A 230,686-nucleotide genomic window follows, 5' to 3' on the forward strand; every position below is an offset into this window, starting at 1 on the left:
GCCGACAGGATCAGCAGAACGCCGATCACGATCGACTGGGAATTGCCGGTGAGATTGGCGAGACCCATGCCGTTTCGAAGATTGAGGACGAGAAGGATCGCGAGAAAGACGCCGAGCAGCGATCCAGATCCGCCGAAAATGCTGACGCCGCCGAGCAGGACCATGGTGATGATCTCCAGCTCGAAACCCTGGGCGAGGTCACCGCGGACCGAGCCGAGCCGGGCGGCATACAGGACGCCGGCGAGCGCGGCGATGAATCCCGACATCAGGAACAGCGAGAATTTCACCCGCGCCACGGCGACGCCCGAATAGCGGGCGACATCGACGCCGTTGCCGATCACGTAGATCTTCCGGCCGAAGGTCGAGAGATGCAGGATCGCGACGGCGACGAGCAGCACCACGACGAAGACGATCAGGGCGAACGGCAGCGGACCGAGAAACGCCTTCTGGCCGAGGTCGGTGAACCATTGCGGGAAGCCGCCGATCGCGCGGTCCTCGAGCAAAACGCGGGCGAGGCCGCGGAAGCCGATCAGCCCGGCCAGCGTCACGACCAGCGACGGCAGGCCGACATAGGCGACGAAGAAACCGTTGATGCAGCCGGCCGCCAACCCACCCAGCAGGGCTGCCGTGATCGCGAGAGGCATGCCGACGCCCTGCGACGTCAGATAGGCCAGCAGGCAGGCGGCAAACCCCATCACCGAGGCGACGGAGAGGTCGATCTCACCATTGATGATCAGCAGCGCCATGATCAGCGCGACGACGATCTTCTCTATGGAGAGTTGAAACAGGTTAATGATGTTTGACCCCGAAATATAATGCGGGGACATGAACATGTTTGCGACAATAGTCGTTGCGAGCAATAGGAGAAGGAAAATCTCCCAGCCGCGAAAGGCCTTTGATAGCTGCATTTTCCCTCCGAGCCGCAACGAATAAGCAGATAGATCTGCCCCTCCGCATCGAAGCTGCCCCATATTGGATGGCTAGTCTGGGCCACGAGGCCACTAACCCGGTCCAATTCTCCTTTTTTGGATAGATCCTATTTTTTGATATTGCAAGTAGGATTCATCTAGATATTGATAGGATCAATTCGGGAGGATATCGGACACTGCGGAACCCGCGGATCCGAGGAAGATGTCGTCGTTGCCGGACGCCTGGAGGGGCGTCTGGTCGGGTGTTCAAGCCTGCGCGACGGCTTTGAGGGGGAGTTCAAGTGGCCGCTTTGCCAGTCGAGAATCATGGCTCGCCCGTGATGGAATTGCTGAACATCAGCAAGAGCTTCGGCGCGACCCACGCGCTGCAGGACGTCTCTCTGACGCTCCGCCCGGGCGAGATTCATTCGCTGCTCGGCGAGAATGGCGCCGGCAAGTCGACGCTGATCAAGATCATGACCGGCGTGCACCAGCCGGATCGCGGCGCCATCCATCTCGACGGCGCGCCGGTGCAGATGGCCAGCAGCGCCGACGCGCAGCGCAAGGGCGTCGCGGCCATCTATCAGGAACCGCTGCTGTTTCCAGATCTCGATGTCGCCGAGAACATCTTCATCGGCCATCAGGATCGCGGGCCCTTCACCCGCTGGTCGACGATGTACGAGGAAGCGGCCCAGATCCTCGCCTCGATCGGCGTGCAGATCGACGTCCGCGCCCCGGCGCGCGGGCTGACGCTTGCCGAGCAGCAATCGATCGAGATCGCCAAGGCCATTTCGCTCAAGGTCCGCGTCCTGATCATGGACGAACCGACAGCATCGCTTTCGGCCTATGAATCCGAGCGCCTGTTCCAGCTGATGCAGGATCTTCGCGGACGCGGCGTCTCGATCGTCTTCATCAGCCACCGCATGGACGAGGTTTTCCGCCTCTCCGACACGGTAACGGTGTTCCGCGACGGCCGGCACATCTCGTCCCGCCCGCGCGCCGACGTCACCCCGCAATCCGCCATCGCGGAGATGGTCGGCCGCGAGATGGGCCTGCTCGCCCCGCGCGCCACGACCGCCGCCGAAGGCGTCGTCCTGTCGGTCGATCGCCTCGGACGGGACGGTGTTTTCGAGGATGTCTCCTTCGAGATCCGCAAGGGCGAGATCCTCGGCTTCGCCGGCCTCGTCGGCGCCGGGCGGACCGATGTCGGCCTGGCCCTGTTCGGCATCGCGCCGGCGCATCATGGCCGCGCCACGCTGGACGGCCGGCCGCATGCGCCGCGTTCGCCCCGCCAGGCGATCGATGGCGGCATCGCCTATGTCTCCGAAGACCGGCGGCAGCTGGGCCTGTCGCTGCCGATGTCGTCCTCCGCCAACATCTCGCTGCCCGTGCTCGATCGCTTCAAGGGCATGCTCGGAATGCTGTCGCGCAGGAAGGAGGCGGAGGTCGCCGACGAGTTCCGCCGCCGCCTGCACATCAAGACCGCCTCGGTCGAAGCGCCGGTTGGCCGGATGTCCGGCGGCAACCAGCAGAAGGTGCTGCTGGCGAAATGGCTCAATACCGCGCCGCGCCTGCTGATCCTCGACGAGCCGACCCGGGGCATCGACATCGGCGCCAAGGCGGAAGTGCACCAGTTCATCTCGGAACTGGCCGCGCAGGGCATGGCGATCATGCTCATCTCCTCGGACCTGCCGGAAGTGCTCTCGCTCAGCGACCGCATCGTGGTGATGCGCGAGGGCAAGCAGATGGCGACCCTCGATCGCAAGGACGCGACCGAACAGGTCGTCATGGCCCATGCCACGGGCCAGGGCGACCAGGCCGCATAGATAGGAAGTCGCCATGAACGGACTACGCCTGCGTCCCGAACGCGTCCGGGAGCTCAGCCTGCTGGCGATCATCGTCGTCGCGGTGCTGGTGTTCGCCACCATCATCGATGGCTATCTTTCGCCGCGCACCTTCAACCGCATCGCCTCGAGCGTCGTCATCATCGCCGTCGTCGCCGCCGGCCAGACGCTGGTCGTGCTGACCCGCAACATCGACCTGTCAGTCGGCGCCATGGTCGGCTGCGTCGCCTATTTCACCGGCGCGCTGCTCGCCGCCAATCACGGCCTGCCGCCCGTGCTGGCAATCGCCCTCGCCGTGGCGATCGGCACCGTGATGGGCGCGATCAACGGCGCCCTCGTCGTCTTCGCCCGCATTCCGTCGATCATCGTCACGCTCGGCACCATGGCGGTGTTTCGCGGGCTGCTGGTCGAATTCTCCGGCGCCAAGTCGATCACCACCGCCAACCTGCCGTCTTGGCTGGTCAACCTGCCGCAGATGACCGTGCTGTCGATCGGCAGCTTCGACATCCGCGCCATGGTGGCGCTGGCGCTGGTGACGATCATCCTGTTCCAGCTTGGCATGTCGGTGCTGCGCGTCGGCCGCCATTTCTATGCCGTCGGCTCGAACCCGGACGCCGCCCATTTCACCGGCCTGCCGGTCCGTCGCGTGATCTTCTCGGCCTTCCTGCTCTCGGGCGCGATGTCGGGCCTCGCCGGCTTCATGACGCTGGCGCGCTTCGGCACCATCACCGTCGAAGCGGCGATGGGGCTGGAACTCGAATCGATCGCGGCCGTCGTGGTCGGCGGCGTCAACATCTTCGGCGGCGCCGGCTCGATCATCGGCGCGACGCTCGGCGCCATCCTGATCGGCACGCTGGAACAGAGCCTGTTCCGCCTCCAGATCAACCAGTTCTGGCTCGACGCGCTGCTCGGCCTGCTCATCCTTGTTGCCGTCGCCAGCGACTCGGTCCTGATCACGCGGTTGCGCAGGTTCTGGAACGAGGCCCGCGCCAGACGCCGCCAGATACCCGCGACAACCGATACGACTTCCTGAGGCCGCGCCGCAGACGCGCCCATTCCGAGCGACAAAGGAGACAGAATGTCCGTCCTCACCGAAAAACTGCGTCTCGATGGCAAGGTCGCCCTGGTCACGGGCGCCACCCGTGGACTAGGCTTCGCCATTGCCGAAGCCTTTGCGGAAGCCGGCGCCCGGCTGATCGTGTCGTCTCGCACCGCCAACCCGGCAGCGCTCGACCGCCTGCGCAGCCACGGCGTCGAGGTCGACTATGTCCAGGCCGACATGGAAGATCCCGAGGCGCCGGGAGAGCTCGTGCGCGAAGCGGTCCGCCTCGCCGGCCGCCTCGACATACTCGTCAACAATGCCGGCATCGCCGACCACGGCGATACGCATGACTTTTCCGACGAACGCTTTCGCCGGTCGATGACCGTCAACTTCGATTCCGTCTTCCGCTCTTGCCGCGCGGCGCTCGGCCCGATGCGGGCGCAGGGCGAAGGCGTGATCCTGAACATCGGCTCCATCGCCGGCTTCGTCTCGCTCGTGCCGCAGCCCCAGGCCGCCTACAACGCCTCGAAAGCCGCCGTGCACATGCTGACCAAGAGCCTCGCCAGCGACTATGCGGCGGAGAACATCCGCGTCAACGCGATCGCCCCCGGCTACATCGTCACCGACATGACCGCCGGCGGTCTCGCCGACCCGGAAATGGCGCCGACCTGGAAGGCGATGACGCCGATGGCGCGGCCCGGCCAGCCCGAGGATGTCGCCTGCGCGGCCGTGTTCCTGTGCTCGTCGGCCTCGGCCTATATCACCGGCGCCGTCATTCCGGTCGATGGCGGCTACACCAGCCGCTGATGCGACTACAGGCCTCGCGCGGCCCGGCCGCGCGGGGCATTTTTCCGGGGGGACAAGCGTGAAGTACGACTACATCATTGCCGGCGGCGGCTCGTCTGCCTGCGTCGCGGCGGCACGGCTCGTGTCGGAATTCGGCGCGCGCGTCCTCCTGGTGGAGCGCGGCCCGGCCCGCTACGCGCGGCTGATGCGCATGCCGGCCGGCTACATGAAATATCTCGGCCGCGAAGACTTCCTGGAGATGCACAAGACCGTGGCCCAGCCGCGGCTGAACGGCCGCGCGCCGATCGTGCCGCAGGCCAAGGTGCTGGGCGGCGGCAGTTCGGTCAACGCCATGGTCTACATGCGCGGCCAGCAGGCGGACTACGATCACTGGGACACCTATCTCGGCGGCGACAGCGGCTGGTCCTACAAGGACCTGCTGCCGCATTTCACCTCGCTCGAAAACAACCGTCGCCTGAACGACGCCTATCACGGCACGGGCGGCAAGCTGCTGGTCTCCGATCCCGGCCAGCTCTGCGAGATGACCGAGGATTTCATCCTCGCCGCACAGGCGATGGGCCTGCCCTTCAATGCCGACTTCAACGGCAGCCGGCAAAATGGCGTCGGCATCATGCAGCACACCATGGGCAAGGCCGGCGGCGCGATGCGGCGGAGCGACGCCGTCTTCTCGTTCCTCGCCGACGCGATGCGCGACAAGCGGCTGACCGTCGTCACCGACGCGCTGGTCTCCCGAATCATCGTCGAGAACGGTCGGGCGGTTGGCATCGACTATACCCATGAGGGCCGCAGCGAGCGCGCCACGGCCAGCGAGGAAGTGCTGGTCGCCACCGGCACCTACAACACCGCCAAGCTGCTGATGCTGTCGGGCATCGGGCCGGCTTCGCATCTGGCCGAGCACGGCATCCGGGTCGAGGCCGACCTGCCGGGCGTGGGTCAGAACCTGCAGGACCACCACGAGGTCCCCGTCATTTGCTCGAGCCGACGCGCCAGCGGCTATTTCGGCCAGGACAAGGGCTGGAACATGATCCGCAACGGCCTCCAGTACCTGCTGTTCGGCACGGGGCCGGTGACGACGACCGGCATCGAATCCTGCCTGTTCTACGATCCCGATGGTGGCGAGCGGCCGACGATCCAGCTCTATTGCGCCCCGATCGTCTATCTCGACCGCGACATCACCGACATGAAGTCGACGCATGGCGTCACGCTGACCTCGTGCCTGCTGCGCCCGAAGGCCCGCGGCTCGGTCAAGCTGCGTTCGGACCGGGCCACCGACCAGCCGATCGTCGATTCGAACTTCTTCGGCGAGGACGAGGACCTGCAGACGACAATCCGCTCGCTGCGCTTTGCGAGGCGGCTGCTCGCCGCCGAACCGATCGCATCCAACATCGCGGCCGAAATGCTGCCGGGCCGCGACGTCGAGAGCGACGAGGCCCTCGCCCAGCACTGCTATCGCTTCGTGAAGACCAACTATCACCCCTGCGGCACCGCCAAGATGGGACCGGACGGCGATCCCATGGCCGTGCTCGACAGCCAGCTGCGCGTGCGCGGCGTCGAGGCCCTGCGGGTGATCGATTGCGCTTCGGTGCCCTTCATCCCCTCGGGCAATACCAACGCGATCGCCCTCGCCCTCGGCAGCAAGGCCGTATCGCTCATCCAGGGCAAATGAGGTAGGCCTTGCGTTACGTCATCTGATTCTTCTGCAGAGGGAACCGCCGCAGGTGAAGGAAGCATTGGCTCGGCGCAAGGCCGCGGACGCGCAGCCAGACCGCAAGGTGTCGCTGGTTGACCGGGTCGTCGACGACCTCGGCACGGCGATCGTGCAGGGTCGCTATCCAGAGGAAACGCACCTGCCGGTCGAAGCGACGATCTCAGCCGAACTCGGCGTCAGCCGCAATGTCCTGCGCGAGGCGATCAAGCTGCTCTCCGCCAAGGGGCTGGTCCGCACCGACCGCGGCTCCGGCATGACCGTGCTGCCGCGCAAGGAATGGAACTATCTCGACCCGGACCTGCTCGGATGGTCGCTGAGCCAGCCAGCGCTCAACGAGGATCTGGTCGACGAACTCAACACGCTGCGCGAGCTTGTCGAGCCGCAGGTCGCCGCCATGGCAGCCAGGGTCGGCACGACCATCGAGATCCTCCGGCTGTTCGAAGCCTATGAAATGATGGAGAAGGCGCCCAACAAGCTGGCCGGCGTGGAAGCGGACATCCTGTTCCATCGCCGCATGTTCGAGGCTTGCCACAACAAGATGCTGCTGAGCCTCATGCAGACGGTGGCGGTGGTGCTGCGCTCCAATTTCTCGCTGGCGATCGAGGTCGACCTGGCCGCCACGCAATATCCGGACGACCACCTGCTGGTGGCGGAGGCTATCCAGCGCCGCGACGCCGACGCCGCGCGAGCGGTAATGACCACGCTGCTTGAAAAGAACCGCAACAACCTCGCCAAGATGCGCGAAATGCTGCGCCAGAAAACCTAGATCCGGCTGCGCCAAACCGCGACGGGATCGCGGCTCCGCCTATTCCGCCGGGCCGATATCGTCGAAAAGCGCCAGCGTCTCGTCGGCGGCCGGCTTGACGATTTTCGGGCGAACGCTCGCAAGCGCGGCGGCGTCGATCGCCGCCTCGTCGGCCGTGTTGAAGGCGAACAGGCCGAAATGATGCGGCACGAGGAATGCCGCCTGCGCCGCGCCGGCAAGCGCGACCGCCTCGGCGAGGGTCAAATTGCCGGGAATGCCGGCGGCGAGGCGTTGGGCGTCGCGGCCATTGACCGGCAGCAGCGCGATATCGGGCCGGAACGCGCGCACCAATTCGGTGAGGCCCTCGAACGGGATGGTGTCGCCGGAATGATAGAGGCTGATGCCACCGGCGCGGATGCCGTAGCCGAGGAAGACATGCCGCCCCTCCCCGTCGCGCTCCAGCGTCTCGTGCGCCGCCGGGAATACCGTGACGGTGACGCCCTCGACCGGCTCAAAAGTCTCGCCCGCATCGACGCCGATGAGTTTTGCCCCCGCGCCGATCCGCTCCCACGCGACATCCATCCTTGCCGCCGGAACGACGAAGGGCACATCCGGAAAGCGGGCCGCCAGCGGCCGCAGCGTGTCCGGATCCATGTGGTCGGTGTGGGCGTGGCTGACGAGGACGAGATCCGGGCGCGGCAATTGCTCGACCGCGATCGGCGCCGGCATCATCCGGCGATGGTCGTTCGGCTTGCCGGCGTATTTCTGCGCCAGGCTGTCGGAGAGATAGGGATCGATCAGGATCCGGTGCCGGCCCGTCTCGATCCAGAAGCCGGCCTGCCCCAGCCAGTAGAGGCCGGGGCGGCCGGGCGCCGGGAAGCCCGGCCGGCGCTCAATGCGCATCGCGGGCGAGCGCGTCGAGGAGATTGGCGACGGCGCGCACCGTCGAGCGCTCGACGGAGGCGTCGGTGAATCCGCCTATATGGCTGGTCAGTACCACCTTCGGGTGGCCGAGCAGTGGCGACGGCGCCGGCGGCTCGGTCTCGAACACGTCGGTCGCGTAGCAGGCGACGCGGCCGGAATCGAGCGCCGCGAGCAGCGCCCCGGCATCGACGAGCCCGGCCCGCGCCGTGTTGACCAGCACCGTCGCCGGCGCCATGGCGGCGAGCCGCGCCGCGGTGATCAGCGGGCGGCCGTCCTCCGGCATCGGCGCATGCAGGCTGATCGCGTCGACGCCCGTGATCGCCTCTTCGAGATCGACGCGGGTGAAGTTCGAGTGCACGACACGTTCGGCATTGGCGAAGGGATCGTAGCCGCGCACCTTGGCGCCGAGATCGAGGCAGAGCTGCGCCAGCGTGGCGCCGATGGCGCCGAGGCCGACGATGCCGATGGTCGCCTCGCACATCTCGCGGCCGATCTGGCGCGGCCATTCGCCCTTGCGCATGCCCTCATGCGTCCAGACGATCTGCCGGAGACCCGCCAGCGTCAGGGCGAGCGCCAGTTCGGCGACGCCGCGGGCATTGGTGCCCTCGGCCCGGCGCAGCTCGATGCCGCGATCCTCGATGGCGCGGAGCGGCAAATTGTCGACGCCGGTGCCGTTGCGGCTGATGACGCGGAGCCGATCGGCCGCTTCCAGCACGCGCTCGCTGACCGGCTCGACGCCGGCGAGCCAGCCGACGCAGCCGGGCAGCGCCGCGATCAGGGCCGCCTCATCCGGGATCGCGCCCGGCGCCGGCATGGCGAGCGAATAGCCGGCCGCCTCGAGCAGGGCGAGCGCCGGATGGCCGCCCTTCGACAGCGAGCGCGGCGTGATCAGGATGCGCTCCATCAGCCGCGCCCCGTCGCCCGCGCGGCGATGGCGGCGATCGCATCGAATTCCGGTCCCGAGACCGGGATCTCGATGTCGAACACCTCGGCGATCACCTGCGTCCAGCCATGGATGAAATAGGTCCAGCCATCCTCGACCTGCAGCTGCAGCGCCTTCTCCTGGGCGCGCGCCTGATCGAGGAAGACGAGGTCGCCGCGATAGTTGAGCTCCCAGACGACGGCGCGCTGCGGGAACACGCCCTGGTCGGTAAGCGGCGAGCCGGGCGCGTCCTTGCCGAGGCCGGTGGCGTTGATGACGAGGCTGCCCGCCTTCATGCCGGCGAGGATCGCATCATTGTCCTCCGGGCGCGGCGCGAGCCGATATTCGACCGGGATGTCCGTGCCGAGCTGGCGATGGATCGCGGCGATATGGTCGAGGCGGGCCTGCGAGCGGTTCGAGACGACGATGCGCGTAGGCCGGTCGGCGCCGCGCGAACGCTGCATCAGGTGCCAGGTCAACGCGATGGTCGAACCGCCGGCGCCCATCGAGAACAGCTCGGCGCCGGTATCGGCGAAATGGTTCGGCGCCAGGAAGCCGTCGATCGAGAGGCCGGACGAGATCGGGTCCTTGGCGTGGCAGATCAGCCGGCCGTCGCGCTTCGACAGGCAGCTCGTCTCTTCCATCAACAGCGCATGCGGGTCGATCTCGTCGAACATGTCGCGGCAGGCGGCGAAGAGATCGAGCTTGTGCGTCGTCACCAGCGCGCCGAGCGAGAGCGGATCGCTCTTCAGGAAGGCGACCGCCTCGCGGTAGCGCTCCGGCTCGTCATGCGGCACGAAATCGATGCCCTTCATCTCGACGTCGCCGAGGCCGAGATGGCGCGCCCATTCCGGGAACACCTTCATGATCGAGGACTTCGCGGTGGTGACGCCGATGAAATAGAAGGTCGGCCGTATCGCGGGCTGGTAGCTCATGAATTCCCCCGGATCTCGGCGACGCGCGCCACGGCGGCGCGTGCATTGGCGGTGATCTTCGACCAGTTGCCGGCGGCGATGTCGGCGCGGGTGGCGATCCAGGTGCCGCCGACGGCGGCGACTTCCTTCAGCGACAGCCAGTCGGCCAGATTGTCCATGCTGACGCCGCCGGTCGGATTGAAGCGGATGCCGGTATGGAGATACGGCGCGGCGATGTTCTTGAGCATCGACGGGCCGCCGGCCGGCATGGCCGGGAAGAATTTCACCATGGAACAGCCGGCCCGGAGCGCCGCCTGCAGATCGGTCGGCGTCATGATGCCGGGCGCAAACGGCAGGCCGCGCTTGGCGGCGTGAGCGAGCACGGCGGCGTCGAGGCCGGGCGACAGGGCGAAGCGGGCGCCGGCATCGACGGCCTGGTCCAGCTGCGCCTCGTCGAGCACGGTGCCGGCGCCGACCAGCAGCTCCGGCCGCGCCCTGGCGATCGCCTCGATCGTGGCGCGGGCGGCGGAGGTGCGGAAGGTGATCTCGGCGACCGGCAGGCCGCCTTCGATCAGCGCATCGGCGAGCGGAAGCGCGGCGGCGGGATCGTCGAGCGCGATCACCGGCACCACCGCATGGGCGGAAATTCTGTCGAAGATGGACATCGGAGGTCAGTCCTGCGTGGCGAGGATGGCGTCGATCTCGGCCTTGCTGCGAGGCCGGTAGGCAGCGTTCGGCACGGCCTTCCAGCCGGCGCCGTCAGCGACGATGCGGGTCGCCATGCCGCCGGAGCGGGCGATCAGCCCGTAGTCCTGGCCGGAATCGCTCGGATAGCAGAAGCTCATGACCAGCGGCGCGGCGCCCGTATTGACCGAGCGGTGGATCCAGAGCGGCGGCACATAGACCATCACGCGCGGCGCGATCTCGAGGATCTGCGTCTCGCCTTCCGGCGATTCCAAGAGCATCAGCCCCTCGCCCGCCTCGCCGTAATAGGTCTCGGGGCGGTTGCCGATCGCGTGGATGTGGCCGCGGGTGACGAAGAATTCGTCGCCGATCCGGCCCGGCTCCATGAAGGTGGTGCCGAAGATCAGGTCGCCGCGCGCCGCCACCGGGCGGACTTCATGGACGTAGTAGACGACGCGGTCGCCTTCGCGGGCAACGGATTCCGCGAAGGCGGCGTTGTCGGCGTAGATACCGTCGAGATCGGCAAGCCGCTTCTCGTAGCGGCCAGTGGCGGCGGACAAAACGCCGCTTTGGGGATCGATGCGGTGGGAAGTGGGGGCAATGGCCATAGGGGTCTCCAAATCGGTAGCAACACTACTCAATCGGTATCGCAATGCAATCGATTTGGGCGATACTGGAATAATTTCGGATGGTTTCGGTGCAAATTCCGTCTTGTCACGCCAAATTTATGTAGTATCAGTACGTAGCCGGCGCTGATGCTGCCGGGCCTGCCGGGCGCAGGCGTTCGTCGCCCAAACATGCCGGCCTCGCTCGTGGGGTCATCGCTTTTTCGGGAAACTCAGCGGCCCATGGCGTCGAGCCGGCCGCGTCTCACAGCTCTGGGAGGAGCTACATGACCCATACCATCGCCAAGCCGGCCTTCGGCCTGCGCGCCTCGCTGCTGGCGCTCGCTTCCGCCGCCGCCCTGCTGACGGCGGCCGGCAGCGCCGCCGCCGCGGACGTTGCGCCGATCGCCGGCCGCCCCGAGCCCGTCGCCAACGAGGCCGGCACCAAGGCCAAGATCGCGATCATCGGCTTCGCCAACAATCCGTACTGGGTTGCCGTGCAGAAGGGCGCCGAGACCGCGAACGACGTGCTGAAGTCGCGTGGCGGCGAAGTGCGCTGGATCGTCGGCGGCGCCAACATCGACGTCCCCACCGTCAACCAGGCGATCAACGCCGCCGCCACCCAGGGCTATAACGGCATCGGCTTCTTCATCGCCGGCGAAGGCAACTGCGCCCTGGTCAAGAACCTGATCGCCGAGAAGAAGATCTCGATCGGCGCCTACAACACGCTGTTCCCCTGCGTCGAGGAAGCCGGCGGCGTCATCAACTACGCCCAGGACCAGGTCGCGGCCGGCAAGAACGCCGCCGCCGAGCTGATCAAGGCGGTCGGCGACAAGGAAGGCAAGGTCGGCGTCATCGTCAGCCAGTTCACGGCGCCGGGTTCCGAGCAGCGCCGCAAGGGCTTCGTCGAAGGCCTGCAGGGTTCGAAGCTCTCCGTCGTCAATGACGGCGTCGAAGCCAAGGATTCGGCCGGCACCACCTTCGCCTCGGCCAAGGACTTCCTGACCTCGACCCCGGATCTCGTGGCCATCTACGCCACCGCCGGCGGACCGTTCGGCGCCGCCCAGGCCGTCAAGGCGGCCGGCAAGCAGGACAGCGTCAAGGTGATCGGTTACGACTTCACCAAGGAGAACGTCGCCGCGATCCGTGACGGCAGCATGTTCGGCGTCACCGGCCAGGACGAATTCGGCCAGGGCTATAATGTGGCGATCGCGCTGTTCAACAACATCGTGGCGCAGCAGAAGGCCGAGCCCGTCCTGCAGCCGGCCGTCAGCCTGTTCATGACCAAGGACAATGTCGACCAGCTCGATCCGGAAAAGCTGCCGGTCGGCACCGTTCCGAAGCTCTGATCGAAGATATCGCCATGCAGGACCGAGCCGAACGAATGCCCGTCGAAGACCAGATCGCCATGGAAAATCCAATCGCCCTGGAAGTCGTCTCCGTCGACAAGCGTTTCGGCTCGGTTCAGGCGCTCGCCGATGTCAGCATGCAGTTCCGCGCCGGCAGGGTCACCGCCCTGCTCGGCGAGAACGGCGCCGGCAAGTCGACGCTGATCCGCGTCTGCTCCGGCGTCCACCAGCCCGATGCCGGCGAAGTCCGCGTCTCGGGCAAAGCGGAGCGCCTGCAGAACTCGCTCGCCGCCAAGGCGAAGGGCATCGCGGTCGTCCACCAGGAGCCGCAGCTCGTCACCCAGATGACGGTGGCCGAGAACATCTTCCTGGCCCGGCTCGGCTCGCGCGGCGGTACTTCCCTCCATCGCCGCGCCGGCCTGGTCGCCGAGGCCGAGCGGCTGCTCGCCGGCCTCGGCCTCGACAAGGAGCTGCCGGATCTCGGCGCCCGCTGCGTCGGTCTTTCCGCCGCCGAGCGCCAGCTGGTCGAGATCGCCCGCGCGCTCGCCGACGACCCGCACGTCCTCTTCCTCGACGAACCCAATTCCAGCCTGACCCGCAAGGAGACGGACCGCCTGTTCGACATCGTGCGCCGGCTGCGCGATCGCGGCACGGCCGTCATCCTGGTCAGCCACCGCCTCGGCGAAGTCTACGAGATCTCCGACGAGGTCATCGTGATGCGCGACGGCCGCAAGGTCGGCGAAGGCCCGGTCGACGAACTGCCGAAGCAGAAGGCGATCCAGCTGATGGCCGGCGAACGGCTGAAGGCGGCGCTCGACCTCGCCGAGAGCGCGCCGCCGCCGCCCGCCGCCGGCGCCGAGCCGGTGCTTTCCGTGCGCAACGCCTCCGGCCTCGCCTTCTCCGACGTCTCCTTCGACATCCGCGCCGGCGAGATCGTCGGCATGGCGGGCCTCGTCGGCTCCGGCCGCACCGAGATCATCCGCGCCATCCTCGGCGCCGACCCGCTGTTTTCAGGCGACATCCGCCTCAAGGGCCGCCCGGTCCGCTTCGGCTCGCCGCGCGCCGCGCTCAAGGGCGGCATCGCCTTCATCAGCGAGGAACGGCGCACCTCCGTCTTCTACGGCCACGACATCGCCTTCAACCTGACCTCGAACGTGCTCGACCGCTTCGGCCGCTTCGGCTTCTTCAGCCCGCGCCGGCGGCGCGCCTTCGCGCAGAAGAGCGCCGACGAGATCGGCGTCAAGGCGGACAATGTCGACGTGCCGATCCGCACACTTTCCGGCGGCAACCAGCAGAAGGTGCTGCTCGCCCGCGCGCTCGCCTCCAACCCGTCGCTGGTGATCCTCGACGAGCCGACGCGCGGCGTCGACGTCCGCACCAAGGCGGACATGTACCGCCTGATCCGCACGCTGGCGCATGAGCGCGGGCTGGCGGTGTGGTTCGTCTCCTCGGAGCTCGACGAGGTGCTGCAGCTTGCCGACCGCATCGTCGTCGTGCGAGGCGGCCAGATCGCCGACAGCCTCGCCCGCGGCCCGGAGGCGGCGCGCGTCGTCGCCTCGGCGCTCGGCGAGAAGATCGAGGACGCGGCGACGACCGCCCTCGCCTCGGACATGACCTGACATGAGCGCAACCTCGAACCGGCCGTCGCGCGCCAGCGGCCCAGAAACCATGAACAAGGGTAATCGGATGAGTATCGCCAGCCTGAAGCGTCTGCCTCTGCTGCGAGGTCAGGAGACCGGGCTGATCGGCGTGATCATCGGCCTCTCCATCGCCTTCTCCTTCTTCAATCCGAGCTTCCTGACGACGGACAATCTCCGCAACGTGCTGGTCGCGGTGGCGGTGGTCGGCATCATGGCGATCGGCCAGTGCTTCGTCATCATCGCCCGCGAGATCGACCTGTCGGTCGGCTCGGTGATGGGGCTCTCCGGCCTCTGCGGCGCCTGGCTGATGGCGGCCGGCCTGTCGCCCTGGCTCGCCATCCTGCTGGCGATCGGCGTCGGCGCCACCGCCGGTCTCGTCACCGGCATCGTCGTGGTGGTGTTCCGCGTCAACTCCTTCATCGCCACGCTCGGCATGCTCTCGGTGGCGCGCGGCCTGACCCAGGTGATCTCCGGCGGCCTGCCGATCATGGTCGACCCCTCGGTGATGTTCATCGGCCAGGGCAGCTTCCTCGACATCCCCGTCCAGGTTCTGATCTTCATCGGCCTCGGCATCGCCTTCCAGCTCATCCTGACCCGCAGCGTCGTCGGCCAGCGCATCGTCGCCGTCGGCGATAATGACGAGGCGGCCCGCCTTTCCGGCATCCCGATCAACGCCACCCGCATCGCCGTCTTCGTGGCGAGCGGCGCCCTCGCCGCCGTCGCCGGCATCGTCTACACGGCGCAGGTCAGCGTCGCCGAGGCGCAGGCCGGCACCGGCCTCGAGCTCGACGTCATCGCGGCGGTGGTGATCGGCGGCGCCAGCCTTTCCGGCGGCCGCGGCTCGATCCTCGGCGCCATGCTCGGCGCCTATCTGCTCGGCGCGCTGCGCAACGCCTTCATCCTGCTGGAACTCTCGCCCTTCCTGCAGCAGATGAGCGTCGGCATGGTGATCGTGCTCGCCGCCATCTTCGACCAGTTCCGGCAGGGCTCTTTCCGGCATGCCAACGTCATGCAATCGTTGCTCTTCGTCTTCCGATCACGCACGCGATGAGCGCCGGGGCCCGGCGCAAGGACCAAACGACCATGCAAACTCACGTCTCCGCCTCGGTCGGCGGGACCGGCAACATCCTCGAAGTCGCGCGCGGGCTCCGCGCCGAGCTGAGGAAGTCCGATCGCAAGGTCTGCGACATCGTCCTCGAGGACCCGCGTCGCATTCTCTCCGCGACGGTGGCCGAGACGGCGCTGCTCGCCGGCGTCAGCCAGCCGACCGTGATTCGCTTCTGCAGCGCGATCGGCTGCGACGGCTTCCAGGACTTCAAGCTGCGGCTGGCCCAGAGCCTGGCGCTCGGCGTGCCGGCGACCCATTCGGTCATCACAGACGCCGACAGCCCGGACCAGGTGGCGCGCAAGATTTTCGACTACACGATGACCAGCCTCGACTGGGCCCGCAACCGGCTGGAATCGCCGGCGCTCGCCCGCGCCGTCGACGCGCTGGTGGCGGCGCAGCGGATCGAGTTCTTCGGCTTCGGCGCCTCCGGCATCGTCGCGCTCGACGCGCAGCAGAAGTTCCCGCTGTTCGGCGTGCCCTGCGGCGCCGAGATCGACTCGCACCAGCAGGTGATGGTCGCCTCGCTCCTGAAGCCCGGCGACGTCGCCGTCGCCATCTCGAATACCGGCACGACGCGCTCGACCGTCGAGGTGGCGAAGCTCGCCCGCGAGAACGGCGCCACCGTCATCGGCATCACCGGCAATGAGGGGCCGCTCGCCGACGCCTGCGACATCGTCCTGCTGACCGAGACGCTCGAAAACACCAACATCTACACGCCGACCATCTCGCGCATCGCCGCCCTCGTCGTGGTCGACATCCTGTCGACCGCCGTGGCGCTCCGGCGCGGCGAGGCGCATGTCGAGAGCTTCAAGCGGATGAAGAAGACGCTGAGCCACATGCGCTCGACGGCCCGGATCTAGACGCGGCAGTCCAAGAGGGCCGGCTTGGGCGAGCCCGAGCCACGCCCCGCCATGCCCGTAGCGACAGTACCAAACCGAAGAAAGCGGCCCCATGTCCAAGACCCCCACCAGCCTCAGCGCCGCCGACCTCGCGCAGAGGATCGACATCAGCGCGGTCCAGACCTTCCACGCGGAGGCCGATATCCGCTCGCTCGCGGCGCTCGCGGTCGAGAACGGCTTCATCGCGGCGCATGCGCTGCCGAATTTCGTGCCGCTGCTGCGCTCGCTGGTGCCGGCCGGCGGCCGCACGCTGGTCGGCGGGCCGATCGGCTTCCCGTCCGGCGGCCACATGACGGCGATCAAGGTCGCCGAGGCGGCGGCGCTGCGCGAGGCCGGCGCCGACGAACTCGACATGATGATCAATGTCGGTCGCCTGAAGTCGGGCGACCTCAACTATGTCCGCGACGAGATCGCGGCGGTGATCGAAGCGGCCGCGCCGGTGCCGCTCAAGGTCATCCTCGAACTGCATCACCTGACCGACACCGAGATCGAGACGGCGGCCGACATCGTCGCCTCGAGCGGCGCTGCCTTCGTCAAGACCGGCACCGGCTGGACGCCGGCGGCGGCGACGTTGCCGCGCATCCGCCTTATCGCCGCGGTCGTCGCGGGCCGCGCCGGCATCAAGGCCTCGGGCGGCATCCGCGATCTCGCCACCGTCGCCGAGATGGTGGCGCTTGGCGTCACCCGCTTCGGCATCAACACCGCCTCGGCGATCGAGCTGGTGAAGCAGGTCGACGCGCTGCCGGGCGGCCGGCTCGCCATCGCCCCCGCCAACGAGAGGGCCTGACCATCATGGCCCGGACGGTCCTGGCGCTCGATCTCGGCACCGGCGGCGTCAAGTCGGCGCTCTATGACGCGACCGGCGCCTGCCTCGCCGAGCGGGTGCAGAACTACCGCACCTATTTCCCGGCGCCGGGCCTGCACGAGCAGGATCTCGGCGAGTGGTGGGACGCCGTCTCGGCCAGCATCCGCGCTTTGCTCGACGCCGAAGGCGTCGACCGCGCCGCCGTCGGCGCGATCAGCATTTCCGGCCACAGCCTCGGCTGCATCCCGCTCGACGCCGACGACCGGCCGCTGATGCAGCGCGTGCCGATCTGGTCGGACGCACGGGCCGGCGCCGAGGCGGAGGACTTCTTCCGCCGCTTCGACTATGAGCGCTGGTATGGCCTGACCGGCAATGGCTTTCCGGCCGGGCTCTATCCGCTGTTCAAGATCCTCTGGCTCAAGGCGAACCACCCCGGGATCTTCGCCCGCACCCGCTCGATCGCCGGCAGCAAGGATTTCATCAACCTGCGCCTTTGCGGCATCCACGCCACCGACCCGTCCTATGCTTCGGGCAGCGGCGCCTACGACCTGCATGCCCGCGCCTTCTCGGACGAAATCCTCAACGCGGCCGGCGTCGACCGCGCGCTCTTTCCCGAGATAGTGCCGTCGACCGCCATCCTCGGAACGGTCCTGCCGGAGATCGCCGCCGAACTCGGCCTGCCGGGCGACGTCGTCGTCGTCGCCGGCGGCGTCGACAACAGCTGCATGGCGCTCGGCGCCCGCACCTTCTCGGAAGGCGATTTCTACGGCTCGATGGGCTCGTCGAGCTGGCTCACCGTGTCGTCGGCGAAGCCGGTGCTCGACAGCCGCGTCCGTCCCTTCGCCTTCGCCCATGTCGTGCCGGGACAGGTCATCTCCGCCACTTCGATCTTCTCGTCCGGAACCAGCCTTGCCTTCGTCAAGGAGATGCTGATGGCGGAGGACGGCTACGAGGCGCTGTTCGAGCGGGCGGCGAGCGCGCCCTTCGGCGCCAACGGCCTCCTCTTCGTGCCGACGCTCGGCGGCGGCACCAGCCTGGAGGGCGGGCCGGAGGTGCGCGGCGCCTTTGTCGGCCTCGACCTCCGCCACGGCAAGGCCGACATGCTGCGGGCGACGATCGAGGGCATCGCGCTCGGCCTGCGCGTCGCGCTCGACGAATTGCGCCGGCTAACCGATATCAATCCGACCATGACCATCGTCGGCGGCGGCGCCCGCAGCCCGCTGATGCGGCAGGCGATGGCCGACCTTCTCGATTGCGCGATCGTCAAGACCTCGATCGACCAGCAATCGGCCTCGCTCGGCGCGGCGGCGCTCGCCATGGTCGCGACCGGAAACTGGGCCGACATGCAGCCGCTGCTCGGGCTGCATCGGGTCGAGGACCGACACGAGCCGGATCCCGAAACGGCGGATCGCAGCGTGCGCATGCTCGCCGCCTATCGCGCCGCCGCCGAGGCGCAGCGAACGCTGGCGCCGCTGCTCGCCAGCCTTCGCGCCTGAAGAGCGCGTCGCCCGGCGCAAAACTGGTTGTCAGCCCGAAGCCGCCTGCCGCGGCTTCGGGTCCTTTCGTCTCCGGTTCGGATGCGCCGGATCAGGCCGGCTTGCCGGGGCGCACATATTTGGCGCGCTTCAGGAACTGGCCCTCGCCCGGGGTACCGACATATTCGCGGTCCTCGACGATGACCTTGCCGCGCAGCAGCACGGTCTTCGGCATGCCCTTCACCGCATGGCCCTCATAGGACGAGTAGTCCATGTTGTTGTGCATCTCGGACTGGGTGATCACCGTCGTCGCCTCCGGATCCCAGATCACGATGTCGGCGTCGGAACCGACCGCGATCGTGCCCTTCTGCGGGAACATGCCGAACACCTGCGCCGGGCGGGTGGCAACGAGATCGACGAATTCCGGCAAGCTCAGCCGGCCCTGGTTGACGCCCTGATAGACCATCATCAGCCGCTCCTCGACGCCCGGAGCCCCATTCGGGATCTTGCGGAAGTCGTCGCGGCCCTTGTCCTTGTGGCCCTTGAACAGCCAGGAGCAATGGTCGGACGAGACCGTTTCGAGCACGCGGTCCTGCAACGCCTTCCAGAGGATCTCCTGATCCTCCACGGAGCGCGCCGGCGGGGTGAAGACGAACTTCGCGCCCTCGAAATTCGGCCGGGCGAGGTCTTCCTTGGTCAGGTAGAGATATTGCGTGCAGGTTTCGGCCAGCGCGTCGACGCCGCGGCGCTTCGCGCGCAGCAGTTCGTCGAGCGCCTCGCCACAGGTGAGGTGCACGATATAGATCGAGGTGTCGACGATCTCGGCGAGCGCAATGGCGCGGGCGGTCGCCTCCGCCTCGATGCGCGGCGGACGGCTCAGCGCGTGATAGTAGGGCTCGGTCTTGCCCTCGGCGACGAACTTGTCGCGCAGGTAGTCGGCGGCATCGCCGTTCTCGGCATGGACCATGACGAGCGCGCCATACTTCTTCGCCTGTTCGAGCGATTTCAGCATGGTGACGTCGTCGATCATGTTCATGCCGCGATAGGCCATGAACAGCTTGAACGAGGTGATGCCGCGGTCCGGCAGCGTCGCCAGCTCGGCAAAGACGCCGTCGTTCATGTCGGTGACGATCATGTGGTAGCCATAGTCGATGGCGACCTTGCCCTCGGCCTTGGAGTCCCAATAGGCGATGGCGTCGCCGAGGCTCTGGCCCCGGTCCTGCGAGCAGAAGTCGACCACCGTCGTCGTGCCGCCGCAGGCGGCCGCGATGGTGCCGGAGCCGAAATCATCGGCCGACTTGGTGCCGAAATCGCCGGAATCGAGATGGGTGTGCACGTCGACGCCGCCCGGCATGACGTAGCAGCCGCTGGCGTCGACGATGCGATCGGCGCTCTCCAGCGTGCCGCCGATCTGCACGATCCTGCCGTCCTTGATGCCGATATCGGCCTGCGAGACTCCGCTGGCGGTGACGACCGTTCCGTTCTTGACGATGACGTCCATTCTGTCGGTTCCTTGAACGCTTGGGCGGGAAAAGCTGGGGGGATCAGTAGGCGAGGGCGTGGAGGCCGGCCGCGAGCACGCGGATGCCGTCGACGATGTCGGGGATCGAGGAGAATTCCTCCGGCGTATGGCTGCGGCCGTCCTTCGAGCGCACGAAGATCATCACCACCTTGGCGATGTGCTCCATCTGCTGGCTGTCGTGGCCGGCGCCGCTCGGCATGGTCATGAAGGGAATGCCCTGCGCCGCAGCCGCCTTCTGGAAGGTGGCGACGAGGCCTGGATCGGACAGGCAGGGCTCGTGGTTCACGTAATGGTTCCACGAAATCTCCAGCCCGCGCCGCTCGGCGACTTCCTGCATCAGCGCCTCGTGGCGGGCATAGAGGATGGCGCGCTGCCCGGGATCGGGATGGCGCGCGTCGACGGTGAAGTTGACGCTGTGCGGCACGACGGCGGGATAGTTCGGCTCCACCACGGCGCGGCCGACCGTGGTGACGGCGGGACGGCCCATGCGGTGGGCGGTGTTGATGACGCCGGACGCGATCTCGGCGAAGCCGGCCATCGGATCGCGGCGCAGGTCCATCGGGAAGGCGCCGGCGTGGTTCTGCTCGCCGGTGATGGTGACGTTGTAGTGGCGGATGCCGGTGATGGCGTCGACCACGGCGACCGGCAGGCCGGCATGCTCGAGGATCGGCCCCTGCTCGATATGCAGCTCGACGAAGCTGTCGATGTCGTCGCGCTTCGCCTCGGGAATGCGGGCGGGATCGAGCCCGACGGCACGCATGGCGTCGGCCATGGTCTCGTCGTCATAGCCCTGCATCGCCTCGGCCGCGCCCGGCTCGATGCGGCCGGTGATGGCGCGCGAGCCCCAGAAATTGGTCGAGGGGAAGCGGCTGCCCTCCTCCTCGCAGAGCGACAGCGCCTCGAGCGTGCGCTTCGGTTGGCCGAACTGCGCCTTCAACACCTTGAGCGCGATCAGGCCGGCGAGCGCGCCGAGCGTGCCGTCATAGCGGCCGCCGGGACGCTGCGTGTCGATATGCGAGCCGGAGACGATGGAGCCGCCGGGCTCGGAGCCCTGCAGCCGGCCCCAGACATTGCCGACCGCGTCGCGCGTGACGGCGAGGCCGGCCTCCTCGCACCAGGCCGCGTACTGGTCGGTCGCCTGCACCCACTCGGGCGAATAGACGGTGCGCCAGACGCCGGTTCCGGCATAGGCGCCGAACCGGCCCATCTCCATGATGTAGCGTTCCACCAGTTCAGGGTCGATGTGGATCTGGACGTCCTGCGCCACGGGCCTATCTCCGATGCTCGACGGGGGCAAATTGCGATGTGCTAGCGATCGTTCTGCTAATAGGATATCATTTCTTCTATAGATTGTTTGGATTAGCTAGGATGGGTCAAGCTCAAAGAGGCGGCGATGGACGCCGAAGGTTTGGTCAACTGCCGAACGGGCAGGCATGGCCGGCGCCGGCGGAACGGCCTCGCCCTCGGGATTGGGTTGACGCCGGCGGTGTCGCGCTGGCATGCCCTTGAGGCATCAGCCGGACGGCACCTGGCCCGGCGCAGGAAGGATCGTGAATGTCAGAGGAAGGCAAGCCGGCTTCGGGCGTGGGGCTCTACAAGTCGCAGCTCCAGCAGGAGGGCGCGCGCTGGTACCTGACCGCGCAGGACCTCGAACTGCCGAAGACGCAGGCGCCCGGCCTGGTGCCGGCGCTGGAAAACGCCATCGCGGTGATCGACTACATCAACCGCACGCCCCCCCACATCGCCTCGCTCGCCGAGATTTCCGCCAATCTCGGAATCTCCAAGAGCCATTGCCACAACATCCTGAAGACGCTGACGCATTTCGGATGGCTGTCGTTCGACACCCGCGCCAAGACCTATGAGCTGCATGCCGGCATCATCGCCGCGGCGTCGTCGCTGATGGGCTCGCCACAGCTCGACCGCATCCGCGCCGAGCTGACGCAGCTGGTCCGCCGGATCGAGATCCCGGCGGTCCTGACCCAGCCGCAGCCGGACGACAGCTTCGTCGTCGTCGACAAGTTCAACGGCCCGCAGCAGATGGAGGTCTCGTTCCCGATCGGCCACCACATGCCGCGGGATTCGGTCGCCAACAGCCGCGCCTATCTCGCCTGGCAGCCGCAAGAGAAGATCGACCGCTGGATGGAGAGCTGGCAGCCGGTCCGCTACACCGCGGCGACGCTGACTTCGCCGGAGGCCGTGCGCGCCGAGATCGCCGCCACCCGCAAGCGCGGCTATGCCCGCAGCGTCGGCGAATTCACCGACGGACTGATGGCGCTCGGCATGCCGATCTTCAACCGCTTCGGCGAAGTCGCCTATGTCTTCACCTGCTCGGGCCTGCTCTCGGCGATGGCGCCGCGCGAGGAACAGCTTGCCCGCGAGATGGTCCGCGCCGCGGTCGCCGCCAACCAGGCGGTGCTCGGCCGCATGCCGCCCGACTTCCCGATGATCCAGGTGCCGCTGGCGATCGGCTGATCCGGCCGCCGGCGACGGCTTCGCCCGTCCGGCGCGGTCTGCACGGCCGCGCCCGCCCCTCCCTGTCTCCCCGCCCCGCCGCGCGAACCCCGCCGCCACCCGCGCCGCCGGGCTCGTGGGTAGCAATCCCGGCGCTTTTCGATTTCCGGTTGCCCAGAGTCGCAGCATTGCGGCGGCCCGGTCGCGGGCATTTGCACGAATGTTGAGCGAGCACAAAAATTGCGCGCCGACCGCGTTGACAGCTCCCATCCGTCTGATCTGTAGTGTCCGTGCCGTATGAGGCATGACGTTCTCTATAAAGAACGTATGCGACCGACGAATTACTCCGGAACACAACCCCGCCGGCGCCGAGGGCGCCGCAGCCTTCCTGGGAGACTGTCGATGATCCAACTATCCCGCCGCACCATGCTGATGAGCACCGGTGCCCTGGTTCTCGCAGCCGTCATGGCTGCCCCCTCCGGCGCGCTCGCGGCGGAGAAGGTCCTGAAGATCGGCCAGCTCGGCGTCATGAGCGGCCCGGAAGCCTCCTGGGGCCTCGTCAACAAGTTCTCGGCGCTCGCCACGGCCGAGATGTGGAACGAGAAGGGCGGCATCGAGATCGGTGGCGACAAGTACAAGATCGAAATCGTCTCGGTCGACGACCGCAACGATCCGAAGCTGACCGTCTCCGGCGCCGAGCGCCTGACCGGTGAAGGCATCAAGTACATCATCGGCCCGAACATGGACACGACGGCGACGTCGGTTCGGCCGATCGCCGAGAAGAACAAGGCGATGTACTTCCCCTATGCGTTCGCCCGCTCGCTCTACACGGCGCCGGCCGAGAACGCCGTGCTTGGCATGGTCGCGAGCTACCAGGTCGCGCCGGTCATGTACAAGATCCTCAAGGAAGAGCGCGGCGTGAAGAAGGTCGCCTTCATCGCCCGCAACGACTCCGACGGACTGCTGCAGCGCGACGAAGGCGTCAAGGTCGCCGAGGCCCTCGGTCTCGACATCGTCTCCAAGGACGACACCTACGAGGCCAGCATCACCGACTTCTTCCCGATCGTCGGCAATGTCGTCGCCAAGAACCCCGACCTGATCGTCATGTCGTCGGTCGCCCCGGCCCATGCGCCGCAGATCATGCGCGCCGCCCGCGAGATGGGCTACACCGGCTTGTTCGGCGCCGAATCCGCGCAGGACATGAAGATCATCAACGAGGTCGCCGGCGAGATGGGCAGCGGCCTGATCTCGATCGGCGGCGCGTCGACGCCGGAAATCCGCTCCCCCTACATGGAGGAGTTCATCGATCGCTACACCAAGATCGCGGGCGAATGGAACGACGAGGCCGGCACCAAGGCCTACGCGCTCGAGATGATCCTCGGCACGCTGCAGAAGGCCGGCCCGGCCGCCATCGACGACATCGAGGTGTTCAAGGCGGCGATCCCCGGATTCGAGATGAAGAACCCGTTCCTGAAGGAAGACGCGATGGTCAAGTATGTCGGCACCGCCGACTTCGGCCAGAAGCGCCAGATCGGCGTGCCAATGGTGATCACCGAGACCAAGGGCGGCGAACTCACGACGCTGTCGGTCGGCAGCGTCGAATAAGCGTGCCGCGCCCGGCCGGCCGGCTCCTGCCGGCCGGGTCCATGCCCCGCCTTCCTCAATCCAGGTCGGACGCCATGACCCAGATCCTCGTCAACGGCATGCTTCTGTCGGCGAACTACGCGCTGATCGCTCTCGGCATCACGCTGATCTTCAGCATCATGAACGTGCTCAACTTCGCGCACGGCCAGATGTTCATGATCGGCGGCTTCGTCGTCTACTACGCGGTCGTGGTGTGGGGCCTGCCCTTCCCGCTCGGGCTGCTTGGCGCCCTGGTGATCGTCGGCGTGATCGGCATGGTGCTCGAATCCGTCTTTTTCCGCCGCGTGATGAAGAACTCCTCACGCGAGGAGAACACCATGCTGCTGGCGGTCGGAACCGCCCTGCTGCTCGAGAATGTCGCGCTGTCGCTGTTCGGCGAGAAGCAGCGCGGCATCCCGCCGATCATCTCCGGCGTCTACAGGTTCGGCGACGCCTTCCTGCCGGCGAACCGCCTGCTCGTGCTCGGCATCTCGCTGGCGCTGATCGTGCTGGTGCTCCTCTTCGTCAACTATTCGCGCACCGGCCGCGCCATGCGCGCGCTCGCGCAGGACCGCACGGCGACCCTGCTGATGGGCGTCGACGTGCCACGCATCTCGACGCTCGGCTTCGGCCTCGGCGCGGCGCTCGCCGGCATCGCAGGCGCGCTGCTCATCTCGATCTCCGGCGTCAATGCCGGCATCGGCACGGCGATTTCGACCAAGGCCTTCATCATGATCATGATCGGCGGCGCCGGCGTCATGTCTGGCGCGCTGCTCGGCGCCGTGACGCTCGGCTTCGCCGAGGCGCTTGGCTACGCCTTCTTTCCCGGTTCGGTCACCTACCTGATCATCTTCATCGGCCTGATCCTGTTCCTGCTGTTCCGGCCGCAGGGAATCATGGGCAAGCCGTGGGGCTGATCTTCCTCAATCTCTGGAAAGTGGAGACGTGACGATGGCTGCCGTCCTCGACGCCACCGCCGACACCGCCCCGAACCGCGGCGCGGCCGAGATGAGGCGGTTCCTCATGACCGCCATACCGCTGGCGATCGCCCTCTACGGCGTGCTGCCGCTGCTGGTCGGTGGCCAGCCCTACTGGCTCAACGTGCTGACCAATGCCTGCCTGCTCTCCTTCGGCAGCCTCGGCGTCTGGCTCACCTTCTCGATCGGCCGGGTCAACATCGCGCAGGGCGCCTTCGCCCTGATCGGCGGCTACACCACCGGCATTCTGACGACGATGCTGGGCTTCAACTTCTGGATCGCGCTGCCGCTGTCCGGCCTCGTCGCCGCAACCATCGGCATCCTGATCGGCTGGCCGCTGCTGCGGCTGCGCGGCATCTACTTCGCCATGGTGACGCTGAGCCTCACGGAGGCGGCGCGGCTCGCCTTCGTGAATGCCGGCAGCGTGGGGCACGGCGTGCTCAACATCCCCAATCCGCCCGGCCTGAACTCGCCGCTCGCCTTCTATCTCTTCGCCGCCACCATGCTGCTCCTCGGCTTCTTCGCGATCTGGCGCCTGAACATCAGCCGGATCGGCTGGGTGTTCCGCTCGATGCGCCAGAACGAGGAACTCGCCGCCTCGATCGGCATCGACGTCGCCCGCTTCCGCGTCCTCGCTTTCGCGATCTGCTGCTTCATGGGCGGCATCGCCGGCGGCTGCTTCGCCAGCCTGCAGCAGAACATCTACCCGCAGACCTACACGGTCGCGGATTCGATCAACTTCATGCTCTACTGCTTCCTCGGCGGGCTCGACTTCGTCCTCGGGCCGATCGTCGGCACCTTCACCCTGGTCGTCGCCTTCGAGCTGCTGCGCTCGATCCAGGAATACCAGGCGCTCGTCTACGGCATCCTGATGATCGCCGTCATGCTGTTCCTGCCGAACGGCCTGCTCAGCTTGCGCGCCCTGCTCTCCCGCCGCGCGGGAGGCGCCAGATGAGCATTCTCAAGGTCGAGGGCCTCACCAAGCAGTTCGGCGGCCTGACGGCGGTCAACAATGTCAGCTTCGACGTCGAGGAAGGCCAGGTCCTTTCGGTGATCGGCCCGAACGGCGCCGGCAAGAGCACACTTTTTAAGCTGATCTCCTCCTTCCTGACGCCGACCTCGGGCCAGGTCCGCTACAAGGGCGAGGTGGTGAGCGGGCTGAAGCCGCATCTCGTCGCCCGCAAGGGCATCGTCCGCACCTTCCAGGAAACGACGGTCTTCAAGGAGATGACGGCGTTCGACAATGTCGTCATCGGCCATCAGCTCGGCCAGAATGCCGGCCCGCTCGGCGTTTTCCTGTCGACCCGCGCCGCGCGCGCCGACGAGGCCCGCTTCCGCGAGAGCGCCGACGAGATCCTCGAGTATCTCGGCCTTTCCCACGTCCGCAACGAACTCGCCCGCAACCTGCCGCACGGCTATCTGCGCTCGCTCGGCATCGCCATCGCCATGGCGGCGCAACCGAAGCTGCTCCTCCTCGACGAGCCCTTCGCCGGCATGAACGTCGACGAGACCGACCGCGCCGTGACCATGGTCGAGGGCATACGCCGCCGCGGCATCACCGTGCTGCTCGTCGAGCACGACATGCGCGCCGTCATGCGCATCTCCGATCGCATCGTCGTCATCAGCTTCGGCTCGAAGATTGCAGAGGGAACACCGGAAGAGATCCGCGCCAACGAGGCGGTGATCGAGGCCTATCTGGGCCAGGACGACGAAACGATCGGCCACTGAGCGGGACAGGAGACATCATGCGCTACTTCGAAGCCCGCAACCTGACCGTCAACTACGACAAGGTCTCGGCCGTCCGCGACGTCTCCATCGCCTTCGACGAGGGACAGGTGGTCTCGCTGATCGGCGCCAACGGCGCCGGCAAGTCGACGATCCTGAAGGCCGTGACCGGCCTGACGCGCCCGGCCGCCGGCGAGATCTGGTTCGAGGGCGAGCGGGTCGACCGCCTGCAGCCGGCCGAACTCGTGCAGCGCGGCATCGCCATGGTGCCCGAGGGTCGCCGCGTCTTCCCGCATATGAGCATCCGCGACAACCTGATGATGGGCGCCTATACGCGGCGCGACCGGGCCCAGGTGAGCAGCGATCTCGAACGCATCCTGACCCGCTTCCCGCGCCTGCGCGAACGCATCCGCCAGAACGCCGGCACGCTGTCGGGCGGCGAGCAGGAAATGCTGGTCATCGGCCGCGCGCTGATGACCAAGCCGAGGCTGCTGCTGCTCGACGAGCCCTCGCTCGGCCTCGCGCCGCTGGTCGTGCGCGACATCGCGCGGCTGATCCTCGAGGTCAACCGCGACGAGAAGGTCAGCGTCATCCTCGTCGAGCAGAACTCGCGCATGGCGCTCCGGATCAGCCAGTACGCCTACGTCATGGAGACGGGCGCCGTCGGCCTCGAGGGTCCCTCGGCCGAGCTGATCGACAACGACCACGTCAAGACACTCTATCTCGGCGGCTGACGAGCCGCCGGGTCCCCTCACGAACCAGGACCGCAAAATGGCCAGAAAACTGAACCTCGCCGTCGCCCAGCTGGGACCGATCGCGCGCGCCGAAACCCGGGACCAGGTGGTGGCCCGCCTGATGGAGATGATGAAGGAAGCCAAGTCGCGCGGCGCCACCTTCGTCGTGTTCCCCGAGACGGCGCTCACCACCTTCTTCCCGCGCTGGTACATGGAGGATCAGGCCGAGGTCGACGCGTGGTTCGAGACCGAGATGCCGAATGCCGCGACGCGGCCGCTGTTCGAGCTTGCCGCCTCGCTCGGCGTCGGCTTCAACCTCGGCTATGCGGAGCTGATCACCGAGGACGGCAAGGTCCACCATTTCAACACCTCGATCGCCGTCAACACCAAGGGCGAGATCGTCGGCAAGTATCGCAAGGTGCACCTGCCGGGCCACAAGGAATACGAGGCCTACCGACCGTGGCAGCACCTCGAGAAGCGCTATTTCGAGCCCGGCAATCTCGGCTTCCCGGTCTATGAGGTCGATGGCGCCAAGATCGGCATGTTCATCTGCAACGACCGCCGCTGGCCGGAGACTTGGCGCGTGATGGGCCTGAAGGGCGTCGAACTGGTCTGCGGCGGCTATAATACGCCGACTCACAATCCGCCGGTGCCGCAGCACGATCACCTGAACTCCTTCCACCACCTGCTGTCGATGCAGGCCGGCTCCTACCAGAACGGCACCTGGGGCGCCGCCGCCGGCAAGGCCGGCATGGAAGAGGGCAGCATGCTGCTCGGCCATTCCTGCATCGTCGCGCCGACCGGCGAGATCGTCGCGCTCACCTCGACGCTCGGCGACGAGGTGATCACCGCCGTCTGCGATCTCGACGCCTGCAGCGACATCCGCAAGGAGATCTTCAACTTCAAGGCCCATCGCCAGCCGCAGAACTACGGCATCATCACCGAGCTCTGAGGCGCGGCCGCGCGGGAGATCCATCATGCATGTCGTCGTTCTGGGAGCGGGCGTCGTCGGCGTCACGAGCGCCTGGTACCTGTCGAGGGCCGGCCACGAGGTGACCGTCATCGAGCGGCATCCGGCGGCCGGCCAGGGCACCAGCTATGGCAATGCCGGCCAGATCTCCCCGGCGCTGTCCTCGCCCTGGGCGTTTCCGGGGCTCGTCCGCAAGGCGATCGGCTTCGCCTTCGCCAAATATCCGCCGCTGCGGTTCGGGCGCATGCCCGACCGCGACATGGCGACCTTCCTGTGGCGGATGTGGCGAGCCTCCGGCGCGTCGGACTATGTCAATTCGAAGCGCCACATGGTGCGGATCGCCGAATACAGCCGCGACTGTTTTCGCGAATTGCGCAGCGAGATCGGCATCGACTATGCCGGCCGCCAGCGCGGCCTGCTGGTCGCCTTCCGCGACGCGGCCCAGATCGCCGGCTACGACACCGACCTGAAGGTGCTGGACGAGCTCGGCGTCCCCTATCGCCGGCTCGGCCATGCCGACGTGATGGCGCTCGAACCCAATCTCTCGCCGCGCTCCGGCATCCTCGGCGGCGTGCTGCTGGAGACGGACGAGACCGGCGACTGCTACCGCTTCACCCAGGCGCTGGCGGCCGAGGCGGCGGCGCGCGGCGTGCGCTTCCGCCACGGCGAGGCCGTCCAGTCGCTCGTCACTGAGGGCGACAGGGTCCGTGCCGTCCGCACCGCCGCCGGCGAGATCGAGGCCGACGCTGTCGTCACCGCGCTCGGCGTCGCCTCGCGCGGCCTGCTCAGGCCACTCGGCATCGATCTCCCGATCTATCCGGTCAAGGGCTACTCGCTGACCATCGCCGCCGATCCCGACGCGGTCGGGCCGCGCTCCACTGTCGGCGACGAGACCTACAAGATCGGCATCACCAATCTCGGCGACCGCATCCGCGTCGGCGGCACGGCGGAACTCGCCGGCTACGACCTGTCGCGGCCGGAAGGCCGCTATGCCGGGCTGATCCACAGCCTTCACCGGCTTTTTCCACGCGTGCCCGAGGAAGCGATCCAGACCGCCGAGCGCTGGTCGGGCCTGCGCCCGGTCACGCCGGACGGGCCGCCCCTGATCGGCCGGACCCGCTATTCCAACCTCTATCTCAACAGCGGCCACGGCACGCTCGGCTGGACGATGTCCTGCGGATCCGGACGCGTGCTGGCCGATCTCGTTTCCGGCGTGAAGCCGGAGGTCGAGCTTTCCCGCTTCAACCCGATCGCCGCCTGACATCCGGAGCACGCCATGAAGATCAAGGTCATCAACCCGAACACCACCTGGACCATGACGGAGAAGATCGGCGCGGCGGCGCGGGCCGTGGCGGCGCCCGGCACCGAGATCGTCGCGGTGTCGCCGAGCATGGGCCCGGTCTCGATCGAGGGTTTTTACGACGAAGCATTCGCCGCCATCGGCGTCATCGACGAGGTCAGGAAGGGCGAGGCAGAAGGCTGCGACGGTTATGTGATCGCCTGCTTCGGCGATCCGGGCCTCGCCGCGGCGCGCGAGATCGCGCGCGGTCCGGTTGTCGGCATCGCGGAAGCCGCGATGCATGCCGCCAGCCTGATCGGCAACGGTTTCACCATCGTCTCGATGCTGGAGCGGTCGCGGGCGACGATGGAGCATCTCGTCCACGCCTATGGCATGACCCACAAATGCCGCAACATCCGCATGACCGATTTGCCGGTGCTGGAACTGGAAGAGGAAGGCTCCAACGCGCAGGCGATCATCATCGAGGAATGCCGCCGCGCGCTGACGGAGGATCATGCCGACTCGGTGCTGCTCGGCTGCGGCGGCATGTCGGACCTGATGGCGCTGATCACCCGCGAGATCGGCGCGCCGGCGATCGACGGCGTCTCGTCCGGCGTCAAGCTGGTCGAGGCGCTGGTGTCGCTCGGCCTCGGCACCTCGAAGCGGCAGGGATACGCGAAGCCGATCGCCAAGCCCTATACGGGCCAGTTCGCGCCCTTCGCGCCCGTGGCTTGAGGGCAAGGCGATGAAAGCGATCGGCGTCGACGTCGGCGGCACGTTCACCGACCTCGTCTACTGCGACCTCGCGAGCGGTCGGGTCGAGATCCACAAGGTTTCGACCACGCCCGACGATCCGTCGCGCGGCGTGATTCAGGGTGTGATCGAGCTCTGCGCCGCCGCCGGCGTGGAAACCGGCGAGATCGACTACGTGTTCCACGGCACGACGACGGCCACCAACGCCGTGCTGGAGCACAAGGGTGTCGTCGCCGGCATGATCACCAATGAGGGTTTTCGCGACATCATCCATATCGGTCGCCATCAGCGCGTCCAGCACTACTCGATCCGGCAGGAACTGCCGTGGCAGGACCGGCCGCTGGTCAAGCGGCGGCACCGCAAGACGGTGGGCGGCCGCCTGGCGCCGCCAACCGGCGCCGAGCTGGAGCCGCTCGACGAGGAAGCGGTGCGCCGGGCGGCCGAGGAACTGAAGGCCGAGGGCGTGCAGTCCGTCGCCATCTGCTTCCTGTTCTCCTATCTGAACCCCGCGCATGAAAACCGCGCCCGCGAGATCGTCGCGGAGATCATGCCGGACGCCTTCGTCACCACCTCGTCCTTCGTGTCGCCGCAGTTCCGCGAGTTCGAGCGCTTCACCACCGCGGCGCTGGCCGCCTTCATCGGCCCGAAGGTCCGCACCTATATCGAGCATCTGGAGACGGCGCTGAAATCCGCCGGCCTCGAAGGCGAGCTGCGCATCATGGCGTCGAATGGCGGCGTCGCCACCGCCGGCATGGTCTCCGACAAGCCGACGCTGACGCTGCTCTCCGGCCTCGCCGCCGGCGTGCTCGGCGGCGCCTGGATCGGCGAACTGGCCGAGCGCAAGCGCCTGATCACCTTCGACATCGGCGGCACCAGCGCGGATATCGGCATCATCGTCGACGGCGTCTATGCCGAGACGGATGCCCGCTCCACCTCGATCGCCGGCTTCCCGCTGCTCTCGCCGATGATCGACATCCACACGATCGGCGCCGGCGGCGGCTCGATCGCCCATCTCGATCGCGGCGGCGCCTTCCGCGTCGGGCCGAAAAGCGCCGGCGCCGTGCCGGGCCCGGCCGCCTATGGCCGCGGCGGCAGCGAACCGACCGTGACGGACGCCAATCTCGTGCTCGGCCGGCTCGACGCCGAGGATTTTCTCGGCGGCGGCATGAAGCTCGATGCGGCCGGCTCCGCCCGCGTGATCGGCGAGCTGGCGACGACGCTCGGCCTCGGCCCCGAGGAGGCAGCCGAGGGCGTCCTTACCGTCATCAACAGCAACATGGCGAACGCGATCCGCTCGCGCACCGTGCAGAAGGGCATCGACCCGCGCGGCTTCGCGCTCGTCGCTTTCGGCGGCGCCGGGCCGCTGCATGGCGCCGAGGTGGCGGCGATGCTCGGGATCGGCGAAGTGATCGTGCCACCCTATCCGGGCATCACTTCGGCCATGGGCCTGCTCACCACCGACGTCAAATACGACGCGACGCGGACGCAGTTCCAGGTCTCGGGCGCCGTCGACCTCGACCGCCTCAACGCCGACCTCGCCGGCATGGAGGCCGATCTCGCGGCGCAGTTCCGCGCCGACCGCATCGAGACCGCCGACATGGAATTCGAGCGGATCGGCGACCTCCGCTATGTCGGCCAGGGCTACGAGCTGAAGATCCCGCTGCCGGCCGGCACGATCGACGCCGGGGCGCTCGCCGGCGTCCTCGACGCCTTCCACAGGGCGCACACGGCCGAATACGGCCACGCCTTCGCCGCGAGCCCGATCGAGATCGTCAACATCAAGGTGAGCGGCATCGGCCGCATCCAGAAGCTCCGCGAGCTGGCGGAGCCGCAAGGCACCTCGGTGGCGGCGGCGAAGGTCCGCACCGGCCCCTGCGCCTTCCGCGTCGACGGCGTGCTCGCGACCTTCGAGACCGCCTTCTACCACCGGCCGCTGCTGCCAGTCGGCGAGGCGTTCGAGGGACCGGCCATCGTGCTGCAGAAGGACAGCACCACGGTCGTGCCGCCCCGGGCCCGCGCCGTGGTCGACCGCTCGGGCAGCCTCATCATCACGCTCGGAGGTGCCGCATGAACGCGCCCGCAACCATCCGGCCGTCGACGGCCGACCGCATCGATCCGATCACCGCCGCCGTCATCCAGGGCGCGCTCGAAAACATCGCGATCGAGATGGGCCACAAGCTCATGCGCATGAGCTATTCGAGCATCATCCGCGAATCCGAGGATTTCGGCGCCGCGCTGACGGACGCCGACGGCAACCAGCTCTGCGAATGCAAGATGAGCACGCCGCTGCAATCGGGCCCGATCCCCGGCTATATCCGCGGCATCAAGCGGGCGCTGGCGGCGCGCGGCGACGTCATCCGCCCCGGCGACGTCATCATGCACAACGATCCCTATGGCGGCGCCTCGCACGGGCCGGACGTCTCCTTCACCGTGCCGATCTTCGTCGACGGGGCGCTCGCCGCCTTCTCGGTGACGACGGCGCACCATCTCGACATCGGCTCGGCGACGCCGGGCAGCGCCGGCATCGTCGATGCGGTCGACGCCTATTCCGAGGGACTGCAATTCAAGGCGATCAAGGTCTCCGACGAGGGCCGGGTCAACCGCGCCGTCTGGCAGATCCTGCGCGACAACATCCGCGCGCCGCAGCTCGTCGTCGGCGACATGGAGGCGCAGATCAAGGCGGCCGAGATCGGCGCCGAGCGCTTCCTGGCGCTTGTCGGGCGCTACGGCATGGAGCAGATCACCGCCGCGGCGGACCATCTGATGGACTATTCCGAGCGGCTGATGCGCGACGCGATCCGCGCCCTGCCGGACGGCACCTATGCGGCCGAGACCCGGATCGACGGCTTCCTCGACGATCCCAACCCGGCGCGGCGCGACCTGCCGATCAAGGTCGCCGTGACGGTCGCGGGCGACGAGATCACCGTCGACCTGACCGGCACCGCGCCGCAGGTCTCCGACCGGCCGATCAACATGCCGTTCGAGGGCACGGTCGATTGCGCCATCTGGCTGACGCTGCGCTCGATCCTGCTCGACAGCGCGCTCTATGGCGACGTGCCGCAGAATGCCGGCCTGACGCGCCCGATCACCATCGTCGCGCCGAAGGGCTGCCTGGCCAATCCGATCTTCCCGGCGCCGACCATCGCCCGCTTCACGCCTGGCAACGCCATGGCCGACACGCTGATGCGGGCGTTGAGCCAGATCGTGCCGGAGCAGGTCAGCGCCGGCGTCGGCAATCTCCGCGTCGTGTCCTTCTCCGGCCTGAAGGAGGGGCGGCACTGGGTACACATGGAGATCTTCGAGGGCAGCTATGGCGGCCGCTTCGGCCTCAACGGCATGGACGCGGTCGACACGCTCTATGCCAACACGCGCAACAATCCGATCGAGGACATCGAATCCCACCTGCCGATCCGCGTCGACCGCTACGAGCTGCGGAGCGATGCGCCGGCGGCCGGCCAGTGGCGCGGCGGCATCGGCTCGGTGCGCGAGTTCACGCTGCTGTCCGACGGCGCCTTCTCGATCGAGGGCGACGGCCACAGCCAGCGCCCCTGGGGCCATGACGGCGGCGAGGCCGGGCGGCCCGGCGAGCTGACGCTCGAACGCGCTGATGGCGGCACGGAGATCCTGCCCTCCAAGGTGCCCTACCACGAGGCGCGCCATGGCGACCGCGTGCTGGCGCGCGGCCCGAATGGCGGCGGCTATGGCGATCCGCTCAAGCGGGAGCCGGCTGCCGTGCTCGACGACGTGCTCGACGGCCATTTCGACGTCGCGCAGGCGGCGGCGCTCTATGGCGTCGCCATCCGCGACGGCGCCGTCGACGACGCGGCGACGGCGGCGCTCCGCCAGCAGCGGGCGGCTTGAGCGGGATGGGCACCATGCGCGCGATGCTTCTCTCCGCCGCGAACGGAACGCCGGAATCGCTCGCCGTCGTCGAGGTGGCGAAGCCGGAGCCGGGTCCCGGCGAAGTACTCGTCGAGGTCGCCTATGGCGGCTGCAATTTCGCCGACACCATGATCTGGCGCGGCACGTATCCGCATCCCAAGGGCTTTCCCATGGTGGCCGGGCTGGAGATCGCCGGCCGGGTCGTCGCCGTCGGCGCCGATGTCGCGGACGTCCGGGTCGGCGACCGCGTCGCGGCCTTCCTGGAGGATGGCGGCGGCTTCGCGGAGTTCTGCGTCGTGCCGGCGGAACGGATCATTCCGCTGCCCGACGCCATTCCCTTCGATGTCGCGGCCGCCTTCCCCGTCCAGGCGCTGACCGCCTGGCACATGCTGCATACCGTCTCGACGACACGGCCGGGCGATCTCGTGCTCGTGCATGCGATCGGCGGCGGCGTCGGCCTCTATCTGACGCAGCTCGCCGTGATGGCGGGCGCCACCGTCGTCGGCACGGTCGGGACGGCCGGCAAGGAGCGGAAGGCGCTCGACTATGGCGCGGCGCTGGTCGTGAACCGCAACGAGGCCGATTTCGTCACCGAGATCCAGCGTTTCACCGGCGGCAGGGGGCTCGACAAGATCGTCGATTCCACCGGCGCCGGCATCCTCGACGCGAGCTTCGCGCTGATGCGCGATCTCGGCCACGTCGTCAGCTTCGGCGAGGCGGAAGGACGGCCCCTGCCCAATCTCTGGGAACGACTGGTGCGCAAGTCGCTCACCTTCACGCGCTTCCATCTCGGCCACGCGCCCTTCGGCGCGCCGGCCTGGCAGGCGGGCATCGACGCCGTGACCGCCGCCGTGGCGGACGGCTCGCTCAAGGTCCCGGTCGAGGCCGTCTTCCCGCTCGATGAGGTGGCGGCGATGTACCGGCGGCTCGAATCCCGCGAGGTCGCCGGAAAGCTCGTCCTTGCCGTCAATCCGGCGCTGTGAGCGGGAACCCGCAGCCGGGCTCGACCGGGCAGGGAAACTGACGTAGCGTCTCGATCGCTCCCGCAGGGATGACGACCGCCGACGGCCGGAACTCGCGCGGATGGCGCGATCGCGAGGCAGCACGCATGCCCTATGCCGAGCTGAAGGACCTGCCGGCCGCCGTGCGCGACCACCTGCCGATCCACGGCCAGGAGATCTTCCGCGCGGCCTTCAACCACGCCTGGGACGAATATGCGTCTCGCGGCGACGGGGAGCGCGAGGAGATCGCCCGCCGGGTCGCCTGGGCCGCCGTCAAGCACAAGTACCGTAAGGACGGCGATCGATGGATCGCACTCTGACCGCGGAGAGGCAGGCTGCCCCGACGCTCGTTCCCCAACCCGTGCCCGACGCGTTCTGGACGCTTCCCGCCGACGCCCTGCTGCACGCCCTCGAGGCCCGGCCGGACGGCCTCTCGACGGCGGAGGCCGACGAGCGGCTGCGCCGCTTCGGGCCCAATCTCGCCGTCACGACGACGCGCTCCTCCCTGCCCGCCAAGCTCGCCAAGCGCATCGTCGAGCCGCTGATCGCCATCCTGCTCATCGCCGCCGCCATTTCCGGCGCGACCGGCGACTGGCAGAGCTTCCTCATCATCGTCGCCATCGTCTTCGGTTCGATCGGTCTCGACATCGCCCAGGAACGGCAGGCCGAGAAGACGGTCGAGGCGCTGAAGCGCTCCGTCGCGGTGACGGCGTCGGTTCGACGCGACGGCAGGGTCGCGGAACTGCGGGTCGAGGAAATCGTCCCGGGCGACGTGATCGAGCTGCACGCCGGCGAACTCGTTCCCGCCGATGGCCTGCTGCTGAGCGGACAGGGTGTGCTCGCCAACGAGGCGATCCTGACGGGCGAGCCCTATTCCGTCGAGAAACGGCCGGGAACGGCAACCGGGGAGGCGCTCTCCGACGCGTCCAACGCGCTTTTCGGGGGCACCAGCCTCGTCGGCGGCGAGGCGGTCATGCTGGTGACGGAGACCGGGCGCAACAGCCGCTTCGGCGCCATTTCCACCTCGCTGCAGGAACGGGAGCCACCGACCGCGTTCGAGCGCGGCGTCCATTCGCTCGGCATGCTGATCCTGCGCCTGACCGGCTTCCTCGTGCTGTTCGTGCTGCTGACGCAGATGATCCAGCACGGCCTGTCGCTGGAGAGCTTCCTGTTCGCGGTCGCCCTCGCCGTGGGCCTGACACCCGAACTGCTGCCGATGGTGATGACGGTGACGCTGGCGCGCGGCGCCGCCCGCATGGCGGCGCGAAAGGTGGTGGTGAAACGGCTGAGCGCCATCCACGATTTCGGCGCCATGGACGTACTGTGCACCGACAAGACCGGCACGCTCACCGAGGCGCGGATCGCCCATGTCGGCAGCTTCGGCCCGGACGGCAGCGACAGCCCCCGCGTCACCGAGTGGATCCGCCTCAACAGCCAGTTCGTCTCCGGCCTGCACAGCAATCTGGACGATGCCATCCTCGCCGACCCCGCGCCGGCGGTCCCGCAGGCCTGCAGCCGCATCGACGACATACCCTTCGATTTCGAACGGCGCCGGGCTTCGGTCCTGCTGTCCCGGGGGGCCATGACGGAAATCGTCACCAAGGGCGCGCCCGAAGCGCTGCTCGCGCTCTGCACGGAGGTCGAGCAGGCGGATGGCACGACGGCGCCGCTCGACGATGCCGAGCGCGCCCGCATCGCCGGCTGGATGGACCAGCAGGGCCGCCAGGGCCTGCGCCTGCTTGGCGTGGCCCGCCGGGCCATGCCGGCGGCTTGCCGGACGATTTCCGCAGCGGACGAGGCCGGGCTCGTCTTCGTCGGCTGCGCCGCCTTCATGGACCCGCCAAAAGCGTCGGCGACGGAAGCCGTCGCCCGCCTGGTCAAGGCCGGCGTCCGGGTCAAGATCATCTCGGGCGACGCCGCGCCCGTCGTGCAGCATCTGGTCGAGACGCTGCGCCTGCCGACGCGGGGACTGCTGGCGGGCGAGGCGATCGCCACCCTGACCGACGCGGCGCTCGCGGAAAGGGTGGAGGAGACCGACCTCTTCGTCCGCATCGCTCCCGACCAGAAAGGGCGCATCGTCCGGGCGCTGCGGCTCCGCGGCCATACGGTCGGCTTCATCGGTGACGGCATCAACGACGCTCCCGCCATCCACGCCGCAGATGTCGGCCTTTCGGTCGATGGCGGCACGGACGTCGCGCGCGAGGCCGCCGACATCATCCTGCTCGCGCCCGATCTCGGCGTGCTGGCGGACGGGGTGGAGGAAGGCAGGCGGACCTACGCCAACATCATGAAATATGTCCGCATGGGCACGAGCTCGAATTTCGGCAACATGCTGTCAATGGCGCTCGCCTCGCTGGTGCTGCCCTTCCTGCCGCTGGCGCCGTTCCAGGTGCTGCTGAACAACCTGATCTACGACGTCTCGGAAATCGGCATTCCCTTTGACACGGCGGATCCGGAAATGCTGTCACAGCCGCATCGCTGGGACATGCACGAAGTGCTGCGCTTCACGCTGATCATGGGGCCGCTCTCCTCGCTGTTCGACATCGCGACCTTCATGATCCTGCTCTATGGCTTCGGCGCCCAGGTCGAGATGTTCCGCACCGCGTGGTTCGTCGAATCGATCGCGACCCAGATCCTGGTCATCTTCATCATCCGCACGGCGAAACCCGCCTGGACCAGCCGCGCCCATCCGGTGCTGGTGGCGACGTCACTCGGCGGGCTCGCCGTCGCGCTCCTTCTTGCGCTGACGCCGCTCGGCCATTTCATCGGCTTCGTCGCCCTGCCCGCGCCGCTGCTGGCGACGATCGTCGCGATCGTCGTCCTCTATCTCGTCGCTGCCGAAGTGCTGAAGCGGATCGCCATGCGACAGGTCGGGCCCGCCCGCCGGAGGGGAAGAACCCGCCGCGCGCCGTGACGGGATCGCACGCCGGCCGGGCTTTTCAAGCGCCGGGGGCCGGCATCGCGCCGGCCATGCGGCCGAGGCAGCGGGACTGATCCAGCGGCCTGCCCAGCTCCTCGTAGCGCGCCGCCGCTTCCGCGAAGGCGGCGAGTGCCCGAACCTTGTTGGACTGCGCCTGGCGCTGGATGCCGCGCGCCTCCCAGAGCGCCGCCGCCCAGGGGCCGCCCTGCCACATGCCGGCGATGCGCTCGGCCTCGTTCAGCCGGCGGTCGACCTGGTCCAGTTCGCCCGCCTCGGTCAGCGCCACGGCAGAGGCGATGCGCAGCGCCATCGAGCAGGGCTGGCAGGCGCCCGGCGTCAGCAGCCGGTCGCCGGTCAGGATCGCCTCCTCGACCTTCTCCGGCGTCGTCGCCGCCCGGACCGCCAGCGCCTGCAGGCGCAGCAGCAGATGGTTGGAAAGCCAGGATTGCGCAGCGTCGGCGAGCGCGCGCTGGATCAGCCGGCCGGCCTGCCATTTCTGGCCGCGCGCCAACGCGATCTCGGCCAGCCGCTCCAGCACGAGCACCCGGCCCGACAGCGCGTTGGCGCCGACATGCAACCGCTCGGCCTCGGTCAGATATGTTTCCGCCTCGTCGAGCGCGCCGGCGCAGCGGGCGATCTCGCCGAGGATCAGTCCGGCCAGGGCGCGGCCAGCGATCGAGTCGGCGTCCTCGGCGACGCACATCAATTCCTGCGCCGATGCGGCGATCGCCGCGTGCCCCTTGGCGTCGCAGAGGCAAAATTCGGCGAGGCAGAGATGCCCGTCGAAGACGGATGGAACGAAATCGTCCCGGCTGCGCACCCATTCGGTGAATTCGCTACGGAACAGCTGCGGCCAGCGTCCCTGCATATGCGCCGTCAGGCCGAGAACCGCGCCCGCCTCGCCGACCTCGCGGGCAAGCCCGCCATCGAAAGCCTGCGCGCGCGTCTCGCGCGCGAGCTCCGCCGCCTTGTCGAACTCGCCGCTCTGCAGATGCACCAGCGCCCAGGCGATCGAGGCGCGGATGCGCTCGACCGGCGACGCCGGCCCAGCGCCGGAAAGCGCCAGCGCCCGCTCGTAGAGCTCGATCGAATCCTTGCTCGGGCCGACGCCGAGCTCGACATGCAGCCGCTCGCGCAACTGGTCGAACTGGCGGATCGCCTCGGCGCGATTGCCGGCGTCGAGCGCCGCCTGCATCAGCGCGCGCTGCGCCTCCTCGTCGGTCGGATAGAGGGCGATCAAGCGACGCCAGAGCCGGCCCGTGCGCAGCACCGACGCATAGAGCTCCTGCAATCGCTCCCGCGGGCCGTCCAGCCATTCCAGAAAGCGGTCGTCGGGCAACAGCACGCCGCCATAGAGATCGGCCGCCGCCTCGCATTCGGCCGGATCGCCGCTGCGCAGCGCCTGCTTCGCAGCCGCCTCGAAACGCTCGATGTCGGTCTCGAGCTCGACCTCGTCGGCGAAGGCGACGATCTCCTTGTTGACGGTGATCAGGTCATGCGCGCCCATGGCGCGGCGGGCGAAATGGATCGCCTTGCGCAGGCTCGCGCCGGCGAGCTCGACATCCTGCTCCGGCCAGAACGCCTCCATGATCTGCTCGCGATGAAGCCTGTGCTGCGGCGAGATGGCGAGCAGCTTGACGAGGGCGGCGGCGCGATCGCGCTTCCAGGCGGCCGAGGGAACTTCCTCGCCCTCGACGCGGACGGCGAAACGCCCCAGCGATTGAATGAAAAGCTGCACCCTGCATCCCCTGCCAGCCACGGTTCCGACGTTCGATCGCCTTCGCCGCAGCGATTTTTTCGCCGGGGAACGCTCGCGGAACAGCGCATTCGTATCCTGCCCCCATCGACGCATTCAACCAGAAAGGGAACCATCATGTCGCTCCGCATCAACGATCTCGCACCGGACTTCACCGCCGAGACCACCCAGGGTCCGATCTCGTTCCACGAATGGCTCGGCAAGGACTGGGGCATCTTGTTCTCGCACCCGAAGGACTACACGCCGGTCTGCACCACCGAGCTCGGCTACATGGCCCGCCTGAAGCCGGAATTCGACAAGCGCGGCGTCAAGATCATTGGCCTCAGCGTCGATCCGGTCGACAAGCATGCCGGCTGGGCCAAGGATATCGGCGAGACACAGGGCGTCGCTCCGAACTTCCCGATGATCGGCGACCCGACGCTCGCCGTCTCCAAGGCCTATGACATGCTGCCCGCCGCCGCCGGCGACAGCTCCGACGGCCGGACGGCCGCCGACAACCAGACCGTCCGCAACGTCTACGTCATCGGGCCGGACAAGAAGATCAAGCTGGTGATCTCCTATCCGATGACCACCGGCCGCAACTTCGACGAGGTGCTGCGCGTCATCGACTCGCTGCAGCTGACGGCCAAGCACCGCCTCGCCACGCCGGTGAACTGGAAGCCGGGTGACGACGTCATCATCGCCGGTTCGGTGTCCAACGACGAGGCGAAGCAGCTGTATCCGCAGGGCTGGAAGGAGCCGAAGCCCTATATCCGCATCGTGCCGCAGCCGGTGCTGACCTGATCCCAGAACGGCGCAGCGGGGACGGCAGGTCCGTCCCCGCCCCGACAGCGACGACGGCCCGCCCGGTTCCGGGACGTGCTACGCTCGCTTCGTTTCGCTGCGCTCGGCTCAATCCCCTTTGCGAATGATGGAGCGGACCATGATCTTCCGACAGCTCTTCGACAGCGTTTCCGGCACCTACACCTATCTTCTCGCGAGCCGCCCGGGCGGCGAGGCGCTGATCATCGATCCCGTGCTCGAGAAGGTCGACCGCTACCTGCAACTCGTGCGCGAACTCGACCTGAAGCTGGTCAAGGCGGTCGATACGCATCTGCACGCCGACCACATCACCGGCCTCGGCGCGCTCCGCGACCATACGCACTGCATCACCGTGATGGGCGAGCAGACCAAGGCCGACGTGGTCTCGATGCGGGTCTCGGACGGCGACCGCATCACCATTGAGGGCCTGAGCCTCGACGCGCTCTACACGCCGGGCCACACCGACGATTCCTATTCCTATGTGATGGGCGGGCGCGTCTTCACCGGCGACACGCTGCTGATCCGCGGCACCGGCCGCACCGATTTCCAGAACGGCGATCCGCGCGCCCAATACGATTCGATCTTCAACAAGCTGCTGCGCCTGCCGGACGAAACGCTGCTCTACCCCGCGCATGACTACAAGGGCGACACGGTTTCCACCATCGGCGAGGAAAAGCGCTTCAATCCGCGCCTCCGCGTGAAGTCGATCGACGAATATGTCGACCTGATGAACGGCCTCAACCTGCCCAATCCGAAGATGATGGACGTCGCGGTGCCGGCCAATATCCGCATCGGCCTGCACCAGGACGACATCGCCCGCAAGGGCTGGGCGGTCTCGGCGAAGCAGGCGATGGACATGCGCGGCCGCAGCGACGTGACGCTGGTCGACCTGCGCGAGAAGGCCGAGCGCGAACGGCACGGCGTCATCCCCGGCACGCTCCATGCGCCCTACCCCGCGCTGCAGGAAAACCTCGGCGTCGGCGGCATGCTGCATGCGCTGGCCGTCGATGGCGGCAAGCGGATCGTCTTCTACTGCGCCTTCGGCGAGCGCTCGGCCATGGCCGTGCAGGCGGCGCAGGACGCCGGGCTCGACACCGCCCGCCACATCGAAGGCGGCTTCGACGCCTGGAAGAAGGCCGGCGGCCCGATCGGGGCCTGATCCCTCAGGGAACCAGGACGGCCGCGCCCTGGAACCGGCCGGCGCGCAGGTCGGCGAGCGCCTCGTTCGCCCGCGCCAGCGGATAGACCGTGGTCGTGGTGCGGACGCCGGCGCGCGGCGCTACCGCCAGGAAATCGACCGCGTCCTGGCGCGTGAGATTGGCGACCGAGACCAGCTGCCGTTCCTCCCAGAGCCATTCATAGGGAAAGCCCGGTATGTCGCTCATGTAGATGCCGCCGCAGACAACGCGGCCGCCCTTGCGGACGGCACGCAGCGCCAACGGCACCAGCGCGCCGACGGGCGCGAACAGGATCGCCGCGTCGAGCGGCTCCGGCGGCGATTCCTCCGAACTCCCCGCCCAGACGGCGCCGAGCGACCGCGCCATCTGCTGCGCCGCCTCGTCGCCGGCGCGGGTGAAGGCATAGACCTCGCGCCCCTGAAAGCGGCAGACCTGCACCAGGATATGGGCGGCGGCGCCGAAACCATAGAGGCCGATGCGCCGGCCCGCGCCGGCGATGACGAGCGAGCGCCAGCCGATCAGCCCGGCGCACATCAGCGGCGCCGCCGCGACCGGATCGTCGAAGCCCACGAGCGGAAAGGCAAACTGCGCATCCGCCACGACATGGGTGGCGAAGCCGCCATTGCGCGTGTAGCCGGTAAAGAGCGGCTCGTCGCAGAGGTTTTCCTGCCCGGCCCGGCAATAGGGACAGTGGCCGCAGGTATGCGCCAGCCATGGCACGCCGACGCGCGCGCCGAGCGCCGGCGCCGTCACGCCCGGCCCCAATGCGTCGACGATGCCGACGATCTCATGGCCTGGAATGATCGGCAGCTTCGGATCGGTGAGGTCGCCGTCGACGACATGCAGATCGGTCCGGCAGACGCCGCACGCCTCGACGCGCACGCGGATCTCGCCGGGACCCGGAACCGGATCCGGCCGCGTCTCCTCCACCAGCGGCCGGCCCACCGCGCGAAGCACCATCGCCCTCATGGCAGCCGCCTCGCACCGGCAAACCGGGCGTCGCGGGAGACGGGCCTTCCTGCTGCATCGACCAAGACCGACATCCTTCGGGCTATCCGACGAACATTCAGCGCCGGCTGGCCGCTGGATGCAAGCGCACCGACTGGGCAGGCGATCAGCGGGGATACGCAGAACCGAACGTCTCGCTAGGCCGGCTCCGGAGGTTCCGGCCGCGCGGAACGCTGGCGCACATGCGTGCGGGCAAGATAGGCATCCTCGAGGCTGGCGAAGATCATGCCGGAGCCGATCCGCGCCGAGACGCCGGCCCGATCGAGCAGGGCGCGCACATCGGCATGCATTTCCGCGAGGCCGAGGGTGACGTTGGTCGCGGCGAGCTCGCTACGCAACTCGTCGAGCATCGCCGCAGCGGAGCTGTCGAGCTGCGGGATGGCGCTCGCATCCACCACCAGCCATGTGCCGTCGCCGGCTTGCTCGCGGGCGATCCGCTCCAGCCGGGATTTCACATAGTCGCTGTTGCAGAACAGCAGGCTGCCCTGGATCAGGCAGACGGTCATGCCCGGAACGGGCTGGGAGCCCTGGAAGCGATGCAGCTTGTAGAAGCCTTCGCGACCCGGGATGCGCCCGAGCAGCGCGTCGCGCGGGTACATGAGCTTCTGCATCAGATAGACCAAGGTCGCGCCGATGGCGATGACGACGCCGTTGAGCACGCCGAGGCCGATCGGCCCCCACATGGCGATCAGCGCGAAGACGAACTCGGCCCGGCTGATGCGCCAGAGAGTCCGAAGCTCCGTCAGATCGATGAGGCTGAGCGCGGTGGCCGCCAGGATGGCGCCAAGCGCCGGAATCGGGATGACGGCAAGCGCCCCGGTCAATAGCAGCAGCGCGAGGCCAAGTGTCGACGCGGCGATCAGGCTGACCAGTTGCGTGCGGCCGCCGATGGTCGCGTTGACGGCGGTGCGCGAATCCGAAGCCGATACGGCGAAGCCGCCGCAAAGACCGGCGGCGATGTTGGCGGCGCCGAAGCCGGTCAGCTCGCGGTTGGGATCGACGGCATAGCCGCCACGCACGGCGAAGCTTCGCGCCGTCACGATGCCCGAGCCGAAACAGACGAGGAAGATGGCGCCGGATCCGAGCAGGAGCGCCGGCAGCATGCTCATCGATATGCGCGGCAGCGACAGCGACGGCAACGCCGCCGGCACGTCGCCGACGACGGCGATGCCGCGGCCGGCGAAATCGAAGAGATAGGAGAGCAGCGCCGAGACGATGATGACGAGCACCGGCCCGGGGATCGGCGATCGCAGGCGCTTCGCCAGCAGGAGCAGCGCGAACATGACGAAGCCGAGGACGAGCGTCGGCACATGGATCGCGTGCGCCTCGCGGAACAGTTCGACGATCGGCGCCACCAGGCCGTCGGCAGAGATGTCGAGCCCGGTGAAGCGGTCGATCTGGCCGATCAGGATCGAGACCGACACGCCAGCGAAGAAGCCGGTGAGGATCGGGCGGGAAAGAAAGCTCGCCAGCATGCCGAGACGCAGGGCCCGGGCGAGCAGGCAGAGCAGCCCGACGCCGAGGGCGAGCGCCGCCGCCACGCCGACGCGGTCGGCGGGCGTGGCGGCCCCGCCTGCCAGCACGTTCGACAGCACGGCGGCGAGGATCGTCACCGTGGCGGCGTCCGGTCCGACGATCAGCTGCCGCGACGGGCCCAGAAGCGCATAGGCGACCAGCGGCCAGATGCTGGCATAGATACCGGTCTCAGGCGGCAATCCGGCAATCGCCGGATAGGCGATGGCGCTGGGCAGCCCGACCGCGGCAACGGCGAGGCCGGCGGAGATGTCCTCCTTCAGCCAGGCGGGGCGATAGCCGGCGAGGCCGGCGAGAAGCGGCAACCGCCAGCGCCGGCCCTGCGAAACGGGGGGGCGATCGCCACTCATGGCCGCGGCCCTTTCAACGCTTCGTTCGAAAACGCCCTGGCCGGCCGGGGATCGGAAATGACGGTCTTCGGGGAATGAGCTGCAAGCGCCACCTGCGCCTCCTCCGCATGCCCAATCTGCGAGACCGCTGCCGTGCAGGCGTCAGCCGCGCAACACTCCGCAGCATAGGCCTCCGCGGCGGAATCGTGTCAGAATTTTACCAGCGCGCCGCCGAAGATCGCCTGGCCCCTGTCGAAGGAGAGACTGGCCTCGTCATAGGAATAGGTCCGCCACAGCAGCCAGAGCTTGAGATTGGCGGCGTCGACGTTCTGCACCGCCGCGATGCCGATCGAGCTGCTGTCCGAGCTGGCATTGGCGATATCGCTGCCGAGGTAATAGTCGATCGAGAAGGCGGTGCTGCCGGCGTCGAAGAAGGCGTGCTCGTAGCCGAGCTTGGCATAGCCGTAATAGCCGGTGGGTCCTGCGGCGTCCTGCTCGCCGGCGGCGACCGTGACGCTGATGCCGCTCGGCTTGTGCAGCGCCGAGAACGAACCGTCGAAGCGGGTCGATTCGTTCTGGTCGTTGCGCGACAGCCCGACCGCGCTCGCGACCTCGACGTCGCCGAAAGTGCCGGCATAGGTCGCCGCGACGTCGTACATCGGCTTCGGATCGCTGACGAGCCAGTCATAGCCATAGGAAACCTGCACGCCAAAGCCGCCGAAGGTCGGCGTGTCGTAACGGATGCGGAACTTGCGGCTGAGGCCGTCATAATCGTTGAAGGCGTCGCCGACCGTGACGTCGGAAAGCGCGCCGCCGGGGGCGCGGAAAAAATAGCCGCCAGCCGTGTCGGAGACGCTCGCATAGGCGATGACGGTCGTGCCGGATTTGTCGACCTCGGCCGTCCCGTCGCTCGCCATGCTGCCTTGGCCGAGCCAGAGCTTGCCGTAGCTCTTGTTGCTGATCGCCGCCTCGGCCTTGCGGATGTCGCCCTGATCGAAACTCCATTCGGGCCGGTCGTCGAGCTGGCTGACGACGTTGGAGGCGAGCGGCTGGTACTCGACCTCGAAAATGGCCTCGAACCTCCAGTCGAAATTCGGACTGGAGAACAGCTGGATGCGCGCGCGCGTGCTCGAATTGTCGTTGTCGACGAAATTGCCATAGCTCTGCTGGCCGTCGTCATAGCCGAGATAGCCCATGTTCACCTGGCCGGACAGGCGCACCACCGTCCCGTCCGGAAAGCTGTATTCGATCGGCTTCGGATCTTCGGCATGCGCAGCCGCCGCGCCGGCGAGCAGGAGGATGAGGCCCGCGCCGATGGGCGCAACACGATTCGTCCGCCGTCTTGCGCACGGAAATGAGGAAAATCGCGCCATTTCGGGGGCCCCGTGGCAAATCACCACCATGCCCCAGCGTAAGCAATAATGGACCGTTCGGATAGACCGTCGGATCCGCCCTTAGCCGAATCGGGCGGGCGAGAAGGCGGCGAGATCACGGCCGGGATCGCGGCCGAGAACGAGGGCGGCGGTCATCTCGCCCATGATCGGGCCGAGCGTGTAGCCGTTCGAGGTGACGGCGTGGAACAGGCCCTTCTGGCGCGGATCCTCGCCGAGGATGGGGGCGCCGTCGATGTTGATGTTCATGGCGGCCCAGCTGCGGATCACATGCAGCTTGCGCAGGCCCGGCACGACATGCTGCGCCACCCAGAGATTGCCCTCGAGGCTGTCGAGCCGGGGGCGCGGATGGTGGTGAACGGGATCGAGGCCCGCCGTCCAGCCGCCGCCAATGATGAAATTGCCGTTCGCCGCCTGCTTCAGCGTCAGATGGCGATCCGCATGGGCGACGAGTGCCGTGATCGCCGGAGCCGCCGCCTCGGTCACCACCATCTGCAACGGCGCGCCGAAGACGGGGATTTCGCAGCCGAGCAGCCCGCCGACCTGGCCTGCGAAGGCGCCGGCCGCGTTGACGATGCGGCGCGCCAGCACGGGGCCGCGCGAGGTCTCGATCCGGAAGCCGCCCGACTCGGCGTGGATGGCAAGCACACTGCAGCGCTCGTGCAGGATGGCCCCCGCGACGCCGGCGGCATCCAGCAGATGGCGGGTCGCGACCAGCGGATTGATCTTGCCCTCCTGCGGACACCAGGCCGCGCCGACGAACTCGGGATTGAGGGCCGGCTCGCGCCGCGCCAGTTCCGCCGCGTCGATGACGTGGCTCTCGATCCCCTGCGCCCGCTCCAGCGCCGTCTTCGCCTCGAGGAAACGGAGATGCGCCTCGGTCTCGGCGACCATCAGGCCGCCGGTGATCTTCATCTCGAAATCGCGGCCGGTCTCCTGCTGCAACCGGCCCCAGAGCGCGATCGAATCGCGCTGCAGCGGCAACGTGCGCGCCGCCGGCCCGCCGCCGGCCTCGGCGCGGGCGCCATAGTCGAAGGAGAGAAGCTGGGCGTGCAGGCTGCCGGCATTGCCGCCCGAGGCGACGCCGTTCGAGAAGCCGTGTTCGAGGATGGCGACGTCGGCGCCGCCGCGCGCCAGGAACAGCGCCGTCGACACGCCGGCGACGCCGGCGCCGATGACGACGATGTCAACCCGTGTCTCCGGCAAGCGCGGCGCGCCGTCGAGCGGTGCCCGATCCGGCAGCAGCGCCCGCTTGTGGCCGCCCCATTCCGGCTTCTCGACGCCGAGCGAAGCAAGCGGCACCGGCCGGATCGGCATCTGCGGCGCGACAAAATCCTGCGTTTCGCTCGCCGGCGGCCGCGCCCCGGCGATCGCGCCGAGCCGATGACTACAATAGCGGCCCTGGCACCGCCCCATACCAGAACGCGAGAGCCGCTTCAGCGTCGCGAGATCGGGCGCCGCCGCGGCGGCATCCCGCTCCAGCGTGGCGCGCGTGACCTCCTCGCAGCGGCAGATCACCGTGTCCGGCGTCGGCGACGGCGGCTCGATCGCCGGGCGGAACAGGTTCCAGAGCGCCGACTGGAAGGCGAGGCTGCGCGCCCGCCGCCGCAGCGCAGACCGGCTGTCGCCGGACGCGGCTCCGCGCAGCTTGCGGACCGCCGCGCGGCCCGCCAGCTCGCCCTCGGCCTGCGCCACCAGCGCGCCGCCGAAGCGACCCGCCTCGCCGATGATATGGATGTCAGGCAGCGAACTTTCGCCATCCGGCTGACGGCGCGCCACCAGCGCGCCGTCGACGACGTCATGCGCGCAGCCGAGCAGCCGCGACAGGCTGTTGTCGGAGGCGAAGGCGCCGCCGAGCAGGATCGTGTCGGCCTCGATCTCGTGGACACCGGCGGCGGCGGTCACGGAAGCGCCGGTGACGCGGCCCTCCCCCCGGATCGCCGTGATGCGCGCGCTCCAGTGCACCGGCACGCCCGCGCTCGCGAGCCGGCGCAGCTGCCGGGTGCCGGCCAGCGCCAGCGCCGGATCGGCGGCGAGAAGCTGAAGGGCCGCGAGCGACTGGCGATAGGGCGACGCGGCCGACTCGACGACGCCGACGACGCTGGCGCCGGCCTTGTGCAGTTCCAGCGCGACCTGGAAATCGAGCGGGCCGTTGCCGGCGACGAGCACCCGGCCGGGCGGCACGGTGCCATAGGCGCGCAAAAGCGTCTGCGCCGCGCCGGCCGTCATCACGCCCGGAAGCGTCCAGCCCGGCACCGCCGGCACCCGCTCATAGGCGCCGGTCGCGATCACCAGCAGACGCGGCGCGAAGTAGACCGCGCCTTCCGGACCGTGACAGCCGATCCGCAATTCGCCGTCGCGCCGCTCGGCGCCCCAGACCAGGGTCTGGCCGAGGATGACGGCGCCGGCGGAACGGGCCCGCGCGATCAGCGCCGCGCCGGCGCCCGCCTGGGCGTCCTCGGCCAGCGAGACGCGCGCCGGCGCGGTCTCCGGTTGCTTGAAGAACTGGCCGCCTCCGCTCTTGCGCTCGTCGAGGACGACGACCTCGATGCCGGCCTCGGCGGCAACAGAAGCCGCGCTGAGCCCGGCCGGACCGGCGCCGATCACCAGCATTTCGACCGGACGGACCGGAATGGCTCGGGGCGGCACTCCGAGGTCGCGAAGGCCGGGATCCCGGATGTCGGGCCGCGCGCTCTGGCGATCGATGATCATGCCGTCGGCGACCGGCGACATGCAGGCGCGCTGGCTGGTGCGCCCGTCGATCGTCACCAGGCAGTCGTGACAGGCGCCCATGCCGCAGAAGACGCCGCGCGGCGCGCCGGATTTCGACCGAGAAAAGCCGATTTCGCCAGTCGCAACCAGCGCCGCCGCGACGGAGAGGCCCGGCTCGACGACGCGCGAAACGCCGTCGATCGTGATGCGGCAGGCACCGGCGGAAGCGGCCGGCGCAGCGGGCTTTATGGTCATCTCCGTCTCCGAGCGGCGGCCGAGGATCAGAGCGCGAAGCGCAGTCCGAACTCGTCGACCAGCGCCTTCATCGCCGCATCGCGGCCGGCCGGCAAGGGCAGGCGCGGCGGCAGCGGCGCGCCGGCGTCGAAGCCCATATGGCGCAGCAGCGCCTTCGAACCGCCGACATAGGCCTGGCCGCCGACCGCCTGGATCAGCGGCACCCATTTCCGGTAGACGGCGCGCGCGCCGTCATAGTCGCCGGCGGCGGTGCGCTCGAAGATCTCGACCATCGCGGCCGGCGCGACGTTGGAAGCGACAGCGACCCAGCCCTCGGCCCCCATCACGAAGCTCTCGAAGCCCATGATGCCGCCGAACACCGTCATCCGATCACCGGCCAGGCGGATGATGTCGCGCACGCGCGTCACGTCCATGGTCGATTCCTTGACGTAGTCGCAGCCGTCGATCTCGGCGATGCGGGCGAGCAGCTCCGGCCCCATGTCGACATTGGTGGTGGCGGGATTGTTGTAGACCATGACCGGGATCGAGATCGCCTCGGCGATGGCGCGGTAGTGCGCCACCAGCTCGTCGTCGGTCGGGGTCGAATAGAAGGGCGGGATCACCATCACGCCGTCGGCGCCGAGTTCCTCGGCCTCGCGGCTGCGGCGGATGACCTCGCGGGTATCCTCGTGACCGGTGCCGATCAGCACCGGAACCCGGCACTTCGCCGTCTCGATCACCGTGCGCGCGACGGAGCGGCGATCCGCGTCCGAAAGCGACAGGAACTCACCGGTCGAGCCGAGCGGGATCAGGCCATGGATGCCCTGGCGGATCTGCCACTCGGTAAAGTCGCGCATGCCGTCGAGGGAGACGGAGCCATCGACGCGGGTCGGCGTGATCATCACCGTGAAGACGCCGCGGAAATTCTTCTTCATTCGATCCAATCCAGACATTGCAATCCGCTCTAGCCGGTCGCGCGGCCATGGCTGCCCGTCCTGCGACCCTTTCTGGATTATTGCGGTATCCCACCTGAATACGCAAGGGAGCAACCCGCGCCGGACCGTCGCGGGCGGATCGACGCGACCGCTGCTGCGACGGCTCAGTAGCGCTTCAGCACGCCGGTGCGGACGATTTCGAGGTGAAAGCTCATGGCGGCGCGGGCGACCTCGGCCTCGCCGTCGAGCAGCGCCTCCAGCACGGCGGCATGCTCACGCATGCCCGGCTTGATGCGGATCACCGGCATCTGGCGCTCGAAGATGGTGGTGTAGCGGCGCAGGTCGCGGACGAAGGGAAACATGAAGGAATTGCCGCTCTGCTGGGCGATGTAGTCATGCAGTTCGTCGTCGAAGGTCCAGACATCCTCGAGATCCGGGGCCGGATTTTCCTGCAGGGCGAGGAAATGCCGGTGGATCACGTCGAGGCGCTGCCGGTCGGGATTGCCGCTCGCCTTGGCGGCGGCGGCCGGCTCCAGCAGCATGCGCATCTCCAGACTGTCGAGATAATCGCGCAAGGTGATCGTGCGGACGACCAAGCCGGCCGTGTCGTCGCGCACCAGCAGGCCCTCTCCTTCCAGCCGGCTGAGCGCATGCCGCATCGGCGAGCGCGACACCTCGTACTGAAGCGCAAGACGCCGTTGCTGGATCGGCGTGCCGCCCGGCAGCCGCGCCGCAAGAATATCCTTGAGGAGCGCCGCGTAGACCTCCTCGCCAAGGTTCGAATCCGTCTCGGGTGTTTCGTCTTCGAACATCTTGCAACCTTTGCCGCGTCATGCACACGATATAGGATGTACGGGATCGCGCCGGATTGAAAGTGACCGCGATTTCAAAGTGATGCGCCGCGACCGCAATACCAGCCCGCTGCGGCTGGACAGGTGAATCGGCCAAGGACAGGCGGCAAGGCAATGGACGAACTGGCCCAACTCAGCAAGCCGGCGAGGGGCTTGGGAGCCAATCTGAGCGCCCAGGCCTATCGCGCCGTTTCCGACATGATCCGGCAGCGCCGCCTGAAAGGCGGCCAGTCGATCCTCGAGGCGCCGCTCGCCGAGGCGCTCGGCATTTCGCGCACGCCGTTGCGCGAGGCGCTGCAGCGCCTCGAAGGCGAGCGGATGGTCTGGAAGAGCGACGGCCGCAACTATGTCGTGCGCAAGGTCGATATCGGCGAATATTTGCAGAGCCTGCGGCTGCGCCTGCTGATCGAGCCGGAAGCGGCCGTCCTCGCCATGCCGATGATCCCCCGCGCCAAGCTGCACGACGTGCGCCGCGAGGTCCACGAGTTGATCCTGAGTTCGGCCTCCCACACCGACTATCACTGGGACACCGACGATCGGCTGCACGGCCTGATCATGGATTTCTGCGGCAACGCCGTCATGGCCAAGGTGCTGAGCGACCTGCGCGTGACGACGCGGCTGTTCGAGATCGACCGCCTGAAGGACCGCCTGAAACCCGATTCGACCGAGCATCTGGAGATCCTGGATGCGATCGCCGCCGAAGACATCGCGCGCACCCGCCGCGCCGTCGCCGCCCATGTCGAAAGCCTGATCGCCTTCGCCCGCGGCAATCTCTGAGCCCGCCGGCCCAGCCCTCCCCTTTTCTCCGGCCCCGCCGCCCCAATGTCACCTCCGCCAAGCCCGCCGAAAGGCCGGATGGTGGCGCCGCAGGCCCGTGCGATGACGCAGCGCCGCCAGCTCGCCGAGCGCCAGTGAGTGTTCAGGGGCCTGCGAAAGCCAAACATTCCAATGACTTGGACCTCATCCGGCAAATGTGCCCGCCAAAGAGGCAGGCGTGACGCCGGAAAGAGGTTTGACAATCAAATGGGCGGTGCTAGCGTGGGATACCAGAATAATCCAATGGGAACGAAAACATGAAATTCCTGGCTCCCGTCCTGTCTGTGAGTGCGGCAGCACTGCTGGTGCTGTCGGCGACGAATCTCTCCTGGGCGGCTCCGACCGGCGTGCTGGTGATCGCGGAAAACGAGACGCCGGAGAATCTGGATCCGGCCAACGCGACCAATTCCACCGTCGACCAGCTGCTGCTCGGCGTCTATGACGCCCTCGTCCAGTTCAAGGCGGGCCAGCTCGAGGCGACGCCGCAGCTGGCCAAGAGCTGGGCCATCTCGGAGGACGGACGCACCTATACCTTCACGCTGCGCGACGACGTCACCTTCCATGACGGCAGCAAGCTGACCGCCGCCGACGTGAAGTTCACGCTCGACCGGCTGAAGGCGGCGAATGCCGGCGTCATGAACAATCTCGGCAGCTACAGCTCGGCCGAGGTGATCGACGACCACACCGTGGCGCTGAAGCTCGACGCGCCGTTCGGGCCGTTCGTCTCGGCGCTGTCGCGCATCTACATCGTCTCGAAGGCGATGGTCGAGCCGCATATGGGCGAGGACAATGCCCGCCAGTGGCTCGCCGTCAATACGGCCGGCTCCGGCCCCTACAACATCTCCGAATACGCCCCTACCGAAGCGGTCACGCTCGACGCCGTGCCCGAATACTGGGGCGGCTGGAACGGCAACCACGTCGCCACCGTCGTGTTCCGCTATGTCTCGGAGCCGTCGACCCAGCTCGCGCTGCTGCAACGCGGCGAAGTGCAGATCGCGCCCGACGTCACGCTCGACGACAAGATCACGCTGAAGACGACGCCGGGCTATGTCGTCGATATCGGCGCGGCGGCGACGCCGCTGTTCTTCACCATCAACACCGCCTCGGCCGGCCCGACCGGCAATCCGGAATTCCGCCGCATGCTGTCGATGAGCTTCGACCGCAAGCTGCATCTGGAACAGGTCCTGCGCGGCTTCGGCACGCTCGCCGACGGTCCGCTGCCGCCGACCTGGATGGGCTACGAGCCGAAGTCCGAGACCGGCTTCGACCTCGAAGGCGCCCGAGCCCTGGTCGAGAAAAACGGCTGGAAGGGCACCACGCTGACCGTGCGCTACCTGCCGGCCATCCAGGAAGAACAGCTCGCCGTCGAGCAGCTGCAGTCGAACCTCGGCCAGCTCGGCATCACCCTGAAGGCCGAGGGCATGACCTGGCCGGCGCAGGCCGCGACCATGGGCAAGCTGGAGACGACGGCGGATCTGAACGTCACCTACAGCTTCCCGGCCTTCCCCGACCCGCACGCCATCCTGAACACCAGCTTCAACGGCGCGTTCACCGGGCTGAAGGGCGGTCTGAACTGGTCGCAATACGACAATCCCAAGGTCAACGACCTGCTCGACCGCGCCGCCCTCTCCGCCGATCCGGCCGAGCGCGGCGAGCTCTACCGCGAGGCGCAGAAGCTCCTCGGCGCCGATCACGTCGCCATCACGGCGTCGCTGCCCGGCTCGGTGGTTGCGCTCTCCGACAAGGTCGAGGGCTATGTCTACAACCCGGCCCACCACCAGACCTTCAACTACATGGACATTGGCCTGAAATAGGCCGGCTCCGCCCGCAATAGAACGTATCGCCCCGCGTGCCCGGCATGGCGGGGCGATACAACGCCGACGGCACGATCAGGAACGCCAATGTCTTACATCCTCCAACGGATCGGCTTCTCGATCCTCTCCCTGCTTGTGCTCGTCTTCATCACCTTCCTGCTCAGCCATGTGGTGCCCGGCGACCCGGCCTATGTGGCGGCGGGACCGAATGCCGGCGTGGAGAAGATCGCCGAGGTGCGCGCCCAGATGGGGCTGGACCGGCCCTTCCTGGTGCAGTTCGCGATCTATCTCGGCAGCATCCTGCGCGGCGATTTCGGCACGTCCTGGTTCACCCACCAGCCGATCCTGAACGACATCCTGCGCGAACTGCCGCCGTCGCTCGAACTGGTGGCGATCGCCATGGCGATCAACCTCGCCGTCTCGCTGCCGCTCGGCCTGCTGACGGCGCGCTACAGCGGCTCCCGCTTCGACGACCTCGTCCGCCTGGTATCGATCGCCGGCGCCGGCCTGCCGATCTTCTGGACCGCGATCCTGCTGCAGCAGAAATTCGCCGTCGACCTGCAGATGTTCCCGGTCGCCGGACGGCTCGATTTCGCCTTCCGCTCCTTCAAGTCGCCGACCGGCTTCGTGCTGCTGGACAGCCTCCTGCAGGGCCGGCCCGACGTCTTCGCCAATGCGCTGTCGCATCTGCTTTTGCCCGCCGTGGCGCTGTCGCTCCTGTTCACCGCCGTCGGCGTCCGCATCACCCGCACCTCGATGATCAGCGAATTCCGCAAGGACTACGTGACGCTGGCCCGCGCCAAGGGCGCCGGCGAGCGTCGGATCATGCTGCGCCACGTCTTCCCGAACGGCGCGACGCCGGCGCTCACCGTGTTCGGCATGCAGTTCGGCTGGATGCTGGGCGCCACCGTGCTGGTCGAGGAGATCTTCGGCCGGCCCGGCATCGGCCGCTACGCCGTCAAGGCGGTGACGCAGTCCGACATCCACGGCGTCGTCGCCGTCGTCTTCGTCATCGGCGTCATCTTCCTGATCTCCAACCTCGTGGTGGACCTGCTGCTCTACGTCCTCAATCCGCGCAAGCACCAGGGGGCCTGAGCCATGTGGTCGGAACTGCGCCGCTATCCCAAGAGCTCGGTCGAGCGCCTGTCCGTCGCGCTGGCGATCCTGATCATCCTGGTCGCCGTCGTCGGCGTCTGGCTCGCCCCGCACGATCCGCTGCTGATCGATTTCCGCTCCAAACTTTTGCCGCCCTCCCCCGAGCACTGGCTCGGCACCGACGGCTCCGGCCGCGACGTGCTGAGCCGCCTGCTCGCCGGCGCCCGGCTCACCCTCACCTCGACCATGGTGGTGATCCTCTCCGCGCTGGTGATCGGCTGCACGATCGGCATCGCCTCCGCCTTCCTCGGCGGCGCCATCGACAATCTGCTGATGCGGCTCACCGACATCTGGCTCGGCTTTCCGCCGCTGATCCTGGCGCTCGGCTTCGCCGCCGCCATGGGCGCGAGCCTGGAAGCAGCGATCTGGGCGCTCGTCTTCTCCTGGTGGCCGAACTATGCCCGGCTCTGCCGGATGATCACGCGCGACATCCTCGCGCAGAAATACATGGCGAGCGCCAGCGCGCTCGGCGTCTCGACTCTGCGCAAGGTGTTTCGCTATGTGCTGCCGAACGCCTTCGACGTGCTGATCATCCAGGTGACGCTCGACATCTCGGCCGTCATGCTCGGCATTTCCGGCCTCTCCTTCATCGGCGTCGGCGCGCAGATCCCGACCCCCGAATGGGGCGCGATGATCTCCGACGGCCGTTCCTTCGTCAGCAATGGCTGGTGGATCGTCGTCTTCCCCGGCCTCGCGATCTTCCTCACCGCGCTCAGCTTCAACGTCATCGGCGACATGCTGCGGCGGGAGCTCGATCCCACCTCGCGGCGCCGGCAGTGACCCCGATGCACGATACAGCGAGGACTGACATGGAACGCCCGCTCATCGAGCTCGAGAACGTCTCCGTCACATTGCGCAACCTCGAGATCCCGATGGTGACCGGCGTGTCGTTCGCGGTCAGGCCGCGCGAGATCTTCGGCATCGTCGGCGAATCCGGCTCCGGCAAGACGCTTTTGACGCGCACCATCTTCGCCCTGCACGAGGACACCTATCTCTCGGCCGGCAAGGTGACGTTCGACGGCGAGGTGCTGCCTCTCAACGGCTACATGAAGGCGATGAAGCGGCGGCTCGGCCATGCCATCGGCTACATCCCGCAGGATCCGTTCGCGTCGCTGAACCCGACCATGCGCGTCGGCGAGCAGATCACCGAGGCGCTCTACCTGGCCAAGGGCTATCCGCAGAAATCCGAACGCGCCCGCGAGGCCGCCATCGGCCTCCTGGCCGAGGTCGGCATCGCCGAGCCGGCGCTCGCCTTCCGCCAGTTCCCGGACCAGTTCTCCGGCGGCATGCGGCAGCGCATCGTCATCGCCATCGCGCTGTCGCAGGATCCACGCCTGCTGATCGCCGACGAGCCGACCACGGCGCTCGACGCCTTCACCCAGCGCCGGGTGATGGAGCTCCTGCTGGAGCGCTCGCGCAACCGCGACCTCGCCGTTCTGCTCATCAGCCACAATCTCGAACTGCTGCGGCAGTCGGTCGACCGCATGGCCGTTCTCTATGGCGGCCAGCTGCTGAACGTCACGCCGACGGCCGATATCGGCACGCGCGCGGTGCACCCCTATGCGCAGGCGTTGTTCGACTGCATGCCGACGCGGGACAAGGCGCTCTCCGACATCCGTTCGATCCCCGGCGAACCGGTCGGCGCCGGCTTCGGACGGCGCGGCTGCGCCTTCGCCTCGCGCTGCGCCCACGCCGCCGAGACCTGCCGCACCCAGGACCTGCCGATCAACCAGGGCCATGGCGACCGCTTCAGCGCCTGCCTGCTCGGAATGGGAGCGTAGCCGATGTCCTCCGCGCAACCGATCGTCGAGCTGCACAATCTTTCCAAGAGCTTCGGCAGCCGCGCCCTCGTCCAGAACCGCAGCTTCGCCCTCGGCCCGGTCTCGATCCGCGTCATGCCGGGCGAGGTCGTCGGCGTGCTCGGCGAATCCGGCTCCGGCAAATCGACGGTCGCCAATGTCATGATGCGGCTGACCGGCTTCGACGACGGCCAGTACCTGTTCCAGGGCCGCGACGTCACCGGCTTCACCCGGCGCGAGAGCTTCGACTTCAAGTCGAAGGTCCAGATCATCTTCCAGGACCCGTATGGCAGCCTCAACCCGCGCGCCACGGTGGGCGCCTCGGTGCGCGAGGCGCTGATCCTGCACAAGCCCGGCATGAGCCGGGCGCAGATGGACAAGCGCGTGCGCGAGCTGTTCGCCGAGGTCGGGCTCGCCAACCAAAACCCGGACAAGTACCCGCACGAATTCTCCGGCGGCCAGCGCCAGCGCATCGCCATCGCGCGCGCCCTCGCGGTCGAGCCGGAGCTGCTCGTCTGCGACGAGCCGCTGTCGTCGCTCGACGTCTCGATCCAGGCGCAGGTGCTCGAGCTCTTCGTCTCGCTGATCCGCAATCACAACCTGACGATGGTCTTCATCTCGCACGACCTGAACGTGTCGCGGCTGCTCTGCGACCGCGTCTACGTCATGCACGAGGGCAAGGTCGTCGAGGAAGGCCAGGCCGCGCAGGTCCTGACGCAGCCTCAGCACGAATACACCGCGCGCCTCCTGGCGGCGGTCTACTGAAAGAGGGAAGAATGGACAGGTACAAGCTCTCGATCGACATTGGCGGGACGTTCATCGACGTCGTGCTGTTCGATTTCGAGACCCGCGAAGTCCGCGCGTTCAAGCTGCCGACGACGCCGCATGACCCGGCCGAAGGCGTCATCGAGGCGGTGGGATCGCTGGGCGTCCCGGCCGACCAGATCTTTGATTTTGTCCATGGCACGACGCTGGGCCTCAACGCAATCCTCGAGCGCAAGGGCACGCAGGTCGGCATCATCACCAATGCCGGCTTTCGCGACCTGTTCGAGATCTCGCGCGGGGCGCTGGAATTCCAGGACATGTACCGCTTCGACTATCACCGCCCGGCGCAGATCGTCGAACGCCGCCATACCCGCGGCGTCGCCGGCCGGATGGACTACCTCGGCAACGAGGTCGTGCCGCTCGACGCCGAGGCCGTGGTCGCGGCGGCGCGCGAACTGCACGAGGTCGAGGGCTGCAGGGCCATCGCCGTCAGCTTCCTGCATTCCTACGCCAACCCGGCGCATGAGGAAGAGGCCGTGCGCCTGATCCGCGCGGCGCTGCCGAGCTGCGAAGTATCGTCCGGCGTACAGCTCGCGAACGAGTACCGCGAATATGAGCGCACCAGCACCGCGGTGATGGACGCCTACATCAAGCCGGTCCTCAAGAACTATCTCGGCCGCGTCGCGGGCGGCATGGAAGGCAAGGGCTTCGCCGGCAACAAATATGTCATGAACTCCTCCGGCGGGGCGATGACCTTCAACCTCGCCAACGCCGAGCCGATCGCGACGGTTCTGTCCGGTCCGGCGGGCGGTGTCTCGGGCGCGCTGCACCTGTCGCGCGAAACCGGGCGGCCGAATGTGATCTCGGTCGATGTCGGCGGCACCAGCCTCGACGCCTGCCTGATCGTCGACCACAATCCGGTCGACGTCTTCGAGGCGCATATCGACGTCTTCCCGATCCTGCAGCCGATCTTCGACCTGCGCACGCTGGGCGCCGGCGGCGGCTCGATCGCCTGGATCGACGGCACGCTTCTGCGTGTCGGCCCGCAATCGGCGGGCGCGGTGCCGGGGCCGGCCTCCTACGGGCGCGGCGGCACGGATGCGACCGTGACCGATGCCGCGGTCGTGCTTGGCTACATGGACACGACCAATTTCATGGGCGGCAAGATGGGCGTGGCCCATGATGCGGCCGCGCAGGCGATCATCGCCAAGGTGGCCGAGCCGCTGGGCATCAGCCTCGAAATGGCGGCGCAGTCGATCTTCGACGTGCTGATCTCGCGCACCTCCTCCTCGGTCAAGGAGATGATGCTGGAGAAGGGTCTCGATCCGCGCGACTTCGCCATGCTGGGCTTTGGCGGCTGCGGCCCGCTGTTCGGGCCGATGCTGTTTGACGAGCTCGACATGGCCGAGCTGGTGATCCCGCCCCTGCCCTCGGTCTTCTCGGCCTGGGGAATGATGGCCTCGGATCTCAATTTCTCGGACCAGATGTCGGTGATGGAGGTCGTCGGCCCCGGGATGATGCCGCGCCTGGCCGCAGCCGCCGGCGATCTGGCCAGCCGGCGCACCGCGCGGCTGATCGAGGATATCGGCGACAGCGTCACGCCCGAGCCTTATTTCTCGGCCCGGATCCGCTTTGTCGGCCAGGAACATACGCTGAGCGTGCCCTATACGCTCGAGGATAGCGCCGACGCCCTGTTCGGGCGCTTCTCGGCCATGCATAAGGACCGCTTCGGCCATACCTTCGACAGCCAGTGCGAGATCGTCGCGATGATGGTCAAGCTGGTGATCCCGACGCTGAAGCCCGATCTTTCCGCCGGTCTCGCCGCCAGGGTCGAGGGCGAGGGCAGCCGCAGCCATCGGATGTACGACCCGGCGACCGGCGCCTATGTCGACTGCCTGCGGCTGACGCGCGACAGCCTTGAGCCCGGCAAGAGCTATCCGGGCCCGATCCTGATCGTCGATGCCGGCTCGTCCCTGCCGCTGTTCAGCGGCCAGGTCGCCAGCATCGATCCCCATGGCATGATCTCAGTCAAGCGCGTCGGAGAGTAAGATGAGAACGAGCAAAGCCGCCGAAATCGAGATCATTTCGGGTCTCTTCCTCTCCGCCGCCGAGCAGATGCGCCGCACGCTGGTGCGAACCGCGTTCAATGCGGTGATCTATGAAGTGCTAGATTTCGGCATCTCGATCGCCGACGCCAATGGCCGCATGGTGGCCGAGGCGGCGGGTATCACCTCGTTCATCGGGGCGAATGACTATGGCCTGCGCAAGCTGATCGAAAGCGGGATGGCCGCCACCTGGAAATCGGGCGACGTGGTCATGCTGAACACGCCCTATTGGAGCTCGGCCCATACCTCGGACGCGCTCCTCGTCTCGCCGATCTTCCTGGACGGGTCGGACAAGGCCGACATGTTCATCTGCGTGCGCGCGCACTGGCTGGATATCGGCGCCAAGGATGCGGGCTACGTCCTCGATTCCATCGACGTCCACCAGGAAGGCCTGTTGATGCCCGGCGTGCGGGTGATCAAGGAAGGCACGCTGGATCCCGACATCTGGGCGATCCTCGAAACCAATTCGCGCCTGCCCGACGCGATCCGCGGCGATTTCAACGCCCAGGTCGCGTGCCTGCGCACCGGCGACAAGGCCATCCGCGAGATCTACGCCAAGTTCGGCAAGGAAAGAGTGCTGACCGCCATCGACGCCTATATCGAACATTCGGCGCAAAAGACCCGCGAGGCCCTGGCCAAGCTGCCGAAGGGCACCTGGACCGCCGAGGAATGGCTGGATGACGATGGCGTCACCGGCGATCCGATCCGGATGTTCTGCACCGTGACGATCACCGAGGACCGATTCCTGGTCGATTTCGCGGGATCGAGCCCGCAGGTCGCAGGCCCGGTGAACAATCCGCTCGGCGCCACGATGACGATGGCCAAGACCTATTTCAAGTTCCTGACCTCGCCCGACACGCCCTCGAACCACGGCTGCTACGCAGCGCTGGAGGTTGTGGCCCCGGAAGGATCCTTCTTCAACGCGGTCTATCCCGCAGCGAGCTATGTCGGCTGGGGCCGCATGGTCGCCTTCGAGATGATCGCCCAGGCGCTGGCCCCGGTGATCCCCTGGATCCCGGCCCAATCGGGCGGCGACGAGCCGGGCTTCATGGCGGTCGGCAAACATCACCAGACCGGCAAGACCTTCGTCATCTCGAACAATGAGGGCATCGGCTGGGGCGCGACCTTCGCCCATGACGGCGCCAACGCGCTGCAGCACCCCTCGACCTCGACCGTGCGCAACACGCCGATCGAGGTGCTGGAGCGGCAGTCGAACCTGTTCCACGAGCGGCTTGAGCTGGTCGAGAATTCCGGCGGGCGCGGGCAGTTTCGCGGCGGCGTCGGCGTGCGCCGGGACGTGCGCATGGTCGGCGACACCGAGATCCTCTCGATGAAGAAAAAGACCAAGACCGGCAATTGGGCGCTGAACGGCGGCGAGCCCTCGCCGCTCAAGAACCACATGATCCTGTGGCCGGGCGAAGCGCGCCAGCTCAAGGTCGGCATGTATCGCAAGACTCTGCGAACCGGCGAGATGTTCGCCAATTACGCCGCCGGCGGCGGTGGCTGGGGCGACCCGGCCAAGCGGGACCCCAAGGCGCATGAATACGACCTGCGCAACGGCTATGTGACCGAAGACGGCAAGATCGAAGCCCTGGCCGAGCTGGACGACTACGGCGTCCGCACCATCGGCATGGAAAACGAAGCCCGCTCGCGCGACTGAGGACGAAAACATGACACGCTATGCAATCACCGAGGCCCGGATCGTCGACGTCGTCGCGGGCAAGATCCTCGAAGGCCAGGCCATCGTTGTCGAGGACGGCCTGATCCAGGCGATCGTGCCGCAGGCATCTCTCGACGCCGGGCTCCGCAAGGTCTCGATGGGCGGCCGCCATGTCGCGCCCGGCCTGCTCGACGCGCATACCCACGTCTTCATCAGCCAGTTCAACGATGGCGGCGACATGCTGCCGTCCGAGATGACGGCGCGCGCCGGCCGGCAATTGTCGGAGATGATCGATCGCGGCTTCACCACCGTGCGCGACGCGGGCGGCGCCGATGCCGGCCACAAGTCGGCCGTCGACAAGGGCCTGTTCAAGGGCCCGCGCCTGTTCGTCTCCGGCAAGATCCTGTCGCAGACCGGCGGCCATGGCGACCACCGCGCCCGCGCCGACTATTGCAGCTGCAGCAGCGCCTCCGGCACCGGCACCTCCGTCATCGCCGACGGCGTCGACGCCGTCCGCAAGGCGGTGCGCGAGAACGCCCGCCAGGGCGTCGACCAGATCAAGATCATGGCCGGCGGCGGCGTCAGCTCGCCGGGCGACAAGCTCAAGCATCCGCAATATTCCCTCGACGAGATCCGCGCCATCACCGACGAGGCCGAGCTCTGCGGCCGCTATGTCATGGCTCATGTCTATGCCGACCGCGGCATCCGCCGCGCGGTCGAATGCGGCGTCCGCTCGATCGAGCACGGCAATTTCCTCACCCCCGAGACGGCCGAGATCATGGCCAGGCATGACGCCGTGCTGGTGCCGACGCTGATCACCTACTGGGCCGACGGCAGGTTCGGCATGGATTTCGGCTGGGCGCCGGAAAACCAGGCCAAGAACGAAGAGGTGCTGGAGTTCGGTCAGGAGTCGCTGAAGATCGCGCATGCGGCTGGCGTCACCGTCGGCTATGGCACGGATCTCTGCTGGTCGCCGAAGACCTACCAGGGCGACGGCCTCGCCATGCACGAGGCGGCGCTCGGCGTCGTCGAGGCCCTGCGCTGCGCCACCGTCAACAATGCCAAGGTGCTGCGTCTCGACGGCAAGGCCGGCGTGATCGCGCCGGGCGCCTGGGCCGATTTCGTCGTGCTCGACGCCAACCCCTATGATGGCCTCGCCTGCTTCGGCCATGCCGACAACAAGGTGGTTGCCGTCGTCAAGGACGGCATCGCCCAGCGCGACGACCGCAAGCTGTTCGCTGCCTGACAGGTCGCCTGACAAGAAGGGCCGGCCCCTCGGACGGGAGCCGGCCCTGGATCGCTGCGGACGAGACGGTCAGGAACCCGGGCTTGTCGCGTAGGGGGAGAGTTCGCGGGCCAGGAAGCGGCCGTCGCCGACCTCGCCGAGGATCCGTCCCTCCTCGAAGACCGGCTTGCCGCGCAGCAGCGTCATCACCGGCCAGCCGGTGACTTCCATGCCTTCGTAGGGCGTGTAGTCGGCGGCGTGATGCATCCGCTCCTGCCGGATGACTTCCTTGCGGTTCGGATCCCACAGCACGATGTCGGCGTCAAACCCGGCGGCAATCGAGCCCTTCCGCGGATAGAGGCCATACATCCTGGCGTGGTTGGTCGAGGTCAGCGCGACGAACTCGTTGACGCTGATGCGGCCTTCCGAGACGCCCTTGGAGAACAGGATCGCCATCCGGTTCTCGACACCCGGTATGCCGTTCGGCACCCAGCGGAAGGACGTCTTGCCCTTGGCGTTCTGCTTGCCGTCCGGTCCCTCGTAGAAGAACGGGCAGTGATCGGACGAGAAGGTCTGGAACACGCCGGTGCGGATGCCCTCCCAGATCGCCTCCCAGCTGGCGTGGTCACGCGGCGGCGGCGAGCAGACATATTTGCCGCCGCTCTCGTCCATGTTGAAGCCCTTCATGTCATCGGCGGTGAGCGCGATATATTGCGGGCAGGTCTCGCCATAGATGCGCAGGCCCTTCTGACGGGCCCAGCGGATCTGCTCCATCGCCTCACGGCCGGAGACATGCACCACCATGATCGGCACGTCGACCAGCTCGGCATGGCTGATGGCGCGGTGGGTCGCCTCGCGCTCGACGCTCTGGGGCCGCGAGGCGCCATGGTAGTAGGGGGCGGTCTTGCCGGCGCGCTCGAGGCGCTCGGTCATGAAGCGGATGGAATCATAGCCCTCGCAATGGACCATGACGAGCGCGCCGCAGCCGCGCGCGCAGTCGAACACTTCCAGCAGCTGGCGGTCGTTCAGCACCATGTCGTCATAGGTCATGAAGACCTTGAACGAGGTGTAGCCGTCCATCACCAGCGCCGGCAGCTCCTGACCGAGAACGGTAGGCGTCGGGTCGGTGACGATCAGGTGGAAGCCGTAGTCGCAATAGGACTGGCCTTCCGCCTTGGTGTGATAGTCGCGCACGCTTTCGCGCAGCGACGCGCCGCGCGGCTGCACCGCGAAGGAGATCACCGTCGTCGTGCCGCCGGCGATCGCCGAGCGGCTGCCGGTTTCGAAGCCGTCGGCCATCTGCGGGGTGCCCGGCGGCGCGTGCTGGGCGAGATGGACATGGCTGTCGACGCCGCCCGGCATGACCAGCAGGCCCGAGGCGTCGATGATGCGGTCGGCGGACCCGAGCCCGCTCCCGACCGAGACGATCCTGCCGTGGCGGATCGCGACATCGGCGCGAAACGTGTCGGCGGCGGTCACGACGGTGCCGCCGCGAAGGATCAGCTCGAAATCAGCCATGGGAGGTCCTCTAGCGGCGCGCCTTCAAGCGCGCGAATTCGCCGAGCCCGATCAGCAGCAGGTTGGCCAGCACGATCAGCAGGGCCAGCGCATCGAGTGTCGGCGAGATGTTGAAGCGGAAGTCGGAGGCGACCAGGATTGAGAGGGGCTGGCTGCGGCCGCTGACAAAGGAGGTCAGCACATATTCCGACGAGGAAAGCACGAAGGCGATGAAATAGGCGGCGAGCAGGCCGTTCTTCATCAGGGGCAGCGTCACACGCCGGAAGATGCTGACGCCGGAGGCGCCGAGATCGGCGGCGGCCTCTTCGAGACGGCGGTCGATCCGGATCAGCACCGATGCGATCACCAGAACGGTGAAGGGCAGGATGATGATCGTCTGCGCCGCGATCACCGTCCAGAGACTGCGCTCGATGCCGAGTTCCGACAGCAGGATCAGCTGCGCGACGGCGAGGATCACCTTCGGAATCAGGAACGGCACGAACAGCATCACCAGGAACGCGACCCGGAAGCGCAGCCGGTATCGCGTCAGCGCCAGCGCCGCCATGGCGCCGAGCAGCGTCGACGCCAGCGCCACGGGCAGAGAGACCAGGAAGGTCAGCCCCAGCGCGCTGGTCAGCCGCGTGTCGGCGAAGATCGCCTGATACCAGTGCGTGGTGAAGCCGCGCAGCGGAAAGGCGATCATCTCCGAGTCGTTGAAGGAGAAGATCAGGATGACGGCGATCGGCAGATACATGAAGCCGTAGACGAGCCAGACCCAGGCATCGACCCAGCGAAGCGGACGCGACACGGCTATTCTCCCCCCATCAGGCTTCGGCTCCAGGTGGTGCGGCTGATCGCGAGCCCCGCCAGGGCGAAGAACAGGCAGAGGAAGGCCAGCATGGTCCAGGCGATCGCCGAGCCGAGCGGCCAGTCGAAGGCCGTTCCGAAGAGATCGTTGATGGCGCTGATGATCGTCACGCCGGACGCGCCGCCGATCAGCTGCGGCGTCAGGTAATCACCGACAACCATCACGAACACCATCATCCCGCCGGCGATCAGCCCCGGCATGGTCATCGGCAGCGTGACCCGCCGGAAGGACGAGAGGCGGCCGGCGCCGAGATCGGACGCCGCCTCCAGCAGGCGGCTGTCGAGGGCCTCATAGGCGAGCCAGAGGCCCAGCACCATGAAGGGCAGGTAATTGTAGGTCAGCACGATATGGGTGGCGACCGGGCTGAACAGCAGCGCCTGAATGGGCGTGTCGATCGCGCCGATCCAGAGCAGGAAGCCGTTCAGCACGCCTTCGCTGCCGAGCAGAACGCGCCAGGCGAAGATGCGCACCATGTCGCCGGTGTAGAGTGGCACCAGCAGCAGGGTGAGCAGCGCCGACTTGTAGACCGTGACGCGCTTGGCGATGAAATAGGCGACCGGATGGCCAATGACGGCGGTGATCGCGACCACCAGCAGGCCGGACAGGAACGCCTTCAGGATCAGGCCGCGATAGGTGGCGCTGGCGGCCAGGCGGCCATAGTTCTTCAGCGTAGGGTCGGTGACGATCGCAACAAAATCGACCTGGAAGAAGCTGTAGGCCAGAAGCACGGCGAGCGGCGCGAGGCAGAGCGCCGTCACCGTCGCGAAGACCGGAAAGGCCAGCCAGGAACCGATGTTCCAGCGCCCCACGATCAAGCCTCCGGCGCGGCGTCGGCCGCAATCCAGGCATGGGCGGGGTCGAAGGCGAGCCGGACGGTCGCGCCAACCGCCGGCAGCGTCCCGTCGCGCAGCACGAAGCCAAGCGCCAGATCGCCGGCCGCCCTTGCCTCGATCAGCCATTCGGCGCCTCGAAACACCTGATGCGTCACGGTGACGTCGAACGCGCCATGGGCGGCGGGCGCCAGTTGTTCCGGCCGCACGCAGAGCGTCGCCGCCGCGCCCGGCTTCAGGCCGGCGACCCCCGGCACGGTGAACCGGCCGAGCGGCGTTTCGATCGTCGCCGTCACCGCGTCGGCGCCATTGGCAACCTCGAGGATCCGACCGCCGACGCGATTGGCGCCGCCGATGAAATCGGCGACATAGGCAGTCGCCGGACGGTTGTAGATGTCGCTCGGGCTGCCCTGCTGCTCGATGCGGCCATGGTTCATCACGATGATGACGTCGGAAAGGGCGAAGGCCTCTTCCTGGTCGTGCGTGACATGCAGGAACGCCATGCCGAGCCGGCGCTGCAGGTCCTTCAGCTGGATCTGCATGTCCTTGCGCATGCGGCGGTCGAGCGCCGAGAGCGGCTCGTCGAGCAGGAGCAGGCGCGGCTGGTTGACGATGGCGCGGGCGAGCGCCACGCGCTGCTGCTGTCCGCCGGAAAGCTGGCGCGGCCGCCGCCTGGCGAGCGGCCCCAGCTCTACCATGGCGAGCGCGTCGGCGACCTTCCGCTCGATCGTCGCGCGATCGAACCGCGTATAGGCCAGGCCGAAGCCGACATTGTCCTCGACCGTCAGATGCGGGAACAGCGCATAGCTCTGGAACACGGTGTTGACCGGCCGGCGATTGGCCGGAACCTCGGCGAGCGACGTCCCGTCCAGCTCCAGAAGACCCGACGACACGGTCTCGAAGCCGCCGATCATGCGCAGGATCGACGTCTTGCCGCAGCCCGACGGCCCCAGCAGCGTCACATAGCTGTTCGGCGCGATGCTGAAATTGACGCCGCGCACGGCGCTGAACGCATCATAGCTCTTGTGCAGCGCGACGGCTTCGAGGAGGGGGCGCGCGGGCGCCCCCTCCTTCATGCCAGGTCCGGTCCGGTCCATCGGCGTCAGCTTGCCTTCACTTCGTTCCAGAGCGCGACCCAGTCATTGTAGCGGGCCGGGTTTTCCTTCCAGACGAAGCTGTTCATGATCGAGAGATCATTGGTGAAGATCTTGCTGCGCTGTTCCTCGGAAAGGCCGGCGAGGGCGGAATCCGTGCTCTGCGCATAGGGGCCGCCGACGGCGAGCTTGGCGCCATATTCCGGCCCGAGCAGGTAATTGACGAGACTGAGCGTGTCGTCGAGGCGCTCGCCGGTGACGCCGGCCGGGATCGCGACCGTATCGCACCAGCCGATGACGCCGGCCTTCGGCTTCGCCATGCCCATGTTGAGGCCGCGCGCCTTCAGGTCGTAATAGGGCGGCACCCAGGAGAAGGCGCAGACCACCTCGCCCGAGGCGAACAGGTTGGTCAGGTCGGCGATCGAGTTCCAGTAGGTGCGCAGCAGCTTCTTCTGCGCCATCAGCGCCTTCTTGACCTCGGCGAGCTCGGCATCGTCCATCTGGAACATGCGGTCGCGCGGGATGCCGAGATAGAGCGCGGCGATCATGATCGCCTCCAGCGCATAATCGCGCATCGCCAGCTTGCCGGCATATTTGTCACCTTCGAAGAAGACGGACCAGTCCGGCTCCGCATCCATCAGGTCGGCGCGATAGACGATCGGATTGATGCCCCAGTAGAAGGGGATGCCATAGGTCTGGCCGTCCTTCTTGCCGAGCTTCGTAGTCTTGAACGTCTCGTAGAGACGCGCGGCGTTCGGCACCTTGGCAAGGTCGATCGGCTGCAGCAGGCCCGAAGCGGTGTAGTACTCGACCTTGTCGAGGCCGGGCGTGATCAGGTCGACCGACGAGGCGCCGCCGGCGCGGAGCTTTGCGAACTGCTCGTCATCGGTGCCGATGAAGTTCTTGGTGAGCGAGACCTTGCCGTCGGCCAGGAAGGCCTTGAGGTAGTCGTCCTTGGCGAGGTTCTCCCAGGTCATCCACACCAGGTCCTCTGCCGCCTGGGCGCGGCCGAGGGGACCGAGGGCTCCGAACGCCGCGCCGGCAGCGATCGTCTTCAGAAAATTGCGGCGGTGAATTGGAAAGTCCATGCTCGGTTCCCGATGAAAAGGCCTGACCACGTCGTCATCCAATTCAAAAATCTTTTTCACATTCTCCGCAAGATGAAAAATTAGTTCCAGAATCGATAAATTGCCTACTCCTTGGGCGATCGCTTCCCCTGCCCCGGAACCACCAGCGGGTCCAGCCGCTCGTGCAGCCGCTCGATCTGGCCGAGACGCTCGATCGCCGGCTCGCCGAGCGACTGCCCAACCATTGAGCAGAGGTAGTTGATGACGCTCATCGGCGCGACGTAGCTGTCGAACAGGCTGTGGCCGCGATTGTGGCAGCGCAGGGTGACGGTCGCGAGCTGCGCTGTGCGTGCCGCCGTCATGTCGGCGATCAGCACGGAGGGCGCACCGATCTCGCGCACCACCGCCATCACCTCGCGCAGGATGACGGGGCGACGGCGAAATCCGAACACCAGCAGCGCATCGTCCGGGCGGACGCTCGCCAGCTCCTCGCCCATCGACATGCCCGCCAACGGCAGCAGCTGGACATCGTCCTTGATGTGGATCAGCAGGCCGCGGGCATAGCTCGCCAGCACCATGGAATTGCGGAAACCCACGACCCAGATCCGCCTTGCCCCGACCAGGATGCGCGCCGCCGCCTCGAGCGATTCCTCGCTCAGCATCTCGGCGGTCTGGGTCAGGTTCTGCAGGTCCTGGGCGATATGCAGGCCGAAATCCCCCGGCGCCAGCCGCTTCTTGCCGATGCCGGTCAGCTCGTAGAGCGGCGAGCCCCAGTCGCGGCCCTGCCGCGCATGCAGCTTGGCGTCGTTGTAGCTGTTGTAGCCGAGCCGCCGGAAGAACCGCGCGGCCGTCGCGTTGGAAATGTTGGCCCGCGCCGCCAGTTCGCCGGCCGTGAAGCTCGACAGGCTGTTGCGCTCCTCCATCACCACCGACGCGAGGCGGCGCTCGCTCGCCGTCAGCTCATCATAGACGGCCAGGATGCGCGCATCGATCGGCCGCGCATCCGCGCCTTCCTCGTCATGCATGGCGGGCTCCATTTTTCACAATACCGTACATACGAAAAAAACTTTTCACAAAGGTTGACTGACTTCGCCAGCTGGATATCCTGAAGCCACACCCACACAAAGCGGAATGATCGGCAGATGTCTCCAGATCTTGCGGCGGGGCAGGCGGTTTTTCAATCAAACCCCGCCCGCACCGGCGGCCCCTATCCAGACGCCTTCAAGGCGACGCTGAGCCTAGCGGCGGCCCGTGAAGCCTTTTCCCAGATCTCGACCTGGAAGGGATACCGGCCGACGCCGCTCGTCTCCCTCGATCGCCTGGCGGACGAGCTTGGCGTCGCGAAGCTGCTCTACAAGCAGGAAGCAGGCCGCTTCGGCCTCGGCAGCTTCAAGGCGCTTGGCGGCGCCTATGCCGTGTTCCGCCTGCTCTCCGACCGCATCGAGGCCGAGACCGGCGCCGCCCCCAGCGCCGCCGACCTGATCGAGGGCCGGCATGCCGAGCGCGTCCGTGACATCACCGTCACCTGCGCCACCGACGGCAATCACGGCCGCTCCGTCGCCTGGGGCGCGTCGCTGTTCGGCTGCCAGAGCGTCATCTTCGTGCACGAGACGGTGTCGCAGGCTCGCGCCGACGCCATTGCAAGCTTCGGTGCCCGGGTCATCCGGACCCCCGGCAATTATGACGATTCGGTCCGCGAGGCGGACCGCACCGCCAAGGCAAGTGGCTGGTCCGTCATCTCGGATACGTCCTATCCCGGCTATGTCGACGTCCCGCGCAACGTGATGCAGGGCTACAGCGTCATGGCCGAGGAAGTGATCCGCGAGCTCGGCCCGACGCGGCCGACCCACGTCTTCCTGCAGGGCGGCGTCGGCGGGCTCGCCGCTGCCGTCACGGCCCATCTCTGGGAGAGCTATGGCGCAGCGCCGACCGTCGTCGTCGTCGAGCCGCTGACGGCCGCCTGCCTGTTCGAGAGCAACCGCGCCGGCAGGCCGGTCGCCGTCACTGGCGACCTCGACACGATCATGGCGGGCCTCGCCTGCGGCGAGCCGTCGGTGATCGCCTGGCCGATCCTGGCATCGGGCGCCGCCGCCTTCATGGCCATTCCCGACGACACGGTCCGCGCCGCGATGCGCAGGCTCGCCTCGGGCGAGGCAGGCCCGCGGCTGGTCGGCGGCGAAAGCGGCGTCGCCGGCCTCGCCGGACTGATCGAGCTTTGCGGCAACGCCGAATGGCGCGCCGCCATCGGCCTCGACGCCCATTCGTCGGTGCTCGTGATCGGCAGCGAAGGCGACACCGACCCGGCGCTCTACCGCGAGATCGTCGGCCTCCCGGCCGCGGATGTCGAGGCCGACGCATGAGCGAGACGCTGCAGCAGCCGCGCATCGACACCGCGCGCCTCGTGGCCCGGATCGAGGCGCTCGGCCGGATCGGCGCCCTGCCCGGCGGTGGCGTCTGCCGGCTCGCGCTCGGCGACGACGAGAAGCGCGGCCGCGACTTCCTCGTCGCCGCCATGCGAGACGCCGGCCTCGAAGTCGTGGTCGACGCCATCGGCAACATCTTCGGCACCCGCGTCGGACGCCGGACGGCTCCCGTCGTCATGCTCGGCTCGCATATCGACACCGTCGCGACCGGCGGCCTCTATGACGGCGCGCTCGGCGTGCTGGCCGGGCTCGAAGTGCTGGCGACGCTCGACGATGCCGGGATCGAGACCGAATACCCGATCACCGTCGCCGCCTTCACCAATGAAGAGGGCGCGCGCTTCGCGCCCGACATGCTGGGAAGCCTCGTACATGTCGGCGGGCTGGACCTCGACGAAGCGCTCGCCACCCGCGCCATCGACGGCGCCATCCTCGGCCAGGAGCTGCAGCGCATCGGCTATGCCGGCGGCGACGCGGGTCCGCGCGACATCCGCGCCTATTTCGAACTGCATATCGAGCAGGGACCGATCCTCGAGGACGAGGCGATCGACATCGGTGTCGTCGAGGGCGTTCAGGGCATCTCCTGGACGGAACTCACCATCGAGGGGCGCTCGGCCCATGCCGGTACAACGCCGCTGCGGCTCCGCCGCGACGCCGGGCTGGCGGCGGCACGGATCGCGACCGAAGTCGGCGCCATGGTGCGGGCGATCGGCGGCGACCAAGTCGGCACCGTCGGCGCCCTGACGCTATCGCCCAACCTGGTCAATGTCGTCGCGCAGAAGGCGGTGATGACGGTCGACCTGCGCAATCCCGACGAGGCGATCCTGCAGCAGAGCGAGGCGGCCCTCGCCGAAAGCGTCGCCCGGATCGGCGCGGAAGAGCAGGTGACGGTCGAGCGGCGCGCGCTGGCGAGGTTCGAGCCGGTCGCCTTCGATCCCATCCTGGTCGACCAGGTCGAGGACGCCGCCGCCGCCCTCGGGCTTTCGTCGCGCCGCCTCTATTCCGGCGCTGGCCATGACGCGCAGATGATCGCCCGCATCGCCCCGGCGGCGATGATCTTCGTGCCAAGCGTCGGCGGCATCAGCCACAACATCCAGGAATTCACCAGGCCGGACGATCTCGGCAATGGCGCGAATGTCCTGCTTCGGGTCGCGCTTGCCAGCGCAGACGCGATCCTGTGAACGGAGTCCCCCCGAAATGACGAGAATGCTCACCGTCGGCGCCGCCCAGCTCGGCCCGATCGCCCGCCAGGACAGCCGCCGCGACGTCGTCGAGCGCATGATCGCGCTCATTGAAAAGGCCGCCGCGCGCGGCGTCGGGCTCGTGGTCTTCCCGGAACTGGCGCTGACGACCTTCTTCCCGCGCTGGTTCATGGAAGACCAGGCCGAAGTCGACGCCTTCTTCGAGACATCGATGCCCAACGCCGACACGCAGCCACTGTTCGACCGCGCCAGGGCGCTGAAGATCGGCTTCAGCTTCGGCTATGGCGAGCTGGTTGAGGAAGGCGGCGAGACGCATCGCTACAACACGGCGATCCTCGTCGACGCCGCCGGCAACATCGTCCACCGCTATCGCAAGATCCACCTGCCCGGCCACAGCGAGCACGAGCCCTGGCGCGCCTTCCAGCACCTGGAGAAGCGCTATTTCGAACCGGGCATGGAGCCGTTCTCGACCTGCGAGGCGTTCGGCGGTGTCCTGTCCCAGGCGATCTGCAACGACCGCCGCTGGCCCGAGACCTATCGCGAGGCCAGCCTGCGCGGGGCGGAAATGCTGCTGATCGGCTACAATACGCCGGTTCACTATCCGCTGGCGCCCGAGCACGACCACCTGCAGTGCTTCCACAACCATCTCTGCATGCAGGCCGGCGCCTATGCGAACGGCATCTGGGTGGTCGGCGTCGCCAAGGCCGGCAAGGAAGAGGGCTGCGACCTGATCGGCCAGAGCTGCATCATCGCGCCGACCGGCGAAATCGTCGCCATGGCCTCGACACTCGGTGACGAGCTCGTGGTGCATGATTGCGATCTCGACCGCTGCGACGAGATCCGCCGCAACATCTTCAATTTCAAGCTGCACCGGCGTCCCGACATGTACCCGATGCTGTCGGCCGGCTGACGGCAGCATCCCGAAAGCCGACGCAGAGACGATCCCCGGACCGGATCGGCCCGGGACGACGGCCCGCGAAACGGCCTGGGCTCACGCCCCTATCGCATCGAGAACAGTTCCTGGTGGAAGCGCGGGCCAACCGGGAAACCCTGCGCCGCGAAGTCGCGCCGCAGCGCGTCGCCAAAGCCGGCCGGTCCGCAGAACCACAGGCTCGCCTCGCGCCAATTCGGCACGGCGGCGCGGATGCGTTCGCCGGTCAGGAAGCCGTCGCGCGAATCGATCATCAGATGCAGACGGATATTGGCCGCGCTCGCATCCGCAGCGAGCTTCGCCAGCGCATCCTCGTCGACGTCGGACGTGCTGTGAAACAGGTCGACGGTCTGCCGGCGGGACGGTTCCGTTCCGGCCGCCTCCCGCGCCAGTTGCTCCATCCGTCCGATGAACGGCGTGATGCCGATGCCGCCGGCGATCCAGACCTGGTGCGGACAGGCGTCGTCGAAGGTGAAGCAGCCATAGGGCCCCTCGAGCCGGATGGGCTGGCCGATGGCGAGTTTTTCGCGAAGCCGCCCGGTGTGGTCGCCAAGCTGCTTGGCGATCAAGGTGACATGTCGGGTCGTGTCGTTCCAGGCCGAGGCGATCGTGTAGGGGTGCGGCCCCTCGGCCGGGTCCGACATGGCGAAGGCGAACTGCCCGGCCTTGTGCCCGGGCCAGCCCTGGCCGACCTCGATCCGCGTCTCCACCGTCCGCACGCCCGGATAGAAGCGGAGCTCGGCCAGCCGGCCGATCACACGCCGGCTCGCGCCGACGCGATCGGCAAGCGCGAGGACGGCCGCCACCGTCCCGCCAGCGAGCAGCAGCGCGACCAGCCAGCCGAGCGGCGTCGCCCAATTGTCGAAACTGAAGAGAACGACGGCGTGCAGCGCCAGCACGAGATAGGCGATCGCGATCAGCCGGTGCGTCTTGTAAAACCAGCGATAGGGGAAATATCGCACCAGCGCCAGGACGAGCAGGATCACCGCCGCATAGAACGCCCATTCGCCGATCCCCTCGGCGAAGCCGCGCTGGCTGGCGAAGAAGGCCCGGACGGGCTCCTCGATCACGGTGCGCGGCGGGCGCTGGCCGCGCTCGAACAGACCGAGGCTGATGGCCCAGCCCGGCGCCTGCGACCACATCCAATGCAGGATGGACAGGACCAGCGCGCCGATGCCGAGCCACTTGTGCAGCCGGTACATCTTGTCGAGACCGCCGAACCAGCCCTCCAGCGCGCGCGGCCGCAGCGCCAGCAGCATGGCGACGCTCATGAAGACGATGGCGACGACGCCGGTCAGCTGCATCATCGAGGCGCGGAAGGGGATGAACCCGGCCGGTTGCCAGAGCGAGGGGTCGATCAGGAGATAGAGGGCGGCCGGCACCAGCGCGATCAACCAGAACGCGATCTTGATATTGCGCATCCGATCTCATTCCCATGCGAGGTCCGGAGACAACGGATCCCCGGCAAATCCCCCGCGCTCCCAGCATATCGAAATCGGCGCCGGAACGGCAGCGCGACAAAGCCGCTCCTAGCCCTTGCGCAGGCTCGCGATCGAATCCTGCAGCGTCTCGGCCGCCTTCAGGATGTGGCGGCGCATCGTCAGGCAGGCTTCGCCGAACTTCTTCTCGACGCAGAGCGCGATGATCCGGGCATGGTCCTCGCCCGAGCGGTCGAGGCGGAAATCATAGGATAGCTGCAGCCGGGTGTGGCGGTCGCTGTCCTGCAGCAGCTGCGACACGATCTTCAGCGTGCGCGGCTTTCTGGCATGGCGATAGAGGCCGAGATGGAAGGCGGTGTTCAGCTCCGCGCAGCCCGCCATGTCGCCGGCCGCCTGCAGCGCCGCATAGCGCGGGCCGATCGCCCTGAGCAGATCGAAATCCGCCTCGCTCAGATGCGGTGCGCTGGCGCGCAGCAGCCGCGGCTCCAGTTGCGCCCGGAGCTCGAACACCTCGCGGATCTCGTCAAGCGACAGCTCGGACACCACGGCGCCGCGGTGCGGCTGGATGATCACCAGCCCCTCGGCTTCGAGCTGCATCAGCGCTTCGCGGACCGGAATGCGGCTGACGTCGAACTCCTCCGCCAGCGCATCCTGCCGCAGCTGCGCGCCGGCCGCCAGGCGGCCGGAAAGGATGCGGTTGCGCATCTCGCCGGCGACGGCCGAGGCGATGGTCTTGTGCTGTAGCCCCTTGCGGGGGCGCACGCCCACGCCCGGCAGATCGAGATCGGTTGTGCCCATGATGCCTCCCCTCTTCTGATTATCGCAGCGCCGGAATCGCCACAATGGGAACGTCACGATTTTCGATTGTATAAAATCTACTTGATACGATGACCCTGTGTCTGCTTAAAATTGGGTCGCGCCTCAATTTCCAGCAAATAAGGGGAACCAAGTGGATTTCACGCGCAGACATTTCCTGCACCTCGCCGGCGGAGCGGCGGCCGGTGCCGCCCTCCTGCCCTCGGTCACGCCCGCCTTCGCCGCCGACGGCGTGCCGAAGACGCTTCGCGTCGGCATGTCGAACCAGCTGCCCTATGCCTTCCTGGATGACGCCGGCAACCTGACCGGCCAGTCGCCCGACGTGCTGCGCGCCGCCATGCGCGACGCCGGCGTCGACAAGATCGAGGCGACGCTGACCGAGTTCGGCGCCCTGATCCCCGGCCTCGTCGCCGGCCGCTTCGACGTCATCTGCACCGGCCTGTTCGTGCGGCCGCAGCGTTGCGAGGCGATCGCCTTCGCCAATCCGGATTCGCTGAGCCGCGAGGGCCTGGTCGTCGCCGCCGGCAACCCGCACAAGCTGAAGTCGCTCGACGACGTCGCCAAGTCGGACGCGCTGAAGATCGGTTTCGTGCGCGGCTCGGTCGACGAGGCCTATGTGAAGGCCGCCGGCATTCCGGAAGCGCGCTGGGTCGTGCTGCCCGACGTGCCGACGCTGTTCGCCGCCATCAAGGGCGGCCGCGCCGATGCGGTGATCAGCTCGCTGGTCATCATCGCGGCGACGCTCGACACCATGAAGGATCCGGCGCTCGAGCTGGTTACCGACTTCGTCGACCCGGTCGTCGACGGCAAGCCGGCGATCGACTACGCCGCGATGGGCTTCCGCAAGGCCGACACGGCCCTGCTCGCCGCCTACAATGCCGGCCTCGCCAGGCTCGTCCAAAGCGGCGAGATCGTCGCGATCAACCAGAAGTGGGGCCTGCCGGCCGCGCTGAGCCCGAACGCGGAAACCCCGTCGATCGAGACGCTCTGCAAGGCCTGACGCCACCCGGCCGGGAGGAGCGATCCTCCCGGCATTCCCTCCCGTGCCGCCGCGAGACCACCAGACCGATGCAGGGCCTCCTCGACTTGCTCCCCCAGCTCCTCAAGGGAGCGCAGATGTCGCTGCTGGTGACGCTCGCCGCCGCGCCGATCGCGCTGTGCCTGGCGATCGCGGCCGGCCTCGCGCGGCGCGCGCCGTCGCGGCTATTGCGCTGGATCGCGGTCGGCTATGTCGAGATCTTCCGCGGCACCTCGCTCGTCGTCCAGCTCTTCTATTTCTACTACGTGATGCCGCTGGTCGGGATCAGCCTGGAACCGGTGACGACCGGCATCCTGGTGCTCGCCCTCAACCACGGCGCCTATGGCTCGGAAGTCGTCCGCGCCGGCCTCGGCTCGGTGCCTAAGGGGCAGCACGAAGCCTGCCTGGTGCTCGGCATGTCGGCGCCGCTCGCCATGCGCCGCATCATCTTCCCGCAGGCCTTCGTCGCGATGCTGCCGCCCTTCGGCAACCTCCTGATCGAACTCCTGAAATCGACCTCGCTGCTGTCGCTGATCACCATCTTCGACCTCTCCTTCGCCGGCAACGCCCTGTTCCAGACCACCGGGCGCACCATCGAGGTCTACGGCCTCGTCCTCGTCCTCTACTTCGTCATGGCGACGGGCCTGACCCTCGTCATGCGCCGGATCGAGGCCTGGTTCGGCGCCGGCCGCGAGAAGGAGTTCCGGGCATGATCTTCGACCTCTCCTACATGCTGCAGATCACGCCGCTGCTTCTGAAGGGCGCGGTGGTGACGCTGCAGGCGACCGTACTCGGCACGCTGCTCGCCGCCATCCTCGGCCTCGGTCTCGCCATCCTGAACCGCTCGCGCTTCCGCCTGGTGCGGCACGCCACCACCGCGGTGATGATGTTCGTCCGCAACACGCCGCTGCTGATCCAGCTGTTCTTCCTGTTCTACGTGCTGCCGCAATACGGCATCGCGCTGCCGGCCTTCGTCACCGGCACCATCGCGCTCGGCATCCATTATTCGACCTACATGGCCGAGGTGTACCGCGCCGGCATCGCGGCGGTGCCGCGCGGCCAGTGGGAAGCCGCCTACGCCCTCAACATGACCCGCCGGCAGATGTGGCTGCGCGTCGTCCTTCCGCAGGCGATCCCGCCGATCATCCCGGCGCTCGGCAACTACACCGTGTCGATGCTGAAGGAGACGCCGCTGCTCGCCACCGTCGGCATCCTCGAACTGCTGGGCATGGCCCTCTTCGAGGCCGCCCGCACCTATCGCTACTACGAGCCGCTGACCCTGGTCGGGATCATCTTCCTGATCTTCAGCCTGATCTCGGCGGTCCTCATCCGAATGCTGGAGAAGCGCTTTGCAACCCGATAACCCCTCGCCCGCCGTCCCGGCGCTCCGGCTTCGCGGCGTCAGCAAGCACTTCGGCGAGCTGACCGTGCTCGACAATCTCGACCTCGACGTCGAGGCCGGCGAGCGCATCTCGATCATCGGCCGCAGCGGTTCCGGCAAGACGACGCTGCTTCGGGTGGTGATGACGCTGGAACAGGCCGATACCGGCATCATCGAGGTGTTCGGCCGCCCGCTCGGCTGGCGCTTGGAAGGCGGCCGACGCGTCGCCATCGACGCGAAGGCCAACCGGGCCGTCCGCGCCGACATCGGCATGGTCTTCCAGCAGTTCAACCTGTTCCCGCACATGACGGCGATCGAGAACGTCATCGAGGCGCCGGTGCATGTGAAGGGCGAGGCCCGCGCCAGCGCCCGCGAGCGCGGCATGGCGCTGCTTCAGCAGGTCGGTCTCGCCGACAAGGCCGATCACTATCCGCGCCAGCTTTCCGGCGGCCAGCAGCAGCGCGTCGCCATCGCCCGGGCGCTCGCCATGCAGCCGCGCATCCTGCTGTTCGACGAGGTCACCTCGGCGCTCGATCCCGAGCGCGTCGACGAGGTGCTCGACGTCATCGGCGCGCTCGCCGAGAGCAACGAGATCACCATGCTGATCGTCACGCACGAGATGCGCTTCGCCCGCGATGTCGCGACGCGGACGATCTTCATGGAGAACGGCCTGGTGGTCGAGGACGACAAGCCTTCCATCGTCTTCGGCAATCCGCGGATGCCGCGCACGCAGTCCTTCCTCAAGAGCATCCTCGACAAAGGGCTCTGAAATGGCTTCGGCCCCTGCTCCGATCGATCGAGGATCGCTCCTGCTTCCCGACGGCGTCCATCACCTGCTCTCCGGCGGCGAGGCGCCGATCCCGCGCGCGACGCTCGACGCCTATCGCCGCTATGCCGAGGCCAAGGCCGCCGGACTGCCGGGCCGCAACGCGCTCGAAGCCGAACATGCCGCCGCCCGCGAGACCCTCGGCCGCCATCTCGGCATGCAGGACGGCCACGACATCGCCTTCCTCGGCTCGATGAGCGCGGCGCTCGCCGCCGCGATCGGCGCGTTCGACTGGCGCGACGGCGACAATCTCGTCGTGCTCGCCGACGAATTCCCCTCCGTCGTGCTGGCCGGCCGGTCGGTCGAGCGCCTCGGCGTCGAGCTCCGCGTCGTCCCGGTCCGGCCGGGCGAAGCGCCCGAAGAGGCCATCCTCGGCGCCGTCGACGCGCGCACCCGGCTCGCCGCGATCAGCCATGTCAGCTTCCGGCACGGCCTCCGCATCGACGTGCCCGCTCTCGCGACCCGGCTGCATGCGGCGGACGTGGCGCTGGCGCTCGACATCTCGCATTCGCTCGGCGTGCTGGAGATCCCGGTCGCGGAGTGCGACATCCTCGTCTCCTGCGGCCACAAGTTCCTGCTCGGCGCGCATGGCACCGGCATCCTCGTCTGGAACGAAACCCGCCTCGGCCGGCCGGCCCATGCGACGCCGAGCTGGTCGTCCGTGCGCGACTACGACACGGCGGATGGCAGGCTCGCCTTCACGCCGCTCGAGGGCGGCCGCGCCTTCGAGATGGGCAATGCCGATTTTCCCGCCCTCTACGCGCTGAACTCGGGGCTCGACCTGCTGGCCCGAAGCTGCCCCGCCGCGATCGAGCGGCACGCCTTGGCGCTGTCTGGCGAGCTTCGCGCCCGCCTCGCCGCCGCCGGGCATGCCGTCTGGACGCCGGAGGCCAGCGAACGGCGCGGCACCAGCATCGCCATCGGCATGGCCCGCTCCGTCGAGGTCGCCGCCCGCCTCGCCGAGGAAGGGATCCTGGTCGCCTCCGGCGACGGCCGCATCCGGATCTCGCTCCACGGCTTCAACACCGAAGCGGACGTCGCGGCCGTCGTCGACGCCCTGTCGCGCGCCGTTTCGAACCCATAACGACAAGAGAAAGAACGACATGAACGCCAAGGTTCCCTATGCGTGGACCGACCGCCAGCCGTGGCTCGAGCTCGATTTCGCGCCGGAGGAGTTTCAGTCCCGCATCGCCGCGGCGCAGGCACAGCTCCGGGCGGCCGGAAAAGAGGCGCTGCTGGTCTGGGAAGACGCCGATCGCGGCGGCAATGTCCGCTACCTCTCCGGCTTCAACATGGTCTGGGGCACCTCGGTCGTCCTCGTCCACCGCGACCGTGAGCCGGTGCTGGTGACGAACGCGATCGCCCATGGCGAGCCGATGCATTCGAACATCCAGTCGAGCTGGATGACGGATGTCCGCGTCTCCTTCGCCGGCACGACCGACGACCTGCTGGCGATGAGCCTCGACGTCCTCGGCCAGTGGCGGGTCGCTCCCGACGCGCTCGTCGTCGCCGGCCTGGCGCAGATCCCCTATTTCACGGCCAGGGCCATGGCCGCGCGCTGGAGCGACGCGGCGCTCGTCGCCGGCGACGCCATCCTCGACCGGCTGCGCCGCATCAAGAGCCCGGCCGAGATCGCCATCATCCGCCGCGTCGCCGATCTGACCGCGCGCGCCATGGAGCAGGCGATGGACGCGGCCGCCGTCGGCGCCAGCGAAAGCGACGTCGCCGCCGCGGCGCACCAGGCCTGCATGGCGGCCGGCGCCGAGCGCATGTCGTTCGGCTGCTTCCCGGTCGCAGGTCCGCGCGGCGCGCTGAAGAACGTGTTTCCGAGCCCGCAGAATATCATCAGGCCGGACGATCTCGTCGTCATCGACCTCGGCTGCAAGCTGTTCGGCTACCAGTCCGACATGTCGCGCAACGTCGTCGCCGAGCCGTCGCCGCAGGTCGCCCGCATCCTCGCCGCGACGGAGGCCGCCAACGACGCCGCCTTCGCCCATGTGAAGCCCGGCGTCACCACCCATTCCGTCATCGAGACGATGAACGCGGTGATCGCCGAGCGCGGCTTCGCGGCATGGGACTTCACCCTGTGTCACGGCTTCGGCCTCGACCTGACCGAGACGCCGGTCTTCCGCAACCGGCCGCCGCTGACGCTGGAGGCCGGCATGTGCTTCTACGTCGAGCCGATCATCGCCGACGAAAGCTTCGGCTGCGCCTGCATCGAGGACATGCTGCTGGTGACGGCGGAAGGCTGCGAGAAGCTCTCGCCCACGCGCGGCCCGGCCTGGCGCTAGCGGCGGATCCCCTTCTTCCTGAAGGCCGCCTAACGGTCGCGGGCCGCCCGGGTCCGCGACCGCAGCCTTCAAGGCCGCAGGAACACGGAAAAACGCGCGCGCCACGCCGCATCTGGTTGCGCGCGAGCGTCGGACGCCTGCGACCAAGCGACCGGCTGAGCCCAGTGGCCGCGCCACGTCGATGGGCCTATAGTCGCCGGATTGAATCGATACAGAGCCCGCAATGCCCCGTTTCCTCAATCCGCATTCGACCGGCTTCCTCGTGCTGCTGAGCCTCTGCAGCGGCCTGCCGGCCCTCGGCACCGACATGGCCCTGTCGGGCACTTCCGCCATCGCGGACGCCTTCCAGGTTCCGGTCAGCGATGTCGGGCTGGCGCTCAGCGCCTTCATGATCGGCTTCGCCGGCTCGCCGCTCCTCTATGGACCGCTGGCCGACCGGTTCGGCCGCAAGCCGGTGATCCTGGTCGCGAGCGCCATCTTCACGCTCGCCAGCATCGGCTGCGCGCTGGCGTCGACCCTGCCGGAGCTGCTCGCCTGGCGGCTGGCGCAAGGCATCGGCGCCGGGGCGAGCCGTTCCCTGCCGACCTCCATCGTGCGCGACCTGTTCGACGGCGCCGTCGCACGGGCGAAGATGTCCTATATCGGCCTGATGGGCCTGCTGGCGCCGATCTGCGCGCCCACCATAGGCTCCGGCCTGCTGCTGCTTTCCAGCTGGCGCGGCATCTACGGCTTCCTGGCGCTGATGGGCGGCGCCGTCTTCGTCGCGATGCTGTTCGGCTATGGCGAGTCGTTCACGCCGACGGCCCAGAACAATCTCCGCCCCGGCCAGATCGCGGCCAACTACGCCGAGACATTCCGGCATCGACAGTCGCTCCGCTACACTCTCGTGGCGACGCTGTCGTTCGGCTGCCTGTTCTCCTATGTGAGCGGCTCGCCCTTCGTGCTGATGGAAGCCTACGAGCTGGGCCCGACGGCCTATGGCCTGACCTTCGCCTTCACGACGGTGGCGCTGCTGGCCGGCAATTTCGTCAACGGCAAGCTGAACGCGCGCGCCGTCTCGCCGCGCATTCCGCTCGCCATCGGGCTTGGCCTGGCGGCAGCGACCTCGACGGCGCTGGCCGTGCTTTCGATGACGGTCCACATCCCGCTGCCGCTGCTGCTCGGGCTGGTGGCGCTCTGCATGTTCTCGGCCGGGCTCATCTTCGCCAATGCGATCCAGCTTGCCCTGCAGCCGCTGCCGCATATCGCCGGCGTGGCGAGCGCCGCGCTTGCGGCCTGCCAGCTCGGCCTCGGCGCGATCGCCGGGGCGGCCGTCGCCTATTTCTTCGACGGCCGGACGCCGCTTTCGACCGCCGCCGCGATGGCGATCTGCGCCTGGCTGTCGCTGGCGGTCTATCGCCTGCTGCCGGCGGAGGCGAGCCAGGGCGAGGCGGCCGCAGTCATCGCCACGGAGTGACCTGCAGGACCAGCCCGATCGCAGGCGGCCGGGCGAAAGATGCGTCCGGCCAGCCCCGGCCCGCGGCAAGACCGGCGACAAGTTCCGCCGGCGGCGCTATGACGGGCTCCAACGCAGCCATCAGGGCGGACCCGAAACCATGCACGCTCTCTCTTCCGCGCCACTTGCCTCGATCACCACCGCGACCGTGCCGACCTATGACCGGGCCGCGCTGAAGGCCGGTATCCTGCATTTCGGCCTCGGCAACTTCCATCGCGCCCACCAGGCGGTCTATCTCAACGACCTCTTCCAGAGCGGCCAGGGCCATGACTGGGCCATCATCGGCGCCAGCGTGCGCGAGGCGGATGCGCCGATCCAGCAGAAGCTGAAGGGCCAGCACTGGCTGACCACCGTGGTGGAGCAGGAGGCCGACCGCGCCAGCGCCACCATCACCGGCGCCATGATCGACTACATCGCGCCCGGCGACACCGCCGCGATCCTCGCCAGGCTGCGCGACCCTGCGATCCGCATCGTCTCGCTGACCATCACCGAGGGCGGCTACTACATCGACCCGGCGACGCAGGCCTTCGACGCCAACCACCCGGATATCGCCCACGACGCCACCCACCCCGACGCGCCGCGCACCACCTTCGGCCTGATCCTCGCCGGCCTCGTCCATCGCCGCGACAACGGCATCGCGCCCTTCACCGTGATGAGCTGCGACAACATCCCCGGCAACGGCCACGTCACCGAGAACGCCATCGCGGGCCTCGCGGAAAAAATCGACCCGGCGCTGGCGCGATGGGTGCGCGACACCGTCGCCTTCCCCAACAGCATGGTCGACCGCATCACCCCGGCGACGACCGAGCGCGAGCGCGACATCCTCGCCCGCGACTTCGACATCGACGATGCCTGGCCGGTCTTCTGCGAGAGCTTCCGGCAATGGGTGCTGGAGGATCAATTCCCGGCGGGACGGCCGGCGCTCGAGGCGGTCGGCGTGCAATTCGTGCCCGACGTCGCTCCCTACGAGCACATGAAGATCCGCATCCTGAACGGCGGCCACGCCACGATCGCCTATCCGGCGAGCCTGCTCGGCATCCACTTCGTCCACGAGGCGATGGAGGACGAGCAGATCGCGCGCTTCCTGGCCAAGGTCGAGGCCGACGACATCGTCCCGATCGTACCGCCCGTGCCGGATACCGACCTCGGGGCCTATTTCGCGCTCTGCCAGCGCCGCTTCGGCAATCCCAAGATCGGCGACACCAACCGTCGCCTCGCTCATGACGGCGCCAACCGCCAGCCGAAGTTCATCATCCCCTCGGCGGCCGACAACCTCGCCGCCGGCCGCGACGCGCCCGGCCTCGCGCTCGTCAGCGCGCTCTGGTGCCGCTACTGCTTCGGCACGACGGACGCGGGCGCGCCTGTCGAGCCGAACGATCCGAGCTGGGACCGCCTCAAGGAAACCGCCCGGCAGGCGAAGGACGACCCGCAGGCCTGGCTGGCGATGCGCGACATCTATGGCGACGTCGGCGCCAACCCGCGCTTCGCCGCGAACTTCGCCCGCGCGCTGAACAGCCTCTGGACGAATGGCGTCCGCGCCACGCTCGAAAGCTACCTCGCCGGTACCCTGTAGGCCGGGCGGAAACCGCGGAACCCGTCTCGACGCGGCGCGCGATCGCGCGCCGCGCTCAATCGGATCTTGAAAGGGTCGCGCCGGAGCTGATCTCGGCCTGGGGAAAGAAGCGGTCGACGAGCGGCAGGCAGGCTGCGCCGAGGCTGACCGCGCGCCGCTCGCTCGTGCCCTCGCGGATCGCGAGCTTCGCAGCCATGCCGGCATCGAGCCGCGCCAGCTCGCTCTTCACCGAAACGACGATGCGCCGGCGCACCGCGGGCGGCAGCAATCCGTCGATGACAGCGAGCTCGCAGCCGATCGTCACCGAAACCGAATAGACGGCATGGGCGATGCCTCGGGCCAGCGCGGCAAGGCGCCGCTCGTCCGAGATCGCGTCGGGATGCTCGACGAGCGTCCAGAGCGGCACCGTCGCGCCGTCGAGCCCCGGAACCGGAACCTTGCCGATACCGAGGCCGGCAGCATCGCGGGCAAAATGGATCTGGCCGTTCTGGACCAGGCCGCCGCCGAGGGAATCGCCGATGAACAGATAGGCGAAGCTCGGCACGCCGCTGCCGAGGCCATAGATGAGCTCGCCGCTGCAGGCGGCGACGGCGTCGCTGCTGATGTAGGTGGCGAGGTGAAGCTGACGGCCGAGCGCCAGCAGGGTTTCGTCGACCTCGGCCAGATGGGGGGCGGACTGCGCCTCGTGCCGGCCGGCCGCGACCGCGACGCCGATCCCCTGCAGCCGGGCATTCGCCTCGGCATCGAAGTCGGAGCGGATGTCGACCACCGCCTTGCGGGCCAGCGCGGCGACATCCCCGAGGGTGCGTCCCTCGAGCGAGAAGCGGCGCTCCGCGACGACGAGGCCGGTGAAGTTGACGAGGACGAGATGCGCCTCGCGCTCGCCGACATGGAGGCCGAAGAACATCGCGCCGGCGGCGTGCAGGCTGAGCGGCACGAAGGGCTGGCCGACCTTGCCGCGCACCGGCGCGCCGGCGACCAGAAGCCCGGCCTCGACCAGGCTGCGCGCGATGACCGAGGCGGTCTGCGCGGTCAGCCCCGTCAGTTCGGCGATCTGCGCCTTCGACAGCTGGCCATGGGTACGGATGAGCGACAGGACCAGCCGCTCATTGGCCGCGCGCAGCCCGACCTGGTTGGAGCCGAGGCTGAAGCTCGCCTGCTCGGAAGGGTGGCGCCGCAGAACCGTCGTACCTGGAATATGTCCGGTCAAATCATCCTCATCGCCGCTTCCGCTTGGATAAATAACTAATGTTGAGTTATCTATTGGCGTGCCTCTAGGGTCAAGCGTAGCGTCGAAGTCCCGAAATTTGAAGGTTTTCCAATGACAAAGCGGTGGTGTCCAAGCTGGACGGCGGCCCCCATGAACGTCTGGGCGGCCGATGGAGCCCTGTCGGGCTTCTACAACCAGACGATCCGGGAAGTGGCCCGGATCAGCATCGGCGGCGAACGGCTGGTGCTGCGGCTGACCAATGAATTCGGCGACAGGCCGTTCCAGCTCGACGCCGTACAGATCGCCATGGCCGGCGAAGGCGGCGCCGCCGAGCCGCTGACGACGCGGCCGGTAACGTTTGGCGGCAGCCGCAGCGCGACCATCCACGCCGGCTCCCCCCTGTTCAGCGACCCGATCGATCTCGCGGTCGGTCCGCTCGCCCGCGTCGCGGTGAGCTATTATTCGAGCGGCTTCATCCCGGTCCACACCCATCATTTCGAGGCACAGCAGACCGCCTTCATCTCGGTGCCGGGGAACTTCGCCGCCGCCGAGCAGATGATCGTCCAGCAGACGACGACCAGCCGCTATCTGCTGAGCGCGATCCACTGCGAGACGGAGACGGCGACCGGTGGCGTCGTCTGCATCGGCGATTCCATCACCGACGGCTATGGTTCCAGCATCGACGGCGATTGCCGCTGGCCGGATATCCTCGCGGAACGCTTCCAGCAGCACGGACACGAATCCCTGGCCGTCGTGAATCTCGGCATCGGCGGCAACCGCATCCTGCACAACCGCCGCGGCCAGAAGCTGCTCGAGCGTTTCGATCGCGACGTGGCGAGCCTGGCCGGCATGACGCACCTGGTCGTCCTCGAGGGCGTCAACGACATCGTCTGGCCGCATACCGTGCTCGCCGGGCCCGACGAGGAGGTGCGCGCGGACGACATCATCGCCGGCCTCCGCCAGGTGATCGCCCGAGCCCGGATCGCCGGGCTGAAGGTGGCCGTCGGCACGGTGACGCCGTTCGAGGGCACCATGTCGGAAGTGCCCAACAGCGGCTACTATACGGCCGGCAAGGAACGCACGCGGCAGGCCGTCAACAAGTGGATCCGCAGCCAGGACGACGACGTCCATGTCCTCGATTTCGACGCGGTGCTGCGCGACCCCGCCCACCCTGCCCGGCTGCTTCCGGCCTTTGACAGCGGCGACCACATCCACCCGAACGACAGCGGCTATCGCGCCATGGCCGAGGCGGTCGATCTGGGCTGGTTCAATTAAGTCATTCTGACTTACTTATTGACAAGCCGGCGGTGACATGGGCAAATGGCGACGTTCCGCGGGGAGGCGGAACGTTCCCTGGACGATCGAAAATGACAGCCGAGAACCCGACGAGCGGGAGCCCTTTGCCGGGCCTGCCCGAAGACCGCCGGCGTCGGGGGAACAACAAACCGAGGAGGAACGCCCCAATGCACAAGTCTCGACCTGCAGCCCATTCCGGAATGGCCCGCGTACTCGTCGCCGCCGGCCTGGCCGCCACGGCGCTGAGCGCGCTGCCGGGCGCCGCATCGGCAAAGCCGATCTCGTCCATCCTCTTCGTCAACCCGCTGCCCCAATATCCGGCCTGGCGGCTGATCGGCGACTGCCTCGCCGCCAAGGCGAAGGAACTCGGCATTCCCGAAACCGAAGCCGGCCCGACCGACGGTACGCTGAACACGACGCAGATGTTCACGCAGATCCAGCAGGGCATCGCCAACAATGCCGGCGCCATCATCACCTTTCCGGCCTCGGACGGCTTCGTGCCGATCCTGCAGCAGGCGAAGGCCGCCGACATCATGGTCGGCACGCTCTATGGCGCGGCTGGCACGGAAGCGGCGTCGGACGTCAATGTCGGCGCCAACTTCACCACCGTCGGCGAGATCTTCGCCGCCTCGATCGCCGAGCGCGAGGGACCCCAGAATGTCGGCCTGATGATCCAGGGACCGAGCGGCCCGGGCAAGGCCTTCCTCGACGGCTTCACCGCCGCCGCGGAAAAGTCGGGCAATGTGAAGGTGATCGCCGTCGTCAGCACCAATGACGACGCCAGCAAGGCGCTCGACCAGGCGAACGCGCTGCTGACGGCCCATCCCGAGATCAATGTCATCGCCTCGCACATGGGCAGCGCGACGCAGGGCGCCGTCTCGGCGATCAAGCAGCGCGACCTGGTCGGCAAGGTGGTGATGGTCGCAAACGGCGCCGCCGGCGGCGGCAAGGAAGGCCTGACCGACGGCACGGTGCACAGGCTGATGATGCAGGATCTGTGCAACGCCGGCGGTCAGGTCGTCGACGGCCTGGTCCGGCAGTCGAAGGGCGAGGGCGTGCCGAAGCAGGTCGATGTCGGCGTCCGCATGTTCGGCGCCGAAGGGATTGAGGACTATATCGCCAAGGGCTGGCAGTGAACCGCGCCGTGGCCTCCCAGCGGGAAGGAGCTCCGGGCAACCCCGGCGTTCCAGCCCTCGAACTTCGCTCGATCGGCAAGTCCTTCGGCAATGTGAGGGCGCTGACGAATGTCAGCCTCTCCGCCTATCCGGGCGAGATCCACGCCATCGTCGGCGACAACGGCGCCGGCAAATCCACCACGATGAAGGTGATGTGCGGCATCCATCGTGGCGATAGCGGCGAGATGCTGGTCGGCGGAAACCCCATCGTCATGCACGATCCGTCCGAGGCGCAGCGCCACGGCATCGCCGTCGTGCACCAGGACCTCGCTCTGGTCGAATGCCTCGACATCGCGACCAACATGTCGCTCGGCGCCATCCCCCGGCGCGGCCGCTTTTTCCTTGATCGCCCGCGCATGGAGCGCGAGGCGGCCAAGGTGCTCGACGACCTGCGCATTCGCGTCGGCTCGGTGCGGACCCAGATCGGCCTTCTGTCCGGCGGCGAACGCCAGATCGTCGCCGTGGCGCGCGCCGTCCGGCTCAACCTGCCGATCATGCTGCTCGACGAGCCGACCGCCGCCCTCGGCGTGCGCGAGACCGCCCATGTCGGCAACATCCTTCGCGACCTTCGCGCCAGGGGCAAGACGATCCTCTGCATCAGCCACGACTTCGATTTCGTCTTCCGCCATGCCGACCGCATCACGGTCATGCGACTCGGCAACTCGATCGCGACGCGACGCGTCGCCGAGACCACGCGCGACGAAATCGTCGGCCTTATCACCGGCGCGATCAAGGGTGCCGCATCCGAACCGGAGCCCCTGTCATGACCGCCACCGACTCGCTTTCCCCCCGCGCCCGTGGCAGCGAATGCCGCTTCGGCCTGGCGAGCCTGCTTCGGCCGGAGACGACGCTGATCGCGGTGATCGTCCTCATCGGCATCGCCGCGACGATCCGCAACCCGAACTTCGTCAACCCGCACAATCTCATCGATATCGCCCGCGCCGCGGTCATCTATTTCATCATGGCCTGCGGAGCGTCGCTGCTGATGATCGGCGGCGGCCTCGATTTCTCCGTCGGCTCGGTGTTCACGCTCGGCGGCCTGACGACGGCCTGGATGCTGACGGCCGGCCTGCCGTGGCCGCTTGCCGTCTGCGCCGGCATCCTGGCCGGCATGGTCGCCGGCTATGCCAACATCCTCGTCGTGGCGAAGCTTCATGTTCCTCCCATCATCGCCACGCTCGGCACCTTCTTCATCATCAGCGGCCTCTGCATCGTCGCCACCGGCGGCCAGGATATCCTTCCCCTGCCCCCGACCTTCCAGCGCCTCGGCCAGGGATCGATCTTCGGCGTGCCGTTCATCGTCCTCTATGCGCTGGTCATCGGCCTCGCCTTCTGGTTCCTGCTGGAGCGCACGCCGTTCGGCGTCGAGGTGCGGGCGCTCGGCGGCAACCGCAAGGCGGCGATCGCCAACGGCCTGCGGGTCGGCCGGATCGAGACGACGCTCTATGTCCTGGCCAGCGCCATGGCCGCGCTCGCGGGCATCATCTACGCCGCCCGTGTCGGCAGCGGCCAGGTGGCGGCGGGCGGATCCGCCGTGACGCTGTCGGTGGTGACGGCGGTGCTGATCGGCGGCATCAGCCTTCTCGGCGGTCTCGGCAGCATCACAGGCGTCGCCGTCGGCGCGCTGCTACTCTCGGAGATCGACAATGCGCTGATCGTCGCCAGCGTACCGCCGCAGTACAACAGCATCATCGTGGGCTGCATCCTGATCACGGCGGTCGCCATCGACCATCTGCGCCGGGAACGGCTCTACAAGACGAGGCGCTGAACGAAGCGGCGAACAGGGGCCGCCAGAGGGCACCGGGCCACTGCGTCACCTCTTCGAGCGTCTCGCGCTCCTGATCGCATCGCTTGACGAAGGCGGCGGCGAGGCGGGCGCGCGGCGCGCACGAACGACGTGGCTGTCTCCCGGCCCATAGCCGCCATGGGTGACGAGCGGAACCAGCGCCTTTTCGAAAAGATCATGCTTCGACAGGAAGGAGCGCACGACGCTGGGCACCATCCGGCGCCGTCGCGCCGCGCCTTCGTCGAGATGCCAGCGCAGCATCGCCTGGACGGTCGATTGGACATGCCGGCCGGCGATCTCCCGCAGCACCGGATCCTCCAGCGTGCCGCAGCCATTGCCCCCCGGAGAAGGTGAACCCGCCGATCGGCGACCACGCCTGTTTCAGGATGCGGTGCCGGTCATCGAGCCGCCATTACGACCCGCCCGCAAGACTACCCCGGCTCCAGCCGCTGCACCCGCAGCGGGAGACCTACTATTGACTGCAACCGGACAACGACAGCGCGGGTTGATTGCGGTAGTCTGCCGAAAACAAACGTCGGGGGGACGGCGGTGACTGAGCAGGTTCTGAATATTCGTGCGTTCGTCGCCGGGCATCTGAGCGTCGCCTTCCATCAGAACGCCATTCCGGCCATCAGCGAGATCGTCATCGAGAACGCGTCGGAGATCGACGCGACCGATCTACTCATCGAGATCGTCAGCGAGCCGGCCTTCGCGCGGCCCCTGGCCATCCGCATCGAACGGATCGCTGCCGGCGGCACCCACCATGTGAGGATGCCGGATCTTCCCCTGGATGCCGGCTATCTGCGCGGCCTCGCCGAAGGCGTGCGCGGTTCGCTCTCGTTCCGGCTTGCCGCGAATGGCGTACCGGTCGCGACCGAGATCGTCGAAATCCAGCTCCTGCCACCGGCGCAGTGGGGTGGCGTCGGCGCCGCGCCCGAGATTCTCGCCGCCTTCGTCCGCCCGAACGACCCCGCCGTCGACGCGGTCCTGCGCGATGCCGCAACCCGCCTTGAGCAGGCGGGAAAATCCGGCGCCATCGACGGCTACACGAGCGGCCGCAAGGAGCGGGTCTGGGAACTCGCCTCCGCGATCTGGTCAGCGCTGGCTGCCCGCGGGATCGCCTATGTCCTGCCGCCGGCGAGCTTCGAGCGGACCGGTCAGAAGGTCCGCGGGCCGAGCGATGTCATCGAACGCCGCGTCGGCACCTGTCTGGACACGACGCTTCTCTACGCTGCCTGCCTCGAGCAGGCCGGATTGCATCCGCTTGTCGTGCTGACGGCAGGACACGCCTTTGTCGGCCTGTGGCTCAAGGACGAGGGATTCCCCACCGCCGTGGTCGACGACGTGCAATTGCTTCGCAAGCGTCGCGATCTCGAGGACATGCTCTTCGTCGAGACAACGCTGCTGACACAGACGCCAGCCGCGCGCTTCGCGCATGCGATCGAAAAGGGCAACCGTCAGGTCGACGAGGATGCGAGCGCGCCGCTCGAACTCGCCATCGACATCCAGCGCAGCCGGTCGCGCGGCATTCGCCCGCTGGAACTCGGCGAGGCGGGCACGCCCGCGCGACCGCTCACCGACGCGCCGACCAGCGTGGTCGGCCTCGAGGAAGCACCTGACTTCGTGCAGGAGATCGTGGTTCGCGAGGAAGAGGATCCGACCGTCGACCGGCTCGAGCGCTGGAAGCGAAAGCTGCTGGATCTGACGCTGCGCAACAAGCTGCTCAACTTCAAGGATACACGGAAAGCGATCGCGCTCGACTGCCCGGCTCCAGCCGCCCTCGAGGACATGCTGGCCGGCGGCGAGCGGTTCAAGCTGCTCGGTCGCGCCGAGGTGCTGACGGGGGCTGACCAGCGCGACGCCGGCCTCTTCGAGACGCAGCGCCAGGATGACGGGCGCCGGTCCTTCCTGCTGCACGCGCTCTCGCAACGGGAGCTGCATACGGATCTCACCGACAAGGAACTCGACGCCCGGCTGACCGATCTCTACCGCCTGACTAGGACGGCCTTCGAGGAAGGCGGCTCCAACATCCTGTTCCTGGCCTTCGGCTTTCTGAAATGGTCCGCCAAGGAGGGAGCGGCTCCCTGCCGCGCGCCGCTGATCCTGATCCCTGCGTCGCTGCAGCGATCGAGCGTTCGTGCCGGCTTCCGGCTCGCGCTGCATGACGAGGAGCCGCGTTTCAACCCGACCCTCCTGCAGCTGCTGCGGCAGGATTTCAGCCTGCGGATGCCCGAACTCGAAAAGGACCTGCCGATCGACGATACCGGACTTGATGTCGACCGGATCCTGCAGATCGTGCGCACCCATGTTCGGGATCTTCCCGGCTGGGAGGTGACGGCGGACGTCATGCTGTCGACGTTCTCCTTCACCAAATTCCTGATGTGGAAGGATCTCGTTGACCGGACCGAGCTTCTGAAGCGCAACCCGGTCGTCCGCCACTTGATCGACACGCCGAAGCACAGCTACGGCGATTCCGCCTCCTTCCCCGAGGCGCATGACATCGATCGGAACCACCATCCGGTCGATGTGTTCGCGCCGCTCTCGGCGGATTCATCCCAGCTCGCAGCGGTGCTGGCCGCCGCTTCCGGCAAGGATTTCGTCCTGTTCGGACCGCCGGGAACGGGCAAGAGCCAGACCATCGCCAACATGATCTCGCAATGCCTGGCGCTCGGAAAGACGGTGCTCTTCGTCTCGCAGAAGACGGCGGCGCTCGAGGTCGTGCAGCGACGGCTGAAGGCGATCGGGCTCGGCGAATACTGCCTGGAAGTTCATTCGACCAAGGCGCAGAAAGCGCAGGTTCTCGGCCAGCTGAAGACGGCCTGGCATGAGCGGGCTGCGCCGGATGCCTCGCAATGGCACGAGGCGACAGCGGAACTCGGCCGGCTGCGGGACGAGCTCAATGCGCTGGTGACGGCACTGCATCATCGTCGATCGAACGGCATGACCGCCTATCAAGGCTTCAGCCAGGTGATCGGAACACGCGACCTCATCGAGGACATCGTGCTCGATTGGGGCCCGCGGGAGCACACCCCCGCCGAGCGCGACGCGCTTGCCGAAATCGTGCGCAAGCTTCGAACCGACATGGGAGCGATCGGCAACCCCGCCCAGCATCCCCTGCAAGGGCTCGAGGTCGTTTCCTGGACGCCGGCCTGGCGGACGCGCATTCTGGATGCAGGCAAGCATTACGTCGCGGCCGCCAACGCGTTCGAGGGCCTCGCGGAACACTTCGGAGAGACCGTCGGCCTGGCTGTGCCTGGGGACGCGGCCTCGCTCGGCGCTCTGGAGGCACTCGGGGCCGTATTGATCGATCCTGTTGCGCCGCTGGGGTCGCGCCTGCTCGGACCGGAAGGCGACGCGCTGGCCTCCGCCCTCGCCGCGATCGAGGACCTGCAACAGCAGGCGCTCGCCCCGACACGGCGGCTGCAGAGCGATTATGCGCCATCGATATTTGGCGAAGACCTGGCGGCGCTTCGCGCGGAATGGACCGAAGCCAGCGCTTCGAATTTCCTGGTCCGCGGCAGCCGGCAACGCAAGGTGCGCGACAAGCTGCAGGCCTTCGCCAGCAAGCCGGTCGGCGAGGATGTCGCGCGCGAGCTGATCGCCCTGATCGAACTGCGCGACATCATCGAGAAGGTGAACGAGGCTTCGGCGCCGTTGCGTGCCGCCGGCCTGAAGGCGAATGGCCTCGACGTCGAGCTGGAGGGCCTTCGCGCGGCCCTTGCCTGGTCCGAGAGCGCGCGCTCTGCCGCGGCCCGGATCGCCGGCCCGCTGGCGCTCCGGCCGGGAGACATCGTCGGCCATGTCATCATGCTGCTGCGCGATTATCGCGACCTGCTGGCAGCGGGCGGCCAGGCGCATTCCGCCTATCAGGCCTTTGCCACGGGACTTCGCGAGCTCGCGACGAGGGAGGCCGAGCTCGCCGACCTCGCGGCGCGACAGACGATCACGGAGCCGGGCGACGCCTGGCCGGGCGATGGACCGCAAATGGTTCAACGCTGGATGGCCAGCCTCAACCGCATCCAGGACTGGTGTCACTGGAACGCAACCGCCGAAAGCGCCAGGCAAAGCGGGCTGCGGCCGATCGTCGACGCCGTCGTCGCCGGACGGATCGCGCCCGACGCGGTCGAGGCGGCGTTCCGCGGCGCCTATGCGCGCTGGTGGATCGACGAGATCGTCACCAACGATCCCGTGCTGCGGTCTTTCTCGGTCACGCGCCAGGAGGATGCCATCGCGCGCTTCCGCGCGGCCGACGAGCGCGTGTCGGAGCTCGCGAAGCAGATCGTCCGCGCGCGGCTGAAGGGCGACATCCCGCCGCCCACGGCCTTCGGTGCCGATCCCGAATGGGGGACGCTGGCGCGCGAACTCACCAAACGAGCGCGCCATCAGCCGCTCCGGCAACTCTTTGGCACGATACCGACCGTGCTGACCCGGCTGACGCCCTGCGTGATGATGAGCCCGCTCTCGATCGCGCAATACCTGCCCGCCGACAGCCGGCCCTTCGACGTCGTCATCTTCGACGAGGCCTCGCAGATTCCGGTCTGGGACGCGATCGGCGCGATCGCGCGCGGCAATCAGGTGGTGATTGTCGGCGACCCCGAGCAATTGCCGCCGACCAGCGTGGGCGAACGCGGCATCGACGAGATCGAGGACGGCACCGACGTCGCCGACCAGGAGAGCATCCTCGACGAATGCCTGGCCTCCAACATCCCGCCGCGCCGGCTGACCTGGCACTACCGCAGCCGGCATGAAAGCCTGATCGCCTTCTCCAACCAGGAATATTATCGCGGCCAGCTGATCACTTTCCCGTCCGCCGTCACCGAGGACAGGGCGGTGCGCTACGTCCATGTGCCGAACGGCGTCTACGAGCGGGGCGCGGGTCGGGTGAACCGCGAGGAGGCCCGCGTGGTGGTCGCCGACATCGTGCGGCGACTGCGCGAACCGGATTTCGAGCGTGGCCGTTCCTCGCTCGGCGTCGTCACCTTCAATGGCGAGCAGCAACGCCTGATCGAAAATCTCCTCGATGCGGAGCGTCGCAACCGGCCTGAGCTGGAGCTGTTCTTCGATCCGAAGAGCTGGCACGAACCCGTCTTCGTCAAGAATCTGGAGAATGTTCAGGGCGACGAGCGCGACGTCATCCTCTTCTCAGTGGCGGTCGCGCCCGATGCGAGCGGACGCGCGGTCGCGACCATCAGCTCGCTGAACAAGGAGGGAGGACACCGCCGCCTCAATGTGGCGATCACGCGAGCCCGCAGGGAAATGGTCGTGTTCGCGACGCTGCATCCCGACCAGATCGACCTCTCCCGCACGGCCGCGCGCGGTGTGCGCGATTTCAAGCACTTCCTGGAGTTCGCCCAGCGCGGAACGCGCGCACTGGCCGAAGCCTTCGTCTTGACGGGAGGCGAGACGGAATCTCCCTTCGAGGATGCGGTGAAGAAGGCGCTCGAAAGCCGCGGCTGGATCGTCCATACGCAGATCGGCGTCTCGGGCTTCCGCATCGATCTCGGCATCGTCGATCCCGATGCGCAGGGACGCTATCTGGCCGGTGTCGAATGCGACGGGGCGACCTACCATCGTTCGGCCACGGCGCGCGACCGGGATCGCCTGCGCGAGAACGTGCTGATACAGCTCGGCTGGCGGATCCGGCGGGTCTGGAGCCCGGATTGGTGGATCAACGCGCCCGCCGCCTTCGAACGGCTGCACGACCAGCTCCTGTCCGATCTTGAGGCCGCGCGAGCGGAACGGGCGGCGCGCGAGGCGGACGTCACGGCGGCACCCGAGCCCAACATCGAATCGCCCTCGATCGAACCGCTCGCCATCGATGCGGCCGAGGCAGGCGCCGAAGCGCCCTATCCGACGGCAACGGATATCCTCACGCACTTCGTGGCGCAGGAAGCGCCGGCAGACTTCGACGAACCGGACCTTCCGCCGCCGCTGCCGCGATCCCCGTCAACCGCGACCTACGCGGCGCCGCCTCCCTCGCTGGCTGCAGCGCCACAGGTGACGGCGGCCGGATACCGCCAGACCGACCTCCGCGAGGCCGGCTTCGAGCCGGATGGCGAACGGTTCTACGATCCCGCGCACCAGTCCGCGATCCGGGCGATGGTCAAGCATGTCATCAGCGAGGAGGCGCCGATCTACGCGGACCTGCTCGTCCACCGCATCGCGCGCGCCCACGGCTTCTCCCGGGCCGCCAGCCGAATCCGCGAAACGGTGCTTGCCGCAGCAGGATCCGCCTATCCAAGAACGACGGATGACGCGCGGATACTGCTCTGGCGCCACGACCAGGATGCAACGGCGATCTTCGCCTTCCGCGGTCTCGCCGAGACGCGCGACCATTCCGACATTCCGATCATCGAGCTGGCCAGCCTGGCGCAGCTCTATCTGTCGGAAGGGGCCGATCGAGAGGAGGCCGTGCGACGGATGGCGCAGGAGCTGGACCTCGGCCGCCTTCGCGCCGCCACGCGAGAGCGCCTGGAACGCGCGGTCGACCAGGCCGAGAAGGCGGCGTCCGCCTGAGGGCGACGCCCGATCAGCCTTTGCGCGAACCAAGACCAATGGCGCGGTCGAGCGCCAGCTGACCGCCGCCATAGACGGCGAGCGTCAGCGCCATCGCCGCCCAGGGCAGATGGAAATTGGCCCATCCCTCGGGCACGGTCAGCTGGATCACCGCCGTCATCAGCAGGATGCCGAGGGCCGCGAAGCGGGTACCCAGGCCGAGCACCAGCAGGATCGGCAACACGATCTCGCCGATGCCGGACAACGTCGCCATCAGGATCGGCGCCGGATAGGGGTACTCGTTGCCGAAGATGTGCAGGCTGAACTCCTGCGTGAACAGATAGCGCGCGCCATTCGACAGCGTCAGGAAGCCATCCCATTTCGTCAGCCCCGACTTGAAGAACGGCACCGCCAGCGCGAAGCGCAGCGCCAGCAGCGGCAGCGCCTCGGGGATCGCGGCGACGATCGCCTCGATGCGCTGCACGATGCGCCAGGGCGAGAGCCCGGGGTGCGTCGACGTGTGATCGATGCCGGTCATGTCGGATCTCCTTGCGAGGGGCTGCCGGCAAAGGCGCCGAGCGAAGCCAGGCCCAGAAGCGCGTGGCCGAAATCGAAGTCGGGGTGCCGCGCGAAAGCGATCGCCGCCGCCTCGCCGAGCGCCTCGCCCCGGAATACCGCATCGGCGAAGACGCCATCGGCCGTCGGCACGACATGCACGCGGACATCGAAGACCGGCCGGGTCACCAGCACGCACTCCGGAGCCATCGCCGCCACGGAGCCGACGGCCTCGGCCTGATGCGCCTGCCAGATCGTGCCGATGGCGAAGTCAGATCGCGCCAGGGCGGCTGCCGGGTGGGGTGACAGCCGGACAAGGGGCAGTCGTTCCGGCGCAATCGCCAGCAGCCGCTCCGCCGGAAGCGGCGTGGCATCGGCGGCGTGATAGGCGCGGGTCCAGACAGCCTCGAGCCGGGCCGTGTCGGCGAGATAGGGCAGAGCGGCGGCCGGGGCAAAACCGGCTATGAAATCCGGGAACGTGTCGCCATAGGCAAAGATCAGCGGCGATTGCGGCAGCGATGTCGTGAGGAAGGCGCGCGCCATGCCGTTGAAGAACGCGTCGCCGACCAGCCGCCGCACCACCGGAAATCGCTCGCCAAGCGCCCGCGACAGGCCGGCGACGACATTGTTGCGATAGATGGAAAAGCGGGTCGCGTCGGGCTCGCCCCGGGCGCAGGTCACGCCGCCGGGCACCGGCAGGGACGGATCGAGCAAGGCGGCGGCAAAGGCGCTCTGATCCATGATTCATGCCCGCCTTGCGAGGCGCGCATCGCGCCGGGACGTCGCCGCATCCAGCACGGCTTCGGCGCGCGCGGCTTCCGCCAGCAGCACCGGGAAGGCAGGCACGTCATTGTCCCACTCGATCAGCGTCGGCAGCGGACCGGCGCGATCGATGGTGTGGCGGTAGAGCGCCGAGACGTCGTCGCTCACCTTCGAGCCATGCGCATCGATCAGCAGCCGGTCGCCGGCGCCGTCCAGGGTCTCGTCATAGCCGGCAAGATGGATCTCACCGACGCGCTCGACCGGAAAGCGGTCGATATAGGCGAACGGATCGGCGCGGTGGTTGACGGCCGAGACCATGACGTTGTTGACGTCGAGCAGAAGACCGCAGCCGGTCCGGGCCGCGACGCGCTCCAGAAAGTCGACCTCGTCAATCGTGCTGTCCTCGAACAGGATATAGGTCGACGGGTTCTCCAGGAGCATCTGCCGGCCGACCGCCTGCTGCACCTGATCGACATGGTCGGCGACGCGGCGCAACGTTGACCCGGTGTAGGGCAGCGGCAACAGGTCGTTGAGGAAGCCGCTTTCATGCGTCGACCAGGCGAGATGCTCGGAAAAGGACTGCGGCCGATAGCGGTCGATCAGGACGCGCAGCCGCGCCAGATGGGCCGGGTCAAGCGGCCGCTCGGCGCCGATCGAAAGGCCGACGCCATGCAGCGACAGCGGATAGCGGGTGACGATCTCGCCCAGCGCCCGATGCGGTGCGCCGCCATCGCCCATGTAGTTTTCGGCATGAACCTCGAAGAAGCCGACATCCGGCTCGGTATCCAGGATCTCGCCGACATGCTCGGGCTTGAGGCCGAGCCCGGCGCGCGCTGGAAGAAGGTGGGTGGAAGCTGTGGTGGCGTTCATGATGTCGGCCCTGAGCTTTCGAAGCGACGGAGCCCGACGCACCGGGCCCCGTCGCATTGGCGGATGGGAAAGCGACGGAGCGGCCTTCCGTGAGGCCCGCGTCGCGCCTACATCGGCTTGAGCATACCCTTGTGGCCGTTCACCTCCATCGAGGCGCAGGTTCCGGCCGGGACGGCCTTCCAGGCATTGGCCTGATAGTCCTTGGTCGAGGTTCCGGCGCAGGTGGTGCCGGCACCGGCGGCGCAATCATTCTGACCCTTCAGGGCGATGCCGTAGCACTTCTCCATGCCGACCATCTTTTCAGCCGGAAGCGGGGCGGCATAAGCCGCGGTCGCGAAAGCCGAAACGAGCGATCCGGCAAGGGCGAGGGCAAGGGTCTGGCGGTTCATGACGTTCTCCTGTGAAGGTTGGGAGGAGCGCTTTCTGCGCCCCATGCCGTCGACTTCGGGAGGCGGGCATGGTTCGTTACAGGCGCGATCGAACACGGTTTCGTGATGGCGCTTGCCGCCGGTTCCGGGATATTTCGCCAGCGTCGTAACAATGGACGCATAAGGCCGAAGAAGAGGGATGACAGGCTTGACGAGGACGGACGACGCCGAACTCGCGCGGCTTTTCAGGGCGGCCATGGCTGGCGATGAAGGCGCTTATGCCGTCTTTCTCGAACGCGTCGCCCGGCATGTGCGCGGCTTCTGCCGCCGGCGCATCGTTCATGCCGGCGTCGAGCCGGAAGATGTGGTGCAGGAGACGCTGCTGGCGATCCACCTGAAGCGTCACACCTGGCGTCAGGACGAGGCGGTGATGCCGTGGGTCTATGCCATCGCCCGCTTCAAGCTGATCGATGCGTTTCGGCGGCGCGGCCGTCATGTCGAGGTCGATATCGACGATTTCGCCGAGACGCTGGCCGAACCGGAAAAGGAAGCCTCGCTGGCGCGCGATATCGACCGCGCGCTGGGCGGGCTGGCGACGGTGCAGCGCAATGTCGTCGCCTCGATCTCGGTCGAGGGGGCGACGATCGGCGAAACGGCGCATGCGCTGGGCATGACGGAGAGCGCCGTGCGCGTGGCGTTGCATCGCGGCCTGAAGGCGATCGCCCGCCGCTTTGTGCAGGATTGAACGGAACGGACATGGAAACCAACGATCTCATCAAGGCGATCGCCCGCGACGCCGCCGCGCCCCGGCTTTCGCTCGGCCTGTTGCTGCTGGGCGCCTGCGGGCTGGCCAGCGTGATCGCCGCGGTCGTGTTCTCCACGCTGCTCGGCCCACGTCCCGATTTCGCGGAAGCCGCGCATACCACGCGCTTCCTGCTGAAATTCGTCATCACCGCGACGCTGGCCGTGACGGCGTTGTTCCAGGTCGCCGAGCTGGCGCGCCCGAATTCCCGGCCCCGCCGTCGCGGCGCGCTGCTCGCCATTGCGCCGGCGATCCTGCTCGCCGCCATCCTGATGGAGATCGCCACCATTCCCACCGCCGAATGGGGAGCGCGGCTTGTCGGCACCAACAGCCTGATCTGCCTGACCATGATCCCCCTGATCGGGCTGGGTCCCCTCGCCGTGCTGCTGGCCGCGCTGCGCCATGGCGCGACGACGCGGCCGGGCCTGGCCGGCGCTGCCTGCGGCCTGCTCGCCGGCGGGCTCGCGGCGACCTTCTATGCTGCTCATTGCTTCGACGATTCGCCGTTTTTCGTCGCCACCTGGTATTCGCTGGCGATCGCCATCCTGACCCTGGCCGGCGCCGCGGCCGGCCGCCTCGTCCTGCGCTGGTAGCCGACCTGAACGGTTGCAGCGATCGCCAGTGAATGTCGGTCGCGCGGACCAGTCCCGAAATGCCGAGATCGGGTCCTGCCGGATTCCGTCGAGCCGAGCAGGCACGAATAGGCCCCCGCCTCACAAGGCGAGCGGCAAGAACCCAACAATGTTCATGAAGTTAGATGGCGGAGAGGGGGAGATTCGAACTCCCGATACCCTTGCGAGTATGCCGCATTTCGAGTGCGGTGCAATCGACCACTCTGCCACCTCTCCGCGGTGGCGCTGTCTAGCGCGATTGGCCTGATACATGGGCCGGCACGGGATGACAAGCCCCTTCGCCGCCTTTCCCACGGCTTGTGGATGAATGTGGCTGCGAACGGCCCAAGCGCCGCGAGCCGGACCGAGGCAGAAAAGGCCTTCGGCGCGCACGCGGCCTCCTCAGGGAGCGGCAGAGCCTTATCCCGCCTTACGGCAGTGGCGCGCCATGGGGCCGGCGCTTGCCGCCGCCGCTCCCTCTCGGCGCTTCCGCGCCCGCAGGGGCTTGCCGATGCGACGACAGCCAAGCCAACGGTCCCGGTCCGGGCAGGGGAGCCATCGCGGACCTGTCCATCGCCGGGACGCTCCCTGCCTTTCCCCGCTGCTCCCGCCCAATCGCGAAATCTGCGTAGCCGGCGGCGGGCTGCGAGCGGGCGGCCGGGCTTGCTTTTCAGGGCGCCGGAAGGCCGCTTTCGCTTGACAGGCGCGGCTCCGTCCCTATAAGTGCGGGCCGAATGGCGGCGCGGCGTTTTGGCTGCGCCATTTCCATTTCCCGAAACCCTGACTGAAGAAGCGGACCCTTCGAGGTCCCGCTGAACAACGGAAAGAACAATGTTCGCAGTCATCAAGACCGGTGGCAAGCAGTACCAGGTTGCCGCCAACGACCAGATCGAAGTCGAGCTTCTCACCGGCGCGCCCGGCGACATGGTGACCTTCGAGGAGATCCTTCTCGTCGGCGGCGACGCCGGCGTCACCGTCGGTGCGCCGCTGGTGGCCGGTGCCTCGGTCTCGGCCGAGATCATCGAGCAGTTCCGCACGCGCAAGATCCTCGTGTTCAAGAAGCGCCGTCGCCAGAACTCGAAGCGCAGCCGCGGCCATCGCCAGAGCCTGACGCTCGTCCGGATCAACGAGATCCTGACGAACGGCGCCAAGGATTCCGGCAAGAAGGCCGCCAAGGCGAAGACCAAGGCCGCTCCGGCTGCCGACGCCGCCCCGGCCGCGCTCGCAAGCGGCGGGATCGACAGCTCCAACCTCTCGCTGATCTCGGGCATCGGCCCGACCATCGAGAAGAAGCTGCGCGCCGCCGGCGTCACCTCCTGGGAGCAGATCGCTGCCTGGACCGATGCCGACATCGCCAAGTACGATGAGGAACTCGCGCTCCGTGGCCGCGTCGGCCGTGAAGAGTGGGTCCAGCAGGCCTCCGAACTTCTCGCCGGCAAGCCGCCGCGCGCCAAGATCGACCAGGCAGAGCTGAAGTCTGGCGAAGATCGCTGAGCCGCGCTTCCTAGCGCGCCCCTAACCAACGGATCGGGAGTTCGATCATGGCACACAAAAAGGCAGGCGGTTCCTCGCGCAACGGTCGCGATTCCGCGGGTCGCCGTCTCGGCGTCAAGAAGTTCGGCGGCGAAGCCGTCATTTCCGGCAACATTATCCTGCGCCAGCGCGGGACCCAGTGGCATCCGGGCACCGGCGTTGGCCTCGGCAAGGATCACACGATCTTCGCCGTGACGGACGGTTTCGTATCGTTCCGCAAGAAAGCCAATGGCCGTACCTACGTCTCCGTCGCCCCGGCGGCGCTGGAGGCTGCAGAATAACCGGCTCTTCTCAAGGAACGCCGGTGTCGCATCGACCCGGCCGACCGTGACGGCCTGAAGACAGGGGAGATGGGACACCATCTCCCCTTTTCTTTTGGCCCGACCGGGAGGCACCAATGCGGGACCAGGATCTAGAAGGAACGACAGAGGACGAAGAACGGAGCGTCCTGACGGCGCGGCTCGTGCTGCGGCGCCCCAGGACGGAAGATGCGGCAGTCCTCGCCGCGGCCATCGACAATCCGCGCGTCGCGCGGAACCTCGTCAGCGTGCCGCACCCCTATCGCCGCGCCGATGCGGAAACCTGGATCCGGCAGAGCCACTATCCGGCCGCCGGCGGGGCGCAGATCGCCCTGTCGCGGTCGGATGGCAGCCTGCTCGGCGCCAGCTTCCACCGCCCGAGCGAATCCCGCCCGAACGGGCACGACCTGTCCTTCTGGGTCGCGGAGCACCACTGGGGCGAGGGCTTCGGCACCGAGATCGCCCATGCGGCGATCGACCATGCCTTCGGCGCCGGCCGGCTGGAGCGGCTCTGGTGCGTGGTGCGGGTGACCAACGGGCCCGCCCGGCGGGTGGTCGAGAAGTGCGGTTTCCAGTTCCGCGACACCGGCATGGTGCGCTCTCTTTCCGAGCGCGGCTCCGTTCCGGTCGAACATTTCGTGCTCGAGCGCCGGGTCTGGCAGAGCCTGAAGGCCTGGGGCGCCAATTCCTGGGACACCAATTCCCGGGGCGCCACGGCGCCGACGGAATTCGGAACGATGAAGGGTCTCGACACGAGGGCGAGCGATGATGACGTTACGAGCGATGCTGCCTGAGAAGACGATCCGCGCGGCCAATGTGCTGCTGCGGCCGCTCCGGCCCGATGACGGCCCCGCCATCGTGGCCGGCCTCAGCGACTACGAGGTGACGCGCTGGCTGGCGCGCGTCCCCTACCCCTATGATCTCGACGAGGCGCAGCGCTTCCTCGCCTGGGAGCGGGCGCAGCGCCCGGTCAGCGCCGAGCAGGTCTACGCCATCGATCGCGACGGCATGATCGGCCTGATCTCGCTACGCGACGCCGGCCCGGAGCCCGTGCTCGGCTACTGGCTGGCGCAGGCGCACTGGGGCAAGCGCTACATGAGCGAGGCTGTCGCGGCGCTCGTCGACGACACGTTCCGCGACCCGCGCATCCGCGCGATCCAGTCCGGCGTCTTCGAGGGCAACGAGCGCTCGCTCGCCATCCAGAAGCGGCTAGGCTTCGAGATCGTCGGCCGCTCGGTCCAGCATAACCTTGCGCTCGGCCGCGATCTTGCGCATATCGACACAGCCCTGACGCGCGCGCGTCACTACGAGTTGAAAACATGAAATTTCTCGACGAAGCCAAGGTCTACATCCGCTCCGGCGACGGCGGCGCCGGCTGCGTGTCGTTTCGTCGGGAAAAATTCATCGAGTTCGGCGGGCCGGATGGCGGCGATGGCGGCCGGGGCGGCGACGTCTGGGCCGAATGCGTCGACGGCCTCAACACGCTGATCGACTACCGCTACCAGCAGCATTTCAAGGCCAAGGTCGGCGTGCACGGCATGGGCCGCAATCTCGCCGGCGGCAAGGGCGACGACGTCACGCTGAAGCTGCCCGTCGGCACGCAGATCTATGACGAGGACGGCGAGACGCTGATCGCCGACATGACGCATGTCGGCCAGCGCGTGCAGCTGGCCCGGGGCGGCAATGGCGGCTTCGGCAACGCCCATTTCAAGACCTCGACCAACCAGGCGCCGCGCCGCGCCAATCCCGGCCTCGAGGGGCTGGAGCGCTGGATCTGGCTGCGGCTGAAGCTGATCGCCGATGCCGGCCTGGTCGGCCTGCCCAATGCCGGCAAGTCGACCTTCCTGGCCGCCGTCACCGCCGCCAAGCCGAAGATCGCCGATTATCCCTTCACCACTCTGCATCCGAACCTCGGCGTCGTCAGGAGCGACGGCCGCGAATTCGTCCTCGCCGACATTCCCGGCCTTATCGAAGGCGCGCATGAGGGCGTCGGCCTCGGCGTCCGCTTCCTCGGCCATGTCGAGCGCTGCCGCGTGCTGCTGCATCTCGTCGACGGCACACAGGAAGATCCGGCCGAGGCCTATCGCATCGTGCGCGGCGAACTCGACGCCTATGGCGACGTGCTGGCCGAAAAGCGCGAAGTGGTGGCGCTGTCGAAGGCCGACGCCATCCCCGAGGACGAGCTCGAGAAGATCAAGAGGAAGCTCGCCAAGGCCTGCGGACATACGCCGCTCGTGCTTTCCGCCGCGACCCGCGTCGGCGTCGAGGCGGCGCTGCGGGCGATCGGCCGCATCATCGACGAAGGCAAGCTGGAAGACCCGAACATGCATCCGAGCGCCAAGCCCGAACCCTGGCGACCGTGAAGCTCATGAACCCTGGCCGGGCGAGCCTCGTCTCGCCGGCCTCTGTTTCCTGAGCCTTGCAACGGGGCATCGCCCCATCGGATCGAAGAGCACAGACACCATGAGCCTGATCGTGGAACAGACCGCCGACATCGCGGCGAAGCTCAAGCCGGAGAATTTCCGCCGCATCGTCATCAAGATCGGCTCGGCGCTGCTGGTCGACCGCGCCACCGGGCGGCTTCGCGAGGACTGGCTGGCGGCCTTCGTCGACGACGTCGCCCAGCTCGCCGCCGGCGGGCGCGAGATCCTGCTAGTCTCCTCCGGCGCCATCGCGCTCGGGCGCGGCGTGCTCGGCCTGCCCAAGGGCGCGCTGAAGCTGGAGGAAAGCCAGGCTGCCGCCGCCGTCGGCCAGATCGCGCTCGCGCGCGCCTATTCCGAAATGCTCGGCCGCCATGGCCGCACCGCCGGCCAGATCCTGCTGACGCTGGGCGATACCGAGGAGCGCCGCCGCTACCTGAACGCCCGCTCGACCATCGGCACGCTGCTGAAGCTCGGCGCCATTCCCGTGATCAACGAGAACGACACCGTCGCGACCAGCGAGATCCGCTATGGCGACAACGACCGGCTCGCCGCCCGCGTCGCCTCGATGATGGGCGCCGACCTGCTGGTGCTGCTCTCCGACATTGACGGCCTCTACACCGCCCCGCCGCAATCCGATCCGAACGCCGTGTTCATTCCCGTCGTCGAGCGCATCACCGCCGAGATCGAGGCGATGGCCGGCGGCGCCGGCTCGGAATTCTCGCGCGGCGGCATGAAGACCAAGGTCGAGGCGGCGAAGATCGCAACGGTCGCGGGCGCCGCGATGCTGATCGCGCTCGGCAAGCCGCTGAACCCGCTGAAGCGGATCACCGACGGCGCCAAGGCAACCTGGTTCCTGCCGGAACTCAACCCCGTCACCGCGCGGAAAAAATGGATCTCCGGCCATCTGGAGACACGCGGCGTGCTGGTGATCGACGACGGCGCCGTCAAGGCGCTGCGGACCGGCAAGAGCCTGCTGCCGGCCGGCGTGCGCCGGATCGAGGGCCGGTTCCAGCGCGGCGATGCGATCATCGTGCAGGGGCCGAACGGCGAGGAGATCGCCCGCGGTCTCGTCGCCTATGACGCGGCCGACGCGGAACGGATCGCCGGCCGCAACACCAAGGAAATCGAAACGATTCTCGGCTTTGCTGGCCGGGCCGCCATGGTCCATCGCGACGACATGGCGCTTCGCGGCGAATAGGAAGATCCAGATGACCCCGTCCCTCCTCCGCGAAAACGAGACCGAAACGGTCGAAGCCGTGATGCTGGAAATCGGCCGGCGCGCCCGCGCCGCGGCGCGGCGCCTGGCTCTCGCCTCGGCCGACAGCAAGAACGCGGCGCTTTCCGCCATGGCCGCCGCCATCCGCGCGCGCGCCGGCGAGATCCTCGCCGCCAATGCCAAGGACGTCGCGGCGATGCAGACCGAGGGGGCGCTCGCCTCCTTCATCGACCGCCTGACGCTGACGCCTTCCCGCGTTGAGGGCATCGCGGCGGCGATCGAGGAAATCGCCGCCCTGCCCGATCCCGTCGGCACGGTGATCTCCGCCTGGGACCGGCCGAACGGCCTGCATCTCGAGCGCGTGCGCACGCCGCTCGGCGTCATCGGCGTCATCTATGAGAGCCGGCCCAACGTGACGGCCGACGCCGGCGCGCTTTGCCTCAAGGCCGGCAATGCCGTCATCCTGCGCGGCGGCTCGGACTCGTTCCATTCCTCCGCCGCCATCCATGCCGCGCTGGTCGAGGGGCTGGTCGCGGCCGGCCTGCCCGCCGACGCCATCCAGATCGTGCCGACGCGCGACCGCGCCGCCGTCGGCGCCATGCTCTCCGGCCTTGGCGGCGCCATCGACGTGATCGTGCCGCGCGGCGGCAAGAGCCTGGTCGCCCGCGTCCAGAACGAGGCGCGCGTGCCGGTCTTCGCCCATCTCGAGGGCCTGGTGCACATCTACGTGCATGCGGCCGCCGACCTGGAGATGGCGAAGACCATCCTCGTCAACGCCAAGATGCGCCGCACCGGCGTCTGCGGCGCGGCCGAGACGCTGCTGATCGACCGCGCCGTCGTCGACACCCATCTGGTGCCGATCGTCGAGGCGCTGATCGCCGCCGGCTGCGCCATCCGCGGCGACGCCGAGACGACCAGGCGGATTGCCGCCGCGACGGCCGCGACCGAGGAAGACTGGTCGACCGAATATCTCGACGCCATCATCGCCGTGAAGGTGGTCGACGGCCTCGACGCCGCCATCGACCATATCGAGACCTATGGCTCGCACCATACCGACGCGATCATCACCGACGACGCCGAGGCGGCGGCGCGCTTCCTGGCGGAAGTCGATTCCGCCATCGTCGTCCACAACGCCTCGACCCAGTTCGCCGATGGCGGCGAATTCGGTTTCGGCGGCGAGATCGGCATCGCCACCGGCCGCATGCATGCGCGCGGGCCGGTCGGCGTCGAGCAGCTGACCTCGTTCAAGTATCGCGTCAACGGCTCCGGGCAGACGCGGCCGTGAATTCCGCAGGGGGGAGCGGAACGGAGGAAGCGATCGATCCGGCATTGCGCTCGGCCCTGAAGCTGCCTTATGCGGCGCCCGGCCAGCGCATCGGGCTGTTCGGCGGATCCTTCGATCCGCCGCATCAGGGCCACCTGACCGTCAGCCTGATGGCGCTGCGGCGGCTGAAGCTCGACGCGGTCTGGTGGCTGGTGACGCCGGGCAATCCCCTGAAGGGCCACGCGCCCGATCAGCTCGGGCACCGGGTCGCGGCCGCGCGCGCCATGGCGCGGCATCCGAAGATCCACGTCACCGCCATCGAGGCGACGCTGAAATCGCGCTTCACCGCCGACACGCTCGCCATCCTCACCGACCGGCTGCCGGGCGTCGACCTCGTCTGGCTGATGGGCGGCGACAATCTGCGCCAGTTCCACCGCTGGCGCGACTGGCGGCGGATCGCCGGACTGATGCCGATCGCGGTCTATGACCGGCGGGGCAGCACCTTCACCGGGCCGGCCGCGCCGGCGGCGATCGCGCTCCGGCGGCGCCGGCTGCGCGAGGTGGACGCGGCGCAGCTGCCAGTGGCGGAAACGCCGGCCTGGATCTACCTGCACGGGCCCCGCATCGCGCTTTCTTCGACAGAACTGCGCGCCAAACGCATTAAGAGTGCCGCCGCGTCTTGAAAGCGCCACAGCGTCGTGCCTATGTCCTTTTTTGCACGATTTCCATCGCGTGGAGCGCAACTGCTCCTGGCCAGAGAAAAGGCCCATCGCGCCAATGGCGAAAGGACTGACCACTGACGACGGCAATGCAGCCTGAGGACGCTATCCAGCGCGTGCCTCACCGAGTTAGCGTGCGCCGGCAGATTGCGGCGGACGAAGCTCTCAAAGCGATCCTCACCACCCTCGAAGATTCGAAGGCCGAGGATATTGTCTCCATCGACATCGCCGGCAAATCCGCCCTGGCCGACTACATGGTCGTCGCCACCGGGCGGTCGCAGCGCCATGTCAGCGCGATTGCCGAGCATATCGACCGCGACCTCACCGAGGCCGGCGGGCGGATTGCACGTATCGAGGGCGTGCCCCATTGCGACTGGGTGCTGCTCGATGCCGGCGACGTCATCGTCCATATCTTCCGGCCCGAGGTTCGCGCCTTCTACAATCTCGAGAAGATGTGGTCGGCGGACGAGTCGCTATCCGCGCCGGCTCCCTCGCGGGAACAGCCCGGCAGCTAAGGCCGTTCGATGCGCATCCAGATCGCCGCCGTGGGTCGGCTGAAGGCCGGCCCCGACCGCGCGCTGATCGAGCGCTATCTCGACAGGGCCACGCAGGCCGGGCGCAGCCTCGGCCTGACCGTCTCCGTCCGTGAATTCGTCGAAAGCCGGGCCCAGCGCGGCGACGAACGCATGGCGCAGGAAGCGCAGACGCTGCTCGCGGCGCTGCCCGAGGGCGCCATCCTGGTCGCCCTCGACGAGCGCGGCGAGACGCCGTCGAGCGCCGCCTTCGCCAAGCGGGTGGGCGACTGGCGCGACCAGGGCGCGCGCGACCTCGTCTTCGCCATCGGCGGTCCCGACGGCCATGGCGACGCCATCCGCAAGCGCGCCGACCTGAAGCTCGCCTTCGGCGCCATGACCTGGCCGCACCAGATCGTCCGCCTGCTGCTGGCAGAGCAGATCTATCGCGCCATGACGATTCTCTCCGGCCACCCCTACCATCGCGAATAGCCTACCCTATGTTGCCGCGCGAGCCGTCGCGCTTCGGCCGCAATCCCCCGTTACGCTCCGGTACATGGAGGTTGACGAGGTATTAACGCTTCGCTGCCAAATCTCGTCGCTGTTCACCCAGCCATAGCCGTCGGGCGCCTGCACTTGGTTCGCATTCGGGTTTCTCCGCTGCCTCGACAGTTGCCCCTCCTCGTCGGGCGGGCTGCGCTCGCCGCGGCGCTGGTCGCCGGCGCGACGCTGTCCGGCTTCGCGGTCGAGCCGACGACCGAGACGGACACGACCGAGGCAACCCAGACCGCCGCGCCGAGCCAGACCGAGCAGCAGCGCAGTGCGCGCAGGGCCGAGCTCGACGCCATCACGCACGACATCGAGGTCACGGCCGAGCGCCAGGCGGCGCTGCGCGCCGAGATGAGCCAGCTCGACCAGGACCGCGCCACGCTCAACAAGTCGCTGATCGAGACGGGCGAGCGGGCCAAGGGCCTGGAACGACAGATCGACGAGGCCGAGCAGCGCATGGGCGGCCTGCTCGACGAGGAGAAGACCGTCCACGCCTCGCTCAACTCGCGCCGCGCCGTGCTCGCCAATGTGCTGGCCGCGCTGCAGCGCATGGGCCGCAAGCCGCCGCCGGCGATCGTCGTCCGCCCCGAGGATGCGCTCGCCTCGGTGCGCAGCGCCATGCTGCTCGGCTCGGTCGTGCCGGAATTGCGCGTCGAGGCTGAGGCGCTCGCCACCGACCTGCAGCACCTGGTGGCGCTGAAGACGGAACAATCACGCGAGCGCGACCGCATGCGCGCCGACGCCAGCGCGCTCGCCGAAGAGCGGACGCGCATCGAATATCTCGTCGAGGACAAGCGAAAGGCGCGCGACCGCTCCGAGCAGCAGCTTGCCGAGGAGCAGGCGAAATCGGAGGCGCTCGCGAAAAGCGCCACCAGCCTGAAGGGGCTGATCGCCGACCTCGAGGGCCAGATCGCGGCGGCCGCCGACGCGGCCGAAGCCGCCAAGAAGGCCGAGGCCGCCAACCAGGCGGCGATGAATGACGGCCGCGCCCCGCGCAGCCCGGAAAGCCTCGGCTCGGCCGACCGCATCGCCCCTGCCGTGGCCTTCGCCTCGACCAAGGGCCTGCTGCCGCGACCGGCCAACGGCGTGCAGCTGAAGGCGTTCGGCGATGCGGACGGCCTCGGCGGCACCACGCAGGGCCTGTCGATCGCCACGCGCGCCGCGGCGCGGGTCTCCTCTCCGGCCGACGGCTGGGTGGTCTATGCCGGTCCGTTCCGGTCCTACGGACAACTCTTGATCATCAATGCCGGTGGCGGATATCATATCCTGCTGGCAGGGATGGAACGGATCGACGTCGAATTGGGACAGTTCGTTCTCGCAGGGGAACCTGTGGCGCTGATGGGAACACGGTTGCTCGCAAGCGGCAGCACCGTAGGCATTGGCGCAACGCAGCCCGTGCTCTATGTCGAATTTCGAAAAGACGGTAACTCGATCGACCCGGCTCCCTGGTGGGCCCGGTCCAACGACGAAAAGGTTGGCGGATGATACGCAACGTTTCGCTCCTCCTGGCTGGCACCATCATCGGCGCGACGGCCGCGGTGACCCTCCCCCAGGTTCCGAGCCTGATCCCGGGCGTCGCGCATGCCGCCGTCTCGGATACCTACCGGCAGCTCAATCTGTTCGGCGACGTGTTCGAACGCATCCGCTCCGACTATGTCGAGAAGCCGGATGAAAGCGCGCTGATCGAAGCTGCGGTCAACGGCATGCTGACCTCGCTCGATCCCCATTCGAGCTACATGAACCCCAAAGACTTCAAGGACATGCAGGTCCAGACCCGCGGCGAGTTCGGCGGTCTCGGCATCGAAGTGACCATGGAGGACGGCGTCGTCAAGGTCGTGTCGCCGATCGACGACACCCCGGCCGCCAAGGCCGGCATCCTGGCCGGCGACCTGATCATCTCGCTCGACGGCGAGGCGATCCAGAACATGAATCTGAACCAGGCCGTCGACAAGATGCGCGGCGCGGTCAACACGCCGATCACCGTCACGATCCAGCGCAAGGGCGTCGAGAAGCCCTTCGACGTCAAGATCGTGCGCGACGTGATCCGCGTCCAGTCGGTCCGTTCGCGCGCCGAGGGCGACATCGGCTACCTGCGCATCTCCTCCTTCAACGAGCAGACCTTCGACGGCCTGAAGTCGTCGATCGACAAGCTCAAGCAGGAGATCGGCAAGGACAAGATCAAGGGCTACATCCTCGATCTGCGCAACAATCCGGGCGGCCTGCTCGATCAGGCCGAATATGTCAGCGACGCCTTCCTCGAGAAGGGCGAGATCGTTTCGACGCGCGGCCGCCATGCCGACCAGAACATGCGCTACGACGCGCATCCGGGCGACCTGACGGACGGCAAGCCGGTGATCGTGCTGATCAATGGCGGTTCGGCCTCGGCGTCGGAAATCGTCGCCGGCGCCCTGCAGGACCAGAAGCGCGCCACCATCCTCGGCACGCGTTCCTTCGGCAAGGGCTCGGTGCAGACGATCATCCCGCTCGGCTCCAACGGCGCCATCCGCCTGACCACGGCGCGTTACTACACGCCGTCGGGCCGGTCGATCCAGGCCAAGGGCATCGATCCGGACATCCAGGTCGTGCAGGACCTGCCGCCGGAGCTCAAGGACAAGGTGACCGACACCAAGGGCGAAGCGTCGCTCAAAGGCCACCTCACCAACGAGGGCGGCGGCGACGAGGGCACCGGCTCGCAGGCCTATGTCCCGCCGGAGGCGAAGGACGACAAGCAGCTGCAGCAGGCGATCGGCCTCCTCGACGGCAAGCAGGCGAACAGCGCCTTCCCGCCGAATCCGGCCACCGCCGTTCCGAACTGACTTCCAAAAGACGGCGCCTCATCGAGGCGCCGTTTTTCTTTGGGCGTCCGCTCCGGCGTCCCTCGCCGCCAACCGCACGCAGGACCTTGTGGGAGGCCCTGTGCCGATGATCGGCCCGCACGCGCTTCTACCGCTTCCGGAGAGAGAATGCCGTTCAGCGCCGTCCGCCGCCGCCGCGCGGCCTTCTTTTCCCGCCCTGCGACCGCATGTGAACAGAGCGGCGGCTGTCACGCCGATCCGCCGAAGCCGTGCTATCGTCCCGCCCGATCTCCCTCCCCGCACCGCGCGCCGTGAAGGCTGTCATGCGGGCCTCGAATGGTGACCCAGAACATGTCCAGCAAGAAGCTGATCGACCCCACCTCGCTGCCCTACCGCCCCTGCGTCGGCACCGTCGTCTTCAACCGGGAGGGGCTGGTATGGATCGGCGAGCGCTCGCCGAATGCCGAGCTGACGCCGGGAGATCCGATCTGGCAGCTGCCGCAGGGCGGCATCGACAAGGGCGAGGATCCGCTGCCGGCGGCTCGGCGCGAACTGTTCGAGGAGACCAGCATCCGAACAGTGTCGCTGCTCGCCGAAGCAGAGGGCTGGTTCGACTATGACCTCCCGCCGGAGCTGGTCGGCGTGGCGCTAAAGGGCAAGTATCGCGGCCAGCGGCAGAAGTGGTTCGCCTTCCGCTTCGAGGGCGACGAAAGCGAGATCAACGTGCTGGAGCCCGGAGACGGTAGCGCCGAGGCGGAATTCATCTCCTGGCGCTGGGAGCCCATCGAAAACCTGCCCTCGCTGATCGTGCCGTTCAAGCGCAAGGTCTATGAGCAGGTAGTGCAGGCGTTTCGCCACCTGGCGCCCTGATCACGGTTCACGCTGCCGCGGCCGGATGAACAGATAGTAAGGCAGCCGTTCAGTTTTGGTTCAGGCTGTCGGCGCTACAAGCGGGTCATCAACAACGAGGGATGACCCGCCATGAAGAAGATTCTTCTCGCCACGATCGCGCTTTCGATGCACGCCGTGCCGGCTGCCAACGCGCAGTCCTATCGCGCCGACCGCGACCATCGCGGCTCCGGCGGCTACGAGCAGCAGCATGGCAAGCAGGCAAAGAAGCCGCAGCACCGCAAGCATTGGTCGAAGGGCCAGCGCGTCCCGTCGCAGTATCGCGGCGACCGGATCGACTACAAGCGCCACAATCTGAAGGCGCCGCCGCGCGGCTATCAGTGGGTCGAGAATGACGGCCAGTACCTGATGATCGGCATCGCCACCGGCGTCATCGCCGCGATCGCCAACGCCGGCCGCTGAGGCTTCGATCAGGCGATGGCCCCCGCGGCCATCGCCTCCGCGCCGGCCGCCGCCGACTTCCCCATCGGCGCCAACAATGAAAAAGCCCGCCATCGACAGAGGTCGATGGCGGGCTTTTTCATTCTGGACCCGCGGCCGAAGCCGCGGGAGATCAATGGCCGAGCGCTTCGCGGATGTCCTGAAGCTGCTGCAGCTTGGTCTGCGCCACAATGCGCTGGGCGTCGTCGCGCGCATCGGCGACGTCTTCCTCGGCATTGCGGATCTCGAGCGCGAACGCGTCGGGATCGAGGCTTTCGAGCGGGATCGCCTGCTCGGCCAGGATGGTCAGGCCGGCTCCGTTCACGTCGGCAAAGCCGCCGCGAACGAAGAACTTCTGAACACCGCCGCCGACCTGGGTGACGACCACGCAGCCCGGCTTGATGGTCGCCATGAAGGGAGCGTGGTCCTTGAGAACCGTGAACTCGCCGTCAGTACCCGGCACCACGACCGAGACGACCGACTCCGAAAGCAGGAGCCGCTCGGGTGACACGAGTTCGAACGGGAACGGATCTGCCATGTTGGGTTCTTTCTCTCGTCAGACGATCAGGCCGCGGCCGCGAGCTTCTTGGCCTTGGCGATCGCTTCTTCGATCGTGCCGACCATGTAGAAGGCCGCTTCCGGCAGGTGGTCGTAGACGCCGTCGCAGAGGCCCTTGAAGCCCTTGATGGTGTCTTCGATCTTGACCTGGACGCCCGGCGAGCCGGTGAAGGCCTCGGCCACGTCGAAGGGCTGCGACAGGAAGCGCTCGATCTTGCGGGCGCGGGCCACGGTGAGCTTGTCCTCTTCGGAAAGCTCGTCCATGCCCAGGATCGCGATGATGTCCTGGAGGGCCTTGTAGCGCTGCAGGATCTGCTGCACGCGACGGGCGACCGCGTAGTGCTCTTCGCCGACGATCGCCGGCGTGAGCATGCGCGAGGTCGAGTCGAGCGGATCCACGGCCGGGTAGATGCCCTTTTCCGAGATCGCGCGCGACAGAACCGTCGTGGCGTCCAGGTGGGCGAAGGAGGTGGCCGGCGCCGGGTCGGTCAAGTCGTCGGCCGGCACGTAGATGGCCTGCACGGACGTGATCGAGCCCTTGTGCGTGGTGGTGATGCGCTCCTGCAGCTGACCCATGTCGGTCGCCAGCGTGGGCTGGTAGCCCACCGCCGACGGGATGCGGCCGAGCAGAGCCGACACTTCCGAACCCGCCTGGGTGAAGCGGAAGATGTTGTCGACGAAGAACAGCACGTCCTGGCCCTGGTCGCGGAAGTTCTCGGCGACGGTCAGGCCGGTCAGGGCGACGCGGGCGCGGGCGCCCGGCGGCTCGTTCATCTGGCCGAACACGAGGGCGCACTTGGACTTCACGGCCGGATCCGGATTGCGCGGATCGGCGTTCACCTTGGCGTCGATGAACTCGTGGTAGAGGTCGTTGCCCTCGCGGGTACGCTCGCCCACGCCGGCGAACACGGAGTAACCGCCGTGCACCTTCGCGACGTTGTTGATGAGCTCCTGGATCAGAACCGTCTTGCCCACGCCGGCGCCGCCGAACAGGCCGACCTTACCGCCCTTGGAGTAGGGAGCGAGCAGGTCGACGACCTTGATGCCGGTGACGAGGATCTCGGCCGAGGTGGCCTGCTCCGAGTAGGACGGAGCCGGCGCATGGATCGGACGCAGGCCTTCGGCCTCGACCGGGCCGGCCTCGTCGATCGGCTCGCCGATGACGTTCATGATGCGGCCGAGGGTGCCGGCGCCGACCGGAACCTGGATCGGGCCGCCGAGGTCCTTGACCTTCTGGCCGCGGACGAGGCCTTCCGACACGTCCATGGCGATGCAGCGCACGGTGGACTCGCCGAGATGCTGAGCGACTTCCAGCACGAGGCGGTTGCCGTTGTTGTCGGTCTCGAGGGCGTTGAGAATTGCGGGCAGATAGCCTTCGAACTGCACGTCGACGACGGCGCCGATGACCTGGGTGACGCGGCCGGAGCCGGCCTGCTGATTGGTGTTCGCCATGGTGTTCAACCTTCCAAAAATCCGGTCAGAGCGCCTCGGCGCCCGAAATGATCTCGATCAGTTCCTTGGTGATCATCGCCTGGCGCGTCCGGTTGTAGCGGAGCGTGTACTTCTTGATCATCTCGCCTGCGTTGCGCGTGGCGCTGTCCATCGCCGACATCTTGGCGCCCATCTCGGACGCGACGTTCTCGAGGAGAGCACCCAGAATCTGGACCGAAATGTTGCGCGGCAGCAGATCCTCGAGGATCGCCGCTTCGCTCGGCTCATATTCGTAGTTCGACAGGGCCGCGCCGGCTTCTTCGGCCGGGAGCTGCGCCGGGATCACCTGCTGCGCCGTCGGGATCTGCTGGATCACCGAACGGAACTTGGCGAAGAACAGCGTCGCGACGTCGAACTGGCCGTCCTCGTACAGCTTCAACAGCTTGCGGCCGATCGCGTCCGCATTGGCGAAGCCGATCTGCTTGACGGTGCGCAGCTCGACGAGCTCGATGATCTCCGTCTGGAACTGGCGACGAAGGATGTCATAACCCTTCTTGCCGACGCAGAGGATCTTCACCGTCTTGCCTTCACGCTGCAGGCGCAGGGCGTGATCGCGGGCGAGGCGCGAGATCGACGAGTTGAAGGCGCCGCAAAGACCACGCTCGGCCGTGCAGACGACGAGAAGATGCGTCTGGTCGGAACCGGTGCCGGCAAGCAGGCGCGGACCGTCGTCGGTGTTCACGCCGGTCGCCACATTGGCGAGCACGGCGTTCATGCGCTCCGCATAGGGGCGCGCAGCTTCCGCAGCAGCCTGGGCACGACGCAGCTTCGCCGCGGCGACCATCTGCATCGCCTTGGTGATCTTCTGCGTCGCCTTCACCGAGGCGATGCGATTTTTTAGTTCCTTAAGGCTCGGCATGAGCGTCCCTGTCGATCGGTCTGAAGTCCGGGTCGCACGAGGCGACCCGGCTCAGGCCAGGATTCAGGCGAAAGACTTGGCGAAGCTGTCCAGCGCGGCCTTGAGCTGCGCACGGAAGTCGTCGTTCAGCTCGCGCTTGTCGCGGATGCCGTCGAGCAGCGCCTTGTGCTCGCTGCGGAGCGAAGCGAGCAGAGCCGCCTCGAACGCGCCGACCTGGCTGACTTCGATGCGATCGAGGTAGCCGTTCACGCCGGCATAGATCACCGCGACCTGCTCCTCGACCTTCAGCGGCGAGAACTGCGGCTGCTTCAGGAGCTCCGTCAGACGGGCGCCGCGGTTCAGGAGCTTCTGGGTCGTGACGTCGAGGTCGGAGCCGAACTGCGCGAAGGCAGCCATTTCACGATACTGCGACAGCTCGCCCTTGATCGGGCCGGCAACCTGCTTCATCGCCTTGATCTGGGCGGCGGAGCCGACGCGCGACACCGAGAGGCCGACGTTCACGGCCGGGCGGATGCCCTGGTAGAACAGGTCGGTCTCGAGGAAGATCTGGCCGTCGGTGATCGAGATCACGTTGGTCGGGATGTAGGCCGAAACGTCGTTCGCCTGCGTCTCGATGACCGGCAGAGCCGTCAGCGAGCCGTTGCCGTTGTCGTCGTTCAGCTTGGCTGCGCGCTCGAGCAGGCGGGAATGCAGGTAGAACACGTCGCCCGGATAGGCTTCGCGGCCCGGCGGACGGCGGAGCAGCAGCGACATCTGGCGGTAGGCGACGGCCTGCTTCGACAGATCGTCATAAACGATCAGGGCGTGCATGCCGTTGTCGCGGAAGAACTCGCCCATGGCGCAGCCGGAGAACGGCGCCAGGTACTGCATCGGAGCCGGGTCGGAAGCGGTGGCGGCGATGACGATCGAGTATTCGAGCGCGCCGCGCTCCTCGAGCACCTTCACGAACTGCGCGACGGTCGAGCGCTTCTGGCCGATGGCGACATAGACGCAGTAGAGCTTCTTCGACTCGTCGCCCGTGTCGTTGACCGACTTCTGGTTCAGGATGGTGTCGAGCGCGATCGCGGTCTTGCCGGTCTGGCGGTCGCCGATGATCAGCTCGCGCTGGCCGCGGCCAACCGGGATCATCGCGTCGATGGCCTTGAGGCCGGTCTGCATCGGCTCGTGCACCGACTTGCGCGGGATGATGCCCGGCGCCTTGACGTCGACGCGGCGACGCTCGGTGAACTCGATCGGGCCCTTGCCGTCGATCGGATTGCCGAGCGCGTCGACGACGCGGCCGAGCAGACCCTTGCCGACCGGCACGTCCACGATGGCGTTGGTGCGCTTGACCGTGTCGCCTTCGGCGATGTCACGGTCGGAGCCGAAGATCACGACGCCGACATTGTCGGTCTCGAGGTTCAGGGCCATGCCGCGGGTTCCACCGGGGAACTCGACCATCTCGCCAGCCTGGACGTTGTCCAGACCGTAGACGCGGGCAATACCGTCACCGACCGACAGAACCTGTCCGACTTCGGAAACCTGAGCCTCGGAGCCGAAATTCTTGATCTGCTCCTTGAGGATTGCGGAGATTTCAGCGGCGCGGATGTCCATCAGCCGACCTCTTTCATGGCGATCTTGAGTGAATTGAGTTTGGTGCGAAGCGACGTATCGATCATGCGACTGCCGACCTTGACGACCAGGCCGCCGATCAACGCCGGATCGACATTCGGGGAAAGCGTGACGTCCTTGCCGATCTGCGCCTTGAGCGCTTCCTTCAGCGCCGCGGTCTGCGTCTCGGAAAGCGGCTCAGCGCTGGTGACTTCGGCGGTGACTTCGCCGCGATGCTTGGCGAGAAGCTGCCGGAAGGCGGCGATCATGCCGGGAACCGCGAAGAGGCGACGATTGCTCGCCGCGACCTTGACGAAATTGCCGACCAGCCCGCCGATGCCAGCCTTCGTCAGCACGGCCGAGATGGCGCGCAGCTGCTCGTCGGCATCGAAGACCGGGCTCTGCACGAGGCGGACGAGATCGTCGCTCTCGCTCAGCAAAGCGGTGAAACGGGACAGATCGGCATCGACGGCGTCGAGCGCGCCGCTCTCGAGGGCCAGATCAAACAGTGCCGTCGCGTAACGCCCGGCGACCCCTGATACGAGAGTTTTGTCTTCTGCCACCTGATCCTCGCTCTGTGACGCGCCCCCACTTCCGGGTTCGTCCGGATGCTGCACGCAACGCCTTGAACGTATTGAAGATTTTTTCAACGGGTTGAACCCGTCAAAAACGGCATTCCCCGAAGCCGCGCGTTCGTTACCACAGCATCCCGCGACTCGCAACACGGCCCGGGCCTTGAATCTTGCCAAATGCGGCCGCACGCGCGGCCACGGGCCTCAGAGGAAGCTCTGCGGATCGATATCCACCTGCACGCGGAGGCTGCCGCGCACGGCAGGCGCCTCCGCCAGCCAGTCACGCAGGAAGCCCTGCAGGTCGACAGCTCGCGGCGCCTGGACGAGCAGGCGGAAGCGATGGCGACCGCGCAAAACCGCCAAAGGCGCCTCGGACGGGCCGAGCACCATGACCGGCCCGCTCTCCGGCGCGGTGCGGCGCAGCGCCATGGCATAGCCATAGGATGTCGCCCGGTCGGCGGCTGAGACAATGATGCCGGCCAGCCGCCCGAAGGGCGGCAGCACGGCAAGTCGTCGCGCCTCGATCTCGCGCGCATAGAAGGCCTCGCGATCCCCGGAGGCGATCGCCGCGATGACGGGATGCTCCGGCGCGTAGGTCTGCAGCAGCGCCCGGCTTTCGCCGCCGGCGCGGCCGGCGCGGCCGGTCACCTGGGCCAGCAGCTGGAAGGTGCGCTCGGCGGCCCTCGGATCGCCATGTGCAAGGCCGAGATCGGCATCGACGACGCCGACAAGCGCCAGCAGCGGGAAATTATGCCCCTTGGCGACGAGCTGGGTGCCGATGATGATATCGGCCGCGCCGTTGCGGATCGCGTCGAACTCCTCGCGCATCTTCTTGACCCCGCCGAGCAGGTCGCTCGACAGCACGATTCTTCGCGCTTCTGGAAAACGGTTGGCGACCTCCTCTGCGACGCGCTCGACGCCCGGGCCGCAGGCGACGAGGCTGTCCTCGGCGTCGCAGACCGGACACTGGTCCGGCCGATGCTCAGTATGGCCGCAATGATGACAGACGAGCTGGCCGCGAAAACGGTGGTCGACCAGCCAGGTCGAGCAGTTCGGGCACTGGAAGCGGTGGCCGCAGGTCCGGCAGAGCGTCAGCGGCGCATAGCCGCGACGGTTCAGGAACAGCAGCGCCTGGCCCTTGTTGGCGATCGTCTCGCCGATCGCAGCGACCAGCGACGGCGCCAGGAACTGGCCGCGCTCCGGCGCATCGACGCGCAGGTCGATCGGCTGGATCTCCGGCAGCTTCGCCGCCGCGTAGCGCACCGAGAGCACGATGCGCCGATAGCGGCCCTGGTCGGCGTTGACGCGGCTTTCGATCGACGGCGTCGCCGAGGCGAGCACGACCGGGAAGCCGCCGAGATGGCCGCGCACCACCGCCATGTCGCGGGCGTTGTAGATGACGCCCTCTTCCTGCTTGTAGGCGGTGTCGTGCTCCTCGTCGACGACGACGAGGCCAAGCTTGCGGAAAGGCAGGAACAGCGCCGAGCGGGCGCCGACCACCGCCTGCACCTCGCCGGTGGCGACGCCGCGCCAGACCCGCTCGCGCAGCCGCGCCGGCATCTCGGAGTGCCATTCCGCCGGCCGATGGCCGAAGCGGCGGGCGAAGCGATCGAGAAAATCGACGGTAAGCGCGATTTCCGGCAGCAGCACCAGCGCCTGCTTGCCCATCCTGAGCGTTTCCGCCAGCGCCTCGAAATAGACCTCCGTCTTGCCGGAGCCGGTGACGCCGTCGATCAGCGACACCGAGAAGGCCGCCTCGTCGACGCTGGCGCGCAGCAGCGCCGCGGCATCGGCCTGGCCGGGGTCGAAGGTCGGCCGGGCATGATCGGGCTCTGGCGGCAGGGTCAGCGGAGGCGGCGGCAGCATCACCGCCTCCAGCACGCCCTGCTCGACCAGGCCGTTGACGACGCTGGACGAGACGGCAGCGAAGCCGGCGACGGCGCTCTTCGGCATCGGCTCGCCGCCGGCGAGCGCATCGAGCACGCGCTGGCGCGCCGTCGTCACGCGGTCAGGCGCCTTGCCGGCGAGCCGCAGCGCCGGAACGGCGCGCGGCGGTTCCAGCGCGTCCGGCGCCCGCAGCACCATGCGCAGCACCATGCCGCGCTGGCTCAGCGTGTAGTTCGCCACCCAGTCGACGAAACGGCGCAAGCTCGCGTCGAGCGGCGGCGAATCATAGCGGTGCAGGACGGCGCGCAGCCGGTTGTGACCCACGGACGGGTCGACCGGATCGTCCCAGACGGCGCCGATCATCTCGCGCGGGCCGAGCGGCACGCGCACGATATCGCCCGGCGCCAGGTCGAGGCCGGCCGGCACTTTGTAGGTATAGGGCCCGTCCACCGCCAGCGGCAGCAGCACGGACACGGTGCGGCCCAATTCCAATCCAGAATCCCCGGAGCGACGATGCGGTCGACGTTGCCGCCCTCATGCCCCAGATAATAGCGTTCTCACAAACAGGCGAGCCACCATGATCCTCGAACATGCTCTTCTCACCGTGAAACCCGGTCATGCCAGCGCTTTCGAGGAAGCCATGACGAAGGCCGCGCCGCTGATCGCCGCCAGTCCGGGCTTTCTCGGCCTTGAGGTCCGGCCCTCGATCGAGTCACCCGGCACCTATCTGCTCCTGGTGCGCTGGGAGAGCCTCACCGACCACGACCCCGGCTTTCGCGCCTCCGACCGCTACCAGCACTGGAAGGCGCTGCTGCACGACTTCTACGACCCGTTTCCCACGGTGACGCATTTTTCGGAGCCGCTGCCGGTCTAGGGAGACGGCAAGGGAACAGGGCAGGCAAGTCCCTCACCCAATCCTCTCCCCGCCGGGGAGAGGGCTTCTTGGCCGCCCCATCCATCGCCATGGCGCCCACGACCCAACGGGCGCAGGCGAGCCCCCTCTCCCGCTCGCGGGAGAGGGCTGGGGGTGAGGGTCTTGTCTCGCCCTCTGCCCCGCCTTAACCCCCCATAAACCCTGTTGGCAGGTAATGGGGGCATGTCCGCGCCGCCCCTCGTCATCGCCGCCCGCGACACGCTCGAGCAGATCGACGCGTGGGGCGAGCATCTGCGCGGCGAGCGGCGCCTGTCGCCGAAGACGCTCGAAGCCTATTCGCGCGACCTCGACCAGTTCCTGTCCTTCCTGACCGGCCATATCGGCAATCCGCCGGCGCTCGCCGATTTCGCCGCCATCCGGACCGCCGACCTGCGCGGCTTCATGGCGACGCGGCGCGCGTCCGGCGCCGGCGCCCGCACGCTGGCGCGCGGCCTCGCCGGCATCCGCTCCTTCATGGGTTTCCTCGAGCGCGAGGGCCACGCCAACGGCGCCGCCTTCCGCGCCATGCGCGCGCCGCGCCAGCCGAAGACCCTGCCCCGCCCGCTCGCGGCTCCTTCGGCGCTGCGCGTCGTCGAGATGGACGAGCAGTTGGACGAGGAGCCATGGGTGGCGGCGCGCAATGCCGCCGTGCTGGCGCTCTGCTATGGCTCGGGGCTGCGCATCTCGGAAGCGCTGGGCATCCGCCGCGCCGACGCCCCGCTCGACGCTTCCGCGACGCTGCGCGTCACCGGCAAGGGCGGCAAGACGCGGCTGGTGCCGGTGCTGCCGGTCGTCGCCGAGGCGGTGGCGGAATATCTGCGTCTCGCGCCGTCGCAATCGAAGCCGGATGGTCCGCTCTTCCTCGGCGTGCGCGGCGGACCGCTCAAGGCGCGCATCATCCAGCTCGCCATGGCAAAGCTGCGCGGCGCGCTCGGGCTTGCCGACAGCGCCACGCCGCATGCGCTGCGCCATTCCTTCGCGACGCATCTGCTCGCCAATGGCGGCGATCTGCGCGCCATCCAGGAATTGCTCGGCCATGCCAGCCTGTCGACGACGCAGGTCTACACCGCCATCGACACGGAGCGCCTCCTCGCCGTGTTCGAGCAGGCGCATCCGCGCGCCGGCGGTACCCGGTCGGGCTAGAGCCCGGAAAGAACCCTCACCCCACCCTCTCCCGCAAGCGGGCGAGGGCTTTCGGCTGGCAATCTGCATCGATATGGCGCCCTTCCGGCAACCGATACCGGCGAGCCCCCTCTCCCGTCACGGGAGAGGGTTGGGGTGAGGGTCTTAGTCCTCAAATCGCGACGAGTTCGAAAACCGCCTGATCGATGGTGAAGGAGCCATCCGGCTCGATCGCGAAATGCTGGCGCACCTGTTCCGACATCGCCGCCTGCAGGGCGCGGATCGCCGCGACCTGGACCTCCGGCGTCCGCATCCGGCCGACCCAGGCGTCGAAATCGAGTGGCAGGCGGCGGCGTGTCACGCCGGTGACGGCAAAGCCCGCCTCGGACGCGATCGCCACCCATTCGGCGCTCGAATAATCGCGCACATGCGAGGGATCGCGCAGCATCTCGAACGTCTGCAGGAAGGTGTCGGAAACCGGCACTTCCGGCGCGATGATGTCGGAGATCACCACCGTGCCGCCCGTCTTGACGACGCGGCGCGCTTCGCGAATGCCCTGGCGGACATTCTGCCAGTGGTGCGCCGAATAGCGCGACAGCACCAGGTCGAACTCGCCATCGGCGAAGGGCAATTGCTCCGCCGCGCCCTGCCGGGTGGTCAGGTTGGCGAAGCCGCGCTTCGTCGCCTCCGCCGCGACCGCCTCCAGCATGCCGGAAGACAGGTCGTAGGCGACGACCGACGCCAAGACCGGCGCCACGCCATAGGCGACATGGCCGCCGCCGCAGCCGAGATCGATGGCACGGGCGTTTGGCGTGCGCGCCGCGATCTCGACCATCTGCTGGAGATCGGCGCCCTGGGCATGCACCGTGCTGGCCACATAGGCCGAGGCCTGGGAGCCGAATTGCTGCACAACCAGGGCCTCGTGGCTCTGGCGCGCGGCAGCGTTGTCGGTCGTGGATTGGGTCATGGCTGTGTTTCCGCGCGGTCGATCTTGTCGGTGGTGATCATCGACCGTCGGCGCAGGATTTGCCAGTCACCGTAAACCCGTACCAGATCCTGTTTTATCCTGGTATAATGGGTGCCATGATCCCGGAAACCGACCTCGTCCGCCGCCGCGAACTCGGCGAATTCATCCGCGCTCATCGCGAGAGGCTGCAGCCGGCGATGTTCGGGCTCGATCCCGGCACGCGACGGCGCACGCCGGGGCTGCGCCGCGAGGAGCTGGCGCAGCTCTCCGGCGTCAGCGCCACCTGGCTGAGCTGGATCGAGCAGGGGCGGGAAATCTCCGTCTCGGCGACGGCGCTGGGACGGCTGGCGCGGGTGATGCGGCTGACGCCGGCCGAGCGCGCCTATCTCTTCGACCTCGGCGGCCGGCGCGACCCGCAGGCGGGCGAGGACGACGGCGCCGACGCGCTGCCGCCGGGGCTCGCCGCCACGCTCGCCGCCCTGCCGACGCCGGCCTATGTGCTCAACCGGGCCTGGACGGCGCTCGCCTGGAACGAGCCCGCGGCGCATCTCTTCGTCGGCTGGCTCGACGGCGAGGCCGCCAGCGTTTCATGTGAAAACAATCTGCTGCGCTATATCTTCACCGCGCCGGCCGCCCGGCGGATCATCCGCGACTGGGAGACCCGCGCCCGGCGCGTGGCGGCGGAATTCCGCGCCGACTACAGCCGCCACCTGCAGGGGCCGGAACTACGGGCGCTGGTCGAGGAACTGACGCGGGCGAGCCCGTTCTTCGCCGAGGCCTGGGAAGCGCATGCGGTGGTCGACCGCGAGGGTGGCCTGCGCACCTTCGACCATCCGACCGATGGCTTCCTGCGCTACGAGCAGATCACTTTCCTGCTCGCCCGCCACCCCGACATCAAGCTGGTGATGCTGGCGCCGGCCGAAGGCGCAGGCGATCAGGCGGCGACGACGCCGTAGCGGTTCGCGGCCTCGATGGTGAGGCCAGTGCCGACCGATCCGAAGGTGTCGCCGTCGACGACGCGCGCGCCCGGCACTGTGCCTAGGATCGCCGCATGGACATGGGCGAGACGGGTCGAGCCGCCGGTCAGGAACACCGCGTCGATGGCGTCGGCGGTGAGCCCGGCATCGCGCAGGCAATCGCCGATGCGCGCCGCGATCCGATCGGCGAGGCCGCGCGTCCGGTCGACGAGCACCCCGCGATCGACCGTCATCGCCAGGCCGCGTTCGATCCAGTGCAGCAGCACCTCCACCTTCGGCTCGTCGGCGAGCGCGATCTTCGCCGCCTCGATGTCGATGGCGAGCCGGTGGCCGCCATGCTCCTCGACGACGTGAATCAGCCGCTCGATCAGCTCCGGATGCTGCGCCTCGCGCCGGACCTCGTGCAGCTGCTGCATGACGCCGCGCTCGTAGAGGCGGTTGATCGACGACCAGGTGGCGAGGTCGTGGTAGTAGCCGGACGGCACGGGCAGGCCCTCCCGCTTCATGCCGGAACCGAAGCCGAGCAGCGGCATCGCCGTGCCGATCGAGAGGTAATGGTCGAAATCCGTGCCGCCGACGCGGATGCCGTCATTGGCGAGGATGTCGTCGAGGCGGTCGGCCTTCTTCCGGCGGGCCGGGCCGAGCCGGACGATGGAGAAGTCCGACGTGCCGCCGCCGATATCGGCGATCAGCGCGATTTCCTCGTCGCCGACCTGGCGCTCGTAGTCGAGCGCCGCCGCGATCGGCTCGTACTGGAAGGAGATGTGGCGGAAGCCGACTTCCTGCGCGATCGCCTGCAGCGCTTCCTCCGCCTTGCGGTCGCCTTCCGGGTCGCCATCGACGAAATGCACCGGACGGCCGTGCACGACGGCGTCGATCGAAAGGCCCGTCGCGGTCTCGGCCCGGCGCCGGGTGATGGCGACGAACTGCGCGATCACGCTCCGGAAGCTGACTCGGCCGCGGCCGACCTGCGTCGCCTCGTTGATCAGCGAGCTGCCGAGCACCGATTTCAGGCTGCGCATCAGGCGGCCGCTGGTGCCATCGACATAGGCGCGGATGGCGGCGCGGCCGACGGAGGGCGGCAGGCCGTCCGGCGTGAAGAAGATCGCGCTCGGGATGGTGACGCTGTCGCCATCGAGGGCCACCAGTTCCGGGCCCTCGGCCGACGACACGCCGAGCGTGGTGTTGGACGTGCCAAAGTCGAGGCCGCAGGCTGCCATGATCGTAAACTCCGTGAAGGGCCGGTCTGGTTAAGGAAAAGCAGCGACCGGATCAAGGGCTGCGCATGGAAATATCGCCGCATCGCAGCATGGATCTTTCACCGTGAAACCAATGTTGATTTGGCCTCATCCGCTTCCTGTCGGAAGGACGCTGCGTCTGGGTGGCGTCGATTCGCGACGCCGGGGCTATGGGAGACGACGATGCGGGACGTGACTATCGACGAGGCGTTGAACGCCGCCGGGACGGGGGCGTTCCAGCGCCGGCTGTTCCTGATATTCGGCCTCGTCTGGACCGCCGACGCCATGCAGGTGCTGTCGATCGGCTTCACGGCGCCGTCGATCGCCAAGACCTTCGATCTCAGCCTGCCGGCGGCGCTGCAGACCGGCACGCTGTTCTTCGTCGGCATGCTGGTCGGCGCCGCCCTGTTCGGCCGCCTCGCCGACCGCATCGGCCGCCGCAACCTTCTGATCATCACGGTGCTGATGGACGCGCTGTTCGGCCTCGCCTCCGCCTTCGCCTCCGATTTCACCATGCTGCTGATCTTCCGCTTCCTGACCGGCCTCGCCGTCGGCGGCACGCTGCCGGTCGACTACGCCATGATGGCCGAGTTCCTGCCCGCCGACCGGCGCGGCCGCTGGCTGGTCGGCCTCGAGAGCTTCTGGGCCGTCGGCACGGTGATCGTGGCGCTCGCCGCCTGGTATGCCGCCGCGAACGGCATGGCGGATGGCTGGCGCTTCATCTTCGTCATCACGGCGCTGCCGGCGCTGATCGGCCTGGCGCTGCGCTTCTGGGTGCCGGAATCACCATACTACCTGCTGCGGACGGGCAAGGCGACCGAGGCCAAGACCGTGCTCGACCGCGTCGCCACCACCAATGGCAAGCCGGTGCTGGCCGGCAAGCTGGCCGACACCAAGGAGCAGCGCCTGCCGCTCTCGGCCCTGTTCTCCGGTCCCTATGCCCGCCGCTCCTGGCTGATCCTGGCCGCCTGGCTGCTGGTCTCGATCTCCTATTACGGCATCTTCGTCTGGCTGCCGGGCAAGCTGGTCTCGGCCGGCGAGCACTATGGCTTCCTGCGCGGCTACGGCTTCCTGGTGCTGCTGGCGCTGGCGCAGATCCCCGGCTATGCGCTGGCAGCCTTCGGCGTCGAGCGCTGGGGCCGCAAGCCGACCCTGATCGCCTTCCTGCTGCTCTCGGCCGTCGGCTGCTTCCTCTATGCCGTGCTGAGCGACCCGCTCGCGATCGCCGCCGCCATGATGCTGATGAGCTTCGCGCTGCTCGGCACCTGGGGCGCGCTCTACGCCTTCACGCCGGAGCTGTACCCGACCCCGCTGCGCGCCAGCGGCATGGGCCTCGCCGGCGCCATGGCGCGCCTCGGCGGCCTGCTGGCGCCGACCGTGGTCGGCATGGTGGTGACCTATTCCTTCAACGTCGCGCTCGGCCTGTTCGCCGCGATCCTGCTGCTTGGCGCCATCGCCACGGCGGCGATCGACGTCGAGACGAAGGCGCAGCCGCTGACCTGAGGCGGCAAAGAACCCTCACCCGCCCCTCGCCCGCCTGCGGCAGAGGGTTGGGTGAGGGTCTCGCTCTCCGGAAACGAAAAAGCCGGCGCCCCCGAAAGGAGCGCCGGCTTTTTGTTGTCTGCGTCGCCGCCGAACGCCTCGGCGACACTGCGCTTACATGTGGATCGGCTTGGACCAGGCGGCAAGCGCCGCTTCCTTGATCGATTCCGACATGGTCGGGTGCGCGTGCGTCGAACGGCCGAGATCCTCGGCCGAGCCGGCGAACTCCATCAGCACCACCGCCTCGTGAATCATCTCGCCGGCGCCCTTGCCGACGATGTGGGCGCCGAGCAGGCGGTCGGTCGTGGCATCCGAGAGGATCTTGACGAAACCATCGGTCGCCAGCATGGCGCGGGCGCGGCCATTGGCCGAGAACGGGAACTTGCCGACCTTGTAGGCGATACCTGCGGCCTTCAGCTCTTCCTCGGTCTTGCCGACAGTGGCGACTTCCGGGCTGGTGTAGACGACGCCGGGAATGGCGTCGTAGTTCACATGGCCCGCCTGGCCGGCGAGGATCTCGGCGAGCGCGACGCCCTCGTCCTCGGCCTTGTGCGCCAGCATCGGGCCGGCGATGACGTCGCCGATCGCGTAGATGCCGGGAACGTTGGTCTGGTAGTGGCCGTCGACCTTGACGCGCTTGCGCTCGTCGAGGGCAACGCCGACCGCTTCGAGGCCGAGACCCTCGGTGAATGGACGGCGGCCGATCGCTACCAGCACGACGTCCGCTTCCAGCGTCTCGGCAGCCGCCTCGCCCGCCTTGGCCGGTTCGACCGTGACCTTCAGCGTCTTGCCGCTGGTGTCGACGGCGGTGACCTTGGTGCCGAGCTTGAAGGTGAAGCCCTGCTTCTCCAGCATGCGCTGGAACTGCTTGGTGACCTCGCCGTCCATGCCCGGCAGGATGCGGTCGAGGAACTCGACCACGGTCACCTCGGCGCCGAGACGGCGCCAGACCGAACCGAGCTCGAGGCCGATGACGCCGGCGCCGACGACGATCAGCTTCGCCGGCACCTTGTCGAGTTCGAGCGCGCCCGTCGAGGTGACGATGCGCTTCTCGTCGATGGGGACGCCGGGCAGCGGCGCGGAATCGGAGCCGGTGGCGATGACGATCGCCTTCGTCTCCAGCGTCGTGGTCGAGCCGTCTTCCTTGGTGACGACGACCTTGCCGGGCGCGGCGATCGAGCCGGTGCCGATATGGCCGTCGATCTTGTTCTTCTTGAACAGGTAGGCGACGCCGTCGACGTTCGACTTCACGGTTGCGCTCTTGTGGGCCAGCATGCCCGGAAGGTCGAGCTTGGGCTTGGCGACCTTGATGCCGAGCGCATCCAGATGGCCGACTTCCTCGAACATCTCGGAGGCGTGCAGCAGCGCCTTGGAGGGGATGCAGCCGATGTTCAGACAGGTGCCGCCATAGGTGGCCCGCTTCTCGACGACGGCGACCTTCAGCCCGAGCTGGGCTGCCTTGATGGCGCAGACATAGCCACCCGGACCAGAACCGATGACGATGAGATCGTAGGACATGGGGACTCCCGAACGATTTAGGCGTTAGCCAGCGGCGCGTTCAGCGCAAATGCAAATGGCCGGAGGCGTGGCGGAACGCACGAGGCGCCAATCCGCTGCTCCGGCCGGCTTGATGGAAAAACGCGCCCGAACCGGGCGCGCTGTTGTCGGGCCTTCACCCCTGCCACCACAAGGCGACCCGGAACGCTGGCGCGCGCCGGGACCACCGGAGGTTGGGGGACGAAAGCCATGTCGGTTCCGTCCGTTCGATCAGAGATCGAGAACGAGACGCTGCGGGTCCTCGAGGCACTCCTTGACGCGCACCAGGAAGGTCACGGCTTCCTTGCCGTCGACGATGCGGTGATCGTAGGAAAGCGCCAGATACATCATCGGGCGGATCTCGATCTTGCCGCCGACGACCATCGGCCGCTCCTGGATCTTGTGCATGCCGAGGATGCCCGACTGCGGCGCGTTCAGGATCGGCGTCGACATCAGCGAACCGTAGATGCCGCCATTGGTGATCGTGAAGGTGCCGCCCTGCATCTCGTCGATCTTGAGCTGGCCGTCGCGGGCGCGCTTGCCGTAGCTGGCGATCGTCTTCTCGATTCCGGCGAGCGACAGCTGGTCGGCGTCGCGCAGCACCGGCACGACGAGGCCCTTGTCGGTGCCGACGGCGATGCCGATGTTGTAGTAGTTCTTGTAGATCAGGTCGGTTCCGTCGATCTCGGCGTTGACGGCCGGGATTTCCTTCAGCGCCTGGATCACGGCCTTGGTGAAGAAGCTCATGAAGCCGAGCTTCACGCCGTGCTTCTTCTCGAACAGATCCTTGTACTGGCTGCGCAGCGCCATCACGGCGCCCATGTCGACCTCGTTGAAGGTGGTCAGCATGGCGGCGGTATTCTGCGCGTCCTTCAGGCGGCGCGCGATGGTCTGGCGCAGCTTGGTCATGCGGACGCGCTCTTCGCGGGCGGCATCGGCGGCCGGCGACGGGGCGCGGACCTGGACCGGAGCGGCCGGAGCCGGCGCGGTGGCGCCGCCGGCGATCACGCCGAGCAGGTCGCCCTTGGTGACGCGGCCATCCTTGCCCGAACCGGCGACGGCGGAAACGTCGACGCCGCTCTCGGCCGCGAGCTTGGCGACAGCCGGGCCGTTGGCGTCGGCAGCGACCGACTTGGCCGGAGCCGCGGCAGCGGCGGGCGCCGGAGCGGGGGCGGCGGCCTTCGGAGCCTCGGCCTTGGCGGGCGCGGCGGCGGCGCCGGAAGCGGCGATGGTGCCGAGCAGCGCGCCGACGCCGACGGTGTCGCCATCCTTGGCGGCCACGGCCTCGAGCACGCCGGCGGCCGGCGCCGGAACCTCGATGGTGACCTTGTCGGTCTCGAGCTCGACCACCGGCTCATCGGCAGCGACAGCCTCGCCGACCTTCTTGAACCAGCGTCCAATCGTCGCCTCGGTCACGGACTCGCCCAGGGTCGGGACGCGGATTTCGGTTGCCATGGCTTGGTCTCTTACCGTTCGAACTTGGGTGGACGTTCTTGATGAATTGCGGTGCCGGCCGGCGCCCTGAGGGCGCCGGCCGGGATCTTTATCCGAGCGCGTCTTCGAGGAAGGCGTTCAGCTGGGCGAGATGCTTGGACATCAGGCCCGTCGCCGTCGCCGCCGAAGCCGGGCGGCCGGTGTAGCGGGCTCGGGTCGACTTGCCGCCGACCTGGCCGAGCACCCATTCGAGATACGGGTCGACATGCGACCAGGAGCCCATGTTCTTCGGCTCTTCCTGGCACCAGACGACCTCGGCGTTCTTGAAGCGCGACAGCTCCTGGACCAGCGCCTTGAGCGGGAACGGATAGAGCTGTTCGACGCGCAGCAGGTAGACGTCGTTGATGCCGCGCTTCTCGCGCTCCTCGTAGAGGTCGTAATAGACCTTGCCGGTGCAGAGCACGACGCGGCGCATGCGCTCGTCGGCCACCAGCTTGATCGGCTCGTCCTTGAGGAACTCGGCATCGTCCCACAGCAGGCGGTGGAACGACGAATCCGGGCCGAGCTGCGCCAGCGTCGACACGGCGCGCTTGTGGCGCAGCAGCGACTTCGGCGTCATCAGGATCAGCGGCTTGCGGATGTCGCGCTTCAGCTGCCGGCGCAGGATGTGGAAGTAGTTCGCCGGCGTCGTGACGTTGGCGACCTGCATGTTGTCTTCCGCGCACATCTGCAGGAAGCGCTCGAGACGGGCGGAGGAGTGCTCCGGACCCTGGCCCTCATAGCCATGCGGCAGCAGGCAGACGAGGCCCGACATGCGCAGCCACTTGCGCTCGCCCGACGAGATGAACTGGTCGAACACCACCTGGGCGCCGTTGGCGAAGTCGCCGAACTGGGCTTCCCAGAGGGTCAGCGCATTCGGCTCCGACAGCGAATAGCCGTACTCGAAGCCGAGCACCGCCTCTTCCGAGAGCATCGAGTTGATGACCTCGTAGCGCGCCTGGCCCTCGCGGAGATTGTTGAGCGGGATGAAGCGCTCCTCGTTCTCCTGGTCGTAGAGCACCGAATGGCGCTGCGAGAAGGTGCCGCGCTCGCAATCCTGGCCGGACAGGCGGATCGGATGGCCCTCATTGGCGAGCGTCGCGAAGGCGAGCGCCTCGGCGGTCGCCCAGTCGATGCCGTTGCCGCTCTCGATCGCCTTCTTGCGGTTGTCGAGGAAGCGCTGGACGGTGCGGTGGACGTGGAAGTCCGCCGGCACGTCGGTCAGCTTGGCGCCGAGCGCCTTCAGCGTGTCCATCTCGACGCCGGTCTTGCCGCGGCGCGGCTCGTCGTCGGCGGCAGCCGCCTTGAGGCCGGCCCAGGCGCCGTCGAGCCAGTCGGCCTTGTTCGGCTTGTAGGACTGGCCGGCTTCGAACTCGACCTCGAGGCGCGAACGCCAGGCCGCCTTGGCCGCGTCGACTTCTTCCGAAGTCATCAGGCCCTCGGCCACCAGCTTCGAGGAGTAAATCTCGACGATCGACGGATGGCTGCGGATGTTCTTGTACATCAGCGGCTGGGTGAAGCCGGGCTCGTCGCCTTCGTTATGGCCGAAGCGACGGTAGCAGAACATGTCGATGACAACCGGCTTGTGGAACTTCTGCCGGAACTCGATCGCGATCTTGGCGGCGAAGACGACCGCTTCGGGATCGTCGCCGTTCACGTGGAAGATCGGCGCCTCGATCATCTTGGCGACGTCGGACGGATAGGGCGACGAGCGCGAGAAGCGCGGATTCGTCGTGAAGCCGATCTGGTTATTGACGATGAAGTGGATCGAGCCGCCGGTGCGGTGGCCCTTCAGGCCCGACAGGCCGAAGCACTCCGCCACCACGCCCTGGCCGGCGAAGGCCGCGTCGCCATGGATCAGCAGCGGCAGCGTGCCCGTGCGGACATAATCCTTGTGCAGGTCCTGCTTGGCGCGCGACTTGCCGAGCACGACGGGATCGACGATCTCGAGATGCGACGGGTTGGCGGTCAGCGACAGGTGGACCTTGTTGCCGTCGAATTCGCGGTCGGACGAGGCACCGAGATGGTACTTCACGTCGCCCGAGCCCTCGACATCGTCGGGCGCGTAGGAACCGCCCTTGAACTCGTGGAACAGCGCGCGGTGCGGCTTGGCCATCACCTGCGTCAGCACGTTCAGGCGGCCGCGATGCGCCATGCCGACGACGATCTCGTGCACGCCGAGATTGCCGCCGCGCTTGATGATCTGCTCGAGCGCCGGGATCAGGCCTTCGGCGCCGTCGAGGCCGAAGCGCTTGGTGCCGGTATACTTGACGTCGAGGAACTTCTCGAAGCCCTCGGACTCGATCAGCTTGTTCAGGATCGCCTTCTTGCCTTCCGGCGTGAAGGTGATCGCCTTGTCCGGGCCCTCGATGCGCTCCTGGATCCAGGCCTTCTCGGCCGGATCGGAAATGTGCATGAACTCGACGCCGAGCGTCGAGCAATAGGTGCGCTTCAGGATCTCCAGCATCTCGGGGATGGTGGCGAATTCGAGCCCGAGCACGTTGTCGATGAAGATCTTGCGGCTGTAGTCGGCCTCGGTGAAGCCGTAGGTCGAGGGATGCAGCTCCTCGTGATCGCCGACGGTGACGAGATGCAGCGGATCGAGATCGGCATGCAGATGGCCGCGCATGCGATAGGCGCGGATCATCATGATGGCGCGGACGCTGTCGCGCGCCGCCTGCTGGATCGCCGCTTCCGAAAGAGCCGCGCCGGCCGGCGCGGTGCCAGGCGTCGCCGCGGCTTGGGCCGCCTTCGCCTTCAGCTTGTCGGTGACGACCTTCTCGACCTGGCCCCAATTGCCGTCGAGGGCCGAGACGAGCTCGCCATTGGCATGCAGCGGCCAGTCGGGCCGCTTCCAGGTCGCGCCGCGCGCTTCCGCCACCACGGCCTTCGGATCATCCTTCAGCGCCGAGAAGAACGTCTGCCACTCCGGATCGACCGAAGCGGGATCGTTCTGATAGCGCGCATAGAGATCCTCGATATAGGTGGCGTTGCCACCATAGAGGAACGAAGAGGTCGCAAAGGCCGCGTTGGCTTGCTCGCGTGACATGTGCTGGTTGAGGAGCGCCACGCCCCTCTCTCCTTGATCGCGCGGCCACGCGCCGCGCTCTTGCTGAAAAACCGACATTCCGGCAGTCGGAATGTCGGTCTTGCCTCTTAGCCCTTCAAGACCTCAACCAAGGTCTTTCCAAGGCGCGCCGGCGACGGCGACACCCGGATACCCGCGGCCTCCATCGCCGCGATCTTGTCTTCCGCGCCGCCCTTGCCGCCGGAGATGATCGCACCGGCATGGCCCATGCGACGACCCGGAGGCGCGGTGCGGCCGGCGATGAAGCCGACCATCGGCTTCTTGCGGCCGCGCTTGGCCTCGTCGGCCAGGAACTGCGCTGCGTCTTCCTCGGCGGAACCGCCGATTTCGCCGATCATGACGATCGACGTGGTCTCATCATCGGCGAGGAACATTTCCAAAACGTCGATGAACTCGGTGCCCTTGACCGGATCGCCGCCGATGCCGACCGCCGTGGTCTGGCCGAGGCCTTCCTGGGTGGTCTGGAACACGGCCTCATAGGTGAGCGTGCCCGAGCGCGAGACGATGCCGACCGAGCCCTTCTTGAAGATGTTGGCCGGCATGATGCCGATCTTCGAAGCGTCGGCGGTGACGATGCCGGGGCAGTTCGGGCCGATCAGGCGCGACTTGGAACCCGACAGCGAACGCTTGACGCGCACCATGTCGAGCACCGGGATGCCCTCGGTGATGCAGACGATCAGCGGGATCTCCGCGTCGATCGCCTCGCAGATCGCGTCGGCGGCGCCCGGCGGCGGCACGTAGATCACGGAGGCGTCGGCGCCGGTGGCGTCCTTCGCCTCGGCCACGGTGTCGAACACCGGCAGGCCGAGATGGGTCTGGCCGCCCTTGCCCGGCGACGTGCCGCCGACCAGCTTGGTGCCGTAGGCCAGCGCCTGCTCGGAGTGGAACGTGCCGTTCTTGCCGGTGAAGCCCTGGGTGATGAGCTTGGTGTTCTTGTCGATCAGGATGGACATCAGGCGGCTTCCTTCACGGCCTTGACGATCTTCTGGGCAGCGTCGTCGAGGTCGTCCGCCGGGATCACGTTCAGGCCGCTCTCGCGGATGATCTGCTTGCCGAGCTCGACATTGGTGCCCTCGAGGCGCACGACGAGCGGAACCTGGAGGCCGACCGCCTTCACCGCGGCGATGACGCCGCGCGCGATGACGTCGCACTTCATGATGCCGCCGAAGATGTTGACGAGGATGCCCTTCACCTTCGGATCAGAGGTGATGATCTTGAACGCCGCCGTCACCTTCTCTTCGGAAGCGCCGCCGCCGACGTCGAGGAAGTTGGCCGGGCTCTCGCCGTAGAGCTGGATGATGTCCAGCGTCGCCATGGCGAGGCCGGCGCCGTTGACCATGCAGCCGATCGAGCCGTCGAGCGCGATATAGGCGAGGTCATACTTCGACGCCTCGATCTCCTTGGCGTCTTCCTCGGTCTCGTCGCGCAGCGCGACGACGTCGGGATGACGGTAGAGCGAGTTGGAGTCGAACGACACCTTGGCGTCGAGCACCTTGAGGTTGCCGTCCTTGGTGACGATCAGCGGGTTGACCTCGAGCATCGCCATGTCCTTGGCGACGAAGGCCGCATAGAGCTTGGCGACGACGTCGTTCGCCTGCTTGGCGAGCGCGCCGCTGAGGCCGAGCGCCTTGGCGACGGTCAGGCCGTGATGCGGCATGATGCCGGTCGCCGGATCGACGGAGAAGGTCTTGATCTTCTCGGGCGTCGAATGGGCGACTTCCTCGATGTCCATGCCGCCTTCGGTCGAAACGACGAAGGCGACGCGCGAGGTCTCGCGGTCGACGAGCAGCGAGAGGTAGAACTCCTTCTCGATATCAGAGCCGTCCTCGATGTAGAGGCGGTTGACCTGCTTGCCGGCCGGGCCGGTCTGGATGGTCACCAGCGTGTTGCCGAGCATCTGGCCCGCGAAGGCCTTGACCTCGTCGATCGACTTGGCGAGGCGGACGCCGCCCTTCTCGCCAGCCGCGGCTTCCTTGAACTTGCCCTTGCCGCGACCGCCGGCATGGATCTGCGACTTGACGACCCAGAGCGGGCCGCCGAGTTCCTTGGCGGCTGCCTCGGCTTCCTCGGGAGTGAAGATGGCGATGCCGCGCGATACGGGGGCGCCGAATTCCTTCAGCACCGCCTTCGCCTGATACTCATGAATATTCATCGATGACGTTCCGCCTTTTGGGGCTGTTGTCTCTGGTGCGGGCTCGGGCGATCAGGCGCCGAGAGCCGGGGCAATCTTCACGCAGGCCTCGACCAGACCCTCGACCGAGGCGACCGACTTGTCGAGCATGGCCTGCTCGGACTTGTTCAGCTCGATCTCGATGATCCGCTCGACGCCGTTGGCGCCGATGACGATCGGCACGCCGATGTAGCGACCCTTGATGCCGTACTGGCCGTCGAGCAGGGCTGCAGCCGGCAGGACACGCTTCTTGTCCTTGAGGTAGCTCTCGGCCATGACGATCGCCGAAGCGGCGGGCGCGTAGAAGGCAGAGCCGGTCTTGAGCAGGTTCACGACCTCGGCGCCGCCGTCGCGCGTGCGCTGGACGATCTCTTCCAGGCGATCCTTCTCGATCCAGCCGAGCTTGACCAGGTCGGTGAGCGGGATGCCGGCAACGGTCGAATAGCGGGTCAGCGGCACCATGGTGTCGCCATGGCCGCCGAGCACGAAGGCCGTCACGTCCTCGACGGAGACCTTGAACTCTTCGGCCAGGAAATAACGGAAGCGGGCCGAGTCGAGCACGCCGGCCATGCCAACCACCTTGTTCGCCGGCAGGCCGGAGAACTTCTGCAGCGCCCACACCATCGCGTCGAGCGGGTTGGTGATGCAGATGACGAAGGCGTTCGGGGCGTACTTCTTCAGGCCGGCGCCGACCTGCTCCATGACCTGGAGATTGATGCCGAGAAGATCGTCGCGGCTCATGCCCGGCTTGCGCGGCACGCCTGCGGTGACGATGACGACGTCGGCGTCCTGGATGGCAGCGTAGGAGGACGCGCCCGAAAGGCTGGCGTCAAAACCCTCCACCGGAGCGGCTTCGGCGATATCGAGTGCTTTGCCCTGGGGAACGCCGTCAGCGATGTCGAAGAGGACGATGTCGCCCAGTTCCTTGATGCCGGCGAGAAGGGCGAGCGTGCCGCCAATCTGACCGGAACCGATCAAAGCAATCTTGGCTCGTGCCATGTGCAGGTCTCCCGATGGAGGTTTACCTAAACGTAATGCGACAGCTTGACTCTGTCGGAACGCGGGTGGTCTAACCCCATTGCGCGCCCGGTGCAAGTCGTCGCAGCACCTGACGTGGCGGCAATCCGCCAATTCGGGCAGCACCTTACGTAAAGGTCATGTCTCTACGATGAAACCCCGATGCGGCTTGGCAAGATATTCTTCCGACCGCATTTCGGTGAGCCGCGACGCCGTGCGCGCGAATTCGAAAGCCTCCAGACCGCTGTCGGCGGTGTAGAGCCGCTCCGGCTCAGCATCGGCCGAGACGACGATCTTGACCGCGCCGTCATAGAGCGCGTCGATCAGCGTGATGAAACGCTTGGCCTCGTTGCGGCGCGCCTCGCCCATCACCGGGATGTGATCGATCAGCACCGTGTGGAAGGCATGAGCGATGGCGAGATAGTCGCTGGCGCCGAGAGGCTTCGCGCAGAGATCGGCGAAGCTGAAACGGGCGACGCCATCGACCGCCTGCGGCACCACCACATCGCGCCCGAGCACCTCGAGCGTGGTCGGCTCGCCCGATGACGTTGACGTCAGGCGGAGCCATGCGGCGTCCATGGCCGCGTCCGAATCGGGGCCGAGCGGGCTCAGATAGACCGGCGCGCGCGAGGTCTTCTCATGCCGGTAATCGGTCCGCGCCGCGAGGCGGACCACCTCCACCCGCTCCTTCAGCAGCTGGATGAAGGGCAGGAACAGGGTGCGATTGAGGCCGCCCGCATAGAGATCGTCCGGCGCGACGTTCGAGGTCGCGACCAGAACGACGCCGCGGGAGAACAGCCGCGTGAACAGGCGGCCGAGGATCATCGCGTCGGCGATGTTGGTGACAGTAAATTCGTCGAAGCAGAGCAGCTGCGTCTCCGCCGCGATCTCGTCGGCGACCGGCGGGATCGGATCCTCGCCGGAGACGGTGCCGGCCTTGATCGCCTCGCGCATCCGGAAGATGCGGGCATGCACGTCGGCCATGAAGTCGTTGAAATGGGCCCGGCGCTTGCGCTGCGGCGCGGCGCGCTCGAAGAACAGGTCCATCAGCATGGTCTTGCCGCGACCGACATCGCCATGGATGTAGAGGCCGCGGATCTCCGGCGTCACCGCCTCGCGCTTGCCGAACAGCCAGCCGAGCGCGCTCGACTTGCGGGCGAGCCGGCGTTCCGCCAGGCGGGCATTGAGGGCGTCGAACCTGGCGACCAGCGCCTGCTGCGCTGGATCTTCCTCGATCTCGCCCGCGGCGAGGCGTTCGCGATAGGCATCCGCGACGCGGGATACGACCGGCAGACCCTGGCTCACCCGAACACCCCTACCCCGTCCTCGACCGAGACCGGGCTGCATCCATCAGCGATAGAACGAAACGGCGCCGCCGCTGTTGAGCTGGCCGTTGAACTGCGTCTTGCCGGACGAGGTGAGGCTCGCCACCGAAACGCCGTTGGCTCCTGCCAGCACGACCTGCGAGCCGTTCAGGCTCCAGGCCGAGATCGACTTCAGCGTCGCCGACTGGCAGCCCCGCGTCGAGGCGCGATAGCCGCCGGTCCAGCTGGTCAGCGTCATGAACAGCTGGCAGCTCTCGCCGCCCGACTGCAGGGTCCAGCCGCCGAGCAGGTCGGTGCGGCCGATCTCGGCGCCGGAGGCGGTCGAGACGGGCGGCGGCGTCGACGGGGTGGATTCGATCGGCGTCGCGCCCGGCAGCGTGCCCTGCTCGGCGATCGGCGCGGCGGTCTGGGCGTTCGGATCCATCGGCGGCGGCGGCAGCGTGTTGCGGGTCACCGGCGCCGAGGCGACCGGCGGCAGCGTGTCGCTTTCGACCGGCTTGGCCGAACGCTCCATCGGCCCCAGGCCGATGGCCCCGAACGAGCCGCAGCCGCTCAAGGCGGCCGCCATCAGGGCGACCAGGCCGATCGGCGCGAGACGTCGGGACATAAGCTTCTCCATCATCGAAATCCTCGGTGCCGCATCAGCATACGCACACAATCGAGCCGCTTTGAGGCAGGCGGAAAAACACCATTCCGCACGCCAAACCGCATCGGCGGCCGCACCAAAGGCACGGACCGGTCGATCTGGACGGGAGGAAAATGACGGGAGATCACTCGATATTCCGCAGCCTATCTTACTTGGCGCAATACGGCATATCGCCGGGCGCGACAAGTCTCGTTAACACCCCGTTAACGAAGAAAGCGCGACGTGTTGCGATTGCGCCTATTCCGGCCGGTGACAGACGGCCTCGATGTTGTGGCCGTCCGGATCGAGAACGAAGGCGCCGTAGTAATTGGCGTGGTAGTGCGGCCGGATGCCGGGCCCGCCATTGTCGGTGCCGCCCGCCGCCATCGCCGCCGCATAGAACGCGTCGACGGCCGCCCGGCTCGCCGCGACGAGCGCGATATGGACATGCGGCTCGGTGGGGGCGCCGCCGCTCAGCCAGATCTCCGGCTTGCCGGCAGCGCCATAGCCGACGACGTCGCCATAGCCGGTGAGCTCGCCCGGCACCCGCATCTGCTCGCTGACGCCGAGCGGCGCGAAGGCCGCCTCGTAGAAGGCAATGGCGCGATCGAGGTCGCTGACCGTGATGCCGATGTGATCCAGAACGCCCATGCTGCCCCCTATGCTGCCCCCGCATGCTCCCAGCCGCCACGGCGGTCCGCCATGTCATAAGCCTGTCGCGCGACGACCGTAGCGCTTCTTCCGTCCCTCACTCCAGGAGAATTGCACGTGAAGAAGACCCTCGCCGCCGCGGCGTTCGCCCTCGCCTCCCTGACCGCCCTACCGGCCCTCGCCGACAACGTCCTGTCGTTCAAGCAGTCGGACAAGGCCCCGGACGAGATCAACACGGTCATCGAGATCCCGGCCGGCAGCTTCACCAAGTACGAGACCGACGTCGACACCGGCTTCATCGTCGTCGACCGCTTCCAGTCGATGCCGGTCGTCTATCCCGCCAATTACGGCTCGATCACCCGCACCAGCGCCGAGGACGGCGATCCGCTCGACGTCATCGTCTATACCCGCGCGCCGCTGCATCCGGGCGTCATCATCAAGGTCCGCCCGATCGGCGTGCTGAAGATGATCGACGGCGGCGACATCGACGACAAGATCGTCGCGGTTCCCGTCTCCAAGGTCGACCCGACCTATGACGGTATCCAGACCCTCGCCGACCTGCCGAAGATCGAGCAGGAGCGGCTGACGTCGTTCTTCCGCGTCTACAAGCAGCTGCCGGAAGGCAGCAAGGTCATCGAACTCAAGGGCTTCGACAGCCCGGAAGCGGCGAAGGGCCTGATCCGCGCCGCGATGGAGCGCTACGGCAAGTAAGCCGTCGGCTCGCGGTCGTCCGCACCCGCGAAAACGGAGCGGCGGTCGCATGGCCGCCGCCCCGCTACGCTCGAACGGTAGCCGCCGGACCGCGCAGAGCCGCGCCGCCCGGCGGAAATTCAGTGCGTCGTCGACTCGATCTCGAGCGACAGGCCGAGTTCGGCCGCCTTCTGGCGGATCTGCTCCTCGGGCCGGTGCATCGCCGTCGCGATCAGCTCGGCCGGAACATGTTCCACGGCGAGCTCGCGCAGCCGATCGATCGCCTCGATCGTCCAGGTGGCTTCGAGATCCTGCTTGATGGTCATGGTCGTCTCCTTCCGAAAACGCGATCGGTCCGGGGAAACGAAAACGGCGCGGAAGGGTTCCGCGCCGTCGTGCTGAAAGAAAGGGCAGCGCCGGTCAGACGCGGCGCTCGACCATCATCTTCTTGATCTCGGCGATCGCCTTGGCCGGGTTCAGGCCCTTCGGGCAGGTCTGCGCGCAGTTCATGATGGTGTGGCAGCGATAGAGGCGGAAGGGATCTTCCAGATTGTCGAGCCGCTCGCCGGTCGCCTCGTCGCGGCTGTCGATCAGCCAGCGATAGGCCTGCAGCAGCACGGCCGGGCCGAGATAGCGGTCGCCGTTCCACCAGTAGCTCGGGCAGGAGGTCGAGCAGCAGGCGCAGAGAATGCACTCGTAGAGGCCGTCGAGCTTCTCGCGGTCGGCATGGCTCTGCAGCCATTCCTTCTGCGGCTCCGGCGTCGCCGTCTTCAGCCAGGGCTCGATCGAGCGGTGCTGGGCGTAGAAATTGGTCAGGTCGGGGACGAGGTCCTTGACCACTTCCATGTGCGGCAGCGGGTAGATCGCGACCGGGCCCTTCACCTCGTCGATGCCCTTGGTGCAGGCGAGCGTGTTCGAGCCGTCGATGTTCATCGCGCAGGAACCGCAGATGCCTTCGCGGCAGGAGCGGCGGAAGGTCAGCGTCGGGTCGATCTCGTTCTTGATCTTGATGAGCGCGTCGAGAACCATCGGGCCGCAATCGTCGAGATCGACGAAGTAGGTGTCGACATGCGGGTTCTTGCCGTCGTCCGGGCTCCAGCGATAGACGCGGAACTCGCGCACATTGTTGGCGCCGGCCGGGCGGTCCCAGACCTTGCCTTCAGTCAGCTTCGAGTTCTTCGGAAGGGTCAGCTGGACCATAGTGAGCGTCCTCGGGCGTAAGATTCGTTCAGCGGCGGTCCTTGCGGACCATGAGTTTCAAACCGGACCAGGTGGCGTCGATCGCCGCGACCTTGATGTCGACGAGATCGAGGCGGAGCGCGGCGTCGCGCACGACATCCTCGGTCACGTCGGTCGCGACCTTCGACGCCTTCTTCGGCCACGACACCCAGATCATGCCGTCGCGCCGGATGGCGTCCTGCAGCCGCGACAGGCCGGTCTCGACCTCGGCGCGGCTCTTCGTAAAGGCGTGGACCGCGTCGAGCGCGCGATCCGGACCGAGCGGCGCCGCCCAGCCTTCCGTGCGCACGACCTGGCCGAAGGCGACGCTGTCGGCCAGCGCCTCCAGCTCCGTCGGCAGCGCGACGAAGGCCACGTCCATGCCGGCCCTAAAGCCGAGCTTTTCGGGAAGCGTGCGCCCCGAATAGCCGGCCGAAGGAAGCGTGGCTGCGGCCATCATCCGCCCTTAGTACACGCGAGCCTTCGGCTCGATATAGGCGATGTCGTTCGACATCGTGTAGGTGTGCACCGGCCGGTCGTCGAGCTTCACCGTCTTGTTCTCGGTGTCGATGAAGGCGAGCGAGTGCTTCATCCAGTTCACGTCGTCACGCTCGGAATAATCCTCGCGGGCGTGGGCGCCGCGCGATTCCTTGCGGTTCTGCGCCGAGTCCATGGTGACGACGGCCTGGACGATCAGGTTCTCGAATTCGAGCGTCTCGACCAGGTCCGAGTTCCAGATCAGCGAACGGTCGGTGACCTTGACGTCGTCCGAGTTCTTCCAGACCTGGTGGATCAGCTCGTGGCCCTCGTCGAGCACTTCGCCGGTGCGGAACACGGCGCAGTTCGACTGCATCACCTTCTGCATCTTCAGCCGCATCTCGGCCGTCGAGGTCGAGCCATTGGCGTAGCGCAGGCGGTCGAGGCGGGCGATCGCGTCCTCGCCGGCATTCTTGGCCAGTTCCTTCTGCGCCTGGTTCGGCTGCACGGTCTCGACGCAACGCAGCGCCGCGGCGCGGCCGAACACGACGAGGTCGGTCAGCGAGTTGGAACCGAGGCGGTTGGCGCCGTGCACCGAGACGCAGGCGGCCTCGCCGACGGCCATCAGGCCCGGCACGACCTGGTCCGGATCGCCGCCGACCTTGTTCAGCACCTCGCCGTGATAGTTCGTCGGGATGCCGCCCATGTTGTAGTGGACGGTCGGCAGGACCGGGATCGGCTCCTTGGTCAGGTCGACGCCGGCGAAGATCTTGGCGCTCTCGGAAATGCCGGGCAGCCGCTCATGCAAGAGCGCCGGATCGAGATGGTCGAGATGCAGGTGGATGTGGTCCTTCGCCTTGCCGACGCCGCGACCCTCGCGGATCTCCATCGTCATGGCGCGCGAGACGACGTCGCGCGAGGCCAGGTCCTTGGCCGAGGGGGCATAGCGCTCCATGAAGCGCTCGCCTTCCGAATTGGTCAGGTAGCCGCCCTCGCCGCGCGCGCCCTCGGTGATCAGGCAGCCCGCGCCGTAGATACCGGTCGGGTGGAACTGCACGAATTCCATGTCCTGCAGCGGCAGGCCGGCGCGCAGCACCATGCCGCCGCCGTCGCCGGTGCAGGTATGGGCCGAGGTGGCGGAGAAATAGGCGCGGCCATAGCCGCCCGTGGCGAGGATGGTCTTGGCGGCGCGGAAGCGGTGCAGCGTGCCGTCTTCCAGGCAGAGCGCCACGACGCCGCGGCAGGCGCCATCCTCCATGATCAGGTCGATGGCGAAGTATTCGATGAAGAACTCGGCCGAATGGCGCAGCGACTGGCCATAGAGCGTGTGCAGGATGGCGTGGCCGGTGCGGTCGGCGGCGGCGCAGGTGCGCTGGGCGATGCCCTTGCCGAAGTTCGTGGTCATGCCGCCGAAAGGCCGCTGGTAGATCTTGCCCTCTTCGGTGCGCGAGAACGGCACGCCGAAATGCTCGAGCTCATAGACGGCGGCGGGGGCGTTGCGGACGAGATATTCGATCGCGTCCTGATCGCCGAGCCAGTCCGACCCCTTGACGGTGTCGTACATGTGGAAGCGCCAGTCGTCCTCGCCCATGTTGCCGAGCGCCGCAGAGATGCCGCCCTGGGCGGCGACCGTATGCGAGCGGGTCGGGAACACCTTGGTGATGCAGGCGGTCTTCAGGCCGGCCTCGCTGGCGCCGAGCGTGGCGCGGAGGCCCGCGCCGCCGGCGCCGACGACGACGACGTCGAAGGTGTGGTCGACAAACGAATAGGCGCGGCCGTTGACGGACACGCTGGCGTTGGCTTCAGCCATGGCTTCAGCCTCCGAAGCTGATCTTGAGAAGGGCGAGGATGGCCGCCGCGCCGACGGCGACCGAGAAGAAGGTGTTGGCGAGGACGGCGATGATCTTCAGGCCGCCATGCACATAGTCCTCGATGATGGCCTGCATGCCGAGCTTCATGTGCCAGACGCCGGTGCCGATCATCAGGATCATGATCAGCGCGACGAACGGATTGGCGAGCGCCGCGACGACTTCCGGATAGGGCTTGCCGGCGAGGACGATGACCAGGATGACGAAGATCACGGTGAGGATGGCGAGCGCCGCGCCGGTGAGGCGCTGGTGCCAGAAATGATCCGTGCCGTCCTTGGCGGAACCGAGCCCGCGAACGCGGCCGAGCGGTGTACGCATCTTGATGCCCCTCAGCGAATGACCAGCGCCACGATCCAGATCAGGATCGTCAGCGCCACCGAGCCGATGATGTTGGCCCAGGCGAGATTGTCGCGCGCCGGCTTGGTGAAGCCGGCTCCGACGTCCCAGACGAAATGACGAAGACCGCCGAGCAGGTGATGGATCAGCGCCCAGGTGTAGCCGAACAGGACCAGGAGACCGATCCAGGAGCCGAAGACCCAGGAGACCACCGAGAAGGGACCGGGACCGGCCGCCGCCGCGATCACCCACCACGCGAGGAGAAGCGTGCCGAAATACAGGGCGCCGCCGGTGACGCGATGCAGGATCGACATCGTCATCGTGATCGGCCAGCGATAGACTTGAAGGTGCGGGGAGAGCGGTCGGCCCGTCTTCGCCTCGGCATTCGACATTGCGTTCATCCTCAATCGCTTACGTAAACGTAAGCATTTAGGGTAGAGAGATTGGACCGGTTCTAACCCCATTGTGCGACGCGGTCAAAACGGTCTTTTGCATGACGCTGGGTGAGGCGGCGCGCTTTTTTCGGGCGCCGTGCGGCACGATTGCCATCATGCCCCATTTTGGCAATCCTACGGAAGCGTTCTATCGGTCGCCGCGATCGAACCGGCGACCGCCGGGCGGGAAGCCGGCCCGGGCGGCAGCAACCAGGAGAAACCGATGACGCGCCATCTGATTTCTACCGGATCCCCCTTCGAGAAGGCCGCCGGCTATTCCCGCGCCGTGGCCCAGGGCCCCTGGTGTTTCGTCGCCGGCACGACCGGCTACGACTATTCCAGCATGACGATGCCCGACAGCGTCGCCGAGCAGACCGAAAACGCCATGGCGACCATCGCCGCGGCGCTGGAGGAAGCCGGCTTCTCGATGCGCGACGTCGTGCGCGTGCATTATCATGTCACCGACCCATCCTTCGCCGACGCGGTGTTCCTCGTCGTCGGCGCGCATTTCCGCGATATCCGGCCGGCAGCGACGATGACCGTGTGCGGCCTGATTCGCCCGGAGATGAAGGTCGAGATCGAGGTCACGGCCCTGAAGGTCTGATTCCCGGCCGGCCGCTGCCGGGCCGCCTGGCCCGATCCCGGGACGCCGGGACCGGCCTTCGCCTGCCCTCGCGGCCGCGAGACGTGCGGTTCGGCTTGCATCAAGGCTTTCGCGCCGCTATCGCTCGCTCGCAACGACCCCGCCCGCAGACCCGCTCGACAAGAGAACCCGCGACATGACCACCTACAAGCTCCTTCTCCTTCCCGGTGACGGCATCGGCACCGAAATCATGGCCGAAGTGAAGACGGTCATCGACTGGTTCGGCAAACGGGGCGTCGCGTCGTTCGAGAGCGAGCAGGACCTGGCCGGCGGCGCTGCCTATGACGCGCACGGCAAGGCGATCTCCGAAGCGACGATGAAGCTGGCGCAGGAATCCGACGCCGTGATCTTCGGCGCGGTCGGCGGCCCGAAGTGGGACAGCGTCCCCTACGACGTCCGTCCGGAGGCGGCGCTGCTGCGCCTGCGCAAGGATCTGGAGCTGTTCGCCAACCTGCGCCCGGCGATCTGCTACCCCGCGCTCGCCGACGCCTCGTCGCTGAAGCGCGAGCTGGTCGAAGGCCTCGACATCCTGATCGTGCGCGAGCTGACCGGCGGCGTCTATTTCGGTTCGCCGAAGGAGATCGTCACGCTGGAGAACGGCCAGAAGCGCGCCGTCGACACCCAGCTCTACACGACCTCCGAGATCGAGCGCATCGCGCGCGTCGCCTTCGACCTCGCCAAGACCCGTTCGAGCCGCGTCGCCTCGGCCGAGAAGCGCAACGTCATGAAGTCGGGCGTGCTCTGGAACCAGGTCGTCACCAAGGTCGGCAAGGAAGAGTATCCTGACGTCGCGCTCGAGCATGTGCTCGCCGACAATTGCGCCATGCAGCTCGTCCGCCGGCCGAAGCAGTATGACGTCATCGTCTGCGACAACCTGTTCGGCGACATCCTGTCCGACGTCGCGGCGATGCTGACCGGCTCGCTCGGCATGCTGCCGTCGGCCGCCCTCGGCGCCCCCGACGCGGTGACCGGCCGCCGCAAGTCGATGTACGAGCCCGTGCACGGCTCGGCTCCCGACATCGCCGGCAAGGGCATCTCCAACCCGATCGCCATGATCGCGTCCTTCGCGATGGCGCTGCGCTACTCCTTCGGCCTGGTCGAGGAAGCCGACCTGCTCGACCGCGCCATTTCGAGCGTGCTGAGCAAGGGTCTGCGCACCGGCGACATCTATACCGAGGGCACGCAGAAGGTCGGCACCAAGGAGATGGGCGCGGCCATCCTCAAGGAGCTCGACCTCCTTTCGGCCTGAGAATGACGCGTTTCGCGGCTGAATCTTTTTGCCGGGCCCTGACTGGTCAAGGCCCGGTGATCTCTGTATAAGGCCGCATTCAGATTGGATTGCTATGCCCAGCCGGGCGGCGCGCCGCCGGTTCCACGGCATATGACGAAGGAAGAGTAAAATGGCAGTTCCGAAGCGAAAGACGTCGCCGTCGAAGCGCAACATGCGCCGTTCGCACGACGCCCTGGCCCAGCCGACCTACACCGAGGACAAGAACTCGGGCGAGCTGCGCCGTCCGCACCACATCGACCTGAAGACCGGCATGTATCGCGGTCGCCAGATCCTGACGCCGAAGAGCGAAGGCTGATTTCGGGGGCGCGCACGCCGCGCGCCAGGCGGAGTTTTCCGCCCCGGATCGACGTTCAAGGGCCGGCGCCGCGCCGGCCCTTTTCTTTTGCGCGATTTGCTGCTGTTGTCGCCACCGAACGGAGAGACCCCTCGCGGATCCGACGGCGCAATAGATCCGGCTGGTGCCGGGTCCGGCCCGCGATATCGAGACGTCTCGTGCAAAGGAATGCCCGCAGTGGAAAACGAGGTGAACGGCGGCATGGCGATCCATGAATCGCGTCACCAGGGATCCGATCGGACGGCGGCCATTCTCTCGACGATCGGCGAAGTCGTCTATCGCTGGTCGCAGGCCGACGACCGCATCGAATGGAACGGCGACGCCGCCGCCCTGTTCGGCCTCGCCTCGCCCGAATCGGTCGCGACCGGCGCCGCCTTCTCCGAGCTCGTCGAGGAACCGGGCCAGCTCGCGCGCCAGGAAGCTCTGGCCGGCACCGACACCGGCGACGGCGTACCCTATCAGATCGAGTATGCCCTGCGGCCGAAGGGCGCCAGGGGCCCTATCCTCTGGGTCGAGGATACCGGCCGCTGGTATGCCGATGGCGGCCGCGAGGCGGTGCGCGCCGAAGGGGTGCTGCGCGTCATCAACGAGCGCCACGCCCGCGAGCAACGCCTCGCCTTCCTGTCGCGCCATGACGACGTCACCGGCCTCTACAACCGCTCCTACCTGCTCGACCTGCTCGACGAGACGATCACGAGCACGCGAAAGCTCGACACGGCGGCGGCCTTCCTCGTCATCGCCATCGACGATTTCCACCTGATCAACGACGCCTATGGCTATCGCATCGGCGACCGCGTGCTCGCGGCGGTGGCGCGGCGCATACGCGGCCGCCTGCGCGACGGCGACGCCATCGGCCGCTTCTCCGGCCACAAGCTCGGCCTGATCCTGATGAACTGCGACGAGCACGAGATGCCGTTCGCGGCCGAACGGTTCCTCGCCGCCATCCGCGACGACGTCGTCGCCACGCCCGACGGCGCCGCCTCGGTCACCATCTCGATCGGCGGCGTCTCGCTGCCCCGCCACGCGCAGACGCCGGACGAGGCGATCGAGCGCGCGCAGGAGAGCCTCGGCTTCGCGCGCGATACCGGCCGCGGCCGCTTCTTCGCCTATGCCCCCTCGGCCGAGCGGGAGGCCGAGCGCCAGTCCAACATCGCGCTGTCGCAGCAACTGATCGGCGCTCTGTCGGAACAGCGCGTGCGCCTCGCCTTCCAACCCGTGGTCGACATCCACACCCGCAAGGTCGGCTTCCACGAGGCGCTGCTGCGCCTGGCGCATCCCGACGGCACCATCGTCTCGGCCGGCCAGGTCGTACCGCTCGCCGAGCGCCTCGGCCTGTCGCGCCTGTTCGACCTCGCCGTGCTCGACCAGGTGCTGGAGACGCTGATCCGCCATCCCGACGCGCATCTGTCGATGAACGTCTCGCCGGAAACCGCGGCCGGACCTGACTGGCTGGCGAAGTTCGCCCACACGCTCGACCAGCGCCCCGATCTCGGCCAGCGCCTGATCGTCGAGATCACCGAGACGAGCGCCATCCGCAGCCTCGACGACACCGCCTATTTCGTCTCGACGATCCACGATCTCGGCGCCCGCCTCGCCATCGACGATTTCGGCGCCGGCTTCACCTCGTTCCGCAATCTGCGGGAGCTCCGGGTCGACATCGTCAAGATCGACGGCAGCTTCATCGCCACCCTGCCCAGGAGTCGCGACGACCAGATCTTCGTGCGCAGGCTGGTGGAGCTCGCGCATGATCTCGGCATCGAGACCGTGGCGGAATGGGTGCAGGACGAGGAAACGGCGGCGATGCTGGCGGAATGGGGCGTCAGCCGCATCCAGGGCCATCTCTGCGGCGCCGCCAGCCTCGAGCTGCCGTGGAAATGACGCGGTAGCATCCCACACCTGCCGGAAAGCCCCTCACCCAACCCTCCCCCGCAAGCGGGCGAGGGCTTTCGCCTGAGCGGCTCGACGCCCGTGCGAGCACGACGCCCCCCTCTACCGCTTGCGGGAGAGGGTTGAGGTGAGGGTGTCTTTCAGCCGCCCTACCCGGCGAAACGGTTCATGCCCTCGGCGAGTTCGACGTCGAGCCGCGTCACCCCGTCGACGACATGCGTCGCCAGCGTCACCGTGACAGTGCGGTAGACGTTGCTCCATTCCGGGTGATGGTTCATCCGCTCCGCTAGCAGGGCCGAGCGCGTCATGAACGCGAACGCCTCCTGGAAATCGCCGAAGGTGAATACCTTGGTGATGGCGTCGCGGCCCTCGACCGAGGTCCAGCCATCGAGCTTCGCCAGCGCCGCCCGGCGCTCGGCCGGTTCCAGCTTCTCGATCATGGCCGCGTTTCCACCAACTCGGCGAGCGGGTAGGCCTGCTCAACGATGTAGGGACCACCGCCCTTCGACGCCTTCGACGAGAACAGCACGAAGCGTGTCACGTGAAACGCCGCCGAGAGCAGCCCGCCGCGCACGGCGAGATAGGCGGCGACGTCGCGATGCGGGGTGTTGCGCAATCGGGCGAGCGTCACATGCGGCGTGTATTTGCGGCCCTCCGGCGGCAGGCCGATCCGCTGCAGGATCCGCTCGTGCTCGGCCTGCAATTCGCTCAGCGCGCGCGAGGGCGCGATGCGGGCCACGATCGAATGCGGCTTGGCATTGCCGAACGAATCGAGGCTGGAGAACTGCAGGTCGAGCTCGTTCCGCCGCACGCGCGCCAGCGCGTCGGCGACCTCGTCGGCGGTGCGATCGTCGATGTCGCCGATGAAGCGCAGCGTGACGTGGAAGTTCTCCGCGTCGATCCAACGCGCGCCGGGAATGCCGCCGCGCAGGAGCGAGAGCCGTTGGGCAATGTCGGCCGGAATCTCGAGACCGGTGAACAGGCGCGGCATGATCGCCCTCCTCTATCGGTGGGACGGAAGATCAGGTTCGCGGTTTGCCGGGCGGCTGTAAAGCCCTTTCCCCAGGCACCGGCCGCCCGCCTCAGGGGCAGGGATTGCCGCGCCACTGGTGGACGGCATCGATCCGCGCCTCGATTTCAGGCGTGATCGCGACGTCGGCGGCGGCGATGTCGACCTTGAGTTGCTCCATCGTCGTGGCGCCGATGATGTTCGAGGTGACGAAGCAGCGGCTGGTGGCGAAGGCGTTGGCGAGCGTCGCCGGATCCATGCCGAAATCGCGCGCGATCGCCAGATAGGCGTCGATCGCCTCTTCGGCGCCCGGCGTTTCATAGCGGTCGCCACGCTTGAACAGCGTCGTGCGCGCGCCGGCGGGGCGGGCGCCCTTCTGGTACTTGCCGGACAGGTAGCCCTGCGCCAGCGGCGAATAGACCAGGAGCCCCACCTGCTCGCGCATCGCGACCTCGGCGAGGTTCACCTCGAAGGTGCGGTTCAGGAGGTTGTAGGCGTTCTGGATCGAGACGACGCGCGGTCCCTTGCCGGCTTCCGAGGCTGCGACAAATCGCGTCGTGCCCCAGGCGGTCTCGTTCGACAGGCCAACATGGCGGACCTTGCCTTCCTGGACCAGTTCGCCGAGCGCCGCCAGCGTCTCCTCGATCGGCACCTCGTCGGCGGCCGGCTCGGGATGGCGGTAGACGGTCGGATTGGAGCCCCACTGCGTGACGTGGCGGTCGGGCGAATGCAGCTGGTAGAGGTCGATATAGTCCGTCTGCAGTCGCTTCAGGCTCTTCTCGATCGCGTCGCGGATATGGGCGCGAGAAAGAGTCGGCTTGGCGCCGTCGCGGAACCAGGTGAGGCCGTTGCGGCCGACGACCTTGGAGGCGAGGATGACCTTGTCGCGGTTGCCGCGCGCCTTCATCCAGTTGCCGATGATCCGCTCGGTCGAGCCCTGCGTCTCCGGCTTCGGCGGGATCGAATAGAGTTCGGCCGTGTCGAGGAAATTGACGCCCTGCTCGAAGGCATAGTCCATCTGCTCGTGGCCCTCGGCCTCGGTGTTCTGCTGGCCCCAGGTCATGGTGCCGAGGCAGATGGAGGACACGCTGAGATCGGTCCGTCCGAGCGAACGATATTCCATGGCGAAAAGCTCCGAGAATTTTGGGCGCGGCGAGGCCGGAAGCGGATTGGCAGGCGTGCGGAGGCCCGGTCAGCGCCGGGCTTGCGCGACCAGATCCTCCACGGCGGGAAGGATTTTCTCGACGATGACCGCGACACCGGCCGCGTTCGGATGCATTCCGTCGGCCTGCAGCAGGGTCTGTTCGGCCGCGACGCCGTCGAGGAAGAACGGATATAGCATCGCGCCGTGCTTCGCGGCCAGATCCGGATAGAGGCCGTCGAAGCGTTTGGCGTAGTCGGGGCCGAGATTGGGCGCGGCGCGCATGCCGGCGAGCAGGACAGGCAGCTTACGCTCGCCAAGCCGGGTCAGGATGGCGTCGAGCGCCTGCTGCGGCACCGAGGGATCGAGCCCGCGCAGCATGTCGTTGGCGCCGAGCTCGACCAGAACCGCCTGCGCATCCGGCCCGACCGACCAGTCGAGCCGCGCCAGACCGCCGCCTGCCGTATCGCCGGAAACGCCCGCATTGACGACGGCGACGTCCAGGCCCCTGGCGGTCAGCGCCTTCTGCAACTGGTCGGTGAAGCCCTCACCGGGGCCGAGGCCATAGCCGGCGGAGAGGCTGTCGCCCAGCACGACCAGGCGGAGCGGGTCGGCCCTGGCGGCGCCGGCGGAAACGGCGGCCACGGCGAACAGAACGGCCAGCGCCCAATTCTTCATCATGTACAGGTCTTTATCCTCCGAACCGAGCCACCATATTGAGCCGAACGCGCCGCGATCGGCAGGACGCTGGCGTTCGACGGCTTCCGCCGAGCGACGAGCCTGCCCGTCGCACGATATAGGGTTCGCGCGCGTGGTGGATACAGTCCCGAACAGTTCCGATGCCGTCATCCGGCTCTCATCGGTCGAATTGGCGCTCGGCGTCGGGGCCGCCCGGGTCCATATTCTCCGCAATGTTTCGCTGACGATCGACGGCGGCGAAAGTGTCGCACTGGTCGGGCCGTCCGGCTCCGGCAAGTCGACGCTGCTGATGACGATGGCGGGGCTCGAGCGCGTCGACAAGGGCAGCGTGCGCGTCGCCGGCACCGACCTCGCCTCGCTGAACGAGGACGGCCTGGCGCGTTTCCGCGGCCGCAATGTCGGCATCATCTTCCAGTCGTTCCACCTCATCCCCAACATGACGGCGCTGGAGAACGTCGCCGTGCCGCTGGAACTCGCCGGCCGCCGCGACGCGTTTTCGCGCGCCGAGGAAGAACTGAAGCTGGTCGGCCTCGGCCACCGGATGAATCACTATCCTTCCGCCCTCTCCGGCGGCGAGCAGCAGCGCGTGGCGATCGCCCGCGCCCTCGTCGCCGAGCCGGCGATCCTGTTCGCCGACGAGCCGACCGGCAATCTCGACGAGGCGACCGGCCGCGAGATCGCCGACCTCCTGTTCCAGACCTGCGCCGAGCGCGGCACCACGCTGGTGCTGGTCACGCACGACAATGCGCTCGCCGGCCGCTGCGACCGCATGATCCGCATCCATTCCGGCGTAGTCGACCCGCGCCAGGCCAAGGCGAGCCCGCTCAGGAGCGCGGCGGAATGACGGCATCGAACCTGCCACTCCCCTTCCGCTTCGCGCTGCGCGAACTGCGCGGCGGCCTGCGCGGCTTCGTCGTCTTCCTCGCCTGCATCGCGCTCGGCGTCGCCGCGATCGCCGCCGTCGGCTCGGTGTCGCGCGCCATGACCGACGGCCTCGCCCGCGAGGGTCAGGCCATTCTCGGCGGCGACGTCGCCTTCACGCTGGTACAGCGCCAGGCGACGGCAGAGGAGCGCCAGTATCTCGAAAAGCACGGCATGGTCTCGGAGATCGCGACCCTGCGCGGCATGGCCCGGCTCGCCGACGGCTCCGACCAGACGCTGGTCGAGATCAAGGCGGTCGACAGCGCCTATCCGCTCTATGGCACGCTCAAGGCCGGCGAGGCGGTCGACGCCACCGCCGCGCTCAATGCCGGCAGCGCGCTGGCCGATCCCGAGTTGTTCACCCGCCTCGGCGTCAAGATCGGCGATACGGTGCAGGTCGGCGGGGCGAAGCTGACGCTGGCCGGCCAGATCGCCGACGAGCCCGACAAGCTCGCCACCGGCCTCGGCTTCGGGCCGCGGCTGCTGATCTCGAAGCCGACGCTCGAGACCACGGGCCTCGTCCAGCCCGGCAGCCTGGTGCAGTGGAGCTATCGGCTGCGGCTGCCGCACAAGGCGCCCGACAGCGCCGTCGTCGAACTCGTCGAGGCGGCCAACAAGGCGCTGCCGCAGGCCGGCTGGCAGGTGCGCAGCCGCGACGACGCCTCGCCGGGCCTGAAGCGCAACATCTCCCAGTTCGCGCAATATCTGACGCTGGTCGGCCTCGCCGCGCTGATCGTCGGCGGCGTCGGCGTCGCCAATGCCGTCGGCGCCTTCCTGGAGCTGAAGCGGCCGGTGATCGCCACCCTGCGCTCGCTCGGCGCCCCGGCGAGCCTCGTCACCCAGCTCTATCTCGCCCAGATCCTGATGATCGCGTTGCTCGGTGTCGTCATCGGCCTGGCAATAGGCGCGCTGGTGCCGGTGCTGGCGCTCCGCTTCCTGGCCGACGTGCTGCCGGTCGGCGCCCAGACGGGCTTCTATCCGGCCGCGCTCGGCTATGCCGCGCTCTATGGCCTGCTGACGGCGCTCACCTTCGCGCTGGTGCCGCTCGGCCGCGCCGGCGACATCGCGCCGACGGCGCTGTTCCGCGATGCGAGCGCCTTCGGCCGGGTGCGGCCGCGCCTCGTCTTCCTGGCGGCGGCGATCGGCTCGGCCGTCGTCCTCGCCGGGCTCGCCATCCTGCTCGCCTATGACCGCCGCATCGCGCTCTATTTCGTCGTGGGCGTCGCCGCCGCCTTCCTGCTGCTCCGGCTCGTCGCCTGGGCGGTGACGGCGATCGCCCGCCGCGCGCCGCGCGCCAATTCGACCGAATGGCGGCTCGCTGTCGGCAACATCCACCGCCCGGGCGCGCTGACCGGCTCGGTCGTGCTGTCGCTCGGCCTCGGCCTGACCGTTCTGGTGACGATCGCGCTGATCGACGGCAATCTGCACCGCCAGCTGACGCAATCCCTGCCCGACCGCGCGCCGAGCTTCTTCTTCCTCGACGTGCAGAATGCGGAGGCGCCGGCGTTCATGGATTTCCTCCAGAAGGAGATTCCCGAGGCGACGGTCGAAAGCGTGCCGATGCTGCGCGGCCGCATCATCGCGCTCAACCAGACGCCGGCGGAACAGGCGACGCCGACGCCTGAGGTGGCCTGGGTGCTGAAGGGCGACCGCGGCGTCACCTTCTCGGCCACCACGCCGAAGAATTCACGCCTGTCGGCCGGCGAATGGTGGGCGGCCGACTATGCCGGCCCGCCGCTCGTCTCGATGGAGGCGGGCGTGGCGCGCGGGCTCGGGCTGAAGACCGGCGACACCATCACCGTCAACGTGCTCGGCCGCGAGATCACGGCGACCATCGCCAATCTGCGCGAGGTCGAGTGGGAAAGCCTGGCGATCAACTTCGTCATGGTGTTCTCGCCGTCCACTTTCGCCGGAGCGCCCTATTCGGTGCTCGCCACCCTCGCCCATCCCGGCCCCGCCGACCCGGCCGCCGAGGCGAAGCTGATGCGCGACGCCGGCGCGCAGTTTCCCTCCGTGACGGCGATCCGCGTCCGCGAGGCGCTCGACCGCATCTCGTCGATCCTCGACCAGCTGATGCTGGCGATCCGCGTCGCCTCGTCGATCGCGCTCGCCGCCTCGGTGCTGGTGCTGGCAGGCGCGCTCGCCGCCGGCCACCGGCAGCGGCTCTATGATGCGGTGATCCTGAAGACGCTGGGTGCCACGCGCGGCCAGCTGCTGAAGGCGTTCGGGCTGGAATACGGCCTGCTCGGGCTGGCGACGGCGGTCTTCGCCGTGCTCGCCGGCTCGATCGCCGCCTGGGGCGTCGTCGCCGGCGTCATGGGCCAGCCCTTCGCCGTCTTCCCGATGACGGCGCTCGCCGCCGCTTTCGTCGCCGTGGCGCTGACAATCGGCCTCGGCCTCGCCGGAACCTGGCGTCTCCTCGGACAGAAGGCGGCTCCCGTCCTTAGAAACCTGTAGGCGCAGAAGCCATCGTCCAGTACCATTGCGATAGTTGGGCCACGCGAGGTCCCGAATTCGTTCGGCGATCTCTTGCGGGGTGCGATCGGGGTGCCCATATCGCATGTGCACCCGAGGGCTTATCGCCCGGCGGAACCGAAAGGGTTTCTGACGCCGGATGATGGAAACGGGGGTTTCGCGGCGGAAAGTCCGCGGATTTTTTGGTTCGGAGAGGGAGCTCGATGGCAGATTTCGACAATCGCGTCTCACCGTTTGGCGCAGCGCGTGCCGAAACCGGTGTTATCGACCAGGGCCTGCGCAGCCACATGCTGCAGGTTTACAACTACATGGCGATCGGCCTGATGATCACCGGCGCAGCCGCGCTCGGTATCTTCAAGCTGGCCGTCACCAGCGACCCGGCGCAGGCCGTCGGCCAGATGCAGAACGGCCTGATGCTGACCAGCCTCGGCGCCGCGATCTACACCGGCCCGATCATGTGGGTGCTGGTGCTCGCGCCGGTCGCGCTCGTGTTCTGGCTGTCCTTCGGCATCCAGAAGATGTCGACGTCGACCGCCCAGCTCGTGTTCTGGGGCTATGCGGCGCTGATGGGCGTCTCGCTGTCGTCGATCTTCGCTGTCTACACGGCGCAGTCGATCACGCAGGTGTTCTTCATCACCGCCGCCACCTTCGGCGCGATGAGCCTCTATGGCTACACGACGAAGCGCGACCTGACCGGAATGGGCTCGTTCCTGTTCATGGGCCTGATCGGCATCATCATCGCCTCGATCGTCAACATCTTCATCGGATCGTCGGCGCTCGGCTTCGCGATCTCGGTCCTCGGCGTGCTGATCTTCGTGGGCCTCACCGCCTATGACACGCAGAAGATCAAGGAAATGTACTATGTCGGCGACGACGGCACCGTGGCCGGCCGCAAGGCGATCATGGGCGCGCTGACGCTGTACCTCGACTTCATCAACCTGTTCCTGATGCTGCTGCGCCTGTTCGGCGACCGCCGCTAAGGCGGGGCATCCAGCGGATAGCGAGGGCGCGGCCTAGGCCGCGCCCTTTTTTATTGCCGGCGCGCATTTTCGTTGCCAGCGCCCTTGCCGTCGCTATGGTCGCCCCGCTCAATGCGAGACAGCGCCATGCATGCCACGCCGGACCCCATCGAAATCCGCCCCGTCACCCTCGACGACCTCGCCGCCATCACGGCGATCTACGCGCATTCGGTGCTGCACGGCACGGCAAGCTTCGAGCTCGATCCGCCCGACCTCGACGAGATGCGACGGCGCCACGACGCGCTGCTCGCCGGCGGCCATCCCTATCTGGTCGCGACCGAGAGCAACGAGTTGCTCGGCTATGCCTATGCCGGCCCCTATCGCGCCCGGCCTGCCTACCGCCACACGGTCGAGGATTCGATCTATCTGAGCCCGGCCGCGCAGGGGCGCGGCGTCGGCCGCCGCCTGCTCGCGGCGCTGATCGAGGCCGCGACCGAGGCCGGCTTCCGCCAGATGGTCGGCGTCATCGGCGATTCCGGCCACCAGGCGTCGATCCGCCTGCACCGGGCGCTCGGCTTCCGCCTCGTCGGCATGTTCGAGAATGTCGGCTGGAAGCATGGCCGCTGGCTCGACAGCGTGCTGATGCAGCGCGCCCTCGGCGCCGGCAGCGACGCGCCGCCGGGCATCCCTTCTAGTGCCCCCGACCTTCAGATATAGCGAAGGGATATCAGATGAGAGGGAAGGTGCCGTGAAGCGCTTCGCCACTGCGTTAGGGATTATGCTGGCGGGAGCGGGCAACGCCCATGCGTTCTGCTCCGAGCCATACGGCCGTTTTTCCGCTCCGAGTGCACCCGGCAGGTTCGACCGTCCCGATGTGCCCTACTGCCTCTCCAGCTATAAATGGTCAGGGAAGCATGAGTGCGATAGCTGGGAAATCGATAGCTACAAGCGCGAGGTCGAGGAATATATCGAAAAGCTGAACTCGTTTGTCAGCGAGGCCAATGCGTTGTCGCAGCAAGCCAGCCGGTTCGCGCGAGAGGCATATGACTATGCGCGATGCGAGGCCGACGAGATCTCCAATCAGCACCAATAGACCCGCCAAGCCGATCTAGGACGGCTCAGCCCTGAACGAGCTTCAGCTTGGTATCCAGCACCGCCAGCACCTGCCGCAGGTCGTGGCCGCGCTTCATGATGTAGCCGCCCGCCGCGATCACCGCATAGGCGCCCTGGCGGTTCCGGAGCTCCGGATCCTTCACCACCTTGTAGAGCGGCATTTCGGATGAACGGCGGAAGATCGAGAACACCGCCTTGTCGCGCAGATGGTCGATCGCATAATCGCGCCATTCGCCGGCGGCGACCATGCGCCCATAGACGCGCAGGATCTCGTTCAGCTCCAGTCGGTTGAAAGCAATCAGGGGCGCGACCTTCGTCGCTTCCGGCGGTTTCAGCGTGACCAGCGTCGCGCTGCCGCCGGCCGACGCCTTCTCGTCACCTTCGCTCAATGGCGCCTCCTGTTACGAGCCGCTCCGTCATCGAAGCGTCATGATCGCTCCGATCGACACGACTGGCAAGGCTCGCGAACGATTCGGCCCGGAACGGCGGTCCGCCGGCATTCCGGAGCCGGCAAACGCGATTTCGCCGCAATCATCACGCCGCTTTGAAGTTAAGCCTAAAAATTCCTTTATTCCGCCCTTTTTCGGCCCGGCACCGGCCGCATTGGCCCGGCAATATCTCATCATCGCTTCGAACGGTCCGGCTTGGCCAAGGCTTCGGAATTTCTCAGCCCCCCAGCCCCCCGGGGTCCTCAGTCGAGCCGGACCACCTTCGAAGCAGACGTCGAATTGCATTCCCCCTCCCAAAAAGTCCCCTGAGGTCGGCCCCCGCCGGCCTTTTTCTTTGCCTGCGGGACGGGCGCGGCCCTCCGGTCTTGAATCTCCGCTGCCAACCGGCGATATCAGCGCCGCCGCGCCTGCGCCGGCCTGATGCCGATCGCGTTCCCCGCCTGCCGATGGCCCGTGGCGACGGGACGAAAATACCGGAGAGAGAAGCGTGTCTGAACAGAAGCCAGCCGCCGAAACCCGCACTTTCGAAGCCGAGGTCTCCCGCCTGCTGCACATGATGGTGCATTCGGTCTATTCGAATCGCGATGTCTTCCTGCGCGAACTGATCTCCAACGCCGCAGACGCCTGCGAGAAGCTGCGCACGCTCTCGCTGTCGGATCCGGCCATCGCCGAGGGCGGCGACGCCTTCCGGATCGTCATCGAGGCCGACAAGGAAGCGCCCAGCCTCGCCATCGCCGACAACGGCATCGGCATGGACCGGCAGGAGCTGATCGACAATCTCGGCACCATCGCCCAGTCCGGCACACGCGCCTTCCTCGAGCAGGCCGGCGAGGGCGCGAAGGGTTCGGCGCTGATCGGCCAGTTCGGCGTCGGCTTCTACTCCGCCTTCATGGTCGCCGACAGCGTCACCGTCCTCTCGCGCAAGGCCGGCTCGGACGAGGCCTGGCGCTGGCATTCCGACGGCAAGGGCGCCTACGAGATAGAGCCCGTCGACCTGGCCGAAGCGCCGGCGCGCGGCACGCGGATCGTGCTGCACCTGAACCCCGACAATGCCAGCTATGCCGAGACGGAGACAATCGAGCGCATCGTCACCGCCTATTCGGCGCATGTGCCGGTGCCGATCGTGCTGAAGCTCGCCGATGGCACCGAGGAGCAGCTCGCCGACGGCAGCGCGCTGTGGCGGAAGTCGAAGGCCTCGGTCACCGAGGAGGAATACAAGGACTTCTACGGCCATGTCGGCGGCCGCTTCGACGAGCCGGCCGTCACCATCCACTATCGCGCCGAGGGGCGGACGGAATATTCCGTGCTGCTCTTCGTGCCTTCGTCGCGGCCGTTCGACCTGTTCGAGCCGGAGCGGCAGGGCAAGGTGAAGCTCTACGTCCGCCGCGTCTTCATCACCGACGAGGCCGAGATCCTGCCGCCCTGGCTGCGCTTCGTGCGCGGCGTGATCGATTCGGAAGACCTGCCGCTCAATCTCTCGCGCGAGATGCTGCAGAAGAACCCGGTGATCGAGGCGATCGGCAAGGGCGTCACCAACCGCATCCTCGCCGACCTCGACAAGCTCGCGACCGACAATGCCGACAGCTTCGCCAAGGTCTGGGAATCCTTCGGCGCCGTGCTGAAGGAGGGCCTCTACGAGGCGCCCGACCGGCGCGACGGCCTGTTCAAGCTTGCCCGCTTCAAGACGACGACCGGCGGCGACGCCTGGCGCAGCCTCAACGACGTAGTCGCCGGCTTCCGGCCCAACCAGACGGCGATCTACTACGCGCTCGGCGACGATGCGGCGACCATCGCCGCCAGCCCGCATCTCGAGGGCTATGCCAAGCGCGGCGTCGAGGTGCTGGTGCTCGCCGACCCGGTCGACGCCTTCTGGGTGCGCACCGCGCTCGGCTTCGACGGCAAGCCGTTCCAGTCGGTAACGCAGGGCGCCGCCAGCGTCGACCTGATCCCGGTGCTGGAAGCGGAGGCCGCCAAGGACGCCGCCAGCGAGGACAAGCCCGCCTCCGAGGCGGCGCTCGCCGCGCTGACGCTGCGCCTCAAGCAGGCGCTCGGCGACAAGGTCGTCGAGGTGCGCGGCTCGAACCGGCTGGCGACCAGCCCGGCCTGCCTGGTGGCGCCGGAGTTCGGGCCCGACAGGCAGCTGGAAAAGATCCTGGCGAGCCGCGACGGGGCCGGCGGCCGCGCCGCGCAGATCCTCGAGCTCAATCCGGCCCATCCGCTGGTGGCCGGCCTCGCCGCCCAGGCGGCGGCGGGCGGAGCTGCTGCCGAGCGGGTCGACGCGGCCGCGCCGCTGATTTTCGGCCTGGCGCGCATTCTCGACGGCGAGGCGCCGGATGAGCCGGCCGCCTTCGCCAGGGCGCTTGCGGGCCTGATGGAAAAGACCATCGGCTGAAAGACGGGCACCGCGGTCCGGCCTTGCTGCCCCAATCGGGCGGAAAGACCGGGCCGTGACACCGCCAGGCCGGCGCTGCCGGGAGGGCAGATGATCGGCGCCGGACGCTATGCGGCCGGCGCGTGATCATGGTTATGGCAATGGCGATGGATTGGCCGGGCGGCGGTCGGGATCTCCCGGCCTCGCTGCGGCAGGGCTACCAGTCGGCGCCCTTTTCAGAAAACGCGGCTCCCAGGATCTGACCGGGCTCCCCGCGCTCGTTCTCGGCCTGCAGCAGTATGGCGCAGCCATCCGCATTGGCCTGGTGGTACTCGCTCATCGGCAGATCGACGTCGACCGCCTCGCCGCGCCACATGGCGATCGGGCGCAGCTTGGTGACGACATTGTAGTAGGCGAGCGTGCGGTCCTGATTTTCGCCGGTGCGGATCGGCACGTCGACATGGCGCTTATAGAGCGCCAGCCAGATCGTCGCCTTGCGCACACGGGGGATGGCCCGGTCCGCGGTCTGGCCAATCTTCACGCGGATCGCGTCGCCGGCCATCTCCATGGCGACGGGAACGGCCAGCGGCGGCTCCGACTTCAGCACCGCCTCGATCGCCGCCTTGTCGCTGCCGACGACGTGCTGCGTGCCGTTGACGATCATCTGCGGCGTATAGATCTGCCGGTCGCCGCGGGCATTGGCGTAGGATTTCTGGCGGGCGGTAAATTCGTGGCTGGCGAGCGTGTCCTTCCAGCCGAGATAGTCCCAGTAGTCGACGGGAAGCGACAGGGCGACGATGTCGTCGCGTTCGGCGAAGCCCTCCAGCACCTCGTCCGCCGGGGGACAGGAAGCGCAGCCCTGGCTGGTGAACAATTCCAGCACCGCGGAGATTTTCGGTTCGGTCTTTATCTCGCTGCCGGGCTCGCTGGCCCAAGCCGAGATAGCCGGGATGATGCCCAGGCCAATGGCCAAGACAATCCAAGTGGGTTTCGGAACGAACATGCCCGCAAACTTATCCTGATCGCCGAGACAACCGCACGCCGTGCGTGCCGTCGAAAAGCTAGATCCGGGATTGATCGTAAGCCATTCAATTAAGGGTGACCGGCTGTGAATCGGTACCGGTCATCCACAGCCTCTGTCCGGCTAAACCCGCGCGGCAATTAAAAAAATCGCCGCGCGGCAGAATCACGAAATTGTTCGTAACTCGATACTATTGGGCTCAGGCAACGAGCTTCCGGAGCACGAACTGCAGGATGCCGCCGTTCTTGAAGTAGTCGAGCTCGTCGAGCGTATCGATTCGGCAGAGCAGCGGAACGACCTTCCGGGTGCCGTCGGCGAAGGTGATTTCCGCGTCGAGCATCTGGCGCGGCTTCAGGTCGCCGGCGATGCCCTTGATCGTCACCGTCTCGTCGCCCTTGAGGCCGAGCGTCTGCCAGGAGGTGCCTTCCTCGAAGACGAGCGGCACGATGCCCATGCCGACCAGGTTCGAGCGATGAATGCGCTCGAAGGACTGGGCGACGACGGCGCGGATGCCGAGCAGCTTGGTGCCCTTGGCCGCCCAGTCGCGGGACGAGCCGGTGCCGTATTCCTTGCCGGCGAACACCACCAGCGGAACGCCCTCGGCCTTGTACTTCATCGCGGCATCATAGATCGGCATCTCGGTGCCGTCCGGCCAATGCTTGGTGAAGCCGCCTTCCTTGCCGCCCAGCATCTGGTTCTTGATGCGGATGTTGGCGAAGGTGCCGCGCATCATCACTTCATGGTTGCCGCGACGGGTGCCGTACTGGTTGAAGTCGGCCGGACGGACCTGGTGATCGCGCAGATAGCTGCCGGCGGGGCTGGCTTCCTTGATCGAACCGGCCGGCGAAATGTGGTCGGTGGTGATCGAATCGAGGAACAGGCCCATGACGCGGGCGCCGAGGATATCCGTCACGGCCTCGGGCTCGCGCTCCATGCCGACGAAATAGGGCGGGTTCTGCACATAGGTCGACTGGCCGTCCCAGGCATAGGTCTCGCCCTGCGGCACCGCGATCTTCTGCCAGTTGGCGTCGCCCTTGAAGACGTCGGCATACTTGGCCTGGAACATCTTCTTGGTGACGTTCTCGCGGATGAAGGTGGCGATCTCCTGGTTGGAGGGCCAGATGTCCTTCAGATAGACCGGCTGGCCGTTCGAGCCCGTGCCGAGCGGCTCGGTGGTCAGGTCGATCTGCAGCGAACCGGCCAGCGCATAGGCGACGACCAGCGGCGGCGAGGCGAGGTAGTTCGCCTTGACGTCCGGATTGACGCGGCCTTCGAAGTTGCGGTTGCCCGACAGCACGGCGGCGGCGACCAGGTCGCCCTGGTTGATGGCGACGGAGATGTCCTCCGGCAGCGGGCCGGAATTGCCGATGCAGGTGGTGCAGCCGAAGCCGACGAGGTTAAAGCCGAGGGCGTCGAGGTCCTTCTGCAGGTCGGCGGAGGCGAGGTATTCCTCGACCACCTGCGATCCCGGCGCCAGCGAGGTCTTCACCCACGGCTTCGACTTCAGGCCCTTGGCGACCGCGTTGCGGGCGAGCAGGCCGGCGGCGATCAGCACGCTCGGGTTCGAGGTGTTGGTGCAGGACGTGATGGCGGCGATCGTCACGTCGCCATGGCCGACCGTGTAGTCGGTGCCGGTGACGGCGACGCGCTTGTCGGCCTCGCCCGGCTTCTTGAACTCGCCCTCGAGCGAGGTGAGGAAGCCGGCCTTGGCGTCGGAGAGCAGCACGCGGTCCTGCGGGCGCTTCGGGCCGGCGAGCGACGGCAGCACCGAGGAGATGTCGAGCTCGAGCACGTCGGTGAAGACCGGATCGGCGAGGCCGGGCTCGCGCCACATGCCCTGCGCCTTCGAATAGGCCTCGACCAGCGCGATGCGCTCGGCCTTGCGGCCCGTCTCGTCGAGATAGGCGATGGTCTCGCCGTCGACCGGGAAGAAGCCGCAGGTGGCGCCATATTCCGGCGCCATGTTGCCGATGGTGGCGCGGTCGGCGAGCGACAGGTGCTCGAGGCCGGGGCCGAAGAACTCGACGAACTTGCCGACGACGCCCTTCTTGCGCAGCATCTGCGTGACGGTCAGCACGAGGTCGGTGGCGGTGATGCCCTCATTCAGCTTGCCGGTCAGCTTGAAGCCGATCACTTCCGGGATCAGCATCGAGACGGGCTGGCCGAGCATCGCGGCCTCGGCCTCGATGCCGCCGACGCCCCAGCCGAGCACGCCGAGGCCGTTCACCATGGTGGTGTGGCTATCGGTGCCGACGCAGGTGTCGGGATAGGCTACGGTCTCGCCGTTCTCGGTCTTGGTCCAGACGGTCTGGGCCAGGTATTCGAGATTGACCTGGTGGCAGATGCCGGTGCCCGGCGGCACGACGCGGAAATTGTCGAAGGCCGACTGGCCCCACTTCAGGAAGCGGTAACGCTCCTGGTTCTGCTTATATTCCTCGTCGACGTTCTTGCCGAACGCCTGGGCGTTGCCGAAGAAGTTGACGATGACGGAATGGTCGATGACGAGATCGACGGGCACCAGCGGGTTGATGCGCTTCGGGTCGCCGCCGAGATTGACCATCGCGTCGCGCATGGCGGCGAGGTCGACCACGGCCGGAACGCCGGTGAAGTCCTGCATCAGCACGCGAGCCGGGCGATAAGCGATCTCGCGCTCATCCTTGCCGCGCGACACCAGCCAGTCCTTGACGGCGATGATGTCCTGCTTGGTGACGGTGCGGCCGTCTTCGTTACGGAGCAGGTTCTCGAGCAGAACCTTCAGCGAGAAAGGCAGGCTGGAGATGCCGGGAAGCCCGTTCTGCTCCGCGTCCTTCAGGCTGAAATAGACATAGCTTTCCGCGCCGACCTGGAGAATCTTGCGGGATTTAAAGCTGTCGGGATGCTCGTTGCTCACGATACGGATCGTCCTCGTTTCTGTCGCGGAAACGCATGGCCGAAGTCGATGCACGAAGCGTGCCCGACCCGGTCAGGCGCACCCAAGGTGGCGGCGGAGTTTCGCTCGGCACGCGGTCCATCCCTGGGGTGGTGACGCAGGTCCTGACCGCGGCGCGACCGGCGCGCCGGGTTGCAGGCCTTATAATGAATTTCGTAAGGAGAAGCCAGATCAACGAAAGTCGCCGCGCTTGGAATCTTTCAAAGCTGCTCAAACGCAATCGGACGCGGCGTCACCTCGGGGCGGGATCCGCGCATGAACCGCGCCGCTAACCGGTTATCCGCGACGGATCTTGCCGTAAGTCGTGGCGGGCGCGCCATTTTCGCGCAGATCAGCTTCATGATCGGCGCAGGCGAGCTGCTCGCCGTCACCGGCGCCAACGGAGCCGGCAAATCAACACTGCTGCGCGCCGTCGCCGGCCTGCTGCCGCTCGCGGCCGGCAGCCTCCGCTTCGATGCCGCTCGCGAAAGCGACGCCGGCATCAGCGAAAATGCTCATTATTTCGGCCATTTGGACGGGCTGAAGCCGGCGCTCAGCGTGCGCGACAACCTGGCGCTGTGGACCCGCGTCGCCGGCGAGCCGGGCCTTCCGGCGCTGGAAGCGCTCGAACAGGTAGAACTCGATCACCTCGACGATCTGCCAGCCGGCTATCTTTCCGCCGGCCAAAGGCGGCGCGCCAGCCTCGCCCGCCTGCTCGTCGTGCGCCGCCCGATCTGGCTGCTCGACGAACCGACCTCCGCGCTCGATGCCCGCTCCGAGGCGACCTTCGGGGAATTGCTGGCCGGGCATCTCGCCGGCGGCGGGCTGGCCCTGGCCGCGACACATCGTCCCCTCCCCGTCGCAAGCTCGGCGACGCTCGCTCTCGGTGCCGCATGACCGGCTTCTTCTTCGGCCTGATCGGACGGACGGTGCGCCTGTCGCTCGGCGCCGGCGGCGGCGCCTTCATCGGTCTGATCTTCTTCCTGTCGGTGGTCGCCGTCGTGCCGTTCGGCGTCGGACCCGACATGAAGCTGCTCGCCCGCATCGGCCCGGCCATGCTCTGGATCGCCGCCCTGCTCGCCACCCTGCTCGGCCTCGACCGGCTGTTCCAGGACGACCGCGACGACGGCAGCCTCGACCAGTTCATCCTCTCCGGCCTGCCGCTCGAACTGGTCGTGCTCGCCAAGGCGATCGGTCACTGGCTGGCGACCGGCCTGCCGCTGGTGCTCGGCGCGCCGGTCTTCGGCCTGATCCTCGGCATGGACGGGCGGGCGATCGGGCTCGTCACGCTGACGCTTTTGATCGGCACGCCGGCGCTGATCTTCATCGGCGCGATCGGCGCCGCCTTGATCACGGCGCTGCGCCGGGGCGGCCTGCTGGTCGCCATCCTGGTGCTGCCCTTCACCATTCCGGTGCTGATCTTCGGCGTCAGCACCATCACCGCCGCGACGACGGTCGGCATGCCGGTCCTGAACCCGATGCTGATCCTGATCGCGCTGACGATGGCGAGCGCGGTGATCGGGCCGGTCGCCGGCGCCGCGGCGCTCAGGGCCGGGATGGAGTAGTCAGCTCGCGGACGAGAGAGCTTCACCTCTCCCTCAGGGAGAGGTGAAGAAGGGAGCTCGGTTCCAAAGGCAGATCCGGCCGGAAAGCCCTCGCCCGCTCGCGGGAGAGGGTTGGGTGAGGGCCTTGCTTCCCTTTCAAATCCCCCAAAACAAAAAAGCGCGGCCCGGAGGCCGCGCTTCATCGATGCAGAAGCCACGAACCGCTCAGTGGCGGAAGTGGCGCATGCCGGTGAAGACCATGGCGAGGCCGGCCGCGTCGGCGGCGGCGATCACCTCATCGTCGCGCATCGAGCCGCCGGGCTGGATCACGGCCGTCGCGCCCGCCTCGGCCGCCGCCAGCAGGCCATCGGCGAACGGGAAGAACGCGTCGGAAGCGACGACCGAACCCTTGGCGAGCGTCTCCGGCAATCCCGCCGTGCGGGCGGCGTCGGCAGCCTTCTTGGCCGCGATGGTCGATGAATCGACGCGGCTCATCTGGCCGGCGCCGACGCCGACCGTGGCGCCGTCCTTCACATAGACAATGGCGTTCGACTTGACGTGCTTGGCGACGCGGAAGGCGAAGAGAAGGTCGTCCAGCTCGGCGTCCGAGGGCGCGCGCCTGGTCACGACCTTCAGATCGGCCTTGCTGACCCGGCCGGCGTCGCGGTCCTGCACCAGCAGGCCGCCGGCGACCGTCTTGACCGTCGTGCCCCTGGCGGCCGGGTCCGGCAGGCCTCCGGTGACAAGCAGGCGCAGATTCTTCTTCGCCGCGACGATGGCGACTGCCTCGTCGGTGGCATCCGGGGCGATGATCACCTCGGTGAAGATCTCGACGATCTTCTTCGCCGCCTCGGCGTCGAGCGTGCGGTTCAGCGCGACGATGCCGCCAAAAGCCGAGACCGGATCGCAGCGCAGCGCCTTGTCATAGGCCTCGGCCAGCGTCGCGCCCGTCGCCACGCCGCAGGGATTGGCGTGCTTGATGATGGCGACCGCCGCCGTCTCGGCGGGATCGAACTCGGCGACCAGCTCGAAAGCGGCGTCGGTGTCGTTGATGTTGTTGTAGGAGAGCTGCTTGCCCTGCAGCTGCTTCGCCGTCGAGACGCCGGGGCGCACCTCGCCCGTGGCATAGAACGCCGCCTCCTGGTGCGGGTTCTCGCCATAGCGCATGACCTCGCGGAGCGAACCGCCGAACGAGCGCCAGGCCGGCGCCGGCTCTTCCAGCACGCGGGCGAACCAGCCGGAGACGGCCGCGTCATAGGCCGCCGTGCGGGCGAACGCCTTGCCGGCGAGGCGCTTGCGGAAGGCGAGCGGCGTCGAGCCGGCATTCGCGTCCAGCGTCTCCAGCACCGAGGCATAGTCTGCGGGATCGACGACGATCGAGACGAAGCCATGGTTCTTGGCCGCGGCGCGCGTCATAGCAGGGCCGCCGATATCGATGTTCTCGACGGCGGTTGCGTAGTCTTCCGTCGCGGCGATCGTCTTCTCGAACGGATAGAGGTTGACCGCGACGAGGTCGAAACCCTCGATGCCGTGCTCTTCCATCTCGGCCGCGTGGACGGGATCGTTGCGGATGCCGAGCAGGCCGCCATGGATCTTCGGATGCAGCGTCTTGACCCGGCCGCCGAGGATCTCGGGGAAGCCGATGACGTCGGCGACATTGGTCGCCGGCAGGCCGGCGTCGATCAGCGCCTTGCAGGTCGAGCCGGTGGCGACGAGGGCGACACCGCGCTCATGCAGCGCCCGGGCGAAGTCGATCAGCCCGGTTGAGTCCGACACCGAAAAGAGCGCGCGCTTCATCGGAACGAGTTCGGGAAGGGCGACCTTTGACGGCGGTACGGCCATGGCATCCTCGCGGGTTCGATAAGTGAAGGCCCGCGCGATACCACGTTTTTTCTGGGGACGCAGCCCGCTTTACGCACCGAGCGGCAGATCGTCGCCGGGATCGTCATGATGGCGCTGGCGACCGCCCGGCTCGACGACGCGGTGCAAAGTCCATTCGATCGAATCCTGATGCAGCGCGCGGCCATAGACGACGATCTGCTCGGTGCGCCGGCTGCCGCGGATGTCGGAAAGGCGGATGCTCTCCTCGAGCAGTACTTCCAGCCCCTGCGTGTCGAACTGCCAGGCCGAACCGTCGGGCAGCGCCAGGAAGACGCCATGGCCGTGGTTGATCCGGGTCGCCTCGACGGAAGGATGCAGATGCAGGCGCAGCGCGAAGGCGTCGCGACCGCCGCGCTTGCCGCTCGGCGCCGTGAAGGAATCGACGCCGTCGAGCCTGTCGCCATAGGCCGACAATACCAGCTGGCGCTCATGGCGGATGCCGAAGCGAGAGAGATAGCCGTCATGCGACGCGCTCAGCACCGTCTCGTTGCGATGGTCCTGGCGCTGGACCTCCACGCGCGTCGGGCCGGAAAGGATGGCCTCGCCCAGCTTGTCGGCGAGATAGGTGCCGGTCAGGAAACGGCAGGACGAGGAATCGTTCAGCGTCACGGTCGAATGCGCCGCCGTGGTGCGCGCCATGCGCCGCAGCGCCGTAGCGCCCGGACCGGGCACGCCGCAATTGACGATGAGCGGCTGGCGGCCGGCGCTCATCTCGAAGGAGAGGCAGCCCGCATGCGCGTCGAGCGACAGCACCGGCTCCGGCGGCGGGCCGGTGTCGACCAGCACGACCGTGTCGCCGCCCTCGAGCCGCTGGTAGCCGACATAGGGCGCATTCTTCGACGGGTTGCCGCGCGCGTCGTCATAGGCGAGCACGGTGGCGAGCAGGCCGAGCTGCGTCTCGCCCATGCCGTTGAAGCGGGCGAAGGAGCCGTCGCCGTGCCGGAAGAAGCGCAGCATCGGCATCATCCGGTCGATCGCGCCGAGCAGCACGGCGGAAGGCTGCTGGCCGCGCGCGGTGAACGCCTGCCGCAGCGGCAGAAGGTCGACGAGGATTTCCAGCATGGTGCCGGGATTGCGGCCGACATGGCCGCCATCCGGCAGGATCTGCTTCGCCAGTTCCTGGTCGAGCCAGCGCGACGCCTGGCGCACCAGGCGCGGCTGATCGGACAGCGACAGGCCGGCGGCGGCGAGCGCCATCATCACCCGCAGCCGCGGCAGGCCGGGCCGCACGTCGCGCGCAACGCGGCGCAGATGCCGCACCTGCTTGGTGAGCGAGCGCATGAAGCGGCGGTAGAAGCCGTGGTCGCAGCCTTCCAGCACCAGCGGCGTCTGCGCCAGCCAGGACAGGATCCGGCGCGCCATGACGTCGGGATCGCGGGCGACCGGATCATGGCTCTTCTGGAACTTGATCCATTCGTCGAGCAGCGCGCGGGCGTTGGAGCGCGAGACGGCGAGGTCGGAGGCGCGCAAATGGCGCAGCCAGCCGAAGCCGTGCAGCCGCTCGGCCCAGGCGCGAGACGGCGCCTCGATCTCGAACACGGAGAAGCCGGTGACATCGACCACCTCGCCGGCGAAGACGAAGCGGCCGGCATAGATGTCGTTGGCGATGGTCGGGTCGGCGGTTCGAAGGTCGGTCGGCGCGATCAGCAGCCGCTCCGGCACCTGGCCCGAATATTTCCACCGATAGAGGGGGCTGGCATGGAACGCATAGCGCACCCGGCGCCATGCGGACGCGAGCGCGAAGCGGACGAGCCGACCCCGACCGGATCCTGCTCCGAGCGCCATACTCTCTCGCTCCCTCATCTACTGCTGAATTCGTGCTGACCGGATTTTCGAAGGCTCGAAACGAATCAGTCGGCCGGCGATTCGAGCAATCTAATTGCGGATTCGCACAAATTGAAACCGTTCCCGGCGCCCTAAGGGCGCCGGAAGCGGACGGCAAAGAAGCCGTCGAGGCCGGAAAGCCGCGGCTCCGCATGGGGAAGGTCCGACGGCAGGGTGCGCAGAAAGCCGTCGCGACAAATCGCGTCGACGCCGCCGACCTCTTCCGGCCGGACCGGCTCCAAAACCAACGGTAGGCTTGCCAGTGCCTGCGCAACCTGATCCTCGCCCTCGGCCCGCTCGAGCGAACAGGTGCAATAGACCAGCGTCCCGCCCGGCTTCAGCATGGCGGCGGCGCGCGCCAGCAGCGACGCCTGCAATGCGGCGAGCGTGTCGATGTCGGACGGTCGCTTCAGCACGGCGACGTCGGGATGGCGGCGGATCGTGCCGGTCGCGGAGCAGGGCGCATCGAGCAGGATGGCGTCGAACAGACGGTCCGGCTGCCAGCTCGCGACGTCGGCGGCGACGGTTTCGGCCTCCAGCCCGAGGCGGCCGAGATTCTCGCGAACGCGCAGCAGGCGCGCCTCGTTGACATCCACCGCCGTCACCCGGGCGCCGGCCACGGCGAGCTGCGCCGTCTTGCCACCCGGAGCCGCGCAGAGGTCGGCGACGTCAAGCCCGTCGACCTTGCCGAGCAGCTTCGCCGGGAGCGCGGCGGCGGCGTCCTGCACCCACCACTCGCCCTCGCCGAAGCCCGGCAGTGCGTCAATCGGTCCGTGCGCAATCAGCCGGACGCTGCCGGTCGGCAACACGATGCCGCCGAGCTTCTCCGCCCAGCCGGCCGGATCGGACTTTACCGAAAGGTCCAGCGACGGCTCCAGCAGATGGGCCGCCGCGATCGCCGTCGTGGTGGCGGCGCCGTAGTCCATCACCCAGCGCTCATAGAGCCAGTCGGGCGTATTCAGGCGAACCTCGTCCTGCGCGGCGAGGATGGCGTCGCGCTGCTCGGTCAGCCGCCGCAGCACGGCGTTGACGAGCCCCTTGAAATGACGCGCGTCGCGATCCGCCTCGGCGGTGTCGACGGCGATCGAGACGGCGGCGTGGTCGGGGACATCCATGAACAGGATCTGCGCCGCGGCGACATGCAGGATCGCCGGCAGCGGACCCGACTTGCGCGGCAGCGCCTTGTCGAGGAAGCGGCCGAGCGCATCCTCGATCTGGCCGCGCCGGCGCAGCGAAATGCCGAGAATGGCGCGGGCCAGGCCGCGCTCGCGCGGATCGAGCGTCTCGAACGGACCGTCGGTGGCGTCGATCGCGCTATCGAGGGCGCGATGATCGGCGAGCACCGCCATCAGCGCCGTGGTCGCGGCAAGGCGGGCGGCGACGCCGGGAGCGAGTCGCGGCTTGCGCGACGCGTTGCGGGCGGGACGGTTGCCGGCGGACGGCTTGCCGGTGGATGACTTGCCTGCCGACGGCTTGCCGGACTTCGACTTCTGGCTCAACCCCACGGCCCCCTGCCGGAGGAACCGGAGCCCGGATTGGCGCCGCCCCAGGGACCGCGCGGCTCCGCCGCGGCGGGCCGGCCGGAGCGGAAGCCGCCCGGCAGGTCGACACGGGCAGCCGGCCGCGCGCCGCCGCCGGAGCCGCCGCGCTCCGCCTCCAAGGCCATGAGGGCGGCGATCCGGTTTTCCGTGTCCGGATGAGTCGAGAAGAGATTGTCCATGCGCTGCCCGGATAGGGGATTGATGATGAAGAGATGCGCGGAGGCGGGATTCGCCTCGGCCGCCTCGTTGGGGATCTCGTGCGCCCCGCGCGCGATCTTGGCAAGGGCGCTCGCGAGCGAACGCGGCGAACCACAGATTTCGGCGCCGAGGCGATCGGCCGAATATTCGCGCGTCCGGCTGACCGCCATCTGCACCAGCATGGCCGCCATCGGGGCGACGATCATCATGACGATCGTCCCGATCATGCCGATGCCGCCGCCTTCCCGGTTGCGATTGCCGCTGAACAGGAACGCGAAGTTCGCCAGCATCGAGATGGCGCCGGCCAGCGTCGCCGTGATCGTCATGGTCAGCGTGTCGTGGTTCTTCACATGCGCCAGCTCATGCGCCATCACGCCGGCGATCTCGTCGCGCGTCAGCACCTGCAGCAGCCCGCTCGAGGCCGCGACGGCCGCGTTCTGCGGGTTGCGGCCGGTGGCGAAGGCGTTGGGCTGGGCGGAATCGATGACATAGACCTTCGGCATGGGGAGATCGGCGCGCTGCGCCAGCTGCCGGACGATGCCGTAGTACTCCGGCGCGCTGCGTTCGTCGACCTCGTGGGCGCCGTACATCGACAGCACCATCTTGTCGGAATTCCAGTAGCTGAAGATGTTCATGCCGGCGGCGATGACGAACGCGATCATCATGCCGCTCGATCCGCCGATCAGGTAGCCGACGCCCATGAACAGGGCGGTCAGGGCCGCGATCAGCATGGCGGTGCGCATGACGTTCATCGATCACTCCCGATTGGCCGCGATGGCCGGGCGCGTTGCGGCGGCCGGCGGGTTCGACCTATATGATGGGAGGGTACCGGTCGAGCTGCAAGTTGCGGCGCCGGCCCGAGGCGCGGGAATCCGCGCCATCTGCGCCCCAGCGCCCCATCTTCGAGGCCCCGATGAGCGACGAAGCCGAAACCGCACACCCGCCCCGCCCGCTCAGCGACGTCGCCCGCCGCGCGCTCGCCGAAGCGGAAGCGCGCCGCGCCGAGATCGACGCCGCGACCAGGCGCCCGCGCGAGATCCTCGGTCGCGCCGGCCCGGAACCGGTGCGCTACGGCGACTGGGAGAACAAGGGCATCGCCAGCGACTTCTGATGCGGCTGCCAAGGCCGTAATCCCCCAGGCTCCGTCATCCCGGACGCAGCGAAGCGGAGATCCGGGATCCTTGCCGCCGTGGCCTGAAGCCGTCGGCGCGATGACGAGCCTTCGTCAAACGACTACGAACGAGACAGCGGATGGATGGATCCCGGCTCAAGCCCGGGATGACGCCGAGGGTGTTGCACCCATCGAGCCAGGAGATGACGAGACATCAAAGAGAGGCCGGCTACTGAGCCGGCCTCCCGAAATCGACTACCGCTTGTTCTGGCGGTTGGCGACGAGGTCGTCGACGACGGCCGGATCGGCCAGGGTCGAGGTGTCGCCGAGATTGCCGAATTCGCCTTCGGCGATCTTGCGCAGGATGCGGCGCATGATCTTGCCCGAGCGCGTCTTCGGCAGGCCGGGCGCGAACTGGATCAGGTCGGGCGAGGCAATCGGGCCGATCTCCATCCGCACCCAGGCGACCAGTTCCTTGCGCAGCGCATCGGTCGGCTCGACCGCCGCCATCAGCGTGACATAGGCATAGATGCCCTGCCCCTTGATGTCGTGCGGGTAGCCGACGACGGCGGCTTCCGAGACATGCTCATGCGCCACCAGCGCGCTCTCGACCTCGGCCGTGCCCATGCGGTGACCGGAGACGTTGAGCACGTCGTCGACGCGGCCGGTGATCCAGTAGTAGCCGTCCGCGTCGCGGCGGCAGCCGTCGCCGGTGAAATAGGCGTTCTTGTAGGTCGAGAAATAGGTCTGCACGAAGCGGTCGTGATCGCCATAGACGGTGCGCATCTGGCCCGGCCACGAGTCGGTGATGATGAGGTTGCCCTCGGCCACACCTTCCAGCACCTTGCCCTCGCCGTCGACGATCGCCGGCTGGACGCCGAAGAAGGGCAGCGTCGCCGAGCCCGGCTTCTGGGCGATGGCGCCCGGCAGCGGGGTGATCAGGATGCCGCCGGTCTCGGTCTGCCACCAGGTGTCGACGATCGGGCAGCGGTCGTCGCCGACGACGCGGTGGTACCATTCCCACGCTTCCGGATTGATCGGCTCGCCGACCGAGCCGAGCAGGCGCAGCGACGCGCGCGAGGTTTTCTTGACCGGCTCGTCGCCGGCCTGCATCAGCGCGCGGATCGCCGTCGGCGCCGTGTAGAAGATGTTGACCTTGTGCTTGTCGATCACCTCCCAGAAGCGGGAGTTGGTCGGATAGCTCGGCACGCCCTCGAACATCAGCGTGGTGGCGCCGTTCGAAAGCGGGCCATAGACGATGTAGGAATGGCCGGTGACCCAGCCGACATCGGCCGTGCACCAGTAGATGTCGCCGTCGCGGTAGTCGAACACCTTGCTGTGCGTCAGCGAGGCATAGACGAGATAGCCGCCGGTGGTGTGCAGCACGCCCTTCGGCTTGCCGGTCGAACCCGACGTATAGAGGATGAACAGCGGGTCCTCGGCGTTCATCGCCTCCGGCTCGCAATGCTGCGACACGGTCTTGGCGAGATCGTTGTAGAAGACGTCGCGGCCGTTCTGCATCGGGATGTCGGCGAAGGTGCGCTGCACGACCAGCGTCTTCACGTCGCCGCCGAGCTTGGCGAGCGCCGCGTCGACATTGGCCTTCAGCGGGATCTTCTTGCCGGCCCGCAGGCCCTCGTCTGCGGTGATCACCAGCTTCGAGCCGCAATCCTCGATACGGCCGGCGAGGCTGTCCGGCGAGAAGCCGCCGAAAACCACGGAATGCACGGCGCCAATGCGCGTGCAGGCGAGCATCGCGAAGGCCGTCTCCGGGATCATCGGCATGTAGATGGTGATCCGGTCGCCCTTCTTGGCGCCCATCTCCTTCAGCACATTGGCGAAGACATTCACCTGCTCGGAAAGCTCGCGATAGGTGATGGAGCGGCTTTCGGTGGGATTGTCGCCCTCCCAGAGGATCGCCACCTGCTCGGCGCGCTTGGCGAGGTGGCGGTCGACGCAGTTCGCCGAGACGTTGAGCGCGCCGTCCTCGAACCATTTGATCGAGACGTTGTCCGGCGCGAACGAGGTATTCTTCACCTTGGTGAACGGCGTGATCCAGTCGATCCGCTTGGCCTGCTCGGCCCAGAAGCCATCCGGATCCTCGACCGAGCGCTGATACATGGCGCGATAGGTCGGCTCGTCGATCTGTGCGCTCTTCGCCCAGTCGTCCGAGACCGGATAGATCTTGTCGTGCATCTTCATTCCTCCCTGGCAGCCCCGCTTGTGGCGGTGCACGCCCTTATGCAGGCGGCATTATGCGAATCCCGGCACTTCCGGCAAGCCAGTCTGGAGCGGTTCGCAAAAGCCGACTTCGAGAACCCGCACCCGCTTCACCGCCGCGTCCTCCAACGCGGGATGAACCGGGACCTGGTAGACGGCGAGATCGCGCACCGCGATCCTCGGCCGGTAGGTCCGGTCCGGATCGCCGGCGATGACCGTCACGCCCGCCGCGGCGAGCGCCGCCAACCAGGGCATCAGCCGCGCCGCGAAACCGGAATCGTAGAAGACGTCGCCGGCGAGCAGGACGTCGAAATCGCCGGCCGCGGATCCGATCACATCGGCCTGCCGGGCGTCGATCGTCGCGCCGTTTGCTGCAGCATTCAAAGAAATTGCTGCAACTGCGAAGAGATCGATGTCGACGGCGGCGACATGGCTCGCGCCGGCCCTGGCGGCGGCGATCGCAACCAGCCCGGAACCGGAGGCGAAATCCAGCACGCGCCTGCCTCGCACGAGTTCCGGATGGTCGAGAACATGCCGCGCCAGCCCCTGCCCACCCGCCCAGGCGAAGGCCCAGAACGGCGGCGGCAAGTCGGCGCGATCCAGCGCCGCTTCGGTCAGATGCCAAAGCGCGGTTGCCTCATCCGCTTGATAAAGCTCAATTTCCGGAACGAAGGCGACCGGCGCCAGCCGGGTCTGCTCGACGACGAAGCGCGCGGGATCGGCGATCAATCCGGGCTCAGATCGCGGCCGGATCGAGCCCGCACAGCTCGCAGATCAGCTTCCAGTGCGCGTCGCCGACCGGCTGCACGGAAAGACGCGAATTGCCGACCAGCGCCATGCCCTCAAGCCGCGGCTCGGCCTTGGCCATCTCCAGCGAATAGGGCTTTGGGACGGGCCGGACGGCGCGCAGGTCGACGCATTCCCAGCGGCCGCTGTCATCGGTCGAATCCGGGTGGGCGAGCTTTGCCACCTCGACGATCCCGACGATCTCCTTGCCGATATTGGAATGGTAGAAGAAGCCGCGATCGCCGAGCTGCATGGCGCGCATGTTGTTGCGCGCCTGGTAGTTGCGGACACCGTCCCATTCCTGGCCGGCCGCGCCCTTCTTCGCCAGATCGTCGAAGGAGAACACGTCGGGTTCGGACTTGAAGAGCCAGTAGGCCATGGGACGCTCCGATGGAAACGATGAAAGCCGGTGTGCCGGTCAGGCCGGCTTGCCGACTGCCCAGCGCCACGGCCGGACTTCGGTCGACTTGAACAGGCCCGCCTTGGCATAGGGATCGCCGGCGAGCACGGCGCGCGCCGCCGCTTCGTCCTCGGCCTCGAGGATCAGCAGCGAACCGCACATGTCGCCCTTGTCGTTCAGGAACGGACCAGCGATGGCGATGCCGGCTTCCTTGAGCCACTCGATATGGGCGGGACGGTTCTCGAGACGGACGGGCAGGCCGTCATCGCGATCGTTCAGGATGGCAACAAAATGCATGAGGACCTCCAGCAAATGCGGGCCGCACGGTAGGCGGCGGGCGGGCACACGTAAAGGGCGGTGTTCAACGCGAGAGGGGATAGCGGCCGAACGGCTCCGGGCCGGCGCGCCTCAATCGACTTCGCGCTTCAGCGGCCGCAGCATCAGCGCTTCCGCCGCCGCGTCGATCGACAGCGTACCGTCGAGAATGGCGGCCACCGCCTCGGTGATCGGCATCGGCACGCCGAGGCGGCGGGCGAGATCGCGCGCCACCGGCGCGGTGGCGGCTCCCTCGGCGAGGGCCGGCGGCAGAGCGGCACCGCTGCCAAGCGCATGGCCATAGGCGAAATTGCGCGATTGCACCGACGAGCAGGTGAGGACGAGGTCGCCGAGGCCGGAAAGGCCCATCAGCGTTTCCGGCAGCGCGCCCTGCGCCTCGCCGAGCCGGCGCAATTCAGCGAATCCGCGTGCGATCACGGCAGCACTCGCGCTGGCGCCGAATTCGCGGCCGGCGACGATGCCAGCGGCGATCGCCAGCACGTTCTTGAAGGCGCCGCCGATTTCGACGCCGAGCATGTCGGTCTCGGCATAGGGGCGGAAGCTTGCGGAGCCGAGCGCGTGACAGAGCGCCATGGCGAGCTTCAGCTCCGTCGCGGCGATGGTGACAGCGGTCGGCAGGCCGCGCGCCACGTCGACGGCGAAGCTCGGTCCAGACAGCACGGCGGGAGCGGCCGGCGGCAGCGCCTCGGCCAGCACCTCGGTCATCCGCTTGGCGGTGCCGCGCTCCAGCCCCTTGGCGCAGAGCACGACCGGCGTGTCCTCGCGGATGGCCTCGAGACGGCCGGCCACCTCGCGCACCGTCTGCGCCGGCGTCGCCAGCAGGATCGCGTCGGCGGCAAGCACCGCCTCGATCCGGTCGGTAACCTGCATGGCCTCCGGCAGCCTGACACCCGGCAGATGGGCGGCGTTTTCGCGCGACGCCGCCATGCCGGCCACGTCGCGGCCCCAGAGCGTGACCGTACGGCCGGCGCGATGCGCGGCGAGCGCCAGCGAGGTGCCCCAGGCGCCGGCACCGACGACGGCGATATGGTCGATCGTCATGATGCCATCTCCAGCGCGGGCAATCGGTCGAGCAGCGCATCCAGTTCGCCGAACAGCGCCTCGCCGAGCGGCAGGTCGAGCCAATAGAGCGCGAAGCGGATCGGCGGGCCGCCGGCATCCGGGTGCATTTCCAGCTGCTCCCAACTTTCGGCGAAGTCGCCTTCGAGTGGCAGATGGAAGAACCAGCGCCGGTGGTGCCGCTCGGGGCCGCCCTCCGGCGCGTAGCGATAGTCGCGCTCGCCGAGCCGCGTCATGGCATCCGGCGCGACCAACCCGGTCTCTTCCAGGAATTCGCGCCGCGCCGCCTGCTCGGGCGTCTCGCCCGGCTCCATCGTGCCGCCGGGCACCTGGATGCCGTATTCGGGAAAATCCGGCTCGCGGAAGACGAGCAGCCTGCCGCGCCAGGTGGCATAGAGCACGACCTTGCTCTTGCGGATGACGGCGTCGCTCACGCCTTGGCTCCCTTGTGGCCGGAGCCGAGCATCGGCGCCGCCATCTGGTCGAGCGGCCAGCGCGGCCGCGCCGACGCAGCGAGATCGTCGTGCAGGCCGAGTGCCAGCCTTTCCGCTCCGGCCCAGGCGATCATCGCGCCATTGTCGGTGCAGAGCGCATGCGGCGGCGCCACCAGGCGGAAGCCGCGCGCGGAAAGCTCGGCGTCGAGGCCGGCGCGCAGCGCCTTGTTGGCGGCGACGCCGCCGGCCACCACCAGGGTCGGGTCGGCAAGATCCGGGAACTCGGCCCGGAACCGGTCGAGCGCATGGCCGATGCGGTCGCACACCACCAGCGTCACCGTCTGCTGGAAGGCGGCGCAGAGATCGTCGACGTCGGTCTCCGACAGCGGCGCGATCGCCTCGGCCTCAATGCGCAGCGCCGTCTTCAGGCCGGAGAAGGAGAAATCGGCGCCGGGCCGGCCATACATCGGCCGTGGCAGCGAGAAGCGATGGGGATTGCCGCGGGCGGCGGCGCGCTCGACAGCCGGGCCGCCCGGATAGGGAAGGCCAAGCAGCTTCGCCGTCTTGTCGAAGGCTTCGCCCAGCGCATCGTCAATGGTGGTGCCCCAGCGCTCATAATCGCCGACGCCGCGCACCAGCAGGATCTGGGTATGGCCGCCGGAGACCAGCAGCAGCAGATAGGGAAAGGCGATGCCGTCGGTGAGCCGCGCCGTCAGCGCATGGCCCTCCAGGTGGTTGATCGCGACCAGCGGCTTGTCGGCGGCGAGCGCCAGCGCCTTGGCCGTCGTCAGCCCGACGATGACGCCGCCGATCAGGCCGGGGCCCGCTGTCGCCGAAATGGCGTCGAGATCGCCGAAGCCGACGCCCGCCTCGTCCATCGCCGCCTGCACGATGCGATCGAGCGCCTCGACATGGGCGCGGGCGGCGATCTCCGGCACGACGCCGCCAAAGGCGGCATGGTCGTCGATCTGCGACAGCACGACATTGGAAAGGATCTCGCCGCGCCCCCCGGCGTCGCGCGACACGACGGAGGCCGCCGTTTCATCGCAGCTCGTCTCAATACCCAGAACCAGGACGGTAGAAGTCACACCGGGGCCTTTCGCCGCGTATCGGGCGGCTTGCTTGCGGATGGGCGCGTCGTGGCTAGACTGGCGCCGAATTCTGCCCTGACGGGCATTGATCCGACAGGCCCTAACATCCGGACCCGACCCCGTGCAATCCGAAGCCTCCACTCCCGTCCTCCGCATCGGTACGCGCGGCAGCCCGCTGGCGCTCGCCCAGGCGCATGAGACGCGCGCCCGGCTCGCCGTCGCCCACGGCCTCGACGAGGCGTCGATGGAGATCGTCGTCATCAAGACGTCGGGCGACCGGATCCAGGATCGGTCGCTGTCGGAGGCCGGCGGCAAGGGCCTGTTCACCAAGGAACTCGAGGAAGCGCTGTTCAGCGGCGCGATCGACATCGCCGTCCATTCCTCGAAGGACGTGCCGACCTTCCTGCCGGAAGGGCTGACGCTGATCGCCTTTTTGCCGCGCGAAGACGTGCGCGACGCCTTCCTGTCGCCGGTCGCCGGCTCGATCCGTGAGCTGCCGCAGGGCGCGCTGCTCGGCACCTCGTCGTTGCGCCGCCGGGCGATGGCGCTGCGCGTCCGGCCCGATCTCGTCGTCGTCGAGTTTCGCGGCAATGTGCAGACGCGGCTCGCCAAGCTCGAAAACGGCGTCGCGCATGGCACGCTGCTGGCGCTCGCCGGCCTGCGCCGGCTCGGCCGCGCCGAGCTCGCCACCTCGATCCTCGATCTCGACGATTTCCTGCCCGCCGTCGGCCAGGGCGCCGTCGCGGTCGAAGGCCGCGCCGACGATGTTCGCGTGCGCGAATTGCTCGCCGCGATCAACGATCCGGCGACCGAGACGGCGCTGGTTGCGGAACGGGCCTTCCTGACCCGGCTTGACGGCTCCTGCCGCACGCCGATCGGCGGCCTTGCGACGCTTTCGGGCGACGCGCTGCTCTTCCGCGGCATCGTGCTGTCGCCGGATGGCCGCCAGTCGGAAGCCACCCGGATGACCGCGCCGCTTGCCGATGCCGCGCGTATCGGCACCACCGCCGCCGACGAACTGATCGGCCGCGGCGGCAAGACCTTCTTCGCGACGGGCTGAGGCGCGCCATGCGGCTGCTCGTCACCCGGCCGGAGCCCGAGGCGACACGAACGGCCGAAAGGCTGCGCGCGCTCGGGCACGAGCCGGTGCTGGCGCCGCTGCTCGAAGCCCGCTTCCTCGACCCGGCGCCACCCGGCTTCCGGCCCGCCGCCATCCTCCTGACCAGCGGCAACGGCCTGCGCGGCCTGCTGCGCTGGCCGGACTTCCGCGCCTGGCTCGACATACCCGTGCTCGCCGTCGGCGACCGTACCGCCACGGCGGCGCGGGAGGCAGGCTTCCGAGACGTGCGTTCGGCCGATGGCGACGGCGAGGCGCTGGCGTCGCTCGCGATCGCCACGCTCGATCCCGCCGCCGGGACGCTGCTCTACCCCGCCGCCGTCGATCGCGCCGGCCTTTGGCCCGACAAGCTGACCGCCACCGGCTTCACGATCTCCCTCGTCGAGACCTACCGCATGGATCCGGTCGCGGCGCTGCCGGATCCGGTCGCGGATGATCTGCATCAAGGCAGGCTCGACGGTGTGCTGCTCTATTCGCCGCGCACGGCGAAGACCTTCGTCGGGCTGGTGGCGCGGCTTGATCCACAGCCGCCGCTCGACCACCTGTCGATTTATGCGCTTTCGGCAAACGTCGCCTCCGTCCTGACATTCGGTAGCGTGCTTATTGCCGACGAACCGACCGACGACGCCCTGCTGGCGCGGATCCCGCCGGGCATGGGAACATCGCCTTCAGGCGTCCGTTAACGCATTGGTCTATACTGGGTCCAAGCGACCGACGAGATCGAGGTGACATGAGCGACGACGACACCTTCAATCCGGCAGGCGAATCGTCCGCCCCCCGCCGCAAGCGGCCTCCCGTGACGATCGATCTCGAGGCCGAATCGAGCACGACGAAGCCCGCGCCCGAAACGGAAGCCGACGTGCCGGCGGCCACGGATGCTGCCGAGACGGCCGAGCCCGCCGCGCCTCCGCCGCCGGCCTATGAGCCGGAAGTCGGCGTTGCCGAACCGACGCCCGCGCTCGAATCCACGCCGCGCGAATCGGCTGGCGCGCGTTTCGTCATTCCGGCGCTCGCCGCTCTTGGCGGCGGCGTCATCGGCGGCCTGCTCGTCGCCCTGCTCTCTTCCTCGACCGGCACGGACCCGGTCGCCAGCGCCAGCCTCGATTCGCGCTTCGCCGCCGTGTCGGCCCGCCTCGACCGCGTCGAGGCGGCCGCCAGCGAAACCGCCTCCAGACCGACGGCGACTCCCGACGTCGACCCGGCCCGCCTCGCCAGTCTCGAAAGGGAAATCGCCGCGCTGAAGGAGGCCGCCGCGAACGCGCCGGCCCCCGTCGCCACGACCCCGGCGCCGGACCTCGGCCCGCTCGAAAGCCGGCTCGCCGCGCTGGAAGCCCGGCCGGAAGCGGCGCCGGCAGCCCCGGCGGCCCCGCCCGTCGACCTGTCGCCGCTGCAATCGCGCCTCGATGCCCTGACCGGCCGCCTCGACGCCGTCGAGGCGCATCCCCCGGCAGACCCGAAGACGGAAGCGGCCGCGCGCGTCATCGCGGTGACGGGGCTGCGCCAGGCGGCGACCGGCTCCGGCCCGTTCACCGACGAACTCGCCGCCGCCAGGGCGCTCGGCGGGGCCGACGACAGGTTCGCCGCGCTGCAGCCGCTGGCCGCCACCGGCGCGCCGTCGAAGGCGGAGCTTGCCGCCAGCTTCCCGGCCGTCGCCGAACAGATCCGCATCGCCGCCGCCAAGGTCGATCCCGGCGCCAGCCTGGTCGACCGGCTCGCGGCCTCGGCAAGCTCGCTGGTCAGCGTCAAGCCGTCGGGCCCGATGGCCGGGCCTTCCGCCACCGCCATCGTCTCGCGCATGGAAGCGGCGGTGAAGGAAGGCAACCTCGCCGAAGCGCTGCGCGAGGGCGAAGCTCTCGACGCCATCGCCCGGGCGCCGCTCGCCGACTGGGCGGCCAAGGCCGGCAACCGCATCACCATCGACACCGCGCTCGCCGGCCTCGGCGCCGCGAATTCTCCCAACTGACGGAGCGACGATGATCCGCATCCTCGTCTATGTCGCCCTCGTCTTCGCGATCGCCGCGGGCTTCGCCTGGCTTGCCGACCGGCCCGGCGATGTCGTGCTGACCTGGCAGGGCTATGACTACCAGACCAGCCTCATGGTCGCCGCAGTCAGCCTCGCCGCCCTGTTCGTCGCGCTGGCGATCCTGCTCTGGATCATTGCCACCGTCTTTCGCGCGCCAAAACTGTTCGGCGGCTGGCTGTCCGGGCGCAAACGCGATCGCGGCTACCGGGCGCTGTCGCGCGGCATGATCGCGATCGGCGCCGGCGACGTGAAGCGGGCGAAGCGCTTCGCCGTCGAATCGCGCAAGATCCTGAAGGACGAGCCACTGACGCTGCTGCTCGCGGCGCAGGCGGCGCAGCTGACCGGCGACGGCGCCGGCGCGCGCACCGCCTTCGAGACCATGCTGGACGATCCCGAGACGCGGCTGCTCGGCCTCCGCGGCCTCTATGTCGAGGCGCAGCGGAGCGGCGAACACGCGGCCGCGCGCCACTATGCCGAGGAAGCCGCCAAAGCGGCGCCGAGCCTCGCCTGGGCCGGCAATGCGCTGTTCGAGGACCAGGCCGCCAAGGGCGAATGGTCGGCGGCGCTCTCGACGCTCGGCTCCAACCTGCATGCCAAGCTGATCGAGCGCGGCGCGGCGCATCGCCTGCGCGCCGTGCTTTTGACCGCGCGCGGCATGGAGATCGAGGCCTCCGATCCGGAAGAGGCGCGCGCCGCCGCGCAGGAAGCCGTCAAGCTGGCGCCCGGCCTGGTTCCGGCCGCGACCCTGGCCGCCCGGCTCTTTGCCCGCCAGGCCGACGTCAAGCGCGCCGCTCGCGTCATCGAGACGAGCTGGAAATTCGAGCCGCATCCGGAACTCGCCGAGGCCTACGCCAATGTCCGCCCCGGCGACGCCGCGCAGGAGCGCCTGAAGCGGGCCGAAAAGCTCGCCGCGCTCCGTCCCGGCCATGTCGAGAGCCGCCTGGCGGTCGCGCGCGCCGCGATCGACGCGCGAGACTGGTCGCTCGCCCGGCGCGAACTGGCGGCGATCCCCGATACCGCCCGCACCGAGCGCTTCTGCCTGCTGATGGCCGAGATCGAGGAAGGTCCGGACGGCAATCGCGGCCATGTCCGCGAATGGCTGACGCGCGCCGTGCGCGCGCCGCGCGATCCGCAATGGACCGCCGACGGATATGTCTTCCCGGCCTGGGCGCCGGTTTCGCCGATCACCGGCCGCCTCGACGCCTTCGAGTGGCGGACGCCGACGGTGGCGCTCGCCGCCGACCAGCGCCCGGCGATCGAGCTCGACGTCGAGGAACCGGAAGCGCCCGAGCCGCTCGTCATCGAGGCGAGCCCCGTGCCAGCGCCCACGCCGAAGCCGGAACCCGCCGCGCCGCCGGCCCCCGCGCCGGAATCAGCCAGGGCGCCCGCGCCGACCCCGCCGGCAGCGGCGAAGAACGGCGGTCCCGCCGGCCCCGCGGCGACGGTCGTGGCGCCGATTCCGGACGATCCGGGCGTCGAGGACCGCGACACCGAACCGGCCGATCGTCTGCGTCTGCAGTGAGGCGGTGGAGAACGATCGGGGAGGCTTGAAACCCGGATCGAATGTGGCTATGAACCCCGTGGATTTCACGGCACCCCTCGCGGCGCCACCAGAATCCCCGGGTACGCCGCTTTAGCTCAGCTGGTAGAGCACATCATTCGTAATGATGGGGTCACAGGTTCGAATCCTGTAAGCGGCACCACCAACCTCCTTGAAATCATTGATAATTTCACCACGCAGCTTCAGCGCTGAATTGGTGCGTTCATTATGGTGACCACATGGTGACCACGAAACGCCGCTTGCTGGGGTTCAGGCCGACTGCTCCGAATCCGATTTGGATCCGCGCCGGCTTGGATTTTGCTTGGTCAGTCGCTACGGATTGACGGGTCGATTCCTGGTACGGCAGCGTACAGTGGACCCGTAGCGCTTGCTCCTGCCGGCGAGCGCATTGCAGGTGCGATGGAGCCATCTTGATTTCGATCGCCGAACGGATCCATTCGAAATACCCGCACATGACGGGCGCGCTGCAGAAATTCGCCGATTTCGTACTGGCAGAGCCGGTGAAGGTCGCGCGGATCAGCATCCATGAGGCGGTCAAGGACCTTGATGTTTCCGTCGCCTCGGCGAACCGCTTCGCACGCGCCATCGGCTATTCCGGCTATGCCGAATTCCGCACCGAACTGATCCGCAGCTTCGAACCGGCCTTCGACCCGGTCAAGCGGCTGCAGGTGCAGGTGTCGCGCACCTCGACCAGCCTCGACGTGTTCCGCGCCTCGATGAACGAGGACATCGCCAACGTCCAGACCACGATGGACGGGCTCAGCGACGAGCGCGCCAACCAGGCGGTCGATGCCGTGCTTGCCGCCAGGAACGTCATCGTGTTCGGGCTCGACAATGGCGCCAGCTGCGCGGCGATCCTGTGCAACGAGTTGCAACGGCTGCGCGGCAACGTCACCTCGATCGCCAATTATGGTGGCGCGATCGGCGTGGCGCGGCAGTTCACCGAGCTCGGCCGCGACGATCTCGCGATCGCCATCGCCTTTCCGAACTATATCCGCGACGTGATCCAGCTGGCGAGCCTTGCCCGCGCGCACGGCACGAAGGTGCTGGCGATCACCGACAGCCACCAGTCGCCCCTGGCGCCGCTGGCCGACATCAACCTGTTCTGCCGGGCCGAACGCCAGTTCGGCTCGATGTCGAATGCCGCCGCCATCACGCTGATCGAGGCGCTGGTCGCCGCCGTCGCCCACCGCACCAAGCGGGCCGTGGAACTCGCGGAACAATATACGACGCTAGAACTGCCCTGGCTGGAGCGCCCGGGCCAATAGCCCGCCCGCAGCCCCGACAGACAGTGATGCCTGAATGATCAGCCGCGCCTCGCCTCGCTAGGCAGCGCGACTACGATCATTGTTTTCGCTTGGGTTTTCCACGCTCCGCGTGACGACCATTTCAGCAGCCGACCCAATTGTACAAATTAGAACGTCGTGACAGTCTTTCTGTAACAGGATGTTCATTGCCGGCCGTAACGGGCTGATTTCCGGGCGATGAAGCCCATCTTCTCTACCCCTGACTACTCCTCGTCGAACGCACATCATCCTTCGGAGCCTGTGGAAATGGATAGACGGACTTTCATCAAGATCGGCGCGGCCGCTCTGGCGGCTCCGGCCCTTGTGACATCGCGAGCCCTGGCCGATACACCGAAGCTTGGCAAGATCGCCTATCAGCTCGGCTGGGTGAAGAACTTCCAGTTCGCCGGCGAATACATCGCCGATGCCAACAAGTATTTCGAGCAGGAAGGCATCGCGGTCGACCTGCTCGCCGGCGGCCCCAGCGTCTCGGCCGAGCCGATCGTCATCTCCGGCAAGGCGCTGGTCGGGCAGAACAGCACCGACAACACGGCGAATGCGGTTGCCAAGGGTGCGCCGCTGAAGATCATCGGCACCAACTACCAGAAGTCGCCGTCCTCCATCATCTCGCTGACCAAGACCGGCCTCAAGGCGCCGAAGGACCTGGTCGGCAAGACGGTTGGCATCCAGGCCAACAACCAGGTCGTCTGGAACGCCTTCCTGAAGATCAACGGCATCGATCCCGCCAGCGTCAACACGGTCCCCGCCCAGCACGATTTCACGCCGCTGGTTTCCGGCGAACTCGACGCGTTCTTCGGCTTCTCCAATGACGACGTCGTGCAGTTGCGTCAAAAGGGCCAGGACGTCAGCTACCTGCTGATGGCCGACTACGGCTACCCGATGTTCAACTGCAACTACCTCGTGACCGAGGAGACGCTGAAGGACAAGGAGAAGCGCGCCCAGGTCGTCGCCTTCATGCGCGGCGCCATCCGCGGCTGGCAGGAAGCGGTCAAGAACCCGGCGCTGTCGGCGCAGCTGACCGTCGACGTCTATGGCAAGGGCAACGGCCTCGACCAGGCGGCGCAGGAGAAATCCGCCGCGGCGACCAACGAGTTGATGGTCACGCCCGATACCGAGAAGCACGGCCTGTTCTGGATGACGGACAAGGCTGTCGACGAGACCATCGCCACGCTGGCGACGGCGGGCATCGTCGCCAAGAAGGATCTCTTCACCAACGAGATCCTCGAAGAGGCCTTCCAGGGCAAGACCACGCTCTGAGCCCCTTGTTCCGGGGCGGTCCCGGCGCATGCCGGAACGCCCCGGACCCTCCCCCAGGACACGGCAGCGGCCAGGCCGCCCACGACATCGAAGCCCCGGACCTGCCCGTCCGGGGAGCGACGGCCTTCGTTCGACAGGAACCCAGCATGACCCAGAACTACCAGAGCGCGGACGTCTGGTCCCGCACCAAGACCATCAACGGCTATCCCGTCGACGAGGTCCGCTCCGTCTTCCAGAAGTCCGTCCGGCGTGGCTGGCTGGAAGAGGCGATCCTCGCCGCCTACGAGCTGCACCTGAGCGGCCTCGAGACGGAAGAACTGCTCTGGCGGCGGATCGAGATCATCGCCACCGAGGAAGTCGGCTTCGGCCTGGTGACGGCGCCCGCCATCATCGAGGCGCTGAATGCCCAGCGGCAGCGCTATGCCGATCGCACCGAGCGCTGGATCTACGCGGTCCAGGCGATCCGCATCATCGTCACCAACAAGAAGGACCGAACCGCGCCGCAGCTGGCGCAATGGGCGATCGAGGTGACGTCGCGCGGCGAGCGGCAGTTCGAGATCCAGGATTTCATGGTGGACTATCACACCCGTCGCGGCGTTGAGCTCGGCCGCGGTCCGGAGCACTGGACGACTGCCGGCGGCGGCGATCTCGAAAACATGCTCGAAGGTGTCGACAGCAAGTACCTCGACTATCTGAACACGCTCCGCACCAAGACTCCGGCCTGATTCTGGCATGGCGCGTCCGGCATCCGCCGCCGCGCCATCCGCCGACCGAAAGGCACCCTCCGATGGAGATGTCCAACGTGAAGTCCGAGCTGAAGCCGAATGCGACCCCCTCGTCGCGTCCGGCCGGGGATGCCAGCGGCATCGTGCTCTATGGCCTCTCCAAGACCTTCTCGCTGCAGGGCCGCACCGTCACGGCGCTGCACGATGCGGATCTGCGCACGCCGGCGGGCTCCTTCGTGTCGCTGCTCGGCCCTTCGGGCTGCGGCAAGTCGACGATCCTGCGCATCCTCGCGGATCTCGACGTGCCGACCGATGGCAGCGCGCTCATCCATGGCAAGTCGCCCGGCGTCTCGCGCGCCAACCACGAGATCGGTATTGCCTTCCAGGACGCCTCCCTGCTCGCCTGGCGCTCGGTCGAGGACAATATCCGCCTGCCGCTCGAGATCAGCGGCATGAAGGGGCAGGACGCCGCCATCCGCGACCTGATCGCGCTGGTCGGCCTGCAGGGCTTCGAGAAGGCAAGGCCGGCGCAGCTTTCCGGCGGCATGCGCCAGCGCGTCGCCATTGCCCGCTCGCTCGTCAACCAGCCGAAGGCGCTGCTGCTGGACGAGCCGTTCGGCGCGCTCGACGACATGATGCGCCAGCGGCTCAATCTCGGGCTGCAGCGGATCTGGATGGAGAGACGCACGACCACCGTGCTTGTGACGCACTCGATCCCGGAAGCGGTGTTCCTGTCCGACATGGTTGCAGTGATGACCGCGCGGCCGGGGCGGATCGTCGAGACGCTGGCGATCGACTTGCCGCGCCCCCGCACGCCGGAAATGATGCGCACGCCGGAGTTCCATCGCCTCTGCGATCGCTTCAGCGAGCTCCTGTTCGGATCGAAGATCGAGGAACTGGAGGGGGCCCCATGACCGCGCTCGCGCTTCGTCCGCTCGACCGTCTCCGCGCCGTGAACGGTTCCGGCTTCCTCCATGGCGCGGCCGGGCTTGTCGTGGTCCTGCTGCTCTGGCAGCTCGCCGTCGCCTTCATCTCGTCCGGCAACGGCACGATCCCGTCGCCGCTGCAGATTGCCCGCCAGATGCAGGCGGACGGCTTCCGCTTCTATGCCGACGCGGCTTCCTACACGGTGTCGGCCGCCTTCCGGGGCTGGCTCTGGGGCAACGGCCTTGCGATCACGCTCGCCCTCGTCGCCGTCGCCATTCCGTTTCTGGAGCGGCCGATCCTGCAGCTCGGCATCGTCTCCTACTGCCTGCCGATCGTCGCGATCGGGCCGCTGATGATGATCCTGTTCTCCGGCGATACGCCGAAAGTGGTGCTGGCCGGCCTGTCCGTCTTCTTCACCACGCTGATCGGAACCGTGACCGGTCTGCGCCATGTCGACCGCACCATGCTCGACCTCGTGCACGGCTTCGGCGGCGGCACCCGGCACAAGCTGTTCAAGGTGCGGCTGATATCCGCCCTGCCGCATCTCTTCGCCGCGCTTCGCATCGCGGCGCCGGCCGCCATCCTCGGCGCCATCGTCGGCGAATATATGGGCGGCACCGAAACCGGCCTCGGGCTGATGCTGGTCAATTCGCAGCAGGCGATGGAAATCCCGAGGACCTGGGCGATCGCGGTCGTCGCCAGCGTGCTTGCCGCCATCGCCTATGCCGCGACCAGCCTGGCCGCCCGCCTGCTGACGCCCTGGGCCCGGGAAATCTCCACCGACATCGGCAGCGGCCTGCATGCGAATTCGGGCGGCGCCGGCGGCTGGGCGATGGCGATCGCCTCGGCGCTCGGTTCGCTCGGACTTGTGCTCGTCGTATGGTGGGCGATCCTGCGCGGCTTCTCCGTGCCGCCCTTCTTCGGCAAGGGGCCGCTGGAGGTGTGGAACTATCTCGTCGATCCGCTGATGGGCGCGCAGAACCGTATTCAGTTGATGCGCGAGGCTGTCGTCACCATCCGCGACAGCGCCGCCGGGCTGGTCGTCGGCACGGTCGCCGCCGTCCTCGTCGCGGTCGCCTTCAACCTCTGGGGCGGCGTCGAACGGGCGTTCATGGGCGTCGCCATCGCGCTACGCTCGATCCCGCTCGTCGCCATGGCGCCGCTGGTGACGCTGGTCTTCGGTCGCAACATGCTGGCCGTCGTCATGATCGGCGCGATCGTCACCTTCTTCCCGACGCTGGTGAACATGACGCTGGCGCTGGCGCAGACGCCGGCCCGCTCGCGCGACCTGATGCGGGTGTTCGGCGCCTCGCGCCTCCGGACGCTGATGACGGTGCAGATCCCCAGCGCCCTGCCGGCGCTGTTCACCTCGCTGCGCACCGCCGCGCCGCTCGCCATCACCGGGGCGCTGCTGGCCGCCTGGCTCGCCACGGGCAAGGGGCTCGGCTACGCCATCGTCACCACCGCCGCCGTCTCCGACTATGAAGGGCTCTGGGCCCGGGTCGCCCTGACGACGGCCTTCTCCATCCTTCTCTATGCCCTGATCGGGCTGGTCGAACGCCTCGTGCTCAAGGCCTACGCCAACTAGCCAAGCGCCACGCTTCCGCGATCACCCCTGCTTTCGCGGCGCCCCGGCGCGCGCGACGCGCTTTCGCGCGCCCGTCCCTTTCCTCCCCGCCGGCCACGCCCGGCGGAATCCCTCCCCCGCATCCGGAGTTTCCTCGATGAAGACCACGCCCGTAACGCCCGCCGATCTCGTCGCCTCGATCATTGCCCTGCCGCCCATCGCCCGGAACCCGGACGGCGGCATCAACCCCGGCGAAAGCCAAAAGATCGTCGACTGGCTCGCTTCGGCCGGCGTCAGCTCGTTCATGTATGGCGGCATCGCCAACCTGTTCAATGCGAGGCTCAGCGAGTATGGCGCGGTGCTCGACCTGATCGAAGCGGTGGCGCCTTCCGATGACGCCTGGATGATCCCGGCGATCGGCGGCGACTATGGCAAGGCGATCGACCAGGTGGCGATGCTGCGTGAGCGGGATTTCCCGACGGCGATCCTGCTGCCGTTCTGGCTGGTGCAGCCGAAGGGCGTGGCAACCGGCATCCGCAAGCTCGCCGATGCCTATGGCAAGCCGCTGATGGTGTTCTTCAAGGCGCTCGACTATCTAGGCCCGCAGGACGTCGCGGCGCTCCTGAAAGATGGCGCGCTCTGCGGCGTCGAATATGGCGTGGTGCCGGATGAAAACGGCGAGTCGCCGCACCTGACCACGCTGCTCGATCTCGTCGGCTCGGCCGAGCGGCTGATCGACGGCGCGGGTGAACTGACCATCGTCGAGAGCTCGAAGTTCGGCATCCAGGGCTATACTTCCGGCACCGGGCTGCTGGCGCCGCACATCTCGATGGCGTTGCTGGAGGCGGTGAAGCGCGGCGACCGCGCCGCGATCGAGAGCCTCAGCCGGCCCTTCGTGGATTTCGACGCGGCCCGCGCCGCCCATTCCGCCATTCCCGTCGTGCATGACGCGATCCGCTTGGCAGGGATCGCCGATACCGGCCCGATCGGCCCGTTCTTCGAGAGCGCGTCGGATCCGGCGATCGTCGCGGACATCACTCGGATCGCCAATGAATTAATGCAGGCAAATGCAGACTTCACACGGATGGAAGGTCGCTAGCGCGCCCTCAACCCATCGATATCCACGGGCGAGCGCCAATGGCCACGCAGTGCGGGATCACGAAAGGCGGGCTCCCTGAAGGTCAGCGGCGAGCACGCCAAACTGACTTCCGCGAGTGCTGCGCTTTGCCGGACCGGCGCGCAGCGTCCGGGACAGGCGGCCGCCGCTGATCGGCATGTCGAGCAGACTGACGAAGCCATGCGGCATTCCGGCCAGGCCGCGCGCCGCGTGGAGCATCATCGCCGCGGCGCCCGGCACCGGCGGCGCGGCGGGGCTGAGGGACAGTGAGAAATCCCGGCTTCCCTCGACCGAGACGGCCTCCTGCGGCTTGCGGCCATGGGCGGCGGGATCAAGGAACATTTCCAGCCTCATCACGATGCTCGTGACGCCGCCCAGCGATCCGGTTGCTGTCTGCGTGATACCGGCGACCTCGCCGATCCCAACGGTGCGGTGCGACAGCACGATCGGGGTGGTTGCGAAGGTCGGCTCCAGGCTGTCCGTGATGGTGTCGATCGGGATGCCGACGCATTCCGCGACCGCCGCGACGGATTCCGGGAAGCCCATATGGCCCTCGATGGACCCGTCAGCGACCCGGCCGGCGAAGGTCTCAGGCGAAAGCCCGAAGCCCAGATGGGCGAAATCCGCCGGGCCGACGCCGCCGACATTCGAGACGCGCAGGATATCGAGCTTCGTCACCTCGACGAGCGTGCGCGACAAAAGGATCGGCAGAGTCTCGAAGCAGAAGCCGGGATTGATGCCGCAACCCATAACCGTGGTACCGGAGGCGCGCGCCGCCCCATCCAGTGCCTCGAATTCCGCCCCATATCGGAGCCAGGGGTGAAACAGCCACTCAGCGGCCGACAAGACCGAATAGCCGGCCTTCAGCCCAGCCAGGATCTGCGCGGTAGCCCGATCCGGCGCGGACGTCGACGCGTGAAAAAGGATCGTCGGACCGGCTGCCGGCGGCAGGGTCGCCTGGATCGAGAGGTCGCAGGATGTGCCCGGCACCACGTCGGCGACCGGATGGCCGACAAGATCCGGCGCATCGTCAATAATCGTCACGATCTCGAAGTCCGGGCTCGCCTGAAGCGCCGCGAACAATGCCCGACCGAGGTTGCCGAAGCCGAAAAGAGCGACGCGCATCAGAATATCCCCTTCACATCGTCCAGCCCGGCCGCCCAGCGCGTCGGCTTCATTTCCACGATGTCATGGGTGAGCAGATCCAGCTGACGGAACGGATCACCCGTCAGAATCTGATCCAGTTCGCCCCTTGTGACGCCGGTCGCCATCATGAAACCGCCGGTCGGCGGAACGAGGCGGCCAGAAAGAAAGAAGATGCCGCGATCATAGAGGGTTGCGACCCAGTCGCGGTGCGCGGGCAATGCCGCCGCGATCGCCTCCGGCGTTGCCGTGTAGGTCGACGTCACCAAAAACATCCGGGTTCTCCATGCTGCGTGGCCATCGCTGCCACCCATGAGCATAGATATATCACTTGACACTTCAACTGATATTATCAGATCGTAGATGCGTTCCCGGCGAGAAGATCCAGCGGCTCAAAGAAGGCACGCGGTTCCGGGCCAGGGTTGGAAGCGAATGACGCCACACGCAGCGCCCGGCAAATCGCTCAGGCACACCATTCGGGGAACAGGGTTCATGACAAAATTCCGCAGGACTGTAGCGGCTGCCGCCCTGGCAGTCATCGCCGGAGCCATGCCGGCTTCCGCCGCCGACCTCGCCGCCATCAAAGCCGCCGGCACGATGCGCGCGCTGACGACAGGCAACGACAAGCCGAACGTCTCGATGGACACGTCCGGCAAGCCGATCGGCTTTGAAGTCGACATGTGCCAGCTCATCGCCGACAAGCTCGGCGTGAAGCTCGATCTCAACGTGCTCGCCTGGGAAGGCCTGCTTCCCTCCATCACCGCCGGCCGTACCGACATGATCTGCTCGGGCGTCAACATCACACCGGCGCGCCAGGAAGTGTTCGATTTCTCGGTGCCCTACTCGCGCACCGCGATCATCGCCATGGTGCCTGAAGCAACGACCGACATTAGCGGCCCCACCGACATTGGCGGCAAGGTCGTCGGTGCCTGCATCGGCGCTGATGGCGAGGACGTGGTTCGCGAGATCGGCGGCTACAAGGAAGTGCGCGTCTATCCGGGCGTCGCCGAACTGTTCGCCGATTTCGTCGCCGGCCGCATCGAAGTGGCGATCGTCGGCGACAAGCAGGCAGCCGAATTCATGCAGGCCCGCCCCGGTATCGCGAAGATCGTCGGCAAGCCCTACAAGGTCAATCTGGTCGGCTATCCGATGAGCAAGGGCTCGGCCGACATGAAGGCCGCGGTCGACAAGGTCATTTCGGATGCGCGCACCGACGGCACGCTGAATAAGATGGCCAAGGCCAGCTTCGCCCTCGACGACTATGACTCCGCCCTGCCGCCGGTCGGTCAGGACGCCGCCAAGAAGTAGGACCGCGGAACGATCTTTGCAGGGCCGAGACGGGTCGACACGATCCGGATCGGCTCTGCCCACAAGGCCGGGCATTCCGGGTCTTGCCGATCGTCTGCGGGATCGCTTGCCGCGCGCGACGCCGATCCCGACGACATCTCCATCCCGAGGCTGCGCAGCTCGTGCCCGAGCTCGCGATGGTCGTCCTGCCGTGCCGGCGCCGCCTGCGACCACGGCTAGCCGCTGCCGAGATAACGCTCCATGTCCTTCGACTTCTCTTCGATCGTTCCCTATGCGCCGCTGCTGTTCCAAGCGACGATGATGACGATCTTCCTTGCCGTCACCTCGCAGGTGATCGGCACGATCTGCGGCTTCCTGCTGGCGCTGGCGCGCATGTCGTCCTGGCGCATCCTCAGCGTGCCGGCGTTCTTCTACATCTGGATCGCACGCGGCACGCCGCCGCTGATCCATCTGTTCCTGATCTATTTCGGCCTGCCTAGCATCGGCATCTCGCTCGAACCGCTGCCCGCCGCGATCGTCGCCTTCTCGATCACCTCGTCGGCATACAATGCCGAGACGCTGCGCGCCGGCCTGCAGTCCATCCCCGCCGGCCAGATCGAGGCCGCCCGCGCCGTCGGCATGAGCTATCCGACCGTGATGTGGCGGATCGTGCTGCCGCAGGCGATCCAGATCATCACGCCGCCCTATATGAGCAACTTCATCAGCCATGTGAAAAGCACGTCGCTGGCGTCCGTCGTGACGGTCCGCGAGCTGCTGCTGACGACCACGCTGATCTATTCGAACACGTTTCGCGCGATGGAAGCGCTGCTCGTCGCCGGCGCGATCTACCTGTTCCTCACCTCGATCCTGGCGTTGGCGCAGCTCCAGCTCGAACGCTACCTCGACTATGACAAGCGCCCGCCTGCCCGTCGGCGCCTGCGCCGACTGGGCCTGACGCCAGGCCATGTGGCCTTGGCCGATCCCGCAGCGCACGACCTGCTGCCATCGCCGCCGGACCGCCAAAGGCGCGTGCTCGATATCGCGGCGCTCGAGAAGAGCTTTGGCGACGTCAAGGCGCTCTCCGGCATCAACCTCTCGATCCAGGAGGGCGAAGTGGTCTGCCTGCTCGGCCCGAGCGGATCAGGCAAGAGCACGCTGCTGCGCTCCATCAACCTGCTGGAGCGCCCGGATTCCGGCCGTATCGGCATCCATGCCCGCGGCGCCGGCTTCGACCTCGCTTTCGGCCCGACGCATCGCGGCGTCGGCGGGCGGGAACTGGCGCGGCTGCGCTCGCATGTCGGCATGGTGTTCCAGCACTTCAATCTCTGGCCGCACAAGATGGCGATCGAGAACGTCACCGAGGGCCTGCTGCGCGTGCGCCACCAGACAGGCCTCGAGGCCGGCAATGCGGCGACGCGGCTGCTCGCCCGCGTCGGCCTCGGCGCCAAGCTGACCGCCTTCCCGAACCATCTCTCCGGTGGCCAACGCCAGCGCGTCGCGATTGCGCGGGCGCTCGCCATGAAGCCGGACATCATGCTGTTCGACGAACCGACCTCGGCGCTTGATCCCGAACTGGTCGGCGAAGTGCTGCAGGTGCTGGAAGACGTCGCCGCCAGCGGCATGACGATGCTGGTCGCGACCCACGAGATGGGCTTTGCCCGCAAGGTCGCCGACCGGGTCATCTTCATGGATGGCGGCCAGATCGTCGAGATCGCGACGGCGGAAGAATTCTTCGAGCGGCCGAAGCACGAGCGCAGCATCCGCTTCCTGGAGGCAGTGCTGAAATAGCGTCCGCCAACGGACGACGGCAAGAAAGGGGAGCGGAGCGGAGCGGATCCGCTCCCCTTCTTGTGCCTTCAAGTCACGCTCGACACGAGGGAAACCAGCGGCCCGTCAAGCAGCCGCCAGTTCCTCCGATCAACCTGTTTGCTGCCAGCGGTGTTTTTCGAGCGCGGACGGGTCCGTGTCGACCTCCGCCCAATTCTCGGTGCGCTGGAAATGCACCGGCTCGTCATCCATCCAGAGCGCATGGGTAATGCCATGCAGCAGAGGCTCGATGCCGTAGCGCAGCCCCGACAGCGAGGCGCCCGAATGCGCGTTCGTAACCGTGGCGCCGTAGTTGAAGCAGAACATGTTGGCGAGCACCGGCGTCTGGCCCGGTACCTTCTCGACGAAGGAAAGATCACGGTTGAGATAGGGATAGGTTGCGAGCCAGGCATCTGGCTGGCTTTCGGGCGGCGTGAACCGATCCGACCAGGTCGCCATGTTGTCGGCGAGCGGCAGCAGCTCCGGCCGGTTGCGCGGGTCCATCGAGAAGCCGCAGCCGATGAAGAGATGGTCGAACACCTCGACCGAGCCATCGCTGGCCGTGACGTGGATGCCGTCCTCACGCTGCTCGACATCGGTCCAGGACGCACCGGCGTGAATGCAGAAATTCGGGAACGCGGCGCAGCGATCGACGCCATCCTGGGTCGGCGGCTGGCCGAATTTGAACATCGCCTGGATCCAGCGCCACTTGTCGGCATCGGACATAGAGGCATAGTGGCGAAGATAGCCAGCCTTCTCTAGATAGCGGAACGGGTTGGCCATCAAGATCTGCCTGCGACGCATGTAGATGGTGACGCCGGTCGCTCCGAGTTCGAGCAGGTCCGCGGCCCGGTCCCACGCCGTCGCCCCCGCGCCGAGCAGCCCGATGCGCTTGCCCTTCCAGTCAAGGCTGTCGACATCATCGGTGCACAGCGTCCAGCTTTCGCGCGGCAGCTTGTCCTTGACGAAGGGCGGCACATACCATCCGCCAATCCCCTCCAGCCCCGTCGCCAGCACGACCTTGCGGGCATAGACGGTCTCATTTCCATTGACGGTCAGGCGGACGAGGCCGTCCTCGTCGTCGAAGGCGGTGACGTCGGCCTCGTTGCGGACCGGCAGGTCGAGGACCGCGCGGTACCAGTCAAGATAAGCCTGCCAGGCCTGACGCGGCCATTTGCCGAGCTGCTCCCACCCCGTCTCGCCGAACACCGCCTCAAACCAGCTGCGCGGCGCCAGCGAGGGGATACCGAGATCCGGCCCGGTAACATGTTTGGGCGAGCGAAGTGTCCACATCCGCGAATAGGTGATCCACGGACCCTCCTGTCCCTTTGGCGCGCGATCGAGGATCAGCACGTTGGAGACGCGGTCGCGCATCAGACCGAAGGCGACCGTGAGGCCACATTGGCCGCCGCCGACGATCACGACATCGTAGACGTGATGGCCACGCGGGTGCTCGCGCGGGAGCACCCAGTCGTCCTTGGGGTAGTTGAGAATCTCCAGATCGTGGCGGACCCGGCGGCTGAGCCGGTCGAGGCGCTCCTGCGCATCCGGCAATGGCGGCGGCGCATAAGGCGGCGCCAGGCCCGCTCGAAGCTCCGGGTGCTCCAACGCGAGCTTCCCGGCAATCTGTGCCGAAATATCCTCGCCGTGCATGTCCCCCCGCTCCGGCTGGTCCATCGATCCACTCCACGTCAAAAGCTGCAACACCTTCAAGCTGTAGCGCATCGTTGATATTCCGTCAAAAATATCTGATGGTGTCTCTGACGAGAATGCCGCGCGTCGCGGCTGCCTCGATCCCGCCGCCGCGACCTTCTCGCGTGGATTGCATCGGCCGCGACGAGCGTGTAGCGCTTGATATTCGCAATGATATAATGCGGGTCGTCGCGCCTACGGATGCGACCCGACAAGAGCTAGAAGTGGATGATGGATTTGGTCGCCGAAAAGATCGCAGCAAAAGCCAGCCCGGCGGCCGTGAAGAAGGTGCGCGCGCCCAAAAAGACGGGCAAGGCGTCGCTGACCGACAAGGTCTACAATCTCCTGCGCGGGGAAATCCTGACCTGTGCGCTGGAGCCCGGCCGCGAATTGTCGGAGGCCGAATTGGCGCAGCGCTTCGAGGTCAGCAAGACGCCGGTCCGCGAGGCCTTGGCGAAGCTGCGCTCCGAGGGCTTCGTCCGTACCTTTCCGCGCCGCGGATACCAGGTTGTGCCGATAACTTTCGGCGACATGAGCGAACTTTTCGATTTGCGCACGATCCTGGAAGCAGGCGCTGCCGAACTGGCTTGCGCCCGCATCACGGATGCCGAACTCGACCAGTTGCAGAAGCTGGCCGACGTCGTCTACGACCGCAGCGAGCAGCCGAGCCTGCAGCGCTTCATCAAGGCCAATCGCGATTTCCATGCCGCAATCGCCAGGGCATCCGGCAATGACCGACTGCAATTGCTGATCACCCGGCAGATCGACGAATTGGAGCGCTTCTTCTACCTCGGCGCCCGCCTTCGCGACGTCAACAGCGAGACGATCAACGACCACCAGGCGATCGTCGAAGTGCTGCGTTCGCGCGATCCGGTCGCGGCACGAGAGATCATGATCAAGCACAACGACATCACGCGCGAAGGCCTGTTCAAGGCGCTGGCCAGTTCGCGCAACTTCGCCCAGATCAGTCTCTAGCTGCTTCCCAACCCAGCATATCGGATCACGAGGGTTCGCCGGTCTCCGGCGCGGCCTTCGTGAGTCTGCGCCGGCCGACGCCATGCATCGCTGCCTGCGATATCCCCTCGACATGACATATCGATTGGAATATCACGTGATATCTTCAACATGCGGGACAGTCCGATGGGTGACAAGATCATGTGGGCGCGCCAGGAAGGCACGACCAAGACGTGGGTGCATGAGGGACAGGAGTTCAGCCATCGGCTGATCACCCAGAAGAAGCAGGGTTCTTCGATGTCCTTCCACATCACGACCTACATGCCGCATTTCGACGTCATGGTCGAAGGCGACGGCAAGCATGAGGTCATCCTCTATTGCCTGCAGGGATGGTCCAAGCAGATCATCGAGGCGACCGGCGAGGAACGCATGTTCCGTCCAGGCGACGCGATGTACCTGCCGGTCAACTACCGCTACCGACACATCATCGGCGATGCCGGCCTGGTCATCGCGGTCTGCGCCAATCCGAGCAAGGAAGACGGCGACATGTAGCAAAAAGCCCCGGCGCCAGGCGCCGGGGCTTTTTCATTCCGGCTGCGGATCTCGCCGCTCAGGCGGGAACCTGACGCAGGCGGACGACGTCGGTGCGCTCCGCGCCGCCTGCCTCGCGCTCATAGCGGAAACCACCGCGCCGTGCGCCCGCCATCGAAGCATCCAGAAAGTTGAACAGCCCCGGCGGGGCGGTGACGACATCCTCGGTTGCGTTGACGATCGTGTTGGCGGCACCGAACAGCGACAAAGCGGCCGGTGTCAGACTGGCGCGGATGTGGTGCGCGCCCTCGATATCAATCGTGTCGGCGGCAGGAATGCCGAAGCGCTCGGGATCGTAGTACATGACGAGCCGCATGGTGACGATCGCATCGGCCCCGCGAAGGCCCCGGCCAGTCTGCGTGATGCCAATGACCCGTCCCGGCTCGATCAGGCCAAGGCTCGGCGTGCCGGAATCGACGGGAAAGTCAGCGACTTCGGTTTCCCAGCTCTCCTCCACCCGATCGATGGTCAGCCCGAGACGCTCGCAGACCAGCGCGATCGATTCCGGCATTCCCATGTGACCGACGATCCGTCCGGAGGCGATCTTCTCGTCGAACTCGGCGGGCCAGAGCGCATAGCCGACATGATCGATATCGCCCGGTCCAGTGCCCGTCACGTCGATGGCGCGGGTGATGGTCACGCGGCGCACGCCCGACGTGGCGCGAGCAAGCACGAGAGGAAGCGCGTCGAAGCTGTAGCCGGGATTGATGCCGGTGCCGGTAATCGTGACACCCTTGGCCTTGGCGGCCTGGTCCAGCCGAGCGGCGAACGCGCCATGGCGCAGCGCCGGATGAAACATCGCCTCGGAAGCGGAGAGCACGTCGAGACCGGCGGCCAGCGCGTCGAGAAGTTGCGCCTCGATCTTCGCCGGCGCCGACTCCGTGAGATGATAGAGCAGGTCCGCCGCATCGCCGCCATCGGCGAGGCATTCTGCCAGTGTCGGGCGCACGATGACGTCGCCCGCGCCGACGAAACCCGGATAGAGCGCGTCTAGCCGCTGCCCGGCCTTGGCGGGATCGTGGTCAACGGCGCCGACGACACGGATACCCGGATAGCCTTGGCTCAGGCATTCGACGACGAGCGAGCCAAGACAGCCGAGCCCGAAAAGTATGACCCCGATGGGTTCGCCAGACGATTTCGCCACGCTGATTCTCCTGTTTCGCTTTCGCGGTCCGGGCCGCGATCTGCCTCCCTCGACCCTCGCCATTCCGGCATCGGTGGGTGGAAAGCCACGCATCCAATCTGATGTGCTATGTAATATCTTACAGATAATTTCGTGACAAGGAAAAGCGCGAGAGATCTCGGCGGTTCCGAGATCGGAATGTACGGCTCCGCTCGCCGAATACGGCAAGGCAGGCTCATTGGTTGACATTCTACTAGATATATCAGATCAAGCAGCAGATCGCGATATCGCGCAATCCCTGTCTTCCACGAACGGTTTGAGGCCTCCGATGCGACTCGATACCAGTGCCAGCGGCGTATTCCCGATTTCTGCGACGCCGTTTCTGGATTCCGGAGAACTGGACCTCGCCAGCGCCGAGAGGCTGACGGATTTCTATCTCGAGCGTGGAGCGACCGGCCTCACGATCCTCGGCATGATGGGCGAAGCGCCGAAGCTGTCGCCGGAGGAAAGCACCGCCTTCCTGAAGGTCGTGCTTGCGCGCGTCGCCGGCCGCATCCCGGTCGTCGTCGGCGTCAGCAATCCAGGCCTGTCTGCCATGGTGGCGCTGGCGCATGAAGCGATGGCCGCAGGCGCTGCCGGCGTCATGGTCGCTCCCCTGCCGAGCCTCAAGACCGAAGAGCAGATCATCAACTACTACGTCATGGTCTGCCAGGCACTCGGGCCCGACGTTCCCGTCGTGCTGCAGGACTTCCCGCTGGTACTCGGCGTCAGCTTCTCGGTGCCGACGCTCGAGACGATCTTCGCCCGACTGCCGCAGATCGTCATGCTGAAGCACGAGGACTGGCCCGGGCTCTCCAAGCTCTCGCGCATCCGGCGCGGCGAGAGCGAGCGCGGCGACCGCCGGATCAGCATCCTCGTCGGCAATGGTGGCCTGTTCCTGCCGCAGGAACTCGCGCGCGGCGCCGATGGTGCAATGACCGGCTACGCCTATCCCGAGATGCTGGCCGACGTCGTCCAACGCTTCCGTGCCGGCGATGTCGAGGGCGCCGAGGATGCGTTCGACGTTCACCTGCCGCTGATCCGGCACGAGACCCAGCCCGGCCTCGGCCTCGCGGTCCGCAAGGAAATCCTGCGCCGCCGCGGCGCCATCGCGTCGGCGCATGTCCGCAGCCCTGGCCCCAAACTGGATGCTCTCGACCTGGCCGAACTGACCGGGCTCATGAACAGGCTCGAACGCCGTATGGCCCGCCCGGCATAGGCGGTTACCTCAGAAATTGAAAACGGCGCCTACTGGCGCCGCTTTCGATTGGAACATGCCCGGATGATCAAACCGACTTGATGGCGCCGCCATCGCAGCGGAGCATTCCGCCCGTCACATAGCTTGCCGGCGCGCTCACGAGGAAGGCCGCGACCGCCGCGAATTCCTCGATACGGCCATAGCGCTGGATCGGGATCGAGGCCCGCGACGCCGCCGCGACATCCTCCACCGCCTTGCCGGTCCGCTTGGCCGCCGCGGCATCGAGTTCGTCGACGCGCTCGGTGTGAATGCGGCCGGGCACCAGCATGTTGACGGTCACGCCACTCGCGGCGACCTCATCGGCCAGCGTCTTCGACCAGCCGACTAGCGCCGAGCGCAGCGCATTGGAAACGCCGAGATTGGGGATCGGTTGGATCACGCCTGAAGACCCGAGCGTCAGCACGCGCCCCCAGCCGCGTGCCTGCATCTCCGGCACGATGCGCGCCGTCAGCAGGAACACGTTGCGGACCATGGCGCTGAACTGCGCGTCCCAGGTCTCGCCCGTCACCGCCAGAACGCTGCCCGGCGGCGGACCGCCGGTATTGTTGACGAGAATGTCGATCGCATTCAGCCTCGCCGAGGCACCGGCCACCAGCGCCTCGACGGCGTCCTCTCCGGCAAAGTCGCAGACGACATAATCCGCGCTGCCAGGGCCGCTGGCGTTCAGCGACGCCGTCGCCGCCTGCAGGCAAGCCTCGTTACGGCCGGTGATGACCACACGCACGCCTTCGGCGACCAGCGCGGCCGCGACGCCGAGACCCAGCCCGCGCGACGACGCAAGCACCAGCGCGCCCTTGCCGGAAATTCCAAGATCCATAGTGACTCCCAGAGCGTTTTCGAGCGGAGTGTGTACAGGCTCGCGCGGAAAGACCGCGATGAAGACAATGAGCTAGATCGGGTCAGGATGCGGCCAGGCCGGCGCCGCTCTCGAGGCTGTCGCGCAGATTGCTCCAGGGTAGCCAGAAGGCCGGCCCATATTGCGCGACGAGCTTCCCCGGCACTGGCTGCGGCGGCTTGTGCGGCAGCGGAAACTCGCCCACCGCCAGCGTGCCGGAATAGAGACCGGCGATCGCCCGGCCGAGCGAGGTCGTGAGCGCGATGCCGCGACCATTGCAGCCGATCGCCGCGTCCAGTCCCGGTTCGAGGCTCATGAAGCGCGGCATGGAATCGAGCGTCGCGGCGATCACCCCACTCCAGACATGCTCGGCGCGGATGCGACCCAGCGCCGGAAAGATGTTCTCGAGGCGCTTCGAGAAATAGCGGGTCGCGCGTTCGAGCGGCATCGGGCCCGGCATGACCAGTCCGCCGGTCACCAGCCGCCCGTCCGGCGACCAGCGCACGGCGAAAGTGTGCCGTCGGGTATCGGCGACAGGCGACCGGCCATGAAGAATGCTGGCCTGATCGGCCTCGCCGAAATGCTGGCTGGCGATCTGGTGCACGCGGACCGGAATGATCGCGTCGGCGACTGCGGGGTAGAGCTTGTCGACCAGCGCGTTGGTGGTCAGCAGCATCCGATCCGCGCGGACGCGCCCCTTGTCGGTCACGGCCATCCACTTGCCATCGGCCCGCGTGACCTGTTGAACGCGGCTTCCTGCGTAGATGCCCACGCCCTGCGCCATCGTGGCCCTGGCAAGACCGCGCGCATAGGCAAGCGGATTGATCTGACCACCAGTCGGGTCAAGAAGCGCGCCGTGATAGCCGGACGCTCCGATCTTTTCGGCTGTCTCTTCGCGAGACAGGATCTCGACCCGCCGGCCAAGCGTCGCCCAGTCACGCTGGCGCTGCTCGAGAATTCTCTGGAGCGCCGCGGTATGGGCCGGCTGCAGCCATCCCGTCTGCTCGGCGCTGCAATCGATCGCATAACGGCGGATCAGGTCGAAGACAGCATTGCCGGACTGACCGACCAGCGCAGTCAGCCGGTCGCCTGCCTCGCCCAGAAGGCCGCGCACATCGGCAGGCCCGAAGGCCGTCTTGAGGCTGGGCACAACGAAGCCCGTATTGCGCCCCGATGCGCCGAAGCCAGGCTCGTCGGCTTCGAGAAGGACGACCTTGGCGCCACCCTCGGCCATGTGCAGCGCTGTCGACAGGCCGAGAAAGCCCGCGCCAACAACCACGATGTCCGACGAGACGTCGCCGACCAGCGGCGGCATGGGTTCAGCGGCCGGCGTCAGCGCCGACCAGAGCGATTGATGGAAGGTCTCCGTCGCCATATCGGTCTCAGGCCGCCCGCTTCACGTAGCGGCCGAAGCCGGCCGAGCCGAAAACATCGTGCCCGTCCCATACCTTGCGCCCACGCAGGAAGGTGGCCGCGATGCGAGCGCCGAATGTCTCGCCATCATACGGGCTCCAGTTGAGCCCGTCACGAGTGGCGGACGCATCGAAGGGGAAGGAGCCGGCTTCGAGGACCGCGATATCCGCGTCGAAACCCGGCGCGAGCGCTCCCTTCTGCCCCCAGAGCCCAAACAGCTTAGCCGGCTTCTCGCATACCTGCTCGTAGAGGACGCGCGCCGGCTCGGCGACACGGGCGGAGAGATCGGTGAAGAAGGAAGGTACCAATGTCTCCAGCCCGGGAATCCCGGCGCCGGCATCGAAGATCGACGGCACCAGCTTGTTGTCCACCGGCCAGCTCGAATGATCCGACGAGACGAGCGCGATCTTGCCATCCGCCAGGGTCTGCCACAGTGCGTCGAGCACGCCAGACCGGATCGGCGGACTGACCTTCATGCGGGCGCCGAGACGGCCGACATCCCGGGCGGCGTCGAAATGGAGATAGTGGACGCACATCTCGCCGGTGGCGCGGACGCCCTCTTCGCGGTATCGGGCGACCAGATCATAGCCGCGCGGATGCGAGATATGGACGATATGGACATGCGCGCCGGTCGCCTTGCCCAGTTCGAGGAAATTGGCGGTCGCCGCCATCTCCGCCGCGAGCGGGCGGCTCGGCTCGTGCCATTCCGGCGAGGTCCGGCCCGCGGCCTTCAGGGCGGCGATCGCGGCGCGGACGATCTCCTGGTCCTCATTGTGCAGCCCGACGGGAAGGCCGGTCTCCACCGAAGCCTTCAAGATCGCCAGCGTGTCATCGGCCGGCAGGCGGGGAAAGCGGACAGGGTGGCTCTCGATGCTGGAAATCTTGAAGGCGCAGACGCCCGCCCCGGCCAGCTTCGCCATTTCGGCGGTCCCCTGCCCGGGCGCGATGGTCGCATAGAGCGCGACGTCGCAGTAACTGAGGGTTTCCAGCGCTTCGACCTTCAGGGCGAGCCGCTCGACGGTATTAAGCGGGTCTGGATTGTCGAAGGGCATGTCGACCATGGTCGTGATGCCGCCAGCCAGCGCCGACTGGCTGGTGGCCTCGAAGCCAGGCAGCCCCTTGTAGCTGGTCGCATGGGTCTGGCCGTCGATGAAGCCCGGAAAAACCAGCGCGGCGCCGAAATCCTCGACCGACTGCGCCGATGGCGACGGGCCATTGCCAATGGCGACAATCCGCTCGCCTGAAATGGCGACCCAGCCGTGCGGCAGCAGGCGATCCGGAAGCACCAGCGTGCCGCGGACGATACGGTCGAATTCCATCGTCATGCCACCTGCCTGTAGCCGAGGGAAATCGTGCTCATGGCGCGCATCACGGCAGCCTGGGTGGGGTCGATGACGGGAAGGCCCAGCCGATCCTCGATCTCGCTGCGATAGCCGCCCATGCTGGCGCAACCGAGGATCAGGACGTCGGCCCCGTCGCGGTCCCGCAGCTCCGTTCCGACCTCGACGATGCGCTCGACGACGCCGCTGCCCTGCATCTGGGTGACACCGATATCGAGCGGCCGGTCGCCGGCAAGACGGTCCATATAGCCAAGACTGCGAACGGCGCGCATGTGGCGGGCGATCGAGCCCTGCTTGATGGCGACAATGCCGAAGCGGCGGCCGAGCCCGGTCGCCATGTGAAAGGCGGATTCGGCGATGCCCAGCACCGGCCGCTTCAAATTCTCGCGCGCCAGGGCCAGGCCCGGATCGGAGAAGCAGCCGATGACATAGGCATCGGCCGGGTTCGCCTCGAAATAGCGGGCGATCGGCAGAACGACGCTCTCGACATGCTCCTGCGTCTCGATGCCGGGCGGACCCTCCTGCAGCGTCGCGCAGACCACCTCGGGACCACCCGGCGTGCGGACGAGATCGAGCGCGGCATTCATCGACTGGGTGACATCGACCGAACTGTTGGGATTGAGGACGAGAATGCGAGTCATGGAGTATGGCCGATCGTCGGTTGCGGGAGGGAGCGGTCCGGGGGCGTCGCCGCCATGCCGGCCAAGGCCTGCGCGATCACCTGGCGGCTGCGCAGCAGCACCATCTGACGCCAGTCGGGCGTATCGGGATGATAGAAGCGGCGAAGCGCCGCCTTGATGCGCCGGGTTTCCTCGCCCGGCCAGTCGACGCTGCCATGCGCGTGCAGCCAGTGATCGGCACGCAAGGCCGCCGCGCCCTCGTCGGGGGGAAACGTGCCGAACTCCAGCGCGACGAAGGTCAGACGGTCCGCTCCCACCTCGCGACCCCAGGCATATTGGGTGAGACCCGCGATCGGCAGCGATGCCGACTTGCCGAGCATCGGCTCGCCGAGGCTCTCGCCATACCAGGCACGGCAGCGCGCCTGGCCGCTCTCGCCGGGCCGGTGGCCGCAGATCGGCTCGCCATAGCCATGGGGACCGAGCCCTGTGTGATAGTCGATTACGGCGACATGGTCGCGCGAAGCGAGATCGAAATCGGCAACGATCCGGCCGAGCGTGCGGATTGACCAGGTCGTCTCCGTCCCACCATAGAAGATGCCTTCCGGATGGCTGTACTGGCCGCTGCTGCGCGCCGTCTCAAAGGCGACCTGACCATGCTTGGCGCGGTATGCCTCGATGCGGGCATCGGCCTCGGCAAGGGTCGCGGCATCGATCGAGGCCGGCACGAAGGCAGAGGCGAGCTCGTCATATCCGGGATTGGCGGGCAGGCCGGCAGCGAAGTCGAGGCAATTGCGGTTAAGGTCGACGCCCTCCTCCGTCGTTCGCCTCAGCCAGGCGAAACCATGCGGGTTCAGGGCATGAACGACGAGAGCGGCCGTGGCGGGCGGCAGCAAGCCCAGACCGTCCGTGACCAGCCAGTCGACCTGCGCGCCCGAGCCACAGAACCCCTCGACGCCGTGCGTTGCCGAGACCAACACGAGCACGTTCCGGGCATCGGCCGGACCGAACCAGTAGGCGTCGGTTGCAAGCGCCTCGCCGCTCGGGCCGAGATTCGGGTTTGCGTAAGTCTCGTGCCGGGTCACGAGCGGCAGAGCCAGGCTGCGCAGCTTTTCACGGGCAGATTGGTAGTCCGAAGAAAAACAGGCGGTATCGTCGAGGGTGACGCCAGCTATCACGATATGACCTCTTGGGGCGCTGCGAACGCAGCTCGCGCCCACACCAATCGAAACATCACTAACATTATTTATGAAATATCACATGGAATAATTCGGTCAAGCAACGATCGAAATGCCTCGAAGGAGCGCCTGTCCGACCGAGGCAAGCAGGAACGAAAATACGCGACCACCACCGGCCATGGCCCGCTGTGCTCGCCGGGCCAGGCAAACGAGCCGCGCGGTGATGCGCATGTCTGAAATCTAGGACTCAAGCGCCCTTATGCCGCCGCGCTCGCCAAAGAGGATTTTCGAGGGATACAGAACCCCGGCTCGGGCGGCCAATGCGGCCTGATCCACGAGTGCGGCTGGCGGCAAGCTGATCGACTGCCGGCCGCGCCGGCCAAAGAGGACATCCTCCCCGGGACGCGGAACAATTCCGGTACCTTGGCGATCGCGTGTCGGCGCGAGAAACAGCGCCGGTTCGCCCGCAACGTCGACGCTGCAAATCCGCAACAACTCATTAAGAAAGTATTGCGAACTTTCAATTACCAGCGCGGATTCTTGACCGCTCCAGCCTGCGCGTCGCAACGTCACCGACGTGAGCTGGTTGGGGGGCCTTCCGGCAAAGCGGCGGCCGGGGTCTTCGATGAAACGTGTCTTGTTGAGCAACTCCATCCTTGCGATGGGGATGATGGTTGTTGGATCGGCGGCGCCGGCCTGGGCTGGCTGCACCACGACGGGCAACGTCAACATCAGCAATCCGCCGGGCGCGTGCGGCGCGGACGGCGTCTATGGCTGGGCCGAATCCGGCCCCGCATCGCTCCATGTCAGCGACATGACCGTCGAAGGCGGCAACGCCGACTACGGCCTGATTTCCCTGCGCGTCGCCAACCCGTTGACCGGCATCGACCTCTCGCTGACCGTGGACGGCCAGACGATCGTCAACTCCACCGGCGCGCAGGGCGTCATGGCGCGGACGGAGGCGGATGGCGATATCGACATCACCATCGGCTCGACCGTCACCGTCAATTCGAACGGCGCCGGCGTCACCGGATGGAACGTCAATGGCGGCAGCATCACCATCGTCAATGACGGCACCGTCCATGCGGGACTGACCGACGACTACACCAGCCATGGCAGCGATGCGGGATCGGAAGGCATCGATGCGACCGCCAACGGCATCGGCAGCTCGGTCTCGATCACCAACAACGGGCAGGTGACCAGCACGTTCGGACGAGGCATCTACGCCGATGGCGGCTCCGGCGCTGAGGACCCGGTCGCGGTCACGATCGACAACCAGGGCTCGATCGACGCCTGGCTCGCCGGCGCTCGCGCCATCGACTATCTCGGCACGGCAACGGTCATCAACGGTGTCGACGGCGTCATCCTGAGCCACAACCGGCAGGGCGTCGTCGCCTGGTCCGCGGATGGCGATGCCGTCGCCGTCAACCATGGATCGGTCACGTCGGAAAACGGCTCGGCGATCGTCGTGTGGGGTTCCGACAGCGCCACCATCGACAATTACGGCAGCATCGTCTCCGGCCAGACCATCGGTCGCGTGACGACCCAGACGCATTTCTACGGCATTGACGGCTACACGCAGGTCGAAGGCGCGACCGTCATCACCAACCACGCCGGCGCGACGATCAGCGCGACGGCCGATGACGGCATTTTCGGCCGCAACGAGAGCGGCTCGGTCGCGATCGTCAATGACGGCTCGGTCTGGGCCGCGGGGGCAGGCCTGCACGCCCAGACGGCCGGAGGCGCCGTCACGATCTCCAACAGCGGCCTGGTCGCCGCCGATGGCGAGGGTGGCGCGATCGACGTCGACGGAGCCGGCCTGACGACGGTGGAAGTGTCGAATGCGGCAAGCGGCCTCGTCGCGGCGGCTTCGCAGCTGGAAACCTATGCCGCGCCGGGCCATCTCGCCGATCTCTCCGCGCCCGAGCAGGAGATCTTCGCCTCGGCGGTGTCGGGCACTGCGGTGAACATCAGCGCCAGCGCAGGGTCGGCGACGGTCGAAAATGCCGGCACCCTGCTTGGCAACATCCGGATTGCCCTCGGCGGCGACATCTCCGAGATCGGCGCGGCGACGATCGAGAACGCCGGGCTGTGGGCCTTTTCCGGCGAATCGGGCTTTGGCACGGCGGTCGAGACCAGCTCGCTTGCCAACACCGGAACGATCTGGAGCCTCGGCGACAGCGTCCTCGATTCAGCGCTCGACAATGACGGCGCGCTCTACGTGACCAGCCTTGGCGACACGGCGGGCCGACTCACCATTACTGGCGACTATGCGGGCGGGACCGCATCGACCTTCGTGTTCGACACGGCGTCGCTCTCCGCCACGGCCGGCGATGCCGTGCTGACGATCGAGGGAGACGTCACCGGGGTCACGAAAGTCAGCCTGGCCGACCCCTCCGCGCTCAGCGGCCTCGACTGGGACCAGCTGCCGCGGGGCACCGTCGTGCAGGCGGAAGGCAGCAACAACGCCGGCGCCTCGAGCTTCACCATGCGGCAGAACTACGGCCTGCTGACGCTGGGGCTCGACTATGCCGCCAGCGACCAGAGCTGGCATCTCGGCTATGATACCGACGCCGCGGGGCAGACGCTGTCGCGCCTCAACCAGGCCGGCCGGTACCTGCTCGAAAGCCAGTTCGACGCGGCCGAAGACCGCCTGGCCTGGCTGCGGGCCGACCGGCCGAAGGCAGCGGCCGCGGTGCCGGCAACGGCCTATGCCGAACCCGACCGACCGGCCGATCCCGCCGCGCAGGCCATCGCCGCCAGCAACCAGCCGGTCTACGCCGCCTGGGCTCGCACCGTCGGCGCCTATGGCGACGGCGACGGCTATCTGCGCCGTTCGGGCGCGATCGAGGGCGGCCTGGATGGCCGTTTCTCGCTCGATGGCGGGCGGGATCTGGTGCTCGGCCTCTTTGCCAGCTACGGCGCGACGCGCCTCAGCTTCACGGACGGCGACCGCGAGACGCTGGCCGGTGCGGGCGTCGGCGCCTATGCCGGCCTCTCCTTCGCCAATGGCGCCTTCGTCGACACGACCCTGGCCTGGCAGCAGCTCGATACCGACATCGACCTTTCCGGCCTCAGCACCAGCCAGGACGGCAGCAGCGTTGGCGGCAGGATCACCGTCGGCCGCCGCATGACGCAGGGCAGCTTCGAACTGACGCCGGTGGCGGCGATTTCCGCGAGCCTGACGCGCTTCGACGGCTTCACCATGCAGGACCTCGGCGTCGGCTTCGAGAACAGCGCCGCCTTCGCGGCCGAAGCCGGATTCGATGTCGCCAGGACATGGTCGACGGCGCTCGGCGAACTGAAGCCGTTTGCCGGATGGCGCGTCGGCGACCGCGTGCTTTCCGGCGGTGATGTGTCGATCTCGGACATCGCGAGCTACGCGGATGTTTCGGACGGCGTGTTCGGTCGTCTCGATATCGGCGCGATCCTCTCCAATGGCAACGGAGCCGCTGCGAAGCTGGCCGCGAACCTGCGCCGGGACGCAGACGAGACGACCTGGGATATTCGCCTCTCCGCCGGGATGGATTTCTGACCACCGACACCGTCGCGGCCGACGGGGGGCATTCCCGGCGGCCGCGCCCAGGTCATTCCAGCGTTTCATGGAAAGGCCGAAACGATCTGCCTGCTTGTTTTGCCGCGTGTCTCCACGCGAACCTGACCCACTTCGCTCGAAGACGCTCTAGTGATGTTCGCGGTAGATGTGGGCGATGTTCTGGCGCAGGGTCGGGATCTCCATCGCCGCGTCCAGGAGTTCCCTGCGCCCGCGCGATCCCGTGTCGCGGTCGACCGGGCCGCCGCTCTCATATCGCAGGAAATCGAAGCGGTCGCAGGTCAGCCGCTCCCGGCCGCGGGCGAGGGCCACGGCGGCGCCGTGCCAGGGCCGCCACTCGTTCGCGCTCGTGGCGATGGCGATGCGCCCGGCCGGAATCGGCTCGAACAGGCTCTTGCCCGAATAGGCGAGACCGTCGGACAGCGTCGTCCCGAGGAGATGCGCGAGCGTCGGCGCCAGGTCGACATTGGCGACGAGGCGATCGACATTACCGCGCAGCGCCGTGACCAAGGCGGGAGGCAGGTCGCGCGGCGGCTTGATGAGAAACAGCGTCCGCAGCACCCAGTCGCTGAAATTCTCCTGGCGGGGAATGGTCGCGCGCGGATCGTCCCGATCCCCCGGAAGCTCGCCGTGATCGCCGACCGACACGATCAGCGCATCCTCGTACCGTCCCGCCCGCTGCAACACGTCGAACAGGTGCCGATGCGCCTGCTCGATGATCGAAAGCGCCCGCGAGCGCCGGTCCTTCAGCCCGGCGGCGAGCGGATAGAGGCTCTCGGCCTGGAACGGCACATGCAGCGCGTTCAGGAAGACGACGGCGAAGACCGGGCCTTCGCTCTCGCCGATCAGCCGCTCGAAGCGGCGCACCGTGAAGGCATCGTCGATGCCGAGGTCGTTGACCAGCGGCTCGCCGCTCGTTTCAGCGCAATAGAGTTCGTCGAGCCGGGCTGCCGAAACGAAGCGGTCGAGGTTCAGCCATCCGAGCGAAGACGACATCAGCAGGGCGGTGCGATAGCCCCTCGACCGCGCGAGATCGAACACGAAGGGCAGCCGATGGAGCGTGTCGATGCCCTCATGCGCGCCGGCGCCGGTCAGGATCGAGGGAAAGCTGATCTCGGTGCAGCAGGAATTCGTGACGGCGTTGCTCGGCACGAACCATTCGCCCGGCGCGCCGCTCAGCGCCAGGATCCGATCGGCAAGCGACGTTTGGCCATCGCTCGACGGTAGCCAGTGCCCGGCCGATTCGTTGATGACCAGCAGGATGGTCTTCGGCAGCAGCTCGGCCGAGGGGCCGAGCCGGCAGGCGTTCGAACGATCGGCGGCATGAAGCTCGCGGGCAATGCCCTCGTCGCCGACGCGCTTGGGTTCGCGGAGCAGGAAGGCCCAGGCCTCCTGCGACAGCGCCGGACGGAACCGCATCCTTTCGAGCCCGGCCCAGCCGACGAAGCCGGCGACGAGGAGAACGGACGCCGTCCCGAGGGAGGCAAAGTCAGATCCGGCCAGCGCGAGGGCAAGTACCCAGCCCGCCCCGAACAGGCTGGCCATCGCCAGCATGAAGCGCTTCGGAAGAAAGGCGCCGAGATAGGTGGAGGCAAGGACGGAGGTCGAAACCCGGGCGGTAGAGAGGCGGACATGGCGCCAGATCGTCAGCGGCGGCGCGCCCAGATACTGCCGGCTGCAGAGATCGATCGCGGCAGCGACGGCGAGCAGGACGGCACCGAGCGCGACCAGCAGGCCCTGCGCCAGCAGGGAGGGAAATTGGGCCGCGAGCCCGAGCACCATGGCGAACAGGCTCGCCACCACCAGCGGCCAGCCGACCTTTTCCGCCCGCAGGCGAACCCGGCTGTGATGCGCCCGCAGATAGCGGCGGCGCAGGCGATACAGGACGCAGGTCAACGCCAGAACCACGGCGATCGTACTGAAAAGGCTGGTCATTCTGGAGATGTCTCGTGTCCGGGCGTTCGTGCCCGCGAACGCCTCGAAGGCATGCCGTGAGTACACCGATGCGTCGAGCAAGGACAATCGCAAAGCCGGCGGACTACGGACCGGATTGCCGGGCCCCGACGGCGCGGCGGGCGCGAAAGGCCAGCTATCGCTGCGGCAGCCTGCCTGTGGCGTAAAAGTCACAGACGCGGATTCCGGTTGTGTTAACGTTCGGCTCGGGATTCCCTAGCTAAGAGCCAATCATGCGCAGCCACTTGGCCGTTCTCGCCCTCGCCCTCGGCAGCCTGCCGGCCCTTTCGGCGGACCTTTCCACGCCGCCCGCCGCCGAGCCGGCGGCGTTCAACTGGAGCGGCTTCTATGCCGGCGTGCATGGCGGCTATGGCTGGGCCAAGACCGACGGCCCGGTGATCGCGCCGGCGGACAACCCGCAGCCGGACGGCTTCTTCGGCGGCGGCCAGATCGGCTACAATTTCCAGTTCCCGAGCCAGATCGTGCTCGGCATCGAGGCGGACGCCGCCTTCGCCGACCTGTCCGATTCCAGCGGCTTCACCGATACCTCTGGCTTCCCCTATTCGATGGATTTCCGGACCAAGATCGATGCGTTCGGCACCGTGCGTGGACGCCTCGGCTATGGCATGGATCGCTTCCTGCCCTATGTCACCGGCGGCTTTGCCTGGGCCAACGCCACCTATGACACCCAGTTCTCGATGCCCGACTTCCCGGCCCTTTCGAGCCATGGCTCCGACAGCCAGACCTTCACCGGCTGGACGGTGGGCGCCGGCTTCGAATACGCGGTCACCAGCCATGTGACCGCCAAGGTCGAATATCTCTACGCCGATCTCGGCTCGAAGGATTTTCACCTGGGCGATGCCGGACCATTCCCGGTCGATCTGAAGATGCAGTCCGCCAAGCTTGGCCTGAACTACAAGTTCTGAGGCCGACGCAAGCCGTCGCGATCGGCCTTGCCGCTGAAGCAGGAAAAGGATGATCGCCGATGGCGATCATCCCGAAGCTGCCCGGGCTCAGTTTGCCGGCTTCGCTTTCATCAGCCCGGTCGCGTCGATTGCGCCGCTGGAGAGCTTGTCGAGGGGAATGACCGTCGGCACCGTGGCGCCGGCCATCGCGATGAGATCGAAGCCGGTGAAGTTCAGGCCGCGATAGTCACGGACGAAGAAGCGCTTGCGATCGTGGTCCGACAGGACGGTCCAGCAGGTGTACTCGGTCTCGTAGGGCTTGGAACCCGTCGATGACAGGCCCGGCACCTCCATATGCGCGCCGCCATCCGCCGGATAGGCGATCGCGACGCCGCGCGGCCGGTCAAAATTGTTCATGACATGGGCGAGGGTCTGGATCGCGAGGTCCGGCGAGTCCGCCTTTTCCGCGAACTGCGCGTAATAGGCAGCGCGCACGAAACGGCCGACCGAGGTGTTGGAGCTGGGCAGCCCCGCCGTTGCGATGCCGGCGTCCGGCTGATTGGCCGTGTAGCTGCCGAAGGTCGCGCTCGGCTTATCGACATTGGTCAGGAAGGTGTAGTTGTCGAGATTGGTCAGGTGCCAGTCGAACTTCGGCCCGTTGGTCATCACGCCGACCGGATTGTCGTAGACCGTCATCGTGCCATGGTCGAATTCGATCACGGCGGCCGCGCCCGAGGCGTCGTGGACGACGTAGTGGAACGGCGATTCGACACCGCCGAGCAGGCCGAGCGGCTGCAGCATGACGGGCTGGTCGGCGAGCGCGGCCTTGACCTCGGCCACGGTGGCGAACTGGCCGAGCGCCCAGGCGCCGAGATCGGATGCGGAGAGCACCGCCTGCGTGACGTCGATGGACTTCTGCTTGCCGGCCGCCGCCGGATAGGACAGCAGGCTGAAGGTCAGGCCCTGGTCGTTCAGCCCCTCGAGCACCCGGAGGTCGGCGATCGTCGCCGGCGCGGCCGCGGTCGGCATCCGGTCCGGCATGGTGATAGCGAGCACGGCGTAGCGCGCGGTGAACTTCAGCGCCGGATGGCCGGGCACGACGCTCGTCCTCTCGAAACCGACCGGGAAATGGGCGACCTGATAGGGCAGGTCCATCGTGAGTTCCATCGTACGGCCGAAATAGGCCTTACCAGCCGCGTCCGTGTATCCAAGCGACGTGCACATTCAGATCTCTTCTCCTTGGTTGGATGGCAAGTTCCGGCCGGGCCTGGCCGCGTGGCAAGCTGCGCCTCAAGCGGCATAGCCTCCCGGGTTCAATGAATTGTGACGGATCCGCCGGATGGGCGCAGATCGACCGCCCCTGCCGGGCACGGCCCCAGAACATCGACCGAACGTTTCCTGTCGTCCATCGAGCGCTCGCAAGATCAATGCCGCCGCAGGCCGGCCAGCCCCCCGAAAGGCTGGACCGAAGGTGGGATGGGGCGAATTGATAGTTGAAGAAATCCGCCGCCACAACCTTAAAAGCGGCGCGTGCGCCGACCGGCCGCGACGGAGATTTCGCCCGGACAGGCCGGACCCTCCCGTGCATCGCCGCGGCTGACAGCCGACTGACAGCTTGCTCCGGCACCTTGCACGGGCCGGCCGGTGGCCGCGCCCAACCCGAACCTGGAGCAACCATGCGTATTCTATCCGCCGCTACCCTCGCTGCCCTGTCGCTGCCCTTCCTTGCCGGCGCGGCGCTGGCAAGCCCCGCATGCACCAAAGAGCCCCGGACGGCCTGGATGAGCCAGGACAAGATGAAGGCGATGATCAAGGATATGGGCTACCAGAAGATCAAGACCTTCAAGATCACCGGCTCCTGCTACGAGATCTACGGCTACGACAAGGACAACAAGAAGGCCGAGGTCTACTTCAACCCGGTCGACGGCTCGATCGTGAAGGCCGAGATCGGTGGCTGAGCCGGGGAAAGCCAGAGTCCCGGCACGAGATCGCGTGGCTGCCCCTGAAGGGGCGGCCACGGTCGCGGTCTGGGACCCGATCGTCCGGCTCTTTCACTGGACGGTCGCCACCGCCTGCATCCTCAACCTTTTCGTCCTGGAACCGGGCCACGCGCTGCACCGGGCGCTCGGCTACACCGTCGCCGCCGCGCTCGCCATCCGCCTCGTCTGGGGCTTCGTCGGCACGCGCCATGCCCGCTTCGCCGACTTCTTCCCGACGCCCAGGCGGCTGGTGCCCTATCTCGGCGCCCTGATGCGGCGGCGCGAGCCGCGCCATATCGGGCACAATCCGGCCGGCGCGGTCATGATGATCCTTCTCATGCTGCTGCTGGCGGGCGTATGCTTGACGGGGTGGATGATGGGGCTCGACACCTTCTGGGGCGAGGACTGGCTGCAGGAACTGCACGGCACGCTGGCCGACGCCATCATGGTGCTGGCTTTCGTCCATGCCGCCGCGGCGATCCTCGAGAGTCTGCGTCATCGCGAAAATCTGGTGCTTGCCATGGTGACGGGCCGCAAGAGAGCATGAGACTTCTGCTTGTCGAGGATAGTGCCCGGCTTCGCGACCTGCTGATCGAGACCATCCATCAGGCGGAATGGCGCGTCGACGCCGTCGCGACGGTCGCCGACGCGCGCGCCGCCATGGACGTCGCGCCCTATGACCTCGTTCTGGTGGATCTCGGCCTGCCGGATGGCGACGGGCTCGAGCTGATCCGTTCGATCCGCGTCGCCGGCTTCGCCGTGCCGGTCCTGATCATCACGGCGCGCGGCGCGGTCGACGAACGCATCGCCGGCCTCGATGCCGGCGCGGACGACTACCTGGTCAAGCCGTTCAACCACTATGAGCTGCTGGCGCGCTGCCGGGCGCTGCTAAGGCGCGCGCCCGCCCACATGGCCGATCTGATCGAGCTCGGCCATATCCGTTTCGACCCGGCCAGCTCGGCGCTTTCCTGCGCCGGCGAGACGATCGCCATGTCGCCGCGAGAGCGCTCGGTGATGGCGGTACTGCTGCGCAATGCCGGCTCGGTGGTTCCCAAGGAGCGGATCGAGGCGAAGCTATCCGAATTCGGCGACGAACTGTCCGCGAACGCCATCGAACTCGCCGTGTCGCGCCTGCGCAAGCGACTCGAGGGCGTCGCCTCCGGCGTCGCCATCGAGACGGTGCGCGGCGCCGGTTACCTGCTGCGCGATCTCAAGAATGGCTGACGCGCGCATGGCGGAGCCCGCGATCGAACGGCCCGGCCTCGTGGCAACCATCGCAGGACGCATCGTCCTCTTCGCCTGCATCGCGATGGCGCTGCAGCTCGTCATTGTCTTCGCCACCTATTATTTCGACGATGTCGAGCTCGGCTCGCTCATCGTCGACCGCGAGACGGCCATCCTCGCCGAGGGCATCCACCGCCGCGACGGCCAGTGGGAATTCAGGCTACCGGATGGCGCCGAGGCGTATGCGCCCGGCAGCGAGACCCGGCTCGCCCGCATCCGCTCGGAGCGGGGTTCGGCGATCTTCTCCAATTGCGGCGACCGCTGCGTGCTGCATCTCCTGCCCGAGGAGGTCGACCCGCCCGACCGCTGGACGAGACTGCTCGGCGCCAGCAAACCGCTGCGGGTGGCCGGCGGAAGGGCGGTCGAGATCGACGGCCAGCGCGTCGTGATCGAGGTCGCCGTGCTCGACGAAAACGAGATCGCCATGTGGCGGGCGCTCGGCCACGAATTCGCCGACCATCTCGCCGTGCCGATGTCGCTGCAGCTCGTGCTGATCCTCGGCGGCTCGCTGGCCTCGGCATGGCTCGCCCTGCAGCCGGTCAAGGCGGCGGCCCGCCAGGCCGGAGCCATCGACCCGCTCGATCCCGACCACAAGATCGACGTCAGCCGCATGCCGCAGGAGGTCGCCGAGCTCGGCGCGGCGGTCAACCGCTCGCTCACCCGCATCGGCGGGCTGATGCGCGACCAGCGCCTGTTCAACACGGCGGTCGCGCACGAGATCCGCACGCCGCTCGCCATGCTGCAGCTGGAGCTCGGGCAGATCGACCATCCGCGCGCGCGGCGGATGGAGCAGGACGTCGAGGCCCTGGCGCGCCTCGTCGGCCAGATCACGGCGCTCGGACGGCTGGAAGCGCTGGAGCGGAAGAGCTTCGCGCCGATCGATCTCGCGGCGCTCGGACGCGGCGTCGTCGCCTCGACCGGACCCTGGGTCTATGACAACGCGCACAGCATCGCCTTCGCCGACGAGGGCGCCGCCGTCATCCGCGGCGATCCCGGCCTGCTCGAGGACGCGTTGGTCAATCTCGTCACCAACGCCGTCACCCACACGCCGCCCGGCACCAGGATCCTGCTGCGGGCCGGCCCGGGTCCGCGCATCGCGGTCATCGACGGCGCCGGCGCCTATCGAGACAGGACGCCGGACGGGCGCAGCGGCGATCGGCTCGGCATGGGCCTGGAAATCGTCAAGCGCATCGCCGCCATGCATGGCGGCCGCCTCGACCTTGCCGTCGACCCGGGCCGCCGCACGGTGGCGACGCTGATCTTTTCCGCCGCGCCCCGGCAACCATCCGGCCCGCCCTCCGCGGCCCCGCCTCCCGCCTGATCGAAGGAACCTGGCCCATGCCCCGCGCCCTCACCCACCGCGAAAACCACCTGGTGCACCGGATCGGCTGGCTGCGCGCGGCCGTGCTCGGCGCCAATGACGGCATTCTCTCGACCTCGAGCCTGATCGTCGGCGTCGCCGCCGCGGCGACCGGACCGAACGAGATCCTGCTTGCCGGCACGGCCGGGCTCGTCGCCGGCGCCATGTCGATGGCGGCGGGCGAATATGTCTCGGTCAGCTCGCAGGCCGACACGGAGAGCGCCGACCTCGACCGCGAGCGCGCGGAACTGGCCGATGACATCGAAGCCGAGCGCCAGGAGCTCGCCGACATCTATGTCCAGCGCGGGGTCGAGCCGGGACTGGCCCGCCAGGTCGCCGAGCAGCTGATGGCCAAGGATGCGCTCGCCGCCCATGCCCGCGACGAGTTCGGCATTTCCGAAATCACCACGGCGCGGCCAGTACAGGCGGCGCTCGCGTCGGCCGCGACCTTCGCCATCGGCGCGCTGATGCCGCTCCTGATGGTGCTGGTCGCGCCGTCATCCTGGCTGGTTCCGGCGGTATCGCTCGCTTCGCTTGCCTTCCTGGCCCTGCTCGGCGCGATCGGCGCCAAGGCAGGTGGCGCCAATGTCGGCAAGGCGATGCTGCGCGTCAGCTTCTGGGGCGCGATCGCCATGGCGGTCACGGCAGCGATCGGCGCCGCCTTCGGCACGGTCGTCTGACCCGCCTTTGCCGCGACGGAAAGCCACCTGCCAGCCATCTGGCCCGACAAGGCCGTTTCGAGTACTCTTTCACCATGCGGCCGAGGCTGCATGACAAAGCGGGATATGGCCGGCACATGACCAGAAAGCGGATTCTGATGATCGGCGGCGCCGTGCTGGCCGTGCCGCTCTTTTTCGGCATCTACCTCTCCTTCCTGCTCATCACCGGCAATTTTCACACGGTGATCGCCGGCGAGCTCTACCGCTCGGCCCAGCCGACGCCGACGGCGCTCGCGAGCTATGTGCAGAACTTCGGCATCAAGACCGTCATCAACCTGCGCGGGGCAAACGAATCCGCCCCCTGGTATCGCGCCGAGATCGACGAATCGCGCAAGCTCGGCGTCGCGCATGAGGACTTCCGCATGTCCTCGCGCACCGAGCTGACGCAGGCCGAGGCCGAAGCGCTCATCCAGCTCTTCAAGACGGCCGAGAAACCGATCCTCGTGCATTGCACCGACGGCAGCGACCGCACCGGCCTCGCTTCAGCGCTCTATGTCGCCGCCGTCGCCAAGCTCGGCGAGGAAGCGGCCGAAGACCAGATTTCGTTCCGCTACGGCCATGTGGCGTTGCCGCTCAGCCCCACCTGGCCGATGGACATGACCTTCGAAGCCCTGGAACCCTGGCTCGGATTTCACGATTCATGACACACCGGATCTTCAGCAACGACGGAATTGGATGGTGGCGGGCGGGCATCGCGCTGGGCCTTGCCCTCGCCTTCGGCCTCCCCGCCGGCGCGGCGCGGGCCGATATCTGGCAGCTGCCGTCGACGCCATCGCCGACGAATCCGAAGAAGCCGGCAAGCGACGGCCTGCGGCCAGCCGCGCCGACCGCCGCCGAGCCGGAAGCGGACGACCCGCATTACGCCCGCATCTGCGACGCCTTCGGCGAAGGCTTCACCTATTCGCCGGGGACGGGAACCTGCATCAAGATCGCCGGTTATGTGAAGTTCGGCACCGCCTTCGGCGGACGGCACTGATCGCCGCGGAAGCGAAGACGAGAGCCTGCCGACTGGGCTAGACTGGCCGCGTCCGCCGGTGAATCGGCGTTTCGGCGCCGGCCAGCGATCTCCGGCCCCCACAGCGATAAACAGGCACGGCATATGGCGTCCGCGAAAATCCCTCCCCAGTCCCCGACCGGCGCGCCTTACGCTCTGACGATCGAACAGGCCATCGACCATGCCGAGCCGGGCCGCGGCCGACTGGCGAATGCGCCGGCCGAAATCCCGGCGCGCGGCTGGAAGGACATCCTGTGGCGGGTCTGGGAAAGCTCGCTCGAGGACCGCGTGCTGACGGTCGCCGGCGGCATGGCGTTCTTCTGCCTGCTCGCCATCTTTCCCGGCCTGAGCGCGCTCGTGACGCTCTATGGCCTGGTCGCCGACAACTCGACCATCAGCAGCCACCTGTCGAGCCTCGCCTTCGTGCTGCCCGCCGGCGCCTTCGAACTGATCTCGGACCAGATCAACCTGGCGGTCCGCGCCTCGAGCGGCGCGCTCAGCTTCAGCTTCGCGCTCTCCTTCCTGTTCTCGATCTGGAGCGCCAATGCCGGCATCAAGGCGACGATCGACGGCCTCAACGTCGCCTATGGCGAGCGCGAGCGGCGCAGCGTCATCGCCCTCAACGTCGAATCGCTGATCTTCACCCTGCTGGCGATCGTCGCCGGCATCGGCGCCATCGCCTTCATCATCGCGGTTCCGATCGCGCTGCGCTTCCTCGAAATCGGCCGCTCCTCCGAGGTCTGGATCAATATCCTGCGCTGGCCGGTCCTCGGCTTCTTCGTCTGGGCGGCGCTCGCCATCCTCTACCGCTTCGGTCCCTGTCGCGAGCAGCCGAAATGGCGCTGGGTCACCTGGGGCAGCACGGTCGCCGCCGCGCTCTGGATCCTGACCTCGATCAGCTTCTCCTGGTACGTCTCCAGCTTCGGCAGCTACGACCGCAATTACGGCGCGCTCGGCGCCATCATCGGCTTCATGACCTGGATCTGGCTGTCCTCGACGGTCCTCCTTCTCGGGGCCGAACTCAATGCCGAGATCGAGCACCAGACGGCGCGCGATTCGACGGTCGGGCGGGCGAAGCCGCTCGGCAAGCGCGGCGCGGCAATGGCCGATTCGATCGGCAAGGCGCAGAACTAGGGCGCGCCGCCCGCGCCGCGGCGGAGGCGAACTCCTCCGTCCGGCGGTTTTTGCCGGCACCGTGCAACCAAGGACGACGTCCGCGCATTGGCAGGCCAGTCCGGGAGCCTCTGGCGCGCCGCGCCTTCCCGGCCGCCTCAAAGCGAGTTGCGCCGATGGCCGATCCCTTCCGCGTCGAGATCCCGACCACCGAAACCGTGCCGCTGGAGACGCCGGATCTGGGCGAGAAGGGCCCGTTCCGCTCCGACCCGAGGCTGGCGATCCAGACCTGCCTGCTGGTGCTGGCGGTGCTGACGGTCTGCTACTTCGCCTCCGACATCATCCTGCCCATCGTGCTGGCCATCGTGCTGAAGCTGCTGTTCCAGCCCGCGATGCGGCTGCTGGAGCAGTTGCGTGTGCCGAGGAGCCTGGCGGCGCTGATGCTGATCCTGACCGTGTTCGGCGTCATCGTCGGCGTCGGCGCGGCGCTTTCCGGTCCGGCGACCGCCTGGGGCGAGAAATTGCCGGACGGCGTGCAGCGGCTGGAGGAGCGGCTCAAATTCCTGAGCCAGCCAATCGGCGCGCTGCAGAAATTCCTGCACCAGTTCGACGGTCCCGCCACCGGCGGCGGCGGCCCGACGCTGGCCGAAACGCTGATGAAGGGCACGCAGCATTTCGCCAGCGGCTTCTTCGAGACGATCCTGATCCTGTTCTTCCTGCTCGTCTCCGGCGACACCTTCCTGCGGCGGATGGTGGAGATCGTGCCGAGCTTCGGCGACAAGCGCCGCGTCGTCGACCTGTCGCAGCAGATCGAGGAAAACGTCTCCGCCTATCTGGTGACGATCACGCTGATGAACGGGGCGGTCGGCGTCGCCACCGGGCTCGCCATGTGGGCCTGCGGCCTCGGTGATCCCGTGCTCTGGGGCGCGGTGGCCTTTTTCCTCAACTACGTGCCGATCATGGGGCCACTGGTCGGCGTCGGCCTGTTCCTGCTCGCCGGACTGCTGACCATCGATCCGCTTTGGCAGGCGCTGCTGCCGGCCGGGCTCTATCTCGCGATTCACATCGTCGAGGGCGAGGCGATAACGCCGATGCTGCTGGCGCGCCGCTTCACGCTGAACCCGGTGCTGGTGATCATCTCGCTGATCTTCTGGTTCTGGATGTGGGGCGTGCCGGGCGCGGTCCTCGCCGTGCCGATGCTCGCCATCGCCAAGATCATCTGCGACGGCGTGCGGCCGCTCAACACCGTCGGGCATTTCCTCGAGGGCTAGAGCGCTTTCGAGCGAAGCGAATACCGGGTCGCGTGAGGAAACCGCGACAGGAAAACGATCTACCATCCGGGCAAAGAAAAACCGGCGCCGAGAGGCGCCGGTTTGGAACGGTCACGGCAGGCTGAGAGGCCGGACTACTTGCACTGTGCGTTGATCGTGCCGGCGACGGCCACGGCGCTGCCGAGGCCCGGGCTCGAAAGCACCATGCGCACCGACGAACCCTCGACCAGCGTCGCATAGCCCGACGGCATGCCGACCTCGCCCTTGGTGCCGTTCGAGCGGGTATATTCCAGCACGACGGAAGCCTTGGCCGGGACGCCCGCCACCGAGACGCGCCAGACGCGATCCTGGCTGCCCTCGGCGATCGTCTTGGCGCCGGCGCCCTTGAGCTCCCAGCGCGACTGCTTGCAGGAAGCATCTCGAACCTTGGCGGAAGCCTCGGCCGGGGCGGCGGCCTTCGACTTGGCGAAGCTCTCGCCGGCGGAGAAGGCCGCGACGACCGAAACGGCGGCCAGAGCCAGCGGAAGTGCGAAGCGGTTCATGCTGTGTCCTCGTCGAAATGATGGGGCATAGCTACCAAGCCGAAAGCGCGGGCGGCAAGCCCGCGCGGCGGCGCGACGGCGATTTATGCCAGGTGTGGCAGGCGGATCGCGTGGCAGGCGGATCGCGCGGCCGTCGCCTCAGCGCGGCGGCGGCGGCATTTCCTGGTAGCCGCCATAATTCGACGCGGCCTCGTAGGGCGCCTGCGCCGGCGTGGGCTTGGCCGGGGCGACGGAGGCCGTCGGGGTCTGGTCGACGAACTCGACGTCGACGCCGACCTTGACCAGCTTCACCAGTTCCTGCGCGTCCCAGTTGGTGAGGCGCAGGCAGCCATGGCTGTTGGTCTTGTCGATCTTGCTCGGCTCGGGCGAGCCGTGGATGCCATAGGTCGGCTTGTCGAGGCCGATCCAGACGGTGCCGACCGGATTGTTGGGACCGGAGGCAAGCTTCAGCGGCTTGTCGTTGTTGCCTTGCTGGAAATTGACCTTCGGCCGGTACCAGTATTCCGGGTTCTCGGCCACCGCCTTGACCGCGTGGATGCCCGACGGCGACGGCAGGTCGGCGCTGCCGATCGTCGCTGGGTAGGCGACGACGACATCCCAGTTCTCGTTGTAGCCGAGCAATTGCCGCGTGCTGGCATCGGCGACCAGATGCGCCACCTTGGCCCTGGCGTTGGAACCGACATCGGTGACGGTGATGATCGTGCCGGCCTGGCTGAAATCGGCATCCGGATTGAGGTTGCGCAGGAAATTCTCGTCCATGTGGAACTTCTCGGCCAGCAGCTCGGCCGGGTCGCGATAGGCAAGCTTCGGCAGCGCGGCCATCTCGGCATAGTCCTTCGGCATCACCGGCACGAACGGCCCGGCGACGTCCTTGTCGCTGATCGTGTAGTCCATCAGCACCGGCCGCTCCGACGCCGCCTGCAGGATGTCCCAGATATCGGGGCCGAGGCGGCCGCTGGCCGGCAGGCTGTGCATGCTCTGCAGCGCCGAAATCGCCTTGTTCAGATTGCCGCCCGAGCGGCCGTCGATCGCGCCCGGCGAGACATGCACGCGGTCGAGCAGGACCTGCAGCTTGACCACCTGCGGATCGGGCTTGTCGCTCTTCGCCAGATTGCCGGAAAGCGGCGCCTCGTTGGCGAGCGCGATGAACTCGGCCGAAAGCGGCGCGGTCGGCTTGCGGCGGACGGCAACCGGCGCGGCGGCCGGCGCCGCGGGCTCGACATAGCGCTGCGGCTCGGCCGGCGCGTAGCGCGGCTCGGCAGAGGCGGGTTCGGCATAGGCCGGTTCGGAATAGTACCGCTCCGGCTGCGGCGCCTCCGGGTAGGGCTCACGCCATTCTTCCGCGCGAAGCGCGACGGCGCCGAACATCAGAAAGGAGGGAACAAGCGCCACTCGGACACAGGCGACGAACAAGGCGGGCTCTCCATGCCGGGAACGCGGCAAATTGCACGGTCATCGACAGCAATTTGCGCAAGTAGGGTTAAAAATTCTTAACCGGGACGCGGCAATCCTTGCGCATCCTTCCCTCCGTACCGCCGGTTCGCCGCCATGATGGACTATACGAGAAGACAAAGGGCGCTCGCCTATCTGCTTGCCGGTGTCGCCGGCTATGTCGACGCGATGGGTTTCCGCCATCTCGGCGGCGTGTTCGTGTCGTTCATGAGCGGCAACACGACCCGGCTCGGCGTCGACATCGGCTCGGGCGACTGGATGAAGGCGGCGCAGATCGCCTGCATCATCGTGCTGTTCGTCATCGGCGCCGCGCTCGGCTCGCTGGTCGGCCTCGACGGCAAGCGCGAGCGGCGCGCCGCGATACTCTGGACGGAGGCCGCGCTGCTGGCGGTCGCCGCCGTCTCCGACAATTTCCCCTTCGCCATCATCGGCAGCATCGCCATGGCGCTCGCCATGGGGGTCGAGAACGCCGTGTTCCAGCGCAATGGCAGCCCCGGCATCGGCCTGACCTATGTCACCGGCGCATTGGTCAAGGTAGGCCAGCGGCTGGCAATGGCGCTGCAGGGCGGCGATCGATGGGGCTGGGTGTCGAGCCTCTGGCTCTGGGGCTCGCTGTGCTTCGGCGCGGTGCTCGGCGCCTTCACCTATGGCCAGATCGGCCTGACCGGCCTCTGGGCAGCGTGCGTGGTGGTGGCGTCGCTGGCCGTCGTCGCGCGCTAGGGTCCGGGCTCCATCGGCAACGCGGCATGATTCGGCCCCATTTCCACGTCAAAGCGCCCTTGGATGCGGCTGACGCAGCGCCCGCCTGGCCCGGCGCGCGCCTTACGGCAACGTAAGGTCGCAGTTTCCGATAGCGTCAAAGCTATTTGTGCACTGCAACATTGCATTTGCCGTCCATGTTGCTCTGCATTCAGTGCAATGCTGGCATGAGTTTTTTCGCACTGCTCATTCCCGGCCGGTCCGACTAAATTCCAATCATCAAGACGGCGACAGAGCAATCCGGCGCCAAGATGACGAAGATGAAGCGGCTGGCAGGAAAGGAACAGATGATGGCAATGAACCTCATGAACTCCTACAAGACCTGGCTCAAGTATCGCGAGACCCGCAGCGAACTGTCGCGCCTCGACAGCCGCGAGCTCGCTGATCTGGGCATCAGCCGCCACGACATCAAGGCGATCGCCAAGCAGGCCGCCGGTTACTGAGAATTTCACGGTTCGTCTGGGAACAAACCTCCTCCCTTGTTCCCTGCGATTAGGTGCCCACAAACCTCCTCCCTTGTGTGGCACCGTCAACTAGAGCGCCCGTCGACCTCCTCCCCGACGGGCGCTTTTTTATGCGCGCTTTTCCGGCCATCGCCGCCGCCGCGCCCCTCCCCCACGATCTCTTCCGCCGCCCCTTGAAACGGATCCGGCCGCACGCCCATGTTCCAGTCCCGCACCCGCGCGCGACGGAACCCTCCCGCGCGCCAACCATCCGAGATCACCATGGCGCTATCGATCTATGAGGTTTCGATCCCGGTCTTCCTCCGGGCCTTCGGCAATCTGGAAGCCATCCTCGACAAGGCTGCGGCGCAGAGCGCGGCGGACGGCGCCGATCCGCAAAAGCTGGTCGAGGCGAGGCTCGCGCCCGACATGCTGCCGCTCGCCGGACAGATCCAGCGCGCCAGCGACACCGCCAAGGGCGCCGGCGCCCGCCTTTCCGGCGTCGACAATCCGAGCTTCGCCGACACGGAGACGACGATCGCCGAGCTCAGGGCCCGCATCGGCCGCACCGTCGATTTCCTGAAGTCGATACCGCCCGAGGCCTTCGACGGCGGCGAGGCGCGGACGATCTCGATGAGAAACGGCGCGGTGCAGCTCGACGGCAAGGCGTATCTGCTCGGCCATGCGCTGCCGAACTTCTTCTTCCACGTGACGACAGCCTACGACATCCTGCGCCACAAAGGCATCGCCATCGGCAAGGCCGACTATCTCGGCAAGCTGTAGCCGCGGCGCGAAAGCCGGCACACGGTCATGCGGGATCGGTCAACGGACATTGTTGATCGAGTTCTTGACCGTGTCGTGCCGGCTCTTGTCCGTCCGGTTCTGCGTCGGCTTGCCGTCTGGTTCGCCGAGCGGCGGCGTGCAGCGATCAATCTTGCCGCATGCCGCCCCGGCGGGCGAACCCGCCGGCCGGTCCTTTTCGGCAAGAGCCCCGGTGACGACGAGGCTAGAGAACGCCACGAAGGCGAAGGCCATTGCGATTCTGCGGGGCATGGCACCCTCCTGACAGAAACCGCCATACTAGCAGACATTCCGTAACAGGAGGATGACCGCCGTCACAGCCGGCCGCTCAGCCTCCGGTCAGCGTGCGGCGGACGGCGTCGCGCCAGCCGGCGAGCTTCGCCTCGCGGAGGTCGGCCGCCATGTGCGGCAGGAACTGTTGGTTGAGCCGCCAGCTCGCCGCGAAGCCTTCTTCGGCCGGCCATACGCCGACCTGCCGGCCGGCAAGCCAGGCGGCGCCCAGCGCCGTCGTCTCCAGAACCACCGGCCGATCGACCGGCGCGTCAAGGATGTCGGCGAGACGCTGCATGGTCCAGTCGCTCGCCACCATGCCGCCGTCGACGCGCAGCACGGTCTCCCCGGCGCGGGTCCAGTCGCGCCGCATGGCGTCGAGCAGGTCTCGCGTCTGGTAGCAGACGGATTCGAGCGCCGCGCGCACGAACTCGTTCGGTCCGGTATTGCGCGTCAGGCCGAACAGCGCGCCGCGCGCTTCGGCGTCCCACCACGGCGCGCCGAGGCCGGTAAAGGCCGGCACGAGATAAACGTTCTGGTGCGGGTCCGCCTCGGCCGCCATCGGGCCGGCCTGATCGGCGCGCTCCAGCATGCGCAGTCCGTCGCGCAGCCATTGCACCGCCGCGCCGGCGACGAAGATCGAGCCTTCCAGCGCATAGGTCGTCTTGCCGTCGAGCCGGTAGGCGATGGTGGTGAGCAGCCGGTTCTTCGACTGGACCAGGTCCGCGCCGGTGTTGAGCAAAGCGAAGCAGCCTGTGCCATAGGTCGATTTCAGCATGCCGGGCCGGAAGCAGGCCTGGCCGAGCGTCGCGGCGTGCTGGTCGCCGGCGATGCCGGCAATGCGAACGGCGGCCCCGACCACCGCCGGGTCGGTGACGCCGAAATCGGCGGCCGAATCGCGCACCTCCGGCAGGATCGCGCGCGGCACGCCGAACAGCGCCAAAAGCTCGTCGTCCCATTCGCCGCTGCGGATATCGAACAGCAGCGTCCGCGACGCGTTGGTGGCGTCGGTCGCGTGCACGCGGCCGCCGGTGAGCCGCCAGAGCAGGAAGGTGTCGACCGTGCCGAAGGCGAGTTCGCCCCGTTCGGCGCGGGCGCGGGCGCCGGGCACCTGGTCGAGGATCCAGCCGATCTTGCTGCCGGAGAAATAGGGATCGAGCAGCAGGCCGGTCTTCGCGGTGAGCGCCGGCTCGATCCCGTCCGCCTTCATCGCGGCGCAGCGCTCCGCGGTCCGACGATCCTGCCAGACAATGGCGTTATGGATCGGCCGACCGCTGGCGCGATCCCAGAGGATCGTCGTCTCGCGCTGGTTGGTGATGCCGATGGCGGCGATGTCGGACAGCGCGAGGCCGGCATTGGCGAGCGCGAAGCGCATCGTCTCCTGCACCGTGCGCCAGATGTCCTCCGGATCGTGCTCGACCCAGCCGGAGCGCGGGAAATGCTGTGGAAACTCCTGCTGGCCTGTACCGCGCACATGGTAGGTCTCGTCGAAGACGATGGCGCGGGTCGACGTCGTGCCCTGGTCGATCGCCAGGATGAATTGGCTCATGCGGTCCTCCCGAACCCCTGCTTCGCGTCCGGAGCCGGCCGGAGCCGTCGCGCCGCGGGCCCCCGCGCTTGCCGCGCGGCGGGCCGGCGGTCCGCGCCGCTCCCTTAGGGCCGTTCCGGAATCCACTTCCCGCGGATGCTAGCCTGTCGCCAGCGCGAGCGCGAGACGGGCGGCCGGCGCCGCAGCCGGGACGGTTGGCCGCATCGACTTGACTTGATGTTGTTCGGCAACAGTTTGCTCGGGAAACCGCATTCGCCGCGCGACACCGGATGGAATGATGCGCGATAATCTCACGCCAGGGCGTATGCTCTGCTGCGCCGAAGCCGGATCGTCGAGGCAATGACCGAAAGACCTGATGACTCCATGCCGGACGCCGGAGACGGCGTGACGGATGAAATCGCGGAACTGATTCAGCAATTCAGGGCCTTCGTCGCCGCGTTGTGGAACTCTTCCGGGCGGCCCACCTTCGTGCTTCTCTCCGTCGGCATCGTCACCGTCATCATCGCCACCGCCGGCATGCAGGTGGTGCTGAACCGCTGGAACAGCCCGTTCTACAACGCGATCGAGACGCGCAACTTCTCGTCCTTCCTCTACTATCTGATGGTGTTCTTCGGCATCGCCGGCGTGCTGCTCGTGCTAAACGTCGCGCAGACCTGGCTGGCGCAGATGATCACACTGCAGTCCCGCCAATGGCTGACGCGTGACCTCATCGCCCAGTGGATGGCGCCGCGCCGTCTGGTGCTGCTCGGCGACGCCGGTGACATCGGCATCAACCCGGACCAGCGCGTGCACGAGGATGCCCGCCACCTGGCCGAGCTCTCCGCCGGCCTCGGCATCGGCCTGTTCCAGTCGACGCTTCTCCTGATCAGCTTCGTCGGCGTGCTCTGGGTGCTGTCGAGTGGCGTGGTGCTGCATGTCGGCGACTACAGCTTCTCCATTCCCGGCTACATGGTCTGGTGCGCGCTGATCTTCGCCCTGACCGGTTCCTGGGTGAGCTGGCGCGTCGGCCGGCCGCTGATCGGCATCGGCGTCGAGCGCTATGCCCGCGAGGCGGATCTCCGTTTCGCCATGGTGCAGGTCAACGAGAACGCCAACGGCATCGTCCTCAACGCCGGCGAGGCGGACGAGAAGCGGCGCCTCGACGACGAGCTCGGTCGCGTCATCGAGGTGATGCGCCGTTTCGTCAATTCGCTCGCCCGGCTGACATGGGTTACGGCTGGCTATGGCTGGATCGGCCTGGTCGCGCCGATCGTCATCGCGGCGCCCGCCTATTTTGGCGGCACGCTCTCCTTCGGCGAACTGATGATGGTGGTCGGCGCCTTCAACCAGGTGCAGAACAGCCTGCGCTGGTTCGTCGACAATTTCAGCTCGATCGCCGACTGGCGCGCGACGCTCGCCCGCGTGATGACCTTCCGCCAGGCGCTGGTGACGCTCGAGCAGCCGCGCTCCAGCGGCGAGCGCATCGAATATGACCTCGAGCCGCTCGGCAATCTCGAGCTCGACCATGTCGCGGTCGACTGGACGGGACAGCGCGCCGTGCTCGACGAAACCTCGGTCGAGATCGCGCCCGGCGACCGCGTGCTGATCATCGACCGCACCGGCGCCGCCCATGGCGCGCTGTTCTCGGCCCTGGCCGGCCTGTGGCCCTGGGGATCCGGCAAGATCAGCCGGCCGCCGCGTGCCAGTGTCATGTTCATGCCCGAGCGCCCCTATGTTCCCGACGGCTCGCTGCGCGCCGCCCTCACCTATCCGTCCGATCCCGCCGGATTCCGCGACGAGGTGCTGACAGAGGCGATGCAGCGCGTCGGACTCGGCCGCCTTGCCGGATCGCTCGACCGCAAGGCGCGCTGGGGCAAGGAAATCTCCTATGACGACGAGGAGCGGCTGACCTTTGCCCGTCTCCTCCTGCTGAAGCCGCGCTGGGTGTTCACCGAGCAGACCATCGACGGGCTCGACGAGAACCAGCGCGGGATCTTCACCTCGATCATCAACCAGGATCTCGCCGGTTCCGCCGTGGTGACCGTTTCAGATCGCGCCACGACCAGCGATTTCTACACGCGGACGATCAATCTGGTGGACACCGCTCCACCAGCGCCCGCTCCCCACTCCGTCACTGCCCTCGTCCCAACCCGAGCGATCCCGGATGAACAAGCCAAGCAAGCCGAGCCGTCGAGCCCCCGCCCCGTCGACTAGGCCGCCGGAGGAGGCTGCCGCCACGACCGCCCGGCTCGACGACGACGCGCTGCTCGAACGGGTCCAACGCCAGAGCTTCCGCTATTTCTGGGATTTCGCCCATCCGGTAAGCGGCCTGGCCCGCGACCGCACCCATGGCAATGACGAGGTGATCACGCTCGGCGGTTCCGGCTTCGGCGTCATGGCGATCGTCGTCGCCGTCGAGCGCGGCTGGATCTCGCGCGGCGAAGCGGTCGATCGGCTGCACCGGATGATCGGCTTCCTGGAGCAGGCGGAGAGCTTCCACGGCGCCTATCCGCACTTCATGAACGGCACGACCGGCAAGGTGGTGCGCTATGCCCGCAAGGACGATGGCGCCGACCTGGTCGAGACGGCGTTCTGGATCCAGGGTCTGGTCGCCGCGCAGGTCTATTTCGACCGCGACGACGGCAAGGAGCCCTGGCTGCGCGCCCGCATCGGCGACATGCGCCGCGCCGTCGAATGGAGCTGGTTCACCCGCGATGGCCGCGACGGGCTCTACTGGCACTGGAGCCCGAACCATGGCTGGGCGATGAACCACGAAATTCTCGGCTGGAACGAGTGCCTGATCCTGTTCGTGCTCGCCGCAGGCGCCGAGCAATATTCGATCCCGCCCCTCGCCTATCACAACGGCTTCGCCCAGAGCCGCACCTTCATCAACCGCCGGCCGCAATATGGCGTCGAACTGCCGCTCGGCCCGGATGGCGGCGGGCCGCTCTTCTTCGCGCATTATTCGTTTCTCGGCCTCGACCCGCGCGGGCTCAGCGACCGCTATGCCGATTACTGGGCGCAGAACATCGCCCACACGCGGCTGAACCAGGCCTATTGCGTCGCAAATCCCGGCGGCTTCAAGGGCTACGGCCCGGACTGCTGGGGACTGACGGCCTGCGACAACCCCACCGGCTATTCGGCGCATTCGCCCGACAACGACCGCGGCGTCATTGCGCCGACGGCGGCGATCTCCAGCCTGCCCTATGCGCCGGAACTCGTTCTGCCGGCGCTTCGCCACTTCCATGACGACATGGGCGACCGGCTCTGGGGCGAATACGGCTTCTTCGACGCCTTCAGCGAGAGCGCCGGCTGGGTGGCGAAGACCCATCTCGCCATCGACCAGGGTCCGCAGATCATCATGATCGAGAATTACCGGACCGGCCTGATCTGGAACCTTTTCATGCGCGACGCCGAAGTCCGCCGCGGCCTGCAGCGGCTCGATTTCCAGAGCCCGCATTTTTCCGGTACGCCGGTGGGGTAGCTCCCTGAGAGAACGGGCGACTCAGCAGAAAACCGACATTTGCGCACTGTCCGCGAGCCACCCTCGCCGTCATCCCTGCGAAAGCAGGGATCCACCCGCCGGTGGCGCCGCGCTCCGCCAGCAGGCGGAATGGCAGATGAGTTTGCTCGCTCCGACGCGTACGAGCCTGGCCGCAGCATGGATTCCTGCTTTCGCAGGAATGACGGGAGCCGTGCTTCAAGCGAAGAGTAGTCGGCCCCCAAACCCTCAGACCAGCAGCGGCTGCGCCATCAGGTCCTGGTGGCCGAAGACGCGGCGGTAGCGGGCGATCTCCTCGGCCGGCCCGGTCGCCTTGTTGGCGTTGTCGGAAAGCTTGACCGCGGGACGACCGTTCGCAGACACCACCTTGCAGACCAGCGAGATCGCCTGCAGGCGGTCGTCCTTGCCGTCCGGGGCGCAATGGCGGAAGTCGTTGGTGACGTTGGTGCCCCAGCCGATCGAGAGATTGACCCGGCCGCGAAAATGGCGCGCCGCCTCCTCGATCGTGTCGATGTCCATGCCGTCCGACAGCACCAGCAGCTTCTCGCGCGGGTCGCAGCCATGCAGCTGCCACCAGGCGATCGCCTCCTCGGCGCCCTCGATCGGCGGCTTCGAATCCGGGCGCAGGCCCTTCCAGTTCAGCACCCAGTCGGGAGCGTTGCGCAGGAACTGAGTGGTGCCATAGGTATCCGGCAGCATGACCAGCAGATTGCCGTCATACATTTCCTGCCAGTCGCGCAGCACCTGGTAGGGCGCGTCGCGCAGCGCCTCGTCGTTTTCGGCGAGCGCCGCATAGACCATCGGTAGCTCATGCGCATTGGTGCCGACCGCCTCGAGGCCGGCGGCCATCGCCATCTTGACGTTGGAGGTGCCGACGAAATTGTCGCCGAGACCCTCCTGCAGCGCCTCGACGCACCATTTCTGCCAGAGATAGCCATGGCGGCGGCGGGTGCCGAAATCGGAGATCTTCAGCGGGCCTTCCTGGGCGAGCACGCGCAGGCGCTCGATCTTGCCCCAGAGCTTGGCCTTCGCCTTGGCATAGAGCACATCGAGTTCGAACCGGCTCATGCCCTTCATGGCGGCGCGGGCACGCAGCTCGCTGACGATGGCGAGCGCCGGCACTTCCCACAACGTCGTCTCGGCCCAGAGGCCTTCGAAGAGAAGCTCGTACTGACCGTCCTCAGTGCGGCGCAGGTCGTATTCCGGCAACTGGAAGTCCTCGAGCCAGTCGAGGAAATCCGGCTTGAAGATCTGCTTCACGCCATAGAACGTGTTTCCGGCGAGCCAGATCAGCTCGTTCTTCTGGAAGCGCAGCGTCCGCGCGTGATCGAGCTGGTCGCGCAGTTCCTGCTCGTCGATGACCTCGCCCAGCCGCACGGACTTGGTGCGGTTGATCAGGCCGAAGGTCGCCCGCACGTCCGGCGATTTCGCCCGGATCAGCTGCAACATCAGGAACTTGTAAAAGTCCGTATCGAGCAGCGTCCGCACGATCGGGTCGATGCGGAAGCCGTGATTGTACACGCGGGTAGCGATGTCGAGCGACATGGATATGTCCGTAACGGAAGGCGACGCCCGGTCTCGGCCCGGTGCGGGCGGATGATGACGGGGCGTGCGAGAGGCGAGCGAGATCCTTGCGACGTGGCCCGCCAGTGAAGCAGCCCCGGCGTCCTCCCGCAAGTCGGGCGAGAGAGGAAGCCTACGGCGGAGATGAGATTACGTCACTTCCCCCCTGTTTTGCCGTCGATTTTCATTCAGAATTCGTCATGTCGACCGGTGACGGCGCCGCAAATCGCTTCGATGCCCGGCCGGAAGACCGGTTCGCACCGGCGAAACTCAGCGGCAGTATGGAATTTCTCTGATCTTTCCGCCATATATGCCCCGACAACCTCGGCTTCCGGCACCGCTCCGGAAGCGTGATGATCGGAACGTCATGAACGCCCCCTTCGCCAAGATGAACGGCATCGGCAACCGGATCACCGTGCTCGACATGCGCGGCGCCGAAACGCGCCTCGATGCAAGCCAGGCGCGCGCCATCGCCGCCGACCCGCGCACGGAATTCGACCAGCTAATGGTGATCGAGCCGCCGAAGAGCGCCGGCACCGACGCCTTCATGACGATCTTCAACACCGACGGTTCGCTCTCCGGCGCCTGCGGCAACGGCACGCGCTGCGTCGCGCTCGTCCTGAACCGCGAAAGCGGCCGCGAGGCGATCAAGCTCGAAACCTCGGCCGGGCTGCTCGACGTGCGCGCCCGGAACGCCGACGCGATCACCGTCGACATGGGCGAGCCGCGGTTCGGTTGGGCCGAAATCCCGCTTGCCGTGCCGTTCGAGGACACGCGCGCCATCGATCTGAGCTTCGGCCCCGTCGACGCGCCGATCCTGTCGCGCCCGTCGGCCGCCAATATCGGCAATCCGCATGTCATCTACTGGGTCGAGGACGTCGAGGCGATCGACCTCGGCCGCATCGGCCCGATCCTCGAGCGCGACCCGATGTTTCCCGAACGCGCCAACATATCGATCGCCGAGGTGACGTCTGACCATTCGATCACGCTGCGCGTCTGGGAACGCGGCGCCGGACTGACGCTGGCCTGCGGCTCGGCCGCCTGCGCCACCGCCGTCTCCGCCGCCCGCCTCGGCAAGACCGGCCGCATCGTCGACGTCCGCCTGCCGGGCGGCGTCCTCAACATCGAATGGCGCGCCGACAACCACATCCTGATGACCGGCGCGGCCGAGTTCGAGCATGAGGGCGTGATTGCGCTCGGCCAGGGAAATCTCGGCGACGAAATCCGCATCGACGTCGCGCCGGACACGGTCGCCCGCCGCGCATGACGATCGAGACCATCACCTTCGGCTGCCGCCTCAACACGCTCGAAACCGAGGTGATGCGGAACCGGGCGGCGGAAGCCGGCCTTGCCGACGCGGTGATCATCAATACCTGCGCGGTCACGGCGGAAGCCGTCCGGCAGGCGCGGCAAACGATCCGCCGGACCCGCCGCGAGCGGCCCGACGTCAAGATCGTCGTCTCCGGCTGCGCCGCGCAGACGGAATCCGCCACCTTCGCCGCCATGGAAGAGGTCGATCTCGTTCTCGGCAATGCGGAAAAGCTGACCAGCGCCGCCTATCGGCCACTCGGGCTCCAGATCACCGATCATGAGCGCGTCCAGGTCGCCGACATCATGGCCGTGCGCGAGACGGCCGGCCATCTCGTCGCCGGCATGGACGGACACACGCGCGGCTTCGTGCAGGTGCAGAACGGCTGCGACCACCGCTGCACCTTCTGCATCATCCCCTATGGCCGGGGTCCGTCGCGCTCGGTGCCGATGGGCGCCGTGGTCGAGCAGATCCGCCGGCTGGTCGAGACCGGCCATGCCGAGATCGTGCTGACGGGCGTCGACATGACCGCCTATGGCAGCGACCTGCCGGGCCGGCCGACCCTCGGCACGCTGGTCGCGACGATCCTAAAGCTCGTTCCCGAACTGCCGCGCCTGCGGCTCTCCTCGATCGACACGA

Annotated in this window: 206 protein-coding genes, 2 tRNA genes and 1 pseudogene (2 of these 209 running past the window's edge); 120 read left to right on the plus strand and 89 right to left on the minus strand. The window is 67.5% G+C overall.

Annotated elements, in window-relative coordinates; all coding sequences use genetic code 11:
• Nucleotides 1–827: the 5' portion of an ABC transporter permease gene (locus tag OSH07_RS11890; RefSeq protein ID WP_266338867.1), read on the minus strand. 46 nt of this gene lie to the left of the window's left edge; only the first 827 of its 873 coding nucleotides appear in the window; its start codon is at nt 825–827; its stop codon lies off the left edge, out of view.
• Between the two features lie 383 nt (nt 828–1,210).
• On the opposite strand from OSH07_RS11890, the gene OSH07_RS11895 reads away from it, so the two are divergent.
• From OSH07_RS11895 to OSH07_RS11915, 5 genes are read left to right on the plus strand one after another with little or no spacing between them, the layout of a single operon-like run.
• Entirely contained in the window at nt 1,211–2,734 is a 1,524-nt protein-coding gene (locus OSH07_RS11895) for a sugar ABC transporter ATP-binding protein (protein WP_266338868.1), read from the plus strand.
• A 13-nt stretch (nt 2,735–2,747) separates the two neighbouring features.
• Nucleotides 2,748–3,785 (plus strand): ABC transporter permease, encoded by a 1,038-nt coding sequence (locus OSH07_RS11900; RefSeq protein WP_266338869.1) that lies wholly within the window; start codon nt 2,748–2,750, stop codon nt 3,783–3,785.
• Nucleotides 3,786–3,830: 45 nt separating this feature from the next.
• Nucleotides 3,831–4,601, plus strand: coding sequence for an SDR family NAD(P)-dependent oxidoreductase (locus tag OSH07_RS11905; protein WP_266338870.1), 771 nt, complete (start codon nt 3,831–3,833; stop codon nt 4,599–4,601).
• Nucleotides 4,602–4,659: 58 nt separating this feature from the next.
• Nucleotides 4,660–6,267 carry a GMC family oxidoreductase gene (locus OSH07_RS11910; protein WP_266338871.1) on the plus strand — a complete coding sequence of 536 codons (1,608 nt, stop codon included), beginning with the start codon at nt 4,660–4,662 and terminating at the stop codon, nt 6,265–6,267.
• Nucleotides 6,268–6,319: 52 nt separating this feature from the next.
• Nucleotides 6,320–7,075, plus strand: coding sequence for an FCD domain-containing protein (locus OSH07_RS11915; protein WP_266338872.1), 756 nt, complete (start codon nt 6,320–6,322; stop codon nt 7,073–7,075).
• Between the two features lie 39 nt (nt 7,076–7,114).
• Here the strand turns inward: OSH07_RS11915 and OSH07_RS11920 are convergent, their stop codons facing one another.
• Genes OSH07_RS11920 through OSH07_RS11940 form a run of 5 tightly spaced genes read right to left on the minus strand, consistent with a single transcriptional unit; the run spans nt 7,115 to nt 11,106 of the window.
• Nucleotides 7,115–7,957: an MBL fold metallo-hydrolase gene (locus OSH07_RS11920; RefSeq protein WP_266338873.1), complete on the minus strand. Its 843-nt coding sequence runs from the start codon at nt 7,955–7,957 to the stop codon at nt 7,115–7,117.
• Nucleotides 7,947–8,882: an NAD(P)-dependent oxidoreductase gene (locus tag OSH07_RS11925; protein ID WP_266338874.1), complete on the minus strand. Its 936-nt coding sequence runs from the start codon at nt 8,880–8,882 to the stop codon at nt 7,947–7,949. The genes OSH07_RS11920 and OSH07_RS11925 overlap by 11 nt, the downstream gene beginning before the upstream one ends.
• Nucleotides 8,882–9,835 carry a shikimate dehydrogenase family protein gene (locus OSH07_RS11930; RefSeq protein WP_266338875.1) on the minus strand — a complete coding sequence of 318 codons (954 nt, stop codon included), beginning with the start codon at nt 9,833–9,835 and terminating at the stop codon, nt 8,882–8,884. Before OSH07_RS11930 ends, OSH07_RS11925 begins: the two co-directional genes overlap by 1 nt.
• Nucleotides 9,832–10,479, minus strand: a complete 648-nt coding sequence (locus OSH07_RS11935) for a bifunctional 4-hydroxy-2-oxoglutarate aldolase/2-dehydro-3-deoxy-phosphogluconate aldolase (RefSeq protein ID WP_266338876.1) — start codon at nt 10,477–10,479, stop codon at nt 9,832–9,834. The genes OSH07_RS11930 and OSH07_RS11935 overlap by 4 nt, the downstream gene beginning before the upstream one ends.
• A gap of 6 nt (nt 10,480–10,485) precedes the next feature.
• Nucleotides 10,486–11,106, minus strand: a complete 621-nt coding sequence (locus OSH07_RS11940; protein WP_266338877.1) for a glucose-6-phosphate isomerase family protein — start codon at nt 11,104–11,106, stop codon at nt 10,486–10,488.
• A 284-nt stretch (nt 11,107–11,390) separates the two neighbouring features.
• On the opposite strand from OSH07_RS11940, the gene OSH07_RS11945 reads away from it, so the two are divergent.
• The 6 genes from OSH07_RS11945 (at nt 11,391) to OSH07_RS11970 (ending at nt 18,400) form a co-directional block, all read left to right on the plus strand.
• Nucleotides 11,391–12,452 carry a sugar ABC transporter substrate-binding protein gene (locus OSH07_RS11945; RefSeq protein WP_266338878.1) on the plus strand — a complete coding sequence of 354 codons (1,062 nt, stop codon included), beginning with the start codon at nt 11,391–11,393 and terminating at the stop codon, nt 12,450–12,452.
• Between the two features lie 35 nt (nt 12,453–12,487).
• On the plus strand, nt 12,488–14,071 hold the full coding sequence (locus OSH07_RS11950) for a sugar ABC transporter ATP-binding protein (protein WP_266338879.1): 1,584 nt from the start codon (nt 12,488–12,490) through the stop codon (nt 14,069–14,071).
• Between the two features lie 67 nt (nt 14,072–14,138).
• Nucleotides 14,139–15,143: an ABC transporter permease gene (locus OSH07_RS11955; RefSeq protein WP_266338880.1), complete on the plus strand. Its 1,005-nt coding sequence runs from the start codon at nt 14,139–14,141 to the stop codon at nt 15,141–15,143.
• A 32-nt stretch (nt 15,144–15,175) separates the two neighbouring features.
• Nucleotides 15,176–16,060 (plus strand): SIS domain-containing protein, encoded by an 885-nt coding sequence (locus tag OSH07_RS11960; protein WP_266338881.1) that lies wholly within the window; start codon nt 15,176–15,178, stop codon nt 16,058–16,060.
• A gap of 91 nt (nt 16,061–16,151) precedes the next feature.
• Nucleotides 16,152–16,886, plus strand: a complete 735-nt coding sequence (gene deoC, locus OSH07_RS11965; protein WP_266338882.1) for a deoxyribose-phosphate aldolase — start codon at nt 16,152–16,154, stop codon at nt 16,884–16,886.
• A 5-nt stretch (nt 16,887–16,891) separates the two neighbouring features.
• A complete protein-coding gene (locus OSH07_RS11970; protein ID WP_266338883.1) occupies nt 16,892–18,400 on the plus strand; it encodes a xylulokinase in 1,509 nt (502 codons plus the stop codon).
• Between the two features lie 91 nt (nt 18,401–18,491).
• Here OSH07_RS11970 and hydA (OSH07_RS11975) read toward each other — a convergent pair whose 3' ends face one another.
• Both hydA (OSH07_RS11975) and OSH07_RS11980 read right to left on the minus strand, forming a co-directional pair.
• A complete protein-coding gene (hydA, locus tag OSH07_RS11975; RefSeq protein WP_266339080.1) occupies nt 18,492–20,009 on the minus strand; it encodes a dihydropyrimidinase in 1,518 nt (505 codons plus the stop codon).
• Nucleotides 19,924–21,168 carry a Zn-dependent hydrolase gene (locus OSH07_RS11980; RefSeq protein WP_266338884.1) on the minus strand — a complete coding sequence of 415 codons (1,245 nt, stop codon included), beginning with the start codon at nt 21,166–21,168 and terminating at the stop codon, nt 19,924–19,926. The genes hydA (OSH07_RS11975) and OSH07_RS11980 overlap by 86 nt, the downstream gene beginning before the upstream one ends.
• Nucleotides 21,169–21,455: 287 nt before the next feature.
• On the opposite strand from OSH07_RS11980, the gene OSH07_RS11985 reads away from it, so the two are divergent.
• From OSH07_RS11985 to mgtA, 14 genes are all read left to right on the plus strand, one after another.
• Complete coding sequence (locus OSH07_RS11985) at nt 21,456–22,373, plus strand: IclR family transcriptional regulator (protein WP_266338885.1); 918 nt, start codon at nt 21,456–21,458, stop codon at nt 22,371–22,373.
• A 381-nt stretch (nt 22,374–22,754) separates the two neighbouring features.
• Complete coding sequence (locus OSH07_RS11990) at nt 22,755–23,957, plus strand: ABC transporter substrate-binding protein (protein ID WP_266338886.1); 1,203 nt, start codon at nt 22,755–22,757, stop codon at nt 23,955–23,957.
• 74 nt (nt 23,958–24,031) lie between these two features.
• On the plus strand, nt 24,032–24,892 hold the full coding sequence (locus OSH07_RS11995) for a branched-chain amino acid ABC transporter permease (protein WP_266338887.1): 861 nt from the start codon (nt 24,032–24,034) through the stop codon (nt 24,890–24,892).
• A 34-nt stretch (nt 24,893–24,926) separates the two neighbouring features.
• Nucleotides 24,927–25,907: a branched-chain amino acid ABC transporter permease gene (locus OSH07_RS12000; RefSeq protein WP_266339081.1), complete on the plus strand. Its 981-nt coding sequence runs from the start codon at nt 24,927–24,929 to the stop codon at nt 25,905–25,907.
• On the plus strand, nt 25,904–26,680 hold the full coding sequence (locus OSH07_RS12005; protein ID WP_266338888.1) for an ABC transporter ATP-binding protein: 777 nt from the start codon (nt 25,904–25,906) through the stop codon (nt 26,678–26,680). The genes OSH07_RS12000 and OSH07_RS12005 overlap by 4 nt, the downstream gene beginning before the upstream one ends.
• Nucleotides 26,681–26,697: 17 nt before the next feature.
• Complete coding sequence (locus tag OSH07_RS12010) at nt 26,698–27,411, plus strand: ABC transporter ATP-binding protein (RefSeq protein WP_266338889.1); 714 nt, start codon at nt 26,698–26,700, stop codon at nt 27,409–27,411.
• Nucleotides 27,412–27,448: 37 nt separating this feature from the next.
• Nucleotides 27,449–28,363, plus strand: a complete 915-nt coding sequence (locus OSH07_RS12015) for an N-carbamoyl-D-amino-acid hydrolase (RefSeq protein ID WP_266338890.1) — start codon at nt 27,449–27,451, stop codon at nt 28,361–28,363.
• The gene (locus tag OSH07_RS12020; protein WP_338149878.1) at nt 28,323–29,642 is read left to right on the plus strand and encodes a D-amino acid dehydrogenase; all 1,320 of its coding nucleotides are present in this window, start codon (nt 28,323–28,325) and stop codon (nt 29,640–29,642) included. Before OSH07_RS12015 ends, OSH07_RS12020 begins: the two co-directional genes overlap by 41 nt.
• Before the next feature lie 15 nt (nt 29,643–29,657).
• On the plus strand, nt 29,658–30,395 hold the full coding sequence (locus tag OSH07_RS12025; protein WP_266338892.1) for an aspartate/glutamate racemase family protein: 738 nt from the start codon (nt 29,658–29,660) through the stop codon (nt 30,393–30,395).
• Between the two features lie 10 nt (nt 30,396–30,405).
• Nucleotides 30,406–32,484, plus strand: a complete 2,079-nt coding sequence (locus tag OSH07_RS12030; protein ID WP_266338893.1) for a hydantoinase/oxoprolinase family protein — start codon at nt 30,406–30,408, stop codon at nt 32,482–32,484.
• Nucleotides 32,481–34,274: a hydantoinase B/oxoprolinase family protein gene (locus tag OSH07_RS12035; RefSeq protein WP_266338894.1), complete on the plus strand. Its 1,794-nt coding sequence runs from the start codon at nt 32,481–32,483 to the stop codon at nt 34,272–34,274. Before OSH07_RS12030 ends, OSH07_RS12035 begins: the two co-directional genes overlap by 4 nt.
• A 14-nt stretch (nt 34,275–34,288) precedes the next feature.
• Nucleotides 34,289–35,278, plus strand: coding sequence for a quinone oxidoreductase family protein (locus OSH07_RS12040; protein ID WP_266338895.1), 990 nt, complete (start codon nt 34,289–34,291; stop codon nt 35,276–35,278).
• Between the two features lie 125 nt (nt 35,279–35,403).
• Nucleotides 35,404–35,616 carry a ChaB family protein gene (locus OSH07_RS12045; protein WP_266338896.1) on the plus strand — a complete coding sequence of 71 codons (213 nt, stop codon included), beginning with the start codon at nt 35,404–35,406 and terminating at the stop codon, nt 35,614–35,616.
• Nucleotides 35,601–38,210, plus strand: a complete 2,610-nt coding sequence (gene mgtA, locus OSH07_RS12050; RefSeq protein WP_266338897.1) for a magnesium-translocating P-type ATPase — start codon at nt 35,601–35,603, stop codon at nt 38,208–38,210. The genes OSH07_RS12045 and mgtA overlap by 16 nt, the downstream gene beginning before the upstream one ends.
• A gap of 25 nt (nt 38,211–38,235) precedes the next feature.
• Here mgtA and OSH07_RS12055 read toward each other — a convergent pair whose 3' ends face one another.
• Entirely contained in the window at nt 38,236–39,954 is a 1,719-nt protein-coding gene (locus OSH07_RS12055) for an AfsR/SARP family transcriptional regulator (protein WP_266338898.1), read from the minus strand.
• A 135-nt stretch (nt 39,955–40,089) separates the two neighbouring features.
• Here OSH07_RS12055 and OSH07_RS12060 point away from each other — a divergent pair, with 135 nt between their 5' ends.
• Together OSH07_RS12060 and OSH07_RS12065 are read left to right on the plus strand one after the other, a co-directional pair.
• Nucleotides 40,090–40,755 (plus strand): peroxiredoxin, encoded by a 666-nt coding sequence (locus OSH07_RS12060; RefSeq protein WP_266338899.1) that lies wholly within the window; start codon nt 40,090–40,092, stop codon nt 40,753–40,755.
• Nucleotides 40,756–40,894: 139 nt separating this feature from the next.
• Nucleotides 40,895–41,932 carry an MBL fold metallo-hydrolase gene (locus OSH07_RS12065; protein WP_266338900.1) on the plus strand — a complete coding sequence of 346 codons (1,038 nt, stop codon included), beginning with the start codon at nt 40,895–40,897 and terminating at the stop codon, nt 41,930–41,932.
• Between the two features lie 4 nt (nt 41,933–41,936).
• Here the strand turns inward: OSH07_RS12065 and OSH07_RS12070 are convergent, their stop codons facing one another.
• The 6 genes from OSH07_RS12070 to OSH07_RS12095 all read right to left on the minus strand — a co-directional run bounded on the left by OSH07_RS12070 (nt 41,937) and on the right by OSH07_RS12095 (nt 50,905).
• Nucleotides 41,937–42,920 carry a zinc-dependent alcohol dehydrogenase family protein gene (locus tag OSH07_RS12070; RefSeq protein WP_266338901.1) on the minus strand — a complete coding sequence of 328 codons (984 nt, stop codon included), beginning with the start codon at nt 42,918–42,920 and terminating at the stop codon, nt 41,937–41,939.
• Between the two features lie 176 nt (nt 42,921–43,096).
• Nucleotides 43,097–44,842, minus strand: coding sequence for a SulP family inorganic anion transporter (locus tag OSH07_RS12075; RefSeq protein ID WP_266338902.1), 1,746 nt, complete (start codon nt 44,840–44,842; stop codon nt 43,097–43,099).
• Between the two features lie 188 nt (nt 44,843–45,030).
• Nucleotides 45,031–46,044 carry a porin family protein gene (locus OSH07_RS12080; RefSeq protein WP_266338903.1) on the minus strand — a complete coding sequence of 338 codons (1,014 nt, stop codon included), beginning with the start codon at nt 46,042–46,044 and terminating at the stop codon, nt 45,031–45,033.
• Between the two features lie 231 nt (nt 46,045–46,275).
• On the minus strand, nt 46,276–49,179 hold the full coding sequence (locus OSH07_RS12085; RefSeq protein ID WP_266338904.1) for an FAD-dependent oxidoreductase: 2,904 nt from the start codon (nt 49,177–49,179) through the stop codon (nt 46,276–46,278).
• 26 nt (nt 49,180–49,205) lie between these two features.
• The gene (locus OSH07_RS12090; RefSeq protein ID WP_266338905.1) at nt 49,206–50,093 is read right to left on the minus strand and encodes a dihydrodipicolinate synthase family protein; all 888 of its coding nucleotides are present in this window, start codon (nt 50,091–50,093) and stop codon (nt 49,206–49,208) included.
• A gap of 164 nt (nt 50,094–50,257) precedes the next feature.
• A complete protein-coding gene (locus OSH07_RS12095; protein WP_266338906.1) occupies nt 50,258–50,905 on the minus strand; it encodes a GntR family transcriptional regulator in 648 nt (215 codons plus the stop codon).
• A gap of 153 nt (nt 50,906–51,058) precedes the next feature.
• Here OSH07_RS12095 and OSH07_RS12100 point away from each other — a divergent pair, with 153 nt between their 5' ends.
• The 9 genes from OSH07_RS12100 to OSH07_RS12140 all read left to right on the plus strand — a co-directional run bounded on the left by OSH07_RS12100 (nt 51,059) and on the right by OSH07_RS12140 (nt 62,304).
• A complete protein-coding gene (locus OSH07_RS12100) occupies nt 51,059–51,721 on the plus strand; it encodes a GntR family transcriptional regulator (protein ID WP_266338907.1) in 663 nt (220 codons plus the stop codon).
• A 296-nt stretch (nt 51,722–52,017) separates the two neighbouring features.
• Nucleotides 52,018–53,574, plus strand: a complete 1,557-nt coding sequence (locus OSH07_RS12105) for an ABC transporter substrate-binding protein (RefSeq protein WP_266338908.1) — start codon at nt 52,018–52,020, stop codon at nt 53,572–53,574.
• A gap of 87 nt (nt 53,575–53,661) precedes the next feature.
• The gene (locus OSH07_RS12110) at nt 53,662–54,669 is read left to right on the plus strand and encodes an ABC transporter permease (protein WP_266338909.1); all 1,008 of its coding nucleotides are present in this window, start codon (nt 53,662–53,664) and stop codon (nt 54,667–54,669) included.
• Between the two features lie 3 nt (nt 54,670–54,672).
• Complete coding sequence (locus OSH07_RS12115) at nt 54,673–55,509, plus strand: ABC transporter permease (RefSeq protein ID WP_266338910.1); 837 nt, start codon at nt 54,673–54,675, stop codon at nt 55,507–55,509.
• Nucleotides 55,510–55,538: 29 nt separating this feature from the next.
• A complete protein-coding gene (locus OSH07_RS12120; protein WP_266338911.1) occupies nt 55,539–56,510 on the plus strand; it encodes an ABC transporter ATP-binding protein in 972 nt (323 codons plus the stop codon).
• 3 nt (nt 56,511–56,513) lie between these two features.
• Nucleotides 56,514–57,293, plus strand: coding sequence for an ABC transporter ATP-binding protein (locus OSH07_RS12125; RefSeq protein WP_266338912.1), 780 nt, complete (start codon nt 56,514–56,516; stop codon nt 57,291–57,293).
• A gap of 11 nt (nt 57,294–57,304) precedes the next feature.
• The gene (locus tag OSH07_RS12130) at nt 57,305–59,341 is read left to right on the plus strand and encodes a hydantoinase/oxoprolinase family protein (RefSeq protein ID WP_266338913.1); all 2,037 of its coding nucleotides are present in this window, start codon (nt 57,305–57,307) and stop codon (nt 59,339–59,341) included.
• A 1-nt stretch (nt 59,342) separates the two neighbouring features.
• Nucleotides 59,343–61,058, plus strand: coding sequence for a hydantoinase B/oxoprolinase family protein (locus OSH07_RS12135; RefSeq protein WP_266338914.1), 1,716 nt, complete (start codon nt 59,343–59,345; stop codon nt 61,056–61,058).
• Between the two features lie 10 nt (nt 61,059–61,068).
• Nucleotides 61,069–62,304, plus strand: coding sequence for a metal-dependent hydrolase family protein (locus OSH07_RS12140; protein ID WP_266338915.1), 1,236 nt, complete (start codon nt 61,069–61,071; stop codon nt 62,302–62,304).
• 69 nt (nt 62,305–62,373) lie between these two features.
• Here OSH07_RS12140 and hydA (OSH07_RS12145) read toward each other — a convergent pair whose 3' ends face one another.
• The 6 genes from hydA (OSH07_RS12145) to OSH07_RS12170 all read right to left on the minus strand — a co-directional run bounded on the left by hydA (OSH07_RS12145) (nt 62,374) and on the right by OSH07_RS12170 (nt 68,664).
• Nucleotides 62,374–63,801 carry a dihydropyrimidinase gene (gene hydA / locus OSH07_RS12145; RefSeq protein WP_266338916.1) on the minus strand — a complete coding sequence of 476 codons (1,428 nt, stop codon included), beginning with the start codon at nt 63,799–63,801 and terminating at the stop codon, nt 62,374–62,376.
• Between the two features lie 10 nt (nt 63,802–63,811).
• The gene (locus tag OSH07_RS12150; protein ID WP_266338917.1) at nt 63,812–64,588 is read right to left on the minus strand and encodes an ABC transporter permease; all 777 of its coding nucleotides are present in this window, start codon (nt 64,586–64,588) and stop codon (nt 63,812–63,814) included.
• Between the two features lie 2 nt (nt 64,589–64,590).
• Nucleotides 64,591–65,457 (minus strand): ABC transporter permease, encoded by an 867-nt coding sequence (locus OSH07_RS12155; RefSeq protein WP_266338918.1) that lies wholly within the window; start codon nt 65,455–65,457, stop codon nt 64,591–64,593.
• Nucleotides 65,458–65,459: 2 nt separating this feature from the next.
• Nucleotides 65,460–66,554, minus strand: coding sequence for an ABC transporter ATP-binding protein (locus OSH07_RS12160; protein ID WP_266338919.1), 1,095 nt, complete (start codon nt 66,552–66,554; stop codon nt 65,460–65,462).
• A gap of 26 nt (nt 66,555–66,580) precedes the next feature.
• On the minus strand, nt 66,581–67,660 hold the full coding sequence (locus OSH07_RS12165; RefSeq protein WP_266338920.1) for an extracellular solute-binding protein: 1,080 nt from the start codon (nt 67,658–67,660) through the stop codon (nt 66,581–66,583).
• A 104-nt stretch (nt 67,661–67,764) separates the two neighbouring features.
• Entirely contained in the window at nt 67,765–68,664 is a 900-nt protein-coding gene (locus OSH07_RS12170; protein WP_266338921.1) for a MurR/RpiR family transcriptional regulator, read from the minus strand.
• A 117-nt stretch (nt 68,665–68,781) separates the two neighbouring features.
• On the opposite strand from OSH07_RS12170, the gene OSH07_RS12175 reads away from it, so the two are divergent.
• The 3 genes from OSH07_RS12175 to OSH07_RS12185 are packed head-to-tail and all read left to right on the plus strand — an operon-like array spanning nt 68,782 to nt 72,171.
• The gene (locus OSH07_RS12175) at nt 68,782–69,999 is read left to right on the plus strand and encodes a diaminopropionate ammonia-lyase (protein ID WP_266338922.1); all 1,218 of its coding nucleotides are present in this window, start codon (nt 68,782–68,784) and stop codon (nt 69,997–69,999) included.
• A complete protein-coding gene (locus OSH07_RS12180; protein ID WP_266338923.1) occupies nt 69,996–71,240 on the plus strand; it encodes a Zn-dependent hydrolase in 1,245 nt (414 codons plus the stop codon). The genes OSH07_RS12175 and OSH07_RS12180 overlap by 4 nt, the downstream gene beginning before the upstream one ends.
• A 16-nt stretch (nt 71,241–71,256) precedes the next feature.
• A complete protein-coding gene (locus OSH07_RS12185) occupies nt 71,257–72,171 on the plus strand; it encodes an N-carbamoyl-D-amino-acid hydrolase (RefSeq protein ID WP_266338924.1) in 915 nt (304 codons plus the stop codon).
• 89 nt (nt 72,172–72,260) lie between these two features.
• On the opposite strand, the gene OSH07_RS12190 is transcribed toward OSH07_RS12185, so the two are convergent.
• Nucleotides 72,261–73,613: a ferredoxin reductase family protein gene (locus OSH07_RS12190; protein WP_266338925.1), complete on the minus strand. Its 1,353-nt coding sequence runs from the start codon at nt 73,611–73,613 to the stop codon at nt 72,261–72,263.
• 108 nt (nt 73,614–73,721) lie between these two features.
• Complete coding sequence (locus OSH07_RS12195; RefSeq protein WP_266338926.1) at nt 73,722–74,429, minus strand: GntR family transcriptional regulator; 708 nt, start codon at nt 74,427–74,429, stop codon at nt 73,722–73,724.
• Between the two features lie 151 nt (nt 74,430–74,580).
• On the opposite strand from OSH07_RS12195, the gene ehuB reads away from it, so the two are divergent.
• From ehuB to OSH07_RS12235, 8 genes are all read left to right on the plus strand, one after another.
• Nucleotides 74,581–75,447, plus strand: coding sequence for an ectoine/hydroxyectoine ABC transporter substrate-binding protein EhuB (gene ehuB, locus OSH07_RS12200; protein ID WP_266338927.1), 867 nt, complete (start codon nt 74,581–74,583; stop codon nt 75,445–75,447).
• A gap of 68 nt (nt 75,448–75,515) precedes the next feature.
• Complete coding sequence (ehuC, locus tag OSH07_RS12205; protein ID WP_266338928.1) at nt 75,516–76,178, plus strand: ectoine/hydroxyectoine ABC transporter permease subunit EhuC; 663 nt, start codon at nt 75,516–75,518, stop codon at nt 76,176–76,178.
• Nucleotides 76,175–76,828, plus strand: a complete 654-nt coding sequence (ehuD, locus tag OSH07_RS12210; protein ID WP_266338929.1) for an ectoine/hydroxyectoine ABC transporter permease subunit EhuD — start codon at nt 76,175–76,177, stop codon at nt 76,826–76,828. The genes ehuC and ehuD overlap by 4 nt, the downstream gene beginning before the upstream one ends.
• Nucleotides 76,815–77,615 (plus strand): ectoine/hydroxyectoine ABC transporter ATP-binding protein EhuA, encoded by an 801-nt coding sequence (ehuA, locus tag OSH07_RS12215; RefSeq protein WP_266338930.1) that lies wholly within the window; start codon nt 76,815–76,817, stop codon nt 77,613–77,615. The genes ehuD and ehuA overlap by 14 nt, the downstream gene beginning before the upstream one ends.
• A gap of 1 nt (nt 77,616) precedes the next feature.
• Complete coding sequence (locus OSH07_RS12220) at nt 77,617–78,756, plus strand: aminotransferase class V-fold PLP-dependent enzyme (protein WP_266338931.1); 1,140 nt, start codon at nt 77,617–77,619, stop codon at nt 78,754–78,756.
• 19 nt (nt 78,757–78,775) lie between these two features.
• On the plus strand, nt 78,776–79,963 hold the full coding sequence (locus OSH07_RS12225; protein WP_266338932.1) for a M24 family metallopeptidase: 1,188 nt from the start codon (nt 78,776–78,778) through the stop codon (nt 79,961–79,963).
• Nucleotides 79,964–80,186: 223 nt separating this feature from the next.
• Entirely contained in the window at nt 80,187–81,419 is a 1,233-nt protein-coding gene (locus tag OSH07_RS12230) for a multidrug effflux MFS transporter (protein ID WP_266338933.1), read from the plus strand.
• 139 nt (nt 81,420–81,558) lie between these two features.
• Nucleotides 81,559–83,031, plus strand: coding sequence for a mannitol dehydrogenase family protein (locus tag OSH07_RS12235; protein WP_266338934.1), 1,473 nt, complete (start codon nt 81,559–81,561; stop codon nt 83,029–83,031).
• Nucleotides 83,032–83,086: 55 nt separating this feature from the next.
• Here the strand turns inward: OSH07_RS12235 and OSH07_RS12240 are convergent, their stop codons facing one another.
• A complete protein-coding gene (locus OSH07_RS12240) occupies nt 83,087–84,241 on the minus strand; it encodes an ROK family transcriptional regulator (RefSeq protein WP_266338935.1) in 1,155 nt (384 codons plus the stop codon).
• Between the two features lie 150 nt (nt 84,242–84,391).
• Here OSH07_RS12240 and OSH07_RS12245 point away from each other — a divergent pair, with 150 nt between their 5' ends.
• The 4 genes from OSH07_RS12245 to OSH07_RS12260 all read left to right on the plus strand — a co-directional run bounded on the left by OSH07_RS12245 (nt 84,392) and on the right by OSH07_RS12260 (nt 88,480).
• Nucleotides 84,392–85,516 carry an SGNH/GDSL hydrolase family protein gene (locus OSH07_RS12245; RefSeq protein ID WP_266338936.1) on the plus strand — a complete coding sequence of 375 codons (1,125 nt, stop codon included), beginning with the start codon at nt 84,392–84,394 and terminating at the stop codon, nt 85,514–85,516.
• Nucleotides 85,517–85,737: 221 nt separating this feature from the next.
• Complete coding sequence (locus OSH07_RS12250; protein ID WP_266338937.1) at nt 85,738–86,673, plus strand: sugar ABC transporter substrate-binding protein; 936 nt, start codon at nt 85,738–85,740, stop codon at nt 86,671–86,673.
• Nucleotides 86,674–86,681: 8 nt separating this feature from the next.
• Nucleotides 86,682–87,479, plus strand: coding sequence for an ATP-binding cassette domain-containing protein (locus tag OSH07_RS12255; protein WP_266338938.1), 798 nt, complete (start codon nt 86,682–86,684; stop codon nt 87,477–87,479).
• Nucleotides 87,476–88,480, plus strand: a complete 1,005-nt coding sequence (locus OSH07_RS12260) for an ABC transporter permease (protein ID WP_266338939.1) — start codon at nt 87,476–87,478, stop codon at nt 88,478–88,480. The genes OSH07_RS12255 and OSH07_RS12260 overlap by 4 nt, the downstream gene beginning before the upstream one ends.
• Nucleotides 88,481–88,525: 45 nt before the next feature.
• On the opposite strand, the gene OSH07_RS12265 is transcribed toward OSH07_RS12260, so the two are convergent.
• Nucleotides 88,526–88,807 (minus strand): hypothetical protein, encoded by a 282-nt coding sequence (locus OSH07_RS12265; protein WP_266338940.1) that lies wholly within the window; start codon nt 88,805–88,807, stop codon nt 88,526–88,528.
• A 240-nt stretch (nt 88,808–89,047) separates the two neighbouring features.
• On the opposite strand from OSH07_RS12265, the gene OSH07_RS12270 reads away from it, so the two are divergent.
• The gene (locus OSH07_RS12270; protein WP_266338941.1) at nt 89,048–95,014 is read left to right on the plus strand and encodes a DUF3320 domain-containing protein; all 5,967 of its coding nucleotides are present in this window, start codon (nt 89,048–89,050) and stop codon (nt 95,012–95,014) included.
• Between the two features lie 13 nt (nt 95,015–95,027).
• On the opposite strand, the gene OSH07_RS12275 is transcribed toward OSH07_RS12270, so the two are convergent.
• The 4 genes from OSH07_RS12275 to OSH07_RS12290 form a co-directional block, all read right to left on the minus strand.
• A complete protein-coding gene (locus tag OSH07_RS12275) occupies nt 95,028–95,531 on the minus strand; it encodes a DoxX family protein (protein WP_266338942.1) in 504 nt (167 codons plus the stop codon).
• Nucleotides 95,528–96,289, minus strand: a complete 762-nt coding sequence (locus tag OSH07_RS12280) for an HvfC/BufC N-terminal domain-containing protein (protein WP_266338943.1) — start codon at nt 96,287–96,289, stop codon at nt 95,528–95,530. The genes OSH07_RS12275 and OSH07_RS12280 overlap by 4 nt, the downstream gene beginning before the upstream one ends.
• 3 nt (nt 96,290–96,292) lie before the next feature.
• Nucleotides 96,293–97,180: an MNIO family bufferin maturase gene (gene bufB / locus OSH07_RS12285; protein WP_266338944.1), complete on the minus strand. Its 888-nt coding sequence runs from the start codon at nt 97,178–97,180 to the stop codon at nt 96,293–96,295.
• A gap of 107 nt (nt 97,181–97,287) precedes the next feature.
• A complete protein-coding gene (locus OSH07_RS12290) occupies nt 97,288–97,569 on the minus strand; it encodes a BufA1 family periplasmic bufferin-type metallophore (RefSeq protein ID WP_266338945.1) in 282 nt (93 codons plus the stop codon).
• A 235-nt stretch (nt 97,570–97,804) separates the two neighbouring features.
• Here OSH07_RS12290 and OSH07_RS12295 point away from each other — a divergent pair, with 235 nt between their 5' ends.
• Entirely contained in the window at nt 97,805–98,293 is a 489-nt protein-coding gene (locus tag OSH07_RS12295) for a sigma-70 family RNA polymerase sigma factor (RefSeq protein ID WP_420909620.1), read from the plus strand.
• Nucleotides 98,294–98,304: 11 nt separating this feature from the next.
• Complete coding sequence (locus tag OSH07_RS12300) at nt 98,305–98,943, plus strand: NrsF family protein (RefSeq protein ID WP_266338947.1); 639 nt, start codon at nt 98,305–98,307, stop codon at nt 98,941–98,943.
• Nucleotides 98,944–99,108: 165 nt separating this feature from the next.
• On the opposite strand, the gene OSH07_RS12305 is transcribed toward OSH07_RS12300, so the two are convergent.
• Nucleotides 99,109–99,198 (minus strand) — tRNA-Ser (locus OSH07_RS12305).
• A 594-nt stretch (nt 99,199–99,792) separates the two neighbouring features.
• Here OSH07_RS12305 and OSH07_RS12310 point away from each other — a divergent pair.
• The 14 genes from OSH07_RS12310 to OSH07_RS12375 all read left to right on the plus strand — a co-directional run bounded on the left by OSH07_RS12310 (nt 99,793) and on the right by OSH07_RS12375 (nt 111,582).
• Nucleotides 99,793–100,455, plus strand: a complete 663-nt coding sequence (locus tag OSH07_RS12310; RefSeq protein WP_266338948.1) for a 50S ribosomal protein L21 — start codon at nt 99,793–99,795, stop codon at nt 100,453–100,455.
• A 47-nt stretch (nt 100,456–100,502) separates the two neighbouring features.
• A complete protein-coding gene (gene rpmA, locus OSH07_RS12315) occupies nt 100,503–100,775 on the plus strand; it encodes a 50S ribosomal protein L27 (protein WP_266338949.1) in 273 nt (90 codons plus the stop codon).
• 116 nt (nt 100,776–100,891) lie between these two features.
• On the plus strand, nt 100,892–101,587 hold the full coding sequence (locus OSH07_RS12320) for a GNAT family N-acetyltransferase (protein WP_266338950.1): 696 nt from the start codon (nt 100,892–100,894) through the stop codon (nt 101,585–101,587).
• Nucleotides 101,559–102,116, plus strand: coding sequence for a GNAT family N-acetyltransferase (locus tag OSH07_RS12325; RefSeq protein WP_266338951.1), 558 nt, complete (start codon nt 101,559–101,561; stop codon nt 102,114–102,116). Before OSH07_RS12320 ends, OSH07_RS12325 begins: the two co-directional genes overlap by 29 nt.
• The gene (gene obgE, locus OSH07_RS12330) at nt 102,113–103,156 is read left to right on the plus strand and encodes a GTPase ObgE (RefSeq protein WP_266338952.1); all 1,044 of its coding nucleotides are present in this window, start codon (nt 102,113–102,115) and stop codon (nt 103,154–103,156) included. Before OSH07_RS12325 ends, obgE begins: the two co-directional genes overlap by 4 nt.
• Before the next feature lie 100 nt (nt 103,157–103,256).
• Nucleotides 103,257–104,414, plus strand: coding sequence for a glutamate 5-kinase (gene proB / locus OSH07_RS12335; RefSeq protein ID WP_266338953.1), 1,158 nt, complete (start codon nt 103,257–103,259; stop codon nt 104,412–104,414).
• A 10-nt stretch (nt 104,415–104,424) separates the two neighbouring features.
• The gene (locus tag OSH07_RS12340) at nt 104,425–105,717 is read left to right on the plus strand and encodes a glutamate-5-semialdehyde dehydrogenase (RefSeq protein WP_266338954.1); all 1,293 of its coding nucleotides are present in this window, start codon (nt 104,425–104,427) and stop codon (nt 105,715–105,717) included.
• On the plus strand, nt 105,714–106,379 hold the full coding sequence (locus tag OSH07_RS12345; protein ID WP_266338955.1) for a nicotinate-nucleotide adenylyltransferase: 666 nt from the start codon (nt 105,714–105,716) through the stop codon (nt 106,377–106,379). The genes OSH07_RS12340 and OSH07_RS12345 overlap by 4 nt, the downstream gene beginning before the upstream one ends.
• 125 nt (nt 106,380–106,504) lie before the next feature.
• Complete coding sequence (rsfS, locus tag OSH07_RS12350; RefSeq protein WP_266338956.1) at nt 106,505–106,930, plus strand: ribosome silencing factor; 426 nt, start codon at nt 106,505–106,507, stop codon at nt 106,928–106,930.
• 9 nt (nt 106,931–106,939) lie between these two features.
• Nucleotides 106,940–107,419, plus strand: a complete 480-nt coding sequence (rlmH, locus tag OSH07_RS12355) for a 23S rRNA (pseudouridine(1915)-N(3))-methyltransferase RlmH (RefSeq protein ID WP_266338957.1) — start codon at nt 106,940–106,942, stop codon at nt 107,417–107,419.
• A gap of 180 nt (nt 107,420–107,599) precedes the next feature.
• Nucleotides 107,600–108,961, plus strand: a complete 1,362-nt coding sequence (locus OSH07_RS12360) for a murein hydrolase activator EnvC family protein (protein WP_266338958.1) — start codon at nt 107,600–107,602, stop codon at nt 108,959–108,961.
• Nucleotides 108,958–110,292 carry a S41 family peptidase gene (locus OSH07_RS12365; RefSeq protein WP_266338959.1) on the plus strand — a complete coding sequence of 445 codons (1,335 nt, stop codon included), beginning with the start codon at nt 108,958–108,960 and terminating at the stop codon, nt 110,290–110,292. Before OSH07_RS12360 ends, OSH07_RS12365 begins: the two co-directional genes overlap by 4 nt.
• A gap of 330 nt (nt 110,293–110,622) precedes the next feature.
• Nucleotides 110,623–111,141, plus strand: coding sequence for an RNA pyrophosphohydrolase (locus tag OSH07_RS12370; RefSeq protein ID WP_266338960.1), 519 nt, complete (start codon nt 110,623–110,625; stop codon nt 111,139–111,141).
• 111 nt (nt 111,142–111,252) lie between these two features.
• Nucleotides 111,253–111,582 carry an RcnB family protein gene (locus OSH07_RS12375; RefSeq protein ID WP_266338961.1) on the plus strand — a complete coding sequence of 110 codons (330 nt, stop codon included), beginning with the start codon at nt 111,253–111,255 and terminating at the stop codon, nt 111,580–111,582.
• 151 nt (nt 111,583–111,733) lie between these two features.
• On the opposite strand, the gene OSH07_RS12380 is transcribed toward OSH07_RS12375, so the two are convergent.
• The 6 genes from OSH07_RS12380 to OSH07_RS12405 form a co-directional block, all read right to left on the minus strand.
• Complete coding sequence (locus OSH07_RS12380; protein WP_266338962.1) at nt 111,734–112,138, minus strand: F0F1 ATP synthase subunit epsilon; 405 nt, start codon at nt 112,136–112,138, stop codon at nt 111,734–111,736.
• Between the two features lie 26 nt (nt 112,139–112,164).
• Complete coding sequence (gene atpD / locus OSH07_RS12385; protein ID WP_266338963.1) at nt 112,165–113,610, minus strand: F0F1 ATP synthase subunit beta; 1,446 nt, start codon at nt 113,608–113,610, stop codon at nt 112,165–112,167.
• Nucleotides 113,611–113,635: 25 nt separating this feature from the next.
• Complete coding sequence (locus OSH07_RS12390; RefSeq protein WP_266338964.1) at nt 113,636–114,508, minus strand: F0F1 ATP synthase subunit gamma; 873 nt, start codon at nt 114,506–114,508, stop codon at nt 113,636–113,638.
• 63 nt (nt 114,509–114,571) lie between these two features.
• Nucleotides 114,572–116,101: a F0F1 ATP synthase subunit alpha gene (gene atpA / locus OSH07_RS12395; protein WP_266338965.1), complete on the minus strand. Its 1,530-nt coding sequence runs from the start codon at nt 116,099–116,101 to the stop codon at nt 114,572–114,574.
• Nucleotides 116,101–116,661 carry a F0F1 ATP synthase subunit delta gene (locus OSH07_RS12400; protein ID WP_266339082.1) on the minus strand — a complete coding sequence of 187 codons (561 nt, stop codon included), beginning with the start codon at nt 116,659–116,661 and terminating at the stop codon, nt 116,101–116,103. The genes atpA and OSH07_RS12400 overlap by 1 nt, the downstream gene beginning before the upstream one ends.
• Before the next feature lie 213 nt (nt 116,662–116,874).
• Nucleotides 116,875–119,043, minus strand: coding sequence for a primosomal protein N' (locus OSH07_RS12405; protein WP_266338966.1), 2,169 nt, complete (start codon nt 119,041–119,043; stop codon nt 116,875–116,877).
• 91 nt (nt 119,044–119,134) lie between these two features.
• Between OSH07_RS12405 and OSH07_RS12410 the strand changes: the two genes are divergently transcribed.
• Both OSH07_RS12410 and OSH07_RS12415 read left to right on the plus strand, forming a co-directional pair.
• Nucleotides 119,135–119,431: an antibiotic biosynthesis monooxygenase family protein gene (locus tag OSH07_RS12410; protein ID WP_266338967.1), complete on the plus strand. Its 297-nt coding sequence runs from the start codon at nt 119,135–119,137 to the stop codon at nt 119,429–119,431.
• Nucleotides 119,432–119,653: 222 nt separating this feature from the next.
• Complete coding sequence (locus tag OSH07_RS12415) at nt 119,654–120,613, plus strand: tyrosine recombinase XerC (RefSeq protein WP_266338968.1); 960 nt, start codon at nt 119,654–119,656, stop codon at nt 120,611–120,613.
• Between the two features lie 151 nt (nt 120,614–120,764).
• Here the strand turns inward: OSH07_RS12415 and OSH07_RS12420 are convergent, their stop codons facing one another.
• On the minus strand, nt 120,765–121,559 hold the full coding sequence (locus OSH07_RS12420; protein ID WP_266338969.1) for a class I SAM-dependent methyltransferase: 795 nt from the start codon (nt 121,557–121,559) through the stop codon (nt 120,765–120,767).
• Nucleotides 121,560–121,675: 116 nt separating this feature from the next.
• On the opposite strand from OSH07_RS12420, the gene OSH07_RS12425 reads away from it, so the two are divergent.
• The gene (locus OSH07_RS12425; RefSeq protein ID WP_266338970.1) at nt 121,676–122,515 is read left to right on the plus strand and encodes a helix-turn-helix transcriptional regulator; all 840 of its coding nucleotides are present in this window, start codon (nt 121,676–121,678) and stop codon (nt 122,513–122,515) included.
• Here OSH07_RS12425 and OSH07_RS12430 read toward each other — a convergent pair.
• Nucleotides 122,494–123,756 carry an Hsp70 family protein gene (locus tag OSH07_RS12430; protein ID WP_266338971.1) on the minus strand — a complete coding sequence of 421 codons (1,263 nt, stop codon included), beginning with the start codon at nt 123,754–123,756 and terminating at the stop codon, nt 122,494–122,496. The two genes, OSH07_RS12425 and OSH07_RS12430, sit on opposite strands and share 22 nt — an antisense overlap.
• A 201-nt stretch (nt 123,757–123,957) precedes the next feature.
• Here OSH07_RS12430 and OSH07_RS12435 point away from each other — a divergent pair, with 201 nt between their 5' ends.
• Nucleotides 123,958–125,277, plus strand: coding sequence for an MFS transporter (locus OSH07_RS12435; protein ID WP_266338972.1), 1,320 nt, complete (start codon nt 123,958–123,960; stop codon nt 125,275–125,277).
• A 153-nt stretch (nt 125,278–125,430) separates the two neighbouring features.
• Here the strand turns inward: OSH07_RS12435 and lpdA are convergent, their stop codons facing one another.
• The 9 genes from lpdA to OSH07_RS12480 all read right to left on the minus strand — a co-directional run bounded on the left by lpdA (nt 125,431) and on the right by OSH07_RS12480 (nt 137,201).
• On the minus strand, nt 125,431–126,834 hold the full coding sequence (gene lpdA / locus OSH07_RS12440; RefSeq protein ID WP_266338973.1) for a dihydrolipoyl dehydrogenase: 1,404 nt from the start codon (nt 126,832–126,834) through the stop codon (nt 125,431–125,433).
• 249 nt (nt 126,835–127,083) lie between these two features.
• Nucleotides 127,084–128,307, minus strand: coding sequence for a 2-oxoglutarate dehydrogenase complex dihydrolipoyllysine-residue succinyltransferase (gene odhB / locus OSH07_RS12445; RefSeq protein WP_266338974.1), 1,224 nt, complete (start codon nt 128,305–128,307; stop codon nt 127,084–127,086).
• Between the two features lie 88 nt (nt 128,308–128,395).
• Nucleotides 128,396–131,374, minus strand: coding sequence for a 2-oxoglutarate dehydrogenase E1 component (locus OSH07_RS12450; protein WP_266339083.1), 2,979 nt, complete (start codon nt 131,372–131,374; stop codon nt 128,396–128,398).
• Nucleotides 131,375–131,481: 107 nt separating this feature from the next.
• Entirely contained in the window at nt 131,482–132,366 is an 885-nt protein-coding gene (sucD, locus tag OSH07_RS12455) for a succinate--CoA ligase subunit alpha (RefSeq protein WP_266338975.1), read from the minus strand.
• Nucleotides 132,366–133,565: an ADP-forming succinate--CoA ligase subunit beta gene (gene sucC, locus OSH07_RS12460; protein WP_266338976.1), complete on the minus strand. Its 1,200-nt coding sequence runs from the start codon at nt 133,563–133,565 to the stop codon at nt 132,366–132,368. The genes sucD and sucC overlap by 1 nt, the downstream gene beginning before the upstream one ends.
• Nucleotides 133,566–133,616: 51 nt before the next feature.
• Nucleotides 133,617–134,582, minus strand: a complete 966-nt coding sequence (gene mdh / locus OSH07_RS12465) for a malate dehydrogenase (protein WP_266338977.1) — start codon at nt 134,580–134,582, stop codon at nt 133,617–133,619.
• Nucleotides 134,583–134,738: 156 nt separating this feature from the next.
• Nucleotides 134,739–135,905, minus strand: a complete 1,167-nt coding sequence (gene zapE, locus OSH07_RS12470) for a cell division protein ZapE (RefSeq protein ID WP_266338978.1) — start codon at nt 135,903–135,905, stop codon at nt 134,739–134,741.
• 45 nt (nt 135,906–135,950) lie between these two features.
• The gene (locus tag OSH07_RS12475; protein WP_266338979.1) at nt 135,951–136,532 is read right to left on the minus strand and encodes an AprI/Inh family metalloprotease inhibitor; all 582 of its coding nucleotides are present in this window, start codon (nt 136,530–136,532) and stop codon (nt 135,951–135,953) included.
• Nucleotides 136,533–136,808: 276 nt separating this feature from the next.
• Nucleotides 136,809–137,201, minus strand: a complete 393-nt coding sequence (locus tag OSH07_RS12480; RefSeq protein WP_266338980.1) for a VOC family protein — start codon at nt 137,199–137,201, stop codon at nt 136,809–136,811.
• 117 nt (nt 137,202–137,318) lie between these two features.
• Here OSH07_RS12480 and OSH07_RS12485 point away from each other — a divergent pair, with 117 nt between their 5' ends.
• Entirely contained in the window at nt 137,319–137,912 is a 594-nt protein-coding gene (locus tag OSH07_RS12485) for an inorganic diphosphatase (protein WP_266338981.1), read from the plus strand.
• A gap of 119 nt (nt 137,913–138,031) precedes the next feature.
• Here OSH07_RS12485 and OSH07_RS12490 read toward each other — a convergent pair whose 3' ends face one another.
• The 6 genes from OSH07_RS12490 to sdhC all read right to left on the minus strand — a co-directional run bounded on the left by OSH07_RS12490 (nt 138,032) and on the right by sdhC (nt 142,182).
• A complete protein-coding gene (locus OSH07_RS12490) occupies nt 138,032–138,217 on the minus strand; it encodes a hypothetical protein (protein WP_266338982.1) in 186 nt (61 codons plus the stop codon).
• Nucleotides 138,218–138,311: 94 nt separating this feature from the next.
• Complete coding sequence (locus OSH07_RS12495) at nt 138,312–139,091, minus strand: succinate dehydrogenase iron-sulfur subunit (RefSeq protein WP_266338983.1); 780 nt, start codon at nt 139,089–139,091, stop codon at nt 138,312–138,314.
• Between the two features lie 28 nt (nt 139,092–139,119).
• Nucleotides 139,120–139,566 carry a DUF3052 domain-containing protein gene (locus tag OSH07_RS12500; RefSeq protein ID WP_420909621.1) on the minus strand — a complete coding sequence of 149 codons (447 nt, stop codon included), beginning with the start codon at nt 139,564–139,566 and terminating at the stop codon, nt 139,120–139,122.
• A 9-nt stretch (nt 139,567–139,575) separates the two neighbouring features.
• Entirely contained in the window at nt 139,576–141,396 is a 1,821-nt protein-coding gene (sdhA, locus tag OSH07_RS12505; protein ID WP_266338985.1) for a succinate dehydrogenase flavoprotein subunit, read from the minus strand.
• 4 nt (nt 141,397–141,400) lie between these two features.
• Entirely contained in the window at nt 141,401–141,772 is a 372-nt protein-coding gene (sdhD, locus tag OSH07_RS12510; protein ID WP_266338986.1) for a succinate dehydrogenase, hydrophobic membrane anchor protein, read from the minus strand.
• Between the two features lie 11 nt (nt 141,773–141,783).
• A complete protein-coding gene (sdhC, locus tag OSH07_RS12515) occupies nt 141,784–142,182 on the minus strand; it encodes a succinate dehydrogenase, cytochrome b556 subunit (RefSeq protein ID WP_266338987.1) in 399 nt (132 codons plus the stop codon).
• Between the two features lie 265 nt (nt 142,183–142,447).
• On the opposite strand from sdhC, the gene OSH07_RS12520 reads away from it, so the two are divergent.
• From OSH07_RS12520 to OSH07_RS12535, 4 genes are all read left to right on the plus strand, one after another.
• Nucleotides 142,448–142,828 carry a RidA family protein gene (locus OSH07_RS12520; RefSeq protein ID WP_266338988.1) on the plus strand — a complete coding sequence of 127 codons (381 nt, stop codon included), beginning with the start codon at nt 142,448–142,450 and terminating at the stop codon, nt 142,826–142,828.
• A gap of 175 nt (nt 142,829–143,003) precedes the next feature.
• Nucleotides 143,004–144,116 carry a 3-isopropylmalate dehydrogenase gene (gene leuB / locus OSH07_RS12525; protein WP_266338989.1) on the plus strand — a complete coding sequence of 371 codons (1,113 nt, stop codon included), beginning with the start codon at nt 143,004–143,006 and terminating at the stop codon, nt 144,114–144,116.
• A 151-nt stretch (nt 144,117–144,267) separates the two neighbouring features.
• Nucleotides 144,268–144,453, plus strand: a complete 186-nt coding sequence (rpmF, locus tag OSH07_RS12530; protein WP_266338990.1) for a 50S ribosomal protein L32 — start codon at nt 144,268–144,270, stop codon at nt 144,451–144,453.
• 216 nt (nt 144,454–144,669) lie between these two features.
• Nucleotides 144,670–146,370, plus strand: a complete 1,701-nt coding sequence (locus tag OSH07_RS12535) for a putative bifunctional diguanylate cyclase/phosphodiesterase (RefSeq protein ID WP_266338991.1) — start codon at nt 144,670–144,672, stop codon at nt 146,368–146,370.
• A gap of 158 nt (nt 146,371–146,528) precedes the next feature.
• Here the strand turns inward: OSH07_RS12535 and OSH07_RS12540 are convergent, their stop codons facing one another.
• From OSH07_RS12540 to OSH07_RS12555, 4 genes are all read right to left on the minus strand, one after another.
• Nucleotides 146,529–146,819: a 4a-hydroxytetrahydrobiopterin dehydratase gene (locus OSH07_RS12540; RefSeq protein ID WP_266338992.1), complete on the minus strand. Its 291-nt coding sequence runs from the start codon at nt 146,817–146,819 to the stop codon at nt 146,529–146,531.
• The gene (gene thpR, locus OSH07_RS12545) at nt 146,816–147,370 is read right to left on the minus strand and encodes an RNA 2',3'-cyclic phosphodiesterase (protein WP_266338993.1); all 555 of its coding nucleotides are present in this window, start codon (nt 147,368–147,370) and stop codon (nt 146,816–146,818) included. The genes OSH07_RS12540 and thpR overlap by 4 nt, the downstream gene beginning before the upstream one ends.
• 91 nt (nt 147,371–147,461) lie before the next feature.
• On the minus strand, nt 147,462–148,511 hold the full coding sequence (locus tag OSH07_RS12550) for an aldo/keto reductase (RefSeq protein ID WP_266338994.1): 1,050 nt from the start codon (nt 148,509–148,511) through the stop codon (nt 147,462–147,464).
• Nucleotides 148,512–148,580: 69 nt separating this feature from the next.
• A complete protein-coding gene (locus OSH07_RS12555) occupies nt 148,581–149,210 on the minus strand; it encodes an arylesterase (protein ID WP_266338995.1) in 630 nt (209 codons plus the stop codon).
• A gap of 130 nt (nt 149,211–149,340) precedes the next feature.
• Between OSH07_RS12555 and OSH07_RS12560 the strand changes: the two genes are divergently transcribed.
• The 5 genes from OSH07_RS12560 to OSH07_RS12580 all read left to right on the plus strand — a co-directional run bounded on the left by OSH07_RS12560 (nt 149,341) and on the right by OSH07_RS12580 (nt 154,676).
• Nucleotides 149,341–150,072 carry an ABC transporter ATP-binding protein gene (locus OSH07_RS12560; RefSeq protein ID WP_266338996.1) on the plus strand — a complete coding sequence of 244 codons (732 nt, stop codon included), beginning with the start codon at nt 149,341–149,343 and terminating at the stop codon, nt 150,070–150,072.
• Nucleotides 150,069–152,606 (plus strand): ABC transporter permease, encoded by a 2,538-nt coding sequence (locus OSH07_RS12565; protein ID WP_266338997.1) that lies wholly within the window; start codon nt 150,069–150,071, stop codon nt 152,604–152,606. Before OSH07_RS12560 ends, OSH07_RS12565 begins: the two co-directional genes overlap by 4 nt.
• Nucleotides 152,607–152,827: 221 nt before the next feature.
• Entirely contained in the window at nt 152,828–153,604 is a 777-nt protein-coding gene (locus OSH07_RS12570; RefSeq protein ID WP_266338998.1) for a Bax inhibitor-1/YccA family protein, read from the plus strand.
• A 126-nt stretch (nt 153,605–153,730) separates the two neighbouring features.
• The gene (locus OSH07_RS12575) at nt 153,731–154,300 is read left to right on the plus strand and encodes a GNAT family N-acetyltransferase (RefSeq protein WP_266338999.1); all 570 of its coding nucleotides are present in this window, start codon (nt 153,731–153,733) and stop codon (nt 154,298–154,300) included.
• Between the two features lie 31 nt (nt 154,301–154,331).
• Nucleotides 154,332–154,676 (plus strand): hypothetical protein, encoded by a 345-nt coding sequence (locus OSH07_RS12580; RefSeq protein ID WP_266339000.1) that lies wholly within the window; start codon nt 154,332–154,334, stop codon nt 154,674–154,676.
• Between the two features lie 25 nt (nt 154,677–154,701).
• On the opposite strand, the gene OSH07_RS12585 is transcribed toward OSH07_RS12580, so the two are convergent.
• Entirely contained in the window at nt 154,702–155,085 is a 384-nt protein-coding gene (locus OSH07_RS12585) for a DUF2794 domain-containing protein (protein ID WP_420909622.1), read from the minus strand.
• Between the two features lie 547 nt (nt 155,086–155,632).
• On the opposite strand from OSH07_RS12585, the gene htpG reads away from it, so the two are divergent.
• Nucleotides 155,633–157,537, plus strand: a complete 1,905-nt coding sequence (htpG, locus tag OSH07_RS12590; RefSeq protein WP_266339001.1) for a molecular chaperone HtpG — start codon at nt 155,633–155,635, stop codon at nt 157,535–157,537.
• 328 nt (nt 157,538–157,865) lie between these two features.
• On the opposite strand, the pseudogene OSH07_RS12595 reads toward htpG, so the two are convergent.
• Nucleotides 157,866–158,519 (minus strand): annotated as a pseudogene (locus tag OSH07_RS12595) (DUF1223 domain-containing protein); the annotation flags it as partial.
• A gap of 217 nt (nt 158,520–158,736) precedes the next feature.
• Nucleotides 158,737–161,427: an aconitate hydratase AcnA gene (gene acnA / locus OSH07_RS12600; protein WP_266339003.1), complete on the minus strand. Its 2,691-nt coding sequence runs from the start codon at nt 161,425–161,427 to the stop codon at nt 158,737–158,739.
• Between the two features lie 294 nt (nt 161,428–161,721).
• Between acnA and ccmA the strand changes: the two genes are divergently transcribed.
• Complete coding sequence (gene ccmA / locus OSH07_RS12605) at nt 161,722–162,342, plus strand: heme ABC exporter ATP-binding protein CcmA (RefSeq protein ID WP_266339004.1); 621 nt, start codon at nt 161,722–161,724, stop codon at nt 162,340–162,342.
• Nucleotides 162,339–163,010, plus strand: coding sequence for a heme exporter protein CcmB (gene ccmB, locus OSH07_RS12610; RefSeq protein WP_266339005.1), 672 nt, complete (start codon nt 162,339–162,341; stop codon nt 163,008–163,010). The genes ccmA and ccmB overlap by 4 nt, the downstream gene beginning before the upstream one ends.
• A 204-nt stretch (nt 163,011–163,214) precedes the next feature.
• Here ccmB and purH read toward each other — a convergent pair whose 3' ends face one another.
• The 4 genes from purH to htpX form a co-directional block, all read right to left on the minus strand.
• Nucleotides 163,215–164,831 (minus strand): bifunctional phosphoribosylaminoimidazolecarboxamide formyltransferase/IMP cyclohydrolase, encoded by a 1,617-nt coding sequence (gene purH / locus OSH07_RS12615; protein WP_266339006.1) that lies wholly within the window; start codon nt 164,829–164,831, stop codon nt 163,215–163,217.
• Between the two features lie 69 nt (nt 164,832–164,900).
• The gene (locus OSH07_RS12620; RefSeq protein WP_266339007.1) at nt 164,901–166,655 is read right to left on the minus strand and encodes a heparinase II/III family protein; all 1,755 of its coding nucleotides are present in this window, start codon (nt 166,653–166,655) and stop codon (nt 164,901–164,903) included.
• Nucleotides 166,656–166,786: 131 nt separating this feature from the next.
• Nucleotides 166,787–168,193: an RsmB/NOP family class I SAM-dependent RNA methyltransferase gene (locus OSH07_RS12625; protein ID WP_266339008.1), complete on the minus strand. Its 1,407-nt coding sequence runs from the start codon at nt 168,191–168,193 to the stop codon at nt 166,787–166,789.
• Entirely contained in the window at nt 168,190–169,185 is a 996-nt protein-coding gene (gene htpX / locus OSH07_RS12630) for a zinc metalloprotease HtpX (RefSeq protein ID WP_266339009.1), read from the minus strand. Before htpX ends, OSH07_RS12625 begins: the two co-directional genes overlap by 4 nt.
• A gap of 161 nt (nt 169,186–169,346) precedes the next feature.
• Between htpX and OSH07_RS12635 the strand changes: the two genes are divergently transcribed.
• Nucleotides 169,347–169,544, plus strand: a complete 198-nt coding sequence (locus tag OSH07_RS12635; protein ID WP_266339010.1) for a DUF1674 domain-containing protein — start codon at nt 169,347–169,349, stop codon at nt 169,542–169,544.
• Nucleotides 169,545–169,799: 255 nt separating this feature from the next.
• Here OSH07_RS12635 and acs read toward each other — a convergent pair whose 3' ends face one another.
• The 7 genes from acs to tsaD all read right to left on the minus strand — a co-directional run bounded on the left by acs (nt 169,800) and on the right by tsaD (nt 175,867).
• Nucleotides 169,800–171,740: an acetate--CoA ligase gene (gene acs / locus OSH07_RS12640; protein WP_266339011.1), complete on the minus strand. Its 1,941-nt coding sequence runs from the start codon at nt 171,738–171,740 to the stop codon at nt 169,800–169,802.
• Nucleotides 171,741–171,797: 57 nt separating this feature from the next.
• Nucleotides 171,798–172,493 (minus strand): class I SAM-dependent methyltransferase, encoded by a 696-nt coding sequence (locus OSH07_RS12645; protein ID WP_266339012.1) that lies wholly within the window; start codon nt 172,491–172,493, stop codon nt 171,798–171,800.
• Between the two features lie 7 nt (nt 172,494–172,500).
• Complete coding sequence (locus tag OSH07_RS12650) at nt 172,501–172,929, minus strand: EVE domain-containing protein (protein ID WP_266339013.1); 429 nt, start codon at nt 172,927–172,929, stop codon at nt 172,501–172,503.
• A 39-nt stretch (nt 172,930–172,968) separates the two neighbouring features.
• Nucleotides 172,969–173,247 (minus strand): YciI family protein, encoded by a 279-nt coding sequence (locus tag OSH07_RS12655; RefSeq protein ID WP_266339014.1) that lies wholly within the window; start codon nt 173,245–173,247, stop codon nt 172,969–172,971.
• A 111-nt stretch (nt 173,248–173,358) separates the two neighbouring features.
• Nucleotides 173,359–174,330: an NAD(P)H-dependent glycerol-3-phosphate dehydrogenase gene (locus OSH07_RS12660; protein ID WP_266339085.1), complete on the minus strand. Its 972-nt coding sequence runs from the start codon at nt 174,328–174,330 to the stop codon at nt 173,359–173,361.
• Nucleotides 174,324–174,779: an NUDIX hydrolase gene (locus tag OSH07_RS12665; protein ID WP_266339015.1), complete on the minus strand. Its 456-nt coding sequence runs from the start codon at nt 174,777–174,779 to the stop codon at nt 174,324–174,326. Before OSH07_RS12665 ends, OSH07_RS12660 begins: the two co-directional genes overlap by 7 nt.
• Nucleotides 174,776–175,867, minus strand: a complete 1,092-nt coding sequence (gene tsaD, locus OSH07_RS12670; RefSeq protein WP_266339016.1) for a tRNA (adenosine(37)-N6)-threonylcarbamoyltransferase complex transferase subunit TsaD — start codon at nt 175,865–175,867, stop codon at nt 174,776–174,778. The genes OSH07_RS12665 and tsaD overlap by 4 nt, the downstream gene beginning before the upstream one ends.
• A 124-nt stretch (nt 175,868–175,991) precedes the next feature.
• Between tsaD and hemC the strand changes: the two genes are divergently transcribed.
• The 11 genes from hemC to OSH07_RS12725 all read left to right on the plus strand — a co-directional run bounded on the left by hemC (nt 175,992) and on the right by OSH07_RS12725 (nt 187,453).
• Nucleotides 175,992–176,930: a hydroxymethylbilane synthase gene (gene hemC, locus OSH07_RS12675; RefSeq protein WP_266339017.1), complete on the plus strand. Its 939-nt coding sequence runs from the start codon at nt 175,992–175,994 to the stop codon at nt 176,928–176,930.
• Between the two features lie 8 nt (nt 176,931–176,938).
• Nucleotides 176,939–177,670: a uroporphyrinogen-III synthase gene (locus OSH07_RS12680; protein ID WP_266339018.1), complete on the plus strand. Its 732-nt coding sequence runs from the start codon at nt 176,939–176,941 to the stop codon at nt 177,668–177,670.
• 47 nt (nt 177,671–177,717) lie between these two features.
• Entirely contained in the window at nt 177,718–178,950 is a 1,233-nt protein-coding gene (locus tag OSH07_RS12685) for a COG4223 family protein (RefSeq protein WP_266339019.1), read from the plus strand.
• Nucleotides 178,951–178,960: 10 nt separating this feature from the next.
• Nucleotides 178,961–180,532, plus strand: coding sequence for a heme biosynthesis protein HemY (locus tag OSH07_RS12690; RefSeq protein WP_266339020.1), 1,572 nt, complete (start codon nt 178,961–178,963; stop codon nt 180,530–180,532).
• Nucleotides 180,533–180,637: 105 nt separating this feature from the next.
• A tRNA-Thr gene (locus tag OSH07_RS12695) sits at nt 180,638–180,713 on the plus strand.
• Nucleotides 180,714–180,981: 268 nt separating this feature from the next.
• Nucleotides 180,982–181,839 (plus strand): MurR/RpiR family transcriptional regulator, encoded by an 858-nt coding sequence (locus OSH07_RS12700; RefSeq protein WP_266339021.1) that lies wholly within the window; start codon nt 180,982–180,984, stop codon nt 181,837–181,839.
• A gap of 285 nt (nt 181,840–182,124) precedes the next feature.
• Nucleotides 182,125–183,135 carry an ABC transporter substrate-binding protein gene (locus tag OSH07_RS12705; RefSeq protein ID WP_266339022.1) on the plus strand — a complete coding sequence of 337 codons (1,011 nt, stop codon included), beginning with the start codon at nt 182,125–182,127 and terminating at the stop codon, nt 183,133–183,135.
• Nucleotides 183,136–183,281: 146 nt separating this feature from the next.
• Nucleotides 183,282–183,860, plus strand: coding sequence for an AAA family ATPase (locus OSH07_RS12710; RefSeq protein ID WP_266339023.1), 579 nt, complete (start codon nt 183,282–183,284; stop codon nt 183,858–183,860).
• A 62-nt stretch (nt 183,861–183,922) separates the two neighbouring features.
• The gene (locus tag OSH07_RS12715) at nt 183,923–184,774 is read left to right on the plus strand and encodes an ABC transporter ATP-binding protein (RefSeq protein ID WP_338149877.1); all 852 of its coding nucleotides are present in this window, start codon (nt 183,923–183,925) and stop codon (nt 184,772–184,774) included.
• Complete coding sequence (locus OSH07_RS12720; RefSeq protein ID WP_266339024.1) at nt 184,771–186,375, plus strand: ABC transporter permease; 1,605 nt, start codon at nt 184,771–184,773, stop codon at nt 186,373–186,375. The genes OSH07_RS12715 and OSH07_RS12720 overlap by 4 nt, the downstream gene beginning before the upstream one ends.
• A 136-nt stretch (nt 186,376–186,511) precedes the next feature.
• The gene (locus OSH07_RS12725; protein WP_266339025.1) at nt 186,512–187,453 is read left to right on the plus strand and encodes a beta/alpha barrel domain-containing protein; all 942 of its coding nucleotides are present in this window, start codon (nt 186,512–186,514) and stop codon (nt 187,451–187,453) included.
• A gap of 57 nt (nt 187,454–187,510) precedes the next feature.
• Here OSH07_RS12725 and OSH07_RS12730 read toward each other — a convergent pair whose 3' ends face one another.
• Nucleotides 187,511–188,596: a hypothetical protein gene (locus OSH07_RS12730; protein WP_266339026.1), complete on the minus strand. Its 1,086-nt coding sequence runs from the start codon at nt 188,594–188,596 to the stop codon at nt 187,511–187,513.
• Nucleotides 188,596–188,889, minus strand: coding sequence for a YciI family protein (locus tag OSH07_RS12735; RefSeq protein ID WP_266339027.1), 294 nt, complete (start codon nt 188,887–188,889; stop codon nt 188,596–188,598). Before OSH07_RS12735 ends, OSH07_RS12730 begins: the two co-directional genes overlap by 1 nt.
• A gap of 217 nt (nt 188,890–189,106) precedes the next feature.
• On the opposite strand from OSH07_RS12735, the gene OSH07_RS12740 reads away from it, so the two are divergent.
• Nucleotides 189,107–189,922, plus strand: coding sequence for a substrate-binding periplasmic protein (locus tag OSH07_RS12740; protein WP_266339028.1), 816 nt, complete (start codon nt 189,107–189,109; stop codon nt 189,920–189,922).
• A gap of 240 nt (nt 189,923–190,162) precedes the next feature.
• The gene (locus OSH07_RS24370) at nt 190,163–191,689 is read left to right on the plus strand and encodes an amino acid ABC transporter permease/ATP-binding protein (protein ID WP_277614245.1); all 1,527 of its coding nucleotides are present in this window, start codon (nt 190,163–190,165) and stop codon (nt 191,687–191,689) included.
• Between the two features lie 129 nt (nt 191,690–191,818).
• Here the strand turns inward: OSH07_RS24370 and OSH07_RS12755 are convergent, their stop codons facing one another.
• A complete protein-coding gene (locus tag OSH07_RS12755) occupies nt 191,819–193,432 on the minus strand; it encodes an FAD-dependent oxidoreductase (protein WP_266339029.1) in 1,614 nt (537 codons plus the stop codon).
• Between the two features lie 195 nt (nt 193,433–193,627).
• Between OSH07_RS12755 and OSH07_RS12760 the strand changes: the two genes are divergently transcribed.
• Nucleotides 193,628–194,374, plus strand: a complete 747-nt coding sequence (locus tag OSH07_RS12760) for a GntR family transcriptional regulator (protein WP_266339030.1) — start codon at nt 193,628–193,630, stop codon at nt 194,372–194,374.
• A gap of 165 nt (nt 194,375–194,539) precedes the next feature.
• Nucleotides 194,540–194,905, plus strand: coding sequence for a hypothetical protein (locus OSH07_RS12765; protein WP_266339031.1), 366 nt, complete (start codon nt 194,540–194,542; stop codon nt 194,903–194,905).
• A gap of 58 nt (nt 194,906–194,963) precedes the next feature.
• Here OSH07_RS12765 and OSH07_RS12770 read toward each other — a convergent pair whose 3' ends face one another.
• Complete coding sequence (locus tag OSH07_RS12770; RefSeq protein ID WP_266339032.1) at nt 194,964–196,316, minus strand: NAD(P)H-dependent amine dehydrogenase family protein; 1,353 nt, start codon at nt 196,314–196,316, stop codon at nt 194,964–194,966.
• 79 nt (nt 196,317–196,395) lie between these two features.
• On the opposite strand from OSH07_RS12770, the gene OSH07_RS12775 reads away from it, so the two are divergent.
• Complete coding sequence (locus tag OSH07_RS12775) at nt 196,396–197,325, plus strand: dihydrodipicolinate synthase family protein (RefSeq protein WP_266339033.1); 930 nt, start codon at nt 196,396–196,398, stop codon at nt 197,323–197,325.
• Nucleotides 197,326–197,392: 67 nt separating this feature from the next.
• Here OSH07_RS12775 and OSH07_RS12780 read toward each other — a convergent pair whose 3' ends face one another.
• From OSH07_RS12780 to OSH07_RS12805, 6 genes are all read right to left on the minus strand, one after another.
• On the minus strand, nt 197,393–198,181 hold the full coding sequence (locus OSH07_RS12780; RefSeq protein ID WP_266339034.1) for an SDR family oxidoreductase: 789 nt from the start codon (nt 198,179–198,181) through the stop codon (nt 197,393–197,395).
• Between the two features lie 82 nt (nt 198,182–198,263).
• Nucleotides 198,264–199,574 (minus strand): NAD(P)/FAD-dependent oxidoreductase, encoded by a 1,311-nt coding sequence (locus tag OSH07_RS12785; protein WP_266339035.1) that lies wholly within the window; start codon nt 199,572–199,574, stop codon nt 198,264–198,266.
• A 7-nt stretch (nt 199,575–199,581) separates the two neighbouring features.
• Nucleotides 199,582–200,937, minus strand: coding sequence for a dihydroorotase (locus OSH07_RS12790; protein WP_266339036.1), 1,356 nt, complete (start codon nt 200,935–200,937; stop codon nt 199,582–199,584).
• A complete protein-coding gene (locus OSH07_RS12795) occupies nt 200,934–201,593 on the minus strand; it encodes an aspartate/glutamate racemase family protein (protein ID WP_266339037.1) in 660 nt (219 codons plus the stop codon). The genes OSH07_RS12790 and OSH07_RS12795 overlap by 4 nt, the downstream gene beginning before the upstream one ends.
• Nucleotides 201,590–202,747, minus strand: a complete 1,158-nt coding sequence (locus OSH07_RS12800; RefSeq protein ID WP_266339038.1) for a M14 family metallopeptidase — start codon at nt 202,745–202,747, stop codon at nt 201,590–201,592. The genes OSH07_RS12795 and OSH07_RS12800 overlap by 4 nt, the downstream gene beginning before the upstream one ends.
• Before the next feature lie 240 nt (nt 202,748–202,987).
• Nucleotides 202,988–203,395: a hypothetical protein gene (locus OSH07_RS12805; RefSeq protein ID WP_266339039.1), complete on the minus strand. Its 408-nt coding sequence runs from the start codon at nt 203,393–203,395 to the stop codon at nt 202,988–202,990.
• Between OSH07_RS12805 and OSH07_RS12810 the strand changes: the two genes are divergently transcribed.
• Nucleotides 203,388–206,282, plus strand: a complete 2,895-nt coding sequence (locus OSH07_RS12810) for an autotransporter outer membrane beta-barrel domain-containing protein (RefSeq protein WP_266339040.1) — start codon at nt 203,388–203,390, stop codon at nt 206,280–206,282. The genes OSH07_RS12805 and OSH07_RS12810 overlap by 8 nt on opposite strands.
• A gap of 147 nt (nt 206,283–206,429) precedes the next feature.
• On the opposite strand, the gene OSH07_RS12815 is transcribed toward OSH07_RS12810, so the two are convergent.
• Complete coding sequence (locus tag OSH07_RS12815; RefSeq protein WP_266339041.1) at nt 206,430–208,235, minus strand: sulfatase-like hydrolase/transferase; 1,806 nt, start codon at nt 208,233–208,235, stop codon at nt 206,430–206,432.
• Between the two features lie 251 nt (nt 208,236–208,486).
• Between OSH07_RS12815 and OSH07_RS12820 the strand changes: the two genes are divergently transcribed.
• Nucleotides 208,487–209,179: an outer membrane protein gene (locus OSH07_RS12820; protein WP_266339042.1), complete on the plus strand. Its 693-nt coding sequence runs from the start codon at nt 208,487–208,489 to the stop codon at nt 209,177–209,179.
• 87 nt (nt 209,180–209,266) lie between these two features.
• Here OSH07_RS12820 and OSH07_RS12825 read toward each other — a convergent pair whose 3' ends face one another.
• Nucleotides 209,267–210,382 (minus strand): linear amide C-N hydrolase, encoded by a 1,116-nt coding sequence (locus tag OSH07_RS12825; RefSeq protein ID WP_266339043.1) that lies wholly within the window; start codon nt 210,380–210,382, stop codon nt 209,267–209,269.
• 452 nt (nt 210,383–210,834) lie between these two features.
• Between OSH07_RS12825 and OSH07_RS12830 the strand changes: the two genes are divergently transcribed.
• The 9 genes from OSH07_RS12830 to OSH07_RS12870 all read left to right on the plus strand — a co-directional run bounded on the left by OSH07_RS12830 (nt 210,835) and on the right by OSH07_RS12870 (nt 217,878).
• On the plus strand, nt 210,835–211,116 hold the full coding sequence (locus OSH07_RS12830) for a PepSY domain-containing protein (RefSeq protein ID WP_266339044.1): 282 nt from the start codon (nt 210,835–210,837) through the stop codon (nt 211,114–211,116).
• Between the two features lie 34 nt (nt 211,117–211,150).
• Nucleotides 211,151–211,684, plus strand: coding sequence for a cytochrome b/b6 domain-containing protein (locus OSH07_RS12835; RefSeq protein ID WP_266339045.1), 534 nt, complete (start codon nt 211,151–211,153; stop codon nt 211,682–211,684).
• Complete coding sequence (locus OSH07_RS12840; RefSeq protein ID WP_266339046.1) at nt 211,681–212,361, plus strand: response regulator; 681 nt, start codon at nt 211,681–211,683, stop codon at nt 212,359–212,361. Before OSH07_RS12835 ends, OSH07_RS12840 begins: the two co-directional genes overlap by 4 nt.
• Nucleotides 212,354–213,742: a sensor histidine kinase gene (locus tag OSH07_RS12845; RefSeq protein WP_266339047.1), complete on the plus strand. Its 1,389-nt coding sequence runs from the start codon at nt 212,354–212,356 to the stop codon at nt 213,740–213,742. Before OSH07_RS12840 ends, OSH07_RS12845 begins: the two co-directional genes overlap by 8 nt.
• Nucleotides 213,743–213,759: 17 nt before the next feature.
• Nucleotides 213,760–214,461 carry a VIT1/CCC1 transporter family protein gene (locus tag OSH07_RS12850; protein WP_266339048.1) on the plus strand — a complete coding sequence of 234 codons (702 nt, stop codon included), beginning with the start codon at nt 213,760–213,762 and terminating at the stop codon, nt 214,459–214,461.
• A 116-nt stretch (nt 214,462–214,577) separates the two neighbouring features.
• Nucleotides 214,578–215,144, plus strand: a complete 567-nt coding sequence (locus OSH07_RS12855) for a dual specificity protein phosphatase family protein (protein ID WP_266339049.1) — start codon at nt 214,578–214,580, stop codon at nt 215,142–215,144.
• Entirely contained in the window at nt 215,141–215,476 is a 336-nt protein-coding gene (locus OSH07_RS24520; RefSeq protein ID WP_420909623.1) for a porin, read from the plus strand. The genes OSH07_RS12855 and OSH07_RS24520 overlap by 4 nt, the downstream gene beginning before the upstream one ends.
• A gap of 123 nt (nt 215,477–215,599) precedes the next feature.
• The gene (locus OSH07_RS12865) at nt 215,600–216,628 is read left to right on the plus strand and encodes a YihY/virulence factor BrkB family protein (protein ID WP_266339050.1); all 1,029 of its coding nucleotides are present in this window, start codon (nt 215,600–215,602) and stop codon (nt 216,626–216,628) included.
• Nucleotides 216,629–216,783: 155 nt separating this feature from the next.
• Entirely contained in the window at nt 216,784–217,878 is a 1,095-nt protein-coding gene (locus tag OSH07_RS12870; RefSeq protein WP_266339051.1) for an AI-2E family transporter, read from the plus strand.
• A 134-nt stretch (nt 217,879–218,012) separates the two neighbouring features.
• Here the strand turns inward: OSH07_RS12870 and OSH07_RS12875 are convergent, their stop codons facing one another.
• Together OSH07_RS12875 and OSH07_RS12880 are read right to left on the minus strand one after the other, a co-directional pair.
• On the minus strand, nt 218,013–218,420 hold the full coding sequence (locus tag OSH07_RS12875) for a hypothetical protein (protein WP_266339052.1): 408 nt from the start codon (nt 218,418–218,420) through the stop codon (nt 218,013–218,015).
• A 138-nt stretch (nt 218,421–218,558) separates the two neighbouring features.
• On the minus strand, nt 218,559–219,833 hold the full coding sequence (locus OSH07_RS12880) for a L,D-transpeptidase (protein ID WP_266339053.1): 1,275 nt from the start codon (nt 219,831–219,833) through the stop codon (nt 218,559–218,561).
• A gap of 135 nt (nt 219,834–219,968) precedes the next feature.
• Here OSH07_RS12880 and OSH07_RS12885 point away from each other — a divergent pair, with 135 nt between their 5' ends.
• Both OSH07_RS12885 and OSH07_RS12890 read left to right on the plus strand, forming a co-directional pair.
• Nucleotides 219,969–220,592, plus strand: a complete 624-nt coding sequence (locus OSH07_RS12885; RefSeq protein WP_266339054.1) for a YoaK family protein — start codon at nt 219,969–219,971, stop codon at nt 220,590–220,592.
• Between the two features lie 326 nt (nt 220,593–220,918).
• Nucleotides 220,919–221,074 carry a DUF1127 domain-containing protein gene (locus OSH07_RS12890; protein WP_420909624.1) on the plus strand — a complete coding sequence of 52 codons (156 nt, stop codon included), beginning with the start codon at nt 220,919–220,921 and terminating at the stop codon, nt 221,072–221,074.
• 86 nt (nt 221,075–221,160) lie between these two features.
• Here the strand turns inward: OSH07_RS12890 and OSH07_RS12895 are convergent, their stop codons facing one another.
• Entirely contained in the window at nt 221,161–221,358 is a 198-nt protein-coding gene (locus tag OSH07_RS12895; protein WP_266339055.1) for a hypothetical protein, read from the minus strand.
• Here OSH07_RS12895 and OSH07_RS12900 point away from each other — a divergent pair.
• Nucleotides 221,357–221,857: a DUF1993 domain-containing protein gene (locus OSH07_RS12900; RefSeq protein ID WP_266339056.1), complete on the plus strand. Its 501-nt coding sequence runs from the start codon at nt 221,357–221,359 to the stop codon at nt 221,855–221,857. The genes OSH07_RS12895 and OSH07_RS12900 overlap by 2 nt on opposite strands.
• Nucleotides 221,858–221,896: 39 nt before the next feature.
• On the opposite strand, the gene OSH07_RS12905 is transcribed toward OSH07_RS12900, so the two are convergent.
• Nucleotides 221,897–222,127, minus strand: a complete 231-nt coding sequence (locus tag OSH07_RS12905) for a hypothetical protein (RefSeq protein ID WP_266339057.1) — start codon at nt 222,125–222,127, stop codon at nt 221,897–221,899.
• A gap of 76 nt (nt 222,128–222,203) precedes the next feature.
• Nucleotides 222,204–223,694 (minus strand): glycerol kinase GlpK, encoded by a 1,491-nt coding sequence (glpK, locus tag OSH07_RS12910; protein WP_266339058.1) that lies wholly within the window; start codon nt 223,692–223,694, stop codon nt 222,204–222,206.
• Nucleotides 223,695–224,078: 384 nt separating this feature from the next.
• Here glpK and OSH07_RS12915 point away from each other — a divergent pair, with 384 nt between their 5' ends.
• A complete protein-coding gene (locus OSH07_RS12915) occupies nt 224,079–225,887 on the plus strand; it encodes an ABC transporter ATP-binding protein/permease (RefSeq protein WP_266339059.1) in 1,809 nt (602 codons plus the stop codon).
• Nucleotides 225,838–227,157: a glucoamylase family protein gene (locus OSH07_RS12920; RefSeq protein ID WP_266339060.1), complete on the plus strand. Its 1,320-nt coding sequence runs from the start codon at nt 225,838–225,840 to the stop codon at nt 227,155–227,157. Before OSH07_RS12915 ends, OSH07_RS12920 begins: the two co-directional genes overlap by 50 nt.
• A gap of 246 nt (nt 227,158–227,403) precedes the next feature.
• Here OSH07_RS12920 and pncB read toward each other — a convergent pair whose 3' ends face one another.
• Nucleotides 227,404–228,720, minus strand: coding sequence for a nicotinate phosphoribosyltransferase (pncB, locus tag OSH07_RS12925; protein ID WP_266339061.1), 1,317 nt, complete (start codon nt 228,718–228,720; stop codon nt 227,404–227,406).
• Between the two features lie 385 nt (nt 228,721–229,105).
• Here pncB and dapF point away from each other — a divergent pair, with 385 nt between their 5' ends.
• Nucleotides 229,106–230,005 (plus strand): diaminopimelate epimerase, encoded by a 900-nt coding sequence (gene dapF / locus OSH07_RS12930; RefSeq protein ID WP_266339062.1) that lies wholly within the window; start codon nt 229,106–229,108, stop codon nt 230,003–230,005.
• On the plus strand, nt 230,002–230,686 hold the 5' portion of the coding sequence (mtaB, locus tag OSH07_RS12935) for a tRNA (N(6)-L-threonylcarbamoyladenosine(37)-C(2))-methylthiotransferase MtaB (RefSeq protein ID WP_266339063.1). Its footprint extends 581 nt past the window's final position; 685 of the gene's 1,266 nt are visible here — the first part of the coding sequence; its start codon is at nt 230,002–230,004; its stop codon lies off the right edge, out of view. Before dapF ends, mtaB begins: the two co-directional genes overlap by 4 nt.

This window comes from Kaistia nematophila, from assembly GCF_026343855.1.
GTDB classification, from domain to species: domain Bacteria; phylum Pseudomonadota; class Alphaproteobacteria; order Rhizobiales; family Kaistiaceae; genus Kaistia; species Kaistia nematophila.

Coding starts and splice junctions, on each gene's coding strand:
- OSH07_RS11900 (WP_266338869.1), top strand. CDS start 2,748: ATGAACGGACTACGCCTGCGTCCCGAACGCGTCCGGGAGCTCAGCCTG.
- OSH07_RS11905 (WP_266338870.1), top strand. CDS start 3,831: ATGTCCGTCCTCACCGAAAAACTGCGTCTCGATGGCAAGGTCGCCCTG.
- OSH07_RS11920 (WP_266338873.1), bottom strand. CDS start 7,957: ATGCGCATTGAGCGCCGGCCGGGCTTCCCGGCGCCCGGCCGCCCCGGC.
- OSH07_RS11925 (WP_266338874.1), bottom strand. CDS start 8,882: ATGGAGCGCATCCTGATCACGCCGCGCTCGCTGTCGAAGGGCGGCCAT.
- OSH07_RS11930 (WP_266338875.1), bottom strand. CDS start 9,835: ATGAGCTACCAGCCCGCGATACGGCCGACCTTCTATTTCATCGGCGTC.
- OSH07_RS11935 (WP_266338876.1), bottom strand. CDS start 10,479: ATGTCCATCTTCGACAGAATTTCCGCCCATGCGGTGGTGCCGGTGATC.
- OSH07_RS11940 (WP_266338877.1), bottom strand. CDS start 11,106: ATGGCCATTGCCCCCACTTCCCACCGCATCGATCCCCAAAGCGGCGTT.
- OSH07_RS11945 (WP_266338878.1), top strand. CDS start 11,391: ATGACCCATACCATCGCCAAGCCGGCCTTCGGCCTGCGCGCCTCGCTG.
- OSH07_RS11950 (WP_266338879.1), top strand. CDS start 12,488: ATGCCCGTCGAAGACCAGATCGCCATGGAAAATCCAATCGCCCTGGAA.
- OSH07_RS11955 (WP_266338880.1), top strand. CDS start 14,139: ATGAGTATCGCCAGCCTGAAGCGTCTGCCTCTGCTGCGAGGTCAGGAG.
- OSH07_RS11960 (WP_266338881.1), top strand. CDS start 15,176: ATGCAAACTCACGTCTCCGCCTCGGTCGGCGGGACCGGCAACATCCTC.
- deoC (WP_266338882.1), top strand. CDS start 16,152: ATGTCCAAGACCCCCACCAGCCTCAGCGCCGCCGACCTCGCGCAGAGG.
- OSH07_RS11970 (WP_266338883.1), top strand. CDS start 16,892: ATGGCCCGGACGGTCCTGGCGCTCGATCTCGGCACCGGCGGCGTCAAG.
- OSH07_RS11985 (WP_266338885.1), top strand. CDS start 21,456: ATGTCAGAGGAAGGCAAGCCGGCTTCGGGCGTGGGGCTCTACAAGTCG.
- OSH07_RS11990 (WP_266338886.1), top strand. CDS start 22,755: ATGATCCAACTATCCCGCCGCACCATGCTGATGAGCACCGGTGCCCTG.
- OSH07_RS11995 (WP_266338887.1), top strand. CDS start 24,032: ATGACCCAGATCCTCGTCAACGGCATGCTTCTGTCGGCGAACTACGCG.
- OSH07_RS12000 (WP_266339081.1), top strand. CDS start 24,927: ATGGCTGCCGTCCTCGACGCCACCGCCGACACCGCCCCGAACCGCGGC.
- OSH07_RS12005 (WP_266338888.1), top strand. CDS start 25,904: ATGAGCATTCTCAAGGTCGAGGGCCTCACCAAGCAGTTCGGCGGCCTG.
- OSH07_RS12010 (WP_266338889.1), top strand. CDS start 26,698: ATGCGCTACTTCGAAGCCCGCAACCTGACCGTCAACTACGACAAGGTC.
- OSH07_RS12015 (WP_266338890.1), top strand. CDS start 27,449: ATGGCCAGAAAACTGAACCTCGCCGTCGCCCAGCTGGGACCGATCGCG.
- OSH07_RS12025 (WP_266338892.1), top strand. CDS start 29,658: ATGAAGATCAAGGTCATCAACCCGAACACCACCTGGACCATGACGGAG.
- OSH07_RS12030 (WP_266338893.1), top strand. CDS start 30,406: ATGAAAGCGATCGGCGTCGACGTCGGCGGCACGTTCACCGACCTCGTC.
- OSH07_RS12035 (WP_266338894.1), top strand. CDS start 32,481: ATGAACGCGCCCGCAACCATCCGGCCGTCGACGGCCGACCGCATCGAT.
- OSH07_RS12040 (WP_266338895.1), top strand. CDS start 34,289: ATGCGCGCGATGCTTCTCTCCGCCGCGAACGGAACGCCGGAATCGCTC.
- OSH07_RS12045 (WP_266338896.1), top strand. CDS start 35,404: ATGCCCTATGCCGAGCTGAAGGACCTGCCGGCCGCCGTGCGCGACCAC.
- mgtA (WP_266338897.1), top strand. CDS start 35,601: ATGGATCGCACTCTGACCGCGGAGAGGCAGGCTGCCCCGACGCTCGTT.
- OSH07_RS12060 (WP_266338899.1), top strand. CDS start 40,090: ATGTCGCTCCGCATCAACGATCTCGCACCGGACTTCACCGCCGAGACC.
- OSH07_RS12065 (WP_266338900.1), top strand. CDS start 40,895: ATGATCTTCCGACAGCTCTTCGACAGCGTTTCCGGCACCTACACCTAT.
- OSH07_RS12070 (WP_266338901.1), bottom strand. CDS start 42,920: ATGAGGGCGATGGTGCTTCGCGCGGTGGGCCGGCCGCTGGTGGAGGAG.
- OSH07_RS12075 (WP_266338902.1), bottom strand. CDS start 44,842: ATGAGTGGCGATCGCCCCCCCGTTTCGCAGGGCCGGCGCTGGCGGTTG.
- OSH07_RS12085 (WP_266338904.1), bottom strand. CDS start 49,179: ATGACCATAAAGCCCGCTGCGCCGGCCGCTTCCGCCGGTGCCTGCCGC.
- OSH07_RS12090 (WP_266338905.1), bottom strand. CDS start 50,093: ATGAAGAAGAATTTCCGCGGCGTCTTCACGGTGATGATCACGCCGACC.
- OSH07_RS12095 (WP_266338906.1), bottom strand. CDS start 50,905: ATGTTCGAAGACGAAACACCCGAGACGGATTCGAACCTTGGCGAGGAG.
- OSH07_RS12100 (WP_266338907.1), top strand. CDS start 51,059: ATGGACGAACTGGCCCAACTCAGCAAGCCGGCGAGGGGCTTGGGAGCC.
- OSH07_RS12105 (WP_266338908.1), top strand. CDS start 52,018: ATGAAATTCCTGGCTCCCGTCCTGTCTGTGAGTGCGGCAGCACTGCTG.
- OSH07_RS12110 (WP_266338909.1), top strand. CDS start 53,662: ATGTCTTACATCCTCCAACGGATCGGCTTCTCGATCCTCTCCCTGCTT.
- OSH07_RS12115 (WP_266338910.1), top strand. CDS start 54,673: ATGTGGTCGGAACTGCGCCGCTATCCCAAGAGCTCGGTCGAGCGCCTG.
- OSH07_RS12120 (WP_266338911.1), top strand. CDS start 55,539: ATGGAACGCCCGCTCATCGAGCTCGAGAACGTCTCCGTCACATTGCGC.
- OSH07_RS12125 (WP_266338912.1), top strand. CDS start 56,514: ATGTCCTCCGCGCAACCGATCGTCGAGCTGCACAATCTTTCCAAGAGC.
- OSH07_RS12130 (WP_266338913.1), top strand. CDS start 57,305: ATGGACAGGTACAAGCTCTCGATCGACATTGGCGGGACGTTCATCGAC.
- OSH07_RS12135 (WP_266338914.1), top strand. CDS start 59,343: ATGAGAACGAGCAAAGCCGCCGAAATCGAGATCATTTCGGGTCTCTTC.
- OSH07_RS12140 (WP_266338915.1), top strand. CDS start 61,069: ATGACACGCTATGCAATCACCGAGGCCCGGATCGTCGACGTCGTCGCG.
- hydA (WP_266338916.1), bottom strand. CDS start 63,801: ATGGCTGATTTCGAGCTGATCCTTCGCGGCGGCACCGTCGTGACCGCC.
- OSH07_RS12160 (WP_266338919.1), bottom strand. CDS start 66,554: ATGAAGGAGGGGGCGCCCGCGCGCCCCCTCCTCGAAGCCGTCGCGCTG.
- OSH07_RS12165 (WP_266338920.1), bottom strand. CDS start 67,660: ATGGACTTTCCAATTCACCGCCGCAATTTTCTGAAGACGATCGCTGCC.
- OSH07_RS12170 (WP_266338921.1), bottom strand. CDS start 68,664: ATGCATGACGAGGAAGGCGCGGATGCGCGGCCGATCGATGCGCGCATC.
- OSH07_RS12175 (WP_266338922.1), top strand. CDS start 68,782: ATGTCTCCAGATCTTGCGGCGGGGCAGGCGGTTTTTCAATCAAACCCC.
- OSH07_RS12180 (WP_266338923.1), top strand. CDS start 69,996: ATGAGCGAGACGCTGCAGCAGCCGCGCATCGACACCGCGCGCCTCGTG.
- OSH07_RS12185 (WP_266338924.1), top strand. CDS start 71,257: ATGACGAGAATGCTCACCGTCGGCGCCGCCCAGCTCGGCCCGATCGCC.
- OSH07_RS12190 (WP_266338925.1), bottom strand. CDS start 73,613: ATGCGCAATATCAAGATCGCGTTCTGGTTGATCGCGCTGGTGCCGGCC.
- OSH07_RS12195 (WP_266338926.1), bottom strand. CDS start 74,429: ATGGGCACAACCGATCTCGATCTGCCGGGCGTGGGCGTGCGCCCCCGC.
- ehuC (WP_266338928.1), top strand. CDS start 75,516: ATGCAGGGCCTCCTCGACTTGCTCCCCCAGCTCCTCAAGGGAGCGCAG.
- ehuD (WP_266338929.1), top strand. CDS start 76,175: ATGATCTTCGACCTCTCCTACATGCTGCAGATCACGCCGCTGCTTCTG.
- OSH07_RS12220 (WP_266338931.1), top strand. CDS start 77,617: ATGGCTTCGGCCCCTGCTCCGATCGATCGAGGATCGCTCCTGCTTCCC.
- OSH07_RS12225 (WP_266338932.1), top strand. CDS start 78,776: ATGAACGCCAAGGTTCCCTATGCGTGGACCGACCGCCAGCCGTGGCTC.
- OSH07_RS12230 (WP_266338933.1), top strand. CDS start 80,187: ATGCCCCGTTTCCTCAATCCGCATTCGACCGGCTTCCTCGTGCTGCTG.
- OSH07_RS12235 (WP_266338934.1), top strand. CDS start 81,559: ATGCACGCTCTCTCTTCCGCGCCACTTGCCTCGATCACCACCGCGACC.
- OSH07_RS12245 (WP_266338936.1), top strand. CDS start 84,392: ATGAACGTCTGGGCGGCCGATGGAGCCCTGTCGGGCTTCTACAACCAG.
- OSH07_RS12250 (WP_266338937.1), top strand. CDS start 85,738: ATGGCCCGCGTACTCGTCGCCGCCGGCCTGGCCGCCACGGCGCTGAGC.
- OSH07_RS12260 (WP_266338939.1), top strand. CDS start 87,476: ATGACCGCCACCGACTCGCTTTCCCCCCGCGCCCGTGGCAGCGAATGC.
- OSH07_RS12275 (WP_266338942.1), bottom strand. CDS start 95,531: ATGACCGGCATCGATCACACGTCGACGCACCCCGGGCTCTCGCCCTGG.
- OSH07_RS12280 (WP_266338943.1), bottom strand. CDS start 96,289: ATGGATCAGAGCGCCTTTGCCGCCGCCTTGCTCGATCCGTCCCTGCCG.
- bufB (WP_266338944.1), bottom strand. CDS start 97,180: ATGAACGCCACCACAGCTTCCACCCACCTTCTTCCAGCGCGCGCCGGG.
- OSH07_RS12290 (WP_266338945.1), bottom strand. CDS start 97,569: ATGAACCGCCAGACCCTTGCCCTCGCCCTTGCCGGATCGCTCGTTTCG.
- OSH07_RS12295 (WP_420909620.1), top strand. CDS start 97,805: ATGGCTGGCGATGAAGGCGCTTATGCCGTCTTTCTCGAACGCGTCGCC.
- OSH07_RS12300 (WP_266338947.1), top strand. CDS start 98,305: ATGGAAACCAACGATCTCATCAAGGCGATCGCCCGCGACGCCGCCGCG.
- OSH07_RS12310 (WP_266338948.1), top strand. CDS start 99,793: ATGTTCGCAGTCATCAAGACCGGTGGCAAGCAGTACCAGGTTGCCGCC.
- rpmA (WP_266338949.1), top strand. CDS start 100,503: ATGGCACACAAAAAGGCAGGCGGTTCCTCGCGCAACGGTCGCGATTCC.
- OSH07_RS12320 (WP_266338950.1), top strand. CDS start 100,892: ATGCGGGACCAGGATCTAGAAGGAACGACAGAGGACGAAGAACGGAGC.
- OSH07_RS12325 (WP_266338951.1), top strand. CDS start 101,559: ATGATGACGTTACGAGCGATGCTGCCTGAGAAGACGATCCGCGCGGCC.
- obgE (WP_266338952.1), top strand. CDS start 102,113: ATGAAATTTCTCGACGAAGCCAAGGTCTACATCCGCTCCGGCGACGGC.
- proB (WP_266338953.1), top strand. CDS start 103,257: ATGAGCCTGATCGTGGAACAGACCGCCGACATCGCGGCGAAGCTCAAG.
- OSH07_RS12340 (WP_266338954.1), top strand. CDS start 104,425: ATGACCCCGTCCCTCCTCCGCGAAAACGAGACCGAAACGGTCGAAGCC.
- rsfS (WP_266338956.1), top strand. CDS start 106,505: ATGCAGCCTGAGGACGCTATCCAGCGCGTGCCTCACCGAGTTAGCGTG.
- rlmH (WP_266338957.1), top strand. CDS start 106,940: ATGCGCATCCAGATCGCCGCCGTGGGTCGGCTGAAGGCCGGCCCCGAC.
- OSH07_RS12365 (WP_266338959.1), top strand. CDS start 108,958: ATGATACGCAACGTTTCGCTCCTCCTGGCTGGCACCATCATCGGCGCG.
- OSH07_RS12370 (WP_266338960.1), top strand. CDS start 110,623: ATGTCCAGCAAGAAGCTGATCGACCCCACCTCGCTGCCCTACCGCCCC.
- OSH07_RS12375 (WP_266338961.1), top strand. CDS start 111,253: ATGAAGAAGATTCTTCTCGCCACGATCGCGCTTTCGATGCACGCCGTG.
- OSH07_RS12380 (WP_266338962.1), bottom strand. CDS start 112,138: ATGGCAGATCCGTTCCCGTTCGAACTCGTGTCACCCGAGCGGCTCCTG.
- atpD (WP_266338963.1), bottom strand. CDS start 113,610: ATGGCGAACACCAATCAGCAGGCCGGCTCCGGCCGCGTCACCCAGGTC.
- OSH07_RS12390 (WP_266338964.1), bottom strand. CDS start 114,508: ATGCCGAGCCTTAAGGAACTAAAAAATCGCATCGCCTCGGTGAAGGCG.
- atpA (WP_266338965.1), bottom strand. CDS start 116,101: ATGGACATCCGCGCCGCTGAAATCTCCGCAATCCTCAAGGAGCAGATC.
- OSH07_RS12410 (WP_266338967.1), top strand. CDS start 119,135: ATGATCCTCGAACATGCTCTTCTCACCGTGAAACCCGGTCATGCCAGC.
- OSH07_RS12415 (WP_266338968.1), top strand. CDS start 119,654: ATGTCCGCGCCGCCCCTCGTCATCGCCGCCCGCGACACGCTCGAGCAG.
- OSH07_RS12420 (WP_266338969.1), bottom strand. CDS start 121,559: ATGACCCAATCCACGACCGACAACGCTGCCGCGCGCCAGAGCCACGAG.
- OSH07_RS12425 (WP_266338970.1), top strand. CDS start 121,676: ATGATCCCGGAAACCGACCTCGTCCGCCGCCGCGAACTCGGCGAATTC.
- OSH07_RS12430 (WP_266338971.1), bottom strand. CDS start 123,756: ATGGCAGCCTGCGGCCTCGACTTTGGCACGTCCAACACCACGCTCGGC.
- OSH07_RS12435 (WP_266338972.1), top strand. CDS start 123,958: ATGCGGGACGTGACTATCGACGAGGCGTTGAACGCCGCCGGGACGGGG.
- lpdA (WP_266338973.1), bottom strand. CDS start 126,834: ATGTCCTACGATCTCATCGTCATCGGTTCTGGTCCGGGTGGCTATGTC.
- odhB (WP_266338974.1), bottom strand. CDS start 128,307: ATGGCAACCGAAATCCGCGTCCCGACCCTGGGCGAGTCCGTGACCGAG.
- OSH07_RS12450 (WP_266339083.1), bottom strand. CDS start 131,374: ATGTCACGCGAGCAAGCCAACGCGGCCTTTGCGACCTCTTCGTTCCTC.
- sucD (WP_266338975.1), bottom strand. CDS start 132,366: ATGTCCATCCTGATCGACAAGAACACCAAGCTCATCACCCAGGGCTTC.
- sucC (WP_266338976.1), bottom strand. CDS start 133,565: ATGAATATTCATGAGTATCAGGCGAAGGCGGTGCTGAAGGAATTCGGC.
- mdh (WP_266338977.1), bottom strand. CDS start 134,582: ATGGCACGAGCCAAGATTGCTTTGATCGGTTCCGGTCAGATTGGCGGC.
- OSH07_RS12475 (WP_266338979.1), bottom strand. CDS start 136,532: ATGTCCCGACGTCTCGCGCCGATCGGCCTGGTCGCCCTGATGGCGGCC.
- OSH07_RS12480 (WP_266338980.1), bottom strand. CDS start 137,201: ATGGGCGTTCTGGATCACATCGGCATCACGGTCAGCGACCTCGATCGC.
- OSH07_RS12490 (WP_266338982.1), bottom strand. CDS start 138,217: ATGACCATCAAGCAGGATCTCGAAGCCACCTGGACGATCGAGGCGATC.
- OSH07_RS12495 (WP_266338983.1), bottom strand. CDS start 139,091: ATGGTCCAGCTGACCCTTCCGAAGAACTCGAAGCTGACTGAAGGCAAG.
- OSH07_RS12500 (WP_420909621.1), bottom strand. CDS start 139,566: ATGGCCGCAGCCACGCTTCCTTCGGCCGGCTATTCGGGGCGCACGCTT.
- sdhA (WP_266338985.1), bottom strand. CDS start 141,396: ATGGCTGAAGCCAACGCCAGCGTGTCCGTCAACGGCCGCGCCTATTCG.
- sdhD (WP_266338986.1), bottom strand. CDS start 141,772: ATGCGTACACCGCTCGGCCGCGTTCGCGGGCTCGGTTCCGCCAAGGAC.
- sdhC (WP_266338987.1), bottom strand. CDS start 142,182: ATGTCGAATGCCGAGGCGAAGACGGGCCGACCGCTCTCCCCGCACCTT.
- OSH07_RS12520 (WP_266338988.1), top strand. CDS start 142,448: ATGACGCGCCATCTGATTTCTACCGGATCCCCCTTCGAGAAGGCCGCC.
- leuB (WP_266338989.1), top strand. CDS start 143,004: ATGACCACCTACAAGCTCCTTCTCCTTCCCGGTGACGGCATCGGCACC.
- rpmF (WP_266338990.1), top strand. CDS start 144,268: ATGGCAGTTCCGAAGCGAAAGACGTCGCCGTCGAAGCGCAACATGCGC.
- OSH07_RS12540 (WP_266338992.1), bottom strand. CDS start 146,819: ATGATCGAGAAGCTGGAACCGGCCGAGCGCCGGGCGGCGCTGGCGAAG.
- thpR (WP_266338993.1), bottom strand. CDS start 147,370: ATGCCGCGCCTGTTCACCGGTCTCGAGATTCCGGCCGACATTGCCCAA.
- OSH07_RS12550 (WP_266338994.1), bottom strand. CDS start 148,511: ATGGAATATCGTTCGCTCGGACGGACCGATCTCAGCGTGTCCTCCATC.
- OSH07_RS12555 (WP_266338995.1), bottom strand. CDS start 149,210: ATGATGAAGAATTGGGCGCTGGCCGTTCTGTTCGCCGTGGCCGCCGTT.
- OSH07_RS12565 (WP_266338997.1), top strand. CDS start 150,069: ATGACGGCATCGAACCTGCCACTCCCCTTCCGCTTCGCGCTGCGCGAA.
- OSH07_RS12570 (WP_266338998.1), top strand. CDS start 152,828: ATGGCAGATTTCGACAATCGCGTCTCACCGTTTGGCGCAGCGCGTGCC.
- OSH07_RS12575 (WP_266338999.1), top strand. CDS start 153,731: ATGCATGCCACGCCGGACCCCATCGAAATCCGCCCCGTCACCCTCGAC.
- ccmA (WP_266339004.1), top strand. CDS start 161,722: ATGAACCGCGCCGCTAACCGGTTATCCGCGACGGATCTTGCCGTAAGT.
- ccmB (WP_266339005.1), top strand. CDS start 162,339: ATGACCGGCTTCTTCTTCGGCCTGATCGGACGGACGGTGCGCCTGTCG.
- purH (WP_266339006.1), bottom strand. CDS start 164,831: ATGGCCGTACCGCCGTCAAAGGTCGCCCTTCCCGAACTCGTTCCGATG.
- OSH07_RS12620 (WP_266339007.1), bottom strand. CDS start 166,655: ATGGCGCTCGGAGCAGGATCCGGTCGGGGTCGGCTCGTCCGCTTCGCG.
- htpX (WP_266339009.1), bottom strand. CDS start 169,185: ATGAACGTCATGCGCACCGCCATGCTGATCGCGGCCCTGACCGCCCTG.
- OSH07_RS12635 (WP_266339010.1), top strand. CDS start 169,347: ATGAGCGACGAAGCCGAAACCGCACACCCGCCCCGCCCGCTCAGCGAC.
- acs (WP_266339011.1), bottom strand. CDS start 171,740: ATGCACGACAAGATCTATCCGGTCTCGGACGACTGGGCGAAGAGCGCA.
- OSH07_RS12650 (WP_266339013.1), bottom strand. CDS start 172,929: ATGGCCTACTGGCTCTTCAAGTCCGAACCCGACGTGTTCTCCTTCGAC.
- OSH07_RS12655 (WP_266339014.1), bottom strand. CDS start 173,247: ATGCATTTTGTTGCCATCCTGAACGATCGCGATGACGGCCTGCCCGTC.
- OSH07_RS12680 (WP_266339018.1), top strand. CDS start 176,939: ATGCGGCTGCTCGTCACCCGGCCGGAGCCCGAGGCGACACGAACGGCC.
- OSH07_RS12685 (WP_266339019.1), top strand. CDS start 177,718: ATGAGCGACGACGACACCTTCAATCCGGCAGGCGAATCGTCCGCCCCC.
- OSH07_RS12690 (WP_266339020.1), top strand. CDS start 178,961: ATGATCCGCATCCTCGTCTATGTCGCCCTCGTCTTCGCGATCGCCGCG.
- OSH07_RS12705 (WP_266339022.1), top strand. CDS start 182,125: ATGGATAGACGGACTTTCATCAAGATCGGCGCGGCCGCTCTGGCGGCT.
- OSH07_RS12710 (WP_266339023.1), top strand. CDS start 183,282: ATGACCCAGAACTACCAGAGCGCGGACGTCTGGTCCCGCACCAAGACC.
- OSH07_RS12715 (WP_338149877.1), top strand. CDS start 183,923: ATGGAGATGTCCAACGTGAAGTCCGAGCTGAAGCCGAATGCGACCCCC.
- OSH07_RS12720 (WP_266339024.1), top strand. CDS start 184,771: ATGACCGCGCTCGCGCTTCGTCCGCTCGACCGTCTCCGCGCCGTGAAC.
- OSH07_RS12725 (WP_266339025.1), top strand. CDS start 186,512: ATGAAGACCACGCCCGTAACGCCCGCCGATCTCGTCGCCTCGATCATT.
- OSH07_RS12730 (WP_266339026.1), bottom strand. CDS start 188,596: ATGCGCGTCGCTCTTTTCGGCTTCGGCAACCTCGGTCGGGCATTGTTC.
- OSH07_RS12735 (WP_266339027.1), bottom strand. CDS start 188,889: ATGTTTTTGGTGACGTCGACCTACACGGCAACGCCGGAGGCGATCGCG.
- OSH07_RS12740 (WP_266339028.1), top strand. CDS start 189,107: ATGACAAAATTCCGCAGGACTGTAGCGGCTGCCGCCCTGGCAGTCATC.
- OSH07_RS24370 (WP_277614245.1), top strand. CDS start 190,163: ATGTCCTTCGACTTCTCTTCGATCGTTCCCTATGCGCCGCTGCTGTTC.
- OSH07_RS12755 (WP_266339029.1), bottom strand. CDS start 193,432: ATGCGCTACAGCTTGAAGGTGTTGCAGCTTTTGACGTGGAGTGGATCG.
- OSH07_RS12760 (WP_266339030.1), top strand. CDS start 193,628: ATGATGGATTTGGTCGCCGAAAAGATCGCAGCAAAAGCCAGCCCGGCG.
- OSH07_RS12765 (WP_266339031.1), top strand. CDS start 194,540: ATGGGTGACAAGATCATGTGGGCGCGCCAGGAAGGCACGACCAAGACG.
- OSH07_RS12770 (WP_266339032.1), bottom strand. CDS start 196,316: ATGTCAACCAATGAGCCTGCCTTGCCGTATTCGGCGAGCGGAGCCGTA.
- OSH07_RS12775 (WP_266339033.1), top strand. CDS start 196,396: ATGCGACTCGATACCAGTGCCAGCGGCGTATTCCCGATTTCTGCGACG.
- OSH07_RS12780 (WP_266339034.1), bottom strand. CDS start 198,181: ATGGATCTTGGAATTTCCGGCAAGGGCGCGCTGGTGCTTGCGTCGTCG.
- OSH07_RS12785 (WP_266339035.1), bottom strand. CDS start 199,574: ATGGCGACGGAGACCTTCCATCAATCGCTCTGGTCGGCGCTGACGCCG.
- OSH07_RS12790 (WP_266339036.1), bottom strand. CDS start 200,937: ATGACGATGGAATTCGACCGTATCGTCCGCGGCACGCTGGTGCTTCCG.
- OSH07_RS12795 (WP_266339037.1), bottom strand. CDS start 201,593: ATGACTCGCATTCTCGTCCTCAATCCCAACAGTTCGGTCGATGTCACC.
- OSH07_RS12815 (WP_266339041.1), bottom strand. CDS start 208,235: ATGACCAGCCTTTTCAGTACGATCGCCGTGGTTCTGGCGTTGACCTGC.
- OSH07_RS12820 (WP_266339042.1), top strand. CDS start 208,487: ATGCGCAGCCACTTGGCCGTTCTCGCCCTCGCCCTCGGCAGCCTGCCG.
- OSH07_RS12825 (WP_266339043.1), bottom strand. CDS start 210,382: ATGTGCACGTCGCTTGGATACACGGACGCGGCTGGTAAGGCCTATTTC.
- OSH07_RS12830 (WP_266339044.1), top strand. CDS start 210,835: ATGCGTATTCTATCCGCCGCTACCCTCGCTGCCCTGTCGCTGCCCTTC.
- OSH07_RS12840 (WP_266339046.1), top strand. CDS start 211,681: ATGAGACTTCTGCTTGTCGAGGATAGTGCCCGGCTTCGCGACCTGCTG.
- OSH07_RS12845 (WP_266339047.1), top strand. CDS start 212,354: ATGGCTGACGCGCGCATGGCGGAGCCCGCGATCGAACGGCCCGGCCTC.
- OSH07_RS12850 (WP_266339048.1), top strand. CDS start 213,760: ATGCCCCGCGCCCTCACCCACCGCGAAAACCACCTGGTGCACCGGATC.
- OSH07_RS12855 (WP_266339049.1), top strand. CDS start 214,578: ATGACCAGAAAGCGGATTCTGATGATCGGCGGCGCCGTGCTGGCCGTG.
- OSH07_RS24520 (WP_420909623.1), top strand. CDS start 215,141: ATGACACACCGGATCTTCAGCAACGACGGAATTGGATGGTGGCGGGCG.
- OSH07_RS12865 (WP_266339050.1), top strand. CDS start 215,600: ATGGCGTCCGCGAAAATCCCTCCCCAGTCCCCGACCGGCGCGCCTTAC.
- OSH07_RS12870 (WP_266339051.1), top strand. CDS start 216,784: ATGGCCGATCCCTTCCGCGTCGAGATCCCGACCACCGAAACCGTGCCG.
- OSH07_RS12875 (WP_266339052.1), bottom strand. CDS start 218,420: ATGAACCGCTTCGCACTTCCGCTGGCTCTGGCCGCCGTTTCGGTCGTC.
- OSH07_RS12885 (WP_266339054.1), top strand. CDS start 219,969: ATGATGGACTATACGAGAAGACAAAGGGCGCTCGCCTATCTGCTTGCC.
- OSH07_RS12890 (WP_420909624.1), top strand. CDS start 220,919: ATGATGGCAATGAACCTCATGAACTCCTACAAGACCTGGCTCAAGTAT.
- OSH07_RS12900 (WP_266339056.1), top strand. CDS start 221,357: ATGGCGCTATCGATCTATGAGGTTTCGATCCCGGTCTTCCTCCGGGCC.
- OSH07_RS12895 (WP_266339055.1), bottom strand. CDS start 221,358: ATGGTGATCTCGGATGGTTGGCGCGCGGGAGGGTTCCGTCGCGCGCGG.
- OSH07_RS12905 (WP_266339057.1), bottom strand. CDS start 222,127: ATGCCCCGCAGAATCGCAATGGCCTTCGCCTTCGTGGCGTTCTCTAGC.
- glpK (WP_266339058.1), bottom strand. CDS start 223,694: ATGAGCCAATTCATCCTGGCGATCGACCAGGGCACGACGTCGACCCGC.
- OSH07_RS12920 (WP_266339060.1), top strand. CDS start 225,838: ATGAACAAGCCAAGCAAGCCGAGCCGTCGAGCCCCCGCCCCGTCGACT.
- pncB (WP_266339061.1), bottom strand. CDS start 228,720: ATGTCGCTCGACATCGCTACCCGCGTGTACAATCACGGCTTCCGCATC.
- dapF (WP_266339062.1), top strand. CDS start 229,106: ATGAACGCCCCCTTCGCCAAGATGAACGGCATCGGCAACCGGATCACC.